The sequence below is a fragment of the Actinoplanes sp. NPDC048796 genome (genome assembly GCF_040650035.1).
Taxonomy (GTDB): domain Bacteria; phylum Actinomycetota; class Actinomycetes; order Mycobacteriales; family Micromonosporaceae; genus Actinoplanes.
Genome location: NZ_JBEZGO010000011.1, coordinates 113,926 through 279,691, shown reverse-complemented (window position 1 = coordinate 279,691; position 165,766 = coordinate 113,926). Strand labels below are relative to the sequence as shown.

Here is a 165,766-nt window from a genome sequence, read left to right as displayed (position 1 = left end):
GCCCTCGCCCTCGCCCTCGCCCTCGCCCTCGCCCTCGCCCTCGCCCTCGCCCTCGCCCTCGCCCTCGCCCTCGCCCTCGCCCTCGCCCTCGCCGACAGCGCTACCGTGCCCAGCCTCGGGCCGTCTACCCCCACGTCCCTCGTCAACAGCGCAACGGTCCTCGGCCGCCAGCGATCACTGCTACACGACCCAGCAACGACGCGGCCGGGCTCAGCCACCGACGGTCGCCGCCACATCGCTCGACGACGGCGCGGACGGCTCAACCGCTCGCATCACCGCCACCCCGCCCAGCAACGACCCGGCCGGCTCGTCCGGCTTGGACGGCTCGGGCGGCTCGGGCGGCTCGGGCGGCAGCCGGCGGCCCAGCGGCGGTCGGCCCAACGGCAGTCGGCCCAACGACAGACGGCCCAGCCGACGGTCCAGCGGGCGACGGCCCAACGGCAGTCGGCCCAACAGCAGACGGCCCAGCCGACGGTCCAGCGGGCGACGGCCCAACGGCAGTCGGCCCAACAGCAGACGGCCCAGCCGACGGTCCAGCGGGCGGCGACCCAGCGGCAGCCGGCGGCCCGGCAGCCGGCGGCTCAGCGGCGGTCGGCTCAGCCGTTGGCGTGCCGGGCCAGCCTGGTGGCCAGGTCGACGACCAGGGTACGGAGTTCCTCGGGCTCCTTGATGACGAACGGGCGGTCCAAAGCGGCCAGCGCCCGGGCGATCCAGTCAAGCTGCTCGGCGCGAACCTCCACGTCGTGCCAGGGGTCCTCGGCCTTCTCGGACTCCCAGGCCTGCCCGGACTCACCGGCCCTCCCCGACTGCCCGGTCCGCTCCGACTGCCCGGCCCTCCCCGACTGCCCGGCCGGCTCCAACTCCCCGGCCCGCCCGGAATCCCCAGCCCGACCAATCTCCCCAGCCTGCCCGGACTGCCGCCCAAAATCCCCAGCCCGGCCGGGCTCCCCAGCCAGGCCCAACTCCCCAGCCCGGCCGGACTCCCCAGCCAGGCCCAACCCCTCAGCCCGGCCGGACTCCCCAGCCAGGCCCAACCCCTCAGCCCGGCCGGACTCCCCAGCCAGGCCCAACCCCTCAGCCCGGCCGGACTCGCTAGCTCGCCCGGGCTTCCGGCCCAACTCCCAGGGCGGCCCTGATTGTTCGGTCTGCCGTGACTCGACCGGCTCCGCGGAAGCTCTGGATTGTTCGGGGTGCTCGGATTGTTGGGAATTGCCGGGCTCTGGGGGCGTCGTGATGATGGCGAGTGCGGCGGGGAAGCGTGACCGGATCTGGTTCTCGGTGGCCTGGATCCGCAGGCGGACGCGGTGGCGGTAGTCGGCTCGGGCCAGGCCGGTCAGTACCTCTTCGGCTGGGTTGTAGCCGGGTGGCTGGTCGAAGGTGCCGGGCTGCGGGCGGACGTCTGTCATTCGGTCCAGGCGGAAGGTGCGCTCCTCGCCGATCGCCGGGTCGGGTCCTCGTACGTACCACCGGCCCGAATGGGACACCAAGCCGTAAGGATGCAGGAGGCGTTCGGTTCGGCGGCCGTTGCCCGCCGTGTAGCGGAACGTCACCGGGCGGCGGTGACGGACCGCGTCGGCTACCGCCAAGAGGGTCGTCGTGTCGGGGGTGGCCGGTGAGCGTTCGGTGGCCGTGAAGCTGAGTGTTTCCAGGACGCTCTCGACTCGGTTTCCGAGGCGCTGCGGCAGCACTCGCCGGATTTTCGCGGCCGCGGTTTCGTCGGCGGCGCCGGCCATGGCGATCGGGCCGGTTCGGCGGCCCGCCACCAGGCCGAGCAGCACGGCCAGGGCCTCGTCGTCGCTGAACATGAGCGGGGGCATGCGGTAGCCCCGGGCCAGCCGGAAACCGCCGTACCGGCCGCGTACCGACTCGACCGGAATGTCCAGTTCGAGGAGGTGGGTGACGTAGCGCCGGACGGTTCGCTCGTCCACGCCGAGCCGGTCGGCCAGTTCCGCTGCCCGGCGGACGCCGCCCGACTGGAGGAGTTCCAGCAGTGTGAGCACCTGAGCTGTCGGCCGCGCCACATGAGTGACTATACCGGGCGGAACCTGTCCGGTATCAGTTCTAGCGTCGCTGCCATGAACCTCACGTCACTGCGCGTCATCACCGCCGACATCAACCGGCTGGTCGCCTTCTATGAGCGGGCCACCGGTGCCACCGCCACGTGGTCGACCCCGGACTTCGCCGAGATCGCCACTGCGGGCGCCACCCTGGCCATCGGCAGTGAGCGCACCGTCCCGCTGTTCTCCCCCGGCTCCGCCCACGCCGCCGACAACCGCTCCGTCATCATCGAGTTCCTGGTCGCTGACGTGGACGCCACCCACGAAAAGCTTGCCGACGCCACGATCGTCGCCCCGCCCACCACAATGCCCTGGGGCAATCGTTCGCTGCTGCTCCGCGACCCCGACGGCAACCTGGTCAACTTCTTCACGCCCGTGACGCCCGCCGCCAAGTCCAAGTTCGGCGTCTGAACGAGGCGACCGCCCAGCGGATCAGCCGAAGGTGCGGCTGCCAGGCCCGCCGATGCCGCTGGTCGGGCGCACCGAGGCCGCCGCCGGCGTGGGAGAAGACGGGCCACGCCACCGCCCGCGCAGGAAAGCGAGCCAGAAGGAAAGCGAGCCAGGGAGAAGGCGGGAGAAAGCGGGCGGCGGAACGCCGGCTACGGCCGTATCCACTCCTGCCAGGTGCCGACGTCGTGGAAGCCGAGGCGGTGGTAAAGATGTAGGCCCTCCGGGGTCGACTGGAGGGTGGCGTGGGTCTCGCCTCGGGTGCGGGCGTCGTGCAGTGCCCGGGTCATGACGGCGTGTGCCAGGCCTCGGCGCTGGAACTCGGCGCGAGTGGTGACGAACGAGATGTTGGTGACCGTGTCCGTTGTCATTGCTATGGCCCAGGACTCCCAGCCGGCGGTGGCGTAGCCGTACGTGTGCCGCACCTCCGCCAGCATCGCTCGGCCTACGCCGCTGTGTTCGGCCACGTCGCCGGGGGCTGCCCGCACCACCTCGACCGCCGGAGTCCCCTTCCATGTGCTCAGGTCGAGCACCATCGGCACCGTGCGCTCGTCACGCTGGTAGCCGGCCGCCTCCAGCGCCCGGTCGAGGGCCGGGTCCGGCTCCCGCACCCACACCGCGTGGGGGCGCTCGGCGAAGACCTTTTCGATCGTGGCCAGGCCCTCCGGCGTACGCAACAGCGCGTTGCACAACGCCGGATGTGAATGCGTCATCGTGACCGCGTCCGGGCCGGCCACCACTTCGCCCGCCGGGTCCGCCTCGGCCAGCAGGCGCCACGAGGTGATCAGGGAGGTCTCGTGCAGCGGGAACACGCCGCCCACCGTAGCGGGCCGGCGTCGTGGCACGCTGTCCGGATGAATCCGCCGTTGTCGGAACCGGTCGCGTTGAAGCCGGTCGACCGTACGCACCGGGCCGTGCTCAGCAATCTCGGTCAGCTGTTCCGCCACGATCTCTCGCAGTGGTACGGGCTGCTGCCCAACGACGACGGCACCTTCAACGACCGGCAACTCGACCACTTCCTGACCGGCGCCGACCCGGAGCGCCGCGCCTTCCTGATCACCGTCGCCGGCCGCACCGCCGGCTATGTCATGACGGCCCCGGCCGAGGGAGGTGGCACCTCGATCACCGCCTTCTTCGTGGTCCGGGCCCTTCGCCGTACGGGCGTCGGCCGTACCGCCGCGATTTTGACCGTCGCCCGGTTCCCGGGGCGGTGGCGGATCGGCTTTCAGCGCTACAACCCGGGTGTCGAGGCCTTCTGGTCCGGGGTGGCCACCGCGGTCGTGGGCGACAAGTGGGAGATAAACGACGGCCCGCGGCCCGAGTCGCGGCCGCCGGACACGTTCATCACCTTCACCACGGAGGGCTCATCCCCGCCGGATGAGGTAGGCGCGGTGGGCGGGCGCTCAACCTAGGGCGATGACGAGCACCATCGACCATTGGTACGACCAGCGCGCCGACCAGGTGGTCGCCGCCGTCCACAGCGACCAGCAGCGCGGCCTCACCAGCGCCGAGGCGGCCGGCCGCCTGGCCCGTAACGGGCCCAACACGATCGCCGCCGAGAAACCGCCCTCGATCCTGGCGGTGGCGCTGGAACAGCTACGCGACCCGATGAACCTCATGCTCGTGGCCGTCATCGTGGTCAGCGTCCTGATCGGCGAGGTGTCGACGGCGCTCATCGTCGGCTTCCTGATCCTGCTCAACATCGTGCTCGGCGCCCGGCAGGAGCTGGCCGCCCGGGCCAGCGTCGACGCGCTGTCGCGGATGCAGGTGCCGCAGGCCCGGGTGATCCGCGACGGCGAGGTGACGCTGGTGCCCGCGCCCGGTGTCGTGGCCGGTGACATCGTGCAGCTCGAGGCGGGCGACCTGGTGCCCGCGGACGGGCGGATCCTGCGCTCGGCCACCTGCGAGACGCAGGAGGCGGCGCTGACCGGGGAGAGCGCGCCCGTCGCCAAGAGCGCCGGCGCCCTCGACTCGGACGATGTCGGGCTCGGCGACCAGGCCAACATGCTGTTCCAGAACACCTCGGTCACCCGCGGCACGGCGACCATGGTGGTCACCGCGACCGGCATGAACACCCAGATGGGCCGGATCGCGACGATGCTGACCAGCGTCACGCGCACCCGGTCGCCGCTGCGCAAGGAGCTCGACACCCTCACCCGGGTGCTGGGGATCATCGCGTGGACCGCCGTCGCGTTCATCGTGGTGGTCGGCTGGATCCGCGGCATGGACGTCGACGACCTGCTGTTGCTGGGCACGGCCATGGCGATCTCGGCCATTCCGACCGGCATGCCGGCCTTCGTCTCGGCGCTGCTCTCGCAGGGCGCCCAGCGGCTGGCCGCGGCCAAGGCCGTGGTGAAGAACCTGACCGACGTGGAGACGCTGGGCGCGACGAGCGCCATCAACACCGACAAGACCGGCACGCTGACGATGAACGAGATGATGGTCTCGACCGTCTACTCGGCCGGCGCCTGGTTCGGCGTCACCGGCGAGGGTTACGCGAAGACCGGGCGGCTCACCTCGGTCGCCGGGGCGCCCGTCCCCGACTTCACCCGGCTCGCCCTGGGCCTGGCGCTCGACAGCGACGCCACGGTCAGCGACCGGGGCGACGTGGTGGGCGACCCGACCGAGGCGGCGCTGGTGGTGCTGGCGGCCAAGCTGGGCGTCGACGCCGAGCAGACCCGGCACGCCTATCCCCGGCTGGCCGAGGTGCCGTTCGACTCCGACTACAAGTTCATGGCCACCTTCCACCGCGTGGAGCTCGACGGCGTCTCGCAGATCATCGAGCTGGTCAAGGGCGCGCCCGACGTCGTGCTCGCCCGCTGCAGCCGGGCCGGCAAGGCGGTGGGGCCGCAACAGCCGATTGATGAGGTACGGACGGAGCTCGTGGCCGCCAACGAGAAGCTGGCCTCGGACGGGTTGCGGGTGCTGGCCTTCGCGGCGCGGGTCGTCGACCCGTCGGAGTCGCTGGACGACCCCATGGCGCTCACCACCAACCTGGTCTTCGTGGGCATGGTCGGCATCATCGACCCGCTGCGGGCCGAGGCCCGCGACGCCGTCCAGGTGGCGTTGCGGGCCGGCATCGACGTCCGCATGATCACCGGCGACCACGCGGTGACCGCCCAGGCGATCGGCCGCACGCTGGGGCTCGGACCCGGCGCGGTCAGCGGCGCCGAGCTGGCCACCATGTCCGAGGAGGAGCTGACCCGCCGCCTGCCCGAGCTGCACGTCTTCGGCCGGGTGTCCCCCGAGGACAAGCTGCGCCTGGCCCGGTCGATGCAGGCTCAGGGCCTGATCGTGGCGATGACCGGCGACGCCGTCAACGACGCGGCCGCCCTCAAGCAGGCCGACATCGGCGTCGCCATGGGCAGCGGCAGCGAGGTGACGAAACAGGCCGCCCGCATGATCCTGACCGACGACAACTTCGGCACGCTCGTCCGGGCCATCGAGATCGGCCGCCGGGTCTACGACAAGATCGTGGCGTACGTCCGCTATCAGATGACCCAGCTGCTGTCGCTGGTGCTGCTGTTCGTCGCGGCCACCGCGTTCGACCTCAACGAGGGCGTCGCCCTGACCCCGTCGATGGTCCTGTATCTGCTCTTCACCTGCACCGTCCCCGGCGTGGTCATCATCGCCATGGACCCGGGCGACCCGGCCGTGATGAGCCGTCCACCGCGCGACCCCGGGATGCCGATCAGCAACCGTACGGCGGTGAGTTTCTGGCTTCTGTACGCGGTGGTGCTGTTCCTGGCCGCGCTGGTCCCCCTGATCTTCGGCCCCAACGTGACGATGGCGTTCGCCGTGATGGGCTTCGGCACCGTCTTCAACGCCCTGGCCAACCGCCGTGACCCGGCCAGCGGCCTGCGCCCGCCGCTGCTGAGGGCCGCGGCCGTGGGGCTGATCCCGGTGGCCTTCGTCGTCCTGGCCACCCAGGCCGGCTTCCTGCGCGGCAGCCTCGGCTCCGAGGCCCTGACCGGCCGGCAGTGGCTGGCCTGCCTGGGCCTGGCGCTGGCCCTTCCGGTGGTCATCGAGCTGAGCAAGCTGATCCGGCGTTCCCGCGCTCATCGCGCCGGCAGCGACCCGGCCGTACCCTCCGAAAGGCTCACGGCTGCTTGAGGTGATGGGGGCCCAGACGGGCGGCGGGGGCCGGGCCGGTCTCCGCCGAGGGCCGGCCGCCCGCGCCGTAGCGGGCGGCCAGCGGGCCGGCGGAGAGGCCGTGGGCGACCACGCTGATCAGGACGGTCAGGACGATCACGGCCACCGCGGCGTCGGCCGAGGGGCCCAGCTCCTCGACGGCCAGCAGGGCGAAGACGATCGAGGCCAGGCCGCGCGGCCCGAACCAGCCGACGAACAGGACCGTACGGCGGCCGAACCGCGCCCCGATCAGGCTCAGCGCCACCGGCGCCATCCGGATCACGGTCAGGCTCAGCACGGCGTAGAGCAGCATCGCCCACGTCCAGCGGGACGGGAGCAGCGGCACGGCGATGGCCCCGAAGGCGGTCCACACCAGCAGCGAGGCCAGGCCGGCCGTCTGCTCCACGTAGAACACCTCGCGGGGGCCACCCCGGCCGGCCACGTGCCCGAAGGCGAGGCCCGCGGCGAAGGCGGCCACGAACCCGTTCGCGTGGGCCGCCACCGACCCGGCGTACGCCAGCAGCGCCAGCGCGAGCACGGCCGGACCGGCGAAGCTTTCCCCGGCCGTACGCAGCAATTTGCCACCCGCCGAGCCGGCGGCGACCCCGATGAGCGCCCCACCGGCCAACTGGAGAACGGCCGTCAGCAGGGGCGCGCCGGACGCGGCGCCGGCCAGCGCGATCACGACGACCGGGGTGACGATGCCGTCGTTGACGCCGCTTTCGACGTTGAGGATGCGGCGGATGCGGGCCGGCACCGCGGGATGGGTGATGACCACGGCGCCCAGCGCGGCGTCGGTCGGGGCGAGCGCGGCCCCCACCAGCAGCGCCAGCCACAGGTCGGGCAGGCCGAGCAGCCACCACGCGAGAACCGTTCCGGCCACCACGGTGACCGGCAGGGCCAGGCCGAGCAGCCGCCCGTACACCCCGGCGTCGCGGCGCAGCTCGCGCGGGCCCACCCGCGAGGCGTCGGAGAACAGCACCCACACCAGCGTCGCCTCGGTCAGCGCGGCGACGCCCTCGGTGTGCCGGTCGACGTCGAAGGCCAGCCCGAGCGTCACGCCGGCCGCGACGAAGACCATGGGCGCGGTCAGGTTGAGGCGTTCCAGGCGGGTGGCGAGCACGCCCCAGGCGAAGACGGCGAGCGCTACCAACACCACGGCACCGACGGTCATGGCCGATCCGACCATGACGCCGTACGGCCGGAAACCACCCCGGGCGGATGAGGGGCGAGCCCGCCCGGTGGTCCATCTTTCTGGGATGGGCCACCACGAGGACGCCGGGACTCCGCCGCGGATGAAACGCAAGGAGTACGACCACGAGCTGCGCCGCCTGCACGGCGAGCTGGTCGCGTTGCAGGAGTGGGTGAAGGACACCGGCGCGAAGATCTGCGTGGTGTTCGAGGGCCGGGACACGGCCGGCAAGGGCGGCATGATCAAGGCGATCACCGAGCGGGTGAGCCCGCGGGTCTTCCGGGTCGTCGCGCTGCCCGCGCCGAGCGACCGCGAGCGCTCCCAGATGTACCTGCAGCGCTATGTGCCCCACCTGCCCGGGGCCGGCGACGTGGTGATCTTCGACCGCAGCTGGTACAACCGGGCCGGCGTGGAGCGGGTGATGGGATTCTGCAGCGAGGACCAGGCCCAGAGCTTCCTCCGGGTGGTGCCCGGGGTGGAACAGGCCATGGTCGACTCCGGCATCACCCTGATCAAGTACTGGCTCGAGGTGACACCGGAGGAGCAGACCCGCCGGCTGGAGAGCCGGATCAACGATCCCCGCAAAGTGTGGAAGCTGTCCGATCTGGACCTGCTCTCGTACAGCCGGTGGTACGACTACTCGAGGGCGCGCGACGACATGTTCCGCGCGACCGACACCGCGTGGGCACCGTGGTACGTGGTGGACAACAACGACAAGAAGCGCGGCCGGCTCAATCTGATCACGCATCTGCTCGCCACCGTCGCGTACCAGCCGCTGAAGCCGGCCGACGTGAAGCTTCCGCGCCGGCAGAAAGCGAACGGATACCGGGAGCCGAGTCTGCCCGTCGTACACATTCCGACGCCGTACTCGCAAGCCTGAAGCTTTTTCGCGGCGTTTTAACAGCAAGCGCACAGGTCGTCTTCTGCACCTAGTGGGCCGACTTTGTTGTAAAGTCCGTCTACCCAACCGTTTACGCAGGTCATACCGCGTAAACGAAGATCAACTTGGGATCACACTGTCCTGATACGTCTCCCCCTGCCACCGAAAGACAAGGGCTCAGACGATGTTGAACAGCGCTGTCCTGTACGCCAAACACCACACGCCGAACGCGGCCCGTGTCTTCGCACGCCGCGCCATGCTGGAGGCGCACAACACCAAACTGCGCATGACCGTGCCGGTCGTGGCCCGCTCCGAATACACCAATGTCTACCACTGCGCGATTCGCAAGACCGCCAGCCAATGGGTGAAGGCGATCTTCAGCGATCCGATCGTGTTCCGCCATTCCGGGCTGCTCACCTATGACCCGCGCTACTACAACTGGAGCCATCCGAACCTCTGCCCGCCCGGCCGCGTGGCGCTGTCGCTGTTCATCGCGCGGGACCGCTACGACCAGGTCGACAAGCCGGCCGACCACCGCGCCTTCTACGTGCTGCGCGACCCGCGCGACCTCGTGGTCTCCAGCTACTTCTCCAACCGCGACTCGCACTCGCCGATGGGCGACGTGCTCGAACTGCGCCGCGAACTCCAGGCCAGGCCCAAGAAGGAGGGCCTGATCTTCCTGATCGAGGACCTGGCGGCCAAGGGGCGGTTCGATTCGCTCAAGTCCTGGGTCAACGCCCCCGCGTCCGAGGAGGTGCGTCTTTTCCGGTACGAGGACCTGACCGGCGAGCACCAGGCGCGGGAGGTCGACGCCCTGATGCGCCACTGCGGCATCCACATCCCGCCGGACGACCTGGCCACGCTGCTGGGCCGGTACAGCTTCTCGCGGATGAACGACCGCCAGGGCAACGGCGCGGTCTCGCACTACCGCAAGGGCGAACCGGGCGACTGGCGCAACCACTTCGACGACGACATCCAGGAGGCCTTCGCCCAGGCGACGGGCGACCTGGTGGAAAGGCTGGGCTACCAGCGGTAGGGCGACGGCCGGGTATGAAGACCACCACGATCATGCCCGGCCGTCCCGGCAGGGAAGTAAGGTCGTCACAACACCGGGACGCCCGCTTGGAGAGGTTGTGGCCGCACAGACAGCCTGGTCCGAGGCGTACGCCATCGCCACGACCACGCCGAAGCCACTGCCGTCCACACCAGTCGCGGTGGAGGCGGCGGCCGGTCGTGTCCTGGCGGCGCCCATCGAGGCTCTACGGCCGGTCCCGGCTTTCGACACGGCGGCCATGGACGGGTACGCCGTGGCCGGCGACGGCCCGTGGACGGTGACCGGGCAGCTGCTGGCCGGCGCTGTCCACAGCCCCCCACTGCGGCCCGGAACCGCGGTGGAGATAGCCACCGGCGCGGTCGTCCCCGAGGGCACCGCAGCGGTCCTGCCCTATGAGGACAGCCTTCGCAACGGCGACAGCGTGACGGCCCACCCCAGCGCGGGCCGTCGTGTTCACATCCGCCGCGCCGGCGACGACGTCCGTCCCGGGGACGTACTCGTCGCGGCCGGGCGGACCGTCAACGCCACGATCGCGGCGGCGGCCGTCCAGGCCGGGGCCGAGCAAGTCGCGGCCCACCGCCGGCCGACGGTGACGCTGCTGGTCACCGGCAACGAGGTCATCGACAGCGGGGTGCCCGGGCCGGGCCAGGTACGCGACAGCTTCACCGGCCTGGTCTCGGCGGTGGCGGTCCGGGCCGGTGCGGACCCGGTCGTACGCCGCCACGTGCGCGACGTCGCGGCCCTGCTCGAGTCCGGGCTCACCGCCGCCCGCACCGACGTCGTCGTCGTGTCCGGTTCGTCGTCGGCCGGCGCCGCCGACCACCTGCACGGCGTGCTCGGCCGGATGGGCGCGACCTGGCACGTGCGCGGCGTCGCCTGCCGCCCCGGCCACCCGCAGGCCCTGGCGGAACTACCCGACGGCCGGTGGGTGGTCAGCCTGCCCGGCAACCCGTTCGCCGGCCTGGTGGCCGCCCTGACCCTGCTCGAGCCGGTGCTCACGGCGCTCGGCGGCCGCCCACCGCTGCCACTCCCCGAGGTCCCGGTCCACGGATCCGCCAAGCTGATGCCGACCGGCGTCCGCATCGTCCCCGTCCACCGCGACGACCGGTGCCGCCGGCGCGGCGGCTGGCGGATCGTGGCGGAGACGAGTTCGGCCGGGCTGCAGGCGGCGGCGAGGGCCGATGCTCTCGCCGTACTGCCCGAGAGCTGGGCCGATGGCGACCCGGCGCCGATTCTGGCCGTGCCCTAACGGGTCTCGGCCCCTTTTCTGATCGGCATTCCGACAATAAGATTCGGTGAACCGGCTCGCGATGTGCCCGTGACGATCGCGTCACCGCTCGCGTTCAAGGCGAGCAAAGCGGCTGCGCCGGGCCGTGGGCGGGCTCAGCCAGGCAGACCGGACGATCCTGGCCGAGCTCTCCATCGAGGGCCGCTCCACCCGGGAGACGGCCGACCGGCTCGGCGTGCCGGTCGGCACCGTCAAGTCCCGGGCACGCTACGCCCTGCTCACCCTCAAGAACGCCCTTTTCCGGACCTCGTGAGGACCAGCGGACCGGGATTCACCTGTCGTCGGTACGCCCACTGAAGATGTTCAGGAAGAACAGGAACACGTTCAGGATGTCCAGGAAGATCGACGCGGCCAGCAGGGGCGCCGAGTCGATGTCGGTGTTGCGGCGCAGCCGCTGGAAGTCCACGAGCGTCAGCGCGGCGAAGATGACCAGGCCGAGGATCGAGTAGATGAGCGCGCCGTTCGGGATGTTCACGAAGATCAGGACGATGCTGAAGGCGATCAGCGCCAGCAGCGCCCAGAACGCGAACCGGGCCACCTGGCTCAGGTCACGCCGGGTCGCGTAGCCGGCCGAGCCGAACCCGGCGATGAACAGCGCCGTCGCGCCGCCGGCCTGCCACAGCGCCCGCGGGTCCTGGCTGGCATAGAAGGCCAGCGTGGGCGCCACCGCGAGCCCGATGAACAGCCCGAACAGCGCCAGCAGGCCGACCGTCCACTCGCGGGAGCGGCGGGCGGTGAACTGCATGCCGATCAACGCGCCGAACGACAGGATGTACGAGATGATGGCGGCTCCGCCGCCCAGGTCGCGCCCCAGGTAGGCGCCCAGGGCGAACAGAGCCGCCGTTCCGGCCACGAACGCCATCGTGCGTGCGAACAGGGCGTGGCTCTGGTCCCGGGCAGCGACCCCCGCCGGCCGGTAGGCGATCGAGTCATTCATGACTGCACCTTCTTCCTTCGACCAGAACCACGTACCCGCCCGCCTCCTGTTCAGGATCCGGACGAGAGTGCTGTCACACAGTGGCGCCGCCCACCGCATCGCCGGCTTGATCAGACCCGGGGTGAGACGTGGTAGTGGGCGAGACGCCAGCCCTCGGTGGTGCGGCGGGCCACGACGGTCAGGTTGAGCAGGGCGCGAACCTCGGAACCGACCGTGAAGTCGGCCTCGGCCCAGCCCAGCACGGCCTCGTCGCCGAGGTGACGGACGGCCAGGAGCCGGTAGTCGACCGTCAGGCCGGCCGGCTGACCGGCGTAGTAGCGCTCGACGCCGGGACGGCCGATCGTGTGCGGCTGGAGGCCCTGGAAGACCGCGTCCTCGGTGAACAGCGACGCCACGCCCTCGGCGTCGTGCTCGGCGATCGCGGTCTGCCAGGCGTCCAGCAAGGGGCGGAGAACCGCCTCGTCCAGGAAGTCGGTCATCAGTGGCCCGCGCTCTGGCCGCCGTCGACATGCAGGATCTCGCCGGTCACGAACGGCGCCTTCTCCAGGAACAGGATGGCGTCCGTGATGTCGCTGATCGCGCCCATGTGGCCCACCGGGTGCAGGGCCGACAGGAACTCGTGCGTCTCGGCCGGGTGCATCGGCGTGGCGATGATGCCCGGGGAGACGGCGTTGAAGCGGATGCCGCTCTTGGCGTACTCGATCGCCAGGCTCTTGGTCGCCGAATTGAGGCCGCCCTTGGTGAGCGAGGCGAAGACCGAGGCGAGCGCGCTGACCGGGTGATCGGTGAGCGTGGTGGTGATGGTGACGACGTGACCGCCCTCGCCGCGGGCCAGCATGGCCTCGACCGCCTTCTGGGTGACCACGACGAAGCCGCGCAGGTTGATCGCGGTGACCGCGTCGAAGTCCTCGGCGGTGTACTCGGTGAACGGCTTGGCGATGAAGACGCCGGCGTTGTTGATGACGGTGTCGACCCGGCCGAACTCCTTCAGGGCGGTCTCGACGATCAGCGCGCCCACGGCCGGGTCGGCGATGTCGCCCGGCACGGTCACGATCCCGGGATCGGTCGAGGGCGCGATGGAGCGCGAGTTCGCGACGACGTTCCAGCCGAGCGCGCGGTACGCGGCGACGGTGGCGGCGCCGATCCCCTGGGAGGCACCGGTGACGACAGCTACCTTGTTGTTTGTCATGACCAGAGAGTGCGTCGGGTTCGGATCGAGCCGCACGACTGCTTTCCTCCCTCGTGAGAGGCTGCCCCTACCATGGAGCTCCGCCAGCTGCGCTACTTCGTCGCGGTCGCCGAGGAACTGAGCTACGCCCGCGCCGCCGAGCGCCTGCGCATCGCCGGCCCGTCGCTGTCCCAGCAGATCAAGGCGCTCGAACGGGACCTCGGCACGCAGCTGTTCGACCGCGACCGCCGCACGGTCCGCCTGACCGCGGCCGGGCAGGCGCTGCTCCCCCGCACCAGGGCGCTGCTCGAACACGCGGACGACCTCCGGCGTACGGCCAAAGGCCTGGCGATGAATCAGCCCGTACGCCTGGGCTACGTCAACTGGCGGCCGCCCGACCTGGAACAGCGGGCCGCCGGCGTGGCCCAGCTGCTGGTCGACGCGTGGGTGCTGCCGTCGCACGCGCAGGCCGCCCGGGTCGTCGACGGGAGCCTCGACCTGGCCATCTGCTGGGTGCCGGCCACCACGGTCACCGAGGACAAGCTGGAGGCGCGGCTGCTCGGCTCGGACCGGCTCTACGCCATCGGGCCCGGCACGGACGGCGACCCGGTCCGCGCCGCCGACACCGTCGTCCTGATCGACGCCGACGAGACCAGCTGGTCGTCGTGGAACCGCTGGGCGCTGGCGATGGCCGCGGAGACCGGCGCCCGGGTCGAGTACGTGAACGAGGGCGGCGTCACCGGGACGGCGTTCTTCGACCACGTACGCCGGCTGCGCCGCCCGGTGGTCAACAACCCGAAGAGCCAGACCGCGCCGGTGCCGCCCGACCTGGTGGCCCGCCCCATCCGGCAGCCGGCGCCGTACTGGACGTGGTCGCTGGTCTCCCGCATCGACGAGCCGCGGCCGGTGGTGAAGGCCGTGGTCGAGGCGCTGACCCGGTCGGTCGACCGGACCTGCCTCGACGACCCCAACGCGTGGCTGTCACCGGAGGACCCGCACCGCCCGTCTTAGCCGGCGGCCAGCCTGATCGTGAAGCCGCCGGCGTCGCGGTACATGGCGACGTGGTCGCAGGACTGGTGGGCGATCCACAACCCCAGCCCGCCCTCCAGGCCGTCGCCGGTGGGCAGCAGGCCGGCGAACGGGTCCTTCGGGCCCGAGCCGCCGTCGGTGACGGTCACGACGATGCGGTCGGCGGAACTCCACAGGCGCAGCCGCACCGGGGCGCGACCGTGCCGGTAGGCGTTCGCCACCGCCTCGCTGACCGCGACGACCAGGTCGTCCACGTCGTCCGGGTCGAGACGGCCGTCGTCGGCGTCACGCACGGCCTGCCGGGCGTCGCCCAGCGTGGGTTCGGCGATGTCGGCCCGCGGCGCCGCACGCTGCAGCGGGTCCGGCACCGGAGGGCGGCGGTCGCTGAGGAAGGTCACCGGGTCGACGTACGTCTCGTTCGGCACGTGCCGGCCGTCGGGCATCGCGGTCCGCGGGTGCGTCCGCAGCACGTCCTCGCGCACCTGGACCGGTGCGGTGCGCATGTCGTACGCGCACATGCTCCAGAGCGGGAACTCGTCGTACGCGTGGTTGATCGCCGACTCGTACCGGGCCCAGGAGTCCCAGGCCGGCCCGAACACCTCGGCGGTCAGCTCGCCGATGATCCGGATCTGCGGCGCGCCGGCGGCCACGTGGCCGGCCAGCAATTTGCGGTACGCCCGGATGGCGCCGGCCGGGCGCGCGTACATCGCCCCGCCGGACATGAAGGTGACCGGCACATCGCCGGGCAGCGCCGCCCGGACGACCCCGGCGGCCCGCTCCCCCAGCGCCACGATCGTGGGCTCGCCGGCGGTGACCCCGCCGAGCAGGAAAGGCACGGCCACGGCGAGCAGATCGTCGTCGGAGTCGTAGCAGACAGCCTCGTGGTAGTAGCCGTGGTAGCCGGCCGCGGCCCCGGTCCTGGTCATCGGGCCGCCTCCACCCGCACGTGGGGGAGGTCGAGCAGGCCGGCGAGGCGGGCCACCGCACCGAGCGGGGTGCGCAGCACCGCCGTGGTGCGCTGCGACTCGGCGTACCGCTGCAACGCCAGAAGGGCCCGATGGTCGATGAACCGCAACCCGGTCGCGTCCACCACCACCTCGCCGTCGGCCCGGTCCAGGTCGGTACGGCGCAGCGCCGTCGCGAACAGGTCCTCGGCCGAGAGGTCCAACTCGCCCTCGAGCACCGCCTCGGCGCTGGTCGCGCCCGGGTGCAGTTGGAAGCTCACGCCGGCCGCGTGGCTCGACTCGTGCAGGCAGGCCAGCTCGGCCACGGCGCGTTCGCCCAGCTCTCCACGGTTGTAGGCGCAGACGGCGCTCATCGGGTGGTGCCGCATGTAGCGGCCGATCACATACTCGTACCGGGCGAAAGCATCACGCTGCTCGTCCGTGCGCACCAGCGGCGTCACGTCGGCCACCACCCGGAAACCGGTGAAACCGGCCGCGAGGGCGTCCTCGGTCGCGGCGGCGTAGGCGGCCACCTGCCGGGCCGGGTCGACGACCTCGTGGGTCGCGTACGCCTCGGCGAACCGGATGACGCGTACGGCGTCCCCACCCGGCAGGCCGGTCACGTCGGCATGCTGGCTGGGGACGAACCAGACCCGCTCGCCGGCCGCCAGCGCCTGATCGACGCACCGACGGGCGTACGCGTCGAAAAGACCTTGATCCTCATATGACCAGCACTCGTGCCCGGCCTTCGGGGCCGGTCTCATGCGCCGGACACCGTGGCACTGTTCACCCCGCAACAGTAGCCACCCGATCGGCCGCCCGCGACGGCTGGACTTCCGCGGACGGCGCATGCGTACCTCTTGCCCGGACGAACGAATCTTGTAACGTGGCGGCGTGTCGGCTTCCTGGCAGATGAGAGGCGTCGCGCTCTTCGTGCGGCTGGCCTACGCGCGCCGCTTCATCACCCCCGCCGCCGGGCAGCGCACGCTCGCGCGCCGCAAGGGCCCGTCGGCGCCACCGTTCACCACGGTCATGACCACGGTGAACGGCTTCCCGGTGCACCGGATCGGCGAGCCGTCGTCCCGTCCGCCGGTCGTCTACCTGCACGGCGGCGCCTACACGAGCGAGATCGTGCGGCAGCAGTGGGCGCTGGCCGGCGACCTCGCCCGGGAGACCGGCTGCGAGGTGCACGTGCCGATCTACGGCCTCGCGCCGCGGCATCACGGCCTCGAGGCGCTCGACTTCGTGACAGCGGTGATCCGCGATCTGGGCCGCCCCTGCTACCTGGTGGGCGACTCGTCCGGCGGCGGCCTGGCCCTGCTGGCGGCGCAGGCCACCCCGGCGTCGGTGGCCGGCCTGACCATGATCGCGCCGTGGCTGGACCTGACGATGTCGAACCCGCGGGTCGACGCCCTCGAACCGCACGACCCGTGGCTGACCCGCGCCGGCCTGCGCCCGATCGCCGCCGCCTGGGCCGGCGACCTGGCGCTGGACGATCCACGGGTGAGTCCCCTGTACGGCGACCTGTCCCAGCTACCGCCGACCCAGATCCTGGTCGGCACCCGCGACATCACCATGCCGGACTGCCGGCTCCTGCGCGACCGCGTCCCGGCCGGGACAAAGCTGACCTATCACGAGCAGGAGGGCGCGATCCACGCCTACCCCCTGCTGCCCGTGCCGGAAGCCGCGGCCGGCCGCCAGGCGATCTACGACCACATCCGTTCCACTTTTTAGTGCTTGTTACCGGAGTTGCCGATCGAGTTCGGTGACGGTTTTCCCGGTGGCCGCCGCCACTGCCTCGTGCTGCATGCCGCGAAGCTGGTTGTCGTCGACAGCGAAGAAGCCCTGATCCATACCGACGACAGAGTAAGCGTCGACGCCCTCGCGCCGGGCTTGCCCTGCAACTCGGCTTCCGGAAGGCTTTTCGCCCGTCTCGGCCGCCGGTGCCGTCGTCGTCCCGCACGCGCCGAGAACGGCGGCGAGCAGCACGATGACCGGGGCGATTCGAATGTGCGAGCGCATGCTGTCCCCTCCCACTAGTAGATGTCGTCGACGGCGGCGACGTCGTCCGCCCAGGGCGGCGTGCCGGGACAGCCGAACTTGGATCCGCCCTGCTCCATGACCGAGGGCCGGCCCGCGCAGCTCATCGAGACGTGGCCGAGACCGTAGGCGTGACCCCATTCGTGGGCGGCGACGATCCACTTCTGGCGCGTGGTCAGGCCGGCCATCGTCCGATCGTTGAAGTCGATCTCGATGGTTGTTTGTGCCGCGGTGGTCGCGGCCCCGGACGGCAGCGTCGACAACGCTCGGCGAACGGCTGCGGCGTGCGGAGCGCGACAGCGGAAACCCGGCAACAACGCGAGACGCGCCGCACGCGCGGGACCACCCGCTCGGCCGCGCCCGAGCAGGCGGGTGGCGCGCACCTTCGGCGGACGCCGGACCCCGCGTACTCCATCGCTCTTGTGCCGGCCGGCGACATCGCGTTTTACCGGCGGGCGATCGCGGCATAGAGCAGATATGGCTGACAACACGCTGGACGCCGCCGATCGCAACGCGATGCCCGACAGCACGTTCGCGTTTCCCCGCGTCCGTAAGGAACCCCTCAACGACGCCCGGCACGTTCGCAATGCGATCGCCCGCTTCGACCAGGTTCGGGACGTCTCCGACAAGGAACGCGACGAGGCGTTCCGGCGCATCAAGAAGGCCGCCGCCACGTTCGGCGTGGAGATGACCGAGTCGAGCTGGCGGGAGCTGGGCAAGCCGAGCGCGGGCCGCAAGTCGTCCGACAAGGCCCGCTCGAAGGCGACCCTGTACGCCGAGGCCCGCCGCCGGGGCATCGAGGGCCGCTCCACGATGACCAAGGCCGAGCTCGAGAAGGCCCTCGAGAAAAGCCCGGTCACGACGTGACGGTACCGCCGAGGGGGTTGGGCTGACGATCGGTGGCCAGCAGGGCCCAGACGATTTTGCCGCCGCGGATGCGGGTGGCGCCGGAGTGGGTGCTGACCGCGGCTATCAGGTGCAGGCCCCGGCCGTGTTCGATGCCGGGCTCGACGGCTCGGGGCATGACCGTGCTGGCGTCCTGGACGGCGACGCGCAGGTAGCGGCTGGAGCAGCAGACGACGACCTCGAAGTCGGAGGCGGCGTGCAGGATCGCGTTGGCCGCCAGCTCGGTGACGACGATGCGGGCGTCCTCCCGGACGGCGGGCAGGTTCCAGGCCGTGCAGGCCTCGTCGACCAGTCTGCGGGCGGCGCGCGCGTTCGCCGGGACGGGACCCAGGCGACGGCGGAGCCAGCGGGGGACGTACGAGCGTACGGCCGCCAAAGCCTGGTCCCGGTCGGCGTGATGAATGACGAAGCTGCGGTACGCGACGAGCTCGCGGGCGATGTCGGCGGCGCCCCCGTAGAACAGGACGGGCACGCCCCAGACCTCGTGCGCCCGGTAGGAGGCGGTGGCCAGGGTGGTGAGCTGGCCGGGCGCGTCCCGGCGCAGGCCGGAGAGGTCGACGAGCACGGCGGCGGGACATTCCGCGGCCGCCTTGCCGACGGCCGCGCGGACCGTGCTCGCCGTGGTGCGGGAGAGCAGGCCGGACAGCCGGACCGTGATGGATCCGGACTCGCTGTCACGTACCGTCGTCGTTCTCACCGCGAAAGTCGACACATCCTCATAAATCCGGCACAAGTGGGCGGACTTCAGCGCCCGGCGACTCTTTCACCTTGCTGCCTGAAGCTCCGAACGGACTACGCCGGAAACGAACAGCCCCCACGCCGCACTGTCGTGTGCGCGAAGCGGGATTGCCCCGGCCCGCCGTCCGGGGCACTGTGGGTCGCGATGAGGGGTGACGGCGATGATCAGCGTTTTCGAGACGAACGATCTCGACATGGCCTACGAGATGCTCAGCCGCACGTACTCGCGGGCGCGGATCACCCTCACCGGCGGGCGGCCCGGCATGCGGATCGCCAAGATGGGTCTCGGCCCGGTCTCCCTGCACCACGTCACCTTCACCATGAGCCACCGCGCCGACCTGGCCCCGATGGGGCAGATCGCCATCGGCCGGGCGCTGGCCGGTCACACCCGGTGCCGTACGGGCCGCGACTGGCTCGACACCGTCCCCGGTGACCTGTTCCTCGGCAGCCAGCCGGACATCGCCCTGCACACCGAGAGCGAGAACCACGACGGTGAGTACGCGTTGTTCCCGCCCGGCCTCTTCGCGCGCATCGCCGACGCCGCGCCCGGCCGGGCCGCGCGGCCGATCCGGTTCACCGGGTACCGGCCGGTGTCCGGCCGGGCGGCGTCGTTCTGGAGCCGGACCTACGACCACGTCCGCGACTACGTGGCCGGGCTGTCGGTGGACGACGAGCCGTTGCTGGTCGGCTCCGCCGTACAGATGCTGGCGTCGGTGACCTTGTCGGCCTTTCCGAACACCGCGCTGCGCGATCCCACCATCGAGGACCGCCGCGACGCGCACCCGGCGACAGTGCGGCGGGCGGTGACGTTCATCGAGGACTACGCCCATCTGGACATCACGCCGGCCGACATCGCGGCCACCGCACGGGTGACGATCCGCGCGCTGCAGCTCGCGTTCCGCCGCCACCTCGGCACGACCCCGACCGCCCTGCTCCGGCGTGTCCGCCTGGAACACGCCCACCGCCAGCTGCTCGAGGCCGACCCGGCCACCACCACCGTGTCGGCCGTCGCCATGCGGTGGGGCTTCGCCAGCCACAGCACCTTCACGGCACACTACCGGGCCGCGTACGGCGTCCTGCCGTCGCAGACACTGCGGCGCCGCTGAACTCCGACCCCGTTCGGGTGAACGCTTGTCCAAGAACAACCGGTTCGGGCAGCATGGGGTGCCGTGGACTACATCCCCGCCACCAGCCCCGCCGAAGTCCTGGCCACCCTCGCCGACGGGCAGGCCCAGGTGCTCGCCGGTGGACAGAGCCTGTTCTTCGCCGATCCACCCCGCCGGGTGGTCGACATCAACCGGGTCGCCGAGTTCGACGTGCTGACCGAGGTGGACGGCACCCTGCGCGTCGGCCCCCTCGTCCGGCACCGGACATTCGAGACGGACGCCGTGGCCGGACCGCTCGGCGATCTGCTCCGCGTGGTCGTCCGCCACATCGGCCACCCGCCCGTCCGCGCCCGCGGCACCATGGTCGGCAGCCTCGCCTACGCCCACCCGGCCGCCGAGTGGACGGTCGTGGCGATGATCCTCGACGCGTCCCTGGAACTGAGCAGCCCGGGCGGGAGCCGGACCGTGCCGGCCGCGCGCTTCTTCACCGGCGCCGGCACGACCGCGCGCCGGCCGGACGAACTGCTGTCCGGTGTGCTCCTGCCGCAACTGCCGCCCGGAACCGGGGTCGGCTACGCGGAGGACCGCCGAGGACCGGGCATCTGGGCGTACGCGGCCACGATGACCGCCGTCACGATGGTCGACGACGTGGTCACCGCCGCCGCGATCGGCCTGGTGAACGCCGGGCCGTGCCCGGTGCGGGCCCGCGACGCCGAACGGGCCCTGATCGGCACCACGTTCTCCGACACGGCGATCACCGCCGCCGCCAACGCGGCCGCGGCCGAGGTCGCCGGCGACGACCGCCGGCGGGCCGTGCACGTCCTCACCCGGAGAGCACTGACACAGGCCCGGGAGGGCAGCTACCAGGGATCTTGGCTTTCCGCACGGTAGCTTTAGGCGCCTATGCCAGTCGTCATCCCCTCGAGGCGCCGCCTCGCCCTGCTGCTCGGCGCCGTCCTCGTCATCCTGGCCGCGGTCAACGTGGCGGACAAGTTCGGCCCACGCCACACCGGCCTGGTGGCCGGCCCCCTGGTCGCGCTCGGCCTGCTCCTGCTGGCCCGCCGCGTCGGGCTCACCTGGCACGACCTGGGCCTGTCCCGCCGGACCCTGCTGCCCGGCCTGAAGTACGCGATAGGCGCCATCCTGGCGGTGGCAGTGGTCTACGGCATCGGCGCGGCGCTGCCGCTGACCCGCTCGGCGTTCCTCGACGCCCGCTACCACCTGCATCCGGGCGCCGCCCTGCTCACGGCCTTCATCGTGGTCCCGCTGGGCACGGTCCTGCTCGAGGAGATCGCCTTCCGCGGCGTCCTGCTCGGCCTGATCAACCGCCACCGCGGCGCCGTCCTGGCCAGCGTCACGTCGTCAGTCCTGTTCGGCTTCTGGCACATCCTCCCGAGCCTGCGGCTCAACGAGGCCAACCAGGCCGTACGCGCGGCGGTCGGCGCCAGCCCGACGGGCCAGGTCCTGGCCATCCTGGGCGCGATGACCTTCACCGCGCTGGCCGGCCTGCTGCTCTGCGAACTCCGCCGCCGCAGCGGCAGCCTCCTGGCCGCCGCCGCCCTCCACTGGGCCACCAACGGCCTCGGCGTCCTGGTCGGCACGGCTTTAGCCACCCTGCGCCTGACCTGACACGAGATTCCAGCACTTCGGCGGTTTGACAGGAGAGCTCACTATTGCCCGGGACACCCGCGCGATAGGAGACGGGCCCGTGAGCGATGTCGATGCCGCCGAGGAGTGGCTGGATTCCTGGGTCGCCAACGTCGATGAGAGAGCGGCGATCGCCGTCGAATTGTCCCGTCGCGTAGCCGCGCTGACAGGCGAGGCGAAGAGCGAGGACGGCCTTCTGCGCGTCGCGGTCGGATCGGCCGGGCAACTGATCGAGCTCGACATAGATGACCGGGCACGACAACGTGCCGGCTCGGAAATAAGCCGGGAGATCATGGCGCTCGTCCAGCGAGCTCAGGCCCAGCTGTCGTCCAAGGTCGCCGAGCAGGTACGGGAGACCGTCGGCGTCGACACCGAGACCGGGCGTGCGGTGATCCATTCGTATGCCGAACGCTTCCCGCGAACGGGCGGATCCGACCATGTCCAGTGATCAGGTTCGGTTCCCGGCGCCAGCCGTTCACCAACACGCCGCCAGCGTGGAGGGGATCGCCGACTCCGTGCGAACGGCCCGGTCGGCGGTACACGAGGTCAGCATGGACACGCAAGCGTACGGCCAGCTCTGCCAGTTCCTTCCGGGCCTGCTCAGTCCGATCTTCTCGCTGGCGGTCGATGCCCTCGGCGATGCCGATGGCGCGCTCCGCGAGACCGCGGAGAACCTCCGCGCTGTCGCCGCCGGCTTTGCGGCCACCGACGATTCCGCGGCGCGGGCCATCCAGGCCGCGGCCGGCCCGCTTCTCGAGTTGCCGCTGTGACCGCCAACCCCCTTGTCGCGCCGAGTCACGACTCCACTACCTGGTCCACCGGTCTTGGTCTCGTCGAGGACGCGGTTGCCATCACCAACGGGATCCGCGGCAATAGTTGGGTCGACGGAACGCTGGGCGGTGTGGGCGCCTCGCTCGACATGTTGTCCATGGCGGTCGACCCGCTGGGAACCCTGGTGTCCTGGGGCGTCTCCTGGCTCATGGAGCATGTCAAGCCCTTGAAGGAGGCACTGGATTGGCTCGCCGGCAACGCGGACGAGGTCGCCGCGCACGCCGCGACATGGTCCAACGTATCCGCCTTCACAGAACAGGCTCGTCAGGAGTACGCCGATCGCCTCGGTGCCGAGATCTCGGATTGGTTCGGCTCATCCGGCGAGGCCTACCGCGAGCATGCCCGGCTGCATCTCGAGACGCTGGAAGGCCTGGCCACCGCGGCAAAAGGCATTTCGTACGCTGTCGAGGGCGCCGGCCTTCTTGTCGCGCTCGTGCGAGGCATCGTTCGTGACCTGATCGCCGAGTTCATCGGGACCCTCGCCGCACGCCTCCCGCAATGGCTGGCCGAAGAGGGACTGACCCTGGGTCTCGCCACTCCGGTGGTGATCGGCCAGGTATCCGCCCTGGTGGCCAAGTGGGTCAACAGAATCCAGCACTTCGTCCGCGGCCTGCTGAACAGCCTGCGCCGGCTCCACCCCATGCTCGACGACCTCGCCGAGATCTTCACCAAGTTCAGCGGCCGCAGCCGGTCCCTCGCAGACACGGATCCCGCAACACCCTCCGGCGGCAGCGAGTTCCGAGCGGACTTTCCTCGCGGCTCCGACTTCGTCACCGGCGACGCGTTCACTGAGCGGGCCGCTGAGGCATACCGGCGTATCCGCAACAGTCCGGATGATGTGCCGCTTGCTGCCGCCAACACGGGCATCGACCCGTCGGTCATCGAGGGGATGCGCCAGAACCTCTTCGTTCAGCAGCACGACATCGCTATCGGACCGAACCAGGTCGAAAGGGGTTACTTCACTCCGGACGACCGCATCGCCGATCTCTGGGACGGCGCGACCAACGGCACACTCGATGCGAACTCGATCAGCCGATTCCGCAACCTGGCAGCACACGAATACGTCGAGAACAAATTGATGGAGGCGGGGATCCCCTTTCGTCCATCGCATCCCGACACTTTCGACGCCGAAGGCGGCCGCGTGCTGAGCCGCGAGCACCCAAGCGCGCACGACTTGGCTCCCAGCGAGTGGAAGCCGCATGCGCCGCTGCAGCATTGGAGGCTCTTCGGCATCGACAGTTCCGGGCTGCACTTGGCCGACGACCTCTCGAACCTGGACGAGATCGTTGACGCCGCTCTGAGAGGATTGGGCCGATGACACCCGAAGAATCAGTCCAGGCCATGGCCGACCGCCTGGTGGCAGTCAATTACGAGCGCAACGGCGACAAGTCCTGGTCCAAGGCGGCGCTGCTGCGCGAGTACTTCCGGCGGGCGGCGCTCTGGGCCGAAGCGTACGACTGCGATTCCCGTACGCCGTTCTTCGACATCGCGGAATGTGTGGCTCCCGCGGTTCGCGCTGATCCGGCTGTGGTTGAGGCCGTGGTACGCGGCGTGGACGACGGGACCCGTAACGCGATCACCTGGGTGGCTCCCCTCCTCTTGCACTGGGCCGCGGTGTCCGCGCCGCCGTCTGAGTTGCCGGAGCCGTTCGAGCCGCTGATTCTGCTCTTCGAGCGCGGCGGCGGCTTCCACACCGAGAACGGCGAAGTGGATCTGGAGTACCTGGCCGTGCCGATGCGAGGGTGGCGTGAGCGGGCCTCCGCCGCGCCGATGGCCAGTTTCGCGCCCGAGGTGTTGGACGAGATCGATCGGGCCGGCTCGCTGTCGCAGTTCGGTTACCTGATCGGTCCGGACGGGCGTCCCCTTCAGTAGCGCTTCACCGGCGCGGTAAAAGCGATTAGGGCGTTTTGCGGCCTATCGCCTGGAAGACTGGCTCGGTGAGTGAGGTGGATCGGCGGGCGGCTCCGGCGCGGGTTGATCGCACGATGGTGGTGGCCGGGATGGCCGGGGTGCTGGCGGTGGTGGTGTGGGCCGTCGTGGCGCCCGACGCGGTGGCCGGGGCCGGTGACGCCGGGCTCGGGTGGACCATTCGTACGTTCGGCTGGTTCTTCGTTCTGGCGGCGGACGCGTTCCTCGTGCTGGCGCTCGTCATCGCGGCCGGGCGGTTCGGGCGGGTCCGGCTCGGGGCCGACGACGAGCGGCCGGAGTTCACCACCCTGGCCTGGGTCGCCATGATGTTCAGCGCCGGCATGGGCATCGGGCTGGTGTTCTACGGGGTCGCCGAGCCGATCCAGCATTACGCGTCGCCGCCGCCGGCGTCGGGGGCGGTGGCCGGGACGCCGCACGCGGCCTCGGTGGCGATGCAGTACACGCTGTTCCACTGGACGCTGCATCCGTGGGCCATCTACGCGGTGGCGGGGCTCGCCCTGGCGTACTCCACCTTTCGCCGGGGACGCGGCAACCTGCTCTCGGCCGCTTTCCGGCCGTTGCTGGGCGACCGCGCCGACGGGGCGGCCGGGCGGATCATCGACCTGGTCGCGGTCTTCGCCACCGTGTTCGGGTCGGCGACCAGCCTGGGTATCGGGGCCCTGCAGGTCGCGGCCGGGCTCGACATCGTGGCCGGGATCCCGGACACCCGTACGGTCGAAGTGGTCATCGTCGCCTCGCTGATCGGGGCCTTCCTGGTGTCGGCGATGTCCGGGCTCGACCGCGGCGTCAAATGGCTGTCCACGATCAACGTGTGGCTGACCGTGCTGCTGCTGGTGTTCGTCTTCGCGCTGGGGCCGACCATCTACGCGCTCGAGGTGCTGCCGGCCTCGATCGGCGACTACCTGAACTCGCTGCTGGTCATGTCGACGCGGACCGGGGCGTTCTCGGATCCGTCGTGGATGGGCGCCTGGACGCTCTTCTACTGGGCGTGGTGGATCTCCTGGGCGCCGTTCGTCGGCACGTTCATCGCCCGGATCTCGCGTGGCCGGACCGTACGGCAGTTCGTCGTGGGTGTGCTGCTGATCCCCAGCGGCGCGAGTGCCGTCTGGTTCGCCGTCCTGGGTGGCAGCGCGCTGCGTACCCAGATCACCGGCACCGCCGACATCGTGGCCGACGTCGCCGAGGGCGCCGAGAACGGCCTGTTCGGCCTCTTGGACGCCCTGCCGGCGGCCACGGTGACGACGGCCCTGGCGGTGCTGCTGGTGGCGCTGTACTTCATCACCAGCGCCGACTCGGCCTCCCTGGTCCTGGCCTCGCTGACCTCGCGCGGCGCCCTGCACCCGGCCCGCCCGCTCGTGGTGGCGTGGGGCGTCCTGATCGGCGCCATCGGGGCCACGCTGCTGCTGGCCGGCGGTCTCCAGGCGCTGCAGCAGGCGACGGTGGTCATCGCGCTGCCATTCTCGGCCATCATGCTGCTGCTCGCCGTCGCTTTGATGAAAGACCTGGTGGCGGAAGAGCGCAGGCTTGATCAGCTCGGGAGGGGGTAGCCAGGCCGGGTCCGTCGGCGAAAGAGGAGAGCGATGAAGGTCTGGCCTGGTAACCCGTATCCGTTGGGGGCTACCTATGACGGGGGCGGGACGAACTTCGCGCTCTTCTCGGAGGTGGCCGAGCGGGTCGAGTTGTGCCTGTTCGGGGAGGACGGGAGTGAGACCCGGGTCGACCTGCCGGAGCGGGAGGCGTTCGTCTGGCACGGGTATCTGCCGCGGGTGGTGCCGGGGCAACGGTACGGCTATCGGGTCCATGGGCCGTACGACCCGGGTAGCGGGCTTCGGTGCAATCCGGCCAAGCTGCTGCTCGACCCGTACGCGAAGGCTGTCGACGGTGATGTGGAGTGGGACGAGGCCCTGTTCTCGTACAAGTTCGGTGACCCGGAGGGCTTCAACGACACCGATTCGGCGCCGTTCGCGCAGCGGTCCGTGGTCATCAACCCGTACTTCGACTGGGGGAACGACCGGCCCCTGAAGGTTCCGTTCCATCAGACGGTGATCTACGAGGCGCATGTGAAGGGTATGACCATGCGCCATCCGGGGATTCCGGAGGATGTGCGGGGGACCTATTCGGGGCTCGCCCACCCGGTGATGATCAAGTATCTGCGGGAGCTGGGGGTCACGGCGGTCGAGTTGATGCCGGTGCACCAGTTCGTGCACGACAGTGGGCTGATCGAGCGCGGGCTGTCGAACTACTGGGGTTACAACACGATCGGCTTCTTCGCGCCGCACAACGGCTACGCCTCGTTCGGTGGGCACGGCGGTCAGGTGCAGGAGTTCAAGTCGATGGTGAAGGCGCTGCACCAGGCCGGCATCGAGGTCATTCTGGACGTGGTCTACAACCACACCGCCGAGGGGAACCATCTCGGGCCGACGCTGTCGTTCCGGGGGATCGACAACCCGGCGTACTACCGGCTGGTGGACGACGACCGGCAGTACTACTACGACACCACGGGCACGGGAAACAGTTTCAACGTCCGGCACCACGAGGCGCTGCGGCTGCTCATGGACTCGCTGCGGTACTGGGTGACCGAGATGCACGTCGACGGGTTCCGGTTCGACCTCGCCGCCGCCCTGGCCCGCGAGTTCCACGCCGTGGACCGGCTGGCCGCGTTCTTCGACCTGGTCAACCAGGACCCGGTGGTGTCGCAGGTCAAGCTCATCGCCGAGCCGTGGGACGTCGGGGACGGCGGCTACCAGGTCGGCGGGTTCCCGCCCAACTGGACCGAGTGGAACGGCAAGTACCGCGACTCCGTCCGTGACTTCTGGCGGGGCGAGCCGGCCAGCCTGGGCGAGTTCGCGTCGCGGTTCACCGGCAGCTCCGACCTGTACGAGATCGACGGCCGGCGGCCGATCGCGTCCATCAACTTCGTCACCGCCCACGACGGCTTCACACTGCACGACCTGGTGTCGTACAACGAGAAGCACAACGACGCCAACGGCGAGGCCAACCGCGACGGGGAGAGTCACAACCGGTCGTGGAACTGCGGGGCCGAGGGGCCCACCGACGACGCCGCCGTGACCACCCTGCGGGAGCGGCAGAAGCGCAACTTCCTGGCCACCCTGCTGCTGAGCCAGGGTGTGCCGATGGTCGCGCACGGCGACGAGCTGGGCCGCACGCAGGGTGGCAACAACAACGTGTACGCCCAGGACAACGAGATCAGCTGGGTCGACTGGGCGCAGGCCCGGCACTACGACGTGCTGACCGTCTTCACCCGGCGGCTGACCCGGCTGCGCGCCGACCATCCGATCTTCCGGCGGCGCCGGTTCGTCACCGGTGAACCGGCCGGCGAGTCGAAGCTGCCGGGCATCGCCTGGCTGCGCTGCGACGGCGACCCGATGGGCGAGCCGGACTGGGGCGCCGGGGCGGCCCGCACCATCATCGTGTTCCTCAACGGCGAGGCCATCCCGGAGTCGGACGCGCTGGGCGACCGGATCGTCGACGACTCGTTCCTGCTGCTGTTCAACGCCGCGGCCGAGGACGTCGAGTTCACTCTGCCCGACGCGGCGTACGGGCAGAGCTGGGAGACCGTCGTCGACACGGCCGACCCGCTGCTCGCGGCCTCCACGGGCGTCAAGGCGCAGGGCACGGTGCCGATGACCGCGCACAGTCTGGTGGTTCTGCGGAGGTGTTACTGAAGGTCAGGTACGCGTCGGTGAGTACCGTGTCGTGGCCCGGTTCGAGGTGCCCGTCCGCCGTGCGTAGTCGCCGAGCGCCGTGAGGTTCTGGTGGTAGTGCACGCTGTCCCGGCCCGGCGCGGTCACGCTGAAGCGCAGACAGTCCGGGCCCAGCACGGCCGACGTCGGCGTGGAAGACGCCGATGGCCGACTCGGCCAGCAGCCCGCCGGTCCCCGGAGACGAGCCGGCCCCGGACGTCCGCACGTCCGGGGCCGGTTGGTGCGACAGGGAATCAGAGATTCGCCGGACCGGCGGCGGTGGCCTCCTGGACGGCGTCGACGCGCCGCTGTTCGGCCTTGCCGCTGTCGTCCTGGCGCGGGGCGGCCGGGCGGGCCGCCGAGCGGGCCGCGGCCGCCGCGGGCGGGTCGGTGACCACGCCCCGGCGGATCCGGTTGTTGGCGGCGATCTGGGCCACAGGCGTGTTGCCGGTCGCGGTCAGCACGCCGTCGATGATGTTGTCGTCGACCGTGACGCCGCCGGTGGTGCTGGTGACGCTCACGTCCTTGCCCCAGAAGCCGCCCGAGGCGCAGGAGTCGAGCGGGCCGTTCGGGCCGAGCTGCACGCCGCCGAGGTTGCCGGCGAAGGTGGCCTTGCCCCGCACCGAGCTGCCGCAGACGACGCTGCCGGTGGCGCTGTTGAGCACCGAGAGCGTGCCGTCGACGAACGAGTCGTGCAGATCGGTGTAGTACGTGCCGGTGCTGCTGACGTTGCCCGAGACCTCGGTGCCGTCGTCCAGGCGTACCTCTCCGGCCTGGACGTTGACGCTGCCCGTGACCGAGGAGCCCTCGACGAACAGGAAGCTGTCGACGGTGGTGGTGCCCTTGGCCCGCACGGTCACCGCGCCGCTCGCGGCGTCCTTGAGGTAGACGCCGTAGCCGCCGGCGGCCAGCACCACCGGGCCGGAGACCGTGGTGTCCGAGGCGTCGAAGTAGCCGTTGCCGGCGATGCGGACGTCGCCGGCGAACTGGCCGCCGGTGACGACCAGGTTGCCGCCGGCAGCCACGCTGACGTTGCCGGTGACGATGGTTCCGGTGAGCGCGCAGGACTCGCCGGCCGGCACGTAGAGGTCGTTGGGGACGGTGACCGCGCCGCCGGTGCCGACGCAGTAGGTGGTCAGGGCGGCGTCGGCCGGGGCGGCGGCGACCAGGCTGAGGGTGAGACCGGCGGTGAGGGCGGCCAGATAGCGTTTCACGGAGTTCCCCTTCATGATCCGATGTCCGAACGGGCGGCCGCGCGGACGATCGTGCCCTGCTGCCGTTTGGTGAGAGTGCCGCCGGTGACGAGCGCGGCGGTGACGGTCTCGGCGTGCCGCACGAAGGCGGCGTGGTCGGCGTAGTCGCCGTGCTCGGCGACCAGATCGTTGACGGTGCAGCCGTTGCTCAGCAAGGCGTTGGGAACGCCGGTGTCGTCACCGTCGATGATCACGGTGGCGCGGGTGTCCGGTACCGGGCACTCGCCCGTCCCGGAGCCGATCACCGTGAACGTCTGCGACTTCTCGGCCGACGTGTTGCCGGCGGCGTCGGTGGCCTTCGCCCGTACGGTGTGCGCGCCGAGCCCGGTGATCCGCAGCGGCGCCGCGTAGGCCGTCCAGGCCCCGCTGTCGAGCTGATACTGGATCGTTCCCGGCTCGGAAGAGCTGACCGTCACCGTGGCCACGCCCGGCTGGTTGTCGACCGCGATCGTCACCGTGGGCGCCGTGGTGTCGCGGCCCACCACCGTGAAGTGCGACATCTGCTCGGCCGAGGTGTTGCCGGCGTTGTCGGTCGCCCGGAAGTGCAGCATGTGCATGCCGGGCGTGCTGACGACGACGGGACCGGTGTACGCCGTGAAGGCCGCCCCGTCGAGGGAGTACTCGATCCGGGCCACCCCCGAGTCGGCGTCGGTGGCCGCGAGCGTGGCGGTGGCCGTACCCACGTAGTTGCCGTCACCGTCGCGGTCCCCCGCGAGTTGCGCGGTGACCGTCGGCGGCGTCGTGTCCTCGTCGGGTTCGGGCGCCACGACCGTGAAAGCCAGCGACCCGGCGGCCGACACGTTGCCCGACTTGTCGGTGGCCCGGTAGCGGACCGTGTGCGCGCCGGCGGCGGTCACCGCGACCGGCGCGGTGTAGGGCTGGAACGCGGCGCTGTCGAGGGCGTACTCGACGGTGTCGACGCCCGACCCGCTGTCGGACGCGGTGACCGTGACGGTCGCCGTGCCGATGTAGTTGCCGTCGCCGTCCCGGTTTCCGGCCGCCTGGGCGGCCACGGCCGGCGGCGTCGTGTCCGGCTCGGAGCCGCCGTCGGTCACCACGAGCTCGCCGACCATCGAGCTGTGCCCGGGGATGGAGCAGAAGTAGCGGTAGCGCCCCGGGGTCAGGGTCACGGTCGCCTCGTGGCGGCCGTTGTTGGCGTCGAACGGGTTGGCCAGGATGTTCAGCGTGACGTCGTGGTTGTAACCCTCGGTGGACGTGTCGAAGGTCAGCGTGTGCGGCATCCCGGTGGTGTTGCCGGTGGCCGCGCTGTTCTCGAACACGATGGTGGTCTGACCGGCCGCGGCCTGCGCCGGGGCCGACCGGTAGGCGGTGATGCTGTCGCCGGCCGTCCAGGTCAGCGTCTGCGCCGCGGCCGCCGGAGCGGCCGGGGCCAGAAGCATCAGGGCGGCCAGGATCAGGAGAAGCCGTTTCATAGAGCACGCACCCGGATGTCGCGGAAGTCGACCAGGTCGGTGTCGCTGTGGTTCTGCAGGCCGATCAGGCCCTCGGCGAACTGCCGGAGGTCGGTCGGCGGGTCACCGGCACGCGAGGACTGCTTGCCGGGGGTGTTGTCGAACTCGTTGATGACCTTGCCGTTGCGGATGATCGTGTAGTGCTGGCCGACGACCTTGATCTCGTACCGGTTCCACACGTTCTTCGCCGTGACGCCGGCCGCCGAGAGCGGGTTGACGTCGAAGTTGTAGATGGATCCGGTCTTCTGCGGCTCGCCGGTCTCGCCGTCGTAGATCTGCACCTCGTGGCCGCAGTAGATGGCCACCCAGGCCTGCGACGTGCGGGCCGAGCCGACCGTGCCGCAGCTGTCGGCCGGTCTCTGGTCGAGCGGGATCCGCGGGTCGGGGAACCTCGTGAAGACTCCGCTGTTGCCGCGGGCGTCGCCGGGTGCGACGTCACGGAACTGCAGCGTCAGCGAGAAGTCCTTGAACGGCTTGGTGTAATAGAGCATTCCGAGTCCGCCGCTGGGCCGCAGCGACCCGTCCGGCTGGATCGCAAACTGCCCGGTCGGCGCCTGCGCCCAGTCCCGCAGCGACTCCGGCGTGCCGTTGTACAGCGAGACGTAGCCGGTGTGACCCTCCTTGCCGATCGGCGACGACGCGGCCGCCCTGGTCAGCGCGCCCGCCTCCCGGGAGCTGAGCACCTTGTCGCCGGTCAGGCGCGAGGTGACCTCGGTGACGTGCCGGACGAAGGCGTCGTGCGAAGCCCACGTGCTCTCGTCGTCGATGAGGTCGTCGACGGTGCAGCCGTTGCCGACGACGCGGTTCGGCACACCCGAGTCGACAGCGTCCAGCCGTACGGTCGTGGCCGGGTCCGCCACCGCGCATCCCACCGTGACAGTCGTCTTGACGGTCGCGGTCTGCCCGCCGGCGTAGGTGATGACCAGCGTCGCCTCGTAGGTGCCGACCCGGGCGTACGTGTGCCGGGGGTTGGCCTCGGTCGAGGTGCCACCGTCGCCGAACGTCCACTTGTAGGAAAGACCGCCCGAACGGGAGCCGGAGAAGGCGTACGTCAGCGGCTTGTCCTGCACGGCCACGGCGGTCGCGGTCGGCGCGGGCGTCGGCGCGCCGCCCTGGTAGGTGATCCGGATCAGCTTCTGGTTGGGGTGCAGGCTGAAGAAACCACCCGCGTAGTCGAGCATGTAGAGCGCGCCGTCCGGGCCGAACTTGGCGTCCATCCAGGACTGGAGCTGGTTGGCGCCGCCGCCGGCCGGGATGATGGCCCGCAGCGACTCGCCGAACGCCGGCGGCTTCTGCTGCGGCACACCGGCCGGGTCGACGGTGACCGCGACCCGGTTGGCCGAGTTCGACTGGTCGCCGATGAGCCACTTGTCGTTCCAGTACGACGGCCAGGCGACGGTGCTGTTCGCGGTGACAAGATTGCGGTGGTACGTCGGGCCCGACATCACGGCCTGGCCGCCACCCCGCAGATACGGCTGGGTGTACGTGGCCTCGGCCGCCTTGTAGCTCGGCACGCCACTGGCGTCGCGGGCCGGGAAGACCGGGCCGCCGCCGTCCGGCGAGTACCAGATCATGTTGTTCTTGATGGGCGGCAGATCGGTCAGGCCGGTGTTGCGCGGCGACTCGTTCTTCGGGTGGTCACAGTCGTACCAGCCGGTCAGGACCTTGGCGTCGGTGTTGCTGCGGTCCCGGTACGGCTGCTTGTCGCCCATGCAGTACGGCCAGCCATGGTTGCCGGCCTCGGTGATGATGGTGGCCGTCTCGTACTTGGCCGGGCCCAGCTCCGGGCTCGGCGCCGAGGCGTCCGGGCCGACCCAGCCGGCGGTCAGCCACTGCTTCTCCGGGTCGATCTGCAGGCGGGCGATGTTGCGCACGCCCATCACGTAGATCTCGGGCCGGGTCTTCTCGGTGCCGGGCGGGAAGAGGTTGCCCGACGGGACGGTGTACGTGCCGTCGGCCTCCGGGTGAATCCGGATGATCTTGCCGTTGAGGTCGTTCGTGTTGCCGGCGGTACGCCGCGCGTCCTGGAACGACAGACCCTCGTACGCCTGGGTCCAGTTGTTGCCCGAGTAACCGTCCGAACCGCCCGACGAGTTGCTGTCGCCGGAGCCGACGTACAGGTTGCCCTTGGCGTCGAAGGCCATGCCGCCGCCCGCGTGGCAGCAGCTGTGAATCTGCACCGGCCACTGGAGCAGGTCCTTGCGGGTGCTCTGGTCGATCGTCTGGGCGGCCTTGTCATACGTGAAGCGCGAGATCGTGCGCTGCCCGATCCGCTTCTGCCGGTCGATCGAGGCGTGCGGCATCCAGTACACGTACAGCCAGCCGTTCTCGGCGAACTTCGGGTCGGGCACGATGCCGAGCAGGCCCTCCTCGTTCTTGACCAGCTCGTCGCCGCTGCCCCGGTTGCCCATCACGGGCAGCGTGGTCAGCAGCTTCACCTGCTTGGTGCCCGGGTCCCAGGAGTGGATGGTGCCGCAGCCCAGGCCCACGTTGGGGTCGTCCCAGCTGACCACCGGCCCGCTCGGGCAGGCCGCCTTGCCGACGTAGAACACCGTGCCGTCGGGCGTGATGGTCAGGCCGTGCGGCTCGCCGATCTGGTCGAGCTCGCCGGTCTTGTTGGCCGCGGTCAGCCGCTCCACCTTGTAGTTCGACGCGATGGTGGCCTGGCAGTCGCCGCGGACGATGCCGCTGGTCCAGCCGAGCGCGCCGGTCAGGTGCTTGCGGAACGCGTCCTCGCCGTAGCTGCCCTCGGTGTGGCCCATCCCGGTGTAGAAGGAGCGGCCGCCGTCGTAGTCACGGCACCAGGAGATCGGGTGGAACGGGCCGTTCGCGCCCAGACCCGGGTTGTAGTGCCGCTCCTCGACCTGGGCCACCGTGTGCACGGTGCCGATCGGGTTCGGATCCCAGTTGTTCCACCGGTCGTCGCGCGCCACGGTCAGCGGCAGGTCCTTCGTGGCCGGATGCTGGCGGTCGAGGATGTCGACCACGGCCCGGTTCACGGCCGGCGGGGCCGGCGTCTCGGTGGTGCCGGTGAACAGCCGCAGGTCGGCCAGCTGGATCAGCGGCTCGCCGCTGTTGGCGGTGATGTTCAGCCGGTAGAACGTGAAGTCGGCCGGGTTCGCGATGCCGAAGCGGCGGGTCTGGAAGCGCTCGGGGAAGGTCTGCCCCGTGCGGCGGTCCAGGTCGGTCCAGGCCGAGCCGTCGGCCGAGCCCTGCAGCGTCCAGTCCCTGGGGTCGCGGCCGTCGAAGTCGTTGGCCGAGGTCAGCGCGTACCCGGTGATCTTGGCCGGGCTCGCCAGCTCGTAGACCACCCAGCCGGTCGCGGTGCGGGTCAGCCACTTGGTGTTGGCGTCGCCGTCGGTGAGCTTGGAGCTGATCTCGTTGGGCGGGTTCTCCCCGCTGGCGCTCACCTTGGCCACCGGATGGGCCACCGGGATCGAGCCGGCCGGCCGGGTGCCGATCAGGCCGGTGAACCAGGTCGAGTCGAGCTGGGCGCGGGCCGCGTCGCCGACGCCGAGGAAGCCGCCCCCGGCGTTGACGAAGCTCTTCAGGGCCGCCTCCTGCCCGGCGTTCAGGGCGACGCCGTCGGCCGACAGGAAGACCACCGCACGGTACGCCGCCAGGTCGTCCGCGTTGAAGTCGGCCGCGTCGGTGCTGGCCGTCACCTCGAGCCCCTGAGCGGCGCCGAGTTCCTTGATGGTGGCCGTCGCCTTGACGACCGGGTCCTGCTGCGCGGCGGCCGCGCCCGAGAAGACGAGAACCTTGGGTTCGGCCGGTTCGGCGGCCGCCGCCTCTTTCGGCGGCGCGCCCCCGATGGTTAGTAGCGCGGCCATCGCCGCGGCTACGACTTGTCTCATGACCCACTCCCTCCGTGTACGTGGGCTTGCGCGGTGGCCGCCTTGTGCTGGTGGCCCTGGAACCGGTCGATCGCCTCCTGGGCGCCGGGCGGCATGCTGCCGTCGGCGTTGCGGACCAGGAAGATCCCGGCCATGCCGGCGTCCGAGTGGTTCTGGACGTGGCAGTGGTACATCCACGCGCCCGGCCCCACGGCCTCACCGGCCAGCACCTGGAACCCGAACGAGCTGCCCGGGTTGAGGTCCTTGTTGTCGATCACCTGGCTCGGGTCGGACGGGCCCTCGAGCATGCCGGTGCGGTTGTCGGCCCAGCGGTGCGCGTGCAGGTGGAACGTGTGGAAGAAGTTGCCGTGCCCGATGGCGATCCACTCCACCCGCTGGCCCAGGTTGGCCTCGAACATCGGCGTGTTGGGCGCGACCTTGTTGTTGATCTGCATGTCGTTGAAGACGACGGTGACCTGCTTGTCGGGCAGGATGTCGCCGCGCCGGCGCACGATCAGCGCGCCGTACAGTCCCCGGATGAGCCCGCCGGTGCCGTGGTCGGTGCCCATGGCGTGATCGTGGTAGTGCCAGTAGCCGGCGCTGCCCGGCATGAACCGCCGCCCGCTGGTGGCGGTCATCTCGTGTGAGCGCCACACGTAGGTGCGGGTCTGGCCGGGTTCGTTGTACGAGGCGTTGAACGGCGCCCCGTCCGAGTCGGTGCTGTAGTCGACGCCGTGCGGATGAATGCTCAGCCGCTGGTTGGTGGTGTTGACCAGGGTGATCTCGAGCGTGTCCCCTTCGTACATCTCGAGAATCGGCCCCGGGATCGTCGCCCCACCCGGCGTCAGGCCGTAGCCGAACTGGTTGCCCGGCAACGCCTCCGCGTAGATGGTGATCTTCCGGGTCACCCCGGCCGCGGCCTTCGCCGGTTCGCCCCGGGTCGTGGTCGCCACCGCGACCGCCCCGCCGGTGAGCCCGAGGACCCCCGCCGCGGCCAGAAGCGACCGGCGCCGGAGCTGGGGCTGCTCGTCTAGATTGACAACGTTGTCTTCCATGCGCGTCCTCCGCCGTCCCCCGGCCTCGGCCGGGAGTCCACGAGTCGAAAGAGGGGATGCGGTTACGGACTTTTTTCAGAAGTGTCAAAACTTTGGTCCGTTCCGAGCAACCTATGACTCATATCGACGAAAGTAAAGGTCTGCGATTGACCGGCATCGCTACCTTGCCCACATGGCCACCGCCGCCGCCATCGTGATCGTGATCGGCCTGGGCATGGTCGTCGTGTCCGGCCTGTTCGCCCTGATCAGCCTGGGTGACCTGCGGTTACGGCGCCTGCTCAGGCAAACCCGGCCGACTCCGATCGCCTCCTGGCGCCCCGGCCGGGTCGCCGCCGAAGGCTTCGTCGAGTGCGGCCCCGCCGGCCACCAGACGGCCCCATTGAGCGGCGCCGGGTGCGCGTGGTTCGACGTGAGTGCCACCTGCCACCGAGCGGGCGACAGCGACGGCGACCTGACCTGGCGTACGGACGTGGACCGCACCCCTGGCCGCCCCACGCTGGCCGACACCGGCGCCCGCGTCCCGATCGACCCGGCCGTTTTCGCGGGCTCCCGCGCCGCCGAGAACACCACGCGGGAGTACGTCCACAAACGCCACTCCGTGCCGCCACCGTGGATCCCGGCGAGCATGGCGGAGTCCCTCAAAAGGGGCGACAGCGTGACCGTACGGGAGATCCGCCTGCCCACGGGCGGGCCGGTGTTCGCTCTGGGCCGCCTCGAGAACGGCACCCTGATCCGCCGGGGCCGCACGATCTTCACCCCGGGCCGTCACGCCGACGCGGTGGAGGCCAACGACGGCGACCTGAGCCTGATGACCGTCACCATCCCGGTGTTCTTCCTGGGCGGCCTGATCGTCGCCGGCGTCGGCGTGGCCATCCTGCTGGCCGTCACGAACTGACGGAGCCCCTCCAGCGCGCCGGAGGCGATCCCACACCGCGACCTCGGCGAGTTCCCGCCGGACGGCCGAACCGCGTGCCGTACACACGAGGAGGTCCCACCGGAGCCCAGCGCGCAGACGCCCCCCGCGCGGCCGGTGAGCAACCCCGAGTCAGCCCTCACCCGCCCGTTGTCGGCCACCGAGCCCTCGGCGCCTCAGCCGCCGCCGGCGCGGAGGACGTCGCCCAGGCGGCGGCGACGCCGGAGGGTGGCCTCCGCCGTGATCACCGCGGTCAGGGCGGCGAGCAGCACGGCGGCCACCACGGCGGCGGCCGGCCACGGGACCACCACCAACGGGTTTGTGACCTGGCCGGTGAGCAGGTTCAGGGCCAGCGGGCCCAGGGTGAGACGGGCGAACAGGAAACCCAGCAGTGGGCCGCAGAGCGCGGCGAAGACCACCAGCGGCAGGAGCTCGCCCGCGGCCACGCGCCGGGTGTCGCGGGCGCGCAGGCCCAGGGTGCGCAGCCGGGCCAGGGTCTCCCAGCGGGCCGGGGCGTCGGCGGCCGCGCCCACGGCGAGACCCAGCACCGCCAGGGCCAGCAGCGCCGCCGCCGACGCGTAGGTCAGCTGCCTCAGGCCGGAGGTCAACGGCGCGGTCGCGCGGTCGTCCAGCAGGTCGGCGCGGATCACCGCGGTTCCCTCGTCGCCGGCGTCGCGGACCGCGTTCGCCGCGCCGGGGCCGGTCACCCAGATCGTGGTCGGCGTGGTGTTCAGGCCGGCGGCGGCCGCGGCGGCGGTGTCGATGACGATCACGTCCGTGGCGTCACCGACGGCCGGCGCCGGGCCGACCGCGGTGACGGTCAGGGCGGAGGTGCCGTCCCGCCTCAGATCGACGGGCGAGCCGGCCGGGACCCCGCTGTAAAGCGCCGGGATGCCCCCTCCGCCGGTGAGCCGCGCCAGGCCGGGCGCATCCGGTAGCGGCGTGCTCGCCAGCAATCGCTGGTAGGCCGCCGCGTCGACGATCACCAGCCGGGGGCTGCCGGCCAGCCCGTCGGCAACGACTTGAGCATCGGTGATCCGGGCCGCGACCGTCTGCTCCACCCCGGGCGCCGCCGCGATCCGCCGGACCGCCTCGGCGGGCCGGGAACCCGCACCCTGGGAGCCCGCGCCTGGGGAGGGTGCGCCTGGGGAGGGTGCGCCTGGGGAGGGTGCGATGTCGAAGCGGGCGTCGGCGCCCACGCTGCGCCACGCGCCGTCGGCCAGCCCGCCGCTGACCGTCGACGAGAGCACGAACGCGAACGACGCCAAGCCCACGACCGTCACCAACGTCAGGCCCGGCAGCAGACGGGACGACGAAGCGGCGGCCCGGGCCGCCCCGAAGACCGGCAGCGCCGACCGCCCGCGCAGCGTGGCCGCGAGCAGCGCCCGGGTCGCCCACGGCAGCAGGCGGAACAGCAACAGCGCGGCCGCCAGCACACCCAGGACCGGCGCCGCCGCCGGCAGCACCTGGTCCCCCCCGGTGCCGAGTCCCCGCTGGCGCAAGGCGATCAGCGCACCCCCGCCCGCGAGCACCACCGCCACGTCGACCGCGGCCCGGCGCAGCTGGGCCGTGCGGCGCACCCACAGGCGCGCCGAACGGTTGGCCGGCACCCGCCGGTCGCGGGTGGCCCGGGCCGCCGCGACGGCGCCCAGGGCCGGCCCGGCCAGAATCCCGGCCAGCGCGACCGGCACCACCCACGGCAGCGCGGCGCCACCCGCCAGCACCAAGGCCAGCACGACACCGGCCGCAGCCGCGGGCCCCGCCACCGCCACCGACTCCACCAGCAGTTCGGTCGCGAGGTCGGGCAGCGCGCCGCCGCGTTCCCGGTAGGCGGTCAGGGCCGCCAACCGCCGCCGGGTCAGCAGCTCGGCCGTCGACAGCAGCACCAGGGCCGCGCCGGCCAGCACGGCCAGCAGCAACACCGTCGCCTGGGCGGTGGCCGCCTTGATCCGGGTCTCCACCTCGGCCACCACGCTGTCGAGCCCGCTGTCCCAGCGCGGGTTCTCGTCGCCCGCCCCGATCCCGGCCGAGGTGGCCTTCAGCGTCGCGACGGCCGCCGCCAGCGATCGGGCCGAGTCGCGGGTCACCTTGCCGGCGGCGGGGGTGAAGGTGACCGTACGGTCGAGCTTGTCCGCCGGAAACGCGAGACGGGCGTCGGGCAGGGAGTCGGGCGAGAGCAGGCCGCCGAAGCTGGAGCCGACCGGCTCGAGCATCCAGGGCAGTTGACGCCAGGCCGGATCGGCCGGGTCGGCCGGTCGGAACACTCCACTCACCCGTACGGCGTAGAACGTGCCCTGCTCGTCCTTGACCCGGAGCCGATCGCCGGGCCGGGCGCCCATGATCCGCGCCTCCGTCTCCGACAGTCCGATCTGGACGTCCCAGGGCGCGCCGGGCTGGATCACCACCTCGCCCTTGGCCGTGGGACCGGGCGGACCACCGGACACCCACGTGGTGGCCGGGCCGTCGCTCTCGTCGGCGCGCACGTAGCCGAGCCGCAGGGTTCGCGGGGCCGAGCCGGTCGTGATGGCCAGCGGCACGCTGGTGACGGTGGTGACCGGCGGATCGAGGACGGCCAGCTGGGTGCCGAGTTGCGCCTTGGCCGCGCGGGGAAGGAAGGCCAGGTACGTGGCGAGGGCCGGCTCACGCTGGTAGCCGTCGCCCATCGCGTAGTTGCTCGCCCAGGGGGCCTGCGCCCGTACGGCGGCCCGGTCCTTGGCCTCTCCGATGGTCTCGCGGAAGGTGTCGTCCTCGGTGGCGCGCAGCAGCGGCGGCACCGCGGCGGCGAGCAGACTGACCGCGGCCACGACGGCCGCCATCAGCAGCAGCGGCCCGAGGTCGGCGCGGGCGCGGCCCCGGATGCTGGGCCAGTGCAACGACAGCGGCTTCACGACGCGACCCGGAGGTGGGCCGCGTCGGCCCGGCGGGCCTGCACGGCGACCGTGACGGTGACGACGATCCCGGCCGCGACGGTCAGGAATCCGAGCAGCAGGGCCTCGCGGCCCCACGGCCAGTGGGCGGCGGCCGCGGGCACCGGCTGCGCGCCCGTGTCGGAACGGATCATCAGGGGCGCCACTCCCCACGTCGCGAGCGCGCCCACGGCCGCCCCGCACAGCAGCAGCGGCAGGATGACGCCGGCGTGCTCGCCGAACAGCGCCGCCCGGATCTCCCGGCGGGACACGCCGAGGCCGCGCAGCCGGGCCACCTCGAGGGCCCGGTCGCGCAGGTCGGAGGCGACGTGCAGCAGCACCCCGCCGAGCAGGAGCACGACAGCGGCGGCCACCAGCAGCCGCATGGCCGCCGGCTGGGCGGCGCGGACCGGGCTTCCGGTGAGGCGGGCGGCCTCGCCGGCCCGGGTGGTGACCGGGCCCAGGCCGAGGGCTTCGAGGGTGCTCGTCCGGGCCGGATCGCCGATCCACCAGGCGGTGACCGGGGATTCCAGGTCGCCGTGGCTGATCAGGGCCCGGGACAGCAGGTCGAGGTCGGCGAGGACGGCGGGGGCGCCCGGCGCGGACGGCACGGTGGGGATCACCTCGGTGACTCGGGCCGGGACGGGCGTGTTGCCGTAGCTGAGGCTCAGCGTGCTGCCGGGCCCGGCGTGCAGGTCGTCGGCCAACCGCTGGGAGACGGCCACCGGCACCTCCCGCGGATCGGGGAAGGACGAGGCGACAAGCTGACGGGCGCCGTCGTACGGATCGGCGAACTGCACGACCGCCCGCAGCCGCACCCGATCGCCGGTGACGGTGACGGCCGGCGAGGCGAGCTGCGCGGCTTGATGCGCCGTCCAGGACGACGGCCCGGTGGCGCCGGGAACGGTGAGGGTGGCCTCGACGGCCCCTTCGGCCTCGTCGGCCACCCCCACCGGCTGCAGGGCGACCGCGACCAGCCGGGCCGCCGCCGCCGGGGCGCAGCCGGCGAGCCGATGGGCCCGGCCGTCGAGCGGGGTCTCCGGCCCGGTGCAGGCGGTCCGCAGACCGGTGCCGTCCTCGAAGACCAGCCGCGGCACGACGGGCAGCGGGCCGCGCCCGGCCAGGGCCGGAACGGCCTTCGCGGGCACGGCCAGGCCGTCCGCCCTCGAACCGGGCGCGAGACCCGCGCTCACTGTCGCCCGCCCGCGCAGCAGTTCCCGCGCGTGGGTCAGGTCAAGGGCGAGGAGCTGCGGTACGGCGGTGGGCCCGCCCGCCGACTGGCCGATGACGACGGGGCCGCGGGTGACCGGGCTGACCGTTCCACCGGCCGCCGCGGCCACCGCCGCGCCCTGGCCGGGGGTGGCCGGCCCGTCGAGCGTGACGACGGCGTCGGTGCCGACCGCCACGTCGGCCTGGTCGTGCTGGGAGGCGCGCCAGGTGGCGTCGTAGGCGAGGCCGAAGGTGGCCGCCCCGCAGCCGAGCGCGATGAGCAGCCCGGCCGCGAAGGCCTGCCGGCGCCGGGCCGCCTGCACCACGGCCAGCGGCAGGACGAGGCCGCGGGACCGGTCGGCGAGGCGTTCGGCGTACCGCAGGACCGGCGGCAGCAGCCGCAGGGCGAGCGCGGCGCCCGCGGTGAGCAGCAGAGCGGGCGCGACGACGCGGACCACGTCGGCGCGCGATCCGGCGTCCGGCGGCTGGGCCCGCAGCTGCCACCAGCCGACCGCCGCGAGGGCGGCCAGCAGGACGTCGGCGCCGGAGCGGGCCAACAGCTCGCGCCGGCCCCGGCGGTCGCCGACAGCGGCCGCCGGGCGGATCGCCAGGCCCACCAACAGGATCGCGAGCAGCAGTACGCCGGCGCCGACGGCCAGCAGCTGCGCCAGGGTCACGGCGGGGCCGGTCGTGAGCCCGGCGGCGGACAGCGGCGGCACCCGGGTGAGCAGGGAGTGCAGGGCCGACGAGGCCGGTATCGACAGGAGGGCGGCCAGCCCGGCCAGGGCGAGCGCTTCGGCGGCGGCGACGACGGCGAACTGGCCACGGCCGGTGCCCATGGCCGACAGGAGCGAGGCTTCCTCCGTACGACTGGAAGCCGCAAGCCGACCGGCCAGCGTGAGCGCGATGGCCGTCAGAAGAACGCCGATCAGAGTGAGCGCCAGCACCGCCGCCGTCGTCAGCCGTTGCTGGGCGCGGGCATCGGCCAGGGTCTGCGGCAGCGGGGACGACACGCGCTCGATCTGCACCCGGTCGGCCAGGGCTCCCGAGAGCCGGCGGTCGGCCTCGCCCAGCGTCGACGCGATGGCGTTCAGGTCGCGGGTGTTCGGGGCGGACAGGTCGGGATGGGCGACGATCTCCAGGCGCTCGATGGCCGACCCGCTGGTGAGCAACGCGTCGAGGCCGACGATGAACGGCCCGTACGCCTGCACCTTGCGAGCCGAGGTGGCGTTCGGCGGATCGGCGTCGAATCCCTTGCCGCGCAACGGGTCGCGGTCCCAGCCGCCACCCGGCAGCGGCCGGACGATCCCGGACACGGTCACCGTGACCGGCGGCGCCCCGCCCACGCCCAGTTCCTCGCCGAGGGTCACGCGGCTGCCCACGCTCAGTCCGAGCAGCCGCGCGGTGCTCTCCAGCACGGCCGCCTGGCCCTTCCTCGGCCAGCCGCCGCTGACGAGCGAGGCCCGCGAGTCAAGATCTTCAATTCCCGACAGGTACGCCTCCCGGTCGCCCTCACCGGGCAGGGCCCGCATCACCGACGACGCGCGGGCAGCCGTCGTCACCTCGAACGGGGCGACCGCCGAGACCAGCACCCGGCGGGTGTCCACGGCGACCGAGGCGGCGTCGCCGGCCGCGATGGTGGCCGTGTAGGCGACCACCTCGGCCGCCTCCGGGTCGTCGCGGACGGCCACTTCGAAGGCCCGGTCCGAGGTACGGGTGACGAGCAGCGCACAGGTGCCGAGGAACGTCGCCCCGACGGTGAGGACCGCGAGCAGCGACAGGAGAAGGGACCATTGGGCGCGGGCGCGGCGGAGGAGCAGGCTCAGCAAGGATCGGCCTCGACCCGGCCGTCGGCGATCCGGATGACCCGGTCGGCCAGCTCCATCATCACCGGATCGTGGGTGGAGACCAGCGCCGTGACGCCCTCGGACTCCACGACGCCGCGCAGCAGCGCCATGACCGACAACCCGGTCTCGGCGTCGAGCTGCCCGGTCGGCTCGTCGGCGATGAGCAGCCGGGGCGAGGCGGCCAGCGCGCGGGCGATGGCGACCCGCTGCTGCTGCCCACCGGAGAGCTCGCCCGGCCGCTGCTTCGCGTGCCCGGCCAGCCCGACCAGGTCGAGCAGCAGGGCGACACGGCGTTCCCGGTCGGCGCGCTCGGCGCCGGCCAGCCGCAGCGGCACGGCCACGTTCTCGGCCGCCGACAGAACCGGGATGAGACCGAAGGTCTGAAAGACGTACGAGACCCGCTCGCGCCGCAACCGCGACAGCCCGTCCTCGTCGAGCGAGCTGACGTCGACCCCGTCCACGGCGACCGACCCGGCGTCGGCCCGGTCGAGCCCGCCGATCACGTTGAGCAGCGTGGTCTTGCCCGAGCCGGACCGGCCGACCAGCGCCACCATGGTGCCCGGCTCGACCTCGAACGAGACGTCCCGCAGCGCGTGGACCGCGCCCGGCCCCTGACCGAAGGTCCGCCGCACCCCCTGAACCCGCAGCATCGGCGCGCTCACGCGTCGGGCCGGATCGTGACGTGGTCCGGTTCCAGGGCCAGCCGCACCCGGCGGGTCAGGGCCAGCGCCTCCCGGTAGTCGCGGGGCACCTGAATGCGCCCGGCGCGGTCCATCACGGCGTACTCCTCAGCAATGACGTGGGTGCCACCGTCGTCGGCGGTGGCCGTGCGGCGCAGCACCTCACTGCTGGTCCGCCCGTCCCGGATGGCCACGGTCCGCTCGACCTGCCCGCTCACGGCGGCGTCGTGCGTGACCACGACGACGGTCACCCCCAGCTCCCGGTTCACCTCGCGCAGCGCCCCGAAGACCTCGGCCGAGGTGGCGGTGTCGAGCTCACCGGTCGGCTCGTCGGCGAACAGCACCCGCGGCTCGTTGGCCAGGGCGGCGGCGATGGCCACCCGCTGCTGCTGCCCACCGGAGAGCTGCCCCGGCCGGCGCCCCGCGCAGTCCGCGATCCCGAGCATGCCGAGCAGGTCGGCGGCCCGCTTGCGGCGCACCCCCTTGGGCGTACGGGCGGCGGTCATCGGCAGGTCGACCATCTGCTCAGCGGTCAGATAGGGCACGAGGTTGCTGGCCGTCTGCTGCCGCACGAACCCCACGGTGTGCCGCCTATACCGCACCCGGTCGGCCCGCGACATGGCGAGCAGATCCCACTCCCCCACCCGGGCGCTGCCGGCGGTGGGCGCGTCGATCCCGGCCAGAATCGACAAGAGCGTCGACTTCCCCGACCCCGAGGCCCCCACCACGGCGATCATCTCGCCCTGGTTGACCGCCAGATCCAGCCCTTGCAGCGCCTGCACCTCGATCGGCCCGGTCTGATAGATGCGCACCAGACTCTCGCACACGATCAGCTCACCCGCCGCCACCGCCGCCGGCGACCCGTCGCCACCCCCGCCCATCACGAGCGGCACGTTACCCCCGCCCGTCCACCTCCGATCCAGGAGTCCCAGCCTCGCCGGCGCGCTTCCCGATCAGCCCTGCGTCGTTGTGCTCGACGAGCTGCCATGGCTGACCGAGCAGTCCCTCGCGTCGGAGTTACGGGAAGGCGCCCGCCAAGTCCCGGGCTTCGCCCCCGCGACCACCGGCCTGCTCGCGGTCACCCGCTCCGGCGCCGACCTTCCGGCCGGCGCCGTCGACGTCGTCTGGGGCCCCGACGAGCTGGTCGCGGCCTGGCGTCCCTGACCTGCCCGCCGCGGGGCTTCGTCAGGACCGTGAGGTTTCGAGGAGCTCGTCGGCCTGGCGTTGCAGGGTGTCGCGGTCGCCGACCTCGGCCGGGGGCAGGGCGTCGGGTAGCGAGTCCTCGACGAAGTGGACTCGGCGGTCGTACCAGCCCCGGACGCACCAGGCGATCTGGAGCAGGCCGCTGACGAAGACCAGCAGGGCCAGGCTGCGGCCCTCGCCCGTGCCGAAGAACGAACCGACCGAACCGGCCAGCGCGCCGCCCGGGGCGAGCAGCGGCTCGATGTAGCGTTCGGCCAGCGGGCCCACGATGAGGTAGCCGACCGGCATGGTCAGCATCATCAGGGTCAGGAAGACGGCCAGGACGCGGCCCTGCAGGTCGAAGCCGACCTTGTTCTGCACCACCGCGATCCAGTGCGACTCGGCCAGCACCTCGCCGAACGTCAGCAGGAACATGCCCACCACCGCCGTCGTGACGCTGCTTCCGGCGCCGATGACCGTCATGCCGAGGCTGGACACGCCCATGAAGACGATCATGCCGCTGGCCCGGCGGGCCGTGCCGCCCCACAGGGTCATGGCCAGGGCGCCGGCCAGGCCGCCGACGCCGCCCGCGCTGAGCACCGCGCCCAGCGCCAGCGGCGAGTGCTCGATGAGCAGCAGCGGGGTGATGACGGCGAAGCCGAGCGTGTAGAGGACATGGTCGACGACGAAGTAGCGCAGGACCGCGCGCAGGCCGGGACGGCGGCTGAGATAGCGCCAGCCGGCTGTCACCTCCGTACGGAAGGACTCTTCCCGTCGCCGCCACAGGCGGTCCGGGAAGCGCACCCACAGCAGGGTGAGCACGCCGGTGAGGAACGACGCGACGTCGATGAGCAGGACTCCGGTCAGGCCGACGACGCCGAACAGCGCCGCGCCGATCATCGGGGCGAACGTGGTGCCGGCCGCGACGCCGAGCTGGGTGATGCCGACCGCGTGGCCCAGGTAGCGCTTGGGCACCAGCTGGGCGACGGCCGCCAGATAGGCCGGGCGCTGGAAGGCGCCGGCCAGGGAGGTGACGGAAACGGCCAGATACAGATGCCATTCCTGTACGGTGCCCGCGAGCATCACGGCGACGACGGCGCCCATGGCGAGCGCCGCGGTCATGTCGCTCGCCAACATCACCCGCCGCCGGTCCCACCGGTCGGCCACCGCGCCGGCGAGCGGCCCGGCCAGGATGCCGGGCAGCAGGCCGATGGCGCTGAGCACCGCGAACTGGGTCAGCGACCCGGTCCGCTGGTAGACCCAGATGCTCAGCACGAGCGAGCTCAGCCCGCTGCCGACGAGCGACACGAACTGCCCGAGGGCGACGACCCCGAACCGTTTCACGCTCGGCTCGGCGGCGGCCTTCGGCGCGGGCGGTTCCTCGCCGGCCGGCGGCTTCGGGGAGCCCAGGCCGGTCAGAACCGCGGCCAGTTCGGTGGCGTGCGACTTGATGAAGAAGTGACCGGCGTTGGGCAGCACTTCGAGGTCCACGTCGGACGCGAAGTGCTCCCATTCGTGATAGCGCTCCTGATAGTGGTCGGTGACCCGGTCGCGCTCGCCGATCACGCTGACCACGGGCGCCTTCAGCAGCGGCGCGGGCGTGCCGCGATAGGCCGCCGTGAAGTACTCCTCGGCGTCCCGCTCGTCGTGCTTGACGTTGCGGACCACGAAAGCCTGTTCCGCCGGATCGTCGACGTCGGTGAAACCGCCGCGCCCGCGCAGGTATTCGATGTACTCACGCTTCGAGCCCATCCGCTGCAGCCGGGTGAACCAGTCGAGGACCGGCCCGGTGAGCCGGGCCGTGGGCAGGCCCGCGCCCAGGCCCACCCCGGCCAGGTCGAGCCCGGCCGCCTCGGCCTGCCGGGCGATCTCGACGGTGATGGCGACGCTGAGGCAGTGGCCGTAGAGCACGAGCGGCCCGGACAGGTTCTTCATCTCGGCCACCACCCGCTCGGCCACCCGGGACGCCGGTTCGAGCGGTTCGAACGGCCGGTTGCGGTCGTGGCCGGGCAGTTCGACCGCGTGCAGCGCCCATTCCGGCGGCAGCACGTCGGCCAACGGCTGGTAGGCGATGGCGCTGCCACCCGAGTACGGCACGGCCACCACGGTCCGTCCGCCCGGCGAGGCGTCGTGCCCCGTCAGCCGGTAGAGGAGCGGCCGGCCCTCGGTTTCGGCCGAGACGGCGCCGTGCCGTTCGTCGAGGAGCGCGGCCAGGGCCCGTACCGTCGGATGTTGATAGAGGTCGACGAGGGCGGGCGCCGGATCGATGCGCCGCACCAGCTTGACCGCCGCGAAGGAGTCACCACCGACGGCGAAGAAGTTGTCGTCGATGCCGAGCTCGTCCAGGCCGAGCGTCTCCCGCCAGGCGGCGGCGAGGCGCTTCTCGGTGGGCGTGCGGGCTGCGGCCGGCCGGCGCGTGGGGTCCTCCGCGGGCACCGGCAGCCTCGTGCGGTCGGTCTTGCCGTTGGGGCTGAGCGGCAGGGCGTCCAGGAACACGACCCGGGCCGGCACCATGTGGGTGGGCAGCACCTTGGCCAGAGCGTCCCGTACGTCCTGTTCGGTCCGTGTCTCTCCGGCCCGCGGAACCACGTAGCCGATGAGCTGGGTCAGGCCGGAGGCGCCCGGATGCACCGCGGCCGCGCAGGCGGCCACGCCCGGCAGCGCGCCGAGGGCCGCCTCCACCTCGCCCAACTCCACCCGGTAGCCGTTGATCTTCACCTGGTCGTCGAGGCGGCCGAGGAAGTCGATCAGGCCGTCGCGGTGGTAGCGGGCGGCGTCGCCGGACTTGTACATGCGGGCGCCGCCACCCGCGAACGGATCGGCCACGAAACGCTCGGCGGTCAGCTCGGGACGGTCGAAGTAGCCGGTGGCGACGGCCAGGCCGCCCAGATAGAGCTCCCCGACGACGCCGGGCGGCACCGGCTGGCGGTGCTGGTCCAGGACATACACCCGGCAATTGGGGAACGGCCGCCCGATCGGCAGGGGCGCCTCGGCCGGCAGGTGGGAGACGTCGCCCTCGAAGAAGGAACTGTCGGCCGTCGCCTCGGTGACGCCGTAGGCGTTGACGACCCGCCCGGCGAGCGCCCGCGCGCGCCGGAACTCCCCCACGTGCCACTTCTCGCCGCCGCAGATCAGCAGCCGCACGAAGCTCAGGTCGGCGCCGGTGTCCTCGACGTGGTCGAGCAGCATCCGCAGGACCGCCGGCACGATCTCGGTGCACTCGACCCGCTCGGTACGCATCAGGCCGTAGAAGGCCGCCGGGTCGAGCAACGTCTCACGCGGGACCACCACGAGCCGCCCGCCCGTGCACAGCGCCCGGAAGGTCTCGCAGACGAACATGTCGAACGAGAAACTGGCCTGCTGCTGGTACGTCCACTCCGGACGCAGATCGTAGGCGCGCTGCCACATCCGCACGGCGTGCACGAGGTTGCCGTGGCTGACGACGACACCCTTGGCCCGCCCGGTCGAACCCGAGGTGTACATGACGTACGCGGGATCGGTGCGGGTGGTGACGAGCGGCGGGTCCGTATCGGCGAATTCGCTGGTACGGCGTGGATCCAGCACCTCGGCGCCATCCAGTACGGCGTTGTCGTCCCACGCCACCAGAATGCGGGACCGGCTGTCGGCCAGCATGTAACGCAGCCGATCCTCCGGGTACGCCGGATCGAGCGGCACGTACGCCGCGCCGGCCTTGAGCACACCCCACATGGCGACGAACAGTTCGAGGCCCCGGTCGAGACAGATCGCGACCCGGTCGCCCGGTTCCACGCCCCGCGCGCGCAGCGCCCAGGCCACCTTGTTGGCACGGCCGTTGAGCTCCCGGTAGTCGATCGTCTCACCGAGGTGGGTCAGCGCGGGCGCGCCCGGTGTGGTGGCCGCGATGTGCTCGAGGAACTGCTGGACGGCGACCTCGCCGGTCAGCTCGAACCCGGTGTCGTTCCACTGCCGCAGAATGAGGTCGTGCTCGTCCTCGCCCAGCATCGGCAGGTGCGAGACCGCCGTCTCCGCCTCACGGGTACCGGCGCCGACCAGGGCGAGCAGGTGCCGGGTCAGCGCCTCGATCCGCTCGGAGTCGTAGAGCTCGGTGGCGTAGTCGACGTTCAGGGTGGCGCCCTCGGCCGACAGGTCGAGCCCGATCGTCAGGTGGTCCATCGTCGTGCTCGGCCCGGCGTCGCCGAGGTAGCGCAGCTCCGCCGAGTCCCCGAGCGGCGTGTTGTGCACGATGAGCACGACCGGCCCGAGCCCGTTGCCCCCGTTGAGGTTGCGCCGCCCGGCCGCCGCGAGGATGTCGGGATAGGCGACGTCCTGGTGCTCGAGGTCGGAGGCGAAGGCGTTTCCCGTACGCGAGACCAGCTCCCGGAAGCTCAGCCCGCCCGGAACGGCACCCCGCACCGGAATCACGTTGATGGCCATGCCGATGTGGTCCTCCAGCGCCGGCCGGGTCCGCCCGGCCACGGTCGCCAGCACGGTCACGTCCTGCTTGCCGGTGTACCGGTACAGCAACGTCTGAAGCCCCGCGAGCAGCAGAACGAACAGGCTCGACCGCTGCTCCCGCGCGAAGTCACGCCACCCCGCGACCTCGTCGAGGTCGAGTGCCCGGGAGAGCCGCGCGGCGGTGTAGACCGGCGCCTGCGGCCGCGGCCGGTCGGTCGGCAGCTCGGCGCTCAGGTCCACCCCGTCGAGCCGCTCCCGCCAATAGCCGGTAGCCGCGGGCTGAACCGGCGGCCCCGGCAGCGGAACCATTCCGCCGGCCGGACTCCGCCCGTCGCGCAGCGCCCGATAGATCTCGGCGAGTTCGGCCCCGAAGAGCCCCGCCGACCACCCGTCGAAGACCAGGTGGTGTACGGCCAGCAGCAGTTCCGAGCCCTGGACGCGCACCCGGGCCAGCGGCGCCACGCTCAGGTCGAACGGCTCCACCGCCTCGCCCTCGACCAGCGGAATGGCAACGTCGTCCTCGAACACGAAATGCGGATCGTCGCCGATCGTCGCCACCCGCGCCCGCAGCATCGGGTGCCGGCGGACCATCTCGTCGAGGGCCGGCCGCAGAAGATCGCGCCGCACCGCTTCGTCGAACCGGTACCGGATCCGGAGCGTGTGCAGGGGACGACCGGCACCGATCTGCTCGGCGATCCAGAATTCCCGCTGAAGCGGCGTCAACGGCAACGGCACCGCCACATCCCACACACCCGGCTCGGCGTCCGCAGCGCGCCGACCGCTTCCCGCCGCACCCGTCGGCGCGAGCCCGCCGGCACGCGGCGTCGGCGCGGCGCTCGATGCGGGCGCGGCGCTCGACGCGGGCGCGGCGCTCGACGTGGCCGCGACGGTCAGCTCGGTCAGTGTGGGCGCGGCGTAGAGGTCGCTGAGCGTCAGCGCAACACCGGTCTCCCGGTGCAGCGCGCCGAGAAGGCGCACGGCGACCAGCGAGTCGCCACCCGCGGCGAAGAAGTCGTCCGCCTCGCCCGGAAGCAGCCGCCGCCACAGCCGCGCGACGGCGTCCGCGAGGCCCGCGACCGAGCGGGAGCCGGCATCCACCGTACCGCCCGTGACGGGTTCGGAGTCGCCGGCCGGTGCGGGAGGGTTCGCGGCGGCCAGCGCCTGGCGATCGGTCTTTCCCTGCGGCGTGCGGGGGAAGGCCGCGTGCCGGATGAAGGCCGAGGGGAGCAGGTGCGGGGGCAGATCGGCGGAGAGCGTTTCCCGCACGGAGGAGATGTCGTCGGCCGTGGTCAGCAGATGCGCCACCAGGCGGTCGCCGTCGCCCAGCACCACGGCGTCGGTGATGCCGGGCAGGCGGCGCAGGGCGGCCTCGACCTCGCCGGGCTCGACGCGGAAACCGCGGATCTTCAGCTGCTGGTCGACGCGGCCCAGATACTCCAGTTGGCCGTCGCGCCCGCGCCGTACGCGGTCGCCGGTACGGTATTCGCCGTTCGGGAAACGCTCGGCCGTCAGCTCGGGGCGGTGCAGATATCCGGTGGCCACGAACGGGCCGCCGATGTGCAGTTCGCCCTCGTCGGCCGGGACGCCGTCGCGGTCGAGCACGCGGCAGCGCACGCCGGTCAGCGGGTGCCCGATCGGCACCGGGCCGTCGCCGGCCCAGGTGGTCAGGTCGGCCACGGTCACCACGACAGTGGTTTCGGTCGGGCCGTAGGTGTTGAGCAGCCGCACGCTGTCCCCGGCCACGCGCTGCCATTCACGCACCGCCGACACCGAGACGGCCTCACCGCCGATGATGACCGTGTGGACCGCCGGCGGCAGCGGCACCTCGCCGCGGGTGAGGGCGCCGAGCACTTCCAGCCAGTACGAGGTGGGCAGGTCGAGCACGGTCACGCCCAGCTCGGCGCAGCGCCGCAGAAACAGCTCGGGCCGGCTGATCATCTCGTCGTCCCGGATCACCACGGTGGCGCCCACGCTGAGCGGCACGAAGATCTCCTCGACGCTGGCGTCGAAGCTGATCGGCGCGAAGTGCAGCCACCGATCCTCCGCGGTCACGCCATACCGCTCACCCGCCGCCGTGCAGAAGGCCGCCAGCGCCCGCCGCGGCACAAGCACCGCCTTGGGCCGCCCCGTGGACCCCGACGTGAAAATCGCATACGCCGGCGCCTCAGCCCCAGAACCGGTGGGTTGGTCCGCGGGGAAGGGCAACGTCCGCGGGCCGGGGTTCGGCGGGATGGGGTTGCCCAGGATCAGGCGTGGGGCGGCGTCCGAGACCATCGCGGCCAAGCGGGACCGTGGGTACGACGGATCCAGGGGTACGTAGCCGGCGCCCGCCGCGAGGATGCCCAGCATGGCGATGACGGCGTCGCGGCCCCGGGGCAGGGACAGGCCTACCAGGTCACCCTCGATGACCCCCGACTCGCGCAGCTGGGTGGCTACGGCGGCGGCCCGGGACAGCAGCTCGGCGTAGCTGACGGAGCCGGCGCCGTCGGTGAGGGCGGGGGCGTCCGGGCGCCGGCGGGCCTGGGCGGCGATGAGGGTGAGCGGATCCCGGGCGGGTTCCGGCGAGTGGGCGAAAGGCATGCGCGACACCCTCGGAAACAAAGTGGACACCGGAATTAACGGCGGATGATCAGGTCCTGAATTCACCTGACCTGGGACCGTTTCGCCCGCACGCCAAGAAAGCACTGGTCATCGGCGGCGCAAAGCCTATGGGTAATGGGAAGTTCATAATCATTAGTGAACATGTCATTTATCAATGACGAAGTGTCACTCGGTTTCGGCGCGTGTTCGAAAAAGGCGTGTGACGATGCACCGCATGCGTTTTGCCTCCTCGATCGTCGAACTCATCGGAAACACGCCGCTGGTGCGGGTGCAACGGGTGGCCGCGCACGTCGCGCCGACCGTGCTGGCCAAGGTCGAATACCTGAACCCGGGCGGGTCGGTGAAGGACCGGGTCGCGATCCGGATGATCGAGGCGGCCGAGCGGGACGGGCGGCTGCGGCCCGGCGGCACGATCGTCGAGCCGACCTCCGGCAACACGGGGGCCGGGCTGGCGCTGGCCGCGCACGGCAAGGGATACCGCTGCGTCTTCGTCTGCCCGGACCGGGTCAGCCAGGACAAGCGGGACGTCCTGCGGGCGTACGGGGCCGAGGTCGTGATCTGCCCCTCGACCGTCCCCCGGGAGCACCCCGACTCGTACCACTCGGTCTCCGACCGCCTGGCCGCCGAGATCGACGGGGCCTGGAAACCCGACCAGTACACCAACCCGGACGGGCCGGCCAGCCACGCCGCGACGACCGGGCCGGAGATCTGGCGGGACACCGACGGGCGGGTCACCCACTTCGTGACCGGGCTGGGCACCGGCGGGACGCTCAACGGCACCGGCCGGTTCCTCAAGCGGATGGGGCCGGTCCGGGTGATCGGCGCCGCCCCGGAGGGTTCCGTCTACGCCGGCGGCAACGGGCAGGGTTACCTGGTCGAGGGGATCGGGCAGGACTTCTTCCCGCTCACCCACGATCCGGCGGTGCCGGACGAGATCGTCTCGGTGTCCGACGCTGAGACGTTCGCGATGACCCGGCGGCTCGCCCGCGACGAGGGGCTGCTGGTCGGCGGGTCGAGCGGCGCCGCCATGGTGGCCGCCCTGCGGGTGGCCGAGCGGCTGAGCCCCTCCGACGTGGTGGTGGTGCTTCTGCCCGACGGCGGCCGCGGCTACCTCACCAAGATCTTCAACGACGACTGGATGACCGTCCACGGATTCGACGTGCCCACGCACGCCGTCACCGCGGCCTGAGAACCGAAAGACACCCCACCATGCCGATGAGTGACGATTTCGACCGGCGCCTGCGCGCCGTTCTGCCGCGGATCGCCGAACGGTTCGGTACGCCGTTCTACCTCTACGACGCGGCCGGCATCGACCGGACCGCGACGGCGTTCACCGAGGCCTTCGCCGGAATGGACTGCCGCGAGTACTTCGCGGTCAAGGCGCTGCCCAATCCCACGATTCTGCGGCGGCTGGCCGCGCACGGTTTCGGCTTCGACTGCAGTTCGCTGCCGGAGATCGAGCTCGCGCGGGCCACCACGGGCGAGCTCTTCTTCACGTCCAACAACACCACCACGGCCGAGCTGCTGGCGGCGCTGGAGGCGGGCGCCTTCGTCACGGTCGACGACGAGGTCGTGCTGGACAAGCTGATCGCCGCCAACGCCGTGCCGTCCGCGCTCGGTTTCCGGATCAATCCGGGCCCGCTGGCGCCCGACTTCGACGCCGAGCTCTTCGGCCATCCCCAGGCGGCCAAGTTCGGCATCCCCGTGGAACGGCTGGCCGCGGTCGTCGCCAAGGCGGCACACCACGGCGTACGGGCGGTGGGTCTGCACATGATGATCGCGGCGAATTTCCGTACGCCGGAACCCACGCTCTTCGCCCTTGATCTGCTCACCGCGCAGGCGTTGCGGCTCGGCGTCGAGGTCGCCCTGCTGAACGTCGGCGGCGGCATGGGCATCCCCTACCGGCCGGGCGAGACGCCCCTCGATCTCACCGCGCTGGCCGCCGCCGTCCGTGACCGCGTCGGCGCCTGGCCGGCCGGTTTCCGGCCGCGGATCTGCTTCGAGAACGGCCGCTACATGACCGGGCCGCACGGCGTGCTGGTGACCCGGGTGGTCAACCGGATGTCGAAGTACCGCGAGGTGGCCGGCGTGGACAGCACGGTGAACGCGCTGCTGCGCTCGGTCGTGTACGACGGCGTCTACCACCACGTGACCGCCCCGTTCGCCGACGGGCCGGCCGAGACGGTCGACGTCGTCGGCTCGCTGTGCACCAACATCGACCGGCTGGCCGTCCAGCGGGACCTGCCGCCGGTGGCCGAGGGCGACCTGCTGATCGTGCACGACACCGGCGCTCACGCCCACGCGATGGCGTCGGTCTACAACGGGAGGCTGCGGCCGAAGGAGCTGCTGCTGCACGCGGACGGCTCGGTCGAGCTGATCCGCCGGGCCGAGACGGACGACGACTACTTCGCCACCCTGAGCTTCGAGCCGGAGATGATGAGCCCGGAGATGGCTCGGTGATTTTTTGGGAGCGCTCCGGTTGAACCCTGCGCGGGGTGGATCACGTACTGACCGGCGTCGACATGCATCGCCTGGAGATTCCGGTCCTACGAAAGGTCAAGCATGAGCCGCTCTCGCTACCGCGCGCCGGGACACACCTGGTTGTCCCGCCGCCGAGTCCTCGCCCTCGCCGCGACCGGCGTCGGCGTCTCGGCGGCCTCGGTCGCCGGGCTGAGCCTCGCCGGTGAGAACGAGCCGGCCGGTGACGGATCCCCGCTGGTCATCTCGATCCGGGACGCCAAGAAGGGCACCATCGACGTCTTCTCCGGCCAGAAGCTGAAGACGATCACCGACAAGAAGCTCGTCGCCAGCCTGCTCAAAGCCGCTTCTCGCTAAGGGGATCCCAGATGTCTTCACACCGCGAGGCGCCGGAGATCAGCAAGGATCCGGTGGCCGACAGCTCCGACCTGTACGCCTTCGTCAGCCCCGACGACCCGGACACGGTCACCCTGATCGCCAACTACGTGCCGCTGCAGCTTCCGGCCAGTGGCCCGAACTTCTTCGAGTTCGGCGACGACGTCGTCTACGCGATCCACATCGACGCCGACGGCGACGCCCGGGCCGAGGTGACGTACGAGTTCCGGTTCCGCACCGAGCTGCGCAACAACAAGACGTTCCTCTACAACACCGGCCCCATCGAGTCGCTGGACAGCGAGAACTGGAACCGCCGCCAGTTCTACTCGGTGACCAAGGTCGACAAGCACGGCAAGAGCACGGTGCTGGCCAATAAGCTGCCCTGCCCGCCCTGCAACGTCGGCAAGGTCTCGATCGCCGACTACGACGCCCTGGCCGAGGACGCCGTGCACAAGCTCAAGACCGGTGAGAAGGTCTTCGCCGGCCAGCGGGCCGACGCCTTCTTCGTCGACCTGGGTGCCATCTTCGACCTGGGCACGCTGCGCCCGTTCCAGGACAAGCACCTGGTCGGCCAGCAGCTGTTCAACTACGCCGGCAAGGCGGTGAACGCCACCGACAAGACGAACGTGCACAGCATCGCCCTGCAGATTCCGGTTCATCTCGTACGCCGTGACGGCAAGAAGAAGGTCCGCGGCCGCGACGCCGGCGCCGTCATCGGCGTGTGGACGTCGGCCAGCCGCCAGCAGGTCCAGGTCCGCGACGGCTCCTCGTCGGGCGACGTGGCCGTCGGCCCGCAGGTGCAGGTGTCCCGGCTCGGCAACCCGCTGTTCAACGAGGTCATCGTGCCGATGGCCGAGAAGGACAAGTGGAACAGCCTGCCGCCGAGCGAGGACAAGCGTTTCGCCGGCTTCGTGGCCACCCCGGAGCTGGGCGCGCTGCTGCCGGTGCTCTACCCGGGCCTGTTCGACAACCTGGCCGCGCTCAACAAGACCAAGAAGCCGCGGGCCGACCTGCTGGCGATCCTGCTCACCGGTGTCCCGGACGGCCTGATCGACGGCTTCCAGAACAACACCGGTGACGTGCAGGCCGACATGCTGCGCCTGAACACGGCGATCCCGCCGGCCAAGAAGGAGAACAAGTTCGGCGTCCTGGGCGGCGACGTGGCCGGCTTCCCCAACGGCCGCCGCATCGCCGACGACGTGGTCTCCATCTCGCTGCGCGCCATCGCCGGCGCGACGGTGCCGCTGGTCGACGCCGGCTTCAAGCCGGACGCCGCGGCCGCGCTGGTCGAGCAGGGGCTGAGCATCAAGGACTCGAGCGCCAAGCCGCTGAAGAAGTTCCCCTATCTGGGAACCCCCTTCGACGGCTTCTCGAACCCGTCATGACGCACACCCATCACCACACCATTCACCACACCATGGCCCCCTCGGGCCAGGGCACGGTGATGCTCGACATCGGCGGCGACATCGGCGCCCTGATCATCCACACCGACGCCCGCTGGCACGGCCACGAGATCGAGGTGAGCCCGGCCGCCGACCCCGCGCACCGCACGCACGCCGCGGTCCGGGCCCGCCACATCAGCGGCGGCGTCACCTATTGCGCGGTCATCGACGCGCTGCCCGCCGGTACGTATCTGATCTGGCAGGCGACGGTCAACCCCTTGACCCATCTGGAGGTACGCGGCGGGGCCGTCACGGAGTACGCCTGGCCGGCCCACGCCGTACCGGCCCGGGGTCTCGTCTCGCCCTGATCGCCTGGGCGGCGATCAGAACGGCGGCGGACGGCAGAAGCAGGGCCACGGCGACGTCCCCCGTGGCCCTGCTCGGCGACTGGACGGGTGAACGTCTAGAAGGGCGGGGCGTCCGACCCGGGCGAAAGCGGAAGCCGCTCGCGGTTGCCGTTCCGCTTCGCCGCCGGCCACCGCTCGTCGATGACGGCCGCCGCGGCCCGGCAGTCCGGGCAGGCGTCGTCCCGCCCCGGAACCCACGGGTACGGCGAGGCGGTGACCCGCTGGTGCCGGCCGCAGAGCGTCGCCCCGAAATACCCGTGCCCGTGGACCAGACCGTCCGCCGTCCCGTCGGCCCGCTCCCACCGCCGATCCACCGGCTCGTACTGCGGCCGCGTCACATCCCCCGGCCCAGCCCAGACCGTGGCCCGCGCATGACACCAGCCGCAGGCCCACTCCTGATGCGGCTCGGCACTCGGCAGCCGCCCCATCTCCCGCCCACACACGTCACACCGCACGCCGGCATTATGCGAGGCCGCGGGCTCTTAGGCTAGCCTTACTTGATCTTTTGAGTAGGGAGCTCGGCGGTTGTCCAGAAAAGCGAAGCCCGGCACGGCGATCCTGCGCCGGGCGGTCGTCCGCAACGGCAAGCGGCTCTGGACCGGTACCGCCCTGGCCGGGCTGTACCAGCTGTGCGCGGCGCTCGTGCCGGTGCTGATCGGGGTCATCGTCGACCGGGCGGTCGGCCGGGGCGACTGGGCGGCCCTGGCCACCTGGATCGGGGTTCTGGCCCTGGTCTATCTCGTGCTGGCGCTCTCCTACCGCTTCGGCGCGCGCAACCTTCAGCGGGCCATCGCCGAGGAGAGCCACCAGCTGCGGGTCGAGGTCGCCGCCAAGATTCTGCACCCGCGCGGGCTGCGGACCGACCAGCGCTCCGGCGACCTGCTCACCGTCACCACCACCGACGCCGAGTACACGTCCTACTTCCTCGACCACATCCCGCGGATCACCAGCGCCTTCGTCGCGGCCGCGGTCAGCGCCGTCACCCTGCTCGTGATCTCGCTACCGCTCGGGCTGATCGTGCTCGTCGCGACGCCGATCGTGCTGGCCACCCTCAACCTCACCGCGCCGCTGATCGCGCGCCGCGTCGCCGACCAGCAGGATCAGGCCGGCAAGGCCACCTCGCTCGCCACCGACCTGGTCACCGGTCTGCGCCCGCTGCGCGGCATCGAGGGGCAGGACGCCGCCGCCGAGCGCTACCGGGTCGTCAGCCGCCGGTCGCTGGCCGCCACCGTGCGCGCCTCCCGCACCCAGAACGCGTATCAGGGCGCCTCTTCGCTGCTCAGCATGCTGCTGACCGGCGGCGTCGCGATCACCGCGGGCTGGTTCGCGCTGACCGGCCGGATCACCATCGGCCAGTTCATCACCGTGATCGGTTCGGCCCAGTTCCTCATCGAGCCGTTCGGGGTGCTCGCCGTGGTGCCGAGCTGGGTGGCCACGGCCCGGGCGTCGGCCGACCGGGTCGCCGCGGTCACCGGGGCCGGGCACATTCTGCGGGAAGGGACCAAGACCGTTTCCGGTACGCCGTACGAGCTGCGCCTGGACGACGTCTCCCACGGACCCCTCTCCGGCCTCGACCTGCACGTCCGGTCCGGTGAGTTCGTCGGGGTGGTCGCCCATCGGCCCGCCGACGCGGAGGCCCTGGTGCGCCTGCTGGCCGTGCCCGAGGCGTACGACGGCGCCATTCTCCTGAACGGTGAGCGCCTGGAGACGGTGGACCGGGACGAGGCGCGGCGCCTGCTGCACGTCGAGCCGCACCAGACCGACCTGTTCACGGGCACGCTGGCCGCGAACATCGACCTGCGCGGCGGCGGGCGCCTCGACGACGCTCTGCGGGCGGCCTCGGTCGACTTCCACGAGGAGGGCCTCGACGCGGAGGTCACCGAGCGTGGCACCAACCTGTCCGGCGGCCAGCGTCAGCGTCTCGCCCTGGCTCGCGCGCTGCACGCCCGGCCACCGCTGCTCGTGCTGCACCATCCGACGACAGCGGTGGACGCCGTGACCGAGCAGGGCATCGCCGACGGCATCCGCGAGCTGCGGGACGGGCCCGGTTTCGCCACCGTGGTCGTCACCAGCAGCCCGGCCCTGCTGGCCGCGGCCGACCGGGTCGTCGTCATCGGCGACGGCACGGTCACCGCCGAGGGACGGCACGCCGACCTGAGCGTGCGCGACGAGGACTACCGGCGGGCGGTCCTGCGATGATCCTCCCCGTCGCGAGCCCGCGCGAGAGCCGGGCCTGGCTCGGCCGCGAACTGCGCGCCCGCCTCGCCTCCTCGATCGCCGCCCTGCTCACCGGGTTGCTGGCCGCGGCCGCCTCGATCGCCCCCGCGTACGCGCTGGGCCTGCTGGTCGACCGCATCCGGGCCGGCGGCGACACCGGGGCGATAGTGCCGGTCGCCGTGGTCATCGTGACCGCGGCCGTGGTCGGCGGCGTCGCGACCGGGCTGGCCGGCTTCCTGATCGGCCGGCTCGGCTCCCGGATCCTGGCCGACCTGCGGGAGAGCACCGTCGCCACCGCGCTGCGGCTGCCCGCGCTGGTGCTCGACCGGGCCGGCCGCGGCGATCTGCTGTCCCGGGTCAGCGCGGACATCGCCGCCATCGACCGGGCCGTCAAGGAGGTCCTGCCCGGCATGATCTCGGCGGTTCTGCTGGCCGGGCTGACCCTGGTCGCGATGGCCGGCATCGACTGGCGGCTCGGCCTGGCCGGCGCGGTCGCGGTGCCGCTCTACGTGATCGCCCTGCGCTGGTATCTGCCGCGGGCGGCCCCGTCGTACGCCGAGGAGCGGGTGGCCATCGCCGCCCGCTCGCAGCTGTTCGTCGAGGGCATGCAGGGCCTGCCTACGGTGCACGCCTACCGCCTGGAGGACCGCCAGCTCGACGGCATCGCGGCCGCGTCCGGCCGGGCCCGGGACATCTCGATCACCGTGTTCGGCTTCTACACCCGCTTCGTGGGCCGCGTCAACCGGGCCGAACTGGCGGGGCTGGGCATGGTGCTGGTGGCGGGCTTCTTGCTCGTACGGGCCGATCTGGTGTCCGTGGGTGAGGTGTCCGCCGCCGCCTTGCTGTTCCACCGCCTGTTCGGCCCGATCACGCTGCTGATGGCCACCTTCGACCGGGCCCAGGACGCCGGCGCCAGCCTGGCCCGGCTGGTCGGCGTGCTCGGCATGGACATCGAACGCCGGACGGCGGTGACGGCGCCGGCGGGACGGGAACTCGCACTCGACGACGTCACCTTCGCCTACGCTTGCGACCCCGTCCTCAGCGGCGTCTCGCTGCGGGTGGGTCCGGGTGAGCGGGTGGCGCTGGTCGGCTCCACCGGCGCCGGCAAGACCACGGCGGCGTCGCTGGCCGCGGGCATCCTCAAACCTTCCCAGGGGTACGTCACGGTGGGCGGCGTCCCGGTGAGCGAGCTGCCGCCGCAGACCATCGCGATCGTCAGCCAGGAGACCCACGTGTTCGCCGGGCCGCTGAGCGAGGACCTGCGCCTGGCCCGCCCCGAAGCCACGGACGAGGAAGTCGCCGCGGCCCTGGACCGGGTGGGCGCCCTGACCTGGGCCCGGGAACTGCCGGACGGCCTGGACACGGTGGTCGGCGACGGCGGCCACCAGCTGACGGCCGCGCGGGCGCAGCAACTGGCCCTGGCCCGCGTGGTGCTGCAGGACCCACCGGTGGTGGTGCTGGACGAGGCGACGGCCGAGGCCGGGAGCGAGGGCGCGCGGGACCTGGAGCAGGCGGCGACGGCCACCCTGGAGGGCCGGACGGCGCTGCTGGTGGCGCACCGCCTCACCCAGGCCGCCTCGGCCGACCGCGTCATCGTCATGGAACACGGCAAAATCGTCGAGGACGGCCCGCACACCGATCTGGTGGCGGCGGGTGGCCGCTACGCGCAGCTCTGGGCGGCGTGGTCGAGCCGGGCCTGAACCTCCAAGCTTCGTCCAGCGACCGCACAGCGGGCCCATAGAGTTCCGCACTACACCGGAGGTGAACGAGGCTTCGCCCAGAGGGAGACTCCGGTGACCAACCCCCACCCGCCCATCGGATGGCAGCAGTACCAGCCCTATCAGCCCTACCCGCACCCGTCCCCGCCTCGCCGCCGGGCGAACCACCGGCTGGCGTTGGCGATCGGCGGCGGTGTGGCCGCCCTCGTCGTGGCCGCCGGCGGCGGATTCGCGGCGGGCTGGTCCGCCCACCCGTCCTCCTCGGCGTCCCCCGTGCTTCCGTTCACGCCCGGAACCGACTCACCGTCCGGCAACGGCGGCCTCGTATCGGGGGCGGACCCAGGCTCCGACCCGGGGTTCGGCTCCGGGGCGGACTCGGGGTCCGGTTTCGGGTCGGGATCCGGCTTCGGGGCCGGGTCCGGCTCGGGCGGGGATGCGACCGGTTCCGCTACGGCCGTGGGCGGCGCCACGTCCAGCCAGGTGGCCGCGGTCGCCGCGAAGGCCGACCCGGCGCTGGTCGACATCACCACGGTGCTGGGTGCCCAGAACGCCGAGGCCGCCGGCACCGGCATCGTGCTCACCGCGAACGGCGTCATCCTCACCAACAACCACGTGGTCGCCGGCGCCACCAGCATCACGGTCACCGACATCGGCAACGGCAAGAACTACCGGGCCGCCGTGGTCGGCTACGACCGCGGCGCCGACATCGCCGTACTCCAGCTCTCCAACGCTTCCGGCCTGGCCACCGCCACCCTGGCCTCGTCGGCGACCGTGCGGACCGGCGACCCGGTCGTGGCCATCGGCAACGCCGGCGGCACGGGAGGCACCCCGAGCGCGGTCGGCGGCGCCGTCACCGCCCTGGGCCAGTCGATCACCGCCTCCGACGAGTCGACCGGTTCCTCGGAGAAGCTGACCGGCCTCATCCAGGTGAACGCCGACATCGAGGCCGGCGACTCCGGCGGCCCGCTGCTGAACACGGCCGGCCAGGTGATCGGTGTCGACACCGCCGCCTCGGCCGGCTTCAGCTACCAGTCCTCGGGCCACGCCGGCTACGCCATCCCCATCGCCACCGCCGTCAAGCTGTCCGACCAGATCCGCGCGGGCCGGTCCTCGTCCACGGTCCATGTCGGCGCCACCGCCTACCTCGGCATCGAAACAACCGACAGCGCCAGCTACGCCACCACGGGCCCCGCAGTCCTGGGCGTCGTCGCCGCTTCCCCCGCCGCCACCGCCGGCCTGACCCGAGGCGACGTGATCACCTCGGTGGCCGGCACCAGGGTGGCCTCGGCCACCGCCTTGACCACCGTGCTGGACCGCCACCACCCCCACGACAAGGTCAAGCTCACCTGGACCGACGTCTCCGGTCAGTCCCACACCGCCACCGTCACCCTGGCCACCGGCCCCGTCGGCTGACCGGCGCCGATCCTCGGGCGGTCACCTCGGACAACCCTCGCGCAGCTCGCGGATCAGGGACGAGACGACCGCCTTGAGGCTGCCGTCGTTCGCGTCGGCCACCCGGAGCTGGCGCTGGTAGCTGGCGCCGCCGGCGACTATGTCGCGCAGTTTGGCCAGTTCGGCCGTGCAGCCGAGGGATTCCGCGATCGGCGCCAGGGCCGGCAGCAGTTCCTCCAGGTCCTTGGTGACCAGCAGCTCGTCGCCGGCGGCGTTCTGGATGATGATCGCCTCCATGCCGTAGCGGGCCGCCCGCCATTTGTTCTCGTGGACGAACCAGGGCTGGAGCCTCGGCACCTCACGGCCGGCGTCGAGTTCGGCCGAGAAGTGCTCGACCAGGCACTGCGTCAGGGCGGCGATGGCGCCGATCTCCCAGGCGGTGGAGATGCCGTCGAACGTACGGACCTCGATCGTGCCCCACGCCGGCGAGGGGCGGATGTCCCAGCGCAGCTCGTTCAGCTCCGCGATGACACCGGTGTGCGTCAGGTCGGCCACCAGTTGCTCGTACGCCGGCCAATCGGTCAGTTGCGGCGGCAGCCCGGCCGTCGGCAGTTGCTGGAACATCAGCGCCCGGTTGGACGCGTAACCGGTCCGCTCGCCCGCCCAGAACGGGCTCGACGCGCTCAGCGCCTGGAAGTGCGGCAGATAGGTGAGCAGGCCGTCGATGATGGGCAGCACCTTGCGGCGGTCCTCCACGGCGACGTGCACGTGCACGCCCCAGATCATCATCTGCCGCCCCCACCAGCGGGTACGGTCGATGAGAGTGTCGTACCGGGGCTTGCCCGGCGTCACCTGCTGCTGGAACCACTGACTGAACGGATGGGTCCCGGACGAGATCAGGTCGACGCCCATCGGCTCGGCCAGGTCGCTGACCCGCTGGGCGAGCCGGGTGAGGTCGTCCACGGCGTCACGGGCGCGCCGGTGCGGCGCGCTGACGATCTCGACGGTGTTGGTGAGCAGTTCGCTCGTGACGTGCGGAAAGCCGTCCGCCACACCGATCGCGGCCAGGAGTTCGGGCGCGGCGGGGGCGAGCTCCCCGCTGCGCCGGTCCACACAGGCGATCTCCCACTCGATCCCTAGACGCGATCTGTCCGACCGGGCGAAGTCGATTCCCATTCCCACACTGTACGTAGTCAGGTCTGGCCACAGCGTCACGACGACGGAGACCAGGAGGGTTATCGATGTCTGCCACAGCGACCCCTGTCCGCGCATCTGACTTTCGGCCGAACGACCACCTCGGCCGAAAGAGATAAATCGCGCCAACCTCACAGGATCCTCACAGCTGTCCTCTTTGGATGTTCGGAGCGACCGCCGCACCGGCGGGCGCCCGACCGGAAGGACCCCATGACCGATCCGATCAAGCACCGCCGGCGATCCCGCGTCATCAGGTACGGCGCGGTGGCGACGACCCTCGCGCTGACCGCCACCGGCGTGGGCGTGGCCCAGGCCGCGGCCGCCCCTCCCCCGGTGTCGTTCGTCGCCGCCACCGGGCACGTGACGGCCGAGCGCTACGACTACGACGGCGAGAAGTACTTCGACTTCGACCTGGGCCTGCACGTCATCGCCGGCAAGGACCCGCTGGAGATCTGGGCCCGCCGCGCCGGCTACGACAAGCCGATCGTGGCCGAGCGGACCGTGGTCCAGAACGGCAAGAAGAAGAAGGTGGCGCTGCCGGCCGGCCTGGTCACCGACTTCAACGGCCTGAAGGACTTCACCACGATCACCATCACCGACTCGGCCGGGGCCGTGGTGACCGAGTACAAGACGCCGTTCTGCGGCAACAGCTGGGTGTCGGCGCGGACCCGGCCGGACGCCCCGGCCACCAACCCGTACCCGACCGGCTGCGGCGGCTACAACCCGTTCACGCTGGGCGCGGTCTGGGGTGTGCAGGCCGGCTGGGACGCCGCGGTCACCGACCAGCCGCAGACCGAGGCCTTCGACCTGCCGGTCGGCGAGTACACCGCCACGGCCAAGGTGAACCCGGCGTACGTCTCGCTGCTCGGCATCCCGGCCGACCAGAGCACCGCCAAGGTCGACGTGACAGTGGTCGACGCCGAGACCGACAAGGGTGGCCTGGCCCGGCTCAAGGCCTCCGAGGCGCCGGCCGCGCCGAGCGCGGAGGACGAGCACGCCGAGGCGGGGCCGCAGGTCTCCACGTACGTGCCGGAGCTGCGCGCGCCGGCCAAGCGGCCCACGCCGCTGAAGGCCGCGCCCAGCGGCGGCCCCCGGCCCGACCTGCGGTCGCTGCCGGCCTGGGACATCGCCCTGTCCACCGAGGAGGGCAAGGACTACGTCAACTTCGGCGCGACGGTGTGGAACGCGGGCACGTCACCGCTGCTGGTCGACGGCTTCCGCCGTACCGGAACCGAGCTGATGGACGCCTACCAGTACTTCTTCGACGCCAAGGGCAACCAGGTGGGCAGCCGCCCGGCCGGCACCATGGAGTGGGATCCGCGCGAGGGGCACAAGCACTGGCACTTCACCGACTTCGCGCAGTACAACCTGCTCGACTCGAGCCAGAAGCTCGCGGTGCGCAGCGGCAAGGAGGCGTTCTGCCTGGCCAACACCGACGCCGTCGACTACACCATCGCGAACGCGAAGTGGCGCCCGGAGAACACCGACCTGTCCACCTCGTGCGGCGCCAACACCGTCGTCGCCGTCCGTGAGGTTCTCGACATCGGCAACGGCGACACGTACAGCCAGTACCGCCCGGGCCAGTCGTTCGAGATCACCGATCTGCCCAACGGCACCTACTACATCCAGGTGCTGGCCAACCCGGCGAAGAAGCTGGCCGAGCTGGACACCACGAACAACTCCGCCCTGCGCCAGATCATCCTGGGCGGCACCCCCGGCAACCGCACCCTGACGGTTCCGCCGGTGCACGGCATCACCGGCTGATCCCGGCCCTCGTCTCGCGGGCGTGGTCGAGCTCCCACACGCCCAGCCGGGCGAGCAGCGCGAGGGCCCGGGGCCGAACCGGCGCCGCCGGGTCCTCGCGTGGGTCGGCGAGATCGGGGCGGGCCGCCAGCGCCGCCGCGAGGGCGCCGGCGGACGACGGCGAGCGCATGAGTTCGACGGCCGGTCCCCGCTCCGGGTAGCTGTCGGCGATAGCGCCGACTCCGGGCGGCGGGGTGGCGCCGACGGTCGCGGCCAGGGCGCCCAGCAGGAAGTCGGTCAGCTCGCAGCGGCCGGCGGGCAGGCCGGGCAGCACTCGCGCCACCTCGGCGCCGGCGCTGCCCGGGCTGTCCACGGCCATCTGGAGCAGCAGGGTGAGGGCGTCCGCGGCGTACCGGTCGGGGACGCCCTCGGTCGCGACCAGCTCGGCCAGCGCCGGCACGGCCGCGGTGATGGTCAGGGCGCCGCCGGCCACGGCCTCGAACAACGCGTCGGCCCGCCGGAATCCGCGTTTCGGGGCCGGCCGGCAGCGCAGCCCTGGGGGCGGCACGACCTCCGGAACGACCGAGACCGGCAGGGCGGCCCGGATCGCTTCCGACTCCTCCTGGGTCATCTCGTGCACCCGGCCGTCCTGCGGGAAGATCCGCAGCGTCATCGGCGAGGCGCCCCACGAGCCCGTGGACGAGCCGCCGTGGAGCCGGGCGATCGCGGCCACCGCCGCGATCTCGTCCCTCGGCTGAACCGGCGGGCCCTCGGACGGAGGCTCCTGCAGCACGGAGAGGGCATTCCAGCCGGTGTCCGGCTCGGGCTGGCGGCGCACCGCCACGAAGCGGTGCCCACGAGCCGCGAGCAGCTCGGCGGCCGCCCGCGCCGAAGCCTCGTCCGGCACGGTGACGGTGTAGGTCTGGGTATAGACGCGCATCTTGGCCGGAACCCTATCCCATTGATTGACATCGATGAGTTGCCGAGCGAGGATGCCTGGGAGCGCTCCCGGCGAAAGGGGACCGTCATGCGACGTCTGTGGATTCTCGCGACGGCGGTGCTGCTGGCCGTCACCGGCTGGGCGGTACCGGCCCGGGCGGCCGTCGACTCCAACATCAGCTTCGTCGGGCGCTGGAACAGGACCAACGCCTCGGCCTACGTGCCCTACTGGGCCGGCGCCTACCTGCGGGTCGGCTTCACCGGCCGGACGGTGAAGCTCAAGCAGCGCAACACCGTCGACCTGTGGGCGAGCATCGACGGCCGGCCGTTCACCGCCGTCAAGGGCTCCGGCACGATCAACCTGACGCCGACGGCCCTGGCCGCCGGCAACCACACGCTGATCGTCAGCTACCGGCAGGTGGCCGGCTCCTACACCGGCGACGCGGTGTTCCAGGGGCTGATCCTGGACGCCGGGGCCACCACGTTCAAGCCGCCCGCGCGGAGCCGGATGGTCGAGTTCATCGGCGACTCGATCACCGCGGGCACGACGAGCAGCCAACTGGCGGTGACCGGCTACGGCTTCAAGACCGGCGAGAAGCTCGGCTACGACCACAGCCAGATCGCCATCGGCGGCATGTGCCTGTCCGAGACCGCCGACGGCTGCTGGGCGCACGAGACCCGGTACTGGATGTCCAGCGGCGGCCAGGCCGGCACCGACGCCTGGGACTTCTCCCGCTACACGCCCGACACCGTCGTCATCAACCTGGGCACCAACGACAAGAGCCACGGCGTGAGCGGCGCCGACTTTCAGGCGAAATACACCACTTTCCTCAGCCGGCTGAGGGCGAGGTTCCCGTACGCGAAGCTTCTGGCCCTGCGCACTTTCATCGGCCGCTACGCCGCGGAGACCCAGGCGGCCGTACGGGCACGCACCGCCGCCGGCGACGCCAATGTGGCGTACGTGGACACCACCGGCTGGCTGCCCGCGGACGGTCTCAGCGACTCGGTGCACCCCAACGACAAGGGCCACCAGGCCATCACCGACCGGCTCGCCCCGATCATCGGCGCTTCCTCGTCGCTCTGCGCGACCGCCACCCCGGCCGTCGCCACCGCCCCCGCCGCCGCGGCGACCACCGTGTGGATGGCCGGCGACTCCACGATGATGAACGCCTCCGCGTGCCCGATCGGCTGGGGCAGCCAGCTCGCCTCGTACCTCACCTCGGAAGCCACCGTGCGCAACAGCGCCGTCGGTGGCCGCAGCATTCAGACCTGGCTGTACGAGGGCAACGTGACCGGCACGAAGAACGCGGCCGGCGAATGCGTGCTCAGCTCGACCTCCTACAGCTCACGGTGGACGGCCATGCTCGCCGGCTTCCAGCCCGGCGACCACCTGATCGTCCAGTTCGGCATCAACGACGGCACGTCGGCCTGCCCCCGGCACGTGGGCTCGGCGCGCTTCAAGGAGCTGCTCGGCGTGATGGCCTCGGCCGCGAAGGCCCGCGGCGTGAAACCGATCTTCGTGACTCCGGTCGCCGCCATCACCTGCAGCGGCGGTACGGCCGTGGGCAACCGGGGCTTCGTCACCGAGACGAAGGACGCGGCCGCCGCCAACGGCGTACCGGTGATCGACCTGCACGCGCGCAGCGTCGCCCTCTACAACACGCTGAAGCTGTGCCCCAACAACGGCGACTACACCACGGGCGCGGTCGGCGCCTTCTTCTGCAACGACCACACCCACTTCGAGGCGGCCGGGGCCAGACAGATCGCCGGTGTCATCGCCACCGCCCTGCGCGAGCAGAACCTCCCGCTCGCCGCCTACCTCAGGTGACGTCCGTTTTCTTCAAGACCTCACTTCCTTTCCGCCGTACGGTCGTCGCATGGCACCCACTTTCCAAGCGATCGGCCTGGCCGTGGCCGACATGGCAACCTCCCTGGCCTTCTACCGCCGCCTGGGCCTGGACTTCCCGCCCGGCGCCGAGAAGGAACCACACGTCGAGACGACAGTCGCGGGCGGCATCCGCCTCATGTGGGACACCCACGCCGCGCTGAAGTCCTTCGACCCGGACTACCGCCCCGGCGAGCCGTCCGGCGGCTGGGCGTTCCTCTGCGCCGACCCGGCCGAGGTCGACCGCGTCCACGCCGAACTCGTCGCGGCCGGCGCCACGTCGGTCAAGGCGCCCTGGGACGCGCCCTGGGGGCAGCGGTACGCCCAGGTCGCCGACCCCGACGGCAACGTGGTGGACCTGTTCGCCTCATCGCAGTAGGGCGCTCAGCGGCACGCCGGCCATCGCCCGCACCTCACGCGCCAGGTGGGCCTGGTCGGCGTAGCCGGCGTCGGCGGCCACGGCCGCGAACGCCGCCCCGCCCCGGGCCAGCGCCACCGCCCGTTGCAGCCGGAAGACCCGGTGCAGCGTCTTCGGCCCGTACCCGAAAGCGTGGTTGGCCCGCCGCTGGAGCTGCCGCGCGCTGAGCCCGCACCGCTCGGCCACCACACCGACCGGCACCCCGGCCCGGGCCGCACCGGCCACCGCGACCATCACCCGGTCGGCCCCCTGCCAGTGCCGCCACGCGGCCGCCGTCAGCGCGGCCAGCGGATCGTCCGCCTCGGCGACGGCCCGCACCTCGGCCGCCGGCCACAGGTCTTCCAACGGCACCTGCCGATCGACGACCTCGCAGGCCGGCACCCCGAGCACCCCCGCACCGGTGCCGGCGCCGAACCGCAACGCCACATGCCGCCGCCCCACCACCGGCATCCCGAGCTGGGCGGTCGTGTCGGGCCCGGCCACGAACACCGTGCCCTCCCGCCAGATCAGATCGAGACATCCGTCCGGCAGGATCCGCGTGGGCCCGTCGCGCGCCTCCGTCACACTGCGCCACGCGACGACGTACGGCAGCTCCGATTTCCACTCCTCGTACATGCCCCGACCTTGCCACGGGGGTACGACAGAATTACCGGATCTCGTTTCCCCGCTGGTCGAGCTTGTGCGACTCCCAGTAGCGGTCCCACTCGTCACCGACCTGCCGCGGCTGTTTGCCCTGCGGGAAGCGCACATACCCCTCGGGCACCGGGCCACCGTCCGGCACGCAGGCCCGCCCGGTGTAACTGTCCACGGCGGCCACCGGATACTCCCCCGAGCTGCAGATCGACTCCTCGAACGAGCATCCGGCCACGCCGGTCATCATCAAGGCCACCACCAGGAACCGTCTCATGCCGTGAAGTCTTGTCGCCCGCGGAAAAGCGTGCATGGGTACGCGTACTCAACCGCTATCGTGCCGCCATGGCCGACACACACGAGCGCTTCGTGGCCTCCGGGCCGCTGCGGATCTGGACCGAGCGGACCGGGGACCCCTCCCGGCCGGCCGTTCTCATGGTGATGGGGTCGGCCGCTCAGGGCATCAGCTGCCCCGACGAGCTGGTCGGCCGGCTCGTCGAGCGCGGGGCCCAGGTCATCCGGTTCGACCACCGGGACACCGGTCAGTCCAGCGTGATCGACTTCGACGCCCACCCGTACACCATCGGCGACATGGCCCGCGACTGCCTGGCCGTGCTGGACGGCTGGGACCTCCGCACGGCGCACGTGGCCGGGGCCTCCCTGGGCGGCATGATCGCGCAGTGGCTGGGCGTGCACGCGCCCGAGCGGATCCGATCCCTGACGGTGATCTCCAGCTCGCCGATGGGTCACGATCCCCGCGAGCCCACGGACGATCTGCCGCCGCCGACCGCGGAGTTCCGCGCACACCAGGCCCTCGGGCTGCCGCCGGGCGTGGAGTCCGACGTGGCCCTGTTCCGGGTCTTCAACGGTCCGGTCCGGCCGTTCGACGAGGCGGCCGCGCGGGCCATGCTGGAACTGGCCCTGTCCCGGGCGATCGACCCGGCGGCCGCGGCCAACCACCACCGGGCCGTCTGGCGGGACGACCCGAGCCTGGCCGCCCCACTGTCGTCGATCACCGCGCCCACCTCGGTCGTGCACGGCGATCAGGACCCGATCTACCCGCTCGGTCACGGCCGGGCCGTGGCCGCCGCCATCCCGGGCGCGGCGCTGCACGTCGTACCCGGAATGGGCCATGTCCTGACCTCCCCCGGCCTCCCCGAGGAGGTCGCCGACCTGATCCGGTTGTGACCCACCCGAGCACCGGCATCGGGTCCGGCGGCTCAGGACACCTGGGCCGGCTCGAGCGGCCGGCCGGGCATTCATCCCGTTCGCCGCGGCCAAACCGGCCGCAGTCCGGCCGAACGCGGCCGGCCCGGCTCCGGACATCACCTCGTCACCGACGCCCGCAGTGTCCCGTTGGCGACGGCGGTGACCGGCGGTGACCGCAACGATGTCATCCACAGCTCATCCCGCTGCTTCGCGCCATCCCGCTGATCCGCATTCAACGCGGACGGCCCCGCGGCCGGACCCTGAAGGTCCACGCCGACCACGGTTACGACCAGGACGGGGAGCGCGCCGGGGTCCGCGAACTCGGCACAACCCCGGCCCTCGTCCGCCGCGGCACCGAAAACTGCCCATGAGCTGGGCCGGCTTCGGGAGCAAGGCGGCGGGACCCAGTTCGACAACTCGCTGAAGAGACCGCCCAAGCGCCACCGGCAGACTGGCGCCGGCACGCGGTTCACCAAGCTGGCTGAACAGCGCAGTCAGTTGGCGCGCAGGAAAGCCGTCAGGCGGTCGGCCCCGTCGGTGAGGTCGGTTTGCTCGGCGCGGGTCAGGGGGCGCAGTGCGGTCGCGGTGACCGGGCCGGCGGGTGGGGCGGTCCAGGTGGCGGCGACGCGGCCGTCGATGAGGACGACCCGGGTGCCAGCGACCGAGAGGTTGCGATGGTCGTCGTCGATGATGCGGGTGCGGTCGTGGTAGCCGAGGATCGCGTTGTCGAAGGCCGGCAGGAAACGGACCGGGGCGGGTGTGCCCGGGTCGGGGCGGGGCGCGTCGGCCAGGTCGAGCAGGCGGCGGCCCCGGTCGTCGCGGAACTCGGTCAGCTCGTCGCGGAGGGCCGCCACCGACTCGGGGAGGCCAACCAGGCCGCACCACGCGCGCAGGTCGGCGGTGGCCGCGGGGCCGAAGGCGCGCAGGTAGCGGCGGATCAGGTTCGGGTCGGCCGGGCCGGGGGCCGCGTCGCCGGGAATGCAGCTGGACAGGGGCAGGTAGCGCACGCCGGTTGTGCTTCGCCAGACGCCGCGCGGTGGCAGCTGGACCGTGGGGAGCAGTGCCGTCAGCGCGGTCTCGCCCAGCATGCGGGGGGGTGACCGTGGGCCAGTGGGCGGCCAGCTCGCGGCCGGCCTCGCCGACCGAGCGGGGGCGGCCGTCGGCCAGCAGCGCCTCGGCCCGGGCGGCCAGCTCGTCCATGTCGACTTCGGACAGGTCGTGGCGGTACGCGCCGAGGACCCGCTGGCGCAGCAGGGCCTGATGCCGAGGACGCCACGCTCGGGCGTCCTCGGCGGTCACCAGGTGCACGGTGCGGCGCATGAGGTGCATCCGTACGACCGCTCGCTCCTGAAGCAGCCGCCAGAGCTCCGCCGGGTCGAAGGCGCTCAGGCCTGCGCCTGCAACCCGCCCAGGTGGGCCCCCGCGTCCCGCACCGGCATGCCGGTGCGCTCGAGCAGATGCTGATGGGCGAGCGTCGCCCGGTTGAGGGCCCCAGCCTTACCGAGACAGCGGCGGGATGTTGTGGTTGACGCGGAACAGATTGGCCGGGTCGTAGCGGCGCTTGATGCCTTGCAGGCGGGGATAGTCGGCCGGGGACCAGGCCAGGGCGGCGGTCTCCGGGGTGGCGTCGGGCGCGAACATGAAGTTCAGGTAGCGGCGGCCGGTGGACCACGGGGCCAGGGCGTCGATCAGCTGCTGCTCGTGGGCGTGCAGCGCCTCGGCGTCCGGTGGGCCGCCCGCCGCGACCAGGAACACGTTGTACAGGGTGTCGTCGCGGTTGCCGACCGCGTTGGGGACGGCGGGTGGCCGGGCCAGCGCGCCGCCCAGGTGCCTGATCTCGGCCAGGATCAGGGGGCCGGTCCGGCGCAGGATCTCGTCCACGGCTTCGGCCGGGAGGGCGCGGAGCAGGGCGCCGTGTTCATAGAGGGGCAACGGGTCGACCGGGTCATTGTGGACAGACGCGATTGCGGTGTACGGGAGTTCGGCCACCGCGTCGATGACCGGCTCGCCCAGGGCGCGGAAGGGCGCGATGAGCCGTTCACCCTCGGCCGGATCGCCCAGGTAGGTGATCCGCAGGTGGGCCACCGGGCGGTCAGGCAGCGGCTCGGGGACGAACGGCAGCGGCGGCAGATGCAGCAGGCCGACCGAGGCCGACATCTCCTCGGGCAGGTCGGCCGTCCACCGGCGGAACAGGTGCAGCACCTCGCCGGCGAGCTTGCCGGGGAAGAAGATGCCGCCGCCGTAGAAGGTGCGGATCGGGAACAGCCCGAACTCGAGGGCCGTCACGACCCCGAAGTTGCCCTTGCCGCCGCGTACCGCCCAGAACAGGTCCGGCTCGCTGTCGGCGGTCACCCGGCGCAGCTCACCGTCGGCGGTGACGATCTCCAGCGCGGTCACATGGTCGGCCGCGTAGCCGTGTTTGCGGCCGAAGGGCCCGAGGCCACCCCCGATGGTGTACGAAACCACGGTCACCGTCGGGGAGGAGCCGTTCAGGGCGGCCAGGCCGAGCTTGCCGGCCTGCTCGATGAGGTCGGCCCAGACGACGCCGGCCTCGACCCGGGCCGTGCGGGCCGGCTCGTCGATGGTCAGGCCGGTCAGGCGGCGGGTGGTGACGAGCACCGAGTCGGCCGACGGGACCGAGCTGCCGTGCCCGGCGCCCAGGACCGCGACCGGCAGGTTGAGGGCGGCCGCGTAGCGGACCGCCGCCTGGACGTCGGCCGCGTTCATGGCCCCGACCACGACGGCCGGCGTGTGCACGACCGTCAGGTTGTAGGTGTGCAGCTCGTTCGCGTAGCCGTCGTCGGAGGGGGTGAGGACCGGTCCGGTCACGCCGGCGCGCAGATCAGCGATGGTCACGCAGGGGTCCTTCACAGAGAGGCGGTCAGGCCGCCGTCGATGAGGATGTCGGCGCCGGTGACGTTCCCGGCCCGGCCACCGGCCAGCAGCAGCACCAGGTCGGCGACCTCCTCGGGCTGGGTGAAACGGCCGGTCGCGGTGCCGCTGACCGCGGCCTTCGCGACGTCCGACGGGGCCATGTCGCCGGCGCCGCCGACGGTCTCGGCCACGCCGCCGGCGCCGAGCCACAGGTCGGTCGCCACCGGGCCGGGGCTGATCGTGTTGACCCGGACGCCCTGGGGGCCGACCTCCTTGGACAGCGCCTTGGAGAAGTTGGCCAGGGCCGCCTTGGCCGCGCTGTAGTCGATGACCAGCGGGTCGGGCAGTGAGGCGTTGACCGAGCCGACGGTGACGATCGTGCCGTGGCGGTCGAGCAGGTAGGGCAGGGCCGCGCGGGTCACCCGTACGGCGGACAGGAAGTTGATCGTCAGGGCTTCCAGCCACTCGTCGTCGGTCACCGAGAGGAAGCCGCCGGTGCGGGGACGCACCCCGCCCACGTTGTTGACGAGGATGTCGAGGTGGCCGCCGAGCGCGGCCACGGCCGACTCGACCAGCGCCGCCGGACCGTCCGGGGTGCTCAGATCGGCGGTGATCGGGTGCACGCCGGGAGAAGGGGTGCTGTGGCGCGCTCCGGCCACGACGGTCGCGCCCTCGGCGGCCAGGGCCCGGACGATCGCCAGCCCGATGCCCTTGCTGGCCCCGGTGACCAGGGCGGTCTTGCCCTTCAGCGCCAGGTCCATCAGAGGCCCTGCTTCTTCAGCCAGGTGAGCGCGGTCTCGGCGACCTCGCCCCAGCCGGAGTCGATGGTCAGCGAGTGCGCCTTGTCCGGGAAGTCGATGATGTCGGTGACCGCGTGCGAGTGCCGGTACTGCTTGAGGGTGGCGCGGACGACGTTCTCGGGAACGGTGTGGTCCTTGCCGCCGGCCATCAGCAGCAGCGGGCCACGCGACTCGTTGGCGGTGTCCACCTTCGCCGGCGAGTGCGGGTTGAAGTTGGCCGTGGCCGCCTCGAAGAGCGGCTTGCCCGGCGCGGGGATCGACCACTGGTCGTACAGCCGCCGGGATTCCTCTTCGGTGATGGCGTTGCCGAACGCGTACCGGAACTGCTCGGCGGTCAGCGCGACGGCCTTGCCGCTGTTGGCCGGGTTGCCGAGCACGGGGAAGCTGGACCGCAGCGCGGACAGCGGCACCGGCAGCACGCCCTTGATCTGGGCGGCGTCGATGGCGACGGCGGCGGCTCCGAGGTCGAGGCCGAGCAGCTTCTGGGCGATCATGCCGCCGAACGAGTGCCCGATCAGAATCGGCTTCTCGGGCAGTGTGCCGATGACCTCGCTGTAGTGGGCGACGACGTCGTCGATGCCGTGCCCGGCCAGCGCGTCCGGGTTGGCGCGGGTCTCCTCGACGGTCGGCGCGTCGCCCGGCCAGCCGGGGGCGATCGGCTGGTAGCCGCGCTCGGTGAACAGGTCGATCCAGGGCTGCCACGAGGAGGAATGCAGCCACAGGCCATGGATGAAAACGACGGGAAGAGTCATGCCCCGAGACGTTAGGGAGCGTCAGTGGGCAAAGTGTGGGCATCGATCTTCTTGCGTACGCCCGACGCCTCCGGCCGCCCCAGGTCGTCGAGGACGGCCACGGCCGACCGCCAGGCGGCGACCGCTTTGTCGGGCCGGCCCGCCCCGGCGTGGGCGTCGCCCAGGTTGCTCAGCACCTCGGCCTGGGAACGCCGGTCGCCGATCCGCACGCACAGCTCGGCCGAGGCGGTGAAGCACTCGACCGCCTGCTCGTGCCGGCCGAGACCGGTGTGCGCGAGGCCCAGAGTGTCCAGGGTAGCCGCTTCGCCGTGCCGGTCGCCCAGCTCGCGGAAGACCACCAGGGCCTGCTCGCACCGCTGCCGGGCCTGTTCCGGGCGGCCCAGTCTGGCCTGCAGGAAGGCGTTCTCGTTGAGGCACTTGGCCAGGCCGGCGCGATGACCCGCGGCGCGGTACAGGCTTTCGGCCCGGAGGTAGTGATCGAGGACCCGGTCGTACTGCCCGGGTTTGACGTACGTGTAGCCGATGCCCCGCTCGACGTGGGCCTGCCGGACCTTCTCGCCGAGCTCGGTGTAGCGCTCGATGGCGTACGTGAAATGCGCCCGCGCCTCGTCGGCCCGGTCGGCCCGGGCCAGCGCGTGGCCCAGGTCGCGGTAGCTGTCGGCGAGCAGCAGCGGGTCGTCCAGCTGCTTGGCCGCGGCCAGCGCGGTCCGGCGGGTGGTGACCTGATCGTGGCGCAGGTCCTGGCGGCGCTGGAACGTGTCGAGCGTCCAGGCCAGCTGCCAAGCGGCGAGGCCGGTCGAGCGGTCCACGAGCGCGCGCAGCACCCGGTACTCGGCGGTGAGCCAGCCGAGCGCCTGGTCCTCCCCGGTCAGCTTCTCGGGGCGGCTGCCCGGCGCGGGCTCGGCGAGCGGAAGCGGGTCGAGGCCGGGGGCCAGCAGCATCGCGGCCCGGTGGGCGGTGTGCAGATAGTGGTCGAGCAGCCGGGACTGTGCGGCCTCGTCCGTGCCGGCCAGGTCGGCGGCGTAGGCGTGCAGCAGGTCGTGGGCGCCGTACCGTCCGGGCGAGGTCTCGCTGAAGAGCCCGGCGCGGACCAGGTCGGCGAGCAGGGTGCGTGCCTCGGCCGGGCTCAGGCCGACCAGACTCGCCGCGGCCGCGACCGTGATGTCGGCCCCGGGGTGCAGCCCGAACAACCGGAACAGCCGGGCCGGCCCGTCGGCCAGGATCCGGTACGACCAGGAGAACACCGTCCGCACGTCGCTGTCCGGGTCACCGGTGGTGAGCTGGTCCAGGCGGTCCGCCACGTCGAGTTCGCCGGCCAGCTCGGCCATGGTCAGGCCGGGCTGGGTGGCCGCCCGGGCGGCCACGATGGCGAGGGCCAGCGGCAGGCCGCCGCACCGCCCGATGATCTTGTCGACCGCGGCCGGCTCGGCGGCGATCCGCTCGGCGCCGAGCCGTGCGGCCAGCAGCTCGCGGGCCCGGCCGGTGGAGAAGGTGCCGAGGGCGATCGGGCGGGCCCCGTCCGAGACGACCAGGCCGGCCAGCCGGTCGCGGCTGGTCACCAGCACCACGTGGCCGGGCGTGCCCGGCAGCAGCGGGCGCACCTGCGCGGTGTCGCGGGCGTTGTCGAACAACAGCAGCATCCGCCGGCCGGCCAGCCGGCTGCGGTAGAGGGCGGCCCGCGAGTCCAGGTCGGCCGGGATCTGGTGCGCCGGAACGCCGAGGGAGCCGAGGAGGCGGATCAGCGCGTCGGCCGGATCCATCGCGGCTCCCGGCCCGAAGCCGCGCAGGTTGAGGTAGAGCTGACCGTCGGGGCACCGATCGGCGACCCGGTGGGCCAGCTGAACGGCGAAGGCGGTCTTGCCGACGCCGGCCATGCCGCTGATCGCGCCGACCCGCTCCCGGTCGGGCAGCGTGAGAGCGGCGGCCAGCTCCGGCCCGCGGCCGCTGAAGCCCGGCAGGGCATGCGGGAGCTGGGCCGTCACCGGCCTCTTCGAGAGTTTCCGCGCGGCCGCGACCAGTTCGGGGCCGGGCTCCACGCCCAGATCGGCGGCGAGCCGGGCCCGGGCCTCGTCGTATCGGCGCCGAGCATCGGCCGGCCGGCCGGCCCCGGCCAGCATGAGCAGGAGGCGGGCCTGCAACGACTCGTTCAGCGGGGCCCGGTCGGCCGCCAGCTCGACCGCGCCCACCAACCGGGCGGACGCGCCGGTCACCAAAGCCGCCTCGGCCGCGGCGGCCTCGTACTCCCGGTCCAGCGCGGTGAACAGGGCCTGGCCGCGCACCTCGGCCGGGAGGGTGGCGGCCGCGGGTCCCTGCCACAGCTCCAGGGCCTCGGCGAACGCCTTCTCGCCGATCAGCGCCCGGAAGCGCAGCAGGTCGACCTCGTCCGGACCGGCCGCCAACCGGTAGCCGCCGCCGGCCCGGACCAGCCAGCGGCCCACGCCCCGCACGGCCAGTTCCGGCTCCAGGGCCCGGCGCAGCAGGCCGACGCTGCGGTGCACCGCGTTGACAGCGGTCGCGGGCGGGTCGTCCCACCACAGGGTGTCGACGATCTCGGCCAGGCTGACCGGCTGCCCGGCCCGGGCCAGCAGCACGGCCAGCACCGACCGCTGCTGTGGGGCGCCGAGGTCGATCTCGGCGCCGTCCCGCCAGGCCCGCACCGGGCCGAGAACCGTGAACCACATCCGCCCCATGAGCGCGACGCTAGGACCCGTCGGCGCCGCTCGCGAGCGTCACATGACGGTTGCGCACGATGGCGCCCAACTGCGCCCGGGAGGTGATCGCCAATTTCGGGAAGATCCGGTGCAAATGCGAGCTGACCGTACGGTGTGACAGGTACAGCCGTTCGCCGATCTCCCGGTTCGTCATGCCGTCCGCGGCCATCTGGGCGATCTGCAGCTCCTGGGCGGTCAGCCGTTCGTGCGCCTCCACGGTGCGGCGCCGGCTCGTCTCGCCGGAGGCTCGCAGCTCCTGCCGGGCCTGCTCGCCCCACGGGGTGACGCCGAGGCTGTCGAAGGTGTCGCGGGCGGCCGGCAGCAGACCGCGGGAGTCGGCGATCCGCCGCTGGCGGCGCAGCCATCGACCGTACGCCAGTTGGACCCTCGCCCGGGCGAACGGTCCTTCCTCGAGAGCCGCCCGGAACAGTTCCTCGGCCCGGTCGTCGCCGGCGAGAACGGCCCGGGCGTGCCGGAGGCCGCCGTGCAGCGCGGCCGACGGGGTCTGCCGCCCGAGCTCCTCGATCTCGGTGACGATCCTTTTCGCCTCGTCCCGATGTCCACTGTGCACCGCGGCGTCGGCCAGATCGGCCAGGGAAAAGCAGCGCAGCGCCGGATGGAAGGCGGGATCGGCCGGGTCGTGCATGTGCTGGAGATGCTCGTACGCCTCGGCGTAGCGTCCCGCGCCGAGCGCGGCCAGCCCCCGGGCGAGCCGGGCCGTGGCCAGCACCGGGCGGACCCCGCCGGACAGGGCGCCCTGCTCGGCCACGGTGGCGAAGCCGCGCGCGGCCTCCTCGTCGCCGCGCAGCGCGGCCAGCACCGCCGCCGTCGACTGGCCGATCCCGACGAACAACGGCTGGGACGTCTCGACGGCCAGCCGGGCGCATTCCTCGGCGGCCGGAATGCCGGCGTCCAGATCGGCCAGGTGGGCCGCGCTCCACGCCTGCGCGCCCAGAGCCCGGGCCAGCAGGCCGAGCCGGCCCTGCGACCGCAGCGCCGGCAGGGCGGCCGCCGAGCAGGCCTGGGCCAGGTCGAAGGCGCCGACCAGGATGGCCGCCGAACCGACGAGCCGCATCGCGTCCGGGTCGTCCCCCGCGCGTTCGGCGCTCCGCCGGAGACTGGCGATGACCTTGGCGCCCCGCTCGATGGGCGCGGCGAACGCGAGGATGGCCAGCAGATCCGGGTTGTCCCCGGCCACACCGAGCGCCTCGGCGGCGTCTACGATGCGGGGCCGGGCCGCGGGGTCGGCCCCGGTCCAGAACGACCGCAGCGCGGCGCCGTTGAGCAGCCGCAGGGCGACGTCGACGTGCCCGCCGGCCGCCACCCGCTCGGCCGCGGCCGCGATCGCCTCCGGCCGGCGGTGTTCCTCGCGCAGGCCGCCGCCGAAACTCGCCTCGATCCAGAGCAGCTGACCCCGTTGCCGCGCCGACAGCTCGGCCGTCTGGGCCGCGTGCACCAGGCGCGTCACGACGTCGCGGCGGCCGAGCTCCACAGCGGCTTCGGCCGCGCGCAGCAGCCGTTCGGCCCGGCGGGCCGGGTCGGCGGTGAGCTGCGCGGCCCGCTCCAAGGCCGACAGCGCCGCCGTCGCCGCGCCGCGCCGGCGGGACAGCGCGGCGGTCTCCTCCAGGCCGGCGGCCACACTCTCGTCCGGCTCGGTCAGCGCCGCCGCCCGGTGCCAGATGGCCCGTCCGGGCTCGCCGGCCAGCACCCGGGCCAGGGCGGCGTGCGCGGCGTGCCGCTCGGCCAGGCTCGCCCGCTGATGGATGGCCGAGCGCATCAGCGGATGCCGGAACCGGATCCGGGTCTCGTCCGGCTCCAGCAGCGACGCCTCCACCGCGGGACCGAGATCGGCCGCTGTCGCCGAGGCCGCGCCGAGCACCTCGGTCAGCGCGTCGCCGTCGTTGACCGCGGCCACCAGCAGCAGGGTCCGGGTGGCGGCGGGCAGCTGGGCGACCCGGGCCGCGAACGCCTCCTCCAGACGGTCACTGAGCGGCCGCAACGCCTCAGCCGCGGGCGCGGCGGCCAACTCCACCAGGGCGAGCGGATTGCCGGCGGCCTCCTCGAGCACCTGGCGGCGGATCCCCGGCGGCAGCGCGCCGGCCCGGGCGTCGAGCAGGGCGGCGGCGGCCTCGTCGCCGAGCCGTTCGAGGCGCAGCACCGGCAGGCCGGCGCCGAAGGCGGACGGGAAGCCGTCGCGCACCGCGGCCAGCATCAGCACCGGGTCGGCGTCGAGCCGCCGGGCCACGAAGCTCAGCACCTCGGCGCTGGCCGCGTCGAGCCAGTGCGCGTCCTCCACGACCAGCAGCGCCTTCCCGTCGGTGTCGCCCAGCACGTTCAGCGCGGCCAGGGCGACGAGGAACAGGTCCGGAGTGGCCGCCGCGGCCATGCCGAACGCGGCCATCAGGGCGTCGCGCTGCGGGGGCGGAAGGGACTCGGCGCGGTCCAGGACGGGCCGCAGCAGGTTGTACAGACCGGCGAAGGGCAGCCGCGACTCGGCCTCGACACCGGTCGTGGACAGCACGAGCAGCCCCTCGGCGGCGGCGACCCGGCGGGCCTCGGCCAGCATCGCCGACTTGCCGATCCCGGCCTCGCCACGGATCACCAGCGCCCCACCCCGGTCACGGCCGCCGCGGACCAGGCCGTCCAGCAGCCGAAGCTCGGCGTCCCGCCCGTACAGGGACTGCTCCTCCATGCCTTCACTCCCCCGCTTTCGCTGATCGTGAGCTTAGGCGGTGGCGAGTCGAGGACGGAGAGGATGACCGGCCCGATGACGGTCCTACGCTCGGCGCAGACGACCGGATCGCCCCCGGCGTCCACCGGGCCGCCGGCGGGCCGGAAGGTCGACTGGTCGCCGGCCGGAGTGGACCGGGTGTGGGTGGTCCGGGGCGGCACCGAGTTGTGCAGCTTCGAGGTCGTCCGGCCCCGGGATTCCTAACTCACGACGTACGAGAAAGGCTCCGGAGTCGAGTTGCGAATGGTGAGGTACCGCGGCCGGCTGGGCTACGGCGGCGTCGGCGGCACCCCGTCCGGCACTCAGACGAAGATCAGCAAATACGTCAACGGCGAGAGCATCGACGCTACGGCGCGGGGGCGGGCGCCACATCGCCTGCGCCGGATGAGGCGGTCAGCAGGCCGGGCAGCTCCGACATGTGCGTGAAGACCAGGCTGGCGCCGGCCTCGCGCAGCACCGACGGTGACGCGTGGGTGGGGCTCACCGGCGCGAATCCGAACACCGTCGCCCCGGCCGCCACGCCGGCCGTGATGCCGGCCACCGAGTCCTCGATGACGACCGCGGCGGCCGGGTCGACGCCCAGCGCCTCGGCGGCCGCCAGGTAGACGTCGGGCGCCGGCTTGCTGCGGGGCACCTCCATGCCGCTGAAGACCCGGTCGCCGAAGTAGCCGTCCAGGCCGGCCAGCTTCAGCTGCATCTCCACCTTGCCGCGGTCGGCGCCGCTCACGCAGGCGAACCGCTCGCCCATCAACGACGCCACGGCCCGTACCGTCTCCTGTACGCCGTCGATCGGGACGAGGCTCGACCGCAGCGCCTCGTCGCGGCGGCCGCGGAAGCTGGCCAGCCAGGCGTCGTCGATACGGAACCCGGTCTGCTTCTGGATGATCGCCCACTCGTCACGCAGCGCCTTGCCGACGAACAGGTCGATGCAGTCGCGCTCGGAGATCTCCCAGCCGAGGTCGATCAGCATCGTCCGGAGGACGCCGTTGGTGATGGGCTCGGAGTCGACGAGAACGCCGTCGCAGTCGAAGAAAACAGCTGAGATCACGGGGTATTTTATCCGGCGGCCACGAGAGCCTTGATGCTCACGGTGGCCGCCCCCCGCGCCCACTCCTCGAACGGCAGCGGCCGGATCGAGAGTGGACAGTCGGCGGCGGCGCCGAAGGCCCGGCGCTGGAAGCCGGCCCGGATGTGGGGCTCGAACAGGTCGTACGCGGCCAGGCCCTCACCGGAGACCACTATCCGGGCCGGGCCGACCAGGTTGGCCACCGCGGCGATGCCGGCCCCGATGGCGTCCCCGGCCCGGGCGAAGACCTCGCAGACGGCGACGTCGCCGCGCCGGGCCAGCTCCACCGCGTCCTCGAACGTCAGGTCGGGCCGCCCCGACGCCGAGCGGGCCTGCCGCACGATGGCGTCGGCGCCGGCGATCGCCTCGACGCAGCCGCGGCTGCCGCAGTGGCAGGCCGGGCCGTCGACGTCGATGCCGATGTGGCCAATCTCGCCGGCCACGCCGTGCGCGCCGGAGACGAGCCGGCCGCCGACGACCAGGCCGCAGCCGATGCCGGCGCCGACGGTGACGAGGGCGAACGACTCGGCCCCCACGCCTTCGCCGAACCAGTGCTCGGCGATGGTGAGCGCCTTGACGTCGTTCTCGACCGTGACGGCGAGGCCGGTGATCTTCTCGGCGCGTTCCCGCAGCGCGACGTCGTGCCAGCGCAGGAACGGCGAGTAGCGGACCAGGCCGGTGACCGGGTCGACGTCGCCGGAGACGGCCAGCCCGAGCCGGCGAGTCCGCGGCCGATAGCCGCCGGGGCCGTCGAGCAGGTCGTCGACGAGCTCACCGAGCTGGGTGAGCACCTGGTCGACGTCGGCCCCGGCCAGCCGGCGGTGCGCCGACACCCGTACCTCGGCGCGCAGGTCGCAGACCACGCCGATGAGTTCGTCGGCGGTGATCTTCACGCCGACGAAGAACTCGCTGCCGGCCCGGATGGCCAGCGGGCTGGCCGGGCGGCCGGCGCCCGGCCCGGTGCGCTCGGTGGCGGCCATTTCCTCGAGATAGCCCAGATCGATCAGCGGGCGGGCCGCTTTGGTGACGGCGCCGGAGGACAGGTCGAGGCGGCGGGCGAGGGCGACGCGGGTGATCGGCCCCTCGGTCAGGACAGCGGTGAAGACGGCTGTCACTGCGGGCGCTACGGCGTCAGCCTCGGGAAACATGGCCGAAATCTAAGCTCAATAATTTCCTTCGTCAAGTATTGATTTAGTCCTCAATACGGACCTACGCTCGCCGCGCCGCATCGATGCCCTTCAGGAGACTCCCATGCCTTCCACTGATCTCTACTACGATCGGCCGGCCGAGCGCTGGTTCGAGGCCCTGCCGATCGGCAACGGCCGGCTCGGCGGCATGGTGTACGGGGGCATAAACACCGAAATCATCCGCCTCTCCGAGTCGACCGCGTGGTCCGGGGCGCCGTCGGACACCGATGTGAGCCCGACCGCCCTCTCGCAGCTTCCGGTCATCCGCGGCCTGCTGTTCGAGGGCCGGTACGCCGAGGCCCAGCAGCTCGCGGCCGAACATCTGCCCGGACGACCCACTTGTTTCGGTACGAACGTGCCTCTCCCGCGCCTGCGCCTCGATTTCGACGGTGTCTCGGCCGAGCGCTACCGCCGCGGTCTCGACCTCGACACCGGCCTCGTCCGCGTCGACTGCGACGACCACGTACGGGAAATCCTCGCCTCCCACCCGCACGGCGTCATCGCCATGCGGATCACGGCCGGCCGGCCCCTCGGCTTCACGGCCACCCTCGACGACACCATCCTGCCCGGCGCCACCACCGCCACCGACGACGGCCTCGCCTTCAGCGGCCGCGCCGTCGAGACACTGCACAGCAACGGCGAGGACGGCGCCGTCGTCGAGATCCGCTGCCGCTTCGTGCTCGAGGGCGGAACCCTGCGGCGCGACGGCGACACGGTCGCTGTCGCCGGCGCCGACGCGGTCGTCGTGCTGATCGCCGTCGGCACCGACTGGGCCGGCGAAGACGCCGCCGGCCGGGCCGAGAAGCTGCTCGCCGCCGCGCCGGACTACGAGACCCTGCGCGCCGCCCACATCGAGGACCACCAGAGCCTGATGCGGCGGGTCCGGCTCGATCTGGGCGAGCCGGTCGCGCTTCCCACTGACGTACGCCGGGAGCGCCTGGCCCAGGGGCACCGGGACGACGACCTGATCGCGCTCTACTACCAGTACGGCAGGTACCTGACCGTGGCCGGCTCGCGCGCCGACTCGCCGCTGCCGCTGGCCCTGCAGGGCGTCTGGAACGACGGTTTCGCCAGCGGCATGGGCTGGAGCAACGACTTCCACCTCGACATCAACACCCAGCAGAACTACTGGGCGGCCGAGTCGGGCCACCTCGCCGAATGCCAGACCCCGCTGTTCGGCTTCCTCCAGCGCCTCGCCGAGACGGGAAAGGGTACGGCCCGGCAGATGTACGGGGCGGGCGGCTGGGTCGCCCACACGGTCACCAACGCCTGGGGCTACTCGGCGCCCGGCGCCGGCATCGGCTGGGGCCTGAACGTCACCGGCGGGGCCTGGCTGGCCCTGCAGCTGTGGGAGCACTACGAGTACGGGCTCGACGAGGACTACCTCCGCGAGCAGGCGTATCCGGTCCTGCGCGGCGCCGCCGAGTTCCTGCTCGACTACCTGGTGCCCGAGCCCACTAACGGCTGGCTGGTGGCCGGCCCGGCCGAGTCGCCGGAGAACGCGTACCTGGCCCCGGACGGCGCCCGGTGCTCGGTGGCGATGGGCAGCACCGCCGACCGCGCCTTCGCCGAGGCGATCCTGCGCATCTGCACGCAAGCCGCCGACATCCTCGGCGTCGACCCCGCACTTCGCGCCCGCGCCGAGGCGGCCCGCGCCCGGCTGTCCCCGTTCCGGATCGGCCGCCACGGCCAGCTCCAGGAGTGGCTGCACGACTTCGACGAGGCCGACCCCGCCCACCGGCACACCGCACACCTGGTCGCAGTCTTCCCGGAACGGCAGATCACTCCCCGCCGTACCCCCGAATTGGCCCGCGCGGCCGCGGTCACCATCGAGCGGCGGCAGGCCGCGCCCGGTTGGGAGCAGACCGAGTGGGTGGAGGCCAACTTCGCCGCCTTCCAGGCCCGCTTGCTGGACGGCGACAAGGCGCTGCACCACATCACCCGCCTGATCGCCGACGCCAGCGAGACCAACCTGCTCAGCTACTCCCAGGGCGGCATAGCCGGCGCCGAACAGAACATCTACTCCTTCGACGGCAACTCCGGTGGCGCCGGCGCCATAGCCGAGATGCTCCTGCAGTCCGACGGCGCCGAGATCGAGCTGCTGCCCGCCCTCCCCTCAACCTGGCGCGACGGCTCGGTACAGGGCCTACGAGCCCGGGGCGGGTTCACCGTGGACCTGACGTGGCGCGACGGCCGCCTGCACGAGGCCCGCGTCCGCGCCGATCACAAGGCCACCGCCCGCCTCCGCTACCGCGACACGGTCACCGGCCTCACCTGGGAGCCGGCACAGGAGCACATCGTCGACCGGACGCACTTCCGGGCCTGACGACCCGCGTCATCGATGAGGCCGGCGTGGTATCGCCGGCCTCATCGAGGCGCTTCGTCACGAAACCGTGGCAGCGCGCGGGCCGGAAAATGTCAGAGGGCGCCGCTAGCCTGCTGGCATGGCCAAGACGGAGCCCGTTGTGCTGGAAGAAATGATTTTCGCCGACGCCGGGGAGTTGCGGGCGTGGCTGGCTGAGCACCATGACACGTCGCCCGGTATCTGGCTGGCGCTGACGAAGAAGGGTGGCGCCGTCACCACGCTCACGTGGCAGGACGCGGTTGACGAGGCGCTCTGTTTCGGGTGGATCGACGGGCAGGCCCGCAAGCACGACGAGGCGATGTCGTGGATCCGGTTCACGCCCCGGCGAGCTCGCAGCTCCTGGTCTCGGCGCAACGTCGGGCACGTGGCCCGGCTGGAGGCGGCGGGGCGGATGCACCCGGCGGGCCGGGCCGCGGTCGAGGCGGCCAAGGCGGACGGGCGGTGGGAAGCCGCGTACGCGCCGCCGTCGGAGGCCGTGGTGCCGGATGACCTGCTGGCCGCTGTCGCCGCCGAGCCGGCCGCTCAGGCCATGTTCGAGGTGCTGACCAGCGCCAACCGGTTCGCTCTCATCCACCGGCTGAACGCGGTGAAGCGGGCCGAGACCCGGGAGCGGAAGATCGTCGAGTTCGTGGCCATGCTGGCCCGGCACGAGACGATCTACCCGCAGAAAGCCCGGCCGACTGCCTGAGCAGCCGGCCGGGCTCGCGCGTGACTACTTGTTCGTCGACTTGTACCGGTCGTACGCCTTCTGGTTGAGCTCCAGGTAGCGCTTCATGCCGATCCCGTCCAGGCCCTTGACGAAGGCGTCCCAGTCGGTGTCGATGTTCTTCGAGCCGGTCACGAAGGCCAGCTCACCCTGGCTGACGTAGCTGTCCAGGTTGGTCTTCAGGGTGGCCAGCTCGGAGACGTCGCTCGGGTCGACCCAGATCTGCGCCTCGGGGAAGACCTTCGCCTTGTCGACGTGCGGCTCGTACAGCTTGGACGCCTCGAACAGCCGGCGCTCCAGCCCCTGCTCGGAGTAGATGTCCTTCGGCACGGCCTGCTCGTTGCGCAGCTTGGTCGTGACGTTGTACTGCGACATGGACGACCAGGCGACGTTCTTCGGGACGTCGGCCGAGTCCTTGGCCTTCCAGGTCGGCTTCACGCTCTCGTCCAGCGCGATGTCGCCGGCGGCGGGCTTGACCCAGGCGACGTTCTCGGGGCCGGCGTTGACGGTGAGCTGGCCCTCGTCGGTGTAGATGTAGTCGAGCATCTTGAGGGCCGCGATCCGGGCCTCTTTGCTGGACTTGTTGGTCAGCATGAAGGTGTAGCCGGTCGAGGTCGGGTTGTTGTACGCGGTGTAGCTCTTGCCGGCCGGACCGGTCAGCGGCGGCGCGGCGTCGTACTGCTTGTCGCGGCCGTCCTTCTGGCCCAGCTGGACGAAGATGCCGGGGTAGAGCACCGGCGAGGAGCCGATCCGGACGGCCTTGGGGTCGTTGCCCGTGGCCTGCAGCGCCTCGGCGTTCTGGGTGAACGAGGCCCGGTCGATGAGGCCTTCGGAGTACAGCGAGTTGATGTACTTGAGGCCTTCACGCCACTCGGGCTTGTCGACCGGCGTCTGCACGGTGTCGCCGTTGAGCTCGAGCAGGGACGGGACACCGTTGCTGGCACCGAACGGGGCGTACGCGAAGGCGCCCATCAGGTAGCCGATCAGCGTGCTGTCCTGCGTGTCGGTGGTCATCGGGATCTCGTCGGCCTTGCCGTTGCCGTTCGGGTCCTTGGTCTTGAAGGCCCGCAGGACCGTCCGCAGCTCCTCGGTGGTCTTCGGCATCGGAAGGTTGACCTTCTTCAGCCACTCCGAGTTGATCCAGAGCTTGTTCCAGTACGTGCAGTGGAAGCAGTCGGACCACTGCGGCAGCGCGTAGATGTGGCCGTCCGGCGTGGTCGACATCGCCTTGAGAGTCGCGTTGCCGTCGAGCGCCTTCTGGACGTTCGGCGCGTACTCCTTGATCAGGTCTTCCAGCGGTACCGCGACACCCTGCTGGCCGAGCTTCTGCACCTCGGGCTTGGTGAAGGCGTCGACGTACGGGGTCAGCATGAACAGGTCCGGGTAGTCACCGCTGGAGATGGCGATCTGCCGCTTCTCCTTGGCCGGCCCGCCGTCCATGGTGGTGGTCGTCCACTGGAACTTGATCTTGAACTTGTCGCTGACCATCGTGGTGGTGGCGTTGGTGTCGAGCTTGGTGTCGGCGTCGGCCGCGGCCATCGCCGTGATGATCACCTTGTCGCCGTCCATCTTCGCCTGCGGGGCGTCGTCCTTCTTGCTGGACGAGCACCCGGCCGCCACCAGCGTCGCGGCGACCCCGACGGCTATGAATGATCTCCTCATGATTCCTTCCATTTCTGTGAATCAGCCCTTGACGGCGCCGACGAGCACGCCCTTGGTGAAGAAGCGGGCAACGAAGGGGTAGATGATCAGGACGGGCAGGCTCGAGATGACGATGAGCGCGTACCGCAGAACGTTTGCCAACTGCATTTGATGCATCGACTGGGCCAGATCGACGGAGCCGGCCCGGCCCGGGGTGTTGAGGATGAGAATGTTGCGCAGCACGATCTGCAGCGGGAACAGATCGGGGTCTTTGAGGTACACCAGGGCGTCGAAATAGGTGTTCCACTGATAGATCGTGTACATCAGGGCGAGCACCGCCAGCAGCGGCTTCGACAGCGGCAGCACCACCGACCACAGGGTCCGCAGGCCGCCCGCCCCGTCGAGCTGCGACGCCTCGTAGAGCTCGTCCGGGATCGTGTTGGCGAAGAAGGTGCGCGCGATGATCACCTGCCACACGCCGATCGCGTTGGGGATCAGCAGGGCCCAGCGGGTGTCCAGCATGCCGAGGTCGTGCACGACCATGTAGGTCGGGATCAGGCCGCCGGAGAACAGCATGGTGAAGATGAGCAGCGTCATGATGACGTTGCGCCCGTAGAAGTTCTTCCGGGACAGCGGGTACGCGATGGCCACGGTCAGCGTGACGCTGATGATCGTGCCGGCGACCGCGTAGATCAGCGAGTTGTAATAGCCCTGCAGAACTTCGGAGTTGTTGAGGGCCGAGCGGTACGCCTCGAGGGAGAACTCGACCGGCCAGAGGCTCACCCGGCCCGCGTTCACCGCCTCCGGGCTGCTGAACGAGCTGGCCACGATGTAGATCAGCGGCAGCAGCACCAGCGCCAGCAGCACGACGAGCATCAGCGTGACGACGATCAGGAAAATCCGGTCGCTGAACGGCTCCCGGACCTTGGCCGGCTTTTTCGAAAGGGTCGTCGCGCTCATCGCCACAGTCCGTTTCCGGTGACCCGCTTGGCGACGAAGTTGACCACCAGGAGCAGGCAGAGATTGACCACTGAATTGAAGAGACCGACGGCCGTGGCCATGCTGAAGTCGGCGTTGATCAGGCCGGTCTTGTAGACGTACGTGGGAATGATTTCCGATTGGGCGAGATTGAGGCTGTTCTGCAGCAGATAGGCCTTCTCGAACCCGATCGCCATCATGTTGCCGACGCCGAGAATGAGCATGATGACGGCGGTCGGCATGATTCCCGGCAGGTCGATGTGCCGGATGCGCTGGAGCCGGCTGGCCCCGTCGACCTTGGCCGACTCGTGCAGCGCGGGGTCGATGCCGGCCAGCGCGGCCATGTAGATGACCGCCGAATATCCGGCCGTCTGCCACACGTCGGACCATACGTAGACGTGCCGGAAGAAGTCCGGATCGCCGAGGAAGTCGATCGGGCCCACCCCGACGTTGCCGATCCCGTCGTTGACGATGCCGTTCGGCGCCAGCAGCAGGATCGTGATCGAGACGACCACGACCGTGGAGATGAAGTACGGCGCGTAGGTCACCATCTGCACGGTGCGCTTGAACCAGCCGTTGCGGATCTCGTTGAGCGCGATGGCCAGCAGGATCGGGATCGGGAAGCTCGCCAGCACCAGGTAGAACGCCAGAATGAAGGTGTTCTTGAGCAGGGTGCCGAAGACCGGGTTGGTGAACAGCCGCTGGAAGTTGTCCAGCCCGACCCACTCGCTGCCCCAGGGACCCAGCACGGGGCTGTAGTCCTTGAACGCGATCACGTTGAAGGCCATCGGGACGTACTTGAAGATCACGAAGTACGCGATCGGGATGAGCGCCAGCAGGTAGAGCTGCCAGTGCAGCCGCCACGACTTCTGGAACTCGGCCCGCCGGCTGCGCCGGCGCACGACCGGCGCGGAGGGCCGTTCGGCCGCTCCGGCCTGCGGAATCTTGTGCGGCGTGATGGTTGCCATCAGACCTCCTGTGGACGGCCTGAAGGCCCGGTCCGCACCGGAACGGCCCTCGTGGCCGAGGTCATCGGCTGATGGCCGATCTCGGGAAACATGGCCGAAACCTAAGCTCAATAATTTCCTTCGTCAAGTATTGATTTCCTTAAGTCGGCGGTCCTAAGCTCGTCGCACCTTGTGCCCGCCCTCTCACCAGCGCCGAGGCCCCCGACACCGACCCACCGACCGGTCGAGGGCCACTGTGGATGTTCGGCGCGGGCCGGGCTTCGTACCCCCGCTTCAGGAGGTAACACCGTGAGGTTCCGTTCCGCCGCCGTCCTCGGTTTGGCGATGCTCCTACCGCTGGGCGCCGGCGCTTCCGCCGCGCAGGCCGACCCGGGCCCCAAGCCCAGCCCGAAGGCCACCGGCGCGACCCGGGTGCCGCCCTCGGCCGCACCCGCGACGAAAGCCGCCGGGCCGGGCGCCTCCACCCCCGACCCCTGGGCCGTCAAGCCCTACATGGGGTGGAGCAGCTTCAGCATGCAGGTCTACTCCGGCAACGGTAAGTGGATCACCGGCGACCAGCTCATCAAGCAGTCCGACGCCATGAAGGCCAAGCTGCAGAAGTACGGCTACAACTACATCAACGTCGACGCCGGCTGGAACGACGGTTTCGACGCCAACGGCCGGCCGAAGCCCAGCAGCACCCTCTACCCGCAGGGCTTCCAGAAGGTCATCGACCACGTCCACAAGAACGGCCAGAAGTTCGGCCTGTACATGATCCCGGGCATCTCCCCGGACATCTACCAGGCGAGCCTGCCGATCGCCGGCGCGCCCGGCTGCACCACGCACGACATCGTCAAGCAGCCGATCCAGCAGGCCGACTACTGGAACCTGGGATACCGGATCGACTTCTCCAACCCGTGCTCGCAGAAGTACATCGACTCGATCGCCGACCTGTTCGGCTCGTGGGGCGTCAACTTCGTCAAGTTCGACAGCGTCACCCCCGGCTCCGGCATCAGCGACCTCTCGCTCGACGCCCGCGACGACGTCGCCGCCTGGTCGTCGGCGCTCAAGCGGAACAAGATCTGGTTCGAGCTGTCCTGGGCCCTCGACCCCAAGTACGCCGACTACTGGCGCTCCAAGGCCAACGGCTGGCGCATCGACTGGGACGTCGAGTGCTACTGCGCCGACGAGGCGCTCACTCAGTGGCAGAACATCGCCCGGCTCTTCCCCGACCTGGCCACCTGGTGGCGCAACGGCGGCAACGGCGGCTGGAACGACCTCGACTCGCTCAACATCGGCAACGGCACCATGGACGGCCTGACCCAGGACGAGCGCCGGACCGCGATGACCCTCTGGGCCATCTCGGCGGCTCCGATCTATCTCGGCAACGACCTGACCAAGCTTGATTCGTACGGTCTGAGCCTGCTCACCAACCCCGAGGTGATCGCGGTCGACCAGGCCGGCACCCCGGCCCGCCCCGTCTCGGCGACCGCCCAGCAGCCGATCTGGTACGCCCTGAACGCCGACGGCAGCTACACCGTGGCCCTGTTCAACCTGGGCCGCACCGACAAGGACATCACGGCGAACTGGTCGGACCTCGGCCTCACCGGCGCCGCCACCGTCCGTGACCTGTGGGCCCGCAAGGACCTGGGCCGCTTCGCCACCGGATACACCGCCACCACCGTGCCGATCCACGGCGTGCGCCTGCTCAAGGTCACCCCGCAGGCCGGGGCCAAGGTCGCCGTCAACAACGACGCCCTGCGCGTCGGCTACACCGGCGACTGGTCGCGCAACGGCGGCCAGGAGGTCGCGGCCACCTCGCAGCCGCTCGAGCTGACCGTCACCGACACCGGCGCCACCACCCCGCCGTCGACGTCGGGCCCGGTCCGCACGATCACCCACGACAACACCGACACCGGCATCGCGTACGCCGGCACCTGGTCGCAGAGCAGCGGCCGCGGCCTGGGCGACTACAACGACAACGTGCACTACACCGAGCGCAACGGCGACTCGTTCCAGTACACGTTCACCGGCACCGGCGTCTCGTACGTGACGGAGATGGACACCTCGCAGGGCGAGGTCGACATCTACCTCGACGGCGCCTTCGTCAAGACCGTCAACACGGGCCGTGAGCAGGGCCAGCCGCGCCTGTCCCAGCAGGCCGTCTTCTCGGTCAACGACCTGCCCAACGGCAGCCACACGCTGATGGCGGTCAAGAAGTCCGGCCAGTTCATGCTGCTCGACCGGATCGACGTGCTCCAGCCGAGCCTGCTCGACCCGCCGACCGCGTCCTTCGACAAGAAGGCCCCGGCCGACGTCACGGTCAAGCTGCTGCGCGACGGCAGCGAGTTCATCGGCGTCAAGGGCCTGACGAAGGGCACCGACTACACCGTGTCGGGTTCGACCGTGACGCTTCGTTCCGCCTACCTGGCCACCCTCGCGACCGGCAAGGCGCAGCTCGACTTCGCCTTCCGCGGCGACTACCTCGACGACGTCCACGCGACCAAGGTCAACGGCGATTCCGTGTCGTACGCCTTCAGCGGCACCGGCGTCGAATGGATCACCGCCGTCGGCCCCGACCAGGGCCTGGTCGACATCTACCTCGACGGCAAGCTCACCAAGCGGGTCGACACGAGCAGCGCCGCCCGCGCCACCCAGAAGACGGTCTTCGCCGTCACCGGCCTGAAGAACACCAAGCACACCTTCAAGGCCGTGAAGGTCTCCGGTGACGTCCTGCGCACGGACGTCATCCGCTACACGACCAAGTAACCCCCCGCTGAAAGGGCCGGGACGCAGCGCCGCGTCCCGGCCCTTTCGTATGGTTGCCTGGCGGCGGGGAAGCCCTCAGGCTGGGCACATGATCAAGATCAGCGTTTTCGGGGGCCTGCGGGTGTGGCGCGCGGGCACCGAGGCCGCGCTCGGAACGGTCCGCGCCCGGACCGTGCTCGCCGTCCTGCTGGCGGCGCGCGGGGCCACTGTCGGGGTGGCCGAGCTGATCGACACGCTCTGGGGCGACCGCCCGCCGGCCAGCGCCGAGAACCAGGTCCAGCGCCTGATCGGGCAGGTCCGCCGGTTGTTCGAGCCGGACCTGCCGAACCGGGAACCGGGCGCCTGGCTCCTCCCGGTCGGCGAGGGCTACCGACTGCGGCAGGACGCCCGGACGTCGGATCTGATGGCGTTCTTCGAACTGGCCGCACAGGAGCGGATCGAACAGGCGCTGACCCTCGCCCAGGGACAGCCGTTCGCCGGGTTGCCGGCGAGCGTGCGGGAACTGCCGGCGTTCACCGCCATCGAGACCGCCCGCATCGACGTGGCCGTCCGGGCCGCCGACCCTCGGCTTCTTCCCCTGGTGAGCGCGGTCGCGGCGTCGGCGCCGTTCCACGAGCCCCTGCAGGCCCGGCTGATCCGGTTGCTGACCGCGGCCGGGCGACGGGCCGAGGCGCTCACCCGCTACGAGCAGGTACGGCAGCGGCTGGCCGAGGAGCTGGGCGCCGGCCCCGGCGCCGAGCTTCAGGCGGCGCACCGGGAAGCGCTGACCGAGCCGGACGCGCCCGACGGGTCCCGGCCGGCCCAGCTCCCGCTGCGGGTGACCGCCTTCAGCCCTCGGGCCGACCTGACCGCCGCGCTGGAGGCGGGACGCCGCACCGGCCTGATCGTGCTCAGCGGCATGGGCGGCGCCGGCAAGACCGCCCTGGCCGTCGACTGGGCGCACCGGATCGCCGGCGACTACCCCGACGGCCAGCTCTACCTCGACCTGCGCGGCTTCGCACCGGGCGAGCGCCAGCTGCGCCCGGCCGAGGCGCTGGCCACGCTGCTGATCAGCCTGGAGACCGGACCGACCGGCCGCGACGATCCGGACGCGCTGAGCGCGCGGTTCCGGTCGGCGCTGGCCGGCCGGCGCATGATCGTGCTGCTCGACAACGCCCGCGACTCGGCCCAGGTCCGGCCGCTGCTGCCCGCCTCGCCGGGCAGCCTGGTCGTGATCACCAGCCGCAACCGCATGCCCAGCCTGGTCGCGCGCGAAGGAGCCTGGCCGGTGCACGTCGGGCGGCTCAACCGCGCGGCCGCCCGGGACGTCCTCGCCCGCCGGCTGGGCGCGGCCCGGCTGGCGGCGGAACCGGCCGCAGCCGACCGGCTGGTGGACCTCTGCGCCGGCCTGCCGCTGGCGCTGTCCATCGCGGCCGCCCGGATCGCGATCAGTCCCGAGGGGAGCCTGACCGACGTCGTGGCCGACCTGGGGCTCCCCGAGCACCGGCTCGACGTGCTCGACACCGGGGAGCACGACAGCGTACGGTCGGCCTTCTCCTGGTCCTACCGCGTCCTGTCCGAGCCCGCGGCCGGGCTGTTCCGGCTGCTCGCCGTCCACCCGGACACCGATGTCTCGGCCGGCGCCGCGGCCAGCATCGCGGGCGGCGAGGTGCGGGCCGCGCTGACCGAGCTGACCGTCACCACCATGCTGACCCCGCTCGGCGCCGGCCGGTACACGGCGCACGACCTGCTCAAGGCCTACGCCGCGGAACTGGCCGACGACGGCCGGCACGACGCGGAACGCCGGCTGGTGGAGCACTACGTGCACTCGTCGCGTAACGCCTACCTGACCTTCAAGCTGCTGCCCCCGGCCGACCCTGGGCCGCCTCCGCCCGGCGTCTTCCCGTCCCGGCCGCCGGACGTGGGGGCGGCGCAGCGCTGGTACCGGGCCGAACGCGCCACCATCGCGGCCGTCACCGATCTCGCCCTGCGAAGAGGCTGGGCGCGGGACGCGGCATTGATCATGGTGTACGTCCGGCCGATGCGGTCGTCCCAGCCCGCCTCGTCGGCCGAGATCCGCCGGCAGGCGACGCGAGCGGTGGAGGCGGTGGCCGGCCTGGGCGATCCAGAGCTCGAGACACTGATCCTGCGGGAGGCGGCGGTGCAGCACAGACCGCACTCGCCCGGCCTCGCCCGCGACTACCTGCTGCGGGCACTGGCCATCGCGGAGGGCCGGGACGACCTGATCGGCCAGGCGCAGGTCCTGCGCAACCTCGCCGCGGCTCCCATCACCGTCGGCAGCGGGCAGGTGACGTACGCCGAACGCGCGGTCGAGGTCGCTCGCCGGGCCGGTGAGCCGAGCGTGCTGGTGTACGCGCTGGAGACGCTGGCGCGCCTGCTGGACGAGGACGATCAGCCGGCCGCCGCGGCCCTCGCCGCGGCCGAGGCCTTCGACCTGGCCGGCGCGGCCGGTCTGCCGGACATGCATTGCTACCTGGCCTCGTCCCGAGCCTGGATCGCGCTGAAACTCGGGAACGACGAGGAGGCGGCGCGGATGGCGCAGTGGGCGCTGGAGCACAAGGATCCCGACGATGAGCTCACCACCTGGTCGTCGGCCCTGTCCCTGGCCGTGGCGCGGCACCGCCTCGGCGAGAGCGACCGGGCCCGCGCGGCGGCCGAGCTGGTGCGCTCGCTCGTCCGGGGGCGGGAGACCGTCTTCGCCGACGCTGTCGGCCCGGTCGAATACGCCCGGGAAATGGCCCAGATCGACGACATTCTGGCTGGCCAGGGCACTGCATCCGACGTGCAGTGATCGTGCAGTGGTTCCTGGTGTGCTCGCCTGGACACACAGAGAGGAACCGAGATGGACCACTGGCTAAGCCGTCACTCCCTGCAGGACTTCCTCGAGGAGGGCCGCAGCCGATGAACCCCACCGTCGTACTCGTCCACGGCGCTTTCGCCGACGGGTCGAGCTTCGCCAAGCTCGTGCCCGAACTGCTCGACGCCGGCTTGAAGGTGCTCGTCCCGGCGGTGCCGAACCGGTCGCTGTCCGGCGACGCGGCCTACCTCAGCTCGGTGCTGCGCTCGATCGACGGGCCCGTGGTGCTGGTCGGTCACTCGTACGGCGGCGCCGTCATCACCGTCGCCGGCGCCGAGGAGAACGTCGAAGCCCTGGTCTACCTGGCCGGCTACGCCCTGGAGGAGGGCGAGAGCCTGGCCCAGCTGCAGGGCCGGTTCCCCGACTCGGAACTGGCCTCGGCGCTGGTCTACACCTCGTACCCGATCGAGGGGTCGACCGAGACCGGCACCGACGTCAGCGTCGACATCGCGAAGTTCCCGAAGATCTTCGCCCACGACATCGACCCCACGCTGGCCCAGGTCCTGGCGGTGTCGCAGCGCCCACTGGCCGCGGCCGCCTTCACCGAGCCGGCCGCCGTCGCCGCCTGGCGCACCACGCCCGCCTGGGGCGTGATCTCCTCGAGCGACAACACCATCAACCCGGACGTCGAGCGCTTCGGCTACCGGCGAGGCGGCATCCGCCCGGTGGAGATCGACTCCTCGCACGTCGTGATGATCTCGCACCCGCGCGAGGTGGCCGGCGTGATCCGCGAGGCGATCGCCGCGATCAGCCGCTGACACCGGGGCTCATCATGGAGTCATGCGCGCCGCCCGCCTGATCCGCATGGCCCTGCTCGTCCAGTCGAGTCCCGGTCTGACCGGGGCCGCGCTGGCCCGGGAGCTGGAAGTCTCCGAGCGCACGGTGATCCGCGACGCGCAGGCGCTGCAGGAGGCCGGGGTGCCGATCCGGTCCGAGCTCGGGCGCGGGGGTGGTTATCACCTCGCGCCCGGATACCGGACCCGGCTCACCACGCTGCATCCGACCGAGGCGGAGACGCTGTTCCTGTCGGGGCTGCCCACCGCGCTGCGCGATCTGGGTCTGGCCGGCGCCGCCGACGCGGCCCGGCTCAAGCTGTCGGCCACCCTGATCCCGTCGGTGCGGGCGGCCGCCGAGTCGTCGACGCGCCGCTTCCTGCTCGACGCGCCGGCCTGGTTCCGGGAGCCGTCGGCCCCGGAACTGCTGCCCGAGCTGGCCCGGGCGGTGTGGTCCGACCACACCGTCGAGCTGACCTATGCGCGGCCGGACCGCGCGACCGTGACGCGACTGCTCGAACCGTACGGTCTGGTCTTGAAAGCCGGGGTCTGGTACGTCGTGGGCCGCGTCCCGGATCGCGACGGCGCCTGGCGCACGTACCGGGTCGACCGCGTGCGGGCCACCGCCGCGGGCGAGCCCTTCGCCCGCGACCCGGCGTTCGATCTGGCCGCGCACTGGGAGGCCGGCGCGGCCGAGTTCGCCCGGGCCATGATGCGCGCGACCGTCACCCTGCGTACCACCGAGGCCGGTCTGCGGCGGGTACGCGCCGTGGCCGATCCGGCCGGGCTGGCCGCCGCGACCGGCCCGGACGAGGACGGGCTGGTCACGGTCGAGCTGCCGGTGGAGTCCGAGGAGGTCGCCTTCGGCCAGCTCGTCAGCCTGGGCGCGGCCGTCGAGGTGGTGGCCCCGGCGGGCCTGCGCGCCCGGTTCCGTGAGCACGCGCAGGCCCTGATCGAGCTGTATCAGCGGTAGTCGTCGGACGTGGCCTGCTTGCCGCCGTAGACGACGTCCTCGAAGTAGGCGATGGAGTCGGGCTGGGTGCCGTCCACATCCCGTACGTCATAGGCCTTCGCCAGCTCCCCGCTGGAAACCGACTTGCCGTTCCAGCGGGACGCCCGATCCGGGTCGGCGGCCAGCGCGGCGACCCCGCGGGCCAGATAGTGCGGTGACTCGGCGATCGCGAAATGCGGCTCCTGCCGGACGGCGTCGCGCCAGTTCTCCTCGGTCACGCCGAAGTGGGCGAGCATCTGTTCCGAGCGCAGGAAGCCGGGGGTCACGGCCACCGCCGTACCACCGAACTCCTTCAGCTCCTCCCCCAGCCCGAACGCGATCCGGATCGGCGCGTTCTTGGCGAGGTCGTAGTAAAGGTTCTCGCGGTAGCGGCGGTTGAACGAGGCAGTGCCGTCGGTGACCTCCACGTGCAGCGGGGCCGGCGAGCGCACCAGCAGCGGCAGGACGAGCGCGGCGGTGATCAGGTGCGACCGCACGCCGAGCTCGAGGATGCGCAGGCCGTCGGCGAGCGGGGTCTCCCAGCTCTTCTTGCCGAAGACCGAGCCGATCAGCAGATGCTCGCCACCCCAGAGGTCGTTGACCAGGATGTCGAGCCGGCCCTGCTCGCGGTCGATCCGTTCGGCGAGGGCCCGCACCTGAGCCTCGTCGAGATGATCGGTGGGTACGGCGATGCCGGTGCCGCCGGCCGCGGTGACCAGTTCCCCGGTCTCCTCGATGGTCTCCGTGGTCCGGCCGACCTCACTGACACGGTCGTGGGTGGTGCGGCCGGTGACGTAGACGGTGGCCCCGGCCCGGCCGAGTTCGACAGCGAGCGCCCGCCCGGCCCCACGAGTGGCCCCGGCCACGAGCGCGATCTTGTTCTTCAGGTCCATGTCTCCACGGTGACCGCCAATGGTGACAATCTCCGTCACCATTTATCCGGCATCTGTCGCTGGGGGCATGAAGCCCCAGGTCGCAGACAGATCGATGTTGCCGTCCCGGGCGCGCGGCGCTGAGCATCGACCTCGCTGGATCCCCGTTGACGAAAGGAAAGCCACATGATCACCAAGAGGCTGGCGCACCTGGCCGCCGTCATACTGACCGTCGGCGCCGGGCTCGTCGCCACCGGCACCGCGGCGCACGCCGACGTCTACGCGCTTCATGTGCAGAACGCGGCCGGCGAAGAGTGCGTCGCCGCCGTCGAGTCCCCGTCCGGCTCGTTCAACCACGCCACCTACAAGAACGCGACCGTCGGCACCAAGAGCAAGTCGTACGGGTGCGTGCTGCAGGTGTTCTGGTATTCGACCAGCAACGAGTACTTCGGGATCACCGACCGCCCCGGGGGTGACGGCACGCCCTGGACCTCCTACCGGGCCATCCACCGCATCCGGATCTGCCAGTCCGGCAATACGGCGGCGGGCTACCCGGGCCGGTGCTCGCCGTACATGTGGTGGAACGGAACTCTTCACTGAGAGCCGCCGGGGCGGCCGCTCGACCCCGGACGGCCGAACTGACGCCGACCTACCGGAGCGAGTTTCGGTAACACAATCACGAGCTTGAATGTATGGGAGCGCTCCCGTAGCGTCTTCAGGCATGATTCTCCGTCGCATCCTGGTCGTCCTGGCGCTGGTGGCGTCGTTCCTCGGAGTCGTGACCGGCCCGGCCGCCGCCGCGCCGGTCACCGACGTGGCAGCGGGTTATCTGCACACCTGCGCGATCCCGGCCGACGGCTCGCTGTCGTGCTGGGGCGGCAACGGCAGCGGCCAGCTCGGCGACGGCACCACCACCGCCCGTACCTCCCCGGTCCGGGTCGGCACCGGATGGAAAGCCGTCGACGCGGGCACCAGCCACACCTGCGGCATCCGCACCGACGACTCGCTCTGGTGCTGGGGCAGCAACCGGCGCGGCCAGGTGGGCGACGGCACCACCACCAACCGCACCGCCCCGGTGCGGGTCGGCGACGCCACGTGGTCGACGGTCAGCGCGGGCGACGCGCACACCTGCGCCGTCCGTACCGACGGATCCCTGTGGTGCTGGGGCTTCAACCGGCTCGGGCAATTGGGCACCGGCGGCTCCGACTACTACTCGACCACCCCGGTGCGGGTCGGCACGGCGAGCAACTGGGCGAGCGTCGCCACCGGCTTCGGGCACACCTGCGCGGTACGGGCGGACGGCACGCTGTGGTGCTGGGGCGACGGCAGCAGCGGCCAGCTCGGCCTCGACGCCGTCGCCTACACCACGACGCCGGCCCAGGTCGGCACGGCCACCACGTGGTCGCAGGTGACGACCGGGTATGCCTTCACCTGCGCCGTCCGCTCCGGCCAGACGCTCTGGTGCTGGGGCGAGAACGGCTACGGCCAGCTCGGCGCGAACGTCACCTTCCAGCGGACCCCGCTGCAGATCGGCTCCGGCGCCGCCTGGACGGCCGTCGACGCGAGCTTCGACACCGCCTGCGCCACCCGCGCCGACAGCACCCTGTGGTGTTGGGGCAACAACATGGCCGGCCAGATCGGCGACGGCAGCACGACCAACCGCTACACGCCCACGGCCACCGGCACCTCGGCCACCCGCGGCTTCGCCGTCGCCTACCACACGTGCGCGCCCCGCTCCGACGACAGCCTCTGGTGCTGGGGCTTCAACGTGTCCGGCCAGCTCGGCGACGGCACCACCACCAACCGCACCGCCCCGGCCCGGGTACCCCTCCCGTAGGTCACCGGCCCTCCACCGGCCAGGGTGTTCAACCGGTACGCGTGAGGGGCCACAGACCCGATAGTCGAGGCATGTCCAAGGTCGCAGTAGTAACGGGAGCCTCACAGGGAATCGGCGCCGCCACGGTCGCCGCCTACCGCAAGCTCGGCTATCGGGTCGTCGCCACCTCGCGGAGCATCGAACCGTCCGGCGACCCGGGGGTGCTCGCCGTGCCGGGCGACATCGCCGATCCGGCGGTCGGCGCCCGGGTGATCGACGCCGGCCGGGCCGAGTTCGGCCGCGTCGACACGCTGGTCAACAACGCCGGGGTCTTCGTCGCCAAGCCGTTCACGGAGTACACCGGCGAGGACTTCGACCTGGTGGTCGGGGTCAACCTGCGCGGCTTCGTCGCGATCACCCAGCGCGCGGTCGCCGCCATGCTCGAGCAGGGCGGCGGTCACGTCGTCACCATCACCACGACCCTCGCCGAACGGTCCACCGCCGGCGCGCCGGCGGCCCTGGCCCCGCTGACCAAGGGCGGCCTCAACTCCGCGACCAAGGCCCTGGCCATCGAGTACGCGGCCCGGGGCATCCGCTTCAACGCGGTCTCCCCCGGCGTCGTCAAGACCGGCATGCACCCGCCCGAGACGTACGACGCCCTGGCCGGCCTGCATCCGATCGGCCGGATGGGCGAGATCGGCGACGTCACCGACGCCATCCTCTACCTGGAGAACGCCTCCTTCGTCACCGGCGAGATCCTGCACGTCGACGGCGGCCAGAGCGCTGGTGGACGATGACCGAGATCGCGCTTCGCGGCCTCCTCGACGCCTGGCGGGACGCGGTCGACCGGCACCTTCCGGACCGGGTCGCCGCGCTGTTCACCGACGACGCCGTCTTTCAGGGCCTGCATCCGTACAGCGTGGGCCCGGCCGGCGTGCGGGAGTACTACGCCGGGCAGCCGATGGGGATGGCCGTCACTTACGACGTCCTGCAGGACCGCATGCTCGCCGACGACGTGGTGCTGGGCTTCGCGGCGGTCGAGTTCACGTTCGCCCCGGGCAGCCGGCCGCCGCTTCCGCTCACCCTCACCGTCGTCGCCCGCCGCTCCGGTGAGACGTGGCGGATCGCCCACTACCACGTCTCGCCGCGGATATAGCTACGCGCGCAGGACCGACTGCTGGAAGTCGAACACGCGGGCCGGGTCGTACTTGCGGATCACCTGGCGCAGGCGGGGCAGGTTGGTGCCGTAGTAGGCGCTCGCCCAGTCCTTCTGGCCCGGGTTCAGATAATTGACGTACGAGCCGTGGCCGACGATCGGGGCCAGCGCCTGCTGCACCGCGAGCACAGCCGGGCCGTTGGCCGCGTTGCCGCTGTAGACCTGCACCGAGGCGTGCGCGTCGCGGTGGACGAACGCGGTGTCGGCGGCCCTGATCCGGCCGACCTGGCCGCGCAGGGAGTCGAAGAGCAGGACCATGCCCTTCTGCTTGCGCATCAGGGCGACCACCCGGTCGGCGATGGAGGCGGTGACCGTACGGTCGAGCATGCGCGACGCGGCCCGGAAGGCCTCCTGGCCGGGGGTGTGGCAGACGGCGACGGTCTTGGACAGGCACCCGGCGAAGTACTTCATCGCGGTCAGGTAGTTGTAGGTGTGCACCGTCCGCGAGGTGGGACTCGCGCCGACCGCGCTGATCAGCGCGGTCAGGTGCCGGGTCAGCGCCGACGCCGAGCCGGTCCAGGCGCCGGTCACCCGGTTGGCCGGGGTGCTCGCGGCGGTGACCGCGCACAGCGAGGTGAGCTGGTCGGGGGCCGCGTCCATCCACTGCGACCAGGCGCGCAGCACCCGGGACGTGCGGGCGGCCGGGAAGCGCAGCGTGAAGACCGTGACCGTGGGCGCCGGCACGGTGCCGAAGGTGAAGCTGGTGACGATGCCGCCGTTGCCGCCTCCGCCGCCGCGCAGCGCCCAGAGCAGGTCGGCGTCGTGGTTGCCGTCGACCGTGTGCACGGCGCCGTCAGCGGTGACGACGGTGGCCGCCCGCAAGTGGTCGCAGGTGAGGCCGTACGTCCGGGCGACCACGCCGATGCCGCCGCCGAGGGTGCTGCCGGCCACGCCGACCGTCGGGCAGGAGCCGGCCGGCAGCGCCCGGCCGTGTGCGGCCAGCGCCGAGTAGAGGTCGATGAGCCGCACCCCGGCGCCGACCACGGCCGTGCCGTCGCCCCGGATCGTGATGCCCTTGAGGGCGGAGAGGTCGACGACGACGCCGTTGTTCGGCGTGGAGAAGCCGGCGTAGCTGTGCCCGCCGGCGCGGGCGGCGAGCGGGACGCCGTGCCCGCGCACCCGCCGCACGCAGGTCCGCACGTCGTCGACGCCGGCCACCTTGGCGATCGCGGCCGGCCGGCGGACACCCAGGGCACTGTTGTACGGCCGGGCCGCCACCGCGTAACCGGCGTCGCCGGGCCGCAGCAGCGGACCCTTGAGGGCGCGCTTGAGCCCGGCGTAGTCGACCGTGGAGGTGGCCGCGGCGACCGGCTCACCGAGCAGGGCCGCGCTCGCGGCCGCCGCGCCGGCCGCCGCCGTCAGACCGAGAAACCGCCGCCGCCCCATCGAAAACTCGTTCATGTACCGGACGCTACGGACCGGCGGTCCCCGTTACGTCCCACATTCGCGCCATCACGCGCGGAGGAACTTCAGGACCGCCAGGACGCGGCGGTGTTCGCGCTCGTGCTGGACCAGGCCGAGCTTGGTGAAGATCGAGGTGACGTACGCCTCGACGGTCTTGGCGGCCAGATGGAGGTCGGCCGCGACGGCCGCGTTGGACAGGCCCTGCGCCATCAGGGCCAGCACCGCCCGTTCGCGGCCGGTCAGCGTGGTCAGCGGATCGCGCTCGCGGCGGCGGGCGACCAGGCGGGCCACCAGGTCGGCGTCGACGACGGTCTGGCCGTGCGCCACCTTCCGCAGGTCGGCCCCGAACGCGGCCAGGTCGGAGACACGGTCCTTGAGCAGGTAACCCACGCCGCCGTCGAAGTCGGTCATCAGCCGCAGCGCGTGGTGGGCCTCCACGTACTGCGACAGCAGCATCAGCCCGACCTCCGGCGCCTCCCGGCGGATGGCCGCCGCCGTGTCGATGCCCTCGGCCGAGAAGCCCGGCGGCATCCGCAGGTCGATCACGGTGACGTCGGGCGGGTCGGCGCGCACCAGGCCGAGCAGCTCGGCGCCGTCGCGGGCCTGCCCGGTCACGGTGAACCCGACGTCGGTGAGGATGCGGGCCAGCCCCTCCCGGAACAGCACCGCGTCGTCGGCCAGCATCACCCGCACGGGATCACCGTCCGCAACCGGGTGCCGGCCGGGCCGCTCTCGACCGTCAGCCGGGCGTCGAGGGTGGCCAGCCGGTCGGCCAGCCCCTCCAACCCGCTGCCGGCCCGCACCACAGCCGCGCCTTCGCCGTCGTCGCACACCTCGACGAGCAGGCCCGCGCCGTCCAGGGTGACCTCGACCGTCACGGTCGCGGCGCCGGAATGCCGGGCGGCGTTGGTCAGCCCCTCGCTGACGACGAAGTACGCCGTGGCCTCGACCTCGGCCGGCAGCCGCCGCGGCACCGCCAGGCTCAGCCGCACCGGCAGAGCAGACCGGTCGGCCAGGAACCCGACGGCGGCCTCGAGCCCGTCCTGGGTGAGCACGGCCGGATGCAGCCCCCGCGCCATCTCACGCAGCTCGGCCGTGGCCTCGAGCAATTGCCGCCGTACGCCGTCGGCCCGCTCCGCCACCTCGGCCGCGCCCGACGTCGTGGCCAGCCGCACCACCGCGCCGAGCTCCATCGCCACGGTCACCAGCCGTTGCTGGGCGCCGTCGTGCAGATCCCGCTCCAGCCGCCGCCGGGCCGCGTCACCGGCCGCGACCAGGCGCTGGGCGGTCGCCCGGAGCTCCAGGACCAGACCGGCCTGCGCGGCCAGGTCGCCGAGCACGCGCTGCTCCGCGACCGACATGGTCTCGCCGGGCGCTCTGGTCACGGTGAGAGCCCCCTGAAACCGGCCGTCGTGCACCACCGGCGCAACGGCCGGCCCGCCCGGTGTGCCGGGCTCGTCCGGCGGGTTGTGCTCGCCCGGCAGTGGGGTCCCGGGTGGCCAGATCGCCACGGCACGCAGGTCGTCGGCCGGGCCGGTCCAGAGCACCACTTCCCGGGCGCCGACAGCGTCGGCCACGGTGGCGCAGATGCCGTCGAGCAGGCCGCCGGCCGGCGCCGTCAAGTGGGCCGACAGCCGGGACAGGGCCTCGTACGGCGTGGTCCGCCGCCCGTAGACCAGTCGGTCGGCCAGCCGTTGCACACGTTCGCGCACCGGCTGGAACGCGACCGCCACGACACCCGTGGCCACCAGCGACAGCAGCGTGCCGTGCCCGTCGACGAGGCGGCCCGCGCCGACGACGATGACGGCGTAGCCCACTGTCACCACGGCCGCCATCGCGCCGACGACCAGCGACTTGTTGATGACGGGGTCGATGTCGTAGAGGCGGTGGCGCAGGATCGCCGCACCGGCCGCCACGGCCAACAGCGGCGCCGTCAGCGTGCCGGGCAGCGGCGACCGCCACACCGCCAGGCCGGCCACCATCACGGCGGCCGACACCGTCGCCGCGTACAGGAACCAGCGCAGCTGCCGGGCCTCGTCGCCGCGCGCCCGCCGCACCCGCACCACCACGCAGGCGACCCACACCAGTTGAAACAGCAGATAGCCGGCCGGTCGGGCGACACTGTAGAAGGCGTCCGCCGCCGGGAATCCGGCCAGACGGAACGGAGGACCGGCGACCAGGCCCACCCGGGCGTACTCGACCGGCCACAGTGCCGAGACGGCCGAGAGGACGAAACCGACAGCGGCCAGGACGGCGACGACCGGCCGCCAGCCCGGCGACGGGAGACGACCGGCCGGGAAGCACATCACGGCGGCGCCGACCAGCACGAGCACCAGCGGAAGCGGCCAGATCCCGAACCAGCCGATCCAGGAGGCGCCCGGCAGCGGCCCGGCGTGCAGTCCGTACTGCCGTCCGGCGAACATCACCGCGTGGGCGGCGCCGACCGCGACGAACAGCAGGGCCTCCCGGTGGCCCGGGCGGCGGCCGGCCACGTAGAGCCCGACCGCGGTGAACGACACGGCGATCAGCCCGTTGTGGAGGTTGCCGGGGTGCGGCCCGAGCGCGAACCCGCCGGCCACCAGCACGATGGCCGCCGCGCCCACACCCCGGATCACTTCCGTATCGTGGCAGACCCGGGCCGTCTGGGGACCAGGGCTAACCCTGCCGAATGAGCAGGGCCGGCCCCGATGTGCCGCGCCGGGCGCGCGACGACGGTGAAGGCATGGACTCCACACCGCTCAACCGCGTGCTCACCGCGTCGCTGGTCGTCGCGCCCGCCGTCTATCTGCTGGCCGATCTGCTGTACGCGACCCGGGGCTGGGACGATCCCACCGCCGCCGTGGTCCACGTGCTCGGCGCCACCGGCTACCTCGTCGTCCTGGTCCGCCTGGTGACCCTCGGCGACGGCGTCCTGGCCGCCACCCTGCTGCTGGTGGGCGCCCTCGGCGCGGCCGGCAACGTCGCCTACGGCTTCAACACCATCCACGTCGCACTGGGCGGCGCCGACCTGGTCGACGCGTCCGGGGCGGCCACGCTCATCAAGCCGCTCGGCCTCTGCTTCCCGCTCACCCTGCTGATCGGCGCCGCCGTCCTGCGCGGCCGGGCCCCGGCCTGGGCCGTGACGCTGCTCGCGGTGGCTTCGCTCGCCTGGCCGGTGGCCCACATCGCCGACATCGGCTGGCTGGCCGTGCTCGTCAACGCCGCCCTGGTCGTCGTGTTCGGCGCCGTCGCCGTGGCCCGGCCCGGCGCCGGGCCGGCCCACGCGCGGGTGGGCCGGCCCGGTGCGCCCGGGGCGGTTCCTACTCCTTGACCGGGATGGACTGCGACTTCAGGGTGGCGATCGTGCCGGCCTGGGCGTCCTCGAGGGCCTTGGTCAGGGTCTCCTGGCCGGTGACGGCCTTCTTGAAGCCGTCGGACGCGTCGGCGTACGTCTTGGTCATCGTCGGGCCCCAGGTGAAGTCGGGCTTGACCTGGGTCGAGGCCTCGGCGAAGACGTCGTAGATCTTCTGGCCGCCGTAGAACTCGACGCCCTCCTTCAGGGCCGGCAGCGACGCGCCCTCCTTCGTGGCCGGGTAGAGCTGGGCCTCCTTGTTGAGCAGGGTCAGAGCCTCGGTCGAGGTGTTCAGCCACAGCGCGAACTTGGCCGCCTCGTACGGGTGCTTCGAGTTCTTGAAGACCGCCGTCGACGAGCCGCCCCAGTTGCCGGCGACCTTCTCACCGGCGTTCCACTGCGGCATCGGGGCGACCGCCCACTTGCCCGAGGTCTTGGGCGCGCCGGCCAGGATCGAGTTGGCCCCCCAGACGGCCGAGACCCAGGTCCAGGCACTGCTTGAGTTGTACGCGTTGTCCCACTCCGGCGTCCACGGCGGCACCGACGACACCAGCTTCTTGTCGATCAGTTTCTGCCAGTAGCCGGCGACCTTCTTGGTCGGCTCGTCGGCCATGGTGACGGTCCAGTTGGTGCCGTCGTTGCCGAACCAGTGGCCGCCCGCCTGCCAGACGAAGCCGGCGAACTGGTTGATGTCGCTCTGCGAGAAGTTGGTGATGTAGCCGCCGGCGGCCTTCACCTTCTCGGCCGCCGCCGCGTACTCGTCCCAGGTCGTCGGGACCGGGATGTTGTTCTTCTCGAACAGGTCCTTGCGGTAGAACAGCCCCATCGGGCCGGCGTCCTGCGGGATGCCGTACACGTGGCCCTGCTCGCCGAAGGTGACCTGGTTCCAGGTCCAGTCGACGAACTTGCTCTGCGACTGGGTGACGATGTCGCAGCTTCCGAGGTCGGTCAGGCCGTCCTGGACACGGAAGCTGGGCAGCGCGTCGTACTCGATGTGGCCCAGGTCGGGCGCGTTGCCGGCCTTGAGCTGGTTGAAGAAGTTGGCGTAGGTGCCGCCGTTGCCGTTCGGGCCGGTCTGCACCTTGACCTGGATGTCGGGGTTGGCCTTGTTCCAGACGTCGACGACCTTCTCGATGCCGGGGATCCAGGTGGTGTACGAGAGGGTGACCGGGCCGCCGGCCGGGGCGCACGAGGACGCCGCGGCCGTGGAGTCCGACGAGGAGTCGTTCGACGAACAGGCGGCCAGGGAGACCGCGAGTAATACAGCGATGGAGCCAGCGCGTACGCGCATCAGTCCTCCTACTTAATAGAGCCAGCGCCGAGGCCGCTACGCCAGAAGCGCTGGAGTGAGAGAAATGCGATGACCATCGGGACGATCGAGACGAACGCTCCGACCAGGACCAGGGCGCGCAGCTCCGGATGCTGATTGACCTGGGAGTTCCATGAGTAAAGGCCGAGGGTCACGGGGAACAGCCGCTCGTTGCCGAGCATGATCAGCGGCAGCATGAAGTTGTTCCAGACCGCGACGAAGTGGAACAGGAAGATGGTGACGAAGGCCGGCGCCATCAGCCGTACGGAAATGGTGAAGAAGGACCGCACCTCGCCCGAACCGTCGATCCGGGCCGCCTCCAGGATCTCGTCCGGCACGCTGGCCGCCGCGTAGATCCGGCCCAGGTAGACGCCGAACGGGTTGACCAGGCTGGGCAGGAAGACCGACCAGAAGGTGTTGGCCAGCTCGGCCTTGCTGAACATGAGGAACAGCGGCAGCGCGAGCGCGGTGGCCGGCACGAGCACACCGCCGAGCACGATGTTGAAGATCAGTTCCCGGCCGCGGAACACGTACTTGGCCAGGGCGTAGCCGCACATGCCGGCCAGCAGGGTGCCGAGCAGGGCGGCGCCGACGGTGTAGCCGACCGAGTTGAGCAGCCAGCGCAGGAAGACGCCGTCGTTGTAGCGGAACAGGTCGGACAGGTTCGTGCCGAGCGCGAAGTCGTCCGGCAGCAGCGCGTGACCCTCGGTGACCTGCCCGTCCTGCTTGCCGGAGGCGATGAACAGCCACCACAGGGGCGTGAGGAAGTAGAGCGTGAAGACGGCCATGACCAGCATGGCGGCGTACCGCGGGACCTTGAATCCGGTCATCACTGCACGCCCTTGCGCTGGGTGAACTTGAGGAACGAGAACGAGAGCACGAAGGTGGCCAGCGCCAGCACGACCGAGAACGCGGCCGCCAGATGGAAGTTGGGGATGCCGGCGGTGCTGAGCACGGTCAGGTTCGGGGTGTAGGTGCTGGACACCGCGGAGCTGAAGCTGCGGAACACCTGCGGCTCGGCCAGCAACTGGAGCGTTCCGATGATCGAGAACACGGTGGTCAGGACGATCGCCGGCATGACCATCGGGATCTTGATGGACCAGGCCGTACGGAACACGCCGGCCCCGTCGATCTTGGCGGCCTCGTAGATCTCGGTCGGCACGGCCAGCAGCGCCGAGTAGATGATCAGCATGTTGTAGCCGACGTAGACCCAGGTCACGACGTTGGCCATGGCCCACAGGACCAGGCTCGGCGAGAGCAGGTCGACGGCCGAGGTGACTGCGGTGAACGGCGACAGGTTGGGCGAGTACAGGTAGCCCCACATGATGGCCGCGACCACGCCCGGCACCGCGTACGGCAGGAAGTAGACGAGCCGGAAGAACCGGCGGCCCTTGACCAGGCCGGAGTCGAGCAGCAGGGCCAGGAACAGGGCCAGGCCCAGCATGACCGGCACCTGCACGGCCCCGAACAGCAGGACCCGGCCGATCGACTCCCAGAACGGCCCGTCGCTGAAGACCTGCTTGTACTGGGTGAGGCCGCCGAAGACCTCGGTGGCCGGGCCGAACGTGCCCTTGCGCTCCACGGTGAACAGCGACTGCCAGACCGCGTACCCGATGGGAATCAGGTAGAAGAGCGTGAACAGGACGCCGAACGGCGCCACGAAGAACAGGATGGCCTTCTTCACGGCTCACGCACCACCCGGACGGCGCCGGCCGGCACCCGCAGCCGTCCGGCCACCGGCTCGCCGGCGATCAGTTCGTGACCGGTGACCGCGTACTCGATCTCGCGCTCGCCGTGGTTGATGACGAAGGCGTACGGCCCTCGCCGCACCACCTCGACCGACTCGTCGTTCGTTTCGGGGGCGCCGGTGACCCGGCTCAGCAGCGTTCGCATCGAGTCCCGGTCGAGCGCGGTCGCGACGTACCAGGCGTTGCCGTTGCGGGTGACGGCCGGCACGCCGGGCAACGGGCCGTCGGTGTAGCGGGCCACGACCTCGGCGCCGGTGGTCCGCAGCCGCTCCGTCCACAGCGCGCCGTGGCCGCCGTCGTCGAGCGTCACCGTCGCGCCCGGGGCCAGCGGCATGAACTCCTCGACGGTGACGCCGAGCAGGTCACGGAACGCGCCCGGGTAGCCGCCGGGCCGGATCCGGTCGTCCCGGTCGGCGATCCCGCTGAAGAAGGTGACCAGGATTCGGCCGCCCCTCTCGACGTACTTCTGGATCGCCGCCGCCTGCTCGTCGGAGACGAGATAGAGGCACGGGATGATGACGAGGCCGTACGCCGACAGGTCGCCGTCCGGGCTGATGACATCCGCCGTGACGCCGAGGTCACGCAGTCCACCGTGGACGGCGTGCACCTGGTCGAGGTAGTTGACGGCGGTCGACGGCCGGCCCTCCTGCTCGGCCGCCCACCAGGCCTCCCAGCTGAAGAGGACCGCGGTTTCGGTACGGACCCGGGTCCCGGCCACCTCGGCCAGCTTGCCGAGCACGGACGACAGCTGAAGGACCTCGCGCCACTGCTCGGTCTCGGTGCCCGCATGCGGCAGCAGCGCCGAGTGGAACTTCTCGCTGCCCTGCGACGAGGCCCGCCACTGGAAGAAGCAGACCGCGTCGGCGCCGCGGGCGACGTGGGTCAGGGTGTTGCGCAGCATCTCGCCGGGCGCCTTGGCCAGGTTGACCGGCTGCCAGTTGACCGCGCCGGTGGACTGCTCCATCAGCATCCACGGCTTGCCACCGGCCAGGCCGCGGGTCAGGTCGGCGGCGAAGCTGAGCTCGGCCGCCGGATGGCCGAGGCGGTGGTCCAGGTAGTGGTCGTTGGCGATCACGTCCATCCGCGGGGCCCAGCGCCAGTAGTCCAGGTTGCGGATGTGCGCGGTGACCATGAAGTTCGTGGTGACCGGGACGCTCGAGTGCCGGCGCAGCACGGCCGCCTCGGCCTCGTAGTGCCCGAGCAGCTCGTCCGACGAGAACCGGTGGAAGTCGAGCATCTGCGCCGGGTTGCGCAGCGACAGCGCGGTCCGCGGCGGCAGCACCTCGGACCACTCGCCGTACCGCTGACTCCAGAACGACGTGCCCCAGGCCGCGTTCAGGGCGTCCACGGTCTCGTACCGGTCGGTCAGCCAGGCCCGGAAACGCTCGGCGCTGGCGTCGCAGTAGCAGAGCGCGTTGTGGCAGCCCAGCTCGTTGGAGACGTGCCAGAGGGCCAGGGCCGGATGGTTGCCGTAGCGCTGGGCGACCCGCTCGACCAGGGCCAGCGCGTGCTCGCGGAAGACCGGCGAACTCGGGCACCAGGCCTGCCGGCCGCCCGGATAGCGCCGGGTGCCGTCGGCCGCCATCGGCAGGATCTCCGGATGGCGGGCGGCCAGCCACGGCGGGGGCGACGCGGTGGCCGTACCCAAATTGATTTTTATGTCGTTGTCGTGCAGTAGCCCGATGATGCGGTCGAGCCGTTCGAAGTCGTATTCACCGGCTCGCGGCTCGAGGTCGGACCAGCCGAAAATATTGATCGCCACCAGGTTGATCCCGGCGGTCCGCATCAACGCGACGTCCTCGGCCCACACCTCGGCCGGCCACTGCTCCGGGTTGTAGTCGCACCCCAGAGTGATCACAGGCTCTCCTCGTCTGTGCACGTGCACACATTTCTGCTGCGTAAAACCCGCAGGTCAGATGTGTGAACGTGCACACATTAGGTTTCCTCGATAGGGACGTCAAGACCAAAAGATAAGGTCGTTGCGTGAGCGCGACCGAACAGCCGAACAAGCCGGGCAAAAGGGCGACCGTGCACGACATCGCGGCCGCGGCCGGGGTCTCCCGGGGCACGGTGAGCCGCGTGCTCAACGGCGGCTACGTGTCGGTGACCGCTCGCACCGCCATCGAGCGGGCCATCCGCGAGGTCGGCTACGTGCCCAACACGGCCGCCCGCAACCTGGTGATGCAGCGCTCGCAGGCGGTCGGCTTCATCGTCCTCGAACCGCACACGCTGTTCCTGGAGGACCCCAACATCGGCGGCATCCTGCTCGGCGCCAACGCGACCCTGTCCGGCGCCGACTACCAGATGGTCAACCTGGTCGTCGACTCCGAACGCGACACGGCCCGCATCACCCGGTACCTGAGCGGCGGCTTCGTCGACGGCGCGATCATCGTCTCGGCCCGCAGCCACGACCCGATCATCCAGGTGGTCGGCAGCCTCTCCTTGCCCTCGGCCTTCGTCGGCCACCCGCGCGACCTGCGCCCCGAGATCCCGTACGTGGGCATCGACAACCTCAGCTCGGCCGAGGAGATCACCCGCCGCCTGCTGACCGGCGGCCGCCGGCGGGTCGGCATGATCGCCGCCGCCGTCGACCGCGACTCCGGCGCCGACCGCCTGGCCGGCTTCCGGCGCGCCCTGGGCCCCCTGTTCGACGAGAGCCTGGTGGCCGAGGTCCCGCTGTACGACTTCTCCTGCGGGGCCAAGGGCATGCGGACGCTCCTGGAGCGCGAGCCGAGGATCGACGGCGTCTTCGCCGCCTCCGACGCGGTCGCCGCCGGCGCCCTGGAGGCCCTGCGGGAGGCCGGCCGCTCCGTGCCTGAGGAGGTGGGCGTGGTCGGCTTCGACGACAGCTCGTGGGCCACCCGCACCCGCCCGCACCTGTCCACCGTGCACCAGCCGGCCGCCGACATCGGCGCCTACGCGGCCGACATGGTGCTGCGGCAGCTCCGGGGCGAGCAGATCCCGCGGGGTGGCCGGCTGCTCCCCTCCCCCGTCGTCTGGCGCGACTCGGCCTGATCGGTCATCGCGCCGTCAGGGGACGGCGGTGATGATCAGCCGGCCCGCCCGGTGGCGCAGGGCCGAACGGCCGGCGCGGCACAGGCCCTCGTCGGTGACCACCACCTCGGCCGCCTCGAGCGGTGCGATCACGGCTCCGCCGCCGGCCTCCCAGGCGGTGTGATCGGCCAGCACCACGACCCGCCGGGCGGCGGCGATCAGGGCGGCCCCGACGCGCGCCTCGGCCGCACCGGGCGCGGCGAAGCCGCGACGCGCGTCCATGCTGGACACGCCGGCGAAGACGACGTCCACGTTGAGCCCGGCCGCGGCCCGTTCGGCCACCGGACCGGCGAGTGCGCCCGACCGGCTGCGGACACCGCCCAGCAACAGCACCATCCGGCCGGAGCGTTCGTCGAAGGCATCGGCGATCGGGATGGCGTTGGTGACCACGCTGAGGCCCGGCACCCCGGAGAGCTCCCGCGCCAGCAGCAGCGTGATGTCACCGGCGAGCAGCCCGATCACCTCGCCGGGCCGCACGAGCCGGGCCGAGGTACGGGCGATGGCCGCCTTCGCCCGCAGGCCGGCCCCGTGGTCCGGCCCCGGCCCGGCGGCCCGCCGCATCGCCCCGCCCCGCACCCGCCGGACGAGCCCCCGTTCGGCGAGGTTCTCCACGTCGCGCCGGGCTGTCACGTCGGAGACGCCGACCAGCGATCCGAGACCGGTGATCCGGACCCCGCCGGCCCGGTCGATCTCCGCGAGGATCCGGGCCCGCCGCTGTTCGACCGTCAGGATCGCGGCCATGACTCAGGTCCCGCCCCTCGGGCCCGCGTCACACCGCGGCGAGCCGGGTCGCGTCGGCGCTCTCGTCGTCGGGCTGTTCCTGGGCGGCCAGTTCGGCCGCCACCCGGGACTCGTACCGGCCGATCTCGGTCTCCCGCTCGGCCGGGGACCAGCCCAGCGGGGCGGCGATCAGGGCCGCCGTGGCCCGGGCCGCCGTCACGCCGCGATCGGGAGTCTCGATGGAGATGCGGGTACGGCGGGTCAACACGTCGTCCAGGTGGCGGGCGCCCTCGTGGGTCACCGCGTACACCACCTCGGCCGCCAGGTAGTCGCCGGCGCCGGCCAGCGGCTCCCCCAGCGCCGGCTCCGCGTCGATCAGCGCGAGTACTTCCTCGGCCAGCGTCCCGTAGCGCTGGAGCAGGTGTTCGATCCGGGACACCGGCAGGCCGGCGCGGCGGGCCAGCTGGGACCGGCGGTTCCAGGCCGCCCGGTAGCCGGCCGCGCCGAGCAGCGGAACCTGGTCGGTGCAGGACTCCGGCACACGGGTGTCGAGGTCGGCCACGGCGGCGTCGACCGCGTCGGCCGCCATCACCCGGTACGTCGTGTACTTGCCGCCCGCCACCAGGACCAGGCCGGGGGCGAGCCGGTCGACCGCGTGCTCGCGGGACAGCTTGGCCGTGGTCGCCGCGTCGGCCGACAGCAGCGGGCGCAGGCCGGCGTAGACGCCCTGCACGTCGTCGCGGGTCAGCGGGGTGGCCAGGGCCTTGTTGACCTCGTCGAGCAGGTAGCCGACGTCCTGGGCCGAGACCGACGGGTGGGCCTTGTCGAGGTTCCACGGGGTGTCGGTGGTGCCGATGATCCAGTGCCGGTCCCACGGGATCACGAAGAGCACGCTGGTCGCGGTCCGCAGGATCATGCCGGTACTGCCGGTGATCTTCTCGCGCGGGACGACCAGGTGGATGCCCTTGGAGGCAGTGATCTTGAACTGGCCGCGTTCGCCCTTCATCAGGGACTGGATGTCGCTGGTCCAGACGCCGGTCGCGTTGATCACCGTACGGGCGCGGATCTCCATCTCGGCCCCGGTCTCGGCGTCGCGGGCGCGGACGCCGACGACCCGGCGGCCCTCGCGCAGGAAGGCGATCACCTCGGTCCGGGGTGCGATCTGGGCGCCGTACGCGGCGGCCGTGCGGACCAGGAACATGGTGTGCCGGGCGTCGTCGACCTGGGCGTCGAAGTAGCGGATGGCGCCGACCAGCGACTCGGGCCGCAGCGCCGGGAACGCCTTGAGCGCCTCGGTGCGGCTCAGGTGCCGGTGACGGGGCAGCCCCGCGCCCCAGCCGGAGAGCGCGAGCGTGTCGTACAGGGCGATGCCGGCTCCGACGTACAACCGCTCCCACGCCCGGTGTTGCAGCGGGTAGAGGAACGGCACGGGGCGTACCAGGTGCGGCGCGAGCCGCTGGATGAGCAGGCCGCGCTCGCGCAGCGCCTCGCGCACCAGGCCGAAGTCGAGCATCTCGAGGTAGCGCAGGCCGCCGTGGATGAGCTTGCTGGACCGGCTGGACGTGCCGCTGGCGAAGTCGCGGGCCTCGAGCAGGCCGACGGAGAGCCCGCGGGTGGCCGCGTCGAGGGCCGCGCCCGCGCCGACCACGCCGCCCCCGACGACCAGCACGTCGAGTTCCGGGCCGGCCGACATCGCGGTCAGGGCCGCCGCGCGGGTGGCGGACGACAGGATTCCGGTGTTCATGATGATCTCCGATTTCAGCCGAGGCCGGCCCAGTCGAGGCTGCGGTCGATGGCCGCTCGCCAGCGGGTGGTTCCTTCGTCGCGCCGCCGCTGGGTCCAGGACGGCTGCCAGCGCCGGTCCTCCCGCCAGTTGGCGCGCAGTTCGTCCGGTGAGGTCCAGAAGCCGACGGCCAGGCCGGCCGCGTAGGCGGCGCCGAGCGCGGTGGTCTCGGCGACGGCGGGCCGGCTCACCGGCACGCCGAGGATGTCGGCCTGCAGCTGCATGCACAGCGCGTTGGCGGTGACGCCGCCGTCGACCTGGAGGCAGTCCAGCTCGGTGCCGGAGTCCTGGGCCATGGCCGCCACGACGTCGCGGGTCTGATAGCAGATGGCCTCGAGCGCGGCCCGGGTGATGTGGGCCGCGGTGTGGTAGCGGGAGAGCCCGACGATCGCGGCCCGGGCGTCGGGGCGCCAGTACGGCGCGAACAGCCCGGAGAAGGCCGGCACGAAGCAGACACCCTCGCTGTCGTCCACCTGGGCCGCCAGCTGCTCGCTCTCGCCGGCCGAGTCGATGACGCCGAGCTGGTCGCGCAGCCACTGCACGGCCGAGCCGGTGGCCGCGATCGACCCTTCGAGCGCGTAGACCGGCGCGTCCGCCCCGAACCGGTAGGCCACGGTCGTGAGCAGCCCGTGCGTCGAGCGCACCGGTGTCGTCCCGGTGTTCAGCAAGACGAAGTTCCCGGTCCCGTACGTACATTTCGCGTCACCGGGCGCGAAACACGTCTGCCCGAAGAGCGCGGCCTGCTGGTCGCCGATGGCGGCCGCGATGGGCACACCGGGCAGGACCGAGGACGCGTGCCCGTACGTCTCGGCCGAGGACCTGATCTCGGGGAGGAGGGCCCGCGGGATGCCGAACAGCCGCAGCAGCTCGTCGTCCCAGTCGAGGGTGTGCAGGTTCATCAGCTGGGTGCGGCTGGCGTTGGTGACGTCGGTCAGGTGCAGCGCGCCGTCGGTCAGGTTCCAGATCAGCCAGCTGTCCAGGGTGCCGAACACGACCTCGCCGTTCTCGGCGCGGGCCCGCAGGCCGGGAACGTGGTCGAGCATCCACTGGATCTTGGTGGCGGAGAAGTACGTGGCCGGCGGCAGTCCGGTCCGCTCGCGCAGGAACTCGGCGTCGAGCGAGGAGATGACCGGCGCCGTCCGGGTGTCCTGCCAGACGATGACGTTGTGGCACGGCCGGCCGGTCGCGCGGTCCCAGATCAGGACGCTCTCGCGCTGGTTGGTGATGCCCACGGCGGCCAGGTCGGCCGGGGTCAGGCCGGCGCCGGCCAGCGCGACGTCGACGACCTTGAGGGTGTTCTCCCAGATCTCGGTCGCGTCGTGCTCGACCAGCCCGGCGCCGGGCAGGATCTGCCGGTGCTCCAGCTGGTGACGGCCGATCTCGTGACCGGCCCGGTCGAAGATCATGAAGCGCGTGCTGGTGGTGCCCTGATCGATCGCTCCGACGAAGTCCGCCACATCGCCCCCTTCTCGTGGGAGCGACGCTAGGCAGCGATGTGATCCGGATCAACGCCGACCGTGCGACAATGTCGCACGGTCGGCGCCGTCGTCAGCGCACCGGCGGTGCGGCGCTGCGCAAAGCCGCCTTGAGGCTGCCGCTACCGGTGGAGGCGAGGGACTTGGCCGCCGCCGCCGTCGGGTCCGGCTGCGGAACCGGGTCGCACTTCTTGTCGGAGCGGTTGCCGTGGACCCGGCTCGGCAGGGCGCCGGACTCCAGGTAGGCCGCGATCGTGTCGTCGGTGCAGGCGACGCCGCTGAGCGAGCCGGCGTGCGTGGTGCCGCCGACACCCTCGATCAGGACCGAGCGGGGGAACCGCTTACGGATCTCGAGACTGCCCGCGTACGGCGTGGCGGCGTCGTTGGTCTCGCTGATCAGCAGGATCGGCGGGGCCTTCTTGCCGTTGACGTTCACCGGCTTGCCGACGTCGCCCTTCCAGAACAGGCAGGGCGCGTTGTACCAGGCGTTGTTCCAGGTGATGAACGGGTACTTGCGGTAGATCCGCCAGTTGTCCCGCTTCCACTTGTCCCAGCTGGACGGCCACCGCACGTCGGTGCACTGGGTGCCCAGGTAGACCGCGTAGCCGTTGTCCGCGCCGGGGCCGGGCTCGGAGTACAGCTCCAGCAGTCCGGAGGCGTCCCCGCTGTTGACATAGGCCGAGAACGCGGTGGCCACGTCCTCCCAGCCGTACACGTAGTACCCGGCCGAGACGAAGATGTCGTTCCACTCGTCCGGGCCGATCTTGCCCTCGGCCGGCGCCACGCGGAGCTTCTGGAGCGTGGCGTAGTACTTGGCCTTCACCGCCTTGCCGGTGGTGCCCAGGTGGTACACCGCGTCGTACTTGGCCACCCAGGCGAAGTAGGTGTCCATGTTCTTGTCGAACTGGACGTCCTGGCTGAGGTTGGCGTCGTACCAGACGCCGCGCGGGTCGACGACCCCGTCGAAGACCATCCGCCGGACCTGGGCCGGGTGCAATGTGGCGTAGACCTGGCCGAGGTACGTGCCGTACGAGAAGCCGTAAAAGTTGATCTGCTTCTGGCCCAGCGCCTTACGGATGCTCTCCATGTCGGCCACGTTGTCGGTGGTCTTCAGGTGATCGAGCAGCGGGCCGCCGGCGCGGGCACACGCCTGGGCGTACGCCTTGGACCGGGCCAGCCAGGTCTTCTCGAGCTGCCGGTTGACCGGTACGTAGTACGGCCGGTTGTAGCCGGCGACGTTTCCGTCGCAGCTCAGCGACGGCACGCTGGAGCCGACCCCGCGCGGGTCGAAGCCGATCCAGTCGTAGTCGAGGCCCGCGTTGTCCGGGATCGCGCTCTGGAACACCGAGTAGATGAGGCCGGATCCGCCCGGGCCGCCCGGGTTGACCAGCATGACGCCCTGATAGTCGGCGGCCGGCGACTTGGCCTTGATCCTCGACACGGCGATCTTGATTTTGGTGCCGCCCGGGCGCGCGTAGTCGAGCGGGACGATCACGAATCCGCACTCGGCGCCGCGCGCCTTCAGGGTGGCGTTGGTGCACGCGCCCCAGGCGATGGGAGGCGGCGTGTAACTGGGGGTCCCACTGTGGGCCTGCGCCGCGGACGGGATCATGCTGCCGCCGAGCGCCAGTCCGACAGTCGTGGCGACGGCAGCCGCCAGAAGTCGTCTCATTCCCGGAGACTAGTCATCCAGACCCGGCGATGAAGATGCCCGTTAGGACAGACCTCACGCGGCGATTTCTGGCTGTTCAGGGGGTGGTGATCATGCCGGGTCATTCGGTGCGCAGGGCCACCGCCGTGCGCGTCCGGGCCGCCCACCCCGCCGGGAGCAGAGCGCCGGCCGCGGCCAGGATCAGGCCGGCCAGGGCCAGGGTCAGGAGCAGGGCCGGGGCGTAGACGTCGATGGTGCTGCCGGGCAGGCGGATGCCGGCGCCGCGGGCCATCGCCGGCACCGCCCAGTGATGCACGAGGTAGCCGGCCGGGACGCCGGCGGCGCCGCCGATCAGACCGGCCACGCCGACCGAGGCGATGACCATGACGGCGGTCTGCTTCGGAGTCATACCGATCGATTTCTGTACGCCGATGTCGTGCACCCGGTCGCGGGAGTCGAGGACCACCGCGTTCAGCACCCCCAGCGCCGCCACGGACACCAGCAGGGCCGTGAGCAGGGCGGTGAGGGAGTCGAGCACGATCAGCGTGCCGTCGGCGCTCTCGGCCTCGCTGGCCTGGGCCTCCAGGTGGCGGCTGGTCAGGGAGTCGAGGTACGCGGCGCGGTCGGTGCCCGGCGTGAGCTTGACGTACCACTCGAACGGCGATCGGAGGCCGGGCATGCTGGCGACGTCGGTGTAGAGGTGGTTGTTGGCGCTGCCGTCGAACACCTCGCCCACAATGGTGAACGGCTCGTGGCCGGCGCCGGTGACCGTGTCGCCGACGTGCTTGCCGGTGGCGGTGAGCAACCCGGTCGTGACGACCACCTCGCCCGGAGCGGCATACCAGCGGCCGTCGAGCATCTCGTACCCGGCGGCGCCGGCGTCCCCGGTGGTGACGGTGCCGTGGGCGGCCTCGCGCAGGCCGTCGATGGTGATGTCGGCCGGCCCGCGGCCGTAGTAGCTTCCGGTTCCCGGCGTGGCCGCGATGACCGCGCCCGCGTCCGTTCCGATGCCGTCCGGTCCCGGGTAGACGACCACGTCGGCCGAGGTGGCGGGCTTCTGGTCGGCCGCCTGGACCAGGCGCAGCGAACTGGCCAGCCCGATGGCGAAGGTGGCCGCGGCCGTGCCGAACGCGATCGTCAGCAGCATGGCCACCAGCCGGGCGGGGCGGGTGAACGGCTGGGCCAGACCGAGGCTGAGCGGCCTCGGCAGCCGGGACCGGCCGGCCAGACGGGCGGCCCGGCGGCCCCGGCCGCTGAGCGGGGTGCGGCCGACCGCGAGCGCGTCGACGGTGCGCAGCCGGGCCGCCCGCCACGCGGCCGGGGCCGCGGTCGCCGAGATGACCAGCACCGCGGCCACGATCGCGGCGGCGTCGACCCAGGGGGTGACCGACATCGGGACGGTGCCGAACAGGTCGGCCACGTCGGCGGTCAGCGGCACCGCGAGCAGGTCACCGGCGACGATGCCGAGGACGGCGCCGATCATTCCCGGGATCAGCGCCTGGACCAGGCAGGCCCGCACCACCTGGGCCGGGGTCAGCCCGAGCGCCTTCATGACGCCGATGCGGCGGGTGGCCGAGGCGACGGTGCCCGCGGCGACGTTGCCGATGACCAGGGCGGCCAGGGCCAGGCCGATCAGCCCGAACGCGCTCAGCAGGGGCACGAACAGCTGGGTGCGGTGCGCGGCGTCGGCGCGGACGCCCAGCCAGGACTGCGTCCGGGCGTTCGGGCCGAGGGCGGCCTGGTGTGCGCTCATCGCGGCCTCGGTGCCGGCGTCGGCGTACCGGTAGAGCATCTGCCAGCCGGCCGGGCCGAGCGCGGTCGCCTGATCGGGTGTCACCCACCCCTGCGAGGTCTGGCTGATCGACCGGGCCTCGCCGACGACCCTCAGGGTGGGCCCGTCCTTCAGCCTCAGGACGCTTCCGGGCGGAATCCGCAGATGGCCGCGGGCCACCACGACCTCGCCCGTGGCCCGCGCCCAGCGCCCGGACAGCAGGGTCACCTTGTCGACCGGGTCGCGGGCCGGGTCGGCCCGCCCGGCGACCCTGAGGTCCATGAACGGTATGCCCGGCAGGCCCTCGGGACGGACGGCGGCCGTGGCCACCGGGAACGGTCCGGCCGCCCGCTCGGCTTGCGACGCGGTGGCCGCGGCCTGCTCGCTGGTGGTCGTCGAGGCGTCGAAGAACGCGGTGAGGTGCGCGCCGCGCTGGCCGGCGAACGCGGTGGCGAACGGCGCCGAGGAGGCGGCCAGCAGCAGGCCGGCCAGGACGGTCGCGGTGACGGCCATCGCCGTGGCGGCGACGATCACGATGGTGGAGACGCGGCGCCGCTGGGCGCCGCGCACGACGGTCCGGACGGCGCTCATGCGGTCGCCACCCGCCCGTCGACGAGCCGGACGGTGCGGGTGGCGACGGCCTCGGCCAGCACCTCGTCGTGGGTGACCAACACGATGGTCTGACCGTCGGTGTGCAGGTCGATCAGGAGTTTGCGCACCTCCGCGCCCGAGGCGGTGTCGAGGGCGCCGGTCGGCTCGTCCGCGAGCAGCAGCGGCGGCCGGTTCATCAGCGCCCGGGCGACGGCGACCCGCTGCCGCTCCCCGCCGGACAGGCGGCCGGGGTAGGCGCCGGCGTGCCGGTCGATGCCGAGCGTCTCCAGAAGCTCGCCCGCGCGCCGGCGTGACGCGCCGGCCGGGCGGCCGGCGATCTGCGCCGGCAGCAGCACGTTGTCCAGGACGGTCAGGTCGTCGAGCAGGTTGAAGAACTGGAAGACCAGGCCGATGGTCGCCCGGCGGTACCGGGCGGCCGCGGCCTCACCGAGCCGGTCGACCCGGGTGCCGCCGACCGTCACGCTGCCCTCGGTGGGCCGGTCGAGGCCGGCGATCAGGTTGAGCAGTGTCGACTTGCCGCTGCCGGACGGGCCGAGCAGCGCCAGGCATTCCCCCTCGGCGACCTCGAGGCTCAGGTGGTCGAGGGCGGCCCGGTCGCCCTCGTAACGGCGGCTCACATCTACGACGTCAATCATGGCCGGGACACTATGGACGGCCGCGTACCCGGGTCGTCGGCCGTGAGAGCCCCTTTCCGGCCCGGGGTCATCCTCGCGGCGTAGTCCGGAGGTGGATGCGTACGGCCGGCCCGCCCCGACACAATGAGCGGATGCCGCTCCTGCTCGCGCGGGCCCTGCGCCGCTCCGGCCCGCAGCCGCGGATGACCCGCCGCAACTGGGTCTTCGACGCGCTGCTCGTCGTGGTGTTCGTCGCGGTGGCGCTCGGCGGCACCAACATCACCGAGCACCTGTTCGACACCACGAACGACGTGGCGATGATGGTGCCGCCACCGGATCTTCCTGATCTCCCGGACATCCCACCCTCGCACGGGGCTCCGGTCACCCCGTACGAGAATGATCTTCGCGACCCCCAGAGCCCGGGCTGGATCGCCATCGCCGCGATCCTGCCGTTGCTCCTGCGGCGCCGCTATCCGCTGGCCACCCTCTCGGTCATCCTCGGCATCACTGTGCTGTCGCTGCACGGCGTCGAGCCGAGCACCGACATCCTGCGCGTCTCCTTCTACGCCTGCGTGATCGCCGCCTACACCGCCGCCGCGTACAGCCCCTACCGGATGTGGGCCCTGGCCACGCTGCCGGTGGCGGCGCTGCTGTACAGCTCGTTCCCCGACCTGGCGGTGCCGATCGTGCCGGTGGGCTGGGTACCGTTCCTGGTGCTGCTGCCCATCGGGCTGGCCGTCAACGGCATGCGCACCTGGCGGGAACGGGCCGACCGGCTGCGCCAGGAACGCGCCGACGCGCTGCGGGAGGCCGCCCGGCAGGAACGGGCCCGGATCGCCCGCGAGCTGCACGACATCGTCACGCACAACGTGTCCATGATGGTCATCCAGGCCGGAGCCGCCCGGAAGGTCCTCGACAACGCGCCCGAGGCGGCCCGCGACGCGCTGCTCGCGGTCGAGGAGGGCGGCCGGGCCGCGCTCGGCGAGCTCCGTGGGGTGATGGGCCTGCTGTCCGCGGCCGACGACGAGGACGACCTCACCCCGCAGCCCGGCCTGGCCCAGCTTCCGCCGCTGATCGACCGGGTCCGCGACGCCGGCGTCGACGTCACGGTCACCACCAGCGGCGAGAAGTACCCGCTGCCGGCCGGCCTGGAACTCGCGGCGTACCGCGTCGTGCAGGAGGCGCTCACCAACACGGTGAAGCACGCGGCCGGCGCCAGCGCCACGGTCGACGTCGCGTACGCGCCGGACGGCCTGCGGATCACGGTCACCGACACCGGCGGCCGGCCGACCCCGGAATCGGCCCGGTCCACCGGCCGTGGGCTGGCCGGCCTGCGGGAACGACTCGCCGTCTACGGCGGCACCCTCCAGGCGGCGGCCCGCCTGACCGGCGGTTACCGTGTCCAGGCCCGACTACCGCTGGAGACCCCATGAGCGCAGTGCCGTTACGGGTGGTGATCGCCGACGATCAGGCGCTCGTGCGGGCCGGCTTCCGGATGATCCTGGCCGCGGACGGCATCGACGTGGTGGCCGAGGCCGAGAACGGCGCCGAGGCGGTCGAGGCGGTCCGCCGTACCGGCCCCGACGTGGTCCTCATGGACATCCGGATGCCGGAGATGGACGGGCTCGAGGCCACCCGCCGCATCCTGGCCGTCGCCGCACCGCCCCGGGTCATCATGCTGACCACGTTCGACCTCGACAACTACGTCTACTCGGCCCTGGGCATGGGCGCGAGCGGCTTCCTGCTGAAGGACGTCACCCCGGAGTACCTGGTCGCCGCGGTGCGCATCGTCCGCGACGGCGACGCGCTGCTCGCCCCGGGCATCACCCGGCGCCTGGTCGAGCGGTTCACCACGCCCGCGCCCCGCGACGCCCTCCCGCACCGCGACCTGGCCGCTCTGACACCGCGCGAGCGCGAGGTGCTGACCCTGGTCGCGCAGGGCCTGAGCAACGTCGAGATCGCCGGCCGCCTGTTCCTGTCCGAGGCGACGGTGAAGACCCACGTGGCCCGGGTGCTGGCCAAGCTCGGCCTCCGCGACCGGGTCCAGGCGGTGGTCGTGGCCTTCGAGACCCGGCTGGTCACGCCGTCCTGACCCGGGCCCGTGTGACAATGGCGCACGTGCCCGGCATGATTCAGTCCGTCGAGCGGTCGTCGGCCGTGTTACGCCTGCTGGCGGCCGGTCCCGACCGGCTGCGGGTCAAGGAGATCGCCGACGCGCTGGGTCTGCCCAAGTCGACAGCGCACAGCATCCTGCGGACCCTGGAACACATCGGCTTCGCCGAGCAGGACCCGCGGACCGCCCGCTACCGGCTCGGCCGGGGCCTGCTCGAGCTGGGCCGGGGCGGCCTCGACGTGAACGAGTTGCGCTCCCGGGCCCTGGACTGGGCCGACGCCCTGGCCTCCCGCACGGTCGAGTCGGTGCGCATCGGCGTCCTGGACGGCGCGGCGGTCAAGGTCGTCCACCACGTCTTCCGCCCGGACGACACCACGCAGACCATGGAGATCGGGCTGGTCGTTCCGGCGCACGCGACGTCGCTGGGCAAGGTCCTCCTGGCGTACGACGCCCCGGCCGCCGACGCCGTGGTCCGGGGCGGCCTCGACCCGTACACCCGCAAGACCTTGACCCATCGGCGGGACCTCACCGCCGCCCTGGCCGAGATCCGCCGCCAGGGCTGGGGGTACGCGGTCGAGGAATGGGAGCCGGGCCGGGCGGGCATAGCGGCGCCGACCCGGGGCATCGGCGGCCTGGTGGTGGGCGCGATCGGCATCTACGGCCCGGTCGAGCGCGTCTGCGACTCGCGGCTGCGCCCCCGCGCGGCCCTCGTCGAGCAGGTGCGCGCCACCGCCGAGTCGATCTCCCGGGATCTGAGTGGGCGCCCATGATCCTCGCGATCGATCAGGGCACCACCTCGACCCGGTGCATTCTCTTCGACCGGCGGGCGACCGTCGTCGCGGTCGCGCGGGCCGAGCATCCGCAGAGTTATCCCCGGCCCGGGTGGGTCGAGCACGACGCGGCGCGGATCTGGCGGGACACCCAGAAACTCATCAAGCGGGTGATGGCCTCGGCCGGGATCGGGCCCGCCCAGGTGGCCGCGATCGGCATCGCCAACCAGCGCGAGACCGTCGTGGTGTGGGACCGGAAGACCGGGGTGCCGGTGGCGCCGGCGATCGTCTGGCAGGACACCCGCACCTCGGAACTCGTCTCCGCTCTCGACGCGGACTTCGTCCGGGAGAGGACGGGCCTGCCGCCGGCCACCTACTTCTCCGCGCCCAAGGTGCGCTGGCTGCTCGACCACACGCCGGGGCTGCGGGAGCGCGCCGAGAAGGGCGAGGTGCTGTTCGGGACGATGGACAGCTGGCTGATCTGGAACCTGACCGGCGGCAAGCACCACCTCACCGACGTCACCAACGCCAGCCGCACGATGCTGATGGACCTGACGACGCTGCGCTGGGACGCCTCGCTCGTCGATGTGTGCACGATCCCACACGCGATGCTGCCGGAGATTCGCTCCTCGTCCGAGGTCTACGGGGCCGCCGACTCGGTGCTGCCCGGGGTGCCCATCGCGGCGGCCATGGGCGATCAGCAGGCCGCGCTCTTCGGGCAGACGTGCTTCGCGCCCGGCGACGTCAAATGCACGTACGGAACCGGCGGTTTTCTGCTCATGAACACCGGCGCCACGCCGGTCCGTTCCACGCACGGGCTGCTCACCACGGTCGGCTACCGGATCGGGAACGAGCCCGTCGCGTACGCCCTGGAAGGGTCCATCGCCATCGCCGGATCGCTGGTGCAGTGGGTGCGCGACGGGCTCGGGCTGATCGGCACCGCGTCGGAGATCGAGACCCTGGCCGGCACCGTCGCCGACAACGGCGGCTGCTACATCGTGCCCGCCTTCTCCGGGCTGTTCGCGCCGCACTGGCGGAGCGAGGCGCGCGGCGTGATCGTGGGCCTCACCTCGTACATCACCAAGGGTCATCTGGCCCGGGCCGTGCTCGAGGCCACCGGCTGGCAGACCCGCGAGGTGGTCGACGCGATGAACGCCGACTCCGGGCTCGCGCTGACCGCCCTCAACGTGGACGGCGGCATGACCTCCGACAACCTGCTCATGCAGATCGTGGCCGACGTGCTCGACGTGCCGGTCGTCCGGCCGATGGTCGCCGAGACCGTGTCGCTCGGCGCCGCCTACGCGGCCGGGCTGGCCGTCGGATACTGGTCCGACCTGCAGGACCTGCGCAACAACCGGCACCGGGCCGGCCGGTGGCTCTCGGCCATGGACGCCGGCCGGCGCGCCGCCGAATACCAGAGGTGGCGGCGCGCCGTCGACTGCGCGGTGTTGTTCAGCTCCTGAACTGCTCGCTGTGCAGGGCGAAGGAACGATCCAGCTTCGGCATCCAGTACGAGTCCGCGTGGTTGCCCGGGCCGAGCTGGTAGTCGTGCTTCACGCCCTTCGAGGCCAGGGCCACGCTCATGTTCCGGGCCGCCGTGCCGAACCCGTACTCGTCGGAATCGCCGCCGTCGAAGTAGTAGGTGTGCCGGTTGAGCTCGGCCGCCGTCATCGACTGCACGAGCTTGATCGGCTGCAGGTGGGCGTTGGCGGCGCGCTCCTCGGCCGTGCCGACCAGCGGGGCCAGGCTCAGGGCGCCGATGTGGCTGGCGATCGAGCTGAACAGCTCCGGGTGGGTGAGGCCGAGCGTGAAGGCGCCCTGCCCGCCCATCGACACGCCGGTGAGGCCGCGGTGCTCCCGATCGGGAATCGTGCGATAGACCCGGTCGACCATCGGCAGCACCTCCTTGACGATCATCGACCGGTAGTTGCCGGCCGAGGTGTCGACGTACCAGCCGCTGCCGCCGTCCGGGAAGATCACGATCATCTCGGCCAGGCCCTTGTCCTTGATCAGCTTGTCGAGGACGGTGCCCATGTCGCGGGCCTCCCACTCGATGTTGCTGCCGTTGAACCCGTTGAGCATGTAGACGACCGGGAAACGCTTGGCTGTCGTACGGGTGTAGCTCGCCGGCAGGTACACGTTGAACTGCACCCGCTTGTTCATCGCGGTCGAGACGTAGCTGTCACGGAAGAAGCGGGACTGGTCGCCGAGTTCGACGCCTCTGCGCGGGTCGAAGTGCAGCAGTTCGCGGGTGGGCGGCTCGCCGGCCGCCCAGCTCCGGAGCGTGTCGACCACGATGCGGCCCCGGTCGTCGACGAAGACCTCGGCCTGGGCGTCGGTCAGCGTGACGTTCCGGCCCCGGGCCCTGATCTCGGACAGCCGGCGGGCCGCGGTGTCGCCCTGATGGAAGAAATCCTTGGCCAGGGTCGACGCGTACGCCCGCAGGTCGCCCGCGGCGAGGGCCCGGTGTTGCTTGGTGAGCAGCGCGCAGGCGTACGCCAATTGGCTCTTCGTCGCCGCTTTGCCCCCGCGGAAATGGGCCTTGGTGTAAAGGCCGACCGGCCCGGCGTAGAAACCACCGCCGCCGGTTCCGTCGTACACCCGGACCGCGATGGTGTTGGCGCCGCCCCAATGCAACAGGCCGTCGGCCGGGTAATACTCGCGCGGCACTTCCCAGGTGGAATCGAAATCGGGCGGGAATCCGCCGGTCCGGCCGATTTCGGTGCCGTTGAGGAACGTCTGGTCGGCGTCGTCGATCTGGCCGAGGGTGGCCATGACCGCCGAATCGGTGACGCCGGACGGGCGCGCCGGCAGCGTGAAGGTCTTGCGATACCACGCGAAGCCGTCGTAATTCTTGAGATCGGCCTCATTGTTCCAGTTGTCGGGCACGCTCCACGATTTCCACGCGGCGTCGTCGAACCCGGCGGCCGAGAAGGCCGGGTCGTCGCCGGTGGTGAACTTCCAGCCGCCGCCGGCCAGATCGAATCCGTAGTCGACCGAGCCGGTGGTGGCGCACGAGGTGTCGCCGGCCAGCGCGGGCTCGCCCACCGCGACCGCGGCTCCGGCGACGAGGGCCACGGCCAGGAACGCCCGAGAGATCTTGCGTGACATATGACCGCCTGAACAAAGTCAAACACGAAACATGATGGACGCACACTCGCAACATTCCCTTCTTCCTGTCAATACGCTGATACAAGATGACAATCTATGTTCGGTTGTGTTTGGAACCGTTTTCGGAACGGCGGGCGGCTCACCGTTTTAGCATGTCGTGGTGGACAGCACCGAAATTCAGAAACTGGTCGCCCTGGAAGATCGGCATTGGTGGTACCGGGAAAGGCGGGCCCTTCTCGCCCGCAACCTGCGCCGCCTGCCCGGGCCCCCGTCCAAGGCCCTGGACATCGGCGCCGCGGGCGGCGGGAACACCCGCGTCCTGCAGAAACACGGCTGGTCGCCGATCGCCGTCGAATACGGTCACGACGGTGCCGTGGCCGCCCGGAAACGCGCATTGACCACCGTGCGCGGAGATGGCCGGCATCTCCCCTTCAGTTCCGCATCGGTGGACCTTGTCGTCGCATTCGACGTTCTCGAGCACATTGACGATGACGAGCGGGTTGTCGCCGAAATGCGCCGGGTCCTGCGCCCCGGCGGCAGCGCGCTGATCACCGTTCCGTGCGACATGAAGCTGTGGTCCGCGCACGACGTGGCGGTCGGGCACCTCCGCCGCTACACGCGCGACACCCTGCGCACGGTCCTGGAGAACGGCGGCCTCCGCGTCGAACGGCTCTGGAGCTGGAACGTGCTGCTGCGCCCCGGCGCGGCGTACACCCGCAAGAGGTCCACCACCAGCGATCTGCGCAAGATGAACCCGCTGGTGAACGCCGCCCTGAGCGCGGTCATCGTCACCGAGCGATTCCTGCCCGTGCAGTCTCTTCCGGGGGTATCGCTGATGGCCCGGGCGGTGCGCTTTGCATGAAAATGCGGGAGCGTGCATAATCTAGCCCGTGACCAAGGTTCTGTCCTCTCTCCCGGTCGGCCAGCGGGTCGGCATCGCCTTCTCCGGTGGCCTCGACACGTCGGTCGCGGTCGCGTGGATGCGTGAAAAGGGCGCCGTGCCCTGCGCGTACACCGCCGAGATCGGCCAGTACGACGAGCCCGACGTGACCTCCGTGCCCGATCGCGCCCTCACCTACGGCGCCGAGGTCGCCCGCCTGGTGGACTGCCGGTCCGCCCTCGTCGAGGAAGGGCTGGCCGCCCTGGCCTGCGGCGCGTTCCACATTCGCTCCGGCGGCAAGACGTACTTCAACACCACACCGCTGGGCCGGGCCGTCACCGGCACCCTGCTCGTCCGGGCCATGCTCTCCGACCAGGTGCAGATCTGGGGCGACGGCTCGACGTTCAAGGGCAACGACATCGAGCGCTTCTATCGGTACGGTCTCCTGGCCAACCCGTCGCTGCGCATCTACAAGCCGTGGCTCGACAAAGACTTCGTCACCGAGCTCGGCGGGCGCAAGGAGATGAGCGAGTGGCTGCTCGCCCACGACCTGCCCTACCGTGACTCCACCGAGAAGGCGTACTCGACCGACGCCAACATCTGGGGCGCCACCCACGAGGCCAAGTCCCTCGAGCACCTCGACACCGGCATCGAGATCGTCGACCCGATCATGGGCGTCCGCTTCTGGGACCCGTCGGTGGCGATCGCGGCCGAAGACGTCACCATCGGCTTCGTCGAGGGCCGGCCGGTCACGGTCAACGGCAAAGAGTTCGGCTCCCCGGTCGACCTGGTGCTCGAGGTGAACGCGATCGGCGGCCGCCACGGCCTGGGCATGTCCGACCAGATCGAGAACCGGATCATCGAAGCCAAGAGCCGGGGCATCTACGAGGCGCCCGGCATGGCGCTGCTGCACATCGCGTACGAGCGCCTGGTCAACGCCATCCACAACGAGGACACGCTGGCGAGCTACCACACCGAGGGCCGCAAGCTGGGCCGCCTCATGTACGAGGGCCGCTGGCTCGACCCGCAGGCGCTCATGCTCCGCGAGTCCCTGCAGCGCTGGGTCGGCAACGCCGTGACCGGCGAGGTCACCCTGCGCCTGCGCCGCGGCGACGACTACTCGGTGCTCGACACCACCGGCCCGGCCTTCAGCTACCACCCCGACAAGCTGTCGATGGAGCGAACCGACACGCCGGCGTTCGCCCCCGCCGACCGCATCGGCCAGCTGACCATGCGCAACCTCGACATCGCCGACTCCCGAGCCAAGCTCGAGCAGTACGCCCTGCTGGGCATGGTCGGCAGCCCCCAGGGCCTGGTAGGCGCCCTCCCCGCCGGCGGCGCCGAGGAAATCGCCTCCCGCGGCGCCGAGGCACCCACCGAAGACACCCTCCTCGACCAGGCCGCCATGGAGTCCGGCACCGACTGACCGCACACCCGAGCTGGCGCCCGGCCCCGCCCCGCGCCAGCTCGGCACCATCCCGCCCGAACCCCGACCGCGCGCCCGGCGCTTGGGGCGCTGGCTACCCTCCGCAAGGCCCTCGACCTCGGATCAGCCGGTGACCCCGTCCATGCGCTCGCGGATCAGGGCGGCGTGGCCGTTGTGGCGGGCGCTCCTCGATCCTGTGAAGTAGACCCAGCGCTGAAAGCGGCTGCCCTTGACCCTCGGTAACTCCTGGTCAAGGTCGAAGGCGGCCACCGCCCGGTCCGCGACGCCCTCCTCGGTGAAGGCCTGCTCGGCGCCGGCGGTGGCCACGTCGTCAAAGGCCCGCCACCTCGGCCACGCCCGCTACACCTCGTCCCGCCACGCCCGCCACCTCGCCCCGCCACGCCCGCCACCCCGCTACGCCTGCCACCGCGGCCACGTCCGGCACCTCGCCGCGCCACGCCCGCCACGCCCGCCACCCCGCCACGCCCGCCACGCCGGCCACCTCGCCGCGCCCGGCACCTCGGCCGCGCCCGGCACCTCGGCCGCCACCCGGGCGAGCCGGGACCGCGCTCGGCCTGTGAGGGGACGCTCGCCGCTTGATCGGGTTGTCGGCGTTGGCGGTCAGGTGCGGTTCACGTAGGCGGCCAGGCCGCCCAGTTCCTCGCTGGCGATGAAGACGGAACGCACGTTGATGATCGCCTCTTCGACGTGGTCGGGGCAGCCCCACGCCGCGTCGCCCCAGGAATCGGCGAGTTTGATCTCGGCTGGGGCGGCGCACGGCTGGGCGCCACCGAGCTGGCAGTGCTCGGGGTGAGGCGCGGCCGCCTGCGCGGCGGCCGCCGCTTTCAGCCGCGCGGCGAGCTCGGCCGCGGCGGTGGCACGCTCATCGGCTTCCCGCGCCGCCTCGGCCAGTTCGTCGTTGGCCGCCTGGGCGCGCGCTTCGGCCCGGTGGCGTTCGATGGCCAGGGCGGCGGTGCCGGCGAAGACGCGGGCGAGAGCGAGGTCCGCCTCCCGCGGCACGCGCGGGACCCGGTGATACATGGCGAAGGTGCCGAGCAGGTCACCGTCGCGAGCCAGGATCGGCGTGGACCAGCAGGCAGCCAGACCGGCCCGCCCGGCCAGTTCCCGAAAGTCGTCCCAGAACGGGTCGGCCGCGATGTCGGTGACGATCACCGGCTCCCGCCGGTGAGCCGCGGTGCCGCAGGAACCCACCCCTTCGCCGGTGGCGATCCCGTCGATGGCCTCGTTGTAGAAATCCGGCAGACTGGGCGCCGCGCCGTGCCGGAGATGCCGCCCGTCAGGGTCGGCGAGCAGCACGGAGACCACCACCTCGTGCGGCGCGAGCTCTTCGATGCTGCGGGCCATCCCGTCGAGCACGTCGGCCAGCGGCGCCTGCCGGGCGATCTGCTCCAGCAGGGCCCGGTGTTCGGCCATCAGCCGCTGGGCCTGCTTGACCTGAGTGGTCTCCACCCCGATCAGATGAACGCCGATCACTTCACCGTCCGCGTTCCGCCGCGGCTCGAGGGTGAAATCGAACGACGCCTCCTCGACGCGGACATCACGCAACGTCAAGGGCTCGCCGGTGCGATAGACCCGGTCCAGCCGCTCACGGAGACCTGGGCTTTCCCTGAATGCGGCACTCGCCGTCTCCACCACATGCTCCGGCCCGGCCAGCGACGCGAAGACCGCGGTCGACTGCCCGAACAACGCCCGCTGATCTTCGTTCGCTTCCGACATGGACACTTGTCTACCAGCAAGCAAGGTCCTCCGCGCGCCCAGCCCATGCTCCCGGCCGCGTCTCATCCGTTCCGCGTGATGTCCGGGCGGGGAGGGGCGCTGACAATCGCGGGCGTGGCGATCACCGGCCGGGTCGGGCACTGGGTGCGTCGAACGGTGCCCCGGCGCAGTTCGGTTCGCCGGGATGTGGTGGCCGGGCTGACCGGTGCCGTCAGTGGCGTGCCCGACGGCATGGCGGCCAGCGTTCTGGCCGGTGTGAATCCGGTCTTCGGGCTTTACGCCAGCATCTTCGGACCGGTCGGCGGTGGCCTCACGGCGGGGAGCCGGCTCATGGTCATCACGACGACCAGTGCCGCGGCCGTCGCCGCCGGTTCCGCGCTGGCCGATGTTCCCGGCGCCGACCGTCCTCGGGCGCTTTTCATGTTGACCCTGCTGGCCGGGGCTCTGATGGTTCTGGCCGGGCTGTTCCGGCTCGGGCGGTACCTGCGCTTCGTACCCCACTCGGTCATGATCGGTTTTCTGTCGGGGGTGGCCGTCAACATCGTTCTGGCGCAGCTTCCGGTTCTTGCCGGCGCCGCCGCGACCGGGCCGTTCGCCCTGGCCAAGGCGTGGGATCTGCTGCGGCATCTCGGCCGGGTGAACATCGGCGCTCTGCTGGCCGGGCTGTTCGCCCTGGTGGTGCTCGTGGCTTTCCGGCGTACCCGGTTCGCGGCCTACTCGACGCTGGTGACGCTGATCGTACCCAGCGTCGCCGTCGCGGTCCTGCACGCTGACGTGCCCGTGGTCGGCGCCATTCCAGGTGGGCTGCCGACGCCCGTACTGCTCAAGCTCTCGGACTTTTCCTTCAGCCTGCTCGCCGGCGCGTTCGCGGTCGCCCTCGTCGTCCTGGTGCAGGGGGCCGGGGTCAGCGAGTCGGCCCCCAACCCGGACCGGACGCGAGCCGACCCGAACCGTGACTTCCTCGCTCAGGGCGTGGGCAACCTGCTCGCCGGGCTGTTCCGCGGCCAGCCGGTGGGCGGTTCGGTCGGCCGTACCGCGCTCAACGTGGCCGCCGGCGCCGCCGACCGTGGGGCCGCCGTTTTCTCGGGCCTGTGGATGGCCGTACTGCTGCTGCTCTTCTCCGGCCTGGTCGGCGCCGTGGTCATGTCGACCCTGGCCGCCGTGCTCATCGTCGCCGCGATCGGCGCTTTCCGGGCCGCCGACCTGCGGGCCATCGTCCGCACCGGCGCCATCTCGCGGATCGCCGTGCTCGCGACCTTCGTCGCCACGCTGTTCCTGCCGGTGGCCGCCGCCGTCGGGGTCGGGGTCGCGCTGTCCCTGCTCATGCAGCTCAACCGTGAGGCGGCGGACTTGCGGGTGGTACGCCTGACGCCGCGCGACGACGGCGCCTTCGTCGAACAGACGGCGCCGCGACGGCTGGAGTCCCGGGAGGTCACGATGCTGGACGTCTACGGAAGCCTGTTCTACGCGGGCGCCCGTACCCTCCAAGCGCGTCTGCCCGATCCCGCGGATGCCGAACAACCGGTCGTCGTCCTCCGGCTGCGCGGCCGCGCCATGCTCGGCGCCACCGCGTTCGCCGTCCTGTCCGACTACGCGTCGCGGCTGGCCGACGCCGGCGGCCGCCTCTACCTGACCGGCGTCGACCCGGCCGTGCTGCGTCAGCTGCGCCGCAATCGGACGGTCGAAAGAATTGACGGGGTACGCGTCTTCGCGGCAACCGAGGTGATCGGAGAGTCCAGCCTCGAGGCGTACCGGGAAGCCCGTCTCTGGCTCGGCTCCCTTCCCTGACAGGTCGGGTCATCGGCCGCGACCTCGCTGACCAACGCTCGTCATCGTGTGGCTGTCTGCTAGAACTGCGGGCATGCTCGACAGCGAGACCGCCGCGGTGGTCGATGACGTTCGCGGGAATTTCGGGCCGGAGTTCGTGCCGGCGCGGGTTGCCGCCGAGGATGCGGTTCGGCGATACATCGAGGAGAACCGCGGGCAGTTCGACGCCGAGCGGATCGTGGCCCTCGGCCGCCTGATCAACCGGCATGCCAAGGCCGGGCAGGACCGGTACGACCGGTTCACGCCCGGGTTCACCGGGGCGATCATGAGCAAGCTGGGCAGCGACCCCGCCACCTTCAACCGCATGCTCGACCGGCTGTGGTCGGAGCCGATCGACGAGGCCGTGGCCACGCTGGGCGCCATCTACGGCAACCGGCCGCTCTTCGCGCACGCCGGCTCGTCGCTGCCCAGTTTCCTGCTCTACCTGCGTGACCCCGAGCGCTTCGGCATCTGCATGAACGCCACGATGTCCGGTCTCGCCGAGGTGACCGGCGCCCGCTACAAGGCGCGCAGCCCGGAGGACTACGACCGCTTCTGCACCGACCTGCGGGCCTGGCGGGAGCGGCACGGCGTCGTACCCCAGGAAGCCGACGCCGTCCTCACCGCCATCAAGCGGGCCGCCACGCCCGAGACCGGCCCGGCCGAAGAGGTGGCGCTGTCCGGCGGGTTCACCACCGAGGAGGTCGCCGCGCGCGGTTACCTTCCGGTCGAGCAGGTGGACCGGTGGGTGGAGGCGCTGACCATCGGCATGCGGCAGGCCGTCTTCCACGGGCCGCCCGGCACCGGCAAGACCCACGTGGCGCGGCTTCTCGCCCGCCATCTCGCGAGTTCACCGGACCACATCGAGCTGACCCAGTTCCATCCGGCTTACTCGTACGAGGATTTCATCGAGGGCCTGCGGCCCGACGAGAGTCAGACGGGGCTGCGTTACGCCGTACGGGACGGGGTCTTTCTGCAGCTGTGTCAGCGGGCCGCCAAGGCACCCGACCAGACCTTTGTCATGATCATCGACGAGATGAACCGGGCCGATCTCGCCGCGGTGTTCGGCGAGTTGCTGTACCTGCTGGAGTATCGCGGGGCCGAGGTGCGGCTGCCGTACTCGCAACGGCGTGTGTCGGTGCCGCGCAACGTGTTCCTCCTGGGCACGATGAACACCGCCGACCGCAGCCTGGCCATGCTGGACTTCGCGTTGCGCCGCCGGTTCAACGCCTTTCCCCTGCTGCCCGACGAGACCGTGCTGGCCAACTGGGCGCAGAGCCGCTCGATGGACAACGCCGAACTCGCCCTCGGGGTGTTCCGGTTGATCCGCGACCGGGTCGGACCGGACGCGCCGGTGAGCCCCGGCCACTCGTACTGGATGACCGAAGCTCTCGACGCGGCCGCCGCCGAGCGTGTCTGGGCCTACCAGCTCCGCCCCTACCTCGCCGAGTACTGGTTCGAGCGGCCCGCCGAGCTGTCCAGGCTGGACGCGGACGTGCGCGCCCTCATCGGGGAGCTGACCTGATGTGCTCGAGCTGATCGAGTACGCCACGACGACCGCCGACCTGACGGCCGCCGAGGCGGGCGAGCTCGCCCAGATGGCGCGGGGATCGCGGCACGGCGAGCGGCCCCGGGTCATCGAGCGCCTGGCGCCGACGATGGTTCCCGGACGGTACGAGATACAGCCGGGCCCGTACGTGGGACGCTTCGTGCTGGGCAGCGGCCGGGTCGTCGACCTCGGATGCCGGTTCCCGTTTCACGACCTGGCGAACCTGCTGCTGTACGGCCGCCGGCCCCTCCTTCTCGAGGAGACGGCCGCGCCCGGTCTCGGCGGTCACAGCTTGATGGATCTCATCGCGCTGGCCTTCGTGCGTCAGGCCGAGCTCGTCGCCGGGCAGGGGCTGGTCAAGGCCTATCAGCGGCAGTCGTTCAGCCGGCCGCCCTACCCCGGGGTGCCCATGCCGGCCGTCCACCTCAAGCGGCACGCCGGCCGCCCGGACCGCCTGGCTACGGTGGCGAACCGGCTGACCGCCGACGTGCCCGCCAATCGGCTGGTGGCGACCGCGCTCCGCCGCCTGGGCACCCTTCCGCTCCAGGACGAGAGCGTGACCGCCCGCCTGCGCGGCCTGGTGCCCGTGTTCCGCGGCATCGGGGACACGTCCGGGCCCCTGCCGGAACACGCCGCGCCGGCCCGCTACCGCGGAACACTCGACCTGGCGCGCCTGATCCTGGACGACCGGACGACTCTGCCCACGGGAGCCGGCGTCTCCGGCGTGAGCGTCCTCTTCACCATGACCAGGATTTGGGAGAACTACGTCGAGCAATGGCTGACGGACCGCAGTCCCGGTTCTGTGGTGTCCCCGCAACACCGGATCCCGCTGACCGACGACGGCCCCGGCCCGACCGCCCGCGCCGATTTCGTCGTGCTGGAAAAGGGCCGGCCGACCGGCGTGTACGACGCCAAATACCGGCCGTGGCGGCAATCGCCCTCAACCGACGAGATCTATCAGCTTTTCACTTACGCCCACCGGCTCGGAACAAAGTACGCGGCGCTGGTCTACCCGTCCGCGGACGACCGCCGAGCCACCACAACGATCAGCGGCATCACCATCGACACCTGGGGCGTGCCCCTCCGGCCCGCTTTCGAGCAAGCCGGAGGTCATTCGCGGTGACCCCGTCGCCGCGCTGCCTCATGCCGACCCGGTCGCCCGCGACCACGGTGAACCCGAGAGGGTCCTTGCGCACGGCGCCGGGTGAGCCCTGACTGCGACGCTCCGCCGTACGGCTCCGACATCAGCGACGAACGACCAGCAGCCACCGCGCCGGGCGCATCCTAGGTTCGGATCGGCGTGCCTTCGATGATCCAGCACAATGCACGGCGATACGGGAGGAAACTCATGCAGGACAACTCGGGGTCGACCGAGGTCCCGGAAGCCACGGACGGCGACACGGCCGAGGCATCGACCGTCCTGGCGGAGGTGATCCCTGGGATCGCTGTCGTCTTCGGCGAGGTGCCCCCGGAGCTGAAGCTCGATCTGATCGACTTCGGCCTGGTACCGGCCGGCGACCGTCAACGGATCTCCACCGTCCTGGCCTCGATCGGGAACACGGCGAGCGTGGCCGGCAACCTCGGCAACGCCTTCGCCGGCGCACAGGGGCTCTACCGCGTCAGCGACGCGACGACGGCCCTGCTGAAAGCGGGCGGCACGCTCGCCGTCAAGGACGGCGCCAACCTCGGAGCGATCTTCGCCAACGGCCGGATCGTCGCCCAGGCCCGGTTCATCCCGGTCTCCGCGGTGGGCGTGGCGCAGAGCGTTGCCGCTATCGGGCCGGCGCTCGCCATGGTGGAACTCCAAATGCAGCTCAGCGAGATCACCGGCCTCACGCGAACGAACATCGCACTGACCAGTCAAGTACTCACGACCATTCGCCACGAGCAGTGGGCCGAATTGACAGCTCTCGTTGCCAGCGTCGATCGCGCCATCGACAAAGCGCGGGAAATCGAGTCTGTGCCCGCCTCCCTGTGGGACAGCATCGCGGGCAGCGAGGCCGCACTTCGCAAGCAGCGTGACCTGTACCGGCTGAACGTGGACAGCCACATCCGCCAGATCCACCGGCTCGATCGACGGGCTCGCCGTGAGTACCTCGAGACGAACGCCGAGGCGATCCTCTTCGACGCCCATGCTCTGCTCTCGTCCGTCAAAGCGTGGACCGGGCATCAGGCGCTCCACGCCGGGCGTGCGAGAGCCGCGGGTGCCGAGGACGCGGCCGAGGCTCTGCTCGTGGAAGCCATCGCACGCGACACCGGCGAAGAGCTCAAGTCCGCGCTCGCCGAGACGACGAGGGTCGTCGACGCGCTGACGCGTGAGCTTCGCATTGTCGCCGAGCTACCCGGCCGCGACACATTGGCGTTGCCGGGAATGCGAAAGGACTCGAACGCGACCCGGCAAACCTCGGCCCGTCTTCTCGAGGCGCTCGAACCTCTTGCCGACGCTCTTCACCCGCCGATTCCTCCGCTCGACGTTCCCGAGATCGTCTGCGCATCCCGGGCGCTGGACCACGGGAAGAGCCTGCGCATTCTCCGCTGGTTCCTGGAGGACGGCGAGACGGTACGGGTTCTCGGCTTCCCCGATCAGCTCGACGGCGCCGGTTCGATCTCGTCGATCGTCAGCGGGGCCAAGGGGATGCTGGGCGGCGCCAAGGACAAAATGGCGGACAGGGACCTGGTCGCCGTCACGGATCGCCGCGTCATCACCGCCAAGGCGACCGCGTTCCTCGAGCAGGGCGAGCTCCGCCAGGACATCCCACTCGACCAAGTGCGATACGTGCGGAGCACGGCCCCGGCGGGCAAGGACGGCCGTTTCACGATCGACCTGATCACCCGCGACGATAACATCCGGTGGCTTTTCCCGCGCGACGTCGAGAGCTCAGACGTGGATGCGCTGGCCGCCGTTCTGGCCGAGTCGATGACGATCCCGGAAGGGGAACGCGCCGAGCTTCTGCGGCGGCGGCCCGCCCTCGTCGAAGCCGACACGAATTGACTGAATCAGCTGACCGTCCGGGCGCGTCGGCGCCCGGACGGCGAATCAGCGGACCCGCTCGGCCTTGAATTGCATCCGCGGGTTGGCGTAGAACTCCTGCGCCTCGATCAGCTGCAATTCGCGCTGGCCGGAGCGATACGTCGTCTCGATCAAATCAAAGACGCTTGACGCCGTACGCTCCAGTGCCACCGCCGCGTCCTTGGTGGCCACGTAATGCGCGGTGAACAACGCCGCCGTCACGTCGCCCGACCCGTTCGCCTTGAACGGCAGGTGCGGCGTGTTCACCAGCCACGCACCGGCCGGGTCGACGACCAGCATCTCGATCGTGCCCTCGGGGCGGTCCGGCCGTTCCACGCTCGTCACCAGCACCGTCGACGGGCCCATCTCGCGGGCCAGGTCGGCCGACTCCAGCGTCGACTCGATGCTCGCCGGCTCGGTGCCCGTCAGGAAGCCCAGCTCGAACTGGTTCGGCGTGATGATGTCGGCCACCGGCACCACCCGGTCGCGCAGCAGCTCGGGGATCTCCGGGGCCACGAAGCAGCCCGACTTCGCGTTTCCCATGACCGGGTCGCACGCGTAGACCGCCGCCGGGTTGGCCTCCTTCACCCGGCGCACCGCGTCGACGATCACGTCGCCGATGCCGACTCCGCCCTGGTAGCCCGACAGCACCGCGTCGATCTGCGGGAACACGCCCCGCTCCTCGACGCCCAGCAGCACCTCCGCCACGTCGGTGGGCGGGATCAGCGGGCCACGCCACGCCCCGTACCCCGTGTGGTTGGAGAAATTGACCGTATAGACGGGCACGACCTCGACGCCGATGCGCTGCAGCGGGAACACGGCCGCCGAATTGCCGACGTGGCCCCAGGCGACCGCCGACTGGATGGACAGAACCTTCATGCCTCCAGCCTAAGGACCCGGCCGCCGCCATGTGTTCACGGCCCATCTATTGACGCTTTTAAATCGAAACCGCGAAGATCAGCCATGCGCCTTGTACGCCTCGGGGCCGTCTCCGGCCTCGCCGCCCTCATGGTCCTGGTCGCGGCCTCCCCCGCCCTGGCCGACCCTCCCCACAACCTCCCCCAGAACGCCGGCGGATACGAGCAGTCGTTCTCCCCCGCGTACGACTACGACACCGACGGCTGCTACGCCGTCCCCGCCATCGGCCCCGACGGCACGCTCAACGGCGGCCTCAACACCACCGGCGCCGTCAACGGTTCCTGCCGCGACCAATGGGACCTCGACAATTCCCAGACGTACGCCCGCTCGAAATGCAACAACGGCTGGTGCGCCATCGTCTACGCCAGCTATTTCGAAAAGGACCAGGCCGTCGCCGGCAGCGGCCTCGGCGGCCACCGCCACGACTGGGAACACGTGATTTCCTGGGTCAGCCAAACGTCAGATCAGGTCGAGTACGTCACCACGACCCAGCACAGTTCGCAGGTGACCTACACCCGTTCCCAGGTACGGTTCGACGGCAGCCACCCGAAGGTCGTCTACCACAAGGACGGCGCCTCCACCCACTTCTTCCGGCTGGCCAACGGCAACGACGAGCCGCCGGAGAACCACTACCACAATTGGCGCTACCCGGCCCTCGTCGACTGGAACGGATATCCGAGTCTGACCCTGCGCGACAAACTGATGACCGCCAATTTCGGCTCCGCCACCATCAAAATCAAGGACGGCTCCTTCGAATACCTGCTGAACGCCGCCAAGCCGTCCGGCATCCCCTTCAACCCATACGGTTAGAAACGGCTCCGAACGACCGACACCGCCGGTCCCGATCCCGCACTAAGTTGGGACCGGCGGACGCGAAGCCCCGACTGAGCGTCGCCAAAACCGATTCAATACGGCTCGCAACGCCCGGTCGCTTCCAGGAGAACTCGTGTCCTATCCTTCGCCCCATCATGAGCAGCCCCCGCCCTCCTGGTAGGTGCCGCCACAGAAGAGGCGCAGCAAGCTGCCATGGATTCTCGGTGGCGTAGGCGCCGTGCTCATCCTCTGCGTCGGCGGCACTGTGATCGCCGCAGTTTCCAGCGGCGATGCCAAGGATAGTTTCGCGGATGGATACGCGCAGGGCGCCGCCGCGCAGGCGTCAGCTCAACAGGCCACGCCGGCAGCGACAGCGACGACATCCGCTGTTCCCGCCCAGCCCGCGGAGCTGCGTACTTCCGCCCCGGCGGCCGCTCCGGCCACCACGAAAGCGGTCCCGACAAAGGCGGCCACCACAAAAGCAGCCCCAGCCAAGGTCAAGGTGCCCAAGGGCGTAGGACTGGACTACCAGTCCGCACAGGACTTGTGGCGCGCGGCCGGTCTCGTCGTCGCTCCGGCCAAGGATGCCACCGGAGCGCACCGCCTGCCGGTGATCGACGCGAATTGGGTCGTGCTCGGGCAGGATCTCACGCCGGGTTCCACGGTCGAGTCGGGGTCTCTCATCACCGCGACGGTGAAGAAGTACAGCGACGACTAACCGCTGTACCCGAAGAGTCTGGCGGCGAGGTCGGCCATCACCTCGCTGGCCCCGCCGCCGATTCCCAGGACTCGCGCGTCGCGGTAGTGGCGCTCGACTTCTGACTCGCGCATGTAGCCCATGCCGCCGTGGAGTTGGACCGCCTCGTCGACCACGTATTTGCAGGCGTCCACGGCGGCGTTCTTGGCCAGGCAGGCCTCGCCCACGACCATGTCGCCGGCCGCGTGCCGCAGCGCCACCTGCCGCGTATAGGTCCGGGCCAGTTCGATGCGCTGCCTCATCTGCACGAGCTTGTGCCGCACCACCTGCCGCGCGGCGAGCGGCTTGCCGAACGTCGACCGGTTCCGCGCATGTTCCACGCTCAGATCAAGGCATCGCTGCGCTATCGAGTACGCGTGAACGGCCACCACGATCCGCTCCGGCACGAACACCTGAGCGATCAGCGAGAATCCGTCGCCGATCAGATTGCCCGCCGGCACCCGGCAATCCGCGAACGACAGTTCCGCCGTGTCCGAACAGAGCCACCCCATCTTGTCGAGCCGCCGCGACACCGTGAACCCCGGCGTGCCCTTCTCCACGACCAACAGGCTGATGCCCGAGGCGCCGGGACCGCCCGTACGCACCGCGGTTGTCACGAAATCCGCCCGCGTCCCCGAGGTGATGAACATCTTCGCCCCGTTCACCACATAGAAATCCCCGTCCCGCACTGCCGTGGTCCGCAGCGCGGCGACATCCGACCCGGCTTCCGGCTCGGTGATGCCCAGCGCGGCTATCTTCGAGCCTTCCAGCGCCGGCCGCACGAACCGGTCGATCAGCCCGCGGTCGGCGGAAGCCACGATGTGCGGCAGCGCGATCCCGTGCGTGAACAGCGCCGCGTGGCATCCCGACGAGCCACCGGCCTCCAGGAACGCCTCGGTCGCCACCACCACGTCCACGGTGTCGCCGCCGTCACCGCCGTGCTCTTCGGGGAACCCGATGCCGTAGAGACCCGCCGCCGCGGCCCGCCGGTGGAGCTCGCGCGGTATCTCACCGGCCCGCTCCCACTCGCCCAGGTGGGGTGTGACTTCCTTGCTCACGAACGACGCCATCGCTTCCCGCAGCGCCGCCCGCTCGCTCGTCTCGAACGGGTCTTCGTACATGGCCGGACCTCCGCTACCATCGCCGCATGACTTCGACGCCCGGCGTGCGCCCTCTGCGGCGCCGGGCCGTGTTCGGTGACCACTCGTACCGCATGGACTTCTACCAGTAGAAGCGGCTGGCCCTTTTCTTTGCCCGCCGACGAATGGAAGACAACCGACATGATTTCTGAGTCCTTGCTGTCCTCGTACGAACACCCGGCTGTCCGCTGGGCGGCCGCCCACATGCCCCTGCTGCACGAGACCATGAGCCGGTCCGGGGCGGCGTTCGCCGGCGTACGTGTGGGAATGTGCCTTCATATCGAACCGAAGACCGCCGTGCTGGCCACTCTCCTCGTCCGGGCCGGCGCCCACGTGCGCCTTACCGGCTCGCCGGGCACGACCAAGCCCGAGGTGGCCGCGGCCCTGCGGGCGATCGGCGTCGAGGTGTACGCCTCCGGCGACGATCCGCAGGTCGACCGGATCCTCGACCTCGAGCCGGATCTGCTGCTGGACAACGGGGCCGACCTGACGCTGGGCCTTCTCGCCCGGGGCGTCCCCCGGCAGTTCCGGGGCGGCACCGAGGAGACCACCACCGGCGGGCTTCGGCTGCGGGAGGGCGGCCACGCCGGCGTCCCCTTCCCCGTGGTGGTGATCAATGACAGCCCGCTCAAGCAGCTGGTCGAGAACCGCTTCGGGGTGGGGCAGAGCGTCGTGCAGGGCTTCATGAACGCCACCAACCGCATGCTGCCGGGCGCGAACGCCGTGGTCGTCGGCCACGGCCCGTGCGGTCGTGGGGTGGCGCAGACGTTGCGCCTGCTCGGGGCGCGGGTGTCGGTGGCCGAGGTCGACCCGTACCGCAGCCTCGAAGCCGCCCTCGAAGGGCACGGCACCGGGCCGGCGGAGGATCTGCTTCCCGGCGCCGACCTGATCTTCCTGGCCACCGGAAGGCCCGGCGTGCTCGGGCCGGCGCAGATCGAGCTCCTGCGCGACGGCGTGGTCCTGGCCGGCGTCGGCCACCGCGGCGACGAGGTGGATCTGGGGCTGCTCGGCACGCCCGGCCCGGACACCGGGGCCTACCACCGGGAGCACCGGCTCGCCGACGGCCGCCGGGTCGTCGTGCTGGCCGAGACCCGCATGATCAACCTGGTCGCGGCCGGCGGCAACCCGATCGAGGCCATGGATCTCGGTCTGACGCTGCAGGCGGCGTCGCTCGCCGCCATCGCCACCGGCACGGTCGGGCACGGCGTGCAGCCGGTGCCGGACGCCCTCGACCGCGACATCGCCGAACGGTTCGCGGCCCACCTGACCTCCTCCTGACGATCGGGTCCCCGGCGACGGGCAGGGTTCGGAACAGTAAGTACGCCGCCCTCCGCGAAAAGGGCGAAGCCCGCCCCGTCGTGACGGGGCGGGCTCCTGGAACATCAGCGCTTCGCGGCGATGCGGGTCGGATCGCCGCCGAGGCGGCCGGCGCCCTTCACCGATTTGCCGTCGTTCGCTTTCACGCCGGCGGCGCTGGCCGTGCCGCCGAGGCGGACGATCATCGCGTCGGCGTCGCGGAGCAGCGTGTCACGGACGTCGGTGTCGGTGACCAGTTTCTTGTCGTTGACGAGGGTCTTGAAGGCGGTCAGCTCCTTGATGGCCTTGTCGTCCTTGCCGGAGGCCTCGGCCTTGCGGGCCGCGTCCAGTTTCTTGGTCAGGTCCTTGTGGGCCTTGGCCGAGAGCCGGCTCGTCGCCTTGAACCGGTCCAGCAGGTTCTGCATGTCCCGGAACGAGGTGGTGACGTAGAACTGGACGGTGGTCGTCGTGCGGTTGCCCGCCTTGTCGACCGCGGTGGCGGTCAGGTCGTGCAGGCCGAGCGGCAGTTCGTACAGGGCCAGCAGCGCCCCGTTCGTGTACGCCTGGCCGTTCAGCGTGGCCGTGGTGCTCTGGACGCCCGAGGTCGGGTCGACCGCCTGCCACGAGATGCGCACGTCCTGGCTGTCGCCGTAGAGCTGGCCGTGCGCCACCCCGGATACGAGCAGCGTCGGCTTGGTGCCGTCGATCCGTACGACCGCGGACTTGAGGGTTTCCGCGTTTCCCGCCTTGTCGGTGGAGCGGTACAGCAGCTCGTGCTGCCCGTCCCCCTTGATGTCCACGGGCGAGGTGTACGGGGTCCAGGCGCCGCCGTCCAGCGACCACTCCAGCTGGCCGACTCCGGAGCCGGCGTCGGCCGCGGTCAGCGTGACCGGGATGGCCCCGGCGTGCCAGCCGTTGTCGTTGGCCGGCGCGAAGGACGCCGTCGTGAGCGGAGCCGTGGTGTCGATCTTCACCGCGACCGACTTGGCCGTCTCCACGTTGCCGGCCTTGTCGGTGGACCGGAACCGCACCTCGTGCGAGCCGTCGCCGGCGACCGGAATCGGTGCTGTGTAGGCCGTCCAGGTGGTGGCGCTGTCGACCTGGTACTCCGTCTTGTCGACGCCGGAGGCGTCCGTCGCGGTCAGGGTGACCGTGACGTCACCGGTGTGCCAGCCGTCGACCGGTGTGCCCGACACCGACGCCGCGGTCACCGGCGCGGTGGTGTCGGCGTTGGCCGCGGTGAGCCGGAAGTAGTCGAACGCCACCGTCTTCGCCGCGCTCTGGCTGGTTCCGATGCTGTACAGCCCCACCTTGGAGACGGCGGCGTTGGTCAGCGCCGGGAGCGCCGTCCACGCCGTACCGTCGGCCGAGTAGGACGCCGTGTAGGTGTTGCCGGCCTTGGCCAGCCGCAGGTGCCACACGCCCGAGGCCAGGTTGCCGGTCTGGGGCTGCGGATCCTGCACCGTCGCCCCGAGCTCGCTGCGGAACTCGATGCGCCGGCTCACCGCCTGCCCCGCCTCGTTGTCGACGACGAAGTCGAGCTTGACGTAGTTGTCGTCGTCGCCGTAGACGATCAGACCGGCCTGCTGGTACCGCTCGTTGAGGGCGCTCCCGTCGACCTTCGTCTCCACGGTCCAGTCGCCGGACGGCACTTTCTGCAGGATGAAGTTCTTCGGCGCGGTGTTGCCCCCGCCGTAGATGTCACCGGCCGGTGTGTCGATCCGCAGGGAACCGTCGGCGATCCGGTACGCCGTCGGGTCCTCCCGGACGACCGCGTTCCACCGGCACTTGTCGAGGGCCGCCCCGGTGAATTCGTCCGACGGCGTGACGGGTTCCGCCGGCTCGTCCGGCGTCATCTGGAACCAGTCGACCGCCGCGTCCACCACCGGCGCGGTGGTGCCGCCGTTGAGCGCGAACACCCCGACCCGCGGGTTTACGATGCCGGCCAGCGCGGCCGCCCGGCCGACCGCCGTGAAGTTCTGCCCGTCGACCGACGCCTGCGCCGTCAGGTTCGTGCCGTCGCTGATCAGCCTCAGGTAGAAGGTGTCACCGACCGGCGCCGCCGTGCTGTCGCCGCTCTCGTTGCGTGGCGTTCCGGCGGTCTCCCGGATGAACTCGACCGTGCGGGCGCCGTTGAAGAGCAGATCGAGCTTGGCGTAGTTGTCGTCGTCGCCGTACACGATCAGACCGGCCTGCTGGTAGTTCGCGGTGACCGGCAGGGTGATCTTCGTGGTGGCCTGCCAGGCGCCGGTGGGCGCCGGTTGCAGGATCAGGTTGGTCGCGTCGTTCCGGTTGCCGTAGAGGTCGCCCGCCATGGTGGGCAGCCGCAGGGATCCGCCGCCGACCGAGAAGGTCTGGTTCTCCCGCACCACCGACCAGCGTGTGCGGTTCAGCGAGTCGCCCACGAAGTCGTCCGAGCGCGCCCCGAAGCAGGACGTGCTCGGCGCTTCGACCTTGACCGGCACATTGACGTACGCCTTGGCGCCGCGCTTGTCGGTGACGGTCAGCGTGGCCGTGAAGTTCCCCGGCGCGTTGTAGGTGTGGCTGGCGTCCAGAGTGTCGGCCTTGCCACCGTCACCGAAGTCCCAGGCGTACGTCAGCGGGGTGTCGCCTTCCGCGTCGGTCGCCGTGCCGTCGAAGGCGACCGTGACCGGCGCGGTGCCGCCGGCCGGCGTCGCCGTCGCGCTGACCGCCGGCGGTGCGTTCTCGGTGACGCCCCGGCCCAGGAAGTCGATCCAGTTGAGGTTGAACAGCGATCCCGCGCCGCCGGCCGGGTCCTGGGCGACGAAGAACAGGGACTCGGTGTCGGCGGCGGTGACCGGGACCGTGACGTCGGCGTAGGTCTGCCATCCGCCGGTTCCCGGTACGGTCGCCGTGGCGACCAGCGGGCCGTCGGCGGCACCGGACCGGATCTCGATCTGGCCGCCGTTCCCGGCCGAGGCCGCCCGGAAGCGGATCGAGTCGACGCCGGTCAGGCTGGCCGGGTCGATCGACCAGTAGTCGCCGTCCTCGATGAAGCCGATGTTCTGGCCGCCGCCGGCGGTGTCGGTGGTGGTCTCCCGCTGCACGCCGGCGTCGCCGCCGCCGGTGCTGCCGGGCACCCGCCCGGTGGCCGTGTAGTACTCGGCCTGCTTGCGCTTGGGCTGCAACTGCTCGATGGCGCGGCCGGTGAGCGGGGCCGCCCCGCCCTCGCCACCCTTGTCGGTGTAGGTGGCCTCGAAGACCGCGAACACGTCGGCCTCGGCGCCGTGGCCGGCGGCCAGCGCCGTCTGCACGGTGCCGGTGCAGCCGGTGTGCTGCTCCAGCGGGTGGGCGTGCTCGTCGTGGCCGAGCAGCACCTGCAACTGGATCCGGTCACACTCGATGGTGCCGTCCTCCGGGTCGGTCACCTTGATCGTGTACTTGACCTGGTCGCCCCAGTCGAAGAAGCCGCCGTCCGGCGGGAACTCGATGGAGACCGTCGGCGCGGTGTTGCCGACCGTCACCGGCACGTTCGCCACCGCCGTACGGCCCTTGGGGTTGGTGACGGTGAGCTGCGCGTTGTAGTTGCCGGCCTTGGTGTAGGTGTGCGTCGGGTTGGCCTCGTCCGAGGTGCCGCCGTCGCCGAACGTCCACGCGTAGGTGAGCGCACCGCCGTCCGGGTCACGGGAGCCGGCGCTGGAGAATTTCGCCGTCAACGGCACCGGCCCGGAGGTCGGGGTGGCGCTCGCGTTGGCGATCGGAGCCCGGTCGCCGGCGACGTAGTCGATCCGGTAGACGCCGGAGTCGTCGTTGCTGCCGCCGAAGCCGCTGCCCCACTCGATCAGGTACAGCGCCCCGTCCGGGCCGAACTCGAAGTCCATCGGCCGGATGAAGCTCATGCCGGTCAGCAGCTGGTTGATGTCGACCAGGGACTTGCCGTCCTCGGTGACCTGCATCGTGTACATCTTCGACTGGTTCCACTCGCCGAACATGGCCTTGCCGTCGTAGTAGGCCGGCCACTTGCGGTCGGAGTTCAGCGCGGCGTCGTACCGGTAGACCGGACCGGCCATCGGCGCGCCGCCGCCACCGATCTCGGGGAAGCGCGGGTTGCCGCCGTAGTCGTAGTCCACAGTGGCCGCGATGGCCGGCGGCAGGTCGGTCAGGCCGGTGTTGTTGGGCGAGTCGTTCTTCGGCGCCGCGCAGTCGAACTTGGCGCCGCTCGGCCCGGACGGGAACTGGTAGTCGTTGTAGGCGTAGTTCGCGCCGGTGCAGTACGGCCACCCGTAGTTGCCGGGCTTGCCGACGATGTTCCACTCGACGGTGCCCTCGGGGCCGCGGTTCGGGTTGGTGGTGCTGGCGTCGGGGCCGTAGTCACCGACGTACAGCGTGTTGGTCTTCGGGTCGATGCCGATCCGGAACGGGTTACGGAAGCCCATCCCGTAGATCTCGGGCCGCGTCTTCGCGGTGCCCGGCGGGAACAGGTTGCCGGCCGGCACGGTGTAGGACCCGTCGTCCTCGGGGTGGATCCGCAGCACCTTGCCGCGCAGGTCGTTGGTGTTGCCGGCGGACCGCTGGGCGTCGTAGTCCTGCCGGCCCGCCCGCTCGTCGATCGGCGTGTACGCGTCCGACTCGAACGGGTTCGTGTTGTCGCCGGTGGCCAGGTAGAGGTTGCCGTCCCGGTCGAAGGTCATGCTGCCGCCGGCGTGGCAGCAGGTGTTGCGCTGGGTGTCGACCTGGAGCACGACCTTCTCGCTGGCCACGTCGATGGTGTCACCGGTGACGGTGAACCGGGACAGCAGGTTGCGCGGTGTGCTCTCGTTGCGGGCGTAGTACAGATAGACCCAGCCGTTGTCCTTGAAGTCGGGGTCGAGCCGGATCCCGATCAGGCCGTCCTCGTTGCCGGTGAAGACATCAAGGTCGACAGCGGTCACCGTACGGCCGGTGTCGGGCTTGATGATCTGCACGCGCCCGTCACGTTCCACATAGAACACCCGGCCGTCGGCGGCGATGTCCAGCTCCATCGGGTTGCTGGTGTTGCCGTCGAGGGCGACCTTCTCGAAGCTCGGGGTCAGCGAGGCGCCGCAGTCGGCCTCGACCACCCCGGCCGCGGTCTGGATGCCGCCGAGCAGGTGGGAGAGGAACTGCGGATCGGCGTACGACTCGTTGGTGTGACCGCCGCCGGTGTACCAGGCCCGGCCGCCGTCGTAGTCGCGGCACCAGGCCGTCGGGTGGTCGGCGCCCATCGCGCCGGTGCCCGGGCTGTAGCTGGACTCGTCCAGGCTGGCCAGCACGTGCACGTCGCCGCGGGGGTTGGTGCGGAAGTTGTACCACTCGTCGAAGCGCGACCAGCGGTCCGGCAGCGAGGCGGTGGACGGGTGCGCGTGGTCCTCGACCTTCACCGTGGCCTGCTGGTTGGCCGGGTGGTTGTTGAAGTAGGCGCCGACCAGCTTGCCGTACCAGGGCCAGCTGTACTCGGTGTCGGAGGCGGCGTGCACGCCGGCGTACCCGCCGCCGGCCTGGATGTAGCGCTCGAAGGCCGCCTGCTGCCCGGCGTCCAGAACGTCGCCGGTGGTGGAAAGCCAGACGACCGCCCGGTACTTGGCCAGATTGTCGTCGGTGAAGGCGGCGCCGTCCTCGGTCGTGTCAACGGTGAACCCGTTGTCCGCACCGAGCTTCTTGATGGCCGCGATGCCGGCCGGGATGGAATCGTGCCGGAAGGCCGCGGTCTTGGAGAAGACGAGCACCGAGTACGGCTCGGCGGCGGCGACATCCGGGGCCGCGGAGGCGGCCGGCGCGCTGATCAGAGTGGCGGCCAGAACCGCACAGGAGGAGAGGACGGCGGTGAGCACTTGTCGAAGGCGTCGACGGGGCACAGATTCTCCTTGTGTCCGTTGTAGTCGGTCCGGCCCGCCGAATAGCCATCCCGCATCGAGATTTGTTTATTGCTTGTACAAACTTGAGTCCTGCACAACGTTTCAAGCAAGGGTTCAGCGTGTAACGGTTAGGTAACTGAAGGTCAACTTCGTCTCCGTTCCGGCGCGGGAACGCCGGCCCGCGCCTCTCGGCGGGCCGGCATCCCACGGGTGATCTAGGGCAGAACCAGGAGCTGAAGCACCGTGGCCGGCACTCCCGAGCCGTCCGGTGCGGCGATGCCGATCGACAGGTAGCCGTTCTGGGGCACCGACGCCTTCTGCGGGGCCGTGTCCTTGGTCTTCCAGACCACGTTGATGTTGGATCCGACGCCGTCCTCGTAGCCGTCGCTGCGAATCGCGTACGCCCCGGGCACTTCCAGCTTGAGCATGGCCGTCGCGCTCCCCCGCCCGAACTTCACCGTCCGGTCGATGTCGAAGCAGAGCTGACCCTTGGTACCGACGGTCAGATCCGACGTCCGCAGCCGGATGTACTCGTACGGGCCGGTCTTCGGCACCGAGCAGTCCGCCAGCAGCAGCCGCCCGTCACCGGAGATGAGCTTCACCTTCTGCTCGGCGAGGATCCGCTCGGCACCGGGGTAGGCCATGTTGTCCACCATCGACTGCTCGGCCACCGGGGCCGGGTCGTCGAAGGAGACACTTGCCGGGTCCGCCGGCTCAGTGGTGCTTCCGCTCCCGATGACGCCGTTGTTGAGGGCGCACAGGGTTCCGCCGACGGCCACGCAACCGTGGTAAAGCGTGACGTCGTCGATGAAGCCGCGGTAGCCACCGAGGTTGGCCGGCTGGTCGTAGGCGACGTTGACCTGCTTGATCCGCTTGCCGGCGGCAACCCGGCCGATCTGCACCCGCACGTGGTTCCAGGTGTTGAGGGTGAGGTGGCCGCACTGCTTGGAGGGATGGATGTCGACGCCGTTGCTCGCGGTCGCCTTGAGGGAACGAAGCCTCGTGCCGTCGGTGAATTCGAGATCGATGGCCACGCAGGTGCTGTTGTTACCGGTGGCCAGGCTGCCCGAGCCGCCCTCCGGGAAGATCGAGTATTCGAGTACCGTCCGGCCGTCGACCAGGATGTTCGGTGTCGAGGCGAGCTTGAGGTGGGCGTAGGACGAGATGCTGCTGAGGTCCTTGCCGGAGTACAGGACGGACCGCGTGCCGGTCCGCGCCCGCTGCGTGCGGATCCCGAGCTCGGGCCCGCTCACCGAGGCGATCACACCACCGACGTTGTAGATCATGCCGGCGCCGGCGGAGATGTTGGGCACGACAGCCGGATCCGTGGCCTCGAAGCTCGTGTGGCCGGTCCGGCTCTTGATCCAGAGGCCGAGGTCGTCGACGCGGACCGCGGTGGCGGCATGGCCCTGTTCCGCCGCCGAGCCGAGACATCCGGCCGGGGCCGCGGTGGTGACCATCGCGACCAGCGTCGGTACGCCCGACACGGTACGCACGACCGGTCCGCCCGCATCGCCCGGGCAGACGCTCGCGTCACCGGTCGCGGTGAGTGTGACGGTGTCACCCGCGGACTGCACCGCGAACGAGCCGGAATGCGGCCCGTTCGGGAGCCATTGCGTGCCGGTACGACCGGCGCCGAGGACGCTCAGCGTCTCCCCGGCGGCCGCCGGCGTGCCGGCCAGCTGCACCGAGGATGTGGTCGGGCCTAGGTTGCCCTGGTCCAGATGCAGGAGCGCCACGTCGCGGGTGGGGTGGAATCCCACGCTGAGAACCTGGTACCGGCCGAACGTCGTCAGGCGCAGCGGCGCCGAGCCGTCGGTGGCCGGTGCGGCGCCGCTCGCCCGCAGGCAGGTAGCCGTGGTCAGGGCATAGTCGCGCTCGATCTGACTGGCCGTACAGCCGAAGAAGTTCTCGGCCTTCGCCCCGTCGCCGACCACTAGCGGCTGGACGTAGTCGGCAGTGGCATCGACCGTGTCACCGGTGACCGCCCGGGCGCTGGCCGGTACGACCGCGAGGCCGAGGAGCATGAGAGCGGCGGTCAGTGCCGCCCTCGCCGGAGTCTTCGTCAATTTCTCTCCCATGGATCAGTAGGTGTCGGGAATTTCGGCGGAGGCGAGGCGCACCGCCTCGGCCGGCGTCGCCGCCGGCCGAGTGGTGGCCTGCCAGGATGTCTCGACCTCGTAGCGACCGGCGTGGTGCCAGATGGCGACCTGACCGTTCTCGCGGTCATCGGGATCGACGGTGAAGCGTGCGAGCGTCTCGTGCGTCACCGACGGGTACAGCCGGCTCAGGCGCGGATCGTCGTGGGCAGCCCGCAGTACCGGCCGCATGGTCTCGTAGCCGGGGTCCCCCAGATGGAACTCCCAGAGCACGTCGAGCAGGTTGCCGTCCTCGCGGGCCTGCTCGAAGCGGCTGGTCTCCAGGAAGGGGAAGGCGGCGATCATCTCCCGGATCGTGCTGCCGTCCCGCCAAGCGGCGGCGGCCCGGGCCAGCAGTTCCAGGTCGTCGCTGCCGCCCCACAACCGGGGCCGGCCGTCGACGCTGACGTTCATGCTGAACACCCGCCGGTTCGCGGCAGTCGCCAGATCTATCCGGCCGCTCGCAGTCGCGACCGACGCGTAATTCAGCCGGAAGAAATCGTCGGGCCAGGAGATCTCCTCGAGGTCGACACCGGCCCGCCGAGCCGCATTGCGCCAGGCCGGTCCGAGGCCGCCCTGCTCGGCGAGATCCGGATAGAGGTGGGTGTCGATCGGGGACACCGATGCGTCGCTCATACGGTTCCCGCCTCGAGTTCCAAGTCGTACCGGGCTCCGTCGAGCTTGCTCTTCCACTTATGGTTCAGCTGATTGATCATGGTCTGGTCTCCCTTGCCGTAAAGCTTCACCGCGTTCCACCAGTCGATCGTCGGAAAGGGGGCGGCGACGTCCGTCTCGTTCGTGAAGAACTTGATGTTCTTCCACGGTTCCCGGCCGACGCCGCCTTTCGAAAAGTCGTAGAAGGCCTTCACCATGGCGAACATCTCGGCCTGGGTGGCGTCCGCGTAGAGGTGGTAGCGCTCCGGCGGAACGTCTTCGATACGCAGCGGCTTGGCGCCTTTGAAGGCCATTGTCAGGAACTGATCCAACGGGCCGGTTTGCGAGGTCAGGCCGCCTTCGAAACCCGACATGAGCACGTTGATCGGCGGAGCGCCGGAGGCCCGGAGCCGCACGTTGACCTCATCCTGCCAGTTCCCGTTCCCCTCGAAGTGGTCGTACCGCAGCTTCCGTGCCCAGTCGTAAACCCCGAATTTCTTGTAGCCCAGGGCCAGCGGCTTGAGGCAGGGAACGTCGTTGTGGACCAGGAGCGAGGTGGCGCCGGCCTGGACGTAGTACGAATGGAGTCCGTCGACCGTGAGGTTGTGGACGGTGGTGACGGCGGTGTGCGGGCGCACCGCGGTGATCTGAACCCAGGTCCCGCTGCTGGTCCGGAGCCACTGTCCGGGGGCGAGCGTGCCGGCGTCGCGCCACTCGCCGGGGTCGGCCACCCAGAACGGGTGGTTGACGGTGGCCGTCACCGTGCCGCCGGCGGTGCTGACGTCGACCAGGTCCTTCGCGCCGGATCCGGCGATCAGGTCGGTGACCGCCCGCGGCTCGGTGCGCCCGGTGCCCGGATCGGTGGCCAGGACACGGTCACCCACCCGCACCGCCGCGATCGCCCGGCTCGACCCGTCGGCCATCAGGACGGGCGTGTCCGCCGTGAAACTGTTCCCCTTGCACGTCAGTCCGCCGACGACCATGCGGGCGAAGTTGGATTCGAGAATCTTGGCCGGCAAGCCGACCCGTTCCAGTGCGGCCGGGACCCGGATGCGGCCGATGGACCCCTTGAGCTCGTTGATCAGCCGGGCCCCGCCGACCATGGTGAGGGCTGAGCCCGCGGCCCAGGCGATCGCCTGCTCCTCGATCCAGACGCCGAAGAGACCGCCGACGCCCATGCTGACCTCGGCACCGCCGAGGACGGCGGCCCCGGCGGCGCAGAGAGCCGCGCAGCCGAGGGCCAGCGTGACCATGGCCGTCATGCCACCGACGGCGATGCTGCCGGCCTGGACGTACAGCATCTCCGACTCGATCATGTCGAACGCTCGGTTCGACCCGAACATCGGATTGAAGGTGTCGGCCACACATTTGCGGTGGTAGTCGCTGCCGGACGGGTCCATCAGGTCGCAGAACTTGCGGTTCTCACTGGCGCGGGCGATCTTCATGTCGGTCGGCTCATAGACCTGGAGGCAGCGCCCCATCTTCTCCGGGATGGGACCGGCGTCCCTCAGGCACTCCCGGAACTGTTCCTGTAGCGCCTCGATGTGTGCCTGCTCGATCTTCTTCTGACGATCGTTGACGCGCTTGACCATGGCGTTGTAGACGCCGATGGCCGCGTTGGCCTCCTGGCCGGCCGCGATGGCCGCGTCCCGGGCGCGCCGGGCGGCGCCGATCGCCTCGCCGGCCGAGTCTTGTGCACTGGCGAAGGCGGCATGGGCCACCGCCACCGAGCGGGTGGCGTCCGCCGCCGCGGCCTCCGCGCGCTCGGCCGCCGCGGTGGCCGTGTCGGCCGAGGAGATGGCGTTCTTCGCCGACGTCTCCGCCTTCCCGGCCCATTCGGCGGCCTTCGTGGCATGGCCGATCGCGGTGGTTCCGGAGGTGATGGCCTTGGCCGCCCAGGCGTTGGCCTCGTTGGCGCTGCCACGTGCCTTGGCCGCGACGGACTGCGCCTCCTGCGCGTTCTGCGTGGCGATCCAGGCCGCGCTGATGGCCCGGGCCAGCAGGGCCTGCATCTCCTGGTCGTGCCGGGCGGTGTCGTAGTCGGCCTGCGCGGCCGCGTGCCGGCCGGAGTTCAGGAAATCCTGGAGCATTCCGGGCGGGCCGTCGAGCGCGTTCCGGGCCGCGGCGTACAGATTCGTGCCGGGCGAGGTTTGCGCGAGGAGCTTGTTCACGTTGACCCGGGCGTCGGTCCGGGCCGCGTCGTACTGCCCGGACTCGACGAAGGCCCGTACGGCGGCCTCGTCGCCGTCGAGCGCCTTGGTCGCCTCCCGCACCGTGACGACGTTGTTGTCGTTCTGGGCCTTGGCCAGGATCCGGCCGACCGCGACCCGGTCGTCGGTGGCCCGTTCCGGATAGTTCTGGTCCCTCAGAAAGAGGGCCACGTCGGCGTCCGTGCCCTCCAGCGCCTTGAGCGCGGCCGCCGCCAGATTCGGGTTCTTGTCGTACGCCATCGCCGTCACCGTGGCCCGGTCGTCCACGGCGGCCGCGACGTCGATGCCGGTCCGGACGAAGTCGAGGACCTCGTCGTCGGTGTCGCCGAGGGCGGCCCGGGCCGATTCACTGGTGTGCGGCCCGCTGCCGGTCGCGAGAGCCATCGCGACCCGGCGAGCCGCGACGACCGCCTCCGGTCGCGCGGTCAGCGGGCTGCGGACCTGCGCGATCAACTCGTTGGTCCGCGCGTCGCGTTTGGCCGCCTCGCGTGCGTTCCAGGCGGCCGACTGCTCGTAGTGTTCGTAGATGGCCAGCCCGGCCTTGGCCGCCGCCGCGCCCTGCGAGTCGACGACGGCGATGCGCTCGGCGTCGGCGGCCCGGCCCGCCGCGTAGATGTCGTAGGCCTTGGTCGCGGCACTCACCGAAGCCTCCGCGGACCTCACGGCGGCGTTGGCGGCGTCGGTCGATGTCTGCGCCGCCCGGGTGGCGTCGCCGGCGTGGGCGACCGCGTCGAGAGCACGATCGGCCGCGGCGCGGGCGTCGGCGGCCGCCTTGGTGGCGGCGTCGATGGCGGTGTTCGCGGCCTCGACCGCCACGGCCGCGTACTTGCGGGTCGCGTTCGCGGCCCGCCGTGCCCGGTCGGCCTGGGCATGGGCCCGTTTCGCGGCGGCCTCGGCCGCGGCGACGTTCACACCGACCTGCTTGGCCTTGGCCAGAGCGGACTCGGCGGCCTGGATGGCGATGGTGGCGTCGGCCTCGGCCTGCTGGGCCCAGCCGATGGACGCGCTGGTGGAAAGGATCAGCGCACTCTGCAGGAATCCCACGCTGTCCTCGGCCGCCTTGGCGGCGAGGTCGGCGGCGGTCGCCATCTTCGTGGCGTTCGCGGCGTTCTTCTTGTCGACCGCGGCGTCGGCCGCGGCTTTGTTGGCGCGGTTGGCGGCCCGGCGCGCCAACGAGGCCTGGGTCATGGCCCGCGCGGCCGCGGCGGCCGCGGCCCGGGCGGCCATGACCGCCGCGTCCGAGGCGGCGAGCGCCTTCTGGGCCGTCTTGGCCGCCTGCTCAGCGGCGGAGGCCGCCCGGTTGGCGGCGTCGGCCGCCTTGGTGAGGTTGTCACCGGCGCTGTCCATCGCGGCCAGGGCGGCCTCGGCCGACTTCTTGGCCTCGGCGCCGGCCTTCCGGGCCTGATCCGCCGCCTCCTGCGCGCGTTCGTTCTGGTTGCGGGCCTCGGCGCTGGCCGTCTCGGCCGCGGCCGCCAGGTCGGTGACCGCCGCGGCTTCCTCGTCCCACGCGGCGGCGACGGCGTATCCGCTGTCGATGAAGCCGGCGAGGGCGTCGGCCGAGCCGTCGTCCAGGGCACGCTGCGCCATCCGGCGTACGTTGGATCCGGTCACCGCCTTGGCGTAGATCTGCGAGACGCGGATCCGCTTGTCGAGCTCGTCGGCGTCGCGCCAGCCCGTGCGGAGGAACTCGTCGAGCGGACCCTCGGGCTCGTCGGTCATGTTGAGGGCGGGCAGCGGCGACGCGGTGTCGGCGTCGAGCGCCGCCGTCCCGGCCGCCTTCAGCTGGGGCCCGCCCGCGGCGATCACCTGTTGGACCCGCACCCGCTGGTCGGTGTGCAGCGATTCCTGCCATCCGGTCTGGAGGAAGGTCTCGATCGTGTCGGTGTCGAGGGCCTTCAGGGCCGCGGCGCGCACCGCGGGACCCCCACCGGAGTAGATTCCCAGAGCCAGAACGCGCTCGTCGACGGATTGCAGATCCTCGAGCCGGCCGACGAACGCCCGGACGTCGTCGTCACTACCCAGCAACGCCGCTTCGGCGGCGGGCTTGACCATCGGGCCGCCGTTCATCCACAGCGCGGCGACTCGCGCCCGGTCGACCGGCGTCTCTTCGGGTTCGGCCGCACGGGCCGGATCCGGAACTGCCATGAGGCTGACGCTCAACGCGATGACGGCAAGTGCCATCACCGACCGGCGCCCCCGCAACCTAGTCATGGATACAATCCATCCACTTAGGTCGGCGCCCCAGTACCGACGATCAAAGATCCTCGTCAATACAACCGCGGCGGTGACGCTACCGATTACCGCATCGCCTCAATAGCCCGTTCCACAGTGTGGGACGGGTCATTCTCGGCTGTCGCGGCCCGCGACTGCCAGGACGGGCGTGGCCGCGACGCTCCGTTCAGTGGCGATGACCGCGATGGCCAAGGTGTTCCGGCCGTTGTGACGCAGCGGGCCGGCCGGCAGGACGAAGTCGGTCTGCGGGCCGATGGCCGCCCCGTACTGGCCGAGCTGCCAGCCGTTCAGGTAGAGGATCGCCCGGTATCCGGCCGGCGGCGCCCCGTCGAAGCGCAGCACCACCGAGGTGTCCTGGCCCTTCGGCAGGTCGAGCGAGAACGCGGTGCGCAGCCAGGTGACGCCGGGTCCCTGTGCGGCGCCGGCCCAGGGCCAGCTGTGGTCGGCGTAGCCCGGCAAGGTCCAGCCGGCCCGCTCGCCGTACAGGCCGCCGTTGTTCAGAGCCCCGCGCACCGGATCGATCGCGGCGGTGCCCTGGATCCGCCACGTCACCGGCGCCGCCGAGCCGTTGACGCGGGCCCCGACGAGCCCGCGCGGCTGCCGGAAGCGGTTGTCGTCGGCCGTCCAGTCGTCGTTGTGGCCCATGTTCTGCACCAGCACCGACAGCACGGCCGGAGCGCCCGGCTTGAGCAGACCATCCGGTACGGCGAACTCCCCCGCCCCGGGCGACGGATTGGCCGGCGCGTCGGAGTCGGCCTGGACTCCGCCGGCGGCCGAGCCGAGATAGCGCCCGTTCAGCCAGACCAGATAGTTGCCACGCTTGCCGGTGATCGCGTTGAGTGACACGGAGGTCTCGGCGCCGGTGGCGGTGAACCGTCCCCGGTACCAGACGCTGCCGGTGTGGAACCCGTACTCGTCGCTGAACAACACCGGCTGGGTGAGCGGCACGAACGGGCTCAGGCTGGTGGTCTTGCCGGCCACGGTCCAGCCGGAGTCGTCGAAGCCGGGCGCGGCCTCGGGCGCCTCGGCGCGCTGCCGCCATCCGGTGAGCGCCGGCAGAACGACCGGCCGCGGCCCGGGCAGGCGGCCCAGCAGCGACCCGCTCGGCGTACGACGGGTGGCGACCGGCACGCCGTCGACCGTCACCGCGCGCCCGACGGCGAACACCTCGACCGGCCCGGCCGCGGCCGTGTCGGCGCGCAGCGCCACGGCCCCCGGGGTCGCGGTGGCCGACCGCAGCAACGCCGTGCCCCGCACCAGAACCGGCCCGGCGGCGGTGTCGGCCCGCCAGAACGAGGCCGCGGCGGCGGCGGTGCCGAGCAGAAGCAGCAGCGGCCGTCGCCCACCGCCGTCGATCAGCACCCGGGCCAGTCCGCTGTGCTTGTAGTCGAGCCGCAGGTCGCCACTCGCGGCGTCGAAGACCGAGGCGACCCGCCCCTCGAGAACGGTCACCCGTGGCCGGGACGGGTACCGCAGGACGGTCGCACCCGGCGTGCCCTGGCCGCCGTGGAGCACCGCGACATCCCGCCCACCGATCGCCTCGTGCGTCAGCAGTTCCGAAGTGGACGCCACGAGCCGCTGACCGCCGAGCGCGTATCCGCCGACCAGAACCTTGGCGTCGTGCCCGGGGAGCGTCACCGGAAACGCGTACCGGCCCCAGCCGAGGCTGCTCGACACGGCCGCCGTCCCCGGGTTGCGCACCAGCACGAACTGGGCGCCGTCGTCCGGGTTGGCGCGCGCGAGCGTCTCCAGCCCCGCCGCCGCCGGCGCGGCGACCGGATCGGTCCGGGTGAGCGAGCCGGCCACGGCGTGCAGGAAGTAGCCCTGCCGCTTGTACTCGTCGTACTTCGCGGTGAGCTGCCGCGCCTCGGTGATCGCGGCGCCGTAGTCGTACGAGGTGTAGACGTCGTTGGGCTGGGCCAGCCACCCCCAGTTCGTACCGCCGAAGCCCATGTAGTGGCTGAACGCGGTGGCCCCGCCGGCGATCAGGTTGCTCTTCGGGAAATAGCGGGTGTACGCCACACCGGTGAGCTCCCGGCAGGCCTGGTACCCCGCGTTGTTCACATCGATCGCACCCGCCTGGTACTCGGCGGCGAACACCGGCGCGTCCTCGCGGACCCGCTCGGTGATTCCCGCACCCCAGGCACCCCAGACGGTCGCCGCGTTGCCACAGTCGAAGGACTGCGGATAATCGTCCACACCCGGGATCTGCACGGCGCCGTCCCCCGAGGCCCAGGTCGAGGTCCACGAGGCCGCGTCACAACACAGGTTCGTGGTGATCGGAACGTCGATGCCATCCGCGCGGGCGACGTCCTGAAGATCCTGCATGTACGCGGCGTCGGTGTTCACCGCATATTCGTTCTCGACGTTGTAGAGCAGCACCGGCCCACCCCGCGTGACCTGATGCCGGGCGATGATCGGATTGATCTGCCCGAGCCATTCCCGGTAGGCGGCGGTGTAGCCCGGCGCACTGCTGCGGGCCCGCCCCGGCACAAGCTTGAGCCATCCCGGAAAGCCACCGCCACTGGTCTCGGCATTGATGTACGGCCCGGGCCGCGCGATGACGTAGAGCCCCACCTGCGCCGCGGTGCGAAGCAGCCGATCCACATCCCGAACACCGCCGAAGTCGTAAACCCCCGGCGCCGGCGAGTGGAACGCCCAGTCGAAGTAGACCGAGACAGCGTTGAAGCCGACCGCTTTCTCCTTCTCGAGAATGTCCCGCCAAAGCTCCGGACTGGGCAGCCGAAAATAGTGAAACTCAGCCGCCTGAACCAGCACCCGCCGCCCACCAACCATCACCGAGTACGCGTCATAGCCAACCCGCTGCCCCGCCTCCGCCTCCGCCTCCGCCTCCGACGACTGGACCTGCACGGCCTGCGCCCGCGCCGCCGGCGGCACACCGGCCAGACCACCCCCGGCGAGCGCGACAACCAGAACGAGCAGCATGCGACCAACCCTCATGCCGATCTCCTTCACGCTCACCATCGACATCCGTCAATAGATGATGGCATGAATCACCCTTGCTTGGGAGCGCTCCCGACCGGAGGCCTCGTGCGGAGCGGGGCGAAACGACTCGACCGGCCACTGTCAGAAGATCGCCCGGCGGCGTACAGAGCGAGCCGGCGTCCCGCGGCAACCGCGAAAGCACGACATCCAGCCAAGCGATCCCAGCAAGTCCGACCAAGATGCCCGCCGCAAAGCCAAAGGGTCGAAGGGCGGCCGCCACCTTCGACCCCGAGACCTACCGCCTGCGTCGCGCCGAGGAATGTGGCATCAACCAGCCCGGGGAGCGGCCGGCCCGGGACGGGGCAATCCGAGGGTGACCGGCCCCGGGGGTGGGGCGGTGACGGTGGCCCGTGGGGTTACTCGGTGGCGTGGGCGGCTGCGGCCAGGATCGTGTCGATGGCGGCTTGGGGGGCCGGCCGCGATCAGCCACCGGTCCGGCTCGGGGAGGTCCTGGGCGAAGGAACTGTGCACCGTCGCCGGCTTCGAGAAGGCTTCCGCGTCGCCCTCGGGGCGCCCGGGTGGCCGGCGATGTCGAAGACCGTCGTCGGGTCGGGGACGTCGAACGCGGAGCCGGAACCGCCGAGGATCTGGGAGACGGTTTCGCCCTCGTCGGGGATGAACGCGTCGACGTAGAGTAGCGGTCGTGACACGTGACGCGCGTCTCCCCGTACGTACTTATTGATATTGATCTATTGCTTTGTCAGGATGGCGGGATGACGAGTGCGCGGCGCGTGGTCTCGGCAACGTCCGTTCTGGTGCTGGCTCTGGCCGGCCTCTTCACCGCCACGCCGGCCTCGGCGGCGCCGCCCGGTGATGTCGATCCGGACACGCCCTGGCGGATGCGGCACTGGCCGCAGACCCAGCCGTGGCAGGTCGAGGAGGCGGCCGCGCTGAGCAAGAGAGGCGGGCCGCCACCGATCGACCCCCAGCGCTACGAACTGCCCGACACCATGACCTGGTCGGACTACAAGCCGGTGCCGGGCACGAACTGGGCCGACCCGGCCGTACGCGGGTCGGAGCGCAACTTCAACGGCGCCCTCGTGCTCGTCGACTACCCGAACCAGCCGTTCGTCGTCACCCAGCCCGCCAACTCCACGATCTACGGCAACCCGTCCGGCGTACAGAATCTGGACCGGTCCGAAGTTCCGCGGTTCTACCAGGACTTCCTCAACAAGCCGGGCCGGCTCAACCGCGGCCACACCATCCACGAGTACTGGATGGAGGATTCGCACGGGCGGTTCGGGATCGAGCTCAGCGCGTACGGCGTCTATCAGATGCCCGCCGAGAGCCACGAATACGGCATCGAGGCCCAGATGCAGCGCGGCCAGGGCTGTCCGGCCGGCGACGTCTGCAACCGCAACCTGCGTACGGACGCCCGCGCGGCCTGGATCGCCGCCGTCGGTGAGGCCGAGGCGGCCAAGTACGACTTCGTCTTCTTCCTCTCGGCCGGCCAGGACGAGTCCGCCACCTGGCAGGAGTTCGGGCCGATGAAGTTCGCCACCAGACAGGACGTGACCGACGAATGGGGCCCGCCGGACGCGGCCCTGCCGAACTGGAACGCCACCCGCTACGTCGACTGGACCTCCTGGCAGGCGTCGGCCAACATCTGGCCGAACGCGACACAGGGCAGTTCGCTGCAGGCCGAGAGCTCGGGCATGTCGACCTACGCGCACGAGTTCAGCCACATCCTGGGCGTCGGCGACAACTACAACAACCCGTACAGCGTGCCGGCCCGCCGCGACTACAGCGGCCCGTGGGAGATGCTCAGCCGGGGCACGTTCAACGGCCCGGGCGGCCCGCACAGTCGCTGGCTCATCCCCGGCACGTCCGGTTCGTCGATGGGCGCCCAGCACATGCTGCGCAACAAGATGAAGCTGGGCATAGCTGACGACGTACTCCAATTGTCTCGATCCGCCTTGGCCGCCTCGGGCGTCGTGGTGACCAGCGTGACCGCCCGATCCGTCGACTCGGTGGGCATCAACGTGGCCCTCGACGGGGGCGACCGGTCCCCGGCCTGCGACACCGCGACCGACCCGTTCTGCGACGGCGGCGGCTACGACAACTACACCCTCGAAGTGGTCGACCGGATGGGTTTCGACTCGTTCACGCCCGACTCCGGCGTCCTGCTGGCCAAGACGAAGAACCAGGACGCCGCCCCCTTCATCTGGACGATCGACGCCAACCCGCAGGACATCGACAAGGTCGACTTCGTCCTGCCCGACGGCACCCCGCAGAAGATGACGATCGGCGACTACCGCCAGCTCTCCGACGCCCTGTTCCACGCCGGCACGAATTCCGGGAGCGCTTTCGAGTACGTCGACACGGCCAACCGCCTGCACTTCTACGTCCTGGACCGCAAGCGGAACAGCAAGGGCGTGCTTTCGTACGAGGTGGCCGTCCGCTCCCTCGACGGCGCCGGCCCGGCCGTCCGCGGCGTCCGCGCCTACCCGGACACGGCCCGCCCCGACAAGTCGGGCTGGGCTCGCTGCACCATCCCCGTCCGCAACACCGGCCGAGCCGCCGACGTCTTCCGCGTCACCGCCCCGGGCGCCTCGCTCCCCCGCACCGTGATCGGCGTCCCGGCCGGCCGCACCTCGTCGGTGGAGGTCTGGCTGAAGGACACCCGTCGCACCACGGTGGCTTTGACCTCGGAAAGCAACCCGGCCGCCCGGTCCACCACCTCCTGCACGGCCCGCCGCGGGTAGCGATCCGCCAGGCTCAGCCGACGTTGAGGCCGATGGCCGGCGTCCCGGCCGTGGTGCCGGCCGCCGGCCGCCGCCTCGAACAGGGCCAGCCTCAGGTCTTCTTGGTACACCGCGTATTACCTTGACCGCATGAACGAGATCTTCAGCGAGCGCTGGCTGTCCGAGGCCGTCGACCTGATGGTGCGTCTGGTCGAGGCGGCCGGAGCGCTGATCATCTTCGTCGGGGCCATGGTGGCCTTCGCCCGGTTCGTCGTGGTCGGCCTGCGGGAGAGGCGGGCGGAGGCCTTCGTTCCGGTACGCCTGGAGCTGGGCCGCTTCCTCGCCCTCGGCCTGGAGTTCCAGCTGGCCTCGGACATCCTGCGCACCGCTATCGCGCCGACGTTGCGGGAGATCGCCGAGCTGGCCGCGGTGGCCGCCATCCGCACCGCGCTCAACTACTTCCTGAGCCGCGAGATCAAGGAGGAACGGGCCGAACTGGCCAAGCGGGAGCCCGCACAGTGACCACGCTGATCCAGTACGCGTCCCTGATCTGCGTCACCGCCGGGCTCGTCTGCGGCGTGCTGGTCCTGGGCACCACCCGCGACCTCAGGACCGCCCTGCGGACGGCCCTGGACTTCTGGCTCGCCGCCGGCCTGCTCCGCCTGGCCCTGCCCAACTCCACCACCCAGCTGCTGGCCATCGTGGCCATCATCGCCGTCCGGCAGCTGGTCAGCCGGGCCCTGTCGGCCCACCCACGGCCGGCCCCGGACGCGGCTCAGGGCAGGCAGTAGATGTCGCCGGAGTTGGCCTCGTGCGGGAGGGCCAGCACGTGGGCGGCCATCTCCTCGCGGGAGAGCCACCGGTCGAACTCGAGCGTCATCGACTCGCCCATGGCGACGTTGAAGGTGGTGAAGCCCAGCGCCGCGACCCGGTCGAGGCAGTTCACGGCCACGGCCCGTTCGATCGTCGTGAACTCGAACGACAGCGCCGGCAGGGACCGGCTCAGGCCGGCCAGGACCGAGCCTTCGAAGCCCTCGACGTCGATCTTGGTGAAGGCGGGAGTGCCGTACGTCTTGATCAGGTGGTCGAGGGTGGTCGCGGGAACCTCCATCTGCTCGTCCCACACCTGGTCCTGCCAGCCGGACGCGCCGTCGGCGGCCTTGACGAAGTCGGTGGAGGCGGTCGAGACGGTGGGATTCGCGGAATTGACGTAGAACTGCAGGGTGCCCTCGGCGGGCCCGCACACCGCTTCGACCGGGATCACGTCCCGGTCACCGGCGTAGATCTCACGGATCGCGCGCACGCACAACGGCTGCGGTTCCACCGCCACCACCCGGGCACCGAGCCGGCGGAAACTGCCGATGCGGTCGCCGACGTGGGAGCCGACGTCGAAGACCAGGTCACCGGGGCGGACGAACTGGGCGTAGAAGGCGTCCAGCGCCGCGTCGTGCTCGTCGTTGCCGTAGTAGAAGCCAAGCGACCGGTGGATGGCGGACGCCGCGGGATCGACTTTCAGCGATTCGACGGCTTCACGATTGACTCCCATGCCGGGCAACACTACCGACCCTTTGTCCGGTGACCACGCCGTCGCCGTCCGCCATGATGCTTGGCGTGAGGCAAAGGCTGGCACCACCGGAGATGCGGGCGGAGCAGTACCTCGCGGATCTCGCCGTGATGGTCGAGCGCGTCTGGGCCGAAGAGGTGAGGGCGCGCGGTATCGACGATCCGTTCCCGCTCGCGATCCGCTGGTCGATGATCGTGCCGCCGTCCGGCTGGCGTGTGGAGCGCCGCGAGGGGTACGCCCGGGGCGACGAGCTCGCCGCGATGATGCGGACCGTGCCGTCGGGCCAGCTGGCCATCGTGGGCAAGCCGGGCACCGGGAAGACCGTCGCCGCCATTCTCCTGACCCTCAGCCTCTGTCGCGCGCGCGACGACGTCGATCGGGTTCCGGTCCTGCTCGCGGCCGGTTCCTGGGATCCCGGCGAGGAATCTCTGACCGACTTCGTGACGCGCCACCTCGTGGAGCGGTACGGCATGCCGCCGGCGGTCGCGCGGCACCTGGTGGTGATCGGCCAGATCCTGCCGATCCTCGACGGCCTCGATGAGCAGCATGATCCGGCCCAGGCGTTGCGGTCGGTCCACGAGTACGGCGTGCACGGCTGGCCGATCGTCGTCACCTGCCGCAGGCGTGAGTACGAAGAGGCCGTCGCCCGCTCGGGACCGGTCCCCGGGTTCGTCGTCGTGGCGCTGCTGCCGCTCCGGCGTGAGGACGTCGCCGACTACCTCGCCCGCACGGTGCCCTCCTCCGACCGGCGCTGGACACCTCTGATCGACACGATCCAGACCGGGACCCGAGGGCCGCTGGCCACCGTCCTGTCCCGGCCCACCTACCTTCAGGTGCTCCGCACGATCTATTCGCGGGCGGACTCCGCGCCGAGCGAGCTGCTGGACACGGCGCGCTTCCCGACCGCCGGGGCCATCGAAGCCCACCTGCTCGACAGCTTCATCCTGTCGAGTTACGCAACGGACGATCGGATCCACGAGTCGCCCGGCTCCATTCGGTGGCTCGAGTGGCTCGCCACCTGGTTGCAGGGACGGCAATCCCCCGACATCACGCTGCCGGATCTGGCGAAGGCGGCACCGGCCTGGCTGAACGGCATCGTCGCCGCCTTCGTCGCTCTGGTCGTGGGGTGGCTCGCCGTGCCGGCGCCGGGCACGTGGCTCGCGGGAACCCTGTTCATCGCTGTCATGCTGACCGGCCTCGGTGCCGGCGAGCCGGCCCCGTTCCGCGTGATCGGACCGGGCCTGCGCCTCGCCGCGTTCATGCCGCGCCCGCTCTGGACCGGTGTCGCCGCCGCCGGCGCCGCGACCGGCGTGGGACTGGTGTTCGGGGGTTCGGCCACCTGGCCGAGCGTGGTGGCCATCGGTCTCGGTGTCGCGGTCATGACGGCGCTGAAGGCGGCGACCGGGATTCCGGTCGACGATCGCCGGGCGACCTCACCCCGGGCGGTCAGTCGCGGGGACGCCAGTTACACCGCACTTGCCGCGCTGCTGTGCACGGCGGTCGGCGCCTTCGCCGCGGCCGACACGGGCAGCTGGAGCGCCATCGCGGCGGTGGCGCTGGCCGGCGCGTTCGTCGGCGTGACCGGCACCGGCTCGTACCGCCTGTTCCTGAGCCGCCTCTGGCTGGCGGGGCGCGGCCACGCACCGTTCCGCCTGTTGCGATTCCTCGACGACGCGTACCGGCGCGGCGTGCTGCGCCAGGCCGGGGGCGCCTACCAGTTCCGCAACCTGACCCTGCAGCAGTATCTGGCCGATCGGGGCGAAGTGGTCGACGTGGTCCGCGCGCCCGGGCAGACGCCGGCCGGCACCGCGATCACCCATCTCCGGGCCGTTCTCGTGGAACGGGCCTTCGAGCAGACCTCGGTCCGCCAGCTGGTCGAGGCCGATCGGGTCGGCCGGCTTCGCGACGAGATCGGGGCGGAACTGCGCAACAGCAACGAGATCGTGGCCGCCGCCGCGACCGCGCAGTGGGACCGGCTGGCCGACGCCCGCGCCCGCTACACGGCCCAGGTCGGCGTCCCGCGCCTGGCCCGCGTCTCCGCCGCCTACGGGTGGGCGGCCGGCGCGGTCGCGGCTTTCGCCGTGGCGACCATGGTAAGGCGAGCGTGGAACCAGTACGACCCGAGCGTTCTGGTCGGATTTGTCGGCCTCATCATCGTCGGCTCCGTCACCCTGTCTCATCTGGAAACCGCACGGCGGGATCTCCTGGCCCGGATCGCCGCCCACGAGGCGGAGCAGGAGGCGGAACCGGACGAGGCCGAGGCACGAGAGTGGGTCCGTCGGCGCCGGCTCGGGCGCCTCCTGCGGGTCCCGATCTTCCCGCCGGGGTGGTCACGGTGGATCCCCGTCGCCGCACGATGCCTCCTTGTCCTCATTGTCGCCGGGGTCACAGCCTCACTGGCGACGACCCCGCTCGTGGCCTCGGCGATCCCGGGCGACGACGACACGTACCAGCTGATGGCGCCCCGGATCGCCGGTGCCGTCGCGGTGGTGCTGGGGGTGCTCTGGTGGTGGTCGCGGCCGTGGTTCCGGCGCCTTCAGGGCCTCCGGTCGGTCGACATGCACCGGTGGCCGCCCGCCGACGAGACGCCGTGGGCGGCGGCGTCGCGGCGTCTGGCCGTACGGGCGTGGGAGGAGTGGGCCGCCACGGTCGTCGACCTCGGTGTGCTGCCTCTGGTCAGCGCGAAGGTCGAACCGCTGACCCGGCGCAGTTACGACACCGCGCTGCCGCCCATCTCGGTGGACCGGCTGGGCGACATCACCGAGGGCGTCCAGTTCGTCAGCACCGACGAGAGCGACCGGCTCAGCCGCATGCTCGCCTCCACCCTCACGGCGGCGATCGGGATCAGCGGCCCGCGCGGCGTCGGCAAGACCACTCTGCTGCGGCGCTTCGGCGACCAGCGCATCGGTTCCAGCGCCGACAACCTCATGCTGGTCGTGCCGGCCCCGACCAACTACAACGGCCGCGACTTCCTGGTGCACCTGTTCGCCCGGCTCTGCCTCGCGGTCCTGCCGCCCGGCGACGCCACCACCGAGCCCGGCCACGCCCGCCGCCGGATCCGGCACTGGTGGCCCTGGGTCTCGGGCGCCGCCGGGGTCGCCGTCGTCGCCACCGCCTACTGGTGGAGCACCGCCAGCGAGCTGCCGTCCTGGCTGCGCGAGCACACCCGGCCGGTGGCGATGGTGGCCGGTGGGCTGCTCGTGCTCGTTCCGCTGGCCCACGCCGGGTTCCGGCTGATCCGGCGCCGGCGGCGGCCGCAGGACACCTCGGTGGTCGACCTGGCCCGGCAGCACCTGCGCCGCCTGCGCTACCTGGAAACGCTCACGGTGACCCGCGGGACCACGCTCAAGGCGCCGCCCACGATCGACCTCACCGGCTCGATGGCCCGGGCCCGGGCGGAGCACGTCCGCACGTACCCCCAATTGGTAGGCGATTTTCGCGACTTTCTCGGCCTGGTCGCCCTGCATCTGCGCAGCCGGCCCGGGCGCTCGTACTCCCGGGTCGTGATCTGCATCGACGAACTCGACAAGATCTCCAGCGCGGAGCAGGCCGAGCAGTTCCTCAACGACATCAAGGCCGTCTTCGGTGTGGACGGCTGCGTCTTCCTGGTGGCCGTCTCCGAGGACGCCCTGTCGAGTTTCGCCCGGCGGGCGCTGTCGGCCCGGACCACTTTCGACACGGCGTTCGACGACGTTCTCACGCTGCGCCGGTTCGGCCTGGCCGACACGCGACGGCTGCTGGTGCAGCGCGTGCTGCGCCTGCCCGAACCGTACGTGTGGCTCTGTCATTGCCTTTCCGGCGGTCTCCCCCGGGATCTGAACCGGACCGTCCGCCTGCTCTACGACGTGTACGCGCATCGCGGCCCGACCGAATTCGCCGAGCTGGCCACCGAGCTGGTGCGGCAGGATCTGGAGTCGGTCGCCTACGGCCAGGCGCTGCGGCTGACCGACCGTGCCGACCAGGCGACGGCCGAGCTGGCCCGCTGGCTGATCGGCGCCCGCCGGCTCACCCTGGACGCGGCGACGGTGCGTGAGTACGCCGCGACCGCCCCCAAACACGACGCCGGCACCGGCCCGGACGTCGTGCTGTCCACCGAGCAGTTCACGGCCTACCTGGAATACCTGGCGGCGGTGCTGGACCGCTTCTGCGAGCACACTACCGAGACGATCGGCCGTCTCCGCGCGCACGACGACGACGTGACCCATCCCGCGCTGTGGCTGGCCGAGGCCCGGGCCGCGCTCTCCACCGACCCCTTCACGGCCCGGGCCGCGGTCGAGGAATTCGTCCGTACGGCGTCTCCTCCTCCGATCTGAAAGACTCTTGCAGGTTTTCCCTCGACAGGCCGGCCACGGCCTCCGCCTGCGCGCGGGCCGTCGGGGACACGCCGTCGAACTGCAGCTACCACCTCCGGGTACTGGCGGCCCACGGTCTCGTCGAGCCGGACGACTCCGGCGACGGGCGCTCCCGTCCGTGGCGGGCCACGCTCACCGGGTTCACCGTCGGCGCCGACACCCCCGACGCCGCGGCCGGCGCCGGCCGCGTGCTCGCCGCCGCCGTGGAGCTGGACCACCACCTCGCCCGCGAATACCTGCGCCGCCAGCCCGATCTGCCCGAGCCCTGGCGCGAGGTCGACTCGCACGCCAGCTTCGGCCTGGCCCTGTCGCCGGACGAACTCGCCACCGTGCTGAGCCGGATCGACGCCGTGGTACGGCCGTACCTCGCGCCCACCCGGACCGACGCCCCGGCGGACGCCGAGCATGTCCATCTGTCGCTCATGGCCTTTCCCCGGCCGGGATTCGGGCGGTGACCACGTCGGCCCTGGCGGTGCCGGCCTTCCGGCGGCTCTGGATCGCCGGGCTGGTCTCCGACGCCGGCGACTGGCTGATGTTCATCGCGCTGCCGCTGGTCGTCCTCGAGCTGACCGGATCGGCCCTGGGCACCTCGTTCGCGTTCCTGCTCGAGCTGGCGCCGGCCGTCCTGCTCGCGCCGGTCGCGGGCCGCGTCGCCGACCGGGTGCCGCGCCGGCTCGTCATGCTCGTCGCGATGCTGGCCCAGGCCGGCTCGCTGCTGCCGCTGCTCGCCGTGCACGACCGGTCCGACCTGCCGCTGCTGTACGGCGTGATCGTCGCGCACGCCACCCTCGCCGCGTTCTTCGAGCCCGCCAAGAACGCGATGTTGCCGGCGCTCGTCGGACCCGACCGCGTGGTGTCCGC

The 165,766-nt window shown here is 71.4% G+C and carries 123 protein-coding genes and 5 pseudogenes (1 of these 128 cut by a window edge); 66 read left to right on the top strand and 62 right to left on the bottom strand.

Going from position 1 to position 165,766, the window contains the following annotated elements; all coding sequences use genetic code 11:
* Positions 1-210: 210 nt before the first annotated feature.
* Both AB0C26_RS35420 and AB0C26_RS35415 read right to left on the bottom strand, forming a co-directional pair.
* On the bottom strand, positions 211-381 hold the full coding sequence (locus AB0C26_RS35420) for a hypothetical protein (RefSeq protein ID WP_360256612.1): 171 nt from the start codon (positions 379-381) through the stop codon (positions 211-213).
* 215 nt (positions 382-596) lie between these two features.
* Positions 597-2,021, bottom strand: a complete 1,425-nt coding sequence (locus AB0C26_RS35415) for a WYL domain-containing protein (protein ID WP_360256609.1) — start codon at positions 2,019-2,021, stop codon at positions 597-599.
* A 54-nt stretch (positions 2,022-2,075) separates the two neighbouring features.
* Between AB0C26_RS35415 and AB0C26_RS35410 the strand changes: the two genes are divergently transcribed.
* Positions 2,076-2,468 carry a VOC family protein gene (locus AB0C26_RS35410; RefSeq protein WP_360256606.1) on the top strand — a complete coding sequence of 131 codons (393 nt, stop codon included), beginning with the start codon at positions 2,076-2,078 and terminating at the stop codon, positions 2,466-2,468.
* A 188-nt stretch (positions 2,469-2,656) separates the two neighbouring features.
* Here AB0C26_RS35410 and AB0C26_RS35405 read toward each other — a convergent pair whose 3' ends face one another.
* Positions 2,657-3,316 carry a GNAT family N-acetyltransferase gene (locus tag AB0C26_RS35405; protein ID WP_360256603.1) on the bottom strand — a complete coding sequence of 220 codons (660 nt, stop codon included), beginning with the start codon at positions 3,314-3,316 and terminating at the stop codon, positions 2,657-2,659.
* A gap of 42 nt (positions 3,317-3,358) precedes the next feature.
* Between AB0C26_RS35405 and AB0C26_RS35400 the strand changes: the two genes are divergently transcribed.
* Both AB0C26_RS35400 and AB0C26_RS35395 read left to right on the top strand, forming a co-directional pair.
* On the top strand, positions 3,359-3,916 hold the full coding sequence (locus tag AB0C26_RS35400) for a hypothetical protein (protein WP_360256600.1): 558 nt from the start codon (positions 3,359-3,361) through the stop codon (positions 3,914-3,916).
* A 4-nt stretch (positions 3,917-3,920) separates the two neighbouring features.
* Positions 3,921-6,617, top strand: coding sequence for a cation-translocating P-type ATPase (locus AB0C26_RS35395; RefSeq protein ID WP_360256597.1), 2,697 nt, complete (start codon positions 3,921-3,923; stop codon positions 6,615-6,617).
* On the opposite strand, the gene AB0C26_RS35390 is transcribed toward AB0C26_RS35395, so the two are convergent.
* A complete protein-coding gene (locus AB0C26_RS35390) occupies positions 6,604-7,809 on the bottom strand; it encodes a cation:proton antiporter (RefSeq protein ID WP_360256594.1) in 1,206 nt (401 codons plus the stop codon). The two genes, AB0C26_RS35395 and AB0C26_RS35390, sit on opposite strands and share 14 nt — an antisense overlap.
* Before the next feature lie 85 nt (positions 7,810-7,894).
* Between AB0C26_RS35390 and ppk2 the strand changes: the two genes are divergently transcribed.
* The 4 genes and pseudogenes from ppk2 to AB0C26_RS35370 form a co-directional block, all read left to right on the top strand.
* A complete protein-coding gene (ppk2, locus tag AB0C26_RS35385; RefSeq protein WP_360256591.1) occupies positions 7,895-8,707 on the top strand; it encodes a polyphosphate kinase 2 in 813 nt (270 codons plus the stop codon).
* 184 nt (positions 8,708-8,891) lie between these two features.
* The gene (locus tag AB0C26_RS35380; RefSeq protein WP_360256588.1) at positions 8,892-9,743 is read left to right on the top strand and encodes a sulfotransferase domain-containing protein; all 852 of its coding nucleotides are present in this window, start codon (positions 8,892-8,894) and stop codon (positions 9,741-9,743) included.
* Positions 9,744-9,840: 97 nt separating this feature from the next.
* Positions 9,841-11,010, top strand: coding sequence for a molybdopterin-binding protein (locus AB0C26_RS35375; protein ID WP_360256585.1), 1,170 nt, complete (start codon positions 9,841-9,843; stop codon positions 11,008-11,010).
* A gap of 112 nt (positions 11,011-11,122) precedes the next feature.
* Positions 11,123-11,302: pseudogene (locus AB0C26_RS35370) on the top strand (sigma factor-like helix-turn-helix DNA-binding protein); the annotation flags it as partial.
* Between the two features lie 18 nt (positions 11,303-11,320).
* On the opposite strand, the gene AB0C26_RS35365 reads toward AB0C26_RS35370, so the two are convergent.
* The 3 genes from AB0C26_RS35365 to AB0C26_RS35355 form a co-directional block, all read right to left on the bottom strand.
* Entirely contained in the window at positions 11,321-11,986 is a 666-nt protein-coding gene (locus tag AB0C26_RS35365; protein ID WP_360256582.1) for a Bax inhibitor-1 family protein, read from the bottom strand.
* Between the two features lie 110 nt (positions 11,987-12,096).
* Positions 12,097-12,465: an SgcJ/EcaC family oxidoreductase gene (locus AB0C26_RS35360; RefSeq protein ID WP_360256579.1), complete on the bottom strand. Its 369-nt coding sequence runs from the start codon at positions 12,463-12,465 to the stop codon at positions 12,097-12,099.
* A complete protein-coding gene (locus AB0C26_RS35355; protein WP_360256576.1) occupies positions 12,465-13,175 on the bottom strand; it encodes an SDR family oxidoreductase in 711 nt (236 codons plus the stop codon). The genes AB0C26_RS35360 and AB0C26_RS35355 overlap by 1 nt, the downstream gene beginning before the upstream one ends.
* Before the next feature lie 72 nt (positions 13,176-13,247).
* Between AB0C26_RS35355 and AB0C26_RS35350 the strand changes: the two genes are divergently transcribed.
* Entirely contained in the window at positions 13,248-14,165 is a 918-nt protein-coding gene (locus tag AB0C26_RS35350; protein ID WP_360256574.1) for a LysR family transcriptional regulator, read from the top strand.
* On the opposite strand, the gene AB0C26_RS35345 is transcribed toward AB0C26_RS35350, so the two are convergent.
* Both AB0C26_RS35345 and AB0C26_RS35340 read right to left on the bottom strand, forming a co-directional pair.
* Positions 14,162-15,109: an anti-sigma factor RsbA family regulatory protein gene (locus AB0C26_RS35345; RefSeq protein WP_360256572.1), complete on the bottom strand. Its 948-nt coding sequence runs from the start codon at positions 15,107-15,109 to the stop codon at positions 14,162-14,164. The two genes, AB0C26_RS35350 and AB0C26_RS35345, sit on opposite strands and share 4 nt — an antisense overlap.
* Positions 15,106-15,891 (bottom strand): MEDS domain-containing protein, encoded by a 786-nt coding sequence (locus AB0C26_RS35340; RefSeq protein WP_360256569.1) that lies wholly within the window; start codon positions 15,889-15,891, stop codon positions 15,106-15,108. The genes AB0C26_RS35345 and AB0C26_RS35340 overlap by 4 nt, the downstream gene beginning before the upstream one ends.
* 130 nt (positions 15,892-16,021) lie before the next feature.
* Between AB0C26_RS35340 and AB0C26_RS35335 the strand changes: the two genes are divergently transcribed.
* Positions 16,022-16,861 (top strand): alpha/beta hydrolase fold domain-containing protein, encoded by an 840-nt coding sequence (locus tag AB0C26_RS35335; protein WP_360256566.1) that lies wholly within the window; start codon positions 16,022-16,024, stop codon positions 16,859-16,861.
* A 6-nt stretch (positions 16,862-16,867) separates the two neighbouring features.
* Here AB0C26_RS35335 and AB0C26_RS35330 read toward each other — a convergent pair whose 3' ends face one another.
* Together AB0C26_RS35330 and AB0C26_RS35325 are read right to left on the bottom strand one after the other, a co-directional pair.
* Positions 16,868-17,149, bottom strand: coding sequence for a hypothetical protein (locus AB0C26_RS35330; RefSeq protein ID WP_360256564.1), 282 nt, complete (start codon positions 17,147-17,149; stop codon positions 16,868-16,870).
* A 14-nt stretch (positions 17,150-17,163) separates the two neighbouring features.
* A complete protein-coding gene (locus AB0C26_RS35325) occupies positions 17,164-17,430 on the bottom strand; it encodes a hypothetical protein (RefSeq protein ID WP_360256562.1) in 267 nt (88 codons plus the stop codon).
* A gap of 214 nt (positions 17,431-17,644) precedes the next feature.
* On the opposite strand from AB0C26_RS35325, the gene AB0C26_RS35320 reads away from it, so the two are divergent.
* Positions 17,645-18,034: a DUF6582 domain-containing protein gene (locus AB0C26_RS35320; protein ID WP_360256560.1), complete on the top strand. Its 390-nt coding sequence runs from the start codon at positions 17,645-17,647 to the stop codon at positions 18,032-18,034.
* Here the strand turns inward: AB0C26_RS35320 and AB0C26_RS35315 are convergent.
* Positions 18,024-18,770 (bottom strand): ATP-binding protein, encoded by a 747-nt coding sequence (locus tag AB0C26_RS35315; protein WP_360256558.1) that lies wholly within the window; start codon positions 18,768-18,770, stop codon positions 18,024-18,026. The two genes, AB0C26_RS35320 and AB0C26_RS35315, sit on opposite strands and share 11 nt — an antisense overlap.
* Positions 18,771-18,972: 202 nt before the next feature.
* Here AB0C26_RS35315 and AB0C26_RS35310 point away from each other — a divergent pair, with 202 nt between their 5' ends.
* The 9 genes from AB0C26_RS35310 (at position 18,973) to glgX (ending at position 28,010) form a co-directional block, all read left to right on the top strand.
* On the top strand, positions 18,973-19,917 hold the full coding sequence (locus AB0C26_RS35310; protein ID WP_360256556.1) for a helix-turn-helix transcriptional regulator: 945 nt from the start codon (positions 18,973-18,975) through the stop codon (positions 19,915-19,917).
* A 63-nt stretch (positions 19,918-19,980) separates the two neighbouring features.
* On the top strand, positions 19,981-20,808 hold the full coding sequence (locus AB0C26_RS35305) for an FAD binding domain-containing protein (RefSeq protein WP_360256553.1): 828 nt from the start codon (positions 19,981-19,983) through the stop codon (positions 20,806-20,808).
* Positions 20,809-20,820: 12 nt separating this feature from the next.
* Positions 20,821-21,546 (top strand): CPBP family intramembrane glutamic endopeptidase, encoded by a 726-nt coding sequence (locus AB0C26_RS35300; protein ID WP_360256551.1) that lies wholly within the window; start codon positions 20,821-20,823, stop codon positions 21,544-21,546.
* Positions 21,547-21,625: 79 nt separating this feature from the next.
* Complete coding sequence (locus AB0C26_RS35295; RefSeq protein ID WP_360256549.1) at positions 21,626-22,012, top strand: YbaB/EbfC family nucleoid-associated protein; 387 nt, start codon at positions 21,626-21,628, stop codon at positions 22,010-22,012.
* Complete coding sequence (locus AB0C26_RS35290) at positions 22,002-22,334, top strand: type VII secretion target (RefSeq protein WP_360256547.1); 333 nt, start codon at positions 22,002-22,004, stop codon at positions 22,332-22,334. Before AB0C26_RS35295 ends, AB0C26_RS35290 begins: the two co-directional genes overlap by 11 nt.
* A complete protein-coding gene (locus tag AB0C26_RS35285) occupies positions 22,331-23,713 on the top strand; it encodes a hypothetical protein (RefSeq protein ID WP_360256544.1) in 1,383 nt (460 codons plus the stop codon). The genes AB0C26_RS35290 and AB0C26_RS35285 overlap by 4 nt, the downstream gene beginning before the upstream one ends.
* 23 nt (positions 23,714-23,736) lie before the next feature.
* Positions 23,737-24,267 carry a hypothetical protein gene (locus AB0C26_RS35280; protein WP_360256541.1) on the top strand — a complete coding sequence of 177 codons (531 nt, stop codon included), beginning with the start codon at positions 23,737-23,739 and terminating at the stop codon, positions 24,265-24,267.
* A 113-nt stretch (positions 24,268-24,380) separates the two neighbouring features.
* Positions 24,381-25,871 carry a BCCT family transporter gene (locus tag AB0C26_RS35275; protein ID WP_360256627.1) on the top strand — a complete coding sequence of 497 codons (1,491 nt, stop codon included), beginning with the start codon at positions 24,381-24,383 and terminating at the stop codon, positions 25,869-25,871.
* A gap of 33 nt (positions 25,872-25,904) precedes the next feature.
* Positions 25,905-28,010 (top strand): glycogen debranching protein GlgX, encoded by a 2,106-nt coding sequence (glgX, locus tag AB0C26_RS35270; protein ID WP_360256538.1) that lies wholly within the window; start codon positions 25,905-25,907, stop codon positions 28,008-28,010.
* A gap of 272 nt (positions 28,011-28,282) precedes the next feature.
* Here the strand turns inward: glgX and AB0C26_RS35265 are convergent, their stop codons facing one another.
* The 4 genes from AB0C26_RS35265 to AB0C26_RS35250 are packed head-to-tail and all read right to left on the bottom strand — an operon-like array spanning position 28,283 to position 35,644.
* Complete coding sequence (locus AB0C26_RS35265; RefSeq protein ID WP_360256535.1) at positions 28,283-29,242, bottom strand: hypothetical protein; 960 nt, start codon at positions 29,240-29,242, stop codon at positions 28,283-28,285.
* Between the two features lie 11 nt (positions 29,243-29,253).
* A complete protein-coding gene (locus tag AB0C26_RS35260) occupies positions 29,254-30,714 on the bottom strand; it encodes an OmpL47-type beta-barrel domain-containing protein (RefSeq protein WP_360256533.1) in 1,461 nt (486 codons plus the stop codon).
* Entirely contained in the window at positions 30,711-34,610 is a 3,900-nt protein-coding gene (locus tag AB0C26_RS35255) for a ThuA domain-containing protein (protein WP_360256531.1), read from the bottom strand. Before AB0C26_RS35255 ends, AB0C26_RS35260 begins: the two co-directional genes overlap by 4 nt.
* Positions 34,607-35,644, bottom strand: a complete 1,038-nt coding sequence (locus AB0C26_RS35250; RefSeq protein ID WP_360256528.1) for a multicopper oxidase domain-containing protein — start codon at positions 35,642-35,644, stop codon at positions 34,607-34,609. Before AB0C26_RS35250 ends, AB0C26_RS35255 begins: the two co-directional genes overlap by 4 nt.
* Positions 35,645-35,816: 172 nt before the next feature.
* Here AB0C26_RS35250 and AB0C26_RS35245 point away from each other — a divergent pair, with 172 nt between their 5' ends.
* Positions 35,817-36,539 (top strand): hypothetical protein, encoded by a 723-nt coding sequence (locus tag AB0C26_RS35245; RefSeq protein WP_360256526.1) that lies wholly within the window; start codon positions 35,817-35,819, stop codon positions 36,537-36,539.
* 194 nt (positions 36,540-36,733) lie between these two features.
* Here the strand turns inward: AB0C26_RS35245 and AB0C26_RS35240 are convergent, their stop codons facing one another.
* The 4 genes from AB0C26_RS35240 to AB0C26_RS35225 are packed head-to-tail and all read right to left on the bottom strand — an operon-like array spanning position 36,734 to position 44,080.
* Entirely contained in the window at positions 36,734-39,445 is a 2,712-nt protein-coding gene (locus AB0C26_RS35240) for an FtsX-like permease family protein (protein WP_360256523.1), read from the bottom strand.
* Positions 39,442-42,501, bottom strand: a complete 3,060-nt coding sequence (locus AB0C26_RS35235) for an FtsX-like permease family protein (RefSeq protein WP_360256521.1) — start codon at positions 42,499-42,501, stop codon at positions 39,442-39,444. Before AB0C26_RS35235 ends, AB0C26_RS35240 begins: the two co-directional genes overlap by 4 nt.
* Positions 42,495-43,169, bottom strand: coding sequence for an ABC transporter ATP-binding protein (locus AB0C26_RS35230; protein ID WP_360256519.1), 675 nt, complete (start codon positions 43,167-43,169; stop codon positions 42,495-42,497). The genes AB0C26_RS35235 and AB0C26_RS35230 overlap by 7 nt, the downstream gene beginning before the upstream one ends.
* A gap of 8 nt (positions 43,170-43,177) precedes the next feature.
* The gene (locus AB0C26_RS35225; RefSeq protein WP_360256624.1) at positions 43,178-44,080 is read right to left on the bottom strand and encodes an ABC transporter ATP-binding protein; all 903 of its coding nucleotides are present in this window, start codon (positions 44,078-44,080) and stop codon (positions 43,178-43,180) included.
* A gap of 88 nt (positions 44,081-44,168) precedes the next feature.
* Here AB0C26_RS35225 and AB0C26_RS35220 point away from each other — a divergent pair, with 88 nt between their 5' ends.
* The gene (locus AB0C26_RS35220; protein ID WP_360256517.1) at positions 44,169-44,363 is read left to right on the top strand and encodes a hypothetical protein; all 195 of its coding nucleotides are present in this window, start codon (positions 44,169-44,171) and stop codon (positions 44,361-44,363) included.
* 21 nt (positions 44,364-44,384) lie between these two features.
* On the opposite strand, the gene AB0C26_RS35215 is transcribed toward AB0C26_RS35220, so the two are convergent.
* The gene (locus tag AB0C26_RS35215; protein WP_360256514.1) at positions 44,385-51,395 is read right to left on the bottom strand and encodes an amino acid adenylation domain-containing protein; all 7,011 of its coding nucleotides are present in this window, start codon (positions 51,393-51,395) and stop codon (positions 44,385-44,387) included.
* 235 nt (positions 51,396-51,630) lie between these two features.
* Here AB0C26_RS35215 and AB0C26_RS35210 point away from each other — a divergent pair.
* The 5 genes and pseudogenes from AB0C26_RS35210 to AB0C26_RS35190 all read left to right on the top strand — a co-directional run.
* A pseudogene (locus tag AB0C26_RS35210) lies at positions 51,631-52,572 on the top strand (pyridoxal-phosphate dependent enzyme); the annotation flags it as partial.
* Between the two features lie 59 nt (positions 52,573-52,631).
* Positions 52,632-53,876 (top strand): diaminopimelate decarboxylase, encoded by a 1,245-nt coding sequence (locus AB0C26_RS35205; protein WP_360256512.1) that lies wholly within the window; start codon positions 52,632-52,634, stop codon positions 53,874-53,876.
* Between the two features lie 102 nt (positions 53,877-53,978).
* Positions 53,979-54,251 carry a hypothetical protein gene (locus AB0C26_RS35200; protein ID WP_360256510.1) on the top strand — a complete coding sequence of 91 codons (273 nt, stop codon included), beginning with the start codon at positions 53,979-53,981 and terminating at the stop codon, positions 54,249-54,251.
* Positions 54,252-54,262: 11 nt separating this feature from the next.
* A complete protein-coding gene (locus AB0C26_RS35195; protein ID WP_360256507.1) occupies positions 54,263-55,654 on the top strand; it encodes a DUF4331 domain-containing protein in 1,392 nt (463 codons plus the stop codon).
* Positions 55,651-56,019, top strand: a complete 369-nt coding sequence (locus AB0C26_RS35190; protein ID WP_360256504.1) for a phospholipase — start codon at positions 55,651-55,653, stop codon at positions 56,017-56,019. Before AB0C26_RS35195 ends, AB0C26_RS35190 begins: the two co-directional genes overlap by 4 nt.
* Positions 56,020-56,114: 95 nt before the next feature.
* Here the strand turns inward: AB0C26_RS35190 and AB0C26_RS35185 are convergent, their stop codons facing one another.
* A complete protein-coding gene (locus AB0C26_RS35185; protein ID WP_360256502.1) occupies positions 56,115-56,513 on the bottom strand; it encodes a hypothetical protein in 399 nt (132 codons plus the stop codon).
* A 70-nt stretch (positions 56,514-56,583) separates the two neighbouring features.
* Between AB0C26_RS35185 and AB0C26_RS35180 the strand changes: the two genes are divergently transcribed.
* From AB0C26_RS35180 to AB0C26_RS35170, 3 genes are all read left to right on the top strand, one after another.
* Positions 56,584-58,257, top strand: coding sequence for an ABC transporter ATP-binding protein (locus tag AB0C26_RS35180; protein WP_360256499.1), 1,674 nt, complete (start codon positions 56,584-56,586; stop codon positions 58,255-58,257).
* Positions 58,254-59,975: an ABC transporter ATP-binding protein gene (locus tag AB0C26_RS35175; protein WP_360256496.1), complete on the top strand. Its 1,722-nt coding sequence runs from the start codon at positions 58,254-58,256 to the stop codon at positions 59,973-59,975. The genes AB0C26_RS35180 and AB0C26_RS35175 overlap by 4 nt, the downstream gene beginning before the upstream one ends.
* Before the next feature lie 93 nt (positions 59,976-60,068).
* Complete coding sequence (locus AB0C26_RS35170) at positions 60,069-61,406, top strand: trypsin-like peptidase domain-containing protein (RefSeq protein WP_360256494.1); 1,338 nt, start codon at positions 60,069-60,071, stop codon at positions 61,404-61,406.
* 21 nt (positions 61,407-61,427) lie between these two features.
* Here AB0C26_RS35170 and AB0C26_RS35165 read toward each other — a convergent pair whose 3' ends face one another.
* Positions 61,428-62,561, bottom strand: a complete 1,134-nt coding sequence (locus tag AB0C26_RS35165) for a glutamate--cysteine ligase (protein ID WP_360256492.1) — start codon at positions 62,559-62,561, stop codon at positions 61,428-61,430.
* 228 nt (positions 62,562-62,789) lie between these two features.
* On the opposite strand from AB0C26_RS35165, the gene AB0C26_RS35160 reads away from it, so the two are divergent.
* On the top strand, positions 62,790-64,343 hold the full coding sequence (locus AB0C26_RS35160; protein ID WP_360256490.1) for a lysyl oxidase family protein: 1,554 nt from the start codon (positions 62,790-62,792) through the stop codon (positions 64,341-64,343).
* On the opposite strand, the gene AB0C26_RS35155 is transcribed toward AB0C26_RS35160, so the two are convergent.
* Positions 64,333-65,262, bottom strand: a complete 930-nt coding sequence (locus AB0C26_RS35155; protein ID WP_360256487.1) for a hypothetical protein — start codon at positions 65,260-65,262, stop codon at positions 64,333-64,335. The two genes, AB0C26_RS35160 and AB0C26_RS35155, sit on opposite strands and share 11 nt — an antisense overlap.
* 87 nt (positions 65,263-65,349) lie before the next feature.
* On the opposite strand from AB0C26_RS35155, the gene AB0C26_RS35150 reads away from it, so the two are divergent.
* Together AB0C26_RS35150 and AB0C26_RS35145 are read left to right on the top strand one after the other, a co-directional pair.
* Positions 65,350-67,089 carry a GDSL-type esterase/lipase family protein gene (locus AB0C26_RS35150; RefSeq protein WP_360256485.1) on the top strand — a complete coding sequence of 580 codons (1,740 nt, stop codon included), beginning with the start codon at positions 65,350-65,352 and terminating at the stop codon, positions 67,087-67,089.
* A gap of 49 nt (positions 67,090-67,138) precedes the next feature.
* On the top strand, positions 67,139-67,525 hold the full coding sequence (locus tag AB0C26_RS35145) for a VOC family protein (RefSeq protein WP_360256483.1): 387 nt from the start codon (positions 67,139-67,141) through the stop codon (positions 67,523-67,525).
* On the opposite strand, the gene AB0C26_RS35140 is transcribed toward AB0C26_RS35145, so the two are convergent.
* Both AB0C26_RS35140 and AB0C26_RS35135 read right to left on the bottom strand, forming a co-directional pair.
* The gene (locus AB0C26_RS35140) at positions 67,514-68,179 is read right to left on the bottom strand and encodes a helix-turn-helix domain-containing protein (RefSeq protein WP_360256481.1); all 666 of its coding nucleotides are present in this window, start codon (positions 68,177-68,179) and stop codon (positions 67,514-67,516) included. The two genes, AB0C26_RS35145 and AB0C26_RS35140, sit on opposite strands and share 12 nt — an antisense overlap.
* Positions 68,180-68,210: 31 nt before the next feature.
* Positions 68,211-68,471, bottom strand: coding sequence for an SCO0607 family lipoprotein (locus tag AB0C26_RS35135; RefSeq protein ID WP_360256478.1), 261 nt, complete (start codon positions 68,469-68,471; stop codon positions 68,211-68,213).
* A 68-nt stretch (positions 68,472-68,539) separates the two neighbouring features.
* Between AB0C26_RS35135 and AB0C26_RS35130 the strand changes: the two genes are divergently transcribed.
* Positions 68,540-69,382 carry an alpha/beta fold hydrolase gene (locus AB0C26_RS35130; protein WP_360256476.1) on the top strand — a complete coding sequence of 281 codons (843 nt, stop codon included), beginning with the start codon at positions 68,540-68,542 and terminating at the stop codon, positions 69,380-69,382.
* 515 nt (positions 69,383-69,897) lie between these two features.
* Here AB0C26_RS35130 and AB0C26_RS35125 read toward each other — a convergent pair.
* The 6 genes and pseudogenes from AB0C26_RS35125 to AB0C26_RS35100 form a co-directional block, all read right to left on the bottom strand.
* Positions 69,898-70,732: pseudogene (locus AB0C26_RS35125) on the bottom strand (winged helix DNA-binding domain-containing protein).
* A gap of 168 nt (positions 70,733-70,900) precedes the next feature.
* On the bottom strand, positions 70,901-72,259 hold the full coding sequence (locus tag AB0C26_RS35120; protein ID WP_360256473.1) for an FAD-binding oxidoreductase: 1,359 nt from the start codon (positions 72,257-72,259) through the stop codon (positions 70,901-70,903).
* An 11-nt stretch (positions 72,260-72,270) separates the two neighbouring features.
* Positions 72,271-73,038, bottom strand: coding sequence for an oxidoreductase (locus AB0C26_RS35115; RefSeq protein WP_360256471.1), 768 nt, complete (start codon positions 73,036-73,038; stop codon positions 72,271-72,273).
* On the bottom strand, positions 73,038-73,829 hold the full coding sequence (locus AB0C26_RS35110; protein ID WP_360256469.1) for an alpha/beta fold hydrolase: 792 nt from the start codon (positions 73,827-73,829) through the stop codon (positions 73,038-73,040). The genes AB0C26_RS35115 and AB0C26_RS35110 overlap by 1 nt, the downstream gene beginning before the upstream one ends.
* 11 nt (positions 73,830-73,840) lie before the next feature.
* Positions 73,841-76,519, bottom strand: coding sequence for a tetratricopeptide repeat protein (locus tag AB0C26_RS35105; protein ID WP_360256467.1), 2,679 nt, complete (start codon positions 76,517-76,519; stop codon positions 73,841-73,843).
* A gap of 10 nt (positions 76,520-76,529) precedes the next feature.
* Positions 76,530-79,232 carry an AAA family ATPase gene (locus AB0C26_RS35100; RefSeq protein WP_360256465.1) on the bottom strand — a complete coding sequence of 901 codons (2,703 nt, stop codon included), beginning with the start codon at positions 79,230-79,232 and terminating at the stop codon, positions 76,530-76,532.
* Positions 79,233-79,307: 75 nt separating this feature from the next.
* Here AB0C26_RS35100 and AB0C26_RS35095 point away from each other — a divergent pair, with 75 nt between their 5' ends.
* Positions 79,308-79,475: a hypothetical protein gene (locus AB0C26_RS35095; RefSeq protein ID WP_360256463.1), complete on the top strand. Its 168-nt coding sequence runs from the start codon at positions 79,308-79,310 to the stop codon at positions 79,473-79,475.
* 142 nt (positions 79,476-79,617) lie between these two features.
* On the opposite strand, the gene AB0C26_RS35090 is transcribed toward AB0C26_RS35095, so the two are convergent.
* Both AB0C26_RS35090 and AB0C26_RS35085 read right to left on the bottom strand, forming a co-directional pair.
* Positions 79,618-80,319 (bottom strand): HAD family phosphatase, encoded by a 702-nt coding sequence (locus AB0C26_RS35090; RefSeq protein ID WP_360256461.1) that lies wholly within the window; start codon positions 80,317-80,319, stop codon positions 79,618-79,620.
* A gap of 8 nt (positions 80,320-80,327) precedes the next feature.
* Positions 80,328-81,485, bottom strand: a complete 1,158-nt coding sequence (locus tag AB0C26_RS35085; protein WP_360256459.1) for an ROK family protein — start codon at positions 81,483-81,485, stop codon at positions 80,328-80,330.
* A gap of 103 nt (positions 81,486-81,588) precedes the next feature.
* Here AB0C26_RS35085 and AB0C26_RS35080 point away from each other — a divergent pair, with 103 nt between their 5' ends.
* Positions 81,589-83,850 carry a glycoside hydrolase family 95 protein gene (locus AB0C26_RS35080; RefSeq protein WP_360256457.1) on the top strand — a complete coding sequence of 754 codons (2,262 nt, stop codon included), beginning with the start codon at positions 81,589-81,591 and terminating at the stop codon, positions 83,848-83,850.
* 118 nt (positions 83,851-83,968) lie between these two features.
* Positions 83,969-84,577: a YdeI/OmpD-associated family protein gene (locus tag AB0C26_RS35075; protein ID WP_360256455.1), complete on the top strand. Its 609-nt coding sequence runs from the start codon at positions 83,969-83,971 to the stop codon at positions 84,575-84,577.
* 24 nt (positions 84,578-84,601) lie between these two features.
* Here the strand turns inward: AB0C26_RS35075 and AB0C26_RS35070 are convergent, their stop codons facing one another.
* Genes AB0C26_RS35070 through AB0C26_RS35060 form a run of 3 tightly spaced genes read right to left on the bottom strand, consistent with a single transcriptional unit; the run spans position 84,602 to position 88,182 of the window.
* Positions 84,602-86,257, bottom strand: a complete 1,656-nt coding sequence (locus tag AB0C26_RS35070) for an ABC transporter substrate-binding protein (protein WP_360256452.1) — start codon at positions 86,255-86,257, stop codon at positions 84,602-84,604.
* Between the two features lie 21 nt (positions 86,258-86,278).
* Positions 86,279-87,196, bottom strand: a complete 918-nt coding sequence (locus tag AB0C26_RS35065) for a carbohydrate ABC transporter permease (protein WP_360256450.1) — start codon at positions 87,194-87,196, stop codon at positions 86,279-86,281.
* Entirely contained in the window at positions 87,193-88,182 is a 990-nt protein-coding gene (locus tag AB0C26_RS35060) for an ABC transporter permease subunit (protein WP_360256447.1), read from the bottom strand. Before AB0C26_RS35060 ends, AB0C26_RS35065 begins: the two co-directional genes overlap by 4 nt.
* A 288-nt stretch (positions 88,183-88,470) precedes the next feature.
* Here AB0C26_RS35060 and AB0C26_RS35055 point away from each other — a divergent pair, with 288 nt between their 5' ends.
* The 4 genes from AB0C26_RS35055 (at position 88,471) to AB0C26_RS35040 (ending at position 95,533) form a co-directional block, all read left to right on the top strand.
* Positions 88,471-90,930, top strand: a complete 2,460-nt coding sequence (locus tag AB0C26_RS35055; RefSeq protein ID WP_360256445.1) for a X2-like carbohydrate binding domain-containing protein — start codon at positions 88,471-88,473, stop codon at positions 90,928-90,930.
* 88 nt (positions 90,931-91,018) lie between these two features.
* Entirely contained in the window at positions 91,019-93,721 is a 2,703-nt protein-coding gene (locus tag AB0C26_RS35050) for a BTAD domain-containing putative transcriptional regulator (RefSeq protein ID WP_360256442.1), read from the top strand.
* A 110-nt stretch (positions 93,722-93,831) separates the two neighbouring features.
* Positions 93,832-94,545 carry an alpha/beta hydrolase gene (locus tag AB0C26_RS35045; protein ID WP_360256440.1) on the top strand — a complete coding sequence of 238 codons (714 nt, stop codon included), beginning with the start codon at positions 93,832-93,834 and terminating at the stop codon, positions 94,543-94,545.
* Positions 94,546-94,567: 22 nt separating this feature from the next.
* Positions 94,568-95,533: a WYL domain-containing protein gene (locus tag AB0C26_RS35040; protein ID WP_360256438.1), complete on the top strand. Its 966-nt coding sequence runs from the start codon at positions 94,568-94,570 to the stop codon at positions 95,531-95,533.
* Here the strand turns inward: AB0C26_RS35040 and AB0C26_RS35035 are convergent.
* The gene (locus AB0C26_RS35035; protein WP_360256436.1) at positions 95,524-96,444 is read right to left on the bottom strand and encodes an SDR family oxidoreductase; all 921 of its coding nucleotides are present in this window, start codon (positions 96,442-96,444) and stop codon (positions 95,524-95,526) included. The two genes, AB0C26_RS35040 and AB0C26_RS35035, sit on opposite strands and share 10 nt — an antisense overlap.
* Before the next feature lie 165 nt (positions 96,445-96,609).
* Here AB0C26_RS35035 and AB0C26_RS35030 point away from each other — a divergent pair, with 165 nt between their 5' ends.
* From AB0C26_RS35030 to AB0C26_RS35015, 4 genes are all read left to right on the top strand, one after another.
* Entirely contained in the window at positions 96,610-97,023 is a 414-nt protein-coding gene (locus AB0C26_RS35030; protein ID WP_360256434.1) for a hypothetical protein, read from the top strand.
* A 121-nt stretch (positions 97,024-97,144) separates the two neighbouring features.
* Positions 97,145-98,260, top strand: coding sequence for a hypothetical protein (locus tag AB0C26_RS35025; protein ID WP_360256432.1), 1,116 nt, complete (start codon positions 97,145-97,147; stop codon positions 98,258-98,260).
* 71 nt (positions 98,261-98,331) lie between these two features.
* A complete protein-coding gene (locus tag AB0C26_RS35020) occupies positions 98,332-99,036 on the top strand; it encodes an SDR family oxidoreductase (protein ID WP_360256429.1) in 705 nt (234 codons plus the stop codon).
* The gene (locus tag AB0C26_RS35015; protein WP_360256427.1) at positions 99,033-99,395 is read left to right on the top strand and encodes an SgcJ/EcaC family oxidoreductase; all 363 of its coding nucleotides are present in this window, start codon (positions 99,033-99,035) and stop codon (positions 99,393-99,395) included. The genes AB0C26_RS35020 and AB0C26_RS35015 overlap by 4 nt, the downstream gene beginning before the upstream one ends.
* Here the strand turns inward: AB0C26_RS35015 and AB0C26_RS35010 are convergent, their stop codons facing one another.
* Genes AB0C26_RS35010 through AB0C26_RS35000 form a run of 3 tightly spaced genes read right to left on the bottom strand, consistent with a single transcriptional unit; the run spans position 99,396 to position 103,474 of the window.
* Complete coding sequence (locus tag AB0C26_RS35010) at positions 99,396-100,856, bottom strand: FAD-binding oxidoreductase (protein WP_360256424.1); 1,461 nt, start codon at positions 100,854-100,856, stop codon at positions 99,396-99,398.
* 51 nt (positions 100,857-100,907) lie between these two features.
* A complete protein-coding gene (locus AB0C26_RS35005; protein ID WP_360256621.1) occupies positions 100,908-101,543 on the bottom strand; it encodes a response regulator transcription factor in 636 nt (211 codons plus the stop codon).
* Positions 101,543-103,474: a histidine kinase gene (locus tag AB0C26_RS35000; protein ID WP_360256422.1), complete on the bottom strand. Its 1,932-nt coding sequence runs from the start codon at positions 103,472-103,474 to the stop codon at positions 101,543-101,545. Before AB0C26_RS35000 ends, AB0C26_RS35005 begins: the two co-directional genes overlap by 1 nt.
* Before the next feature lie 107 nt (positions 103,475-103,581).
* On the opposite strand from AB0C26_RS35000, the gene AB0C26_RS34995 reads away from it, so the two are divergent.
* Positions 103,582-104,169 carry a hypothetical protein gene (locus tag AB0C26_RS34995; RefSeq protein ID WP_360256420.1) on the top strand — a complete coding sequence of 196 codons (588 nt, stop codon included), beginning with the start codon at positions 103,582-103,584 and terminating at the stop codon, positions 104,167-104,169.
* On the opposite strand, the gene AB0C26_RS34990 is transcribed toward AB0C26_RS34995, so the two are convergent.
* Genes AB0C26_RS34990 through AB0C26_RS34975 form a run of 4 tightly spaced genes read right to left on the bottom strand, consistent with a single transcriptional unit; the run spans position 104,159 to position 109,105 of the window.
* Entirely contained in the window at positions 104,159-105,481 is a 1,323-nt protein-coding gene (locus AB0C26_RS34990; protein WP_360256418.1) for an extracellular solute-binding protein, read from the bottom strand. The genes AB0C26_RS34995 and AB0C26_RS34990 overlap by 11 nt on opposite strands.
* Positions 105,482-105,489: 8 nt before the next feature.
* Entirely contained in the window at positions 105,490-106,329 is an 840-nt protein-coding gene (locus tag AB0C26_RS34985) for a carbohydrate ABC transporter permease (protein WP_360256416.1), read from the bottom strand.
* The gene (locus tag AB0C26_RS34980; protein ID WP_360256414.1) at positions 106,329-107,183 is read right to left on the bottom strand and encodes a sugar ABC transporter permease; all 855 of its coding nucleotides are present in this window, start codon (positions 107,181-107,183) and stop codon (positions 106,329-106,331) included. Before AB0C26_RS34980 ends, AB0C26_RS34985 begins: the two co-directional genes overlap by 1 nt.
* Positions 107,180-109,105: a beta-galactosidase gene (locus tag AB0C26_RS34975; protein WP_360256412.1), complete on the bottom strand. Its 1,926-nt coding sequence runs from the start codon at positions 109,103-109,105 to the stop codon at positions 107,180-107,182. The genes AB0C26_RS34980 and AB0C26_RS34975 overlap by 4 nt, the downstream gene beginning before the upstream one ends.
* 125 nt (positions 109,106-109,230) lie before the next feature.
* Here AB0C26_RS34975 and AB0C26_RS34970 point away from each other — a divergent pair, with 125 nt between their 5' ends.
* On the top strand, positions 109,231-110,262 hold the full coding sequence (locus AB0C26_RS34970) for a LacI family DNA-binding transcriptional regulator (protein ID WP_360256410.1): 1,032 nt from the start codon (positions 109,231-109,233) through the stop codon (positions 110,260-110,262).
* Between the two features lie 15 nt (positions 110,263-110,277).
* On the opposite strand, the gene AB0C26_RS34965 is transcribed toward AB0C26_RS34970, so the two are convergent.
* The 6 genes from AB0C26_RS34965 to AB0C26_RS34940 all read right to left on the bottom strand — a co-directional run bounded on the left by AB0C26_RS34965 (position 110,278) and on the right by AB0C26_RS34940 (position 118,948).
* On the bottom strand, positions 110,278-111,042 hold the full coding sequence (locus AB0C26_RS34965; RefSeq protein WP_360256408.1) for a DeoR/GlpR family DNA-binding transcription regulator: 765 nt from the start codon (positions 111,040-111,042) through the stop codon (positions 110,278-110,280).
* A 28-nt stretch (positions 111,043-111,070) separates the two neighbouring features.
* Positions 111,071-112,765, bottom strand: coding sequence for a glycerol-3-phosphate dehydrogenase/oxidase (locus tag AB0C26_RS34960; protein ID WP_360256406.1), 1,695 nt, complete (start codon positions 112,763-112,765; stop codon positions 111,071-111,073).
* Between the two features lie 14 nt (positions 112,766-112,779).
* Positions 112,780-114,261, bottom strand: coding sequence for a glycerol kinase GlpK (glpK, locus tag AB0C26_RS34955; protein ID WP_360256404.1), 1,482 nt, complete (start codon positions 114,259-114,261; stop codon positions 112,780-112,782).
* 91 nt (positions 114,262-114,352) lie between these two features.
* Positions 114,353-115,951, bottom strand: coding sequence for an alpha/beta hydrolase (locus AB0C26_RS34950; protein ID WP_360256402.1), 1,599 nt, complete (start codon positions 115,949-115,951; stop codon positions 114,353-114,355).
* 100 nt (positions 115,952-116,051) lie between these two features.
* Complete coding sequence (locus AB0C26_RS34945) at positions 116,052-118,292, bottom strand: FtsX-like permease family protein (RefSeq protein ID WP_360256400.1); 2,241 nt, start codon at positions 118,290-118,292, stop codon at positions 116,052-116,054.
* Positions 118,289-118,948 carry an ABC transporter ATP-binding protein gene (locus tag AB0C26_RS34940; protein WP_360256398.1) on the bottom strand — a complete coding sequence of 220 codons (660 nt, stop codon included), beginning with the start codon at positions 118,946-118,948 and terminating at the stop codon, positions 118,289-118,291. The genes AB0C26_RS34945 and AB0C26_RS34940 overlap by 4 nt, the downstream gene beginning before the upstream one ends.
* A gap of 131 nt (positions 118,949-119,079) precedes the next feature.
* Between AB0C26_RS34940 and AB0C26_RS34935 the strand changes: the two genes are divergently transcribed.
* Genes AB0C26_RS34935 through glpK (AB0C26_RS34920) form a run of 4 tightly spaced genes read left to right on the top strand, consistent with a single transcriptional unit; the run spans position 119,080 to position 123,273 of the window.
* Positions 119,080-120,360 (top strand): histidine kinase, encoded by a 1,281-nt coding sequence (locus tag AB0C26_RS34935; protein WP_360256395.1) that lies wholly within the window; start codon positions 119,080-119,082, stop codon positions 120,358-120,360.
* On the top strand, positions 120,357-121,019 hold the full coding sequence (locus tag AB0C26_RS34930) for a response regulator transcription factor (protein WP_360256393.1): 663 nt from the start codon (positions 120,357-120,359) through the stop codon (positions 121,017-121,019). Before AB0C26_RS34935 ends, AB0C26_RS34930 begins: the two co-directional genes overlap by 4 nt.
* A 26-nt stretch (positions 121,020-121,045) precedes the next feature.
* Complete coding sequence (locus AB0C26_RS34925) at positions 121,046-121,810, top strand: IclR family transcriptional regulator (RefSeq protein ID WP_360256389.1); 765 nt, start codon at positions 121,046-121,048, stop codon at positions 121,808-121,810.
* The gene (gene glpK / locus AB0C26_RS34920) at positions 121,807-123,273 is read left to right on the top strand and encodes a glycerol kinase GlpK (RefSeq protein ID WP_360256386.1); all 1,467 of its coding nucleotides are present in this window, start codon (positions 121,807-121,809) and stop codon (positions 123,271-123,273) included. Before AB0C26_RS34925 ends, glpK (AB0C26_RS34920) begins: the two co-directional genes overlap by 4 nt.
* Here the strand turns inward: glpK (AB0C26_RS34920) and AB0C26_RS34915 are convergent.
* A complete protein-coding gene (locus tag AB0C26_RS34915) occupies positions 123,263-124,921 on the bottom strand; it encodes an alpha/beta hydrolase-fold protein (protein WP_360256384.1) in 1,659 nt (552 codons plus the stop codon). The two genes, glpK (AB0C26_RS34920) and AB0C26_RS34915, sit on opposite strands and share 11 nt — an antisense overlap.
* A 160-nt stretch (positions 124,922-125,081) precedes the next feature.
* Between AB0C26_RS34915 and AB0C26_RS34910 the strand changes: the two genes are divergently transcribed.
* The gene (locus AB0C26_RS34910) at positions 125,082-125,783 is read left to right on the top strand and encodes a class I SAM-dependent methyltransferase (protein WP_360256382.1); all 702 of its coding nucleotides are present in this window, start codon (positions 125,082-125,084) and stop codon (positions 125,781-125,783) included.
* Positions 125,784-125,811: 28 nt separating this feature from the next.
* The gene (gene argG / locus AB0C26_RS34905) at positions 125,812-127,227 is read left to right on the top strand and encodes an argininosuccinate synthase (protein WP_360256380.1); all 1,416 of its coding nucleotides are present in this window, start codon (positions 125,812-125,814) and stop codon (positions 127,225-127,227) included.
* A 123-nt stretch (positions 127,228-127,350) separates the two neighbouring features.
* On the opposite strand, the pseudogene AB0C26_RS34900 reads toward argG, so the two are convergent.
* Both AB0C26_RS34900 and AB0C26_RS34895 read right to left on the bottom strand, forming a co-directional pair.
* Positions 127,351-127,560, bottom strand: a pseudogene (locus AB0C26_RS34900) (DUF664 domain-containing protein); the annotation flags it as partial.
* A gap of 288 nt (positions 127,561-127,848) precedes the next feature.
* Entirely contained in the window at positions 127,849-128,964 is a 1,116-nt protein-coding gene (locus AB0C26_RS34895; RefSeq protein ID WP_360256377.1) for a GAF domain-containing protein, read from the bottom strand.
* A gap of 114 nt (positions 128,965-129,078) precedes the next feature.
* Between AB0C26_RS34895 and AB0C26_RS34890 the strand changes: the two genes are divergently transcribed.
* The 4 genes from AB0C26_RS34890 to AB0C26_RS34875 all read left to right on the top strand — a co-directional run bounded on the left by AB0C26_RS34890 (position 129,079) and on the right by AB0C26_RS34875 (position 135,311).
* Positions 129,079-130,752 carry a SulP family inorganic anion transporter gene (locus AB0C26_RS34890; protein ID WP_360256375.1) on the top strand — a complete coding sequence of 558 codons (1,674 nt, stop codon included), beginning with the start codon at positions 129,079-129,081 and terminating at the stop codon, positions 130,750-130,752.
* A 73-nt stretch (positions 130,753-130,825) separates the two neighbouring features.
* Positions 130,826-132,295: an AAA family ATPase gene (locus AB0C26_RS34885; RefSeq protein ID WP_360256373.1), complete on the top strand. Its 1,470-nt coding sequence runs from the start codon at positions 130,826-130,828 to the stop codon at positions 132,293-132,295.
* A 1-nt stretch (position 132,296) separates the two neighbouring features.
* Complete coding sequence (locus AB0C26_RS34880) at positions 132,297-133,442, top strand: hypothetical protein (protein ID WP_360256371.1); 1,146 nt, start codon at positions 132,297-132,299, stop codon at positions 133,440-133,442.
* A 339-nt stretch (positions 133,443-133,781) separates the two neighbouring features.
* Entirely contained in the window at positions 133,782-135,311 is a 1,530-nt protein-coding gene (locus AB0C26_RS34875; protein WP_360256369.1) for a hypothetical protein, read from the top strand.
* A 45-nt stretch (positions 135,312-135,356) separates the two neighbouring features.
* Here the strand turns inward: AB0C26_RS34875 and pdxY are convergent, their stop codons facing one another.
* Complete coding sequence (gene pdxY / locus AB0C26_RS34870) at positions 135,357-136,208, bottom strand: pyridoxal kinase PdxY (RefSeq protein WP_360256366.1); 852 nt, start codon at positions 136,206-136,208, stop codon at positions 135,357-135,359.
* Between the two features lie 84 nt (positions 136,209-136,292).
* Between pdxY and AB0C26_RS34865 the strand changes: the two genes are divergently transcribed.
* Both AB0C26_RS34865 and AB0C26_RS34860 read left to right on the top strand, forming a co-directional pair.
* Positions 136,293-137,057: an NPP1 family protein gene (locus tag AB0C26_RS34865; RefSeq protein ID WP_360256364.1), complete on the top strand. Its 765-nt coding sequence runs from the start codon at positions 136,293-136,295 to the stop codon at positions 137,055-137,057.
* A 241-nt stretch (positions 137,058-137,298) separates the two neighbouring features.
* Positions 137,299-137,778, top strand: coding sequence for a hypothetical protein (locus tag AB0C26_RS34860; RefSeq protein ID WP_360256361.1), 480 nt, complete (start codon positions 137,299-137,301; stop codon positions 137,776-137,778).
* On the opposite strand, the gene AB0C26_RS34855 is transcribed toward AB0C26_RS34860, so the two are convergent.
* Positions 137,775-138,917: an acyl-CoA dehydrogenase family protein gene (locus AB0C26_RS34855; RefSeq protein ID WP_360256359.1), complete on the bottom strand. Its 1,143-nt coding sequence runs from the start codon at positions 138,915-138,917 to the stop codon at positions 137,775-137,777. The two genes, AB0C26_RS34860 and AB0C26_RS34855, sit on opposite strands and share 4 nt — an antisense overlap.
* Before the next feature lie 159 nt (positions 138,918-139,076).
* Between AB0C26_RS34855 and AB0C26_RS34850 the strand changes: the two genes are divergently transcribed.
* Positions 139,077-140,213: an adenosylhomocysteinase gene (locus tag AB0C26_RS34850; RefSeq protein ID WP_360256357.1), complete on the top strand. Its 1,137-nt coding sequence runs from the start codon at positions 139,077-139,079 to the stop codon at positions 140,211-140,213.
* Between the two features lie 104 nt (positions 140,214-140,317).
* Here AB0C26_RS34850 and AB0C26_RS34845 read toward each other — a convergent pair whose 3' ends face one another.
* From AB0C26_RS34845 to AB0C26_RS34825, 5 genes are all read right to left on the bottom strand, one after another.
* A complete protein-coding gene (locus AB0C26_RS34845; RefSeq protein WP_360256354.1) occupies positions 140,318-146,065 on the bottom strand; it encodes a ThuA domain-containing protein in 5,748 nt (1,915 codons plus the stop codon).
* Between the two features lie 215 nt (positions 146,066-146,280).
* Complete coding sequence (locus AB0C26_RS34840; RefSeq protein ID WP_360256352.1) at positions 146,281-148,134, bottom strand: trypsin-like serine protease; 1,854 nt, start codon at positions 148,132-148,134, stop codon at positions 146,281-146,283.
* 15 nt (positions 148,135-148,149) lie between these two features.
* Entirely contained in the window at positions 148,150-148,839 is a 690-nt protein-coding gene (locus AB0C26_RS34835) for a DUF6193 family natural product biosynthesis protein (protein ID WP_360256346.1), read from the bottom strand.
* Entirely contained in the window at positions 148,836-153,212 is a 4,377-nt protein-coding gene (locus AB0C26_RS34830; protein ID WP_360256343.1) for a polymorphic toxin-type HINT domain-containing protein, read from the bottom strand. The genes AB0C26_RS34835 and AB0C26_RS34830 overlap by 4 nt, the downstream gene beginning before the upstream one ends.
* A 195-nt stretch (positions 153,213-153,407) precedes the next feature.
* The gene (locus tag AB0C26_RS34825; protein WP_360256341.1) at positions 153,408-156,260 is read right to left on the bottom strand and encodes a beta-galactosidase; all 2,853 of its coding nucleotides are present in this window, start codon (positions 156,258-156,260) and stop codon (positions 153,408-153,410) included.
* Positions 156,261-157,018: 758 nt separating this feature from the next.
* On the opposite strand from AB0C26_RS34825, the gene AB0C26_RS34820 reads away from it, so the two are divergent.
* The 3 genes from AB0C26_RS34820 to AB0C26_RS34810 all read left to right on the top strand — a co-directional run bounded on the left by AB0C26_RS34820 (position 157,019) and on the right by AB0C26_RS34810 (position 159,780).
* Positions 157,019-159,010, top strand: coding sequence for a M6 family metalloprotease domain-containing protein (locus tag AB0C26_RS34820; RefSeq protein WP_360256339.1), 1,992 nt, complete (start codon positions 157,019-157,021; stop codon positions 159,008-159,010).
* Positions 159,011-159,139: 129 nt separating this feature from the next.
* Positions 159,140-159,511 (top strand): DUF1622 domain-containing protein, encoded by a 372-nt coding sequence (locus AB0C26_RS34815; RefSeq protein ID WP_360256336.1) that lies wholly within the window; start codon positions 159,140-159,142, stop codon positions 159,509-159,511.
* Positions 159,508-159,780: a hypothetical protein gene (locus tag AB0C26_RS34810; protein WP_360256333.1), complete on the top strand. Its 273-nt coding sequence runs from the start codon at positions 159,508-159,510 to the stop codon at positions 159,778-159,780. The genes AB0C26_RS34815 and AB0C26_RS34810 overlap by 4 nt, the downstream gene beginning before the upstream one ends.
* Here AB0C26_RS34810 and AB0C26_RS34805 read toward each other — a convergent pair.
* A complete protein-coding gene (locus tag AB0C26_RS34805; RefSeq protein WP_360256331.1) occupies positions 159,765-160,535 on the bottom strand; it encodes an FkbM family methyltransferase in 771 nt (256 codons plus the stop codon). The genes AB0C26_RS34810 and AB0C26_RS34805 overlap by 16 nt on opposite strands.
* A 65-nt stretch (positions 160,536-160,600) precedes the next feature.
* Here AB0C26_RS34805 and AB0C26_RS34800 point away from each other — a divergent pair, with 65 nt between their 5' ends.
* From AB0C26_RS34800 to AB0C26_RS34785, 4 genes and pseudogenes are all read left to right on the top strand, one after another.
* Positions 160,601-164,866: a hypothetical protein gene (locus AB0C26_RS34800; protein ID WP_360256329.1), complete on the top strand. Its 4,266-nt coding sequence runs from the start codon at positions 160,601-160,603 to the stop codon at positions 164,864-164,866.
* Positions 164,767-164,979, top strand: a pseudogene (locus AB0C26_RS34795) (hypothetical protein); the annotation flags it as partial. The gene AB0C26_RS34800 and the pseudogene AB0C26_RS34795, both read left to right, overlap by 100 nt.
* A 114-nt stretch (positions 164,980-165,093) precedes the next feature.
* Entirely contained in the window at positions 165,094-165,360 is a 267-nt protein-coding gene (locus AB0C26_RS34790) for a hypothetical protein (protein WP_360256630.1), read from the top strand.
* Positions 165,357-165,766, top strand: the 5' end (the start) of a protein-coding gene (locus tag AB0C26_RS34785; RefSeq protein ID WP_360256327.1) for an MFS transporter. 1,126 nt of this gene lie beyond the right edge of the window; only the first 410 of its 1,536 coding nucleotides appear in the window; it begins with the start codon at positions 165,357-165,359; its stop codon lies off the right edge, out of view. The genes AB0C26_RS34790 and AB0C26_RS34785 overlap by 4 nt, the downstream gene beginning before the upstream one ends.

Coding starts and splice junctions, on each gene's coding strand:
- AB0C26_RS35410 (WP_360256606.1), top strand. CDS start 2,076: ATGAACCTCACGTCACTGCGCGTCATCACCGCCGACATCAACCGGCTG.
- AB0C26_RS35400 (WP_360256600.1), top strand. CDS start 3,359: ATGAATCCGCCGTTGTCGGAACCGGTCGCGTTGAAGCCGGTCGACCGT.
- AB0C26_RS35395 (WP_360256597.1), top strand. CDS start 3,921: ATGACGAGCACCATCGACCATTGGTACGACCAGCGCGCCGACCAGGTG.
- AB0C26_RS35390 (WP_360256594.1), bottom strand. CDS start 7,809: ATGACCGTCGGTGCCGTGGTGTTGGTAGCGCTCGCCGTCTTCGCCTGG.
- ppk2 (WP_360256591.1), top strand. CDS start 7,895: ATGGGCCACCACGAGGACGCCGGGACTCCGCCGCGGATGAAACGCAAG.
- AB0C26_RS35380 (WP_360256588.1), top strand. CDS start 8,892: ATGTTGAACAGCGCTGTCCTGTACGCCAAACACCACACGCCGAACGCG.
- AB0C26_RS35365 (WP_360256582.1), bottom strand. CDS start 11,986: ATGAATGACTCGATCGCCTACCGGCCGGCGGGGGTCGCTGCCCGGGAC.
- AB0C26_RS35360 (WP_360256579.1), bottom strand. CDS start 12,465: ATGACCGACTTCCTGGACGAGGCGGTTCTCCGCCCCTTGCTGGACGCC.
- AB0C26_RS35355 (WP_360256576.1), bottom strand. CDS start 13,175: ATGACAAACAACAAGGTAGCTGTCGTCACCGGTGCCTCCCAGGGGATC.
- AB0C26_RS35350 (WP_360256574.1), top strand. CDS start 13,248: ATGGAGCTCCGCCAGCTGCGCTACTTCGTCGCGGTCGCCGAGGAACTG.
- AB0C26_RS35345 (WP_360256572.1), bottom strand. CDS start 15,109: ATGACCAGGACCGGGGCCGCGGCCGGCTACCACGGCTACTACCACGAG.
- AB0C26_RS35340 (WP_360256569.1), bottom strand. CDS start 15,891: ATGAGACCGGCCCCGAAGGCCGGGCACGAGTGCTGGTCATATGAGGAT.
- AB0C26_RS35330 (WP_360256564.1), bottom strand. CDS start 17,149: ATGCGCTCGCACATTCGAATCGCCCCGGTCATCGTGCTGCTCGCCGCC.
- AB0C26_RS35320 (WP_360256560.1), top strand. CDS start 17,645: ATGGCTGACAACACGCTGGACGCCGCCGATCGCAACGCGATGCCCGAC.
- AB0C26_RS35310 (WP_360256556.1), top strand. CDS start 18,973: ATGATCAGCGTTTTCGAGACGAACGATCTCGACATGGCCTACGAGATG.
- AB0C26_RS35300 (WP_360256551.1), top strand. CDS start 20,821: ATGCCAGTCGTCATCCCCTCGAGGCGCCGCCTCGCCCTGCTGCTCGGC.
- AB0C26_RS35290 (WP_360256547.1), top strand. CDS start 22,002: ATGTCCAGTGATCAGGTTCGGTTCCCGGCGCCAGCCGTTCACCAACAC.
- AB0C26_RS35280 (WP_360256541.1), top strand. CDS start 23,737: ATGGCCGACCGCCTGGTGGCAGTCAATTACGAGCGCAACGGCGACAAG.
- AB0C26_RS35275 (WP_360256627.1), top strand. CDS start 24,381: ATGGTGGTGGCCGGGATGGCCGGGGTGCTGGCGGTGGTGGTGTGGGCC.
- glgX (WP_360256538.1), top strand. CDS start 25,905: ATGAAGGTCTGGCCTGGTAACCCGTATCCGTTGGGGGCTACCTATGAC.
- AB0C26_RS35260 (WP_360256533.1), bottom strand. CDS start 30,714: ATGAAACGGCTTCTCCTGATCCTGGCCGCCCTGATGCTTCTGGCCCCG.
- AB0C26_RS35255 (WP_360256531.1), bottom strand. CDS start 34,610: ATGAGACAAGTCGTAGCCGCGGCGATGGCCGCGCTACTAACCATCGGG.
- AB0C26_RS35250 (WP_360256528.1), bottom strand. CDS start 35,644: ATGGAAGACAACGTTGTCAATCTAGACGAGCAGCCCCAGCTCCGGCGC.
- AB0C26_RS35245 (WP_360256526.1), top strand. CDS start 35,817: ATGGCCACCGCCGCCGCCATCGTGATCGTGATCGGCCTGGGCATGGTC.
- AB0C26_RS35230 (WP_360256519.1), bottom strand. CDS start 43,169: ATGCTGCGGGTTCAGGGGGTGCGGCGGACCTTCGGTCAGGGGCCGGGC.
- AB0C26_RS35225 (WP_360256624.1), bottom strand. CDS start 44,080: ATGGGCGGGGGTGGCGACGGGTCGCCGGCGGCGGTGGCGGCGGGTGAG.
- AB0C26_RS35215 (WP_360256514.1), bottom strand. CDS start 51,395: ATGCCTTTCGCCCACTCGCCGGAACCCGCCCGGGATCCGCTCACCCTC.
- AB0C26_RS35205 (WP_360256512.1), top strand. CDS start 52,632: ATGAGTGACGATTTCGACCGGCGCCTGCGCGCCGTTCTGCCGCGGATC.
- AB0C26_RS35200 (WP_360256510.1), top strand. CDS start 53,979: ATGAGCCGCTCTCGCTACCGCGCGCCGGGACACACCTGGTTGTCCCGC.
- AB0C26_RS35195 (WP_360256507.1), top strand. CDS start 54,263: ATGTCTTCACACCGCGAGGCGCCGGAGATCAGCAAGGATCCGGTGGCC.
- AB0C26_RS35190 (WP_360256504.1), top strand. CDS start 55,651: ATGACGCACACCCATCACCACACCATTCACCACACCATGGCCCCCTCG.
- AB0C26_RS35175 (WP_360256496.1), top strand. CDS start 58,254: ATGATCCTCCCCGTCGCGAGCCCGCGCGAGAGCCGGGCCTGGCTCGGC.
- AB0C26_RS35165 (WP_360256492.1), bottom strand. CDS start 62,561: ATGGGAATCGACTTCGCCCGGTCGGACAGATCGCGTCTAGGGATCGAG.
- AB0C26_RS35160 (WP_360256490.1), top strand. CDS start 62,790: ATGACCGATCCGATCAAGCACCGCCGGCGATCCCGCGTCATCAGGTAC.
- AB0C26_RS35155 (WP_360256487.1), bottom strand. CDS start 65,262: ATGCGCGTCTATACCCAGACCTACACCGTCACCGTGCCGGACGAGGCT.
- AB0C26_RS35150 (WP_360256485.1), top strand. CDS start 65,350: ATGCGACGTCTGTGGATTCTCGCGACGGCGGTGCTGCTGGCCGTCACC.
- AB0C26_RS35145 (WP_360256483.1), top strand. CDS start 67,139: ATGGCACCCACTTTCCAAGCGATCGGCCTGGCCGTGGCCGACATGGCA.
- AB0C26_RS35140 (WP_360256481.1), bottom strand. CDS start 68,179: ATGTACGAGGAGTGGAAATCGGAGCTGCCGTACGTCGTCGCGTGGCGC.
- AB0C26_RS35135 (WP_360256478.1), bottom strand. CDS start 68,471: ATGAGACGGTTCCTGGTGGTGGCCTTGATGATGACCGGCGTGGCCGGA.
- AB0C26_RS35130 (WP_360256476.1), top strand. CDS start 68,540: ATGGCCGACACACACGAGCGCTTCGTGGCCTCCGGGCCGCTGCGGATC.
- AB0C26_RS35115 (WP_360256471.1), bottom strand. CDS start 73,038: ATGGACCTGGCGCTGAAGGGCAAGACCGCCCTGGTCACCGGGGCCAGC.
- AB0C26_RS35110 (WP_360256469.1), bottom strand. CDS start 73,829: ATGACTCTTCCCGTCGTTTTCATCCATGGCCTGTGGCTGCATTCCTCC.
- AB0C26_RS35105 (WP_360256467.1), bottom strand. CDS start 76,519: ATGGGGCGGATGTGGTTCACGGTTCTCGGCCCGGTGCGGGCCTGGCGG.
- AB0C26_RS35100 (WP_360256465.1), bottom strand. CDS start 79,232: ATGGAGGAGCAGTCCCTGTACGGGCGGGACGCCGAGCTTCGGCTGCTG.
- AB0C26_RS35095 (WP_360256463.1), top strand. CDS start 79,308: ATGACGGTCCTACGCTCGGCGCAGACGACCGGATCGCCCCCGGCGTCC.
- AB0C26_RS35085 (WP_360256459.1), bottom strand. CDS start 81,485: ATGTTTCCCGAGGCTGACGCCGTAGCGCCCGCAGTGACAGCCGTCTTC.
- AB0C26_RS35080 (WP_360256457.1), top strand. CDS start 81,589: ATGCCTTCCACTGATCTCTACTACGATCGGCCGGCCGAGCGCTGGTTC.
- AB0C26_RS35075 (WP_360256455.1), top strand. CDS start 83,969: ATGGCCAAGACGGAGCCCGTTGTGCTGGAAGAAATGATTTTCGCCGAC.
- AB0C26_RS35070 (WP_360256452.1), bottom strand. CDS start 86,257: ATGAGGAGATCATTCATAGCCGTCGGGGTCGCCGCGACGCTGGTGGCG.
- AB0C26_RS35065 (WP_360256450.1), bottom strand. CDS start 87,196: ATGAGCGCGACGACCCTTTCGAAAAAGCCGGCCAAGGTCCGGGAGCCG.
- AB0C26_RS35060 (WP_360256447.1), bottom strand. CDS start 88,182: ATGGCAACCATCACGCCGCACAAGATTCCGCAGGCCGGAGCGGCCGAA.
- AB0C26_RS35050 (WP_360256442.1), top strand. CDS start 91,019: ATGATCAAGATCAGCGTTTTCGGGGGCCTGCGGGTGTGGCGCGCGGGC.
- AB0C26_RS35045 (WP_360256440.1), top strand. CDS start 93,832: ATGAACCCCACCGTCGTACTCGTCCACGGCGCTTTCGCCGACGGGTCG.
- AB0C26_RS35040 (WP_360256438.1), top strand. CDS start 94,568: ATGCGCGCCGCCCGCCTGATCCGCATGGCCCTGCTCGTCCAGTCGAGT.
- AB0C26_RS35035 (WP_360256436.1), bottom strand. CDS start 96,444: ATGGACCTGAAGAACAAGATCGCGCTCGTGGCCGGGGCCACTCGTGGG.
- AB0C26_RS35030 (WP_360256434.1), top strand. CDS start 96,610: ATGATCACCAAGAGGCTGGCGCACCTGGCCGCCGTCATACTGACCGTC.
- AB0C26_RS35025 (WP_360256432.1), top strand. CDS start 97,145: ATGATTCTCCGTCGCATCCTGGTCGTCCTGGCGCTGGTGGCGTCGTTC.
- AB0C26_RS35020 (WP_360256429.1), top strand. CDS start 98,332: ATGTCCAAGGTCGCAGTAGTAACGGGAGCCTCACAGGGAATCGGCGCC.
- AB0C26_RS35015 (WP_360256427.1), top strand. CDS start 99,033: ATGACCGAGATCGCGCTTCGCGGCCTCCTCGACGCCTGGCGGGACGCG.
- AB0C26_RS35010 (WP_360256424.1), bottom strand. CDS start 100,856: ATGAACGAGTTTTCGATGGGGCGGCGGCGGTTTCTCGGTCTGACGGCG.
- AB0C26_RS35005 (WP_360256621.1), bottom strand. CDS start 101,543: ATGCTGGCCGACGACGCGGTGCTGTTCCGGGAGGGGCTGGCCCGCATC.
- AB0C26_RS34995 (WP_360256420.1), top strand. CDS start 103,582: ATGGACTCCACACCGCTCAACCGCGTGCTCACCGCGTCGCTGGTCGTC.
- AB0C26_RS34990 (WP_360256418.1), bottom strand. CDS start 105,481: ATGCGCGTACGCGCTGGCTCCATCGCTGTATTACTCGCGGTCTCCCTG.
- AB0C26_RS34985 (WP_360256416.1), bottom strand. CDS start 106,329: ATGACCGGATTCAAGGTCCCGCGGTACGCCGCCATGCTGGTCATGGCC.
- AB0C26_RS34965 (WP_360256408.1), bottom strand. CDS start 111,042: ATGGCCGCGATCCTGACGGTCGAACAGCGGCGGGCCCGGATCCTCGCG.
- AB0C26_RS34960 (WP_360256406.1), bottom strand. CDS start 112,765: ATGAACACCGGAATCCTGTCGTCCGCCACCCGCGCGGCGGCCCTGACC.
- AB0C26_RS34950 (WP_360256402.1), bottom strand. CDS start 115,951: ATGAGACGACTTCTGGCGGCTGCCGTCGCCACGACTGTCGGACTGGCG.
- AB0C26_RS34945 (WP_360256400.1), bottom strand. CDS start 118,292: ATGAGCGCCGTCCGGACCGTCGTGCGCGGCGCCCAGCGGCGCCGCGTC.
- AB0C26_RS34940 (WP_360256398.1), bottom strand. CDS start 118,948: ATGATTGACGTCGTAGATGTGAGCCGCCGTTACGAGGGCGACCGGGCC.
- AB0C26_RS34935 (WP_360256395.1), top strand. CDS start 119,080: ATGCCGCTCCTGCTCGCGCGGGCCCTGCGCCGCTCCGGCCCGCAGCCG.
- AB0C26_RS34930 (WP_360256393.1), top strand. CDS start 120,357: ATGAGCGCAGTGCCGTTACGGGTGGTGATCGCCGACGATCAGGCGCTC.
- glpK (WP_360256386.1), top strand. CDS start 121,807: ATGATCCTCGCGATCGATCAGGGCACCACCTCGACCCGGTGCATTCTC.
- AB0C26_RS34915 (WP_360256384.1), bottom strand. CDS start 124,921: ATGTCACGCAAGATCTCTCGGGCGTTCCTGGCCGTGGCCCTCGTCGCC.
- AB0C26_RS34895 (WP_360256377.1), bottom strand. CDS start 128,964: ATGTCGGAAGCGAACGAAGATCAGCGGGCGTTGTTCGGGCAGTCGACC.
- AB0C26_RS34885 (WP_360256373.1), top strand. CDS start 130,826: ATGCTCGACAGCGAGACCGCCGCGGTGGTCGATGACGTTCGCGGGAAT.
- pdxY (WP_360256366.1), bottom strand. CDS start 136,208: ATGAAGGTTCTGTCCATCCAGTCGGCGGTCGCCTGGGGCCACGTCGGC.
- AB0C26_RS34865 (WP_360256364.1), top strand. CDS start 136,293: ATGCGCCTTGTACGCCTCGGGGCCGTCTCCGGCCTCGCCGCCCTCATG.
- AB0C26_RS34855 (WP_360256359.1), bottom strand. CDS start 138,917: ATGTACGAAGACCCGTTCGAGACGAGCGAGCGGGCGGCGCTGCGGGAA.
- AB0C26_RS34850 (WP_360256357.1), top strand. CDS start 139,077: ATGATTTCTGAGTCCTTGCTGTCCTCGTACGAACACCCGGCTGTCCGC.
- AB0C26_RS34835 (WP_360256346.1), bottom strand. CDS start 148,839: ATGAGCGACGCATCGGTGTCCCCGATCGACACCCACCTCTATCCGGAT.
- AB0C26_RS34830 (WP_360256343.1), bottom strand. CDS start 153,212: ATGGCAGTTCCGGATCCGGCCCGTGCGGCCGAACCCGAAGAGACGCCG.
- AB0C26_RS34825 (WP_360256341.1), bottom strand. CDS start 156,260: ATGAGGGTTGGTCGCATGCTGCTCGTTCTGGTTGTCGCGCTCGCCGGG.
- AB0C26_RS34820 (WP_360256339.1), top strand. CDS start 157,019: ATGACGAGTGCGCGGCGCGTGGTCTCGGCAACGTCCGTTCTGGTGCTG.
- AB0C26_RS34815 (WP_360256336.1), top strand. CDS start 159,140: ATGAACGAGATCTTCAGCGAGCGCTGGCTGTCCGAGGCCGTCGACCTG.
- AB0C26_RS34805 (WP_360256331.1), bottom strand. CDS start 160,535: ATGGGAGTCAATCGTGAAGCCGTCGAATCGCTGAAAGTCGATCCCGCG.